The organism is Citrobacter sp. ABFQG (assembly GCF_004322975.1).
Classification (GTDB): domain Bacteria; phylum Pseudomonadota; class Gammaproteobacteria; order Enterobacterales; family Enterobacteriaceae; genus Citrobacter; species Citrobacter freundii.
This window is the reverse complement of sequence record NZ_CP036435.1, coordinates 284,169-514,854: the sequence shown is the minus strand read 5'-3', so window position 1 is coordinate 514,854 and position 230,686 is coordinate 284,169. Positions and strand designations below refer to the sequence as shown.

General features: G+C 52.1%; 205 protein-coding genes, 1 tRNA gene, 4 pseudogenes and 1 riboswitch (2 of these 211 only partly in view). Of the genes and pseudogenes, 129 read left to right on the top strand and 81 right to left on the bottom strand.

Features of this window, described 5'->3' with window-relative positions:
* Nucleotides 1-99 carry the 5' end (the start) of a LacI family DNA-binding transcriptional regulator gene (locus WN16_RS02590; protein ID WP_044700393.1) on the bottom strand. It extends 918 nt beyond the left edge of the window, so the window shows 99 of its 1,017 coding nt (coding positions 1-99); the start codon lies at nucleotides 97-99; its stop codon lies off the left edge, out of view.
* A 141-nt stretch (nucleotides 100-240) separates the two neighbouring features.
* A complete protein-coding gene (locus WN16_RS02585) occupies nucleotides 241-903 on the bottom strand; it encodes an OmpA family lipoprotein (protein ID WP_003837719.1) in 663 nt (220 codons plus the stop codon).
* 159 nt (nucleotides 904-1,062) lie between these two features.
* Between WN16_RS02585 and WN16_RS02580 the strand changes: the two genes are divergently transcribed.
* Nucleotides 1,063-3,396: a molybdopterin guanine dinucleotide-containing S/N-oxide reductase gene (locus WN16_RS02580; protein ID WP_044700390.1), complete on the top strand. Its 2,334-nt coding sequence runs from the start codon at nucleotides 1,063-1,065 to the stop codon at nucleotides 3,394-3,396.
* Here the strand turns inward: WN16_RS02580 and WN16_RS02575 are convergent.
* Entirely contained in the window at nucleotides 3,365-3,805 is a 441-nt protein-coding gene (locus tag WN16_RS02575) for an N-acetyltransferase (RefSeq protein WP_003846105.1), read from the bottom strand. The genes WN16_RS02580 and WN16_RS02575 overlap by 32 nt on opposite strands.
* Entirely contained in the window at nucleotides 3,795-4,364 is a 570-nt protein-coding gene (gene tag, locus WN16_RS02570) for a DNA-3-methyladenine glycosylase I (protein WP_044700387.1), read from the bottom strand. The genes WN16_RS02575 and tag overlap by 11 nt, the downstream gene beginning before the upstream one ends.
* A 157-nt stretch (nucleotides 4,365-4,521) precedes the next feature.
* Here tag and WN16_RS02565 point away from each other — a divergent pair, with 157 nt between their 5' ends.
* From WN16_RS02565 to WN16_RS02510, 12 genes are all read left to right on the top strand, one after another.
* Complete coding sequence (locus WN16_RS02565; RefSeq protein ID WP_003846109.1) at nucleotides 4,522-5,223, top strand: autotransporter outer membrane beta-barrel domain-containing protein; 702 nt, start codon at nucleotides 4,522-4,524, stop codon at nucleotides 5,221-5,223.
* A 251-nt stretch (nucleotides 5,224-5,474) separates the two neighbouring features.
* Nucleotides 5,475-6,677: an MFS transporter gene (locus WN16_RS02560; RefSeq protein WP_003024301.1), complete on the top strand. Its 1,203-nt coding sequence runs from the start codon at nucleotides 5,475-5,477 to the stop codon at nucleotides 6,675-6,677.
* A gap of 213 nt (nucleotides 6,678-6,890) precedes the next feature.
* Entirely contained in the window at nucleotides 6,891-8,585 is a 1,695-nt protein-coding gene (gene eptB / locus WN16_RS02555) for a kdo(2)-lipid A phosphoethanolamine 7''-transferase (protein ID WP_003837727.1), read from the top strand.
* 91 nt (nucleotides 8,586-8,676) lie between these two features.
* Nucleotides 8,677-8,753 (top strand) — tRNA-Pro (locus WN16_RS02550).
* Nucleotides 8,754-8,826: 73 nt separating this feature from the next.
* Nucleotides 8,827-9,126 carry a hypothetical protein gene (locus WN16_RS02545; protein WP_127663664.1) on the top strand — a complete coding sequence of 100 codons (300 nt, stop codon included), beginning with the start codon at nucleotides 8,827-8,829 and terminating at the stop codon, nucleotides 9,124-9,126.
* A gap of 209 nt (nucleotides 9,127-9,335) precedes the next feature.
* The gene (locus tag WN16_RS24340; RefSeq protein ID WP_127674029.1) at nucleotides 9,336-9,572 is read left to right on the top strand and encodes a hypothetical protein; all 237 of its coding nucleotides are present in this window, start codon (nucleotides 9,336-9,338) and stop codon (nucleotides 9,570-9,572) included.
* On the top strand, nucleotides 9,487-11,094 hold the full coding sequence (gene dppA, locus WN16_RS02540) for a dipeptide ABC transporter periplasmic-binding protein DppA (protein WP_044700383.1): 1,608 nt from the start codon (nucleotides 9,487-9,489) through the stop codon (nucleotides 11,092-11,094). Before WN16_RS24340 ends, dppA begins: the two co-directional genes overlap by 86 nt.
* A gap of 166 nt (nucleotides 11,095-11,260) precedes the next feature.
* Nucleotides 11,261-12,280: a dipeptide ABC transporter permease DppB gene (dppB, locus tag WN16_RS02530; protein WP_003837733.1), complete on the top strand. Its 1,020-nt coding sequence runs from the start codon at nucleotides 11,261-11,263 to the stop codon at nucleotides 12,278-12,280.
* Between the two features lie 9 nt (nucleotides 12,281-12,289).
* The gene (dppC, locus tag WN16_RS02525) at nucleotides 12,290-13,192 is read left to right on the top strand and encodes a dipeptide ABC transporter permease DppC (protein ID WP_003837734.1); all 903 of its coding nucleotides are present in this window, start codon (nucleotides 12,290-12,292) and stop codon (nucleotides 13,190-13,192) included.
* Between the two features lie 10 nt (nucleotides 13,193-13,202).
* Nucleotides 13,203-14,186 (top strand): dipeptide ABC transporter ATP-binding protein, encoded by a 984-nt coding sequence (gene dppD, locus WN16_RS02520; RefSeq protein ID WP_032950483.1) that lies wholly within the window; start codon nucleotides 13,203-13,205, stop codon nucleotides 14,184-14,186.
* Nucleotides 14,183-15,187, top strand: a complete 1,005-nt coding sequence (dppF, locus tag WN16_RS02515) for a dipeptide ABC transporter ATP-binding subunit DppF (protein WP_003024319.1) — start codon at nucleotides 14,183-14,185, stop codon at nucleotides 15,185-15,187. Before dppD ends, dppF begins: the two co-directional genes overlap by 4 nt.
* Nucleotides 15,188-15,363: 176 nt before the next feature.
* On the top strand, nucleotides 15,364-16,566 hold the full coding sequence (locus WN16_RS02510) for a sigma 54-interacting transcriptional regulator (RefSeq protein WP_003024321.1): 1,203 nt from the start codon (nucleotides 15,364-15,366) through the stop codon (nucleotides 16,564-16,566).
* Nucleotides 16,567-16,601: 35 nt separating this feature from the next.
* On the opposite strand, the gene WN16_RS02505 is transcribed toward WN16_RS02510, so the two are convergent.
* Nucleotides 16,602-17,900 carry an aromatic amino acid transport family protein gene (locus WN16_RS02505; protein WP_003837738.1) on the bottom strand — a complete coding sequence of 433 codons (1,299 nt, stop codon included), beginning with the start codon at nucleotides 17,898-17,900 and terminating at the stop codon, nucleotides 16,602-16,604.
* Nucleotides 17,901-18,017: 117 nt separating this feature from the next.
* Nucleotides 18,018-19,214, bottom strand: coding sequence for a methionine gamma-lyase (gene megL, locus WN16_RS02500; protein ID WP_003023295.1), 1,197 nt, complete (start codon nucleotides 19,212-19,214; stop codon nucleotides 18,018-18,020).
* Nucleotides 19,215-19,642: 428 nt separating this feature from the next.
* Here megL and WN16_RS02495 point away from each other — a divergent pair, with 428 nt between their 5' ends.
* From WN16_RS02495 to WN16_RS02480, 4 genes are all read left to right on the top strand, one after another.
* The gene (locus WN16_RS02495; protein WP_003023297.1) at nucleotides 19,643-19,750 is read left to right on the top strand and encodes a type I toxin-antitoxin system toxin Ldr family protein; all 108 of its coding nucleotides are present in this window, start codon (nucleotides 19,643-19,645) and stop codon (nucleotides 19,748-19,750) included.
* 226 nt (nucleotides 19,751-19,976) lie between these two features.
* On the top strand, nucleotides 19,977-21,983 hold the full coding sequence (gene hmsP / locus WN16_RS02490; RefSeq protein WP_071681698.1) for a biofilm formation regulator HmsP: 2,007 nt from the start codon (nucleotides 19,977-19,979) through the stop codon (nucleotides 21,981-21,983).
* A gap of 157 nt (nucleotides 21,984-22,140) precedes the next feature.
* On the top strand, nucleotides 22,141-23,427 hold the full coding sequence (gene dctA / locus WN16_RS02485) for a C4-dicarboxylate transporter DctC (protein WP_003837746.1): 1,287 nt from the start codon (nucleotides 22,141-22,143) through the stop codon (nucleotides 23,425-23,427).
* A 221-nt stretch (nucleotides 23,428-23,648) separates the two neighbouring features.
* The gene (locus WN16_RS02480; protein WP_003846129.1) at nucleotides 23,649-25,142 is read left to right on the top strand and encodes a pitrilysin family protein; all 1,494 of its coding nucleotides are present in this window, start codon (nucleotides 23,649-23,651) and stop codon (nucleotides 25,140-25,142) included.
* 100 nt (nucleotides 25,143-25,242) lie between these two features.
* Here WN16_RS02480 and WN16_RS02475 read toward each other — a convergent pair whose 3' ends face one another.
* Entirely contained in the window at nucleotides 25,243-26,172 is a 930-nt protein-coding gene (locus WN16_RS02475) for a sugar kinase (RefSeq protein WP_003837750.1), read from the bottom strand.
* Between the two features lie 230 nt (nucleotides 26,173-26,402).
* Here WN16_RS02475 and pdeH point away from each other — a divergent pair, with 230 nt between their 5' ends.
* The gene (pdeH, locus tag WN16_RS02470) at nucleotides 26,403-27,170 is read left to right on the top strand and encodes a cyclic-guanylate-specific phosphodiesterase (protein WP_003023308.1); all 768 of its coding nucleotides are present in this window, start codon (nucleotides 26,403-26,405) and stop codon (nucleotides 27,168-27,170) included.
* A gap of 78 nt (nucleotides 27,171-27,248) precedes the next feature.
* Nucleotides 27,249-29,309, top strand: coding sequence for an AsmA family protein (locus tag WN16_RS02465; protein ID WP_103790848.1), 2,061 nt, complete (start codon nucleotides 27,249-27,251; stop codon nucleotides 29,307-29,309).
* Nucleotides 29,310-29,402: 93 nt separating this feature from the next.
* Here WN16_RS02465 and WN16_RS02460 read toward each other — a convergent pair whose 3' ends face one another.
* The 3 genes from WN16_RS02460 to WN16_RS02450 all read right to left on the bottom strand — a co-directional run bounded on the left by WN16_RS02460 (nucleotide 29,403) and on the right by WN16_RS02450 (nucleotide 33,048).
* The gene (locus tag WN16_RS02460; protein ID WP_003023312.1) at nucleotides 29,403-30,725 is read right to left on the bottom strand and encodes an MFS transporter; all 1,323 of its coding nucleotides are present in this window, start codon (nucleotides 30,723-30,725) and stop codon (nucleotides 29,403-29,405) included.
* A 350-nt stretch (nucleotides 30,726-31,075) separates the two neighbouring features.
* On the bottom strand, nucleotides 31,076-32,101 hold the full coding sequence (yhjD, locus tag WN16_RS02455; protein WP_016151136.1) for an inner membrane protein YhjD: 1,026 nt from the start codon (nucleotides 32,099-32,101) through the stop codon (nucleotides 31,076-31,078).
* Between the two features lie 47 nt (nucleotides 32,102-32,148).
* Nucleotides 32,149-33,048, bottom strand: a complete 900-nt coding sequence (locus WN16_RS02450) for a LysR family transcriptional regulator (protein WP_003837759.1) — start codon at nucleotides 33,046-33,048, stop codon at nucleotides 32,149-32,151.
* Nucleotides 33,049-33,167: 119 nt separating this feature from the next.
* On the opposite strand from WN16_RS02450, the gene WN16_RS02445 reads away from it, so the two are divergent.
* The 4 genes from WN16_RS02445 (at nucleotide 33,168) to WN16_RS02430 (ending at nucleotide 36,899) form a co-directional block, all read left to right on the top strand.
* Nucleotides 33,168-33,926: an SDR family oxidoreductase gene (locus tag WN16_RS02445; protein ID WP_003023319.1), complete on the top strand. Its 759-nt coding sequence runs from the start codon at nucleotides 33,168-33,170 to the stop codon at nucleotides 33,924-33,926.
* Between the two features lie 521 nt (nucleotides 33,927-34,447).
* Entirely contained in the window at nucleotides 34,448-34,888 is a 441-nt protein-coding gene (locus tag WN16_RS02440) for a winged helix-turn-helix domain-containing protein (RefSeq protein ID WP_044700376.1), read from the top strand.
* 199 nt (nucleotides 34,889-35,087) lie between these two features.
* Complete coding sequence (locus tag WN16_RS02435; protein WP_044700373.1) at nucleotides 35,088-35,936, top strand: EAL domain-containing protein; 849 nt, start codon at nucleotides 35,088-35,090, stop codon at nucleotides 35,934-35,936.
* A gap of 360 nt (nucleotides 35,937-36,296) precedes the next feature.
* Nucleotides 36,297-36,899, top strand: coding sequence for a response regulator transcription factor (locus tag WN16_RS02430; RefSeq protein WP_044700371.1), 603 nt, complete (start codon nucleotides 36,297-36,299; stop codon nucleotides 36,897-36,899).
* Between the two features lie 18 nt (nucleotides 36,900-36,917).
* On the opposite strand, the gene WN16_RS02425 is transcribed toward WN16_RS02430, so the two are convergent.
* Together WN16_RS02425 and WN16_RS02420 are read right to left on the bottom strand one after the other, a co-directional pair.
* Nucleotides 36,918-37,268: a phage-like lysozyme gene (locus WN16_RS02425; protein WP_003837768.1), complete on the bottom strand. Its 351-nt coding sequence runs from the start codon at nucleotides 37,266-37,268 to the stop codon at nucleotides 36,918-36,920.
* A gap of 86 nt (nucleotides 37,269-37,354) precedes the next feature.
* Nucleotides 37,355-37,894: a GNAT family protein gene (locus WN16_RS02420; protein ID WP_044702796.1), complete on the bottom strand. Its 540-nt coding sequence runs from the start codon at nucleotides 37,892-37,894 to the stop codon at nucleotides 37,355-37,357.
* A 167-nt stretch (nucleotides 37,895-38,061) separates the two neighbouring features.
* Between WN16_RS02420 and WN16_RS02415 the strand changes: the two genes are divergently transcribed.
* Nucleotides 38,062-39,651, top strand: a complete 1,590-nt coding sequence (locus WN16_RS02415; RefSeq protein ID WP_003846146.1) for an STY4199 family HEPN domain-containing protein — start codon at nucleotides 38,062-38,064, stop codon at nucleotides 39,649-39,651.
* Between the two features lie 27 nt (nucleotides 39,652-39,678).
* Here WN16_RS02415 and WN16_RS02410 read toward each other — a convergent pair whose 3' ends face one another.
* On the bottom strand, nucleotides 39,679-41,328 hold the full coding sequence (locus tag WN16_RS02410; RefSeq protein ID WP_003846147.1) for an alpha,alpha-trehalase: 1,650 nt from the start codon (nucleotides 41,326-41,328) through the stop codon (nucleotides 39,679-39,681).
* Nucleotides 41,329-41,755: 427 nt separating this feature from the next.
* Between WN16_RS02410 and WN16_RS02405 the strand changes: the two genes are divergently transcribed.
* Complete coding sequence (locus WN16_RS02405) at nucleotides 41,756-43,150, top strand: cytochrome-c peroxidase (protein WP_044702795.1); 1,395 nt, start codon at nucleotides 41,756-41,758, stop codon at nucleotides 43,148-43,150.
* 223 nt (nucleotides 43,151-43,373) lie between these two features.
* Here WN16_RS02405 and WN16_RS24660 read toward each other — a convergent pair whose 3' ends face one another.
* Nucleotides 43,374-43,505 (bottom strand): hypothetical protein, encoded by a 132-nt coding sequence (locus WN16_RS24660; protein ID WP_005122496.1) that lies wholly within the window; start codon nucleotides 43,503-43,505, stop codon nucleotides 43,374-43,376.
* A gap of 27 nt (nucleotides 43,506-43,532) precedes the next feature.
* Here WN16_RS24660 and dinQ point away from each other — a divergent pair, with 27 nt between their 5' ends.
* Nucleotides 43,533-43,616, top strand: a complete 84-nt coding sequence (dinQ, locus tag WN16_RS02400) for a damage-inducible type I toxin DinQ (RefSeq protein ID WP_103790847.1) — start codon at nucleotides 43,533-43,535, stop codon at nucleotides 43,614-43,616.
* Nucleotides 43,617-43,682: 66 nt separating this feature from the next.
* Here the strand turns inward: dinQ and gorA are convergent, their stop codons facing one another.
* Both gorA and WN16_RS02390 read right to left on the bottom strand, forming a co-directional pair.
* Nucleotides 43,683-45,035 (bottom strand): glutathione-disulfide reductase, encoded by a 1,353-nt coding sequence (gorA, locus tag WN16_RS02395; protein ID WP_003837777.1) that lies wholly within the window; start codon nucleotides 45,033-45,035, stop codon nucleotides 43,683-43,685.
* A 104-nt stretch (nucleotides 45,036-45,139) separates the two neighbouring features.
* Nucleotides 45,140-45,982, bottom strand: a complete 843-nt coding sequence (locus WN16_RS02390) for a 23S rRNA (adenine(2030)-N(6))-methyltransferase RlmJ (RefSeq protein ID WP_003023347.1) — start codon at nucleotides 45,980-45,982, stop codon at nucleotides 45,140-45,142.
* A gap of 208 nt (nucleotides 45,983-46,190) precedes the next feature.
* Between WN16_RS02390 and prlC the strand changes: the two genes are divergently transcribed.
* Both prlC and rsmJ read left to right on the top strand, forming a co-directional pair.
* Nucleotides 46,191-48,233 carry an oligopeptidase A gene (gene prlC, locus WN16_RS02385; protein ID WP_044702794.1) on the top strand — a complete coding sequence of 681 codons (2,043 nt, stop codon included), beginning with the start codon at nucleotides 46,191-46,193 and terminating at the stop codon, nucleotides 48,231-48,233.
* A gap of 134 nt (nucleotides 48,234-48,367) precedes the next feature.
* Nucleotides 48,368-49,117, top strand: a complete 750-nt coding sequence (rsmJ, locus tag WN16_RS02380; protein WP_003846155.1) for a 16S rRNA (guanine(1516)-N(2))-methyltransferase RsmJ — start codon at nucleotides 48,368-48,370, stop codon at nucleotides 49,115-49,117.
* A 92-nt stretch (nucleotides 49,118-49,209) separates the two neighbouring features.
* Here rsmJ and WN16_RS02375 read toward each other — a convergent pair whose 3' ends face one another.
* The gene (locus WN16_RS02375; protein WP_003846157.1) at nucleotides 49,210-50,409 is read right to left on the bottom strand and encodes an NAD(P)/FAD-dependent oxidoreductase; all 1,200 of its coding nucleotides are present in this window, start codon (nucleotides 50,407-50,409) and stop codon (nucleotides 49,210-49,212) included.
* Between the two features lie 232 nt (nucleotides 50,410-50,641).
* Here WN16_RS02375 and WN16_RS02370 point away from each other — a divergent pair, with 232 nt between their 5' ends.
* Nucleotides 50,642-51,145: an Rrf2 family transcriptional regulator gene (locus WN16_RS02370; protein WP_003023361.1), complete on the top strand. Its 504-nt coding sequence runs from the start codon at nucleotides 50,642-50,644 to the stop codon at nucleotides 51,143-51,145.
* 48 nt (nucleotides 51,146-51,193) lie between these two features.
* Here WN16_RS02370 and dtpB read toward each other — a convergent pair whose 3' ends face one another.
* Nucleotides 51,194-52,666 carry a dipeptide/tripeptide permease DtpB gene (dtpB, locus tag WN16_RS02365; protein WP_044702793.1) on the bottom strand — a complete coding sequence of 491 codons (1,473 nt, stop codon included), beginning with the start codon at nucleotides 52,664-52,666 and terminating at the stop codon, nucleotides 51,194-51,196.
* A 281-nt stretch (nucleotides 52,667-52,947) separates the two neighbouring features.
* Complete coding sequence (gene uspA / locus WN16_RS02360) at nucleotides 52,948-53,385, bottom strand: universal stress protein UspA (protein ID WP_003023368.1); 438 nt, start codon at nucleotides 53,383-53,385, stop codon at nucleotides 52,948-52,950.
* 392 nt (nucleotides 53,386-53,777) lie between these two features.
* Here uspA and uspB point away from each other — a divergent pair, with 392 nt between their 5' ends.
* The gene (uspB, locus tag WN16_RS02355; protein ID WP_003023371.1) at nucleotides 53,778-54,113 is read left to right on the top strand and encodes a universal stress protein UspB; all 336 of its coding nucleotides are present in this window, start codon (nucleotides 53,778-53,780) and stop codon (nucleotides 54,111-54,113) included.
* Nucleotides 54,114-54,177: 64 nt separating this feature from the next.
* Here uspB and pitA read toward each other — a convergent pair whose 3' ends face one another.
* Nucleotides 54,178-55,677: an inorganic phosphate transporter PitA gene (gene pitA / locus WN16_RS02350; RefSeq protein ID WP_003023373.1), complete on the bottom strand. Its 1,500-nt coding sequence runs from the start codon at nucleotides 55,675-55,677 to the stop codon at nucleotides 54,178-54,180.
* Nucleotides 55,678-55,906: 229 nt separating this feature from the next.
* Between pitA and WN16_RS02345 the strand changes: the two genes are divergently transcribed.
* The 8 genes and pseudogenes from WN16_RS02345 to WN16_RS02310 all read left to right on the top strand — a co-directional run bounded on the left by WN16_RS02345 (nucleotide 55,907) and on the right by WN16_RS02310 (nucleotide 67,228).
* Nucleotides 55,907-57,109, top strand: a complete 1,203-nt coding sequence (locus tag WN16_RS02345; protein ID WP_046155123.1) for an NAD(P)/FAD-dependent oxidoreductase — start codon at nucleotides 55,907-55,909, stop codon at nucleotides 57,107-57,109.
* Between the two features lie 142 nt (nucleotides 57,110-57,251).
* Entirely contained in the window at nucleotides 57,252-58,094 is an 843-nt protein-coding gene (locus WN16_RS02340; RefSeq protein ID WP_000090707.1) for a TnsA endonuclease N-terminal domain-containing protein, read from the top strand.
* Nucleotides 58,081-60,203: pseudogene (locus tag WN16_RS02335) on the top strand (transposase). Before WN16_RS02340 ends, WN16_RS02335 begins: the two are co-directional and overlap by 14 nt.
* The gene (locus tag WN16_RS02330; protein ID WP_001049180.1) at nucleotides 60,203-61,651 is read left to right on the top strand and encodes an ATP-binding protein; all 1,449 of its coding nucleotides are present in this window, start codon (nucleotides 60,203-60,205) and stop codon (nucleotides 61,649-61,651) included. Before WN16_RS02335 ends, WN16_RS02330 begins: the two are co-directional and overlap by 1 nt.
* Before the next feature lie 40 nt (nucleotides 61,652-61,691).
* Entirely contained in the window at nucleotides 61,692-63,248 is a 1,557-nt protein-coding gene (locus WN16_RS02325; RefSeq protein ID WP_001493477.1) for a TnsD family Tn7-like transposition protein, read from the top strand.
* A gap of 11 nt (nucleotides 63,249-63,259) precedes the next feature.
* Nucleotides 63,260-64,186, top strand: a complete 927-nt coding sequence (locus WN16_RS02320) for a hypothetical protein (protein ID WP_000262423.1) — start codon at nucleotides 63,260-63,262, stop codon at nucleotides 64,184-64,186.
* 352 nt (nucleotides 64,187-64,538) lie between these two features.
* Complete coding sequence (locus tag WN16_RS02315) at nucleotides 64,539-64,838, top strand: helix-turn-helix transcriptional regulator (protein ID WP_001097216.1); 300 nt, start codon at nucleotides 64,539-64,541, stop codon at nucleotides 64,836-64,838.
* 563 nt (nucleotides 64,839-65,401) lie between these two features.
* Nucleotides 65,402-67,228, top strand: coding sequence for an AAA family ATPase (locus tag WN16_RS02310; protein ID WP_001239419.1), 1,827 nt, complete (start codon nucleotides 65,402-65,404; stop codon nucleotides 67,226-67,228).
* Nucleotides 67,229-67,396: 168 nt separating this feature from the next.
* Here the strand turns inward: WN16_RS02310 and WN16_RS02305 are convergent, their stop codons facing one another.
* From WN16_RS02305 to silR, 4 genes are all read right to left on the bottom strand, one after another.
* Complete coding sequence (locus tag WN16_RS02305; RefSeq protein ID WP_000647570.1) at nucleotides 67,397-67,747, bottom strand: DUF305 domain-containing protein; 351 nt, start codon at nucleotides 67,745-67,747, stop codon at nucleotides 67,397-67,399.
* Nucleotides 67,748-67,894: 147 nt separating this feature from the next.
* A complete protein-coding gene (gene silE / locus WN16_RS02300) occupies nucleotides 67,895-68,326 on the bottom strand; it encodes a silver-binding protein SilE (protein WP_000790485.1) in 432 nt (143 codons plus the stop codon).
* Nucleotides 68,327-68,570: 244 nt separating this feature from the next.
* Nucleotides 68,571-70,052 carry a copper/silver sensor histidine kinase SilS gene (gene silS / locus WN16_RS02295; RefSeq protein WP_000555736.1) on the bottom strand — a complete coding sequence of 494 codons (1,482 nt, stop codon included), beginning with the start codon at nucleotides 70,050-70,052 and terminating at the stop codon, nucleotides 68,571-68,573.
* Nucleotides 70,045-70,725 carry a copper/silver response regulator transcription factor SilR gene (silR, locus tag WN16_RS02290; RefSeq protein WP_044702707.1) on the bottom strand — a complete coding sequence of 227 codons (681 nt, stop codon included), beginning with the start codon at nucleotides 70,723-70,725 and terminating at the stop codon, nucleotides 70,045-70,047. The genes silS and silR overlap by 8 nt, the downstream gene beginning before the upstream one ends.
* 189 nt (nucleotides 70,726-70,914) lie before the next feature.
* Between silR and silC the strand changes: the two genes are divergently transcribed.
* The 7 genes and pseudogenes from silC (at nucleotide 70,915) to WN16_RS02255 (ending at nucleotide 80,588) form a co-directional block, all read left to right on the top strand.
* Nucleotides 70,915-72,300 (top strand): Cu(+)/Ag(+) efflux RND transporter outer membrane channel SilC, encoded by a 1,386-nt coding sequence (silC, locus tag WN16_RS02285; protein ID WP_000475506.1) that lies wholly within the window; start codon nucleotides 70,915-70,917, stop codon nucleotides 72,298-72,300.
* Between the two features lie 27 nt (nucleotides 72,301-72,327).
* Nucleotides 72,328-72,681 carry a cation efflux system protein CusF gene (cusF, locus tag WN16_RS02280; RefSeq protein WP_001246155.1) on the top strand — a complete coding sequence of 118 codons (354 nt, stop codon included), beginning with the start codon at nucleotides 72,328-72,330 and terminating at the stop codon, nucleotides 72,679-72,681.
* 113 nt (nucleotides 72,682-72,794) lie between these two features.
* Nucleotides 72,795-74,087: a Cu(+)/Ag(+) efflux RND transporter periplasmic adaptor subunit SilB gene (silB, locus tag WN16_RS02275; RefSeq protein ID WP_000157620.1), complete on the top strand. Its 1,293-nt coding sequence runs from the start codon at nucleotides 72,795-72,797 to the stop codon at nucleotides 74,085-74,087.
* A 10-nt stretch (nucleotides 74,088-74,097) separates the two neighbouring features.
* Nucleotides 74,098-77,244 (top strand): Cu(+)/Ag(+) efflux RND transporter permease subunit SilA, encoded by a 3,147-nt coding sequence (gene silA / locus WN16_RS02270; RefSeq protein ID WP_000574029.1) that lies wholly within the window; start codon nucleotides 74,098-74,100, stop codon nucleotides 77,242-77,244.
* Nucleotides 77,245-77,330: 86 nt separating this feature from the next.
* Complete coding sequence (locus tag WN16_RS02265; protein ID WP_000758228.1) at nucleotides 77,331-77,771, top strand: DUF411 domain-containing protein; 441 nt, start codon at nucleotides 77,331-77,333, stop codon at nucleotides 77,769-77,771.
* 126 nt (nucleotides 77,772-77,897) lie between these two features.
* Nucleotides 77,898-80,350 (top strand): annotated as a pseudogene (gene silP, locus WN16_RS02260) (Ag(+)-translocating P-type ATPase SilP).
* 40 nt (nucleotides 80,351-80,390) lie between these two features.
* Nucleotides 80,391-80,588: a DUF2933 domain-containing protein gene (locus tag WN16_RS02255; RefSeq protein WP_000843494.1), complete on the top strand. Its 198-nt coding sequence runs from the start codon at nucleotides 80,391-80,393 to the stop codon at nucleotides 80,586-80,588.
* A gap of 33 nt (nucleotides 80,589-80,621) precedes the next feature.
* Here the strand turns inward: WN16_RS02255 and WN16_RS02250 are convergent, their stop codons facing one another.
* Both WN16_RS02250 and WN16_RS02245 read right to left on the bottom strand, forming a co-directional pair.
* On the bottom strand, nucleotides 80,622-81,359 hold the full coding sequence (locus WN16_RS02250) for a peptidoglycan DD-metalloendopeptidase family protein (protein WP_000287501.1): 738 nt from the start codon (nucleotides 81,357-81,359) through the stop codon (nucleotides 80,622-80,624).
* A gap of 288 nt (nucleotides 81,360-81,647) precedes the next feature.
* Nucleotides 81,648-82,097, bottom strand: a complete 450-nt coding sequence (locus WN16_RS02245) for a copper resistance protein (RefSeq protein WP_001023257.1) — start codon at nucleotides 82,095-82,097, stop codon at nucleotides 81,648-81,650.
* Between the two features lie 234 nt (nucleotides 82,098-82,331).
* Between WN16_RS02245 and pcoA the strand changes: the two genes are divergently transcribed.
* The 7 genes from pcoA (at nucleotide 82,332) to pcoE (ending at nucleotide 89,183) form a co-directional block, all read left to right on the top strand.
* Entirely contained in the window at nucleotides 82,332-84,149 is a 1,818-nt protein-coding gene (pcoA, locus tag WN16_RS02240) for a multicopper oxidase PcoA (RefSeq protein ID WP_000925240.1), read from the top strand.
* Nucleotides 84,150-84,154: 5 nt separating this feature from the next.
* A complete protein-coding gene (gene pcoB / locus WN16_RS02235; RefSeq protein ID WP_001378118.1) occupies nucleotides 84,155-85,045 on the top strand; it encodes a copper resistance outer membrane transporter PcoB in 891 nt (296 codons plus the stop codon).
* 39 nt (nucleotides 85,046-85,084) lie between these two features.
* Nucleotides 85,085-85,465: a copper resistance system metallochaperone PcoC gene (gene pcoC / locus WN16_RS02230; protein WP_000025662.1), complete on the top strand. Its 381-nt coding sequence runs from the start codon at nucleotides 85,085-85,087 to the stop codon at nucleotides 85,463-85,465.
* A 55-nt stretch (nucleotides 85,466-85,520) separates the two neighbouring features.
* A complete protein-coding gene (gene pcoD, locus WN16_RS02225; RefSeq protein ID WP_229692861.1) occupies nucleotides 85,521-86,399 on the top strand; it encodes a copper resistance inner membrane protein PcoD in 879 nt (292 codons plus the stop codon).
* A gap of 54 nt (nucleotides 86,400-86,453) precedes the next feature.
* Nucleotides 86,454-87,134 carry a copper response regulator transcription factor PcoR gene (gene pcoR, locus WN16_RS02220; RefSeq protein WP_001188930.1) on the top strand — a complete coding sequence of 227 codons (681 nt, stop codon included), beginning with the start codon at nucleotides 86,454-86,456 and terminating at the stop codon, nucleotides 87,132-87,134.
* Nucleotides 87,131-88,531: a copper resistance membrane spanning protein PcoS gene (gene pcoS / locus WN16_RS02215; protein ID WP_001211180.1), complete on the top strand. Its 1,401-nt coding sequence runs from the start codon at nucleotides 87,131-87,133 to the stop codon at nucleotides 88,529-88,531. Before pcoR ends, pcoS begins: the two co-directional genes overlap by 4 nt.
* A 217-nt stretch (nucleotides 88,532-88,748) precedes the next feature.
* Nucleotides 88,749-89,183, top strand: coding sequence for a copper resistance system metallochaperone PcoE (pcoE, locus tag WN16_RS02210; RefSeq protein WP_000723069.1), 435 nt, complete (start codon nucleotides 88,749-88,751; stop codon nucleotides 89,181-89,183).
* A gap of 325 nt (nucleotides 89,184-89,508) precedes the next feature.
* On the opposite strand, the gene WN16_RS02200 is transcribed toward pcoE, so the two are convergent.
* The 3 genes from WN16_RS02200 to WN16_RS02185 all read right to left on the bottom strand — a co-directional run bounded on the left by WN16_RS02200 (nucleotide 89,509) and on the right by WN16_RS02185 (nucleotide 93,020).
* Nucleotides 89,509-91,047: an IS66 family transposase gene (locus tag WN16_RS02200; protein WP_042922208.1), complete on the bottom strand. Its 1,539-nt coding sequence runs from the start codon at nucleotides 91,045-91,047 to the stop codon at nucleotides 89,509-89,511.
* Between the two features lie 49 nt (nucleotides 91,048-91,096).
* Nucleotides 91,097-91,444, bottom strand: coding sequence for an IS66 family insertion sequence element accessory protein TnpB (tnpB, locus tag WN16_RS02195; protein WP_042922210.1), 348 nt, complete (start codon nucleotides 91,442-91,444; stop codon nucleotides 91,097-91,099).
* A 562-nt stretch (nucleotides 91,445-92,006) separates the two neighbouring features.
* On the bottom strand, nucleotides 92,007-93,020 hold the full coding sequence (locus tag WN16_RS02185; RefSeq protein WP_003837796.1) for a magnesium transporter: 1,014 nt from the start codon (nucleotides 93,018-93,020) through the stop codon (nucleotides 92,007-92,009).
* A gap of 55 nt (nucleotides 93,021-93,075) precedes the next feature.
* Nucleotides 93,076-93,259: riboswitch (M-box (ykoK) riboswitch) on the bottom strand.
* Nucleotides 93,260-93,660: 401 nt separating this feature from the next.
* Here WN16_RS02185 and WN16_RS02180 point away from each other — a divergent pair.
* The 5 genes from WN16_RS02180 (at nucleotide 93,661) to WN16_RS02160 (ending at nucleotide 99,305) form a co-directional block, all read left to right on the top strand.
* Nucleotides 93,661-94,728 (top strand): HlyD family efflux transporter periplasmic adaptor subunit, encoded by a 1,068-nt coding sequence (locus WN16_RS02180; protein WP_003023381.1) that lies wholly within the window; start codon nucleotides 93,661-93,663, stop codon nucleotides 94,726-94,728.
* Nucleotides 94,725-97,472 carry a ribosome-associated ATPase/putative transporter RbbA gene (gene rbbA / locus WN16_RS02175; RefSeq protein ID WP_044701369.1) on the top strand — a complete coding sequence of 916 codons (2,748 nt, stop codon included), beginning with the start codon at nucleotides 94,725-94,727 and terminating at the stop codon, nucleotides 97,470-97,472. Before WN16_RS02180 ends, rbbA begins: the two co-directional genes overlap by 4 nt.
* Nucleotides 97,472-98,596: an ABC transporter permease gene (locus tag WN16_RS02170; RefSeq protein ID WP_003837801.1), complete on the top strand. Its 1,125-nt coding sequence runs from the start codon at nucleotides 97,472-97,474 to the stop codon at nucleotides 98,594-98,596. Before rbbA ends, WN16_RS02170 begins: the two co-directional genes overlap by 1 nt.
* 77 nt (nucleotides 98,597-98,673) lie before the next feature.
* The gene (locus tag WN16_RS02165) at nucleotides 98,674-98,949 is read left to right on the top strand and encodes a type II toxin-antitoxin system HicA family toxin (protein ID WP_003837806.1); all 276 of its coding nucleotides are present in this window, start codon (nucleotides 98,674-98,676) and stop codon (nucleotides 98,947-98,949) included.
* Nucleotides 98,946-99,305: a type II toxin-antitoxin system HicB family antitoxin gene (locus WN16_RS02160; RefSeq protein ID WP_003837808.1), complete on the top strand. Its 360-nt coding sequence runs from the start codon at nucleotides 98,946-98,948 to the stop codon at nucleotides 99,303-99,305. The genes WN16_RS02165 and WN16_RS02160 overlap by 4 nt, the downstream gene beginning before the upstream one ends.
* A gap of 110 nt (nucleotides 99,306-99,415) precedes the next feature.
* Here the strand turns inward: WN16_RS02160 and nikR are convergent, their stop codons facing one another.
* The 3 genes from nikR to WN16_RS02145 all read right to left on the bottom strand — a co-directional run bounded on the left by nikR (nucleotide 99,416) and on the right by WN16_RS02145 (nucleotide 101,557).
* Nucleotides 99,416-99,817 (bottom strand): nickel-responsive transcriptional regulator NikR, encoded by a 402-nt coding sequence (gene nikR / locus WN16_RS02155; RefSeq protein WP_003023387.1) that lies wholly within the window; start codon nucleotides 99,815-99,817, stop codon nucleotides 99,416-99,418.
* 49 nt (nucleotides 99,818-99,866) lie between these two features.
* Nucleotides 99,867-100,445: a 4'-phosphopantetheinyl transferase AcpT gene (gene acpT, locus WN16_RS02150; RefSeq protein ID WP_003837810.1), complete on the bottom strand. Its 579-nt coding sequence runs from the start codon at nucleotides 100,443-100,445 to the stop codon at nucleotides 99,867-99,869.
* A 62-nt stretch (nucleotides 100,446-100,507) separates the two neighbouring features.
* Nucleotides 100,508-101,557, bottom strand: a complete 1,050-nt coding sequence (locus WN16_RS02145; protein ID WP_003023393.1) for an AI-2E family transporter — start codon at nucleotides 101,555-101,557, stop codon at nucleotides 100,508-100,510.
* 133 nt (nucleotides 101,558-101,690) lie between these two features.
* Here WN16_RS02145 and WN16_RS02140 point away from each other — a divergent pair, with 133 nt between their 5' ends.
* Nucleotides 101,691-102,908 carry an MFS transporter gene (locus tag WN16_RS02140; RefSeq protein ID WP_003846164.1) on the top strand — a complete coding sequence of 406 codons (1,218 nt, stop codon included), beginning with the start codon at nucleotides 101,691-101,693 and terminating at the stop codon, nucleotides 102,906-102,908.
* A 3-nt stretch (nucleotides 102,909-102,911) separates the two neighbouring features.
* Here WN16_RS02140 and WN16_RS02135 read toward each other — a convergent pair whose 3' ends face one another.
* A complete protein-coding gene (locus WN16_RS02135; protein ID WP_003837816.1) occupies nucleotides 102,912-103,469 on the bottom strand; it encodes a DcrB family lipoprotein in 558 nt (185 codons plus the stop codon).
* A gap of 72 nt (nucleotides 103,470-103,541) precedes the next feature.
* The gene (locus tag WN16_RS02130) at nucleotides 103,542-104,207 is read right to left on the bottom strand and encodes a 7-cyano-7-deazaguanine/7-aminomethyl-7-deazaguanine transporter (protein ID WP_088169168.1); all 666 of its coding nucleotides are present in this window, start codon (nucleotides 104,205-104,207) and stop codon (nucleotides 103,542-103,544) included.
* Between the two features lie 168 nt (nucleotides 104,208-104,375).
* On the opposite strand from WN16_RS02130, the gene tusA reads away from it, so the two are divergent.
* A complete protein-coding gene (tusA, locus tag WN16_RS02125) occupies nucleotides 104,376-104,621 on the top strand; it encodes a sulfurtransferase TusA (RefSeq protein WP_003023404.1) in 246 nt (81 codons plus the stop codon).
* 93 nt (nucleotides 104,622-104,714) lie between these two features.
* On the opposite strand, the gene zntA is transcribed toward tusA, so the two are convergent.
* Entirely contained in the window at nucleotides 104,715-106,913 is a 2,199-nt protein-coding gene (zntA, locus tag WN16_RS02120) for a Zn(II)/Cd(II)/Pb(II) translocating P-type ATPase ZntA (protein ID WP_044701374.1), read from the bottom strand.
* Between the two features lie 74 nt (nucleotides 106,914-106,987).
* Nucleotides 106,988-107,614 carry a lysoplasmalogenase gene (locus tag WN16_RS02115; protein ID WP_003846172.1) on the bottom strand — a complete coding sequence of 209 codons (627 nt, stop codon included), beginning with the start codon at nucleotides 107,612-107,614 and terminating at the stop codon, nucleotides 106,988-106,990.
* Nucleotides 107,615-107,755: 141 nt separating this feature from the next.
* Here WN16_RS02115 and WN16_RS02110 point away from each other — a divergent pair, with 141 nt between their 5' ends.
* The 4 genes from WN16_RS02110 to WN16_RS02095 all read left to right on the top strand — a co-directional run bounded on the left by WN16_RS02110 (nucleotide 107,756) and on the right by WN16_RS02095 (nucleotide 110,229).
* Complete coding sequence (locus WN16_RS02110) at nucleotides 107,756-108,115, top strand: DUF2500 domain-containing protein (protein ID WP_044701376.1); 360 nt, start codon at nucleotides 107,756-107,758, stop codon at nucleotides 108,113-108,115.
* A gap of 236 nt (nucleotides 108,116-108,351) precedes the next feature.
* A complete protein-coding gene (locus WN16_RS02105) occupies nucleotides 108,352-108,831 on the top strand; it encodes an Hcp family type VI secretion system effector (RefSeq protein ID WP_003837826.1) in 480 nt (159 codons plus the stop codon).
* 6 nt (nucleotides 108,832-108,837) lie between these two features.
* Complete coding sequence (locus WN16_RS02100) at nucleotides 108,838-109,719, top strand: hypothetical protein (RefSeq protein WP_224769936.1); 882 nt, start codon at nucleotides 108,838-108,840, stop codon at nucleotides 109,717-109,719.
* Between the two features lie 75 nt (nucleotides 109,720-109,794).
* Entirely contained in the window at nucleotides 109,795-110,229 is a 435-nt protein-coding gene (locus tag WN16_RS02095) for a DUF1240 domain-containing protein (RefSeq protein WP_225622175.1), read from the top strand.
* A gap of 52 nt (nucleotides 110,230-110,281) precedes the next feature.
* Here WN16_RS02095 and WN16_RS02090 read toward each other — a convergent pair whose 3' ends face one another.
* Together WN16_RS02090 and rsmD are read right to left on the bottom strand one after the other, a co-directional pair.
* Nucleotides 110,282-110,557: a DUF1145 family protein gene (locus WN16_RS02090; protein ID WP_003023415.1), complete on the bottom strand. Its 276-nt coding sequence runs from the start codon at nucleotides 110,555-110,557 to the stop codon at nucleotides 110,282-110,284.
* Complete coding sequence (gene rsmD / locus WN16_RS02085; protein WP_044701380.1) at nucleotides 110,547-111,143, bottom strand: 16S rRNA (guanine(966)-N(2))-methyltransferase; 597 nt, start codon at nucleotides 111,141-111,143, stop codon at nucleotides 110,547-110,549. The genes WN16_RS02090 and rsmD overlap by 11 nt, the downstream gene beginning before the upstream one ends.
* Before the next feature lie 276 nt (nucleotides 111,144-111,419).
* Here rsmD and ftsY point away from each other — a divergent pair, with 276 nt between their 5' ends.
* From ftsY to livJ, 5 genes are all read left to right on the top strand, one after another.
* A complete protein-coding gene (ftsY, locus tag WN16_RS02080; protein WP_003837834.1) occupies nucleotides 111,420-112,946 on the top strand; it encodes a signal recognition particle-docking protein FtsY in 1,527 nt (508 codons plus the stop codon).
* Nucleotides 112,947-112,948: 2 nt separating this feature from the next.
* Nucleotides 112,949-113,617, top strand: coding sequence for a cell division ATP-binding protein FtsE (gene ftsE / locus WN16_RS02075; RefSeq protein WP_088169167.1), 669 nt, complete (start codon nucleotides 112,949-112,951; stop codon nucleotides 113,615-113,617).
* Nucleotides 113,610-114,668 (top strand): permease-like cell division protein FtsX, encoded by a 1,059-nt coding sequence (gene ftsX / locus WN16_RS02070; protein WP_003837835.1) that lies wholly within the window; start codon nucleotides 113,610-113,612, stop codon nucleotides 114,666-114,668. The genes ftsE and ftsX overlap by 8 nt, the downstream gene beginning before the upstream one ends.
* A 255-nt stretch (nucleotides 114,669-114,923) precedes the next feature.
* Entirely contained in the window at nucleotides 114,924-115,778 is an 855-nt protein-coding gene (gene rpoH / locus WN16_RS02065; RefSeq protein ID WP_003023425.1) for an RNA polymerase sigma factor RpoH, read from the top strand.
* Nucleotides 115,779-116,048: 270 nt separating this feature from the next.
* Complete coding sequence (livJ, locus tag WN16_RS02060; RefSeq protein WP_139153507.1) at nucleotides 116,049-117,152, top strand: branched chain amino acid ABC transporter substrate-binding protein LivJ; 1,104 nt, start codon at nucleotides 116,049-116,051, stop codon at nucleotides 117,150-117,152.
* Nucleotides 117,153-117,235: 83 nt separating this feature from the next.
* Here the strand turns inward: livJ and WN16_RS02055 are convergent.
* Both WN16_RS02055 and panM read right to left on the bottom strand, forming a co-directional pair.
* A pseudogene (locus WN16_RS02055) lies at nucleotides 117,236-117,362 on the bottom strand (hypothetical protein).
* A complete protein-coding gene (gene panM / locus WN16_RS02050) occupies nucleotides 117,347-117,730 on the bottom strand; it encodes an aspartate 1-decarboxylase autocleavage activator PanM (protein ID WP_003023430.1) in 384 nt (127 codons plus the stop codon). The pseudogene WN16_RS02055 and the gene panM overlap by 16 nt, the downstream one beginning before the upstream one ends.
* A gap of 423 nt (nucleotides 117,731-118,153) precedes the next feature.
* Between panM and livK the strand changes: the two genes are divergently transcribed.
* The 11 genes from livK to ugpQ all read left to right on the top strand — a co-directional run bounded on the left by livK (nucleotide 118,154) and on the right by ugpQ (nucleotide 128,610).
* The gene (livK, locus tag WN16_RS02045; RefSeq protein WP_003023433.1) at nucleotides 118,154-119,263 is read left to right on the top strand and encodes a high-affinity branched-chain amino acid ABC transporter substrate-binding protein LivK; all 1,110 of its coding nucleotides are present in this window, start codon (nucleotides 118,154-118,156) and stop codon (nucleotides 119,261-119,263) included.
* A 61-nt stretch (nucleotides 119,264-119,324) separates the two neighbouring features.
* Nucleotides 119,325-120,251 carry a high-affinity branched-chain amino acid ABC transporter permease LivH gene (gene livH, locus WN16_RS02040; RefSeq protein ID WP_003023435.1) on the top strand — a complete coding sequence of 309 codons (927 nt, stop codon included), beginning with the start codon at nucleotides 119,325-119,327 and terminating at the stop codon, nucleotides 120,249-120,251.
* Nucleotides 120,248-121,525 carry a branched chain amino acid ABC transporter permease LivM gene (gene livM / locus WN16_RS02035; RefSeq protein ID WP_032950432.1) on the top strand — a complete coding sequence of 426 codons (1,278 nt, stop codon included), beginning with the start codon at nucleotides 120,248-120,250 and terminating at the stop codon, nucleotides 121,523-121,525. Before livH ends, livM begins: the two co-directional genes overlap by 4 nt.
* Nucleotides 121,522-122,289: a high-affinity branched-chain amino acid ABC transporter ATP-binding protein LivG gene (gene livG, locus WN16_RS02030; protein ID WP_003023438.1), complete on the top strand. Its 768-nt coding sequence runs from the start codon at nucleotides 121,522-121,524 to the stop codon at nucleotides 122,287-122,289. Before livM ends, livG begins: the two co-directional genes overlap by 4 nt.
* 17 nt (nucleotides 122,290-122,306) lie before the next feature.
* Nucleotides 122,307-123,020, top strand: coding sequence for a high-affinity branched-chain amino acid ABC transporter ATP-binding protein LivF (livF, locus tag WN16_RS02025; protein WP_003827581.1), 714 nt, complete (start codon nucleotides 122,307-122,309; stop codon nucleotides 123,018-123,020).
* A 102-nt stretch (nucleotides 123,021-123,122) separates the two neighbouring features.
* On the top strand, nucleotides 123,123-123,404 hold the full coding sequence (locus tag WN16_RS02020; protein WP_003023442.1) for a hypothetical protein: 282 nt from the start codon (nucleotides 123,123-123,125) through the stop codon (nucleotides 123,402-123,404).
* 246 nt (nucleotides 123,405-123,650) lie between these two features.
* The gene (gene ugpB / locus WN16_RS02015; RefSeq protein WP_003837839.1) at nucleotides 123,651-124,967 is read left to right on the top strand and encodes a sn-glycerol-3-phosphate ABC transporter substrate-binding protein UgpB; all 1,317 of its coding nucleotides are present in this window, start codon (nucleotides 123,651-123,653) and stop codon (nucleotides 124,965-124,967) included.
* Nucleotides 124,968-125,067: 100 nt separating this feature from the next.
* Nucleotides 125,068-125,955 (top strand): sn-glycerol-3-phosphate ABC transporter permease UgpA, encoded by an 888-nt coding sequence (ugpA, locus tag WN16_RS02010; protein ID WP_003837841.1) that lies wholly within the window; start codon nucleotides 125,068-125,070, stop codon nucleotides 125,953-125,955.
* Complete coding sequence (ugpE, locus tag WN16_RS02005; RefSeq protein WP_003837843.1) at nucleotides 125,952-126,797, top strand: sn-glycerol-3-phosphate ABC transporter permease UgpE; 846 nt, start codon at nucleotides 125,952-125,954, stop codon at nucleotides 126,795-126,797. The genes ugpA and ugpE overlap by 4 nt, the downstream gene beginning before the upstream one ends.
* Nucleotides 126,798-126,799: 2 nt before the next feature.
* Nucleotides 126,800-127,870, top strand: coding sequence for a sn-glycerol-3-phosphate import ATP-binding protein UgpC (locus WN16_RS02000; RefSeq protein ID WP_032950429.1), 1,071 nt, complete (start codon nucleotides 126,800-126,802; stop codon nucleotides 127,868-127,870).
* Nucleotides 127,867-128,610: a glycerophosphodiester phosphodiesterase gene (gene ugpQ, locus WN16_RS01995; protein WP_044701384.1), complete on the top strand. Its 744-nt coding sequence runs from the start codon at nucleotides 127,867-127,869 to the stop codon at nucleotides 128,608-128,610. Before WN16_RS02000 ends, ugpQ begins: the two co-directional genes overlap by 4 nt.
* Here ugpQ and WN16_RS01990 read toward each other — a convergent pair.
* A complete protein-coding gene (locus WN16_RS01990; RefSeq protein WP_044701386.1) occupies nucleotides 128,607-129,047 on the bottom strand; it encodes a DUF2756 family protein in 441 nt (146 codons plus the stop codon). The two genes, ugpQ and WN16_RS01990, sit on opposite strands and share 4 nt — an antisense overlap.
* Before the next feature lie 118 nt (nucleotides 129,048-129,165).
* Between WN16_RS01990 and ggt the strand changes: the two genes are divergently transcribed.
* Nucleotides 129,166-130,911, top strand: a complete 1,746-nt coding sequence (gene ggt / locus WN16_RS01985; protein WP_003023458.1) for a gamma-glutamyltransferase — start codon at nucleotides 129,166-129,168, stop codon at nucleotides 130,909-130,911.
* A 44-nt stretch (nucleotides 130,912-130,955) separates the two neighbouring features.
* On the opposite strand, the gene WN16_RS01980 is transcribed toward ggt, so the two are convergent.
* The 6 genes from WN16_RS01980 to yhhY all read right to left on the bottom strand — a co-directional run bounded on the left by WN16_RS01980 (nucleotide 130,956) and on the right by yhhY (nucleotide 136,745).
* A complete protein-coding gene (locus tag WN16_RS01980) occupies nucleotides 130,956-131,990 on the bottom strand; it encodes a phosphotriesterase (RefSeq protein WP_003023461.1) in 1,035 nt (344 codons plus the stop codon).
* Nucleotides 131,987-132,958 (bottom strand): DMT family transporter, encoded by a 972-nt coding sequence (locus WN16_RS01975; RefSeq protein WP_003023463.1) that lies wholly within the window; start codon nucleotides 132,956-132,958, stop codon nucleotides 131,987-131,989. The genes WN16_RS01980 and WN16_RS01975 overlap by 4 nt, the downstream gene beginning before the upstream one ends.
* Before the next feature lie 53 nt (nucleotides 132,959-133,011).
* Nucleotides 133,012-133,773 carry a glutamine amidotransferase gene (locus WN16_RS01970; protein ID WP_003023464.1) on the bottom strand — a complete coding sequence of 254 codons (762 nt, stop codon included), beginning with the start codon at nucleotides 133,771-133,773 and terminating at the stop codon, nucleotides 133,012-133,014.
* Between the two features lie 15 nt (nucleotides 133,774-133,788).
* Nucleotides 133,789-135,003, bottom strand: coding sequence for a PfkB family carbohydrate kinase (locus tag WN16_RS01965; RefSeq protein WP_047715945.1), 1,215 nt, complete (start codon nucleotides 135,001-135,003; stop codon nucleotides 133,789-133,791).
* 322 nt (nucleotides 135,004-135,325) lie between these two features.
* Nucleotides 135,326-136,210 carry a hypothetical protein gene (locus tag WN16_RS01960; RefSeq protein WP_044701389.1) on the bottom strand — a complete coding sequence of 295 codons (885 nt, stop codon included), beginning with the start codon at nucleotides 136,208-136,210 and terminating at the stop codon, nucleotides 135,326-135,328.
* Nucleotides 136,211-136,256: 46 nt separating this feature from the next.
* Nucleotides 136,257-136,745, bottom strand: coding sequence for an N-acetyltransferase (gene yhhY, locus WN16_RS01955; RefSeq protein WP_003023469.1), 489 nt, complete (start codon nucleotides 136,743-136,745; stop codon nucleotides 136,257-136,259).
* A 416-nt stretch (nucleotides 136,746-137,161) separates the two neighbouring features.
* On the opposite strand from yhhY, the gene WN16_RS01950 reads away from it, so the two are divergent.
* The 5 genes from WN16_RS01950 to gntU all read left to right on the top strand — a co-directional run bounded on the left by WN16_RS01950 (nucleotide 137,162) and on the right by gntU (nucleotide 142,155).
* Nucleotides 137,162-138,199 carry an oxidoreductase gene (locus WN16_RS01950; RefSeq protein WP_003837856.1) on the top strand — a complete coding sequence of 346 codons (1,038 nt, stop codon included), beginning with the start codon at nucleotides 137,162-137,164 and terminating at the stop codon, nucleotides 138,197-138,199.
* A gap of 123 nt (nucleotides 138,200-138,322) precedes the next feature.
* On the top strand, nucleotides 138,323-139,018 hold the full coding sequence (gene yhhW / locus WN16_RS01945; RefSeq protein WP_003023472.1) for a quercetin 2,3-dioxygenase: 696 nt from the start codon (nucleotides 138,323-138,325) through the stop codon (nucleotides 139,016-139,018).
* 129 nt (nucleotides 139,019-139,147) lie between these two features.
* Nucleotides 139,148-140,143, top strand: a complete 996-nt coding sequence (gene gntR, locus WN16_RS01940; RefSeq protein ID WP_044701392.1) for a gluconate operon transcriptional repressor GntR — start codon at nucleotides 139,148-139,150, stop codon at nucleotides 140,141-140,143.
* Between the two features lie 141 nt (nucleotides 140,144-140,284).
* Entirely contained in the window at nucleotides 140,285-140,815 is a 531-nt protein-coding gene (gntK, locus tag WN16_RS01935) for a gluconokinase (RefSeq protein WP_044701393.1), read from the top strand.
* Nucleotides 140,815-142,155 carry a gluconate transporter gene (gntU, locus tag WN16_RS01930; RefSeq protein WP_003023477.1) on the top strand — a complete coding sequence of 447 codons (1,341 nt, stop codon included), beginning with the start codon at nucleotides 140,815-140,817 and terminating at the stop codon, nucleotides 142,153-142,155. Before gntK ends, gntU begins: the two co-directional genes overlap by 1 nt.
* Nucleotides 142,156-142,250: 95 nt before the next feature.
* Here the strand turns inward: gntU and WN16_RS01925 are convergent, their stop codons facing one another.
* Both WN16_RS01925 and yhgN read right to left on the bottom strand, forming a co-directional pair.
* A complete protein-coding gene (locus WN16_RS01925; protein ID WP_044701395.1) occupies nucleotides 142,251-142,697 on the bottom strand; it encodes a hypothetical protein in 447 nt (148 codons plus the stop codon).
* A 783-nt stretch (nucleotides 142,698-143,480) separates the two neighbouring features.
* Nucleotides 143,481-144,074, bottom strand: coding sequence for an NAAT family transporter YhgN (gene yhgN, locus WN16_RS01915; protein ID WP_003023480.1), 594 nt, complete (start codon nucleotides 144,072-144,074; stop codon nucleotides 143,481-143,483).
* A 191-nt stretch (nucleotides 144,075-144,265) separates the two neighbouring features.
* Here yhgN and asd point away from each other — a divergent pair, with 191 nt between their 5' ends.
* The 6 genes from asd to glgP all read left to right on the top strand — a co-directional run bounded on the left by asd (nucleotide 144,266) and on the right by glgP (nucleotide 155,015).
* Nucleotides 144,266-145,372, top strand: a complete 1,107-nt coding sequence (asd, locus tag WN16_RS01910; RefSeq protein WP_003837862.1) for an aspartate-semialdehyde dehydrogenase — start codon at nucleotides 144,266-144,268, stop codon at nucleotides 145,370-145,372.
* Nucleotides 145,373-145,645: 273 nt separating this feature from the next.
* Nucleotides 145,646-147,832 carry a 1,4-alpha-glucan branching enzyme gene (gene glgB, locus WN16_RS01905; protein WP_003023485.1) on the top strand — a complete coding sequence of 729 codons (2,187 nt, stop codon included), beginning with the start codon at nucleotides 145,646-145,648 and terminating at the stop codon, nucleotides 147,830-147,832.
* The gene (glgX, locus tag WN16_RS01900) at nucleotides 147,829-149,805 is read left to right on the top strand and encodes a glycogen debranching protein GlgX (RefSeq protein WP_044701398.1); all 1,977 of its coding nucleotides are present in this window, start codon (nucleotides 147,829-147,831) and stop codon (nucleotides 149,803-149,805) included. The genes glgB and glgX overlap by 4 nt, the downstream gene beginning before the upstream one ends.
* 14 nt (nucleotides 149,806-149,819) lie before the next feature.
* A complete protein-coding gene (glgC, locus tag WN16_RS01895) occupies nucleotides 149,820-151,115 on the top strand; it encodes a glucose-1-phosphate adenylyltransferase (protein ID WP_003023489.1) in 1,296 nt (431 codons plus the stop codon).
* A complete protein-coding gene (gene glgA / locus WN16_RS01890; protein WP_003023490.1) occupies nucleotides 151,115-152,548 on the top strand; it encodes a glycogen synthase GlgA in 1,434 nt (477 codons plus the stop codon). Before glgC ends, glgA begins: the two co-directional genes overlap by 1 nt.
* 19 nt (nucleotides 152,549-152,567) lie before the next feature.
* The gene (gene glgP / locus WN16_RS01885; protein WP_003023492.1) at nucleotides 152,568-155,015 is read left to right on the top strand and encodes a glycogen phosphorylase; all 2,448 of its coding nucleotides are present in this window, start codon (nucleotides 152,568-152,570) and stop codon (nucleotides 155,013-155,015) included.
* Nucleotides 155,016-155,105: 90 nt separating this feature from the next.
* On the opposite strand, the gene glpD is transcribed toward glgP, so the two are convergent.
* Nucleotides 155,106-156,614 (bottom strand): glycerol-3-phosphate dehydrogenase, encoded by a 1,509-nt coding sequence (gene glpD / locus WN16_RS01880; RefSeq protein ID WP_003023494.1) that lies wholly within the window; start codon nucleotides 156,612-156,614, stop codon nucleotides 155,106-155,108.
* Nucleotides 156,615-156,812: 198 nt separating this feature from the next.
* Between glpD and glpE the strand changes: the two genes are divergently transcribed.
* The 3 genes from glpE to WN16_RS01865 all read left to right on the top strand — a co-directional run bounded on the left by glpE (nucleotide 156,813) and on the right by WN16_RS01865 (nucleotide 158,994).
* Complete coding sequence (gene glpE / locus WN16_RS01875) at nucleotides 156,813-157,139, top strand: thiosulfate sulfurtransferase GlpE (RefSeq protein ID WP_003023495.1); 327 nt, start codon at nucleotides 156,813-156,815, stop codon at nucleotides 157,137-157,139.
* Between the two features lie 170 nt (nucleotides 157,140-157,309).
* Entirely contained in the window at nucleotides 157,310-158,140 is an 831-nt protein-coding gene (gene glpG / locus WN16_RS01870; protein WP_003023496.1) for a rhomboid family intramembrane serine protease GlpG, read from the top strand.
* A 95-nt stretch (nucleotides 158,141-158,235) separates the two neighbouring features.
* Nucleotides 158,236-158,994 carry a DeoR/GlpR family transcriptional regulator gene (locus WN16_RS01865; RefSeq protein ID WP_003023499.1) on the top strand — a complete coding sequence of 253 codons (759 nt, stop codon included), beginning with the start codon at nucleotides 158,236-158,238 and terminating at the stop codon, nucleotides 158,992-158,994.
* A 41-nt stretch (nucleotides 158,995-159,035) separates the two neighbouring features.
* Here WN16_RS01865 and malT read toward each other — a convergent pair whose 3' ends face one another.
* The gene (gene malT, locus WN16_RS01860; protein WP_003837876.1) at nucleotides 159,036-161,741 is read right to left on the bottom strand and encodes an HTH-type transcriptional regulator MalT; all 2,706 of its coding nucleotides are present in this window, start codon (nucleotides 161,739-161,741) and stop codon (nucleotides 159,036-159,038) included.
* A 618-nt stretch (nucleotides 161,742-162,359) separates the two neighbouring features.
* On the opposite strand from malT, the gene malP reads away from it, so the two are divergent.
* Complete coding sequence (gene malP, locus WN16_RS01855) at nucleotides 162,360-164,753, top strand: maltodextrin phosphorylase (protein WP_044701404.1); 2,394 nt, start codon at nucleotides 162,360-162,362, stop codon at nucleotides 164,751-164,753.
* Nucleotides 164,754-164,762: 9 nt separating this feature from the next.
* Nucleotides 164,763-166,850, top strand: coding sequence for a 4-alpha-glucanotransferase (gene malQ / locus WN16_RS01850; protein ID WP_032937252.1), 2,088 nt, complete (start codon nucleotides 164,763-164,765; stop codon nucleotides 166,848-166,850).
* A 96-nt stretch (nucleotides 166,851-166,946) separates the two neighbouring features.
* On the opposite strand, the gene gntT is transcribed toward malQ, so the two are convergent.
* The 3 genes from gntT to gntX form a co-directional block, all read right to left on the bottom strand.
* Nucleotides 166,947-168,263: a gluconate transporter gene (gene gntT / locus WN16_RS01845; protein WP_003023507.1), complete on the bottom strand. Its 1,317-nt coding sequence runs from the start codon at nucleotides 168,261-168,263 to the stop codon at nucleotides 166,947-166,949.
* Between the two features lie 367 nt (nucleotides 168,264-168,630).
* Entirely contained in the window at nucleotides 168,631-169,206 is a 576-nt protein-coding gene (gene nfuA, locus WN16_RS01840) for a Fe-S biogenesis protein NfuA (protein WP_003023509.1), read from the bottom strand.
* A 58-nt stretch (nucleotides 169,207-169,264) separates the two neighbouring features.
* Nucleotides 169,265-169,948, bottom strand: coding sequence for a DNA utilization protein GntX (gene gntX, locus WN16_RS01835; protein ID WP_003023511.1), 684 nt, complete (start codon nucleotides 169,946-169,948; stop codon nucleotides 169,265-169,267).
* Nucleotides 169,949-169,985: 37 nt separating this feature from the next.
* Between gntX and bioH the strand changes: the two genes are divergently transcribed.
* Entirely contained in the window at nucleotides 169,986-170,756 is a 771-nt protein-coding gene (gene bioH, locus WN16_RS01830; RefSeq protein WP_044701406.1) for a pimeloyl-ACP methyl ester esterase BioH, read from the top strand.
* A gap of 45 nt (nucleotides 170,757-170,801) precedes the next feature.
* On the opposite strand, the pseudogene WN16_RS01825 reads toward bioH, so the two are convergent.
* From WN16_RS01825 to greB, 6 genes and pseudogenes are all read right to left on the bottom strand, one after another.
* Nucleotides 170,802-171,545, bottom strand: a pseudogene (locus tag WN16_RS01825) (Rpn family recombination-promoting nuclease/putative transposase); the annotation flags it as partial.
* Nucleotides 171,546-171,707: 162 nt separating this feature from the next.
* Nucleotides 171,708-171,944 (bottom strand): [Fe-S]-dependent transcriptional repressor FeoC, encoded by a 237-nt coding sequence (feoC, locus tag WN16_RS01820; RefSeq protein ID WP_003023516.1) that lies wholly within the window; start codon nucleotides 171,942-171,944, stop codon nucleotides 171,708-171,710.
* A gap of 11 nt (nucleotides 171,945-171,955) precedes the next feature.
* A complete protein-coding gene (gene feoB / locus WN16_RS01815) occupies nucleotides 171,956-174,274 on the bottom strand; it encodes a Fe(2+) transporter permease subunit FeoB (RefSeq protein WP_032937253.1) in 2,319 nt (772 codons plus the stop codon).
* 18 nt (nucleotides 174,275-174,292) lie between these two features.
* Nucleotides 174,293-174,520 carry a ferrous iron transporter A gene (feoA, locus tag WN16_RS01810; RefSeq protein WP_003023519.1) on the bottom strand — a complete coding sequence of 76 codons (228 nt, stop codon included), beginning with the start codon at nucleotides 174,518-174,520 and terminating at the stop codon, nucleotides 174,293-174,295.
* A gap of 375 nt (nucleotides 174,521-174,895) precedes the next feature.
* Complete coding sequence (locus WN16_RS01805; RefSeq protein ID WP_044701408.1) at nucleotides 174,896-177,229, bottom strand: Tex family protein; 2,334 nt, start codon at nucleotides 177,227-177,229, stop codon at nucleotides 174,896-174,898.
* A gap of 98 nt (nucleotides 177,230-177,327) precedes the next feature.
* A complete protein-coding gene (gene greB, locus WN16_RS01800) occupies nucleotides 177,328-177,801 on the bottom strand; it encodes a transcription elongation factor GreB (protein WP_003023524.1) in 474 nt (157 codons plus the stop codon).
* Between the two features lie 225 nt (nucleotides 177,802-178,026).
* On the opposite strand from greB, the gene ompR reads away from it, so the two are divergent.
* Entirely contained in the window at nucleotides 178,027-178,746 is a 720-nt protein-coding gene (gene ompR / locus WN16_RS01795) for a two-component system response regulator OmpR (protein WP_001157751.1), read from the top strand.
* Nucleotides 178,743-180,095, top strand: a complete 1,353-nt coding sequence (gene envZ / locus WN16_RS01790) for a two-component system sensor histidine kinase EnvZ (protein WP_003837891.1) — start codon at nucleotides 178,743-178,745, stop codon at nucleotides 180,093-180,095. The genes ompR and envZ overlap by 4 nt, the downstream gene beginning before the upstream one ends.
* Before the next feature lie 56 nt (nucleotides 180,096-180,151).
* Here the strand turns inward: envZ and nadS are convergent, their stop codons facing one another.
* The 3 genes from nadS to pckA all read right to left on the bottom strand — a co-directional run bounded on the left by nadS (nucleotide 180,152) and on the right by pckA (nucleotide 182,563).
* Nucleotides 180,152-180,448 carry a NadS family protein gene (gene nadS, locus WN16_RS01785; RefSeq protein ID WP_003837894.1) on the bottom strand — a complete coding sequence of 99 codons (297 nt, stop codon included), beginning with the start codon at nucleotides 180,446-180,448 and terminating at the stop codon, nucleotides 180,152-180,154.
* Nucleotides 180,449-180,500: 52 nt separating this feature from the next.
* Nucleotides 180,501-180,818 carry a hypothetical protein gene (locus WN16_RS01780; protein ID WP_003847996.1) on the bottom strand — a complete coding sequence of 106 codons (318 nt, stop codon included), beginning with the start codon at nucleotides 180,816-180,818 and terminating at the stop codon, nucleotides 180,501-180,503.
* A 122-nt stretch (nucleotides 180,819-180,940) separates the two neighbouring features.
* Entirely contained in the window at nucleotides 180,941-182,563 is a 1,623-nt protein-coding gene (gene pckA / locus WN16_RS01775; RefSeq protein WP_044701411.1) for a phosphoenolpyruvate carboxykinase (ATP), read from the bottom strand.
* A gap of 378 nt (nucleotides 182,564-182,941) precedes the next feature.
* Between pckA and WN16_RS01770 the strand changes: the two genes are divergently transcribed.
* A complete protein-coding gene (locus tag WN16_RS01770) occupies nucleotides 182,942-184,660 on the top strand; it encodes a DUF4153 domain-containing protein (RefSeq protein ID WP_047715944.1) in 1,719 nt (572 codons plus the stop codon).
* Nucleotides 184,661-184,769: 109 nt separating this feature from the next.
* Here WN16_RS01770 and hslO read toward each other — a convergent pair whose 3' ends face one another.
* The 4 genes from hslO to igaA form a co-directional block, all read right to left on the bottom strand.
* A complete protein-coding gene (gene hslO, locus WN16_RS01765) occupies nucleotides 184,770-185,648 on the bottom strand; it encodes an Hsp33 family molecular chaperone HslO (protein ID WP_003023531.1) in 879 nt (292 codons plus the stop codon).
* 24 nt (nucleotides 185,649-185,672) lie between these two features.
* Nucleotides 185,673-186,074: a ribosome-associated heat shock protein Hsp15 gene (gene hslR, locus WN16_RS01760; protein WP_003837900.1), complete on the bottom strand. Its 402-nt coding sequence runs from the start codon at nucleotides 186,072-186,074 to the stop codon at nucleotides 185,673-185,675.
* A gap of 10 nt (nucleotides 186,075-186,084) precedes the next feature.
* Entirely contained in the window at nucleotides 186,085-186,753 is a 669-nt protein-coding gene (gene yrfG / locus WN16_RS01755) for a GMP/IMP nucleotidase (RefSeq protein ID WP_003023533.1), read from the bottom strand.
* A gap of 62 nt (nucleotides 186,754-186,815) precedes the next feature.
* The gene (gene igaA, locus WN16_RS01750) at nucleotides 186,816-188,951 is read right to left on the bottom strand and encodes an intracellular growth attenuator protein IgaA (RefSeq protein ID WP_044701415.1); all 2,136 of its coding nucleotides are present in this window, start codon (nucleotides 188,949-188,951) and stop codon (nucleotides 186,816-186,818) included.
* Between the two features lie 322 nt (nucleotides 188,952-189,273).
* Between igaA and nudE the strand changes: the two genes are divergently transcribed.
* A complete protein-coding gene (nudE, locus tag WN16_RS01745; protein WP_003023537.1) occupies nucleotides 189,274-189,834 on the top strand; it encodes an ADP compounds hydrolase NudE in 561 nt (186 codons plus the stop codon).
* Nucleotides 189,835-189,954: 120 nt separating this feature from the next.
* Here nudE and mrcA read toward each other — a convergent pair whose 3' ends face one another.
* Nucleotides 189,955-192,507 carry a peptidoglycan glycosyltransferase/peptidoglycan DD-transpeptidase MrcA gene (gene mrcA, locus WN16_RS01740; protein ID WP_003837905.1) on the bottom strand — a complete coding sequence of 851 codons (2,553 nt, stop codon included), beginning with the start codon at nucleotides 192,505-192,507 and terminating at the stop codon, nucleotides 189,955-189,957.
* A gap of 120 nt (nucleotides 192,508-192,627) precedes the next feature.
* On the opposite strand from mrcA, the gene WN16_RS01735 reads away from it, so the two are divergent.
* The 20 genes from WN16_RS01735 to WN16_RS01640 all read left to right on the top strand — a co-directional run bounded on the left by WN16_RS01735 (nucleotide 192,628) and on the right by WN16_RS01640 (nucleotide 210,390).
* Entirely contained in the window at nucleotides 192,628-193,407 is a 780-nt protein-coding gene (locus tag WN16_RS01735; RefSeq protein WP_044701416.1) for a hypothetical protein, read from the top strand.
* On the top strand, nucleotides 193,407-193,946 hold the full coding sequence (locus tag WN16_RS01730) for a PilN domain-containing protein (protein ID WP_003847989.1): 540 nt from the start codon (nucleotides 193,407-193,409) through the stop codon (nucleotides 193,944-193,946). The genes WN16_RS01735 and WN16_RS01730 overlap by 1 nt, the downstream gene beginning before the upstream one ends.
* Entirely contained in the window at nucleotides 193,930-194,385 is a 456-nt protein-coding gene (locus tag WN16_RS01725; protein ID WP_044701419.1) for a hypothetical protein, read from the top strand. Before WN16_RS01730 ends, WN16_RS01725 begins: the two co-directional genes overlap by 17 nt.
* On the top strand, nucleotides 194,375-194,788 hold the full coding sequence (locus tag WN16_RS01720) for a HofP DNA utilization family protein (RefSeq protein WP_044701420.1): 414 nt from the start codon (nucleotides 194,375-194,377) through the stop codon (nucleotides 194,786-194,788). The genes WN16_RS01725 and WN16_RS01720 overlap by 11 nt, the downstream gene beginning before the upstream one ends.
* Nucleotides 194,691-195,938 carry a DNA uptake porin HofQ gene (gene hofQ, locus WN16_RS01715; RefSeq protein ID WP_044701423.1) on the top strand — a complete coding sequence of 416 codons (1,248 nt, stop codon included), beginning with the start codon at nucleotides 194,691-194,693 and terminating at the stop codon, nucleotides 195,936-195,938. Before WN16_RS01720 ends, hofQ begins: the two co-directional genes overlap by 98 nt.
* Nucleotides 195,939-196,342: 404 nt before the next feature.
* Nucleotides 196,343-196,864, top strand: coding sequence for a shikimate kinase AroK (aroK, locus tag WN16_RS01710; protein WP_003023552.1), 522 nt, complete (start codon nucleotides 196,343-196,345; stop codon nucleotides 196,862-196,864).
* A 57-nt stretch (nucleotides 196,865-196,921) separates the two neighbouring features.
* Nucleotides 196,922-198,010: a 3-dehydroquinate synthase gene (gene aroB / locus WN16_RS01705; RefSeq protein WP_003837915.1), complete on the top strand. Its 1,089-nt coding sequence runs from the start codon at nucleotides 196,922-196,924 to the stop codon at nucleotides 198,008-198,010.
* A gap of 96 nt (nucleotides 198,011-198,106) precedes the next feature.
* A complete protein-coding gene (damX, locus tag WN16_RS01700) occupies nucleotides 198,107-199,408 on the top strand; it encodes a cell division protein DamX (protein ID WP_044701425.1) in 1,302 nt (433 codons plus the stop codon).
* A gap of 117 nt (nucleotides 199,409-199,525) precedes the next feature.
* Entirely contained in the window at nucleotides 199,526-200,362 is an 837-nt protein-coding gene (gene dam / locus WN16_RS01695; protein ID WP_003023558.1) for an adenine-specific DNA-methyltransferase, read from the top strand.
* Between the two features lie 17 nt (nucleotides 200,363-200,379).
* Nucleotides 200,380-201,057 (top strand): ribulose-phosphate 3-epimerase, encoded by a 678-nt coding sequence (rpe, locus tag WN16_RS01690; protein ID WP_003023561.1) that lies wholly within the window; start codon nucleotides 200,380-200,382, stop codon nucleotides 201,055-201,057.
* Complete coding sequence (gene gph, locus WN16_RS01685; protein ID WP_003837920.1) at nucleotides 201,050-201,808, top strand: phosphoglycolate phosphatase; 759 nt, start codon at nucleotides 201,050-201,052, stop codon at nucleotides 201,806-201,808. Before rpe ends, gph begins: the two co-directional genes overlap by 8 nt.
* Nucleotides 201,801-202,805, top strand: a complete 1,005-nt coding sequence (trpS, locus tag WN16_RS01680) for a tryptophan--tRNA ligase (RefSeq protein ID WP_003023564.1) — start codon at nucleotides 201,801-201,803, stop codon at nucleotides 202,803-202,805. The genes gph and trpS overlap by 8 nt, the downstream gene beginning before the upstream one ends.
* Nucleotides 202,806-202,970: 165 nt before the next feature.
* A complete protein-coding gene (yhfZ, locus tag WN16_RS01675) occupies nucleotides 202,971-203,876 on the top strand; it encodes a GntR family transcriptional regulator YhfZ (protein ID WP_044701428.1) in 906 nt (301 codons plus the stop codon).
* A 15-nt stretch (nucleotides 203,877-203,891) separates the two neighbouring features.
* A complete protein-coding gene (locus tag WN16_RS01670) occupies nucleotides 203,892-204,254 on the top strand; it encodes a hypothetical protein (RefSeq protein ID WP_003023568.1) in 363 nt (120 codons plus the stop codon).
* An 83-nt stretch (nucleotides 204,255-204,337) separates the two neighbouring features.
* Nucleotides 204,338-205,501 carry a YhfX family PLP-dependent enzyme gene (locus WN16_RS01665; protein WP_003023571.1) on the top strand — a complete coding sequence of 388 codons (1,164 nt, stop codon included), beginning with the start codon at nucleotides 204,338-204,340 and terminating at the stop codon, nucleotides 205,499-205,501.
* Nucleotides 205,501-206,727 carry a phosphopentomutase gene (locus WN16_RS01660; RefSeq protein ID WP_044701430.1) on the top strand — a complete coding sequence of 409 codons (1,227 nt, stop codon included), beginning with the start codon at nucleotides 205,501-205,503 and terminating at the stop codon, nucleotides 206,725-206,727. The genes WN16_RS01665 and WN16_RS01660 overlap by 1 nt, the downstream gene beginning before the upstream one ends.
* Nucleotides 206,724-207,602 carry a phosphotriesterase-related protein gene (locus WN16_RS01655; RefSeq protein ID WP_044701432.1) on the top strand — a complete coding sequence of 293 codons (879 nt, stop codon included), beginning with the start codon at nucleotides 206,724-206,726 and terminating at the stop codon, nucleotides 207,600-207,602. The genes WN16_RS01660 and WN16_RS01655 overlap by 4 nt, the downstream gene beginning before the upstream one ends.
* Nucleotides 207,603-207,612: 10 nt before the next feature.
* Nucleotides 207,613-207,966 carry a DUF2620 domain-containing protein gene (locus tag WN16_RS01650; RefSeq protein WP_003023576.1) on the top strand — a complete coding sequence of 118 codons (354 nt, stop codon included), beginning with the start codon at nucleotides 207,613-207,615 and terminating at the stop codon, nucleotides 207,964-207,966.
* Nucleotides 207,967-207,977: 11 nt separating this feature from the next.
* The gene (locus tag WN16_RS01645) at nucleotides 207,978-209,282 is read left to right on the top strand and encodes a YhfT family protein (RefSeq protein WP_032950373.1); all 1,305 of its coding nucleotides are present in this window, start codon (nucleotides 207,978-207,980) and stop codon (nucleotides 209,280-209,282) included.
* A gap of 13 nt (nucleotides 209,283-209,295) precedes the next feature.
* Entirely contained in the window at nucleotides 209,296-210,390 is a 1,095-nt protein-coding gene (locus WN16_RS01640; protein ID WP_044701435.1) for an aminotransferase class I/II-fold pyridoxal phosphate-dependent enzyme, read from the top strand.
* A 67-nt stretch (nucleotides 210,391-210,457) separates the two neighbouring features.
* Here the strand turns inward: WN16_RS01640 and WN16_RS01635 are convergent, their stop codons facing one another.
* From WN16_RS01635 to tsgA, 6 genes are all read right to left on the bottom strand, one after another.
* The gene (locus WN16_RS01635; RefSeq protein WP_003837939.1) at nucleotides 210,458-210,628 is read right to left on the bottom strand and encodes a YhfL family protein; all 171 of its coding nucleotides are present in this window, start codon (nucleotides 210,626-210,628) and stop codon (nucleotides 210,458-210,460) included.
* Nucleotides 210,629-210,890: 262 nt separating this feature from the next.
* Complete coding sequence (cysG, locus tag WN16_RS01630; RefSeq protein WP_016151091.1) at nucleotides 210,891-212,264, bottom strand: siroheme synthase CysG; 1,374 nt, start codon at nucleotides 212,262-212,264, stop codon at nucleotides 210,891-210,893.
* A 15-nt stretch (nucleotides 212,265-212,279) separates the two neighbouring features.
* Nucleotides 212,280-213,089: a nitrite transporter NirC gene (nirC, locus tag WN16_RS01625; protein WP_003023587.1), complete on the bottom strand. Its 810-nt coding sequence runs from the start codon at nucleotides 213,087-213,089 to the stop codon at nucleotides 212,280-212,282.
* 186 nt (nucleotides 213,090-213,275) lie between these two features.
* Nucleotides 213,276-213,602: a nitrite reductase small subunit NirD gene (nirD, locus tag WN16_RS01620; protein WP_003023590.1), complete on the bottom strand. Its 327-nt coding sequence runs from the start codon at nucleotides 213,600-213,602 to the stop codon at nucleotides 213,276-213,278.
* The gene (nirB, locus tag WN16_RS01615; RefSeq protein ID WP_003023592.1) at nucleotides 213,599-216,142 is read right to left on the bottom strand and encodes an NADPH-nitrite reductase large subunit; all 2,544 of its coding nucleotides are present in this window, start codon (nucleotides 216,140-216,142) and stop codon (nucleotides 213,599-213,601) included. Before nirB ends, nirD begins: the two co-directional genes overlap by 4 nt.
* A 306-nt stretch (nucleotides 216,143-216,448) precedes the next feature.
* Nucleotides 216,449-217,630, bottom strand: coding sequence for an MFS transporter TsgA (gene tsgA / locus WN16_RS01610; protein ID WP_003023593.1), 1,182 nt, complete (start codon nucleotides 217,628-217,630; stop codon nucleotides 216,449-216,451).
* 264 nt (nucleotides 217,631-217,894) lie between these two features.
* Here tsgA and ppiA point away from each other — a divergent pair, with 264 nt between their 5' ends.
* From ppiA to WN16_RS01585, 5 genes are all read left to right on the top strand, one after another.
* Nucleotides 217,895-218,467 carry a peptidylprolyl isomerase A gene (gene ppiA, locus WN16_RS01605; RefSeq protein WP_003023595.1) on the top strand — a complete coding sequence of 191 codons (573 nt, stop codon included), beginning with the start codon at nucleotides 217,895-217,897 and terminating at the stop codon, nucleotides 218,465-218,467.
* 106 nt (nucleotides 218,468-218,573) lie between these two features.
* Nucleotides 218,574-218,741: a YhfG family protein gene (locus WN16_RS01600; protein ID WP_003023597.1), complete on the top strand. Its 168-nt coding sequence runs from the start codon at nucleotides 218,574-218,576 to the stop codon at nucleotides 218,739-218,741.
* Nucleotides 218,731-219,333, top strand: coding sequence for a putative adenosine monophosphate-protein transferase Fic (locus WN16_RS01595; RefSeq protein ID WP_003023599.1), 603 nt, complete (start codon nucleotides 218,731-218,733; stop codon nucleotides 219,331-219,333). Before WN16_RS01600 ends, WN16_RS01595 begins: the two co-directional genes overlap by 11 nt.
* A 31-nt stretch (nucleotides 219,334-219,364) precedes the next feature.
* A complete protein-coding gene (gene pabA / locus WN16_RS01590) occupies nucleotides 219,365-219,928 on the top strand; it encodes an aminodeoxychorismate synthase component 2 (RefSeq protein ID WP_003847954.1) in 564 nt (187 codons plus the stop codon).
* Between the two features lie 85 nt (nucleotides 219,929-220,013).
* Nucleotides 220,014-221,231 (top strand): aspartate aminotransferase family protein, encoded by a 1,218-nt coding sequence (locus tag WN16_RS01585; protein ID WP_003847953.1) that lies wholly within the window; start codon nucleotides 220,014-220,016, stop codon nucleotides 221,229-221,231.
* A 95-nt stretch (nucleotides 221,232-221,326) separates the two neighbouring features.
* Here WN16_RS01585 and WN16_RS01580 read toward each other — a convergent pair whose 3' ends face one another.
* Together WN16_RS01580 and crp are read right to left on the bottom strand one after the other, a co-directional pair.
* A complete protein-coding gene (locus tag WN16_RS01580) occupies nucleotides 221,327-223,414 on the bottom strand; it encodes a YccS/YhfK family putative transporter (protein ID WP_003837947.1) in 2,088 nt (695 codons plus the stop codon).
* Nucleotides 223,415-223,465: 51 nt separating this feature from the next.
* On the bottom strand, nucleotides 223,466-224,098 hold the full coding sequence (gene crp, locus WN16_RS01575; RefSeq protein WP_000242758.1) for a cAMP-activated global transcriptional regulator CRP: 633 nt from the start codon (nucleotides 224,096-224,098) through the stop codon (nucleotides 223,466-223,468).
* A gap of 306 nt (nucleotides 224,099-224,404) precedes the next feature.
* Between crp and WN16_RS01570 the strand changes: the two genes are divergently transcribed.
* Nucleotides 224,405-224,809 (top strand): OsmC family protein, encoded by a 405-nt coding sequence (locus WN16_RS01570; RefSeq protein WP_003023611.1) that lies wholly within the window; start codon nucleotides 224,405-224,407, stop codon nucleotides 224,807-224,809.
* 98 nt (nucleotides 224,810-224,907) lie between these two features.
* Here the strand turns inward: WN16_RS01570 and WN16_RS01565 are convergent, their stop codons facing one another.
* The 4 genes from WN16_RS01565 to WN16_RS01550 all read right to left on the bottom strand — a co-directional run bounded on the left by WN16_RS01565 (nucleotide 224,908) and on the right by WN16_RS01550 (nucleotide 227,869).
* The gene (locus tag WN16_RS01565; RefSeq protein WP_003827751.1) at nucleotides 224,908-225,777 is read right to left on the bottom strand and encodes a phosphoribulokinase; all 870 of its coding nucleotides are present in this window, start codon (nucleotides 225,775-225,777) and stop codon (nucleotides 224,908-224,910) included.
* A 53-nt stretch (nucleotides 225,778-225,830) separates the two neighbouring features.
* Nucleotides 225,831-226,049, bottom strand: a complete 219-nt coding sequence (locus WN16_RS01560) for a YheU family protein (protein ID WP_044701440.1) — start codon at nucleotides 226,047-226,049, stop codon at nucleotides 225,831-225,833.
* Nucleotides 226,046-227,068, bottom strand: coding sequence for a hydrolase (locus WN16_RS01555; RefSeq protein ID WP_003837955.1), 1,023 nt, complete (start codon nucleotides 227,066-227,068; stop codon nucleotides 226,046-226,048). The genes WN16_RS01560 and WN16_RS01555 overlap by 4 nt, the downstream gene beginning before the upstream one ends.
* 81 nt (nucleotides 227,069-227,149) lie before the next feature.
* On the bottom strand, nucleotides 227,150-227,869 hold the full coding sequence (locus WN16_RS01550; protein ID WP_003837957.1) for an NUDIX domain-containing protein: 720 nt from the start codon (nucleotides 227,867-227,869) through the stop codon (nucleotides 227,150-227,152).
* Between the two features lie 191 nt (nucleotides 227,870-228,060).
* Here WN16_RS01550 and prs point away from each other — a divergent pair, with 191 nt between their 5' ends.
* Together prs and WN16_RS01540 are read left to right on the top strand one after the other, a co-directional pair.
* Nucleotides 228,061-228,921, top strand: a complete 861-nt coding sequence (gene prs, locus WN16_RS01545) for a ribose-phosphate diphosphokinase (protein WP_003023622.1) — start codon at nucleotides 228,061-228,063, stop codon at nucleotides 228,919-228,921.
* A 14-nt stretch (nucleotides 228,922-228,935) separates the two neighbouring features.
* Nucleotides 228,936-230,426: a nicotinate phosphoribosyltransferase gene (locus tag WN16_RS01540; protein ID WP_044701444.1), complete on the top strand. Its 1,491-nt coding sequence runs from the start codon at nucleotides 228,936-228,938 to the stop codon at nucleotides 230,424-230,426.
* A 109-nt stretch (nucleotides 230,427-230,535) separates the two neighbouring features.
* Here the strand turns inward: WN16_RS01540 and WN16_RS01535 are convergent, their stop codons facing one another.
* Nucleotides 230,536-230,686, bottom strand: the 3' portion of a protein-coding gene (locus tag WN16_RS01535; RefSeq protein ID WP_044701446.1) for an ABC transporter ATP-binding protein. It continues 1,751 nt past the right edge of the window; 151 of the gene's 1,902 nt are visible here — the last part of the coding sequence; its start codon lies off the right edge, out of view; its stop codon occupies nucleotides 230,536-230,538.

Sequence of the window (230,686 nt, the reverse complement as noted above, 5' to 3'; positions counted from 1 at the left end):
CAGGTGCTTTTCACCGTTGAGATAGCGTGAAATGCTGGTCTTGCCGGTTTTTGCGGCTTTCGCCACATCGCTGATGGTTGCCCGTGTTGATTTGCTCATCGCTGATTTCCCTGAATTTCGTGTGAATACCTTAGCGGGAAAATCTGACGAAGCAAGTAATTTGCCCGGTGGCGCTGCGCTTACCGGGCCTACTTGTCGAACGTAGGCCGGGTAAGGCGAAGCTGCCACCCGGCTCAACGATTACTGCATAGGACTCAACGTAATCTCAACGCGACGGTTTTGCGCTTTACCTTCCGCCGTGCTGTTGCTGGCGATCGGATTTGACGGACCCATGCCCTGAGTGCGGATACGATTAGCGGCAACCCCTTGCGTGATTAAGGCGCTGGCCACGGAGTCCGCGCGTTGCTGAGACAGACGCATATTCAGATCCTGGCTGCCGGTGCTGTCGGTGAAGCCCAGCACGTTGACGGCGGTTTTATTGTACTCTTTCAGTACCATTGCCACGCCGGTCAGGGTGTTGGCACCAGCAGGTTTCAGGTTGGCGCTACTACTGTCGAAGGTGACGTTATTCGGCATATTCAGAATGATGTTATCGCCACTACGCGTCACGCTGACGCCCGTTCCCTGCATTTTGTCGCGCAGTTTGGCTTCCTGCACGTCCATGTAATAACCGACACCGCCGCCAACGGCCGCACCCGCCGCCGCGCCAATCAGTGCGCCTTTACCGCGATCTTTCTTCGAAGAAGAGAGTGCGCCAATGCCCGCGCCGACCAGAGAGCCAATACCCGCGCCAATGCCGGATTTACCTGCTTCGCGTTCGCCGGTGTAAGGGTTTGTTGTGCAGCCAGAAACCGCCAGGGCGCCGCTCACGATGGCAGCAATAACAAAAACACGTTTCTTCATCTTAATTCCTTAATGACTTTTTCTTCTTTGCCACAGCGACCGTGGCGGTTGATTATGACGTGTGAACATGAAGAAAATTCCAGGGAAGACTCTGAAATTTGTAAGTAACATTGAACGGCATAATAAATAAGTCGTCACATCGCATTCAGGAGCGCCATCTTGGCTAATTCACCCGCACATTACTCGGTGTTAACCGCCGCCCACTGGGGACCAATTCTCGTCGACACCGATGGTGAGACGGTTTTCTCCTCGCGTGGCGCGCTGCCCACTTCCCATCCCAACTCTTTGCAAACCGTGGTGCGCGACCAGGTTCACAGTAAAACGCGGGTACGTTTTCCAATGGTGCGTAAAGGCTTTCTCGCCTCGCCGGAGAATCCCCAGGGCGTGCGTGGGCAGGATGAATTTGTTCGCGTCAGTTGGGACGACGCGCTGAATCTTATCCATACGCAGCATAAACGCATCCGTGACAGCAACGGCCCGGCCTCGATTTTTGCCGGTTCCTACGGCTGGCGCTCTAACGGCGTGTTACACAAAGCGGCAACCCTGCTACAACGCTATATGGCGCTGGCAGGCGGTTATACCGGGCATCTGGGGGATTATTCGACAGGGGCTGCGCAGGCGATCATGCCGTACGTGGTGGGCGGTAACGAAGTTTACCAGCAGCAAACCAGCTGGCCAGTGGTGCTTGAGAACAGCGAGGTGGTGGTGTTATGGAGCGCTAATCCGCTGAATACACTGAAGATTGCCTGGAACGCGTCCGATGAGCAGGGGCTTGCTTACTTTGAGGCTTTGCGCGACAGCGGTAAACGGTTGATCTGTATCGATCCGATGCGATCGGAAAGCGTCGAATTCTTTGGCGAAAAGATGGAATGGATTGCCCCGCATATGGGGACCGACGTGGCGCTGATGCTGGGCATCGCGCATACGCTGGTGGAAAACGGCTGGCATGACGAGGATTTTCTCGCCCGGTGTACCACCGGCTATGACCGTTTTGCAAACTATCTGTTGGGTAAATCTGATGATGTTGTGAAAACGGCAGAGTGGGCTGCGGAGATTTGCGGTATACCCGCAACAAAAATACGCGAACTTGCGGCGATATTTCACCAAAATACCACCATGCTGATGGCCGGATGGGGGATGCAGCGCCAACAGTATGGTGAGCAGAAACACTGGATGATCGTCACCCTGGCCGCCATGCTCGGGCAAATCGGGACGCCAGGCGGCGGTTTTGGGCTGTCGTACCATTTTGCCAACGGAGGCAACCCAACGCGCCGGGCTGCGGTGCTGGCTTCAATGCAGGGCAGCGTTAAAGGCGGTACCGACGCGGTAGATAAAATCCCGGTGGCGCGAATTGTTGAAGCGCTGGAAAATCCCGGTGGTTTTTACCAGCACAACGGCATGGACCGCCATTTCCCGGACATCCGCATGTTGTGGTGGGCTGGTGGCGCTAACTTCACCCATCATCAAGACACTAACCGTTTAATTCGCGCCTGGCAAAAACCGGAGCTGGTGGTTATCTCGGAGTGTTTCTGGACCGCCGCAGCGAAGCATGCCGATATCGTACTGCCGGCGACCACCTCCTTTGAGCGCAATGATTTGACCATGACCGGCGACTACAGCAACCAGCACCTGGTGCCGATGAAGCAGGTTGTGCCGCCGCAGGACGAAGCGCGAAATGATTATGATGTTTTTGCCGAGCTGAGTGAACGCTGGGAAGAGGGCGGTTACGAGCGATTCACCGAAGGCAAAAGCGAGCTGGAATGGCTGGAGACGTTTTACAATATTGCCGGGCAACGTGGGGCCAGTCAGCAGGTGACATTGCCGCCTTTCGCCGAGTTTTGGCAGCGCAACGCCCTGATCGAAATGCCGGAAAATGCCGCCAGCGCGCAGTTTATCCGTTTTGCGGATTTTCGCCGCGACCCGCAGGCTCATCCGCTGAAAACGTACAGCGGAAAAATTGAAATCTACTCCGCGAGGATTGCTGGTTACGGCTACGCGGACTGTGCGGGGCACCCGATGTGGCTGGAGCCGGATGAGTGGTTCGGTAACGCCGAACCGGACCAGCTACAGCTGCTTTCCGCCCATCCGGCGCACCGTTTGCATAGTCAGCTTAACTACAGTGCGCTACGTGAGCAGTACGCGGTAGCGGATCGTGAGCCGGTAACGATTCATCCGCAGGATGCCCACGCACGCGGCATTGCGGATGGCGATACGGTCAGGGTGTGGAACCAGCGTGGTCAAGTTCTGGCGGGCGCGGTGGTGACGGCGGGTATTAAACCCGGCGTTATCTGTATTCATGAAGGCGCCTGGCCTGATTTGGATCTCGCAGCGAACGGTATTTGTAAAAATGGCGCCGTCAACGTGCTGACCAAAGATCTCCCCAGCTCGAAGCTGGGGAATGGCTGCGCGGGCAACACCGCGCTGGCGTGGCTTGAAAAATACAACGGACCCACGTTGACGCTTACGGCGTTTGATCCGCCTGCCAGCCCATAATCCACGTGGGATGGTGAGTCTCTTCCTGCCATGCGCCGTCTTCAATGCGAAAACCCAGCGCATGGTAGAAGTTCACCGCTGATTGATTCTTCTGGTAGACCTCCAGGCTTAGTAACGAAAAGCGCTGCTGCACATGCTGCACCAGCGCTTTGCCGATCCCGCTTCTGATGGCGGCAGGCGCGACAAACAGCGCGCCGAGGAAGCGGTCATCAATGACGCTGACAAAACCTTTGAGCTCGCCTTCTTCTTCCCACACCCAGGTTTGCGCGGCTGGCAGATAAACATCCCGCACCACTGATTCACTTTCGCGCCAGTAGCGCTCTTCGATAAACGGATGGGCATGGATTGTGCTTTCCATCCACAGCGTCAGAATCGCTGGTATATCTTCAGCCTTTGATTCACGAATCATGTTGTTCTCCCGGATAACAGATGCAGCTGGTGACATGATCGTTGACCAGGCCGCATGCCTGCATAAAGGAGTAACAAATGGTGGTGCCGACAAACTTAAAACCGCGTTTTTTTAACGCTTTAGACAGCGCGTCTGACGCAGGCGTGGAGGTGGGAATATCGCTCAGGTTGGCGGCGCGGGTCACTTGTGGTTGGTTATCAACAAATGACCAGACGAACTCGCTAAACGACTCTCCGTTTTGTGCCATCGTCAGAAAGGCACGAGCGTTGCCGATAATGGCCTGAATTTTTCCGCGATGGCGAATTATGCTGGCATCCAGTACCAGCCTTTCCACATCCTCTTCGGTCATGGCCGCCACTTTTTCCGGGTCAAAATGGTGGAAAGCGTGGCGATAATTTTCCCGTTTCTTGAGTACAGTAATCCACGATAACCCGGCCTGCTGGCCTTCGAGGCAGATCATTTCGAACAGCTTTTTGCCATCGGTTTCGGGGACGCCCCATTCCTTGTCGTGGTAGGCAATGTAAAGTGGATCCTGACTGACCCATCCGCAACGCTGCATATTCTTCCTCGCTGTTTTTACTGGCGTAAAAATTTCATTCGGCCCGCCTTGACGCGCCAGCTAAAAAGACAATATTTAATACAAGGCCTGCTGGCCCAAATACTTCACACAATGACAATAATATCGCCGAATTCGGCTCTTTTCTGGAGTCGCGTTGATGCTTATAAGAAACAGTAGTGGTCGCCAAAGGTTAACTCTGGCGAGCGTCATAGTTTGTGCGCTGTCCATCAATACAGCATATGGCTGGCAACAAGAATATATCGTTGATGCGCTGTCAGGGCATACGGCTGAACGTTATACATGGGACAGCGATCACCAACCACGTTATAACGACATTCTGGAAGAACGTATTCGTTCCACTCAGAACGTGGCGGGGCCCGTGGTGAATCTGGCGGATGAGACGCCAATGGATGCCACCAGCGGCATGAGTATGGGCTGGAACTTCCCGCTTTCAAGGCAGGTGACAACCGGTCCGGTTGCCGCGCTGCATTATGACGGTTCCACCACATCTACTTACAACGAATTTGGCGATAGCGCGACGTCGGTAACGCAGAACGATCCGCTGTGGCATGCCAGCGTGAGCTCGTTGGGCTGGCGAGTCAATTCGCAGTTCGGTGATGTGCGACCGTGGGCGCAAATCAGCTATAACCAGCAGTTTGGCGAAAATATCTGGAAGGCGCAGTCGGGTCTCAGTCGCATGACGGCGGCGGGTCAGGATGGTAACTGGGTAGATGTTACCGTCGGTGCGGATATGCTGTTGAACCCGCACATGGCGGCTTACGCGGCGCTGTCGCAGGCGGAAAATAGCACCAACAACAGCGACTATATGTACACCATGGGAGTGAGCGCCAAATTTTAACGTAAACAATCATCACATAAACATCTTGATTACATGTTGAGATCAACAATCACACGCACTCCAGCGATAGCGTGTACTAACTCATGCGATAAAATTCAGTAACCCGACTTTTTGTCTCGTCATTCATTCCGCATTCCAGGCATTTCATTCCGTCCTGGCGGCATTTCATGCCGTTTTCCCCTGCTCATAAAAACGCTTCGGTATGGTTGTTGGCAGAGAATTTCCCCTTTTGTTTATGCAGGAAGACTGCCATGAAAACTTCTGATTATCAGCGTACCCGCTGGCTGACACTGATCGGCACCATCATTACCCAATTTGCTTTAGGTTCTGTTTATACCTGGAGCCTGTTTAACGGTGCGCTTTCTTCTAAGCTTGATGCGCCGGTGAGTCAGGTTGCCTTTTCCTTTGGCCTGCTGAGCCTCGGGCTGGCAATTTCTTCTTCCGTCGCCGGGAAACTGCAGGAACGTTTTGGCGTGAAACGCGTCACCATGGCCTCCGGTATTTTACTCGGTGTTGGCTTCTTCTTAACGGCACACTCTGACAGCCTGATTATGCTGTGGCTGAGCGCTGGTGTGTTGGTTGGTCTGGCGGATGGCGCAGGCTACCTGTTAACACTTTCCAACTGTGTAAAATGGTTCCCGGAGCGTAAAGGGCTGATTTCCGCCTTCGCTATCGGTTCTTACGGTCTTGGCAGCCTCGGTTTTAAATTCATCGATAGCCAACTGTTGAGCACCGTGGGTCTGGAAAAAACCTTCATGATCTGGGGCGCGATTGTGCTGGTAATGATCGTCTTTGGCTCCACGCTGATGAAAGACGCGCCGAATCAGGAAGTGAAAACGAAAAATGGCGTGGTTGAGAATGACTACACCCTGGCGCAGTCCATGCGTAAACCGCAGTACTGGATGCTGGCGGTCATGTTCCTGACGGCGTGTATGAGCGGGCTGTACGTAATTGGCGTGGCGAAAGATATCGCACAAAGTCTGGCACATATGGATGTGGCAACGGCGGCAAACGCGGTGACCGTGATTTCTATCGCTAACCTGTCCGGTCGTCTGGTTCTGGGGATTCTGTCCGACAAAATCTCTCGTATTCGCGTTATCACCATTGGTCAGGTCGTTTCGCTGGTGGGTATGGCGGCACTGCTGTTCGCGCCGTTGAATGATGTGACCTTCTTTACGGCGATTGCCTGTGTGGCATTTAACTTTGGTGGCACCATCACCGTGTTCCCGTCACTGGTGAGTGAGTTCTTCGGTTTGAACAACCTGGCTAAAAACTACGGTGTCATTTACTTAGGTTTCGGTATCGGCAGCATTTGTGGTTCCATTATCGCCTCGCTGTTCGGCGGATTCTATGTGACCTTCTGCGTTATCTTTGCGCTGTTAATTATCTCGCTGGCGCTTTCTACCACTATTCGTCAGCCGCAGCGTAGCGTCTATACCGAGGCACACGCCTGAATCTATTAGTGGTCTGATTAATGCCCGGCGCATATATTTACAAAAATATATGCGCCGTTTGCATTCTCTATAAGCACTTTTCTTCCCTCCTGTGGTCTACTTACCTGCGCTGTAGAATTTTCTTATTATCTGCACTTGTCGCACTTTTCCCCTGTATGGCCTGACAGGCTTTTGCGCAGGGTGTTTTTATCCCTTCCTCCAGGGTTTGTTTGCATGAGATATATCAAATCGATGACGCAGCAGAAGCTGAGTTTCTTGCTGGCGATCTATATCGGTCTTTTTATGAATTGCGCTGTGTTTTTCCGTCGCTTTAGCGGATATGCGCACGAGTTTACCGTCTGGAAAGGACTCTCTGCGGTTGTTGAATTAGCTGGCACTGTGCTGGTGACCTTTTTTTTACTCCGTGTTCTCTCTTTATTTGGCCGACGCGTCTGGCGTGTCCTGGCAACGTTTGTGGTGCTCTGCTCTGCCGGCGCCAGCTATTACATGACCTTCCTGAATGTGGTCATTGGCTACGGTATTATTGCCTCGGTCATGACCACCGATATTGATTTATCAAAAGAAGTCGTCGGCTGGCATTTTATCGTTTGGCTGGTTTCAGTCAGTATTATCCCATTGGTGTTGATTTGGAGTAACCGCTGTCGTTATACCCTGATGAAACAGATTCGTACGCCTGGCATGAGATGGCGTAGCGTAGCGGCGGTTTTATTGGCTGGCCTGATGGTGTGGGCGCCCATTCGTCTGCTCAGCATGCAACAAAAAAGCGTTGAGCGTGAAACAGGGATCGATTTACCCAGCTACGGCGGAGTCGTTGCGAACTCCTATTTGCCGTCAAACTGGCTCTCTGCGCTGGGTTTATACGCCTGGGCGCAGGTGGATGAATCTTCAGACAACAAATCGCTGATGAACCCGGCGAAGAAGTTCACCTACGTTGCCCCCAACAATCTCGACGACACCTATGTCGTGTTTATTATCGGTGAAACCACGCGCTGGGATCATATGGGGATTTTTGGCTATGAGCGAAACACCACGCCAAGGCTGGCTCAGGAGAAAAACCTGGCGGCTTTCCGTGGATATTCCTGTGATACCGCGACCAAGCTTTCACTACGCTGCATGTTCGTTCGTGAAGGTGGGGCAGAGGAAAACCCACAGCGTACGCTGAAAGAACAAAACGTCTTTTCTGTGCTCGGCCAGTTAGGATTTAAAACCGATCTGTACGCGATGCAAAGCGAGATGTGGTTCTACAGCAATACCATGGCGGAAAACATTGCCTATCGTGAACAGATTGGCGCAGAGCCGCGTAACCGTGGCAAAAACGTTGACGATATGCTGCTGATTAATGAGATGCAGCAATCTTTACAGAAGACTGATGATGGCGAAAAGCGTCTGATTATTCTGCACACCAAGGGCTCGCATTTTAACTACACCCAGCGCTACACCCGCGAATATGCACAGTGGAAGCCGGAGTGTGTCAATGTTGATAGTGGCTGCTCGAAAGCTGAGATGATTAATTCATTTGATAATTCGGTAACCTACGTTGATCACTTTATTACCCAGGTGTTTGATCAGCTGCGCGATAAGAAAGCGATCGTGTTTTACGCCGCCGATCACGGTGAGTCAATTAACGAACGTGAGCACCTGCACGGTACGCCGCGTAAAATGGCGCCGCCTGAGCAGTTCCGCGTTCCTATGATGGTGTGGATGTCAGACAAATATCTGGAAGACCCTGACCATGCGAAGGCATTTGCGCACCTGAAGCAAGAAGCTGAGATGAAGGTGCCGCGTCGTCATGTGGAACTGTACGATACCGTTCTGGGTTGCCTTGGTTATACCTCGCCAAATGGGGGGATTAACGAGAATAACAACTGGTGTCGTATCCCGGACGCGAAGAAGGTTACAGCCCAGTAACAGAGCTGCTGACTTTCTCGCCGATCAAATGGCATTTTGATACTAAGGGATTGACGGGCGCGCGGCTGAGCAGTAAGATGCGCCCCGCATTCGGTGATTGGCGCAGCCTGGTAGCGCACTTCGTTCGGGACGAAGGGGTCGGAGGTTCGAATCCTCTATCACCGACCAAATTTAAAACCCTGCTCAACGAGCAGGGTTTTTTGTTTTGTAGGCCTGATAAGCGAAGCGCCATCAGGCAATATTGGAGACATTGCCGGATGGCGGCGCAAGCGCCTTATGCGGCCTACAGACTCAGTTTCATCCTGGCGTGTATGGCGTTATTCCAATCCCACCTTTGACCTTCCTTTTATCTGCAAAAATTGTGCATCACTTCCCACTGACAGTTAACGATTCTGTGACATATTCCATTGCCTTTTTTTATGTTTGCTTGAAACTTTTTTTGCGCTACTTATGGCTGGCGCTGGCATTTTCCGCTGTGCGTTTTAACGTTCATGGCATTAATCGCTCAGATATGCAGCATTCATTGGGAAAATTTGAATAAATTGCATAAATGTTAATCTCCAAATGTTGCGAAGTATGAAGATGTTTATTCTGGCATAGTGCGCGTAGCACAAATTTCCCTGCTGAAAATACCCGCTTGCACTTTTTTTAATCTTTGTTTGCCAATTCTCACCGTTGGTGTAAATCGCGGTTACCTGTATTGACGTTTTCACATTCTGTTGACAGATTGTAGGGTATGAGGGGCATTTCATGGAGAATCCGCACTGCAACTCAGTCGCTTATGTGAACGGAATCCCCATCCTCTTAACGCTGACCCGGCCGGGTAAAAAACAAAAAAGGCCAGGCGGTGCAAACCCATTGCAAAGGGTAAAACAACAAACATCACATTTGGAGCAGAAGAATGAGTATTTCCTTGAAGAAGTCAGGGATGCTGAAGCTTGGTCTGAGCCTGGTGGCTATGACCGTCGCAGCAAGCGTACAGGCTAAAACTCTGGTTTATTGTTCAGAAGGATCTCCTGAAGGCTTTAACCCGCAGCTTTTCACCTCTGGTACCACCTATGATGCCAGCTCCGTGCCGATCTATAACCGCCTGGTCGAGTTCAAAACCGGCACAACTGAAGTGATCCCGGGACTTGCTGAGAAGTGGGAAATCAGCGAAGACGGTAAAACCTATACCTTCCACCTGCGTCAGGGCGTGAAGTGGCAGGACAACAAAGATTTCAAACCGACGCGCGAATTAAACGCCGATGACGTGGTGTTCTCTTTCGATCGTCAGAAAAACGCCCAGAACCCGTACCATAAAGTTTCTGGCGGCAGCTATGAATACTTCGAAGGGATGGGTCTGCCAGACCTGATCTCCGAAGTGAAAAAAGTGGATGATAAAACCGTTCAGTTCGTGCTGACTCGCCCGGAAGCACCGTTCCTGGCTGACCTGGCGATGGACTTCGCTTCTATTCTTTCCAAAGAATATGCGGACAACATGCTGAAAGCCGGTTCCCCGGAGAAAGTGGATCTGAACCCAATCGGTACCGGTCCGTTCCAGCTGCAGCAGTACCAGAAAGACTCTCGTATTCTGTATAAAGCATTCGAAGGTTACTGGGGCACTAAGCCGCAGATCGACCGTCTGGTCTTCTCCATTACGCCTGACGCTTCTGTGCGTTACGCCAAACTGCAGAAGAACGAGTGCCAGGTGATGCCGTACCCGAACCCGGCTGACATCGCACGCATGAAGCAGGATAAAAATATCAACCTGATGGAGCAGGCCGGTCTGAACGTTGGCTACCTCTCTTTCAACACCGAGAAGAAACCGTTTGATGATGTGAAAGTCCGTCAGGCGCTGACCTACGCGGTAAACAAAGAAGCGATCATCAAAGCGGTTTATCAGGGTGCTGGCGTTGCCGCGAAAAACCTGATCCCACCGACCATGTGGGGCTATAACGACGACGTTAAAGACTACACCTACGATCCTGAGAAAGCCAAAGCGCTGTTGAAGGAAGCCGGTCAGGACAAAGGCTTTACCGTTGAGCTGTGGGCTATGCCGGTACAGCGTCCATATAACCCGAACGCACGTCGTATGGCGGAAATGGTTCAGGCTGACTGGGCGAAAATTGGCGTTCAGGCCAAGATTGTGACCTACGAGTGGGGCGAGTATCTGAAACGCGCCAAAGCGGGTGAACATCAGGCGGTGATGATGGGGTGGACCGGTGACAACGGGGATCCGGACAACTTCTTCGCCACCCTGTTTAGCTGTGCGGCAGCGAAAGACGGTTCCAACTACTCTCGCTGGTGCTACAAGCCGTTTGAAGACCTGATCCAACCGGCGCGTGCGACCGACGATCACAACAAACGTATTGAACTGTACAAGCAAGCTCAGGTTGTTATGCACGATCAGGCCCCGGCTCTGATTGTTGCTCACTCCACCGTGTATGAACCAGTGCGTAAAGAAGTAAAAGGCTATGTGGTTGATCCATTAGGCAAACACCACTTCGAAAACGTCTCTGTCGAATAATTAAAAGCAATCAAGGAAGCGCTGCGCCCCGGTATTGTGTAGGCCGGATAAGCGCAGCGCCATCCGGCGTAATGCTTTACCCACGATGCAGTTTGCGTGGGATAAGATTTGTGAGCAATGCAGACTCACGGTTCCAGGCCGTGCGTCATTAGAGAGAATCCGGGTTATGTTGCAGTTCATTCTCCGACGTTTGGGACTCGTCATCCCCACGTTTATCGGTATCACTCTTCTCACCTTTGCCTTCGTCCATATGATCCCCGGCGATCCGGTTATGATCATGGCAGGTGAACGTGGGATCTCCCCTGAGCGTCATGCTCAACTGCTGGCTGAACTCGGTCTGGATAAGCCTATGTGGCAGCAGTACCTCCACTATATCTGGGGGGTTATGCATGGCGATTTAGGTATCTCACTGAAAAGCCGCTTACCGGTGTGGGAAGAGTTCGTACCTCGATTCAAAGCCACGCTGGAACTCGGCGTCTGCGCGATGATTTTCGCCGTCGCAGTGGGTATCCCGGTGGGTGTACTTGCTGCCGTTAAGCGCGGCTCCATTTTCGATCACACCGCCGTTGGCCTGGCGCTGACCGGTTACTCCATGCCGATTTTCTGGTGGGGCATGATGCTGATCATGCTGGTTTCCGTGCAGTGGAACCTGACGCCAGTTTCTGGGCGGGTGAGCGACATGGTGTTCCTTGATGATTCCAATCCGCTGACCGGTTTTATGTTGATAGACACCGCCATCTGGGGTGAAGAGGGCAACTTTATCGATGCGTTGGCGCATATGGTCTTGCCTGCGATGGTGCTGGGTACCATTCCTCTGGCGGTCATTGTGCGTATGACCCGTTCGTCGATGCTGGAAGTGCTGGGCGAGGATTACATTCGTACCGCGCGCGCTAAAGGTTTGACCCGTATGCGCGTCATCATCATTCACGCTCTGCGTAACGCGATGCTGCCCGTTGTAACCGTTATCGGCCTGCAGGTTGGTACGTTGCTGGCTGGGGCAATCCTGACCGAGACTATCTTCTCGTGGCCGGGGCTGGGACGCTGGCTGATCGATGCGCTGCAACGCCGTGATTATCCGGTAGTGCAGGGCGGGGTATTACTGGTCGCGACGATGATTATCCTCGTCAACTTGCTGGTAGACCTGCTGTACGGCGTGGTGAACCCGCGTATTCGGCATAAGAAGTAAGGGGCCATCATGTCACAGGTTACTGAAAATAAAGTTATTGCTGCACCGGTGCCGATGACGCCGCTGCAGGAGTTCTGGCACTATTTTAAACGCAACAAAGGCGCGGTTGTTGGGCTGGTGTATGTGGTGGTGATGATCCTGATTGCGGTCTTTGCCAACGTCCTTGCGCCGTACAACCCGGCAGACCAGTTCCGCGATACGCTACTAGCTCCGCCTGCATGGCAGGAAGGTGGTTCCATGGCGCATCTGTTTGGTACTGATGATGTGGGCCGCGACGTGCTGTCCCGCCTGATGTACGGTGCGCGTCTGTCGCTGTTGGTTGGCTGTCTGGTGGTTGTACTCTCCCTGCTGATGGGCGTGGTTCTTGGGCTGATCGCTGGCTACTTTGGTGGAATTGTCGATAACGTCATCATGCGTGTGGTCGATATCATGCTGGCATTGCCGAGCCTGTTACTGGCGCTGGTGCTGGTGGCGGTATTTGGCCCCTCGATAGGCAACGCTGCGCTGGCGCTGACGTTTGTGGCATTGCCGCACTATGTGCGTCTGACGCGCGCCGCTGTGTTGGTGGAAGTTAACCGCGACTACGTCACCGCATCCCGCGTGGCGGGAGCCGGCGCGATGCGCCAGATGTTCGTCAATATTCTGCCTAACTGTCTTGCGCCGCTGATTGTTCAGGCGTCGCTTGGCTTCTCTAACGCCATTCTCGATATGGCTGCCCTCGGCTTCCTGGGGATGGGCGCACAGCCGCCTACGCCGGAATGGGGCACCATGCTCTCTGACGTTCTGCAGTTTGCCCAAAGCGCCTGGTGGGTCGTGACCTTCCCGGGACTGGCGATCCTGTTGACGGTGCTGGCATTTAACCTGATGGGTGACGGTCTGCGTGACGCGCTCGATCCCAAACTGAAGCAGTAAGAGGTTCGAGATGGCGTTATTAAATGTAGATAAATTATCGGTGCATTTCGGCGACGTAGGTTCCGAATTCCGCGCCGTAGACCGCATTAGCTACAGTGTGAATCAGGGTGAAGTGGTTGGCATTGTTGGGGAGTCTGGTTCTGGTAAGTCCGTCAGCTCGCTGGCGATTATGGGACTGATTGACTACCCTGGCCGCGTTATGGCCGAAAATCTGGAGTTTAATGGTCGCGACCTGAAGCGCATCTCTGAGAAAGAGCGTCGCCAACTGGTGGGTGCGGAAGTGGCAATGATCTTCCAGGACCCGATGACCAGTCTTAACCCCTGCTACACCGTCGGCTACCAGATTATGGAAGCCATCAAGGTGCACCAGGGCGGCAACAAAAAAACGCGTATTCAGCGGGCAATTGACCTGCTGACGCTGGTGGGGATCCCCGATCCGGCCTCGCGTCTGGATGTCTATCCGCACCAGTTGTCCGGTGGGATGAGTCAGCGCGTGATGATCGCGATGGCAATTGCCTGTCGTCCGAAGCTGCTGATTGCAGATGAACCGACAACGGCGCTGGATGTGACCATTCAGGCGCAGATCATCGAGCTACTGCTGGAATTGCAGCAAAAAGAGAACATGGCGCTGGTCTTAATCACGCACGATCTGGCGCTGGTGGCTGAAGCGGCACACAAAATCATCGTGATGTACGCTGGGCAGGTAGTGGAAACCGGGGCCGCGCAGGATATCTTCCGCGCGCCGCGTCATCCTTACACCCAGGCGCTGCTGCGCGCGCTGCCGGAGTTTGCTCAGGACAAAGCGCGTCTGGCCTCACTGCCGGGCGTGGTTCCCGGTAAATATGACCGCCCGAGCGGCTGTTTGCTGAATCCACGCTGCCCCTATGCGACCGACAAATGCCGCGCTGAAGAACCTGAACTGAACCCGCTGGAAGGCGGTCGTCAGTCGAAATGCCACTACCCACTTGATGATGCCGGGAGGCCTGGGCTATGAGTACGCAAAAGGCCGCCGCGCAACAGCCGCTGTTGCAGGCAATTGACCTGAAAAAACACTACCCGGTGAAGAAGGGCATGTTCGCCCCGGAACGCCTGGTGAAAGCGCTGGATGGCGTTTCCTTTACTCTGGAGCGCGGTAAAACGCTGGCGGTGGTAGGTGAGTCGGGCTGTGGGAAATCCACCCTTGGCCGTCTGCTGACGATGATTGAAATCCCGACTGGCGGTGAGCTGTATTACCAGGGTCAGGATTTACTCAAGCATGACCCGCAGGCGCAGAAGCTGCGTCGGCAGAAAATCCAGATAGTGTTCCAGAACCCCTATGGTTCCCTGAACCCGCGTAAAAAAGTAGGGCAGATTCTGGAAGAGCCGTTGCTGATCAACTCCACGCTCAGCAAAGAGGAGCGCCGTGAAAAAGCGCTGGCGATGATGGCGAAAGTGGGACTGAAAACCGAGCACTACGACCGCTATCCGCATATGTTCTCCGGCGGCCAGCGTCAGCGTATCGCCATTGCCCGCGGTCTGATGCTTGACCCGGATGTGGTGATTGCCGACGAACCGGTCTCGGCGCTGGACGTTTCCGTACGTGCGCAAGTGCTGAACCTGATGATGGACTTGCAACAGGAACTGGGGCTGTCATACGTCTTTATCTCGCACGACCTGTCGGTGGTAGAGCACATTGCCGATGAAGTGATGGTGATGTATTTAGGCCGCTGTGTGGAAAAAGGGACCAAGGATCAGATCTTCAATAATCCACGGCATCCGTACACTCAGGCGCTGCTCTCCGCAACGCCGCGCCTGAACCCGGACGATCGCCGCGAGCGTATCAAGCTGACCGGTGAGCTGCCAAGCCCGCTGAATCCGCCACCAGGCTGCGCATTCAACGCCCGTTGCCGTCGTCGCTTTGGTCCGTGTACTCAGCTTCAGCCACAGTTAAAAGACTATGGCGGTCAACTGGTGGCCTGTTTCGCCGTTGACCAGGACGAAAACCCACAGCAATAAACGTGGGTTATGACCCGATAACCGGAGCCTTGTGCTCCGGTTTTTTTATATTTTGTTTTTCCGTCCACAATGTGAGTCCTCTGGCAGAACATTATTCCACAGCGTCTAAAATGTAGTCAGGTTTCCTCTCGCCACAGAAATATCTATTTCGCAGTTGCTAACTATCAGGAGCAAATGTGGTCACGATACGCTGGGATATTAAAACAATTGATCGTCTGTCGATGGTTGAGGATGTCCTGAAGGAATTTTCCTGCTGCGATATCAATATCATCTCCATGAAAGTCACACCTGGACGAATCCTGATTAAATCCTGGTGCCGCCAGCTACAGGATATTTCCTGTGTGCAATCCTGTTTAAGCCAGCGCGCCGATATTATTAATGTCGCCTACCTCTGTGAGGAGATAAGCGAGCTGTCAACGCCGGAGCCGGAACGCCCGCGTTATTTCTCTGACATTATTTGCAGCAGCCAGAGCATGCACGCGCTTATCGAAAAGGCGATAAAAATTGCTGACAGCAAATATACCGTTCTGATCCGTGGCGATACGGGTACCGGCAAAGAGCTGCTGGCCCGGGCTATCCATAATTCCGGGCAGCGACGTTTTTATCCGTTTATTCCGGTCAACTGCTCTGCGCTACCTGAGTCGCTTATGGAGAGTGAATTCTTTGGCTATGAGAAAGGGGCTTTTAGCGGCGCGGATTGTAAAGGCAAAAAAGGGCTGTTTGAAATGGCCGATAAAGGCACCCTTTTTCTCGATGAGTTTGGTGAAATGTCGCTGGGCTTACAGGCTAAATTATTGCGCGTCCTGCAGGATGGTGGGATCCGTCGCGTTGGCGGGGCGCAAATTATTCCGGTTAATGTTCGCATTATTGTGGCAACCAACGCCAATCTGGAAGATATGGTGGAACAACGTCTGCTGCGCGCCGATCTCTATTACCGCATCAATGTACTTTCCCTGACTATTCCGCCCTTGCGGGAGCGTCCGCAGGATATCAGTCTGTTGATTCGCCACTTTGTGCAGAAATACGCGAAGGAATTCCAACGGCGGATCATTCTGGATAAAGCTTGTTTTGATGCCTTGCACCATCACAGCTGGCCGGGAAACGTGCGCGAACTGGAAAATACCATTATTCGTCTGATGCTAATGGCGGAATCCGATGTCATTACGCCCGAAGAATTAGGGATGGTGAATTTGCCCGCCGCTGAGCAAGGCCCGACAGAACGTCCTTTTAAAGAGCAGGTTTTGTATGCGGAACGCCAGCTTATTGAACAGATGATGGAAGAGAATGTGTCGTCGCGGCATATCGCCAAAGCGCTGGGGGTGTCACATACCACGGTACTGAATAAAATTCGCAGCTATCAACTGGAGAGTGTGAGCTAAGCGCCGCCAGGAGCTGACGGCGCAGTTTACGCGGGTTATTCAATCAGCTTCAGTAATGGCGACAGGCACAGCAGGATCCCGTACAGCAGGATTAGCCAGGTTTTCAGCCCGCGTAGTTTTTCCAGCTGTGTGACTTTATAGATCAGGAAAAACGGAATAATACACGACACAATCCCGTACAGCGGGCTGCCTAACTGGAAGAACACCAGTACTGATACGCGAAACGATACCCAAATCACCAGGGTGATAACAATAAAGGTACAAATACCCAGCGTAAGCACCAGAGGATTAATTTTTTCCACGTCAATAACGCGGCTCAGTACGTTAAGAATAATTCCTTTGATCGCCTCGTGGAATCCCAAATAAATACCAAAGAACGCGGTTAATACGGCGAAGATATTTAATACCGTTGAGGTGATATGAATAATCTGTCCCGGAATCACCTGTGCCGCCAGCGCCAGTGCGGAAATATTTTGTTCGAAGGCTGAAACGGCTTCTTCATGGCTAATGGAAAAGGTAAAAGAAAAAGAGAAAAACAGGATGACCGCAATCAGCGTAATGTAACTGATCCGATGCGTACGTATAGCCATACGAGTGGCCAGTACCCGGTCCGCCACCCGTTTGCGGTAGGCGATGTTCATAGGGTTCAACACCTGAATAAACACCGCGGAGAAGAAGCAGAACGGGATGGTTAGCAGTACATCGCGAAAGAACACCGAGGCTTCAGGGAAGGCGCTGATATTAGCGAAGTTCCAGTGCGGAACCATCGCAAAACCAAATACGATGATGATACCCACTTTGACCACTACCATCGGGCCGGAGATTTTGAACAGCAGTTTTTCTCCCCCGGAAGCAATGGCGACCAGCACGGCAAAAATGGCCACTTTGTAGATTATCGACTGTGAAAGATCGGTCTCGGTCAAGCCGAAGGTTTTGATATATGAGGCGCTGTCAAAAACCACAGATAAGGAATAAATAAATATGCCGTGAATAATCATCAGAAAATAGATGACGCCAAGAAATACGCCCCAGTTTTTTCCCAGATAATGACTTATAATATCCGTGTAGTCATTACAGGTTTCACTTTCTGATAATGTTTTTAAATAAATATCCTGCACAATATAAGTTGCCGGATAAGCAATAATAAAGGCGACAATAAATACCCAAATGCCTGTTAAGCCAATTTGTACCGGCATCAGTACCGTTCCGGCACCAATGGCCATGCCTATGCACAGTAATACCCAGCCAAAATCGTATTTCGTAAACGGTATTTTTTTTGAGAATGGTACGGCGGTTGCTGTATTGTTGCTTAATTGTAATGTGTTGTCCTGCATAGAACCCCCTGCCCAAAATACACGTTCTCCCCGAAAGAGGATTGCGCGTATTGCCAGACTGTTGTGCCTTGATTCTCAACAACCTGAACCGAACGGCGTCGGTTCAGGCCATATTGGTCAGAATGTTGCCTTTCTGATGGCGTGTTCAAGGTCGTTAATAATATCTTCTGGATCTTCAAGACCCACAGAAAGACGGATAAGCCCGTCGGTAATACCTGCTTTAAGCCGTTCCTCTGGCGCAACGGGCGAATGTGTCATAGACGCTGGGTGCTGAATGAGGGTTTCGGTATCACCGAGACTGACCGCGAGGAGGCATAATTCTACAGAATTGATCATCCGTCTGCCAGCCTCGAGGCCGCCGGCGATTTCGAAGCTGATAATTCCACCTGGCAGGCTCATTTGTCGCTGGCCCAGCTCATACTGCGGATGCGATGACAGGCCTGGATAATACACCCGAGTAATGGACGGATGCCCTTCGAGGAAGCGGGCGATTTTCAGCGCATTTTCACAGTGACGCTCCATACGAATGCCCAGCGTTTTAACGCCGCGCAGCGTCAACCACGCATTGAAAGGACTCATGCAGCCGCCGGTGATATCTTTCAGGCCAACAAACCGCGCCTGGTCGATAAACTCCTGCTTACCAACAATGATGCCGCCAATCACATCCCCGTGACCGTTGATATATTTGGTGACGCTGTGCACCACAATATCCGCGCCCAGTTGCAAAGGCTGCTGACAGTACGGCGACATAAAGGTGTTATCCACCACCAGCAATGCGCCTTGCTGATGGGCGATACCGGCTACCGTTTCAATGTCGACCAGCGACAGCGTCGGGTTAGCGGGCGTTTCGATATATACAACTTTGGTTTCCGGGCGCATGGCGGCGCGGATTTCTTCAGGCTTTGCCGCGTCGACAAAGCTGACGTTAATCCCAAACTTTGGCATGCTGTGCGACAAAAACGCGTGGGTACAACCGTAAATCGCGCTGGCGGAAACGATATGGTCACCCTGCTGACAAAGCGTCAACAGCGTTGTGGTGATAGCTGAAATACCGGACGCGGTTGCCAGTCCGGCTTCACCTCGTTCCAGTACCGCCAGCTTTTTCTCCAGCGCATCGGTGGTGGGGTTACCCAAACGGGTGTAAATGTACCCGGACTCTTCGAGCGCAAAGCGGGCGGCACCTTGTTCGGCGCTGTCAAAAACAAACGTTGAAGTCTGGAAAATAGGCGTACTGAGCGCGCCAGTTGAAGGGTCGGGTTGTTGCCCCGCGTGAACGATCTGGGTGTTGAATCCGTAAGTACGACAGTCAGACATGATATCTCCTTTGATTCGGAACAGAACAGCTCACAGTCATATAGCAATCGCTGTGCCAGAAAATAAACCAATAGATATCAATGTGTTAGTGGTTTTATCGTGCGGGTAGCCGTCAGGAAAGTTGCCAGTTGGCAAGAAACTTTCCAGCGCTTGGCGGATTTATTAAGCCGTAATTGCGAGGCTTTACGCAGACTGGATCACTCCGGGGTGATGAGACGGAAGTGTTACCGTAGAATCAGCAGCACGCCGGGTTTACCCGGTGAGGCGCGATGTTGCGGGGGCTTGATCCCCGGCGGCATAGGTTGCTGGAAAGAGAAAACCCCCGCACGTTGTTCGGTATAAACCTGGCAACAAAACGGGGGCTAACCTTGATCCTCAACAGTTCAAGAATAGCCGCGAACAGTTGCCATTGCAACACAGGCGGCTATATGACGCTCGCACAGTTAGGCGTGGCTTTCTGGCACGATTTAGCGGCTCCAATTATCGCTGGCATTATTGCCAGCTTGATTGTGAACTGGCTGCGTAACAGGAAGTAATGCACTTTGCGGGCGTCTGCCTGCCGTAATGGCAACATGCGCCCGAACCAGGCCGCAGGGGGTAACCTTGCGGCCTTTTTCGGCTTAAATGCAGATAAATCTCGTCGTCAGGTGCCTATCCTGTCGCGATAATGCACGCTGGGAAGTTTTCAGATACCGCCTCTCTTAATACCGCTACGATCGGGTATACTCTGACGGCAGTTTCGTCTATCCGTGGAGAGTCAGTTTGCGTGTCAGTCGCTCGTTAACAATTAAGCAGATGGCAATGGTTGCGGCCGTTGTTATGGTGTTCGTTTTTATTTTTTGCACCGTTTTGTTGTTCCATCTGGTCCAGCAAAACCGCTATAACACGGCTACGCAACTGGAAAGCATCGCTCGCTCCGTTCGTGAACCTCTGTCGAACACTATCCTGAAAGGGGATATTCCCGAAGCGGAAGCTATTTTAAGAAGTATTCGGCCAGCAGGCGTGGTAAGTCGCGCCGATGTGGTGCTGCCTAATCAGTTTCAGGCGCTGCGGATGAGCTTTATACCTGAACGTCCGGTTCCGGTTACGGTGACTCGCCTGTTTGAGCTTCCGGTACAAATTTCGCTGCCTATCTATTCTCTTGAACGTTCCGCTAACCCACAACCGCTGGCGTATCTGGTGCTGCAGGCGGATTCGTACCGCATGTACAAATTCGTGATGAGTACGCTCTCGACGTTAGTGACCATTTACTTACTTTTGTCGCTAATACTGACCGTCGCTATCTCCTGGTGCATTAACCGCTTGATTGTGCACCCCTTACGTAAAATTGCCCGTGAGCTGAACGACATTCAACAGCAGGACCTGATTGGTTATCAACTGGCATTGCCGCGTCTACATCAGGATGATGAGATTGGTATGCTGGTGCGTAGCTACAATCTTAATCAGCAGTTGATTCAGCGACATAGCGAAGATCAAAGCGACTTAGCAATGCGTTTCCCGGTTTCCGAACTGCCCAATAAGTCGTTTTTAATGGGGCTGCTGGAGCAGGTTGTTACCCGCCAACAGACGACGGCGCTGATGATTGTCACCTGCGAAACCCTACGTGACACCGCGGGTGTGTTAACCGAAACCCAGCGAGAAATCCTGTTACTTACGCTGGTCGAAAAACTGAAGTCTGTATTGTCTCCCAGGATGGTGCTTACCCAAGTGAGTGGCTATGACTTTGCCATTATCGCCCATGGTGTAAAAGAACCCTGGCACGCTATTACGCTAGGTCAGCAAGTACTCACTATCGTTAATGAGCGGTTACCGATTCAGGGTATTCAACTACGTCCTACCTGCAACATTGGGGTGGCGATGTTTTATGGTGATTTAACCGCAGAGCAGCTCTACCGCCGCGCCCTGTCAGCCGTGTTAACGTCGCGTCATAAAGGTAAAAACCAAATTCAGTTCTTTGATCCGTTGCAGATGGAAGAGGCGCAGCAGCGTTTAACCCAAGAGAACGATATTTTAACCGCCATGGATAACCGGCAATTTGCGCTCTGGATGCAGCCCCAGGTTGAGATGTCCAGCGGCAAGGTATTGAGCGCAGAAGCATTGTTGCGGATGCAGCAGCCGGACGGTAGCTGGGAGCTGCCGGAAGGGTTAATCGACAGAATTGAGTCTTGTGGTCTGATGGTGACCGTCGGTTATTGGGTGCTGGAAGAAACATGCCGCCAGCTGTCAGCCTGGCAAGAACGCGGTCTCATGCTGCCGCTCTCGGTGAATTTATCCGCTCTCCAGTTGATGCACCCAAGTATGGTGTCTGATCTGCTGGAGTTGTTAACGCGCTATCGCATTAAGCCTGGCACATTGATTCTGGAAGTGACTGAAAGCCGGCATATTGACGATCCCCACGCCGCAGTGGCCATTTTGCGACCGCTGCGCAACGCGGGCGTGCGCATCGCCCTGGATGACTTTGGCATGGGGTATGCGGGTCTGCGACAGCTACAGCATATGAAGTCGCTGCCGGTGGATGTACTCAAAATCGATAAGATGTTTGTCGATGGCGTGCCCGAAGATTGCAGCATGATCTCCGCCATCATTCAGCTGGCACATAGCCTCAACTTGCAGATGATCGCCGAAGGCGTTGAAACCGAAGCGCAACGCGAATGGTTATCAAAAGCCGGGGTGGAAGTGGCGCAAGGATTCCTGTTTGCTCGACCCGTTCCGGCAAATATCTTTGAAGAACGTTATCTGGCACCGGAAAGCGCTGATTACAAAAGTTAAAAAAGGTCTCGCTTGTGCGAGCCAGCTCAAAATTTTTAACATTTTTGTATCAATTATGATCCAGGTGCATTTCTGTCATGTTGAGTGGGTGTTACTTTAAGGCCGCAGGTTAAACAAAACCTTACAAGACCTGTGGTTTTTACTTTAAGGACACCCTATGAAGACCTCTATATTCAAAAGCCTTTACTTTCAGGTCCTGACAGCAATTGCCATTGGTATTCTCCTTGGCCATTACTACCCTGAATTAGGCGCCCAAATGAAGCCGCTTGGTGATGCTTTCGTTAAGCTCATCAAGATGGTCATCGCACCTGTCATCTTCTGTACTGTCGTGACCGGCATTGCAGGCATGGAAAGTATGAAAGCAGTAGGCCGCACCGGTGCGGTTGCACTGCTCTATTTTGAAATTGTCAGTACGATTGCGCTGATCATCGGCCTTATCATCGTCAACGTGGTGCAACCCGGTGCCGGAATGAACGTCGATCCGGCGACGCTGGACGCTAAAGCGGTTGCCATTTACGCTGAACAGGCAAAAGACCAGGGGATCGTAGGCTTCCTGATGGATATTATCCCGGGTAGCGTGATTGGCGCGTTCGCCAGCGGTAACATCCTGCAGGTATTACTGTTTGCGGTAATGTTTGGTTTTGCGCTGCACCGTCTGGGCAGCAAAGGCCAGATGATTTTCAACGTGATTGAAAGCTTCTCGCAGGTTATTTTCGGCATCATCAATATGATTATGCGTCTGGCGCCGATCGGTGCTTTCGGTGCCATGGCCTTTACCATCGGTAAATATGGCGTCGGAACGCTGGTGCAACTGGGTCAGCTGATAATCTGCTTCTACATCACCTGTATTCTGTTTGTGGTTGTGGTTCTGGGCTCCATTGCTCGCGCAACCGGCTTCAGCATTTTCAAATTCATCCGCTATATCCGTGAAGAACTGCTGATCGTACTGGGTACGTCTTCTTCTGAATCCGCGCTGCCGCGTATGCTCGATAAGATGGAAAAACTGGGCTGCCGGAAGTCGGTTGTCGGGTTGGTTATACCCACGGGCTACTCGTTTAACCTTGATGGGACATCAATCTATCTGACGATGGCGGCGGTGTTTATCGCTCAGGCAACCAACAGCCATATGGATATCTTCCATCAGATAACCCTGTTGGTGGTGCTCCTGCTCTCCTCAAAAGGTGCAGCGGGTGTGACCGGCAGTGGCTTCATTGTTCTGGCCGCGACGATCTCTGCTGTGGGCCATTTGCCGGTTGCGGGTCTGGCTCTGATTCTTGGTATTGACCGCTTTATGTCTGAAGCACGTGCGCTGACTAACCTGGTCGGCAACGGTGTGGCAACTGTCGTCGTCGCTAAATGGGTCAAAGAACTGGACCATAAAAAGTTGGACGATGTGCTGAATAATCGTGCGCCGGATGGCAAAACGCACGATTTATCCTCTTAATCTCGTCACTTATGCCCGTAGTCCCTTCCAGGACTGCGGGCGTTTGCGCATAATTACCCCCTGTGCCTGAAACCGTCGATTCGGCGGCTCGGGATTTTTTCACTTCTTCCGTGACATTTTTATGTTCTCGCGGTCTAACACGAAGTGTTTTTAACGTCATATTCAGAGAGTCCTTTCGAGGGCTGTCTTTTTATTTCCAGGATAGTTGATCAGGGGTTCACATGCAGGGCACAAAAATTCGACTTTTAGCGGGCGGCTTGCTGATGATGGCCACTGCCGGCTATGTGCAGGCAGATGCGCTCCAGCCTGACCCGGCGTGGCAACAGGGCACGCTGGCAAATGGTCTACAGTGGCAAGTGTTAGCCACTCCCCAGCGCCCCAGCGACCGTATTGAGGTCCGCCTGCTGGTTAATACCGGTTCACTCACCGAAAATACGCAACAGAGTGGTTTCAGCCATGCGATCCCACGTATCGCGCTGACGCAAAGCGGTGGCCTCGATGCCACGCAAGCCCGTTCATTGTGGCAGCAGGGGTTCGATCCCAAACGTCCCATGCCGCCGGTTATCGTTTCCTATGATTCCACGTTGTACAACCTCAGTCTGCCAAACAGCCGTAACGATCTACTGAAAGAGTCACTTTCTTACCTGGCGAATATCTCCGGCAATCTGAGCATCACCTCTGAAACGGTCAATCATGCGCTGAGCAGCGAAGATATGGTTGCAACCTGGCCGTCAGATACCAAAGAAGGGTGGTGGCGTTACCGTCTGAAGGGATCGACCCTGCTGGGACACGATCCCGCCGATCCGCTGAAAACGCCTGTAGATGCGGCGAAAATTCAGTCTTTCTATCAGAAATGGTATACCCCGGACGCGATGACGCTGATCATCGTCGGTAACGTTGATGCACGCAGCGTAGCTGAGCAAATCAATAAAACCTTTGGCGAGTTAAAAGGAAAACGCGAAACGCCTGCACCGGTACCTACGCTCTCTCCGCTGCGAGCAGAAGCCGTAAGCATTATGACCGATGCGGTACGCCAGGATCGCCTGTCTATTATGTGGGATACGCCGTGGCAACCGATCCGTGAATCTGCCGCGTTGTTACGTTATTGGCGCGCTGATTTAGCTCGTGAGGCGCTGTTCTGGCACATTCAGCAAGAGCTAACCAAAAACAATGCCAAAGACATTGGCCTCGGATTTGACTGCCGGGTGCTGTTCCTGCGCGCGCAGTGTGCGATTAACGTTGAGTCGCCAAACGATAAGCTGAACGCCAATCTGGGTACGGTTGCGCGTGAGCTGGCGAAAGTGCGTGATAAGGGACTTCCGGAAGAAGAGTTCAATGCGCTGGTCGCGCAAAAGAATCTGGAACTGCAGAAGCTGTTTGCCACCTATGGTCGTACCGATACCGATATTTTGATCAGCCAGCGTTTGCGCTCGCTGCAAAATCAGGTGGTGGATATTGCGCCTGAACAGTATCAGCGTTTACGCCAGAGCTTCCTCAACAGCCTGAGCGTTGAGATGTTGAATCAGGACCTGCGACAGCAGCTGTCGCAAGATATGGCGTTAATTCTGCTGCAGCCGAAGGGTGAACCTGAATTCAATATGAAGGATCTGCAGGCGACGTGGGATAGCATTATGGCGCCCGTTACCGCAGCGGCAACATCTGTTGAAACGGATGAATCACACCCTGAAGTGACGGATATCCCGCCGGTACAATAACCTGTAGGCCGGATAAGACGATTACGCCGCCATCCGGCATTGGAGATGCCGGGGGCGCTTCGCTTGCCCGGCCTACGGTATGCAGACCGGATAATCGACGTTATTGCGGCATAGCGTCGCGTGGGATAATCGCCCCGCGGTGCTGAATCACGGTGCTTGCCGTCAGGTGGCCGCGTTTTGCGGCCTCAGCAGCATCGCCACCGGTCAGACGTACCGCCAGATATCCGGCGCTGAAGGAGTCTCCGGCCGCAGTGGTATCGATCACCTTCTCTTTCGGCAATTTAACGGCCGAAACGTCGATGAGCGCTTCGCCCGCGATGGAAACCAGGCAAGAGTCTGCGCCACGCTTCACAACCACTTCCTGTACACCAGCTGCGTGAGTACGGGCAATCACCTCAGCAACGGGTTTTTCACCCCACAGCGCGTCTTCATCGTCCAGCGTCAGGAATGCGATATTGGTGCATTCCAGCATCTGCTGATACACCTGCTGGGTTTCTTCTTTGCTGCTCCACAGACGTGGGCGGTAGTTATTATCAAAAATGACCTTTCCACCGTTGGCACGGCATTCACGCAGCAACGACAGCAGCTTGTCACGACTTGCCGGGCTTAAAATCGCCAGGCTGATTCCGCTCAGATACAAGTAATCAAATGTCGCCAGCTCTTCGCAAATCGCGGCAGACTGCTCGCTCTCCAGCCAGAATTTTGCGGCGGCTTCATTACGCCAGTAATAGAAGGTGCGCTCGCCAGTGCTGTCGGTCTCAATGTAGTAGAGACCCGGCAGGCGGTTTTCCATGCGCTGGGTTAATGAGGTATCCACGTTTTCACCCTGCCAGGACTCCAGCATTTGTTGGCTAAAACTGTCGGTACCCAGTGCAGTCACATAGTGTACGGAAAGTGCCGTAGCATCGACCTGACGGGCGATATAAACGGATGTATTCAACGTGTCGCCACCGAATCCGCGCTGAACGTCAGCGCCTTTCTGTGACAGCTCAATCATGCATTCGCCAATCACGGCAATCTTTCTGGACATAGTCGTAACCTGCTCTGAAAAAAATTAGCGTTAGTGTGCGCTGTGGGTGTTAAGTGGTCAACTATATTAAAACAACGTTCCATTATTTTTTTGAGCCAGCACGTGTTCTGCGTTGTTTTTGCCGCTTAGTTTTTATTTTTGCGCACAGCTGAACGTAAAGTTCTGCGTCTGAGCGCCGATAACCTTTGACGAGTCCGGTCAGTCACACTCTTATTTACAGGACATCTCAGATGATAAAGCAGGTTACCCAGCAGCTCATTACGCTCGATGCGAGTATTGAAAACTTGCAGGAGAGACGCTATTGGCTGCAGTGCGAGCGTGCTTACACCTACCAGCCAATTTACCAGACCAACGGACGACTGATGGCCGTTGAACTGCTGACTGTCGTGAGCCATCCTGATAATCCATCCCAACGTATTGCGCCAGACCGCTATTTTGCCGAAGTAACCGTCCGACATCGTGTTGATGTGGTGATAGAGCAACTTCTTCAACTTGAGCTGAAAGGGGACTTTTTCAGAGCCAACAACCTGCTGGCTTCCGTGAACGTCGACGGACCAACGCTCATAGCGATGCGCCAGGATCCCGAAATCCTGAAAATCATTGAAGGCCTGCCGTGGCTGCGTTTTGAGCTAGTGGAACATATCCGCTTACCGAAGGGGTCGTCCTTCGCCTCAATGTGCGAGTTTGGCCCGCTCTGGCTGGATGATTTTGGTACCGGAATGGCGAACTTCTCGGCGCTTAGTGAAGTGAATTATGACTATATCAAAGTGGCGCGAGACCTGTTCGTCATGCTGCGCAAGACGCCGGAAGGACGTAATCTCTTCACACTACTATTACAGCTGATGAACCGCTATTGCCGCGGCGTGATTGTCGAAGGCGTTGAAACGCTGGAAGAGTGGCGCGATGTGCAAAACTCACCGGCTTTTGCCGCACAAGGCTATTTTCTCTCTCGTCCAGTGCCTCTGGACACGCTTGAAGAGGTGATCCTGTCGCTTTGATGAGGACGTAGCACACCTCCTTTTCATCCTGCTGGACTATCTTTAGGACAGGCAAGGAAGGAAGTAGAGAGGTTAGACATGACGAAAACAGGTAAAATAACCACTTCAGTAATAGGGGTTTTCTTGTTGTTGATCGTCGTACTCATCATTGTGATTGCGACATTTGACTGGAACCGGCTCAAACCGACCATCAACCAGAAAGTCTCTACAGAACTCAACCGGCCCTTTGCTATACGGGGTGACCTGGGCGTGGTTTGGGAACGCCAGAAGCAGGAAACCGGCTGGCGTAGCTGGGTTCCGTGGCCGCATGTTCATGCTGAAGATATCATCCTCGGCAACCCGCCAGACATTCCTGACGTTACCATGGTGCATCTCCCGCGTGTTGAAGCTACGCTCGCCCCACTGGCACTGCTGACAAAAAACGTCTGGCTCCCGTGGGTCAAGCTGGTCAAACCCGATGCGCGGCTGATCCGCCTGTCGGAGAAAAACAATAACTGGACCTTTAACTTAGCTGGGGACGAAAACCGCGATTCTAATGCGCCGCCATCCGCGTGGTCGTTCCGGCTGGATAACATTCTGTTTGACCAGGGACGCATCGCCATTAACGATAAGGTGACGAAGTCGGAGATTGAGATCCTGGTCGATCCGCTTGGCAAACCGTTGCCCTTTAGCGAAGTGACCGGCGCAAAAGGTAAAGAGAGCAACGCCCGCGTCGAGGACTACGTGTTTGGTCTGAAAGTGCAAGGGCGATATAACGGCGAACCGCTAAGCGGTAGCGGAAAAATTGGCGGAATGCTGGCGCTGCGTGGTGAAGATACGCCTTTCCCGATTCAGGCTGATTTCCGTTCGGGCAATATGCGCGTAGCGTTTATCGGCACGATAAACGATCCGATGAACATGGGCGGGGCGGATCTGCGACTTAAATTCTCGGGAGATTCGCTAGGGGATTTATACGATTTGACCGGCGTGCTGCTCCCGGATACGCCGCCGTTTGAAACCGACGGACGTCTGGTAGCGAAAATTGACCCGGAAAAATCCTCTGTTTTTGATTATCGCGATTTCAATGGCCGCATTGGCGACAGCGATATTCACGGAACGCTGGCCTACACCACCGGCAAGCCGCGACCCATGCTGAAGGGCGATGTGGAATCACGCCAGCTGAGGCTGGCCGATTTGGGGCCGCTGATCGGGGTGGATTCAGGCAAAGGGGCGGAACGGGCAAAACAATCTGAACAGCGCAAAGGTGAGAAGAGCGTTCAGCCTGCGGACAAGGTGTTGCCGTATGACCGTTTTGAAACAGACAAATGGAACGTAATGGACGCTGACGTGCGTTTCAAAGGACGGCGTATTGAGCATGGCAGTAGTCTGCCGATCAGCGATCTCTCCACTCATATCATCCTGAAAAATGCCGACCTGCGTCTGCAACCGCTGAAATTTGGTCTTGCGGGAGGCAGCATTGTTTCCAGCATCCATCTGGAAGGGGATAAAAAGCCGATGCGGGGGCAGGCGGATATCCAGGCTCGCCGCCTGAAGCTTAAAGCGCTGATGCCGGATGTGGAACTGATGCAAAAAACGCTTGGTGAAATGAACGGTGACGCCAGGTTTAGTGGGAGCGGAAACTCGGTGGCGGCGCTGTTGGGTAACAGCAATGGCAACCTGAAACTGCTGATGAATGACGGTTTGATCAGCCGGAATCTGATGGAAATTGTGGGCTTGAATCTGGGGAACTATCTTGTCGGGCAGATATTTGGCGATGACGAAGTGCGGGTGAACTGCGCGGCGGCGAATCTGGATATTGTTAACGGCGTGGCGCGTCCGCAGATTTTTGCTTTTGATACGGAAAACGCAGTCATTAATGTCACCGGTACGGCAAGCTTTGCGTCGGAGCAACTGGATTTAACCATCGATCCGGAGAGTAAAGGGATTCGTATTATTACTCTGCGTTCGCCGTTGTATGTTCGCGGCACCTTTAAGAATCCGCAGGCAGGCGTGAAGGCCGGACCGCTGATTGCGCGCGGTGCGGTTGCTGCTGCGCTGGCAACGCTGGTGACGCCAGCGGCGGCCCTGCTGGCGCTGATTTCACCTTCTGAAGGGGATGCTAATCAGTGCCGGACAATCCTGTCGCAGATGAAGAAGTGATGAGAGCGCCGGATGAGGTGTAAACACCTTATCCGGCCTACGGGGGATTGCAGTTTGTAGGCCTGATAAGCATAGCGCCATCAGGCAATCAAATTACAGCGATTGATGCCGTGTCTCATGGGTTAACAGCAGCGCAATCAGCGTTAACGCCGCCATCGATGCCAGATACGTACCGACCGCCGCCAGGCCGTAATTCGCCTGCAGCCATGCGGCAATGTAAGGGGCAACGGACGCACCAAGAATCGACGAAACGTTGTACGAGAACGACGCTCCCGTATAGCGCACTTCAGTCGGGAACAGCTCCGGCAGCAGCGCACCCATCGGACCAAATGTCAGCCCCATCAGGCTTAAGCCCAGCAACAGGAAGGCGAAAACCAGCACCGGATTGCCAGAGCCGAGCAGTGGTTTAAAGGCAAACAGCGCAAACAGAATGATAAGCGTGGTGATGATGAGCATGCTCTTGCGACGACCAAATGCGTCGGCCAGCAGGCCCGCCACCGGCACCATGACGCCAAAGCCAATCACCGCCATCATCAGCATCCACAACACTTCATTACGCGGCAGGCCAAGTCCTACAGGCGCGGCTGCGGTACTGAACGTCATCGAATAGACGGTCATGATATAGAACAGCGTATAGGTCGCCAGCATGATGAACGTGCCGAGGATCGTCACGCGAACATGTTTGGTCAGCAGGGTACCCAGCGGGATTTTCACCTGCTTTTTCGCCGCGGCTACTTTGGCGAAGACCGGGGATTCATGCAGCGAAACGCGAACGTACAGACCGATAATCACCAGTACCGCAGAGAAGATGAACGGTACGCGCCAACCCCAGCTCATGAACTGCTCGTCGGTCAGCAGCCAGGAGAGCAGCAGAAAGGTACCATTGGCGAAGAAGAAGCCGATAGGCGCGCCCAACTGCGGAAATGATCCGTACAGAGCGCGTTTGCGCGGTGGTGCGTTTTCCGTTGCCAGCAGCGCAGCACCGCCCCATTCACCGCCCAGACCTAACCCCTGGCCAAAACGCGCCAGCGCCAGCAGCAGTGGGGCGAAAATGCCGATCGTTTCATAGCCCGGCAGCAGACCAATGACGACCGTCGAAATCCCCATGGTGAGCAGTGAGGCAACCAGCGTGACTTTACGGCCGACGCGATCGCCGAAATGCCCGAATACAGCAGAACCGATCGGTCGTGCCACAAAGGCGATAGCAAAAGTCGCCAGGGACTGTAGCGTCGCGGCAGTCGGATCCCCCTGCGGGAAGAAGATATGCGGGAACACGATCACCGCGGCGGTGGCGTAAATATAGAAGTCGAAGAACTCAATGGCGGTGCCAATGAGCGAGGCGACGACGACTTTATTGCGCGAGTTGACCGGGGTGTGTTCCTGTTCGTTGTCGAGTGTTGTGGCTGTTGCTTGCATAATATTTTCTTATTTTTGGCCGAACGAGAGGCCATATTACGCACAGCAAAAGAGACATTTCAATCTGTAACAAACTTTGAGAGCGGTCAAAAATAGAGCAAAAAGGGGATAATTTTTAGGCTCGAGATTTCACTTCCATGAAATGCTTCACATAATTTAAAACTTAGATGATAAAACTGGTTTTTGGTTAAATAAAAGTTACGGGTTGGATTTATTCACTAAATCGGTGAGATTGGGCGGCATTATAATTGCCGGATGGCGCTGCGCTTATCCGGCCTACAAAACTCACCCGTAGGCCGGATAAGACGCGTGCGTCGCCATCCGGCAATTAACAACTAATCCGGCGGCGGCTACTGCGTTTTCCCCGGCATACGCGGGTCGTCTTTGTATTCTGCTGTGGCAATCCAGGCAGCGCAAAACAGAGTCAGACGAGCGAAGAAGTAGAAGAACGCCATCAATCCAAGTACGGAACCAAACGCCGCGCCTGACGGCGATTGCACCAGTGACGGCAGGGTATATGTCATGATCATTTTGATGACTTCAAACCCCAGAGCCGCGATAAATGTGCCGCGTATGAGCGCTTTTTTACGCGGTCGGTGACGCGGTAGCCGCCAGAAAATCCAGAAGAACAGCAAGTAGTTGGCGAAAATAGAGATGGTCAGGCCGATCAGCCGCCAGGCGGGCTTCAGCCATTCGATACCGTCGAGATACAACGCAGAGATAATCATCTGCTGGGCGGAGCCGGCAATGGAGGTAATGGACAGAGTAACAATCAGCGCAATCAGTAAGCCAATCAATGAGATAAAATCACGCAGATATTTGACCCAAATTTTTTCCTGATCCTGCGGGGTACGCTCCCAGACATCCCGCGACTGGGCACGAATTGCTTCGCGCAGGTTTCCCATCCAGTTAATGCCGGAATAGAGCGCGATGCCAAGCCCCACCAGACCGACGGTGGTACGTTGCTGTACGGCAGTATTAATGGTGTTTTTCAGCGTAGAGGCGAGCGTCGGATCGCTGACGTTGAGCAGAATTTTGCCGAAGATATCCTGTAACAGCGTAGGATGCGAAGCGAGAATAAAACCCGCGGCGGCAAACGACACCATCAGAATAGGGATCATCGACAGAAACGAGAAGTAGGTAATCGCGGCGCCAAACTGATTTCCCATGCGATCGTTAAACCGCTCCGCAGCCCGAATCAGATGGGCAATCATGGGCTGGCGTTGAACTTTTTCAGCGAAGGTCAGGGCAGTTTTCAACGCCTGGTTGGTCTTACCATTGGTTTCTGTATTTTCCTGCTCCAGGGGCTCAATTTTTAGGATGGGGGCGTGCTCAAGTTCCTGAATGGGGCGTTTAATCTCTTTTTCCTGCGTCATCAGGGCAATAATCCTTGTTCTGTTCATTCTCAGGACAGTATAGCTTGTCAGTCCACATAGTCTTTCATCACGCCAGTCAGCCATTCCATAAACAGATGTACCCGGCGAGAGAGGTTGCGTCGATGCGGATAAAGCAAAGAGACCGGCATTGGCTCGGCGCGATATTGCGGCAACACTTCGACCAGCGTACCGGCGCGCAGGGCATCACGCACGCCAACGCGCGGTACCTGAATAATGCCCAGACCGGCAAGGCATGCCGCGTGATAGGTTTCGGTACTGTTTACCGTTAGCATGCCGCCGGTTTTAACCCATTGCGTGCCGTTTTCTGTCGCCACTTCGAAGCCTTGCGCACGCGTTCCCAAATTGACCGAGTAGTGCACCACTGCATGTGAAGCTAAATCCTCCAGGCTTTCCGGATAACCAAAGCGGGCGAGGTACTGCGGGCTGGCGCAGTTAATCTGCGTGAGTTTCCCCAGTGGGCGCGCAATCAGCCCTGAATCTTTCAGCGTGCCTACGCGTACCACACAGTCGAAACCTTCGCGGACCAGATCCACCAGGCGGTCGCTGCTGCTGAGTTCGAGCTCAAGGCCGGGATACTGATGCAAGAAAGTGGGTAAGCGGGGCATCACCAGATTTCTCGCCACGCCAACCGGCATATCGACGCGCAGCTTGCCGCTGATGCTGGACGGATCGTGATGAAATAGTCCATCCAGCTCATCCAGATTGCTCAACAAATCTTTTGCGCGTTCGTAATAGATCATACCGTCTTGTGTAAGCTGAACGCGGCGGGTAGTGCGGTGCAACAACTGCGTGCCCAGATGATTTTCCAGGGCCTGGATTTGGCGAGATACGCTACCTTTAGGAAGACCAAGGGTGTCTGCCGCACGCGAAAAGCTCTCCAGTTCTGCGACGCGGATGAACAACTGCATTGCGTGAATTTTATCCATTCTTATGCCCTATTGTTGTTCCAAATGAAACAGTAATGCGCAACAGACGACATTTATTGTTTTTCTATCACCTAATAAGCTTTATCTCAATCATCACAACGTCGGAAATGAGGTTTCTTATGACGCAACGTATCGCATTAGTGACTGGTGGTAGTCGTGGGCTCGGTAAAAACGCCGCACTTAAGCTGGCTGACAGAGGAACGGACATTATCTTTACCTACAACAGCCAGCAGCAGGCGGCGCTGGATGTGGTTGCTGAAATTGAGCAAAAAGGCAGAAAAGCTGCGGCAATACAACTGAATGTCAGCGATGTGGCTGGCTTTGAGTCCTTTACCCATGAGGTACAAGCGCAGCTGAAGAGCATGTGGAATCGTGAGGCGTTTGATTATTTAGTGAACAATGCCGGAATTGGTCTGTATGGCGCTTTTGCCGATACCTCCGAAGCGATGTTTGATCAATTAGTGAACATTCACTTTAAGGGCCCCTTCTTCCTGACCCAACGTCTGTTGCCGTTGATCCAGAATGGCGGCAGGATCCTGAATGTTTCATCGGGACTGGCGCGTTTTGCACTGCCAGGGTATGCCGCCTATGCCTCAATGAAAGGGGCGATGGAAGTACTGACGCGTTATCAGGCGAAAGAACTGGGAGAGCGGGGTATTTCAGTAAATATCATCGCGCCTGGGGCGATTGAAACCGATTTTGGCGGCGGTCGACTGCGGGATAATAAAGAGCTGAATGCATATGTGGCATCGCAAACGGCGCTGGGACGCGCGGGCTTGCCGGATGATATTGGCGACGCGATTGCCGCGTTGCTCAGCGATGAGCTGGCCTGGATGACAGCGCAGCGTATCGAAGTATCGGGCGGAATGTTCCTGTAAATCGCTCGTATCTTATTCAGCTTTTGAGCAATAGAAAACCGGTGCGCCACTCCAGGTAAAAATATAGCTAGTGGCGTTTACCGGTATTATCTGCAATCTAATTCAGCGATCGCGGTGCCGAAAGAAATCCGGGATAAACTTTCTGATAACTCATTTTTCTTCGACAGCGGATTTGTCTCAGAAGAAACCATGATCACTTCCCCATCCCCCACGGATTCAGAATTTAATTCTTTAAAATGTTAAAAATTCGACATTAAAAATTGAGCGTTCGATCGCGTATGTGAAAACATGGCCTATGTGCTAAAAATTTCGCATAGGAAGAATAATAAATCGTGAATTTCATTTATAACCTCAAATCTACCATAAACGAATACTAAACGACCGCTTCCTCATAGTAGATTGGGATGAAGATTGGAAAGCATTTATAGCAGTCATATAATCCACCATACAAACGGTATGGATTATCTCAACGCTTATATGTAGAGGTGCATGTTCGTCTTCATTTAACGTGGGTATAAGATATGGGCTATCGTCTATATGGATTTATGATTGGTGCTGAAATTCATTTTGACATTTCTAATCGCCGACTGTATCGGCTTACTGGTAGCCATACCGAGAAAAACATCGTTTTTGCGTCAATTTACTTTAATGAAACAATGCTCAGGCTTTTCCTGTATTTATTAATAAATGCCAGGAGCCAGCCGGTACCGAAAGAAGAGTTATATGAAAAAATCTGGGAAGCGCATAATCTGAGCCCTTCTGCGCAAAGATTATGGCAAGTCCTGCACAATCTTAATAATAAACTTGGCCTGCTGGGGTTACCCAGGGATTTTATCCTTAATATAAGAGGTCAGGGTTATGTCATCAATTATCCTGATGTCATTCCCATTTATTATAAAGTGAGCGAACTCCCAACTCATGCTGTCAAAAAAAGGGAGAAAATAGATAACCTGAGTGAGTGATGTCAACCCAGGTATTTGCCCTGAGCATGCAGTGCGAGGGGCTTTTTTTATCGTTATATTTACTTTTTATTTTCAATGTATTTTCGCTAAATAGCGTTATTGTTCGATAGATACCAATAACGGCCAGGGCGATTGGGTCAGGTTCTGATGATTGCTGTGCGGTTGCCCTCAATAGGCCGCCGCACGCTTGAGGCTCGTGATGATTACCACAACCAGGCAACTCCCGATATTATTCTCTGACGCCAGCGAATTACTGGCCCGTTTCCTCACCTGTGCACCGGTAAAAACGTTGAATGCAGCCATTCTTCAACGGCAGTTCCAACCGGTGTATCAACCCATTTTTAACAGCCAGACGGGTGAAATTGCAGGTATTGAGGTACTCGCCAGGTGGACGCATCCCCAGTATGGCGCTATTCCCCCTGATATTTTTATTCCCCTTGCGGAAGAGCATGGTCTTATCGCCTCGCTGACGCATCAACTTATTCAGCAAGTCATTGCCGACCTGCAGTCGCGGCTCCCCCTTTTCCCAAATGGACTTTACCTTAACCTAAATCTGAGCCCCGAAAACTGCCTCGATCCGCGCTTTGAGTCGGACGTCGTGGCGCTCATGCAAAAGCTTGCCCCGGTTCAGGTTCAACTGGTTATCGAAATTACCGAAAGACGCCCTCTGCACTTTACCCCTCAGCTAAGCGAGTGGTTTGCCGCGTTGAGAAAATCCAATATCGCCGTAGCGTTAGATGATTTCGGGACGGGATACTCGAATCTGTGTTACCTCCACGCGCTGGAACCGGAGTTTATTAAGATAGATAAACTGTTTGTCAGCCAGATTGGTGAGGGGGGCGATACCCGCATTGTCGATACGCTTATTGAGCTGGCGCAGAAGATGGGTCTGCGAATGATTGCCGAGGGCGTTGAGACTCAGGTTCAGGCCGATTATCTGCGCATGAAACGCTGTGATTTTTTACAAGGGTATTATTTATGCAGACCCGTTCCACTTGAAGATCTGATCGGAGTGATGCAATCGCCCGCAACCTTTAGTGTCGATTGATACAGCAATACTGCCTGGGGAAACCACAGGTGATGATCAATTGATGCGACATTTTATTTTGTAACATATTTGTCTGTTACTGTGAGTTCCTTATTTTTATTAGAAAATATAGACTCCAAAAATTAATATTAATAAGCTGATTTTGAGTATTGGATATTAAGGATTTCCTTAATGTTTAGCGCCACTTTTGTCCCTTTGTGTGATTATTCGGTTTGAGCTGTAACTATTTTTGATTTCTACTTTTTTCTTCTCCGTCTATCGGTAAAATGGCCCCCGCCAAATGGTGACTTCTTATTTTACCCCTCGGGTAATACCCTTCCGCGTGTTAAGGCTAGTATCTTATTCAGACGGAGATAAGTAATGCAGGTAATAATGTTTGACAGGCAGTCGATATTTATTCATGGAATGAATGTAAGTTTACAAGAGCGTATTCCAGGAGTGGATGTTCAGGGTGTCAGTCAGGCAGATGACCTTTGGCAGAAACTGGAAGACACCCCTGATGCACTGATAATGCTGGATGGCGACCAGGACGCCGAGTTCTGCCGTAACTTGCTACAGCAGATAGCGCAACGCTTTTCGACAGTAAAAGTGCTGGTAACAGCAACGGACTGCCGTAAAAAATGGCTGCATGAGGTTACGCAATTGAATGTGCTGGCCATTGTTCCACGCGACTCTGACGCGGAAACCTTCACGCTGGCTCTCAATAGCATTGCGATGGGAATGGTATTTATCCCCAGAGATTGTATGACAACCCCCGAGAGCAGCGGGCAAAATATCAGATCGCTTAGTGCGCGTCAGCGAGAGATTCTGACTATGCTTGCCGCCGGAGAATCAAATAAACAAATTGGTCGATTGTTAAATATCAGCACCGGAACGGTCAAAGCCCATCTTGAATCGCTGTATCAGCGCCTCGAGGTAAAAAACCGTACGCAGGCGGCAATGATGTTAAACGACGCAATTTAACGGGCGAATATTTCACAGTCAGAACGATTCTGGCTGTGAAATAACCCCCGAGCAGAATTCTGCAGCACAAAACCGGCTTATCCCCACGCTGAGCATCCACGCAATTAACGCTTCCTGTTGAAACCTTTCTTTTATTTGCGGCATTTTCTGGTGTATGAATTCCTCGCAGATTTCCAGATCCGCGAGCAGTAGTGTTTCTGCCTGCGTTACCGAAACAGGCGCAGGAAAGCTTTCATCGGATGTGATTTCGTGCCCGTAGCCAATCACCCAGACACCATTTTTGTCCTGATACTTTTCCAGTGACAGGCCTTGCCATTGTTTAATAAATGCAACACAGGCGGGCGTGAAATACGTTGAATGGAGTGGCATATTCATCTCTGTACAAAGAGACCTATTTTAAGAAACCGCCTCCGTTACGCCAGTTGTCATACAGCCAGTTTTTTCAGCAAAACGTCTTATTCTGCGGGTGGCTGATAGTCGTGTTTTAACAGGCCGAAAATCCAGTCATCATTCCAGGTTTGATGCAGCCAGTAGCTTTCCCGCAGCGTGCCTTCGTGAATGAACCCGACCTTTTCCAACAGATGCCGTGAGGCTTCGTTTCCTGCGGTGACGCAAGCCGTAAGCCGGCGTAGCCCTCCGGTGGTAAATGCAAAATCGCAAACTGCATGCAGAGATTCAGTACCATAACCTTTCCCCTGCGCTTCAGGGGCGAGCAGAAAACCGACCTCGGCACATTCATTGTTATCATGAATATATCCAGTCACTCCAAGCGGTGCTCCCGATGCCTTATCGCACAGGACCAGACATAGCCAGTGCGGGCTGCCGGGAGACCATTCAGGCAGGCGGGAGTTGAAGGCTATCCGTATCTCCTCTTCAGTACGCGTGTCAGCGACAAAGCGCATCACATCTGGATTCTTCTGTAGCGTTAAGAAGAACGTCCAGTCATTTTCTGTCAGTGGGCGGCAGAGCAGACGTGATGTTTGCAATACAGGCACAGGCTTATCTCCAGAATAATTTTCAATGATTGTGCGGAAGTCACTGTAAAACTTATTTATTTGCTATATGAATGTGTTCTAGTCTACATCGGCACAACGTTGCGTTTAAAAAAGATAATTACATACCATGATGAGGCCGCACGTTTTGGGTCCTTTTAGGGAAGATGATGACCAATAGCGCGTTACAAGCGACATGTACACCCTTTGAACATTGTCTGGGGATTATCCGTCAGGCGTCGATAGAAATATTATTGCTGTTAGGCGTACATGTCACAGAAGGCAAAGACCCTCGGTGGTTTCTCGAACAACTGGATCAGGCTCGACTGAATCTGGGCGGCTGGGGGGCTGTCGCCAGACGGTTGCAGATGAATGATGCGCAATTGAGCCAGTTCACTCTGCGGCTACGCCATCTTCAACAGAGTGTACCCCAATATGAAAATGGCCAGGACGTCAGTGAAAACCAGCTGATTTCAGCGCTGCGCTTTGTGGCCTCTCTGGAACAATTACGCCAGCAACAGCCTATCCTGAAGTATCAAACCGAAATTACACCTGTAGAGCCGGATGCTCAGATGCGGGCGCAGCGTCAACTTCGCGCAATAGAATTAACCCTCAAATCCCTGATTGCGCGGGTATGGCCGGATCAACATCCTCTCAACAGCTTTCTGAAACAGCACTTTGGCGGTGAACGTCTGCGTCGCTGGCTAAAGTTGGGCGAAGGACGAGATGCGCTGGACGGTATGATGTTTAGCGAGCTGGCACTGATGGTCGTCGATAAGAAATTATTTGTTCGCCACTTTACACAGATTTTTAACGATACCTCGGTGCTGATGTCGTTTGTTGAGCCGCGCATCACGCTACGCATGTTTTTGGATGATTGCCGCCTGGCTCGTAACTGTGTTATCGCGCAACAACCGCTAACCTCAGTACAATTGCTGTTGCTGGACTACCAGTACCGGCAGATAACTCATCCTGTGCAACGGGCGTTTGAAGAACGGCGTACGCGCATTAATCCTGCGTCGTATCTGGAATCTGATGAGTCCATGGTCCGCCAGTTTTGGGAAACGGCAAAGCAAAAAGACGAGCAAGCGGGAGGCGATAAGCATGAAATCGCAGACAGTATTGATCCGCCGGAGAAGCGGGCCAAGCGCTCGGCGGAAGAACGTGAACAGCTGATTTCCGGCATGTTGTGGGTAGCGGTCGGCGTGATGGTGCTGGCGATTTCGCTGGGTGCGTTCTGGTTATTCACTTCGCCAGCGCCACAGGCGTCATCCGGACAATCCGTTGAAATTGTGCAGGAGGAACCGCGACGTGACGCCCCCAGCGCGCGGGAGGCGGTGACCCGAATGGGTATCACCTGGGATGCCTTTAACATGCGGGCGGCTATCGATCGCAATGACACCCGCGTGACGTCACTGTTCCTGCAGGGTGGGATGGACTGGAAGCTGGCGTGGACGGAGCAGGCGTTCTCAGCGGGCAATACCGAGGTGTTGAGACTGCTGCTGCGTTACCCTTCGCAGATGGATGAAAGCAAACCATGCCGACAGTTTATGACTACGCTCAGCCATGCGATGTCGAATGGGGCGTCACTCACATCGCTGCATAAAAGTTATCTGCAAAGTTTTTGTTCCGTGCCTGCGGTCGTTGCGCGTCAGCAATATGATCTTGAGCAGGCCGAGCTGCGTGTTCGCGCCCAGCCAAGCCCTGAGAACAAGAAATGGCAGAAAATTCACGCCGAGTTGTACGATGCGATTAACTGACATCCTGATGACTCAGACCGTCAGCCGCTAGGGTTCGCCATACAAACCGATGAGTCGGCGCACCACGCCATTGGTCCAGCCAAAACCGTCCTGCAACGGATATTCCCCGCCGCCGCCTTCGCGCGGCGCTGCGTCGGCTATGTGGTATTTTTCGATAAGCTTGTGGTGTTCCTGATAAAAGAGATTCACCGTTTTCAACCAGTTACGGGCGATTTCATCCCCGAGATGGTCGTCACCGTACAGTTTGAAGCCCTGAATCGCCATCCACTGCAGCGGCGCCCAGCCGTTCGGTTTATCCCACTGTTCCCCAGTTTCATGCTCCGTGGCTAAAATACCACCGGGCGTGAGCAGGCGACTGCGAACCGCGTTAGCAAGCCGGTCGGCTTGTTCATGTGTTGCCATACCGACATACAGCGGCACAATACTGGCGGCAGAGAACAGGGCCATTTGTTCGCGCCGCCAGTCGTAATCGCGATAGCAGCCGTTTTCATCGTCCCACAGATAGCGGTTTACCGCATCGCGACGGTCACTGGCTTTCTGGCGAAACTGCGCTTCCGTTTCTTTGTCGCCTTTCAGCGCGGAAATATTGGCGATAGTGCTTTCCAGCTTGTAGAGGAAGGCGTTCAGATCAATCGGGATGAACTGCGTGGTGCGTATGCTGGCAAGGCGGCCTGCATCGCGTAGCCAGCGCGAGGAATAATCCCAGCCGGAGGCCGCGCCCGCGCGCAAATCCCGATACACCTCATTGGGTGGACGACCCGAATGCTTGGCGGTCTCAACGTCTTCAAGCCATGATTCATCACGCGGCGTATCACGATCGTCCCAATAGCGGTTGAGCAGAGAGCCGTCCGACATTCTGATCACGTGACGGTAGGCCTGGTTGAGCACCAGGGAATCGGCGCCATCCATCCAGAATGCGTATTCCATTTTTAGATGTTCAAGGTAGCGACGCGCGCCGCGCACGCCATCTTCTTCAAACAGTTCCACCATCAGCGCAAAAACCGGTGGCTGCGAACGGCTCAGGTAGTAGGTACGGTTACCGTTGGGGATGTGACCATAGTTTTCAATCATCCAGGCAAAGTTATCCGCCATACATTTCAGCAGGTCTTCGCGACCGCTCTCTGCCAGACCCAGCATGGTAAAGTAGGAATCCCAGTAGTAGGTTTCGCTAAAACGTCCGCCGGGCACAATATATGATTGCGGTAACGCCAGCAGCGAGGACCAGGGAATGTGATCCTGCGGCTCGCGCGTCAGCACAGGCCACAGTTGATCGATATGCTCTTTCAGCGAGCTTGCCGGATCGGACACATATTCACTGGAGGGCGTTTCCGGTAGCCAGAAATGGTTCTCGACGAAACGTCGCAGATCAAAGTCGCGGTGGCGTTTAACTTTGCGATAGCGGATCAAAATGTCCAGCGGGTCCATTTTGGGCGCACAATCAGGGAAGGTTTTGCTATCAGCGAATAGTTTGGATGACTGGACGTGTTCGAACAGCTCAAGGTAACGATCGGCCGGGGTTAACGCATCTGAGGCGGGCAGCCCTTCAATCATCTCCGGCTCAGGCTCTGCCTCAATCATTTCATCCAGCTTTAACTCGCACGGATCCATTTCATAAAGCAGATCGATATCGATCGTCATTTCTTCTGAAGGGGCGTGGGGTAGTTTCTGGTTGAGCATAATGAGAAAGACCTCCGATGGACGTTGAAAGATTAAGGCTATTGCCCGGTCGTCAGTTAAGCGTAGACATTCGCTTCGGTGTCTGGTGAGTAAAGCGTGCGGTTGATCACGTTTTAGTGCTGCATATTATTTAGAAAATAAGACTATCCCAATGAATATAATGAAGAATTCATAATTCTGCGTGACCTGAAGATATTTCATTTTCAGAACATTCGATTGCAACGAGGTGTGAACGGAAAACCATAACGGCTTATCTCCGTAATAGGCACAGGCTATTCTATCGATAGTTATCCTCCATGTAATTGCTTGATACTTATCAAAATAATAAATCCCTTACTTTCTATGATGGTTAAGTCTGATAAAGACTATGCACTCATTATTCTAATTTTTCTGGGTCACAATAACTCACAACGGTGAGGGTAAAATAATGAAAATCATTACCCGTCTTACCGCGATAGCCATAGCTGGTGTCGTGATTTGTTATTTTGGATTATCCGGTTATGTGTGGTATCACGATAATCAACGTAGTAAACAGGCAGATGTTCAGGCCTCTACGCTGGAAGAAAATAATAAAGTATTAGGTTTTTTACGCGAAAAAGGATGCGATTATTGTCACACGCCTTCAGCTGAATTACCTTTCTATTCTTCTTTTCCTGTCGCTAAGCAGTTGATGAATTACGATATTCAACTGGGATACAAATCATTCAATCTTGAGGCCGTTCGTGCGGCGCTGGTCGTAGATAAACCCGTTTCGCAAAGCGACCTGAATAAAATTGAATGGGTGATGCAGTACGACACCATGCCGCCGACGCGTTATACCGCACTGCACTGGGCCGGCAAGGTAAGCGATACGGAGCGAGCAGAGATCCTGGGCTGGATTGCGAAACAGCGCGAGCAGTATTACGCCAGTAACGATACCGCCGCGCAGCATCGTAACGAGCCTGTGCAGCCGATACCGGAAAGCATTCCGACCGATGCCCGCAAAGTGGCGCTAGGCTTTACGCTTTACCACGACCCGCGTATTTCCGGTGACAGCACGATTTCTTGCGCGCACTGCCATGCCCTGAATGCGGGCGGCGTAGATGGTCGCAAAACGTCAATCGGCGTAGGCGGCGCGGTTGGTCCTATCAACGCGCCGACGGTATTTAACTCTGTCTTCAACGTGGAACAATTCTGGGATGGTCGAGCACCAACATTGCAGGCGCAGGCAGGCGGCCCGCCGTTGAACCCTATCGAGATGGCGTCTAAATCCTGGGATGAAATTATTCAGAAACTGGATAAAGATCCGCAACTCAAACAAGAGTTTATCGCGGTTTATCCGCAGGGATTCAGCGGAGATAATATTACCGATGCGATTGCTGAGTTTGAGAAAACGCTAATTACGCCAAATTCGCCGTTTGATAAATGGCTACGCGGCGATGAAGCGGCGTTAACTGCCCAGCAGAAACATGGCTATCAGTTGTTTAAAGATAATAAGTGCGCGACCTGTCATGGCGGTATTATTTTAGGCGGGCGTTCATTTGAGCCATTGGGTTTGAAAAAGGACTTTAATTTCGGCGAGGTCACTGCCGCAGATATTGGCCGCATGAACGTCACTAATGAACTACGTGACAAGCTGCGTCAAAAAGTCCCTGGCTTGCGTAACGTTGCGCTGACCGCGCCTTATTTCCATCGAGGTGATGTGCCTACGCTCGACGGTGCGGTAAAACTGATGCTGCGTTATCAGGTGGGTAAAGAACTGCCGCAGGAAGATATCGACGATATCGTGGCGTTCCTCGAAAGCTTAAACGGCGTGTATACGCCGTATATGCAGGGTAAATAGACTTTGCCCTGGTCCTGATTCGGACGTAAAAAAACCGACTTCACGTCGGTTTTTTTACGCTTCAGCCCGAGTTGGTGGCTCTGGCCGAAGTGAGATAGTTATCATCTAACGCTTCAATCCTATTACCTTAACGGTACTATTGCAAGAATGCGCTGGCAGTTACGATTAAAAGAACTGTATACTTATCCAGTTAGCTCTGTAACTTATCCCTTCCGGACGCGCGCTAAACGCTTTCTAAGTCCTGATCGGCGAAACGGGTGGTGCCGTTGGCCGATGCTCTGGCCGGGGTGAGATAGTTATCATCTAACAATGGAGCATGCCCCGTGACAGGCAATGGATGAGTAAGCGGGTGCATTCTCACTCCATCTGATGGAGAAAACGGGTGATTGATAAAGCAATCATCGTTCTGGGAGCGTTAATCGCGTTGCTGGAGCAGATCCGCTATCTGCTGCAACTTTTGAACTGATAGCGGAAACGTAACTAAGGGCAAAGAGCTAACCCCTCTTTGCCCTTTAACACTCATGAAGTGCGATTAACGCATGGTAACGAACTCTTCTGCTGCCGTTGGGTGAATCGCAACGGTGTTATCAAAGTCTTTCTTGGTTGCGCCCATTTTCAGTGCGACCGCGAAGCCTTGCAGCATTTCATCCATTCCAAAACCAATACCGTGAATACCGACAATCTTCTCTTCCGGACCGACGCAAACCAGCTTCATGCGGCACGGCTGACGATGTGAGGTGACAGCGGTATACATCGCGGTAAATGATGATTTATACACTTTCACCTGGTCATCGCCGTGCTGTTCACGAGCCTGCTGCTCGGTCAGGCCGACGGTGCCAATTGGCGGATGGCTGAAGACCACGGTCGGGATATTGCTGTAGTCCAGATGTTCGTCCGGTTTGTTGTTAAACAGACGCTCAGACAGGCGACGGCCCGCGGCAACAGCAACCGGCGTCAGCTCAACGGCACCGGTGTTATCGCCGACGGCATAAATTCCCGGCACGCTGGTGTTCTGATATTTATCAACGACGATGTAGCCTTTTTCGTTGGTTTTCACGCCAGTAACTGCCAGGTTGAAGTTATCGGTGGCTGGTTCACGACCAATTGCCCAAATCAGGCAATCTACCGTTTCGCTACGACCATCTTCCAGTTGCAGGGTCAGGCTGCCGTCAGCGTTTTTAACGACCGCTTTCGGAATCGCGTGAGTATGCAGAGTCGGGCCTTCGGCGTTCATCACCTCAACCAGCGTGTCGACGATCATCGGGTCGAAGCTGCGTAGCGGCGCGTGTTTACGCACGAACAGATGCGTTTGGGCACCCAGGCCGTTAATCACGCCTGCCAGCTCAACGGCGATGTAACCTGCGCCGACGACCGCAACGCGCTTCGGCAGCGCGGGCAGCTCAAAGAAGCCATCGGAGTCGATCCCGTATTCCACACCCGGAATGTTCGGATGGCTCGGGCGACCGCCGGTAGCAATCAAAATATGATCGGCAGTAATGGTTTCACCGTTCACTTCAATGGTTTTGGCATCCACAAAGCGGGCAAAACCTTTAATCACATCGACATTATTTTTGCCCAGCACATTGTCGTACGAGGTATGAATACGATCGATATAAGCGGTACGTGTGGCGATCAGTTTATCCCAATCGAACTTATTGATGGTGGTGTCGAAACCGTAATCCGGCCCGTACATGTGGATCGCTTCGCGAACCTGGGCGGCATGCCACATCACTTTCTTTGGTACGCAGCCCACGTTAACGCAGGTTCCGCCTAACTCTTTGGCTTCAATAAGTGCGCATTTCTGGCCATACATTGCTGCACGGTTAATGGAGGCAATACCGCCGCTGCCGCCGCCAATAGCGATGTAATCATAGTGCTTGGTCATGACCGCTCCTTCATGTTCATTGTAGGGCGGAGACGCGTTACGCCATCCGCCAAAATATTCGCGATTGTATACCTGATATTAAAAGGTTCCACCGATGGCTGCGATTACTCCGGCACGATCCAGCTTACCGAGGTATGACCGGTTCCTGCCGGAACCAGTTTGCTGTGCAACCACGGCAAAACGTTGTTCATCTGCTGCTCCAGCTTCCACGGTGGGTTAATCACAATCATGCCAGACGCTGTCATACCGCGCTGATCGCTGTCCGGGCGCACCGCCAGTTCAATTTGCAGAATTTTGCGGATGCCGGTGTCTTCGAGATCGTGGATCATGCGCTTGATTTGCTGGCGCAGAACCACCGGATACCACAGCGCATAGGTGCCGGTCGCGAAACGCTTGTAGCCTTCGTTAATACCGGTGACCACCGCCTGGTAGTCGCTTTTGATTTCGTAGGGTGGATCGATAAGGATCAGCCCACGACGTGAAACCGGCGGCAATTTTGCTTTCAGCTGCTGATAACCATCGGCTTTGGCCACGCGTGCGCGCTCATCTTTCTGAAATTCGCCGCGCAGCAGGGGAAAGTCGCTCGGGTGCAGTTCAGTTAATTGCAGGCTATCCTGTTCGCGCAGCAGCTGGCGAGCAATTAACGGAGAGCCCGGGTAGTAGCGCAACTGACCGCTACGGTTGAAGTGTTGCACTACGCCAATGTAGGGTTCCAGTTCGGCAGGCAAATCGTCCTGCTGCCAGATACGGGCGATCCCTTCCAGATATTCACCGGTACGTTCGGCATGCTCACTGCTCAGCTGATAACGGCCAGCGCCAGCATGGGTGTCCAGATAGAGAAACGGTTTTTCTTTCTCTTTGAGCGATTCAATGATCAGGCTCTGGACGGTGTGTTTCAGGACGTCGGCGTGGTTGCCTGCGTGATAACTGTGGCGATAACTGAGCATGGGTAATGAAATTCCGCTGAAATGACGATTTGCCACAGTTTACAGCAGATCGGCACAGATTACCCGTAGGCCCGGTAAGCGCAGCACCACCGGGCGTCTTTCCGTCACGGTTAGCATTGAAATCCTCTACACTTAACCCCATTGTACAAATTAATATGCACAGCGCCGGATACGCGCTTCATTCACTCTTTTCAACAGGACCGCGCTAATGACCAATCCATTGCTGACTCCCTTCGAACTGCCGCCGTTTTCTAAAATTCAGCCTGAGCATGTCGTGCCTGCCGTCACTAAGGCGCTGAACGATTGCCGCGAAAACGTTGAACGAGTGGTTGCGCAGGGCGCGCCGTACACCTGGGAAAATCTCTGCCAGCCGTTGGCGGAAGTTGACGATGTGCTGGGGCGTATTTTCTCTCCTGTTAGCCACCTGAACTCGGTGAAAAACAGCCCGGAACTGCGCGAAGCCTACGAACAAACGCTACCGCTGCTGTCTGAATACAGCACCTGGGTTGGACAACATGAAGGCCTGTACAAAGCGTACCGCGACCTGCGTGATGGCGATCATTACGCCACCCTGAGTACCGCGCAGAAAAAAGCGGTCGATAACGCGCTGCGCGATTTTGAGCTTTCTGGTATTGGTCTGCCGAAGGAAAAACAGCAGCGCTATGGTGAAATCGCCACCCGTCTGTCTGAGCTCGGCAACTTGTACAGCAATAACGTCCTTGATGCCACGATGGGCTGGACGAAGTTAGTCACCGATGAAGCCGAGCTGGCTGGTATGCCGGAAAGCGCGCTGGCTGCGGCGAAGGCCCAGGCGGAAGCCAAAGAGCAGGTAGGCTATCTGTTAACGCTGGATATCCCAAGCTACCTGCCGGTGATGACCTACTGTGACAACCAGGGACTGCGTGAAGAGATGTATCGCGCTTACTCCACGCGCGCGTCTGACCAGGGGCCGAACGCTGGCAAATGGGACAACAGCCCGATAATGGAAGAGATCCTCGCGCTGCGCCACGAACTGGCGCAACTGCTGGGCTTTGAAAGCTACGCCTTTAAATCTCTGGCTACCAAAATGGCGGAAAACCCGCAGCAGGTCCTCGACTTCCTGACCGATCTGGCGAAACGTGCCCGTCCGCAGGGGGAGAAAGAGCTGGCTCAACTGCGCGCCTTTGCGAAAGCGGAATTTGGCGTTGATGAGCTTCAGCCGTGGGACATCGCTTACTACAGCGAGAAACAAAAACAGCACCTCTACAGCATCAGCGACGAGCAGCTTCGTCCTTATTTCCCGGAGAACAAAGCCGTTAACGGTCTGTTTGAAGTGGTTAAACGTATTTATGGCATCACTGCCAAAGAGCGCACCGATGTTGACGTTTGGCACCCGGAAGTTCGTTTCTTCGAGCTGTACGACGAAAACAACGAGCTGCGCGGCAGCTTCTACCTCGACCTGTATGCCCGTGAACATAAACGCGGCGGGGCGTGGATGGATGACTGCGTCGGCCAGATGCGTAAAAGTGACGGCACGTTGCAAAAACCGGTTGCCTACCTGACCTGTAACTTTAACCGTCCGGTGAACGGTAAACCTGCGCTGTTTACCCACGATGAAGTGATTACCCTGTTCCACGAGTTCGGCCACGGTCTGCACCATATGCTGACCCGTATCGAAACCGCGGGCGTTTCCGGTATCAACGGTGTGCCATGGGATGCGGTCGAACTGCCGAGCCAGTTTATGGAAAACTGGTGCTGGGAGCCACAAGCGTTGGCGTTTATCTCCGGCCATTATGAAACCGGCGAACCGCTGCCGAAGGAACTGCTGGATAAAATGCTGGCGGCGAAAAACTACCAGGCGGCGCTGTTTATTCTGCGTCAACTGGAGTTCGGTCTGTTTGATTTCCGTCTGCACGCGGAATTTAACCCGCAGCAAGGGGCGAAAATCCTCGATACGCTGGCGGAAATCAAGAAACAGGTCGCCGTGGTGCCGGGCCCAACCTGGGGCCGCTTCCCGCATGCCTTCAGCCATATTTTTGCAGGGGGCTACGCGGCGGGTTACTACAGCTATCTGTGGGCCGACGTGCTGGCGGCGGATGCCTTCTCTCGCTTCGAAGATGAAGGGATTTTCAACCGTCAAACCGGACAATCGTTCCTCGATAACATCCTCACCCGTGGCGGTTCTGAAGAGCCGATGGAACTGTTCAAACGCTTCCGTGGCCGCGAGCCACAGTTGGATGCAATGCTGGAGCATTACGGGATTAAAGCCTGATTTACCCGTCATACTTCAAGCTGCCTCTTCGGCAACTGCGCTCACTCACCCTGGTCACGTACTATTTGTACGTTCCCAGGGATTCCTTCACTTGTTGTCTTGATGCAACTCGAATTATTTAGGGTAAAGCGGAATTGAAAATCTGCTTAATTGATGAAACAGGCGCCGGAGACGGCGCCTTATCTGTTCTGGCCGCCCGCTGGGGACTGGAACACGATGAAGATAACCTGATGGCGCTGGTGATGACGACAGCACATCTGGAACTGCGCAAACGTGACGAACCTAAACTCGGCGGTATCTTCGTGGATTTCGCGGGCGGTGCGATGGCCCATCGGCGCAAATTTGGCGGTGGCCGCGGTGAAGCGGTGGCGAAGGCGGTCGGCATTAAAGGCGATTACCTGCCGGATGTGGTCGATGCAACCGCAGGGCTGGGGCGCGATGCGTTTGTACTGGCCTCGGTAGGCTGTCGCGTACGAATGCTGGAACGAAACCCGGTGGTTGCTGCGCTGCTTGACGATGGCCTGGCGCGCGGGTATGCCGACCCGGAAATCGGTCCGTGGCTGCAGGAGCGTTTGCAGTTGATTCACGCGTCGAGCCTGACGGCGTTAACCGATATCACACCTCGCCCGCAGGTGGTGTACCTCGACCCGATGTTCCCGCATAAGCAGAAAAGCGCGCTGGTGAAAAAAGAGATGCGTGTGTTTCAGTCGCTGGTGGGGCCGGATCTGGATGCGGATGGGCTGCTGGAGCCTGCTCGTCAGTTAGCCACCAAACGAGTGGTGGTGAAACGTCCGGACTACGCGCCGCCGCTGGCCGACGTAGCAACGCCGAACGCGGTAGTTACAAAAGGGCATCGGTTCGATATTTATGCGGGAACGGCATAGGCCAGATGGTCAGCTATAGTGCCCTTATCGGGTCTACAGCTCGGTGCCGTTAGTAGGCCGGATAAGGCGGTAGCCGCATCCGGCATCACGGGTTAAACAAACGGTGCCAGCGGATCGGCAATCTCAAACGCTACCGCGCGGTCCGCCTTCGGCGGGTAAATCAGCTCGCTGACAATCGACACCTTCAGCTTTTTCGCTTCTGCGCGCGTCAGTTTCACCTGCTGATCCCATCCTTCGCTATACACCGCACCCCAGGCACCAAGATCCAGGCAGGTGACGTAGTTTTCCTGACGATATGGCAGTGGTGTTATGTTTAACAGGTCTGCCGCGGCGTTATTACCGGCAAATTTACCCAGCAAGATGGCGTGCTGGCAGGTCATCAGCGCATGATTGCCTTTGTCGTCGGTGGCGGCGTAGGCTACATCGCCAGTGGCGTAGATATCATCGTGACCCACAACCTGCAGATTGGCATTTACATGCAGACGGCCCTGGCGATCGCGCGGGGCGTTAATCTGTGCTGTCAGGCTATTAGCCTGAACGCCGACGGTCCAGATAACTGTCTGGGAAGAAATCACCTGTCCATCTTTTAGCGTGACGCCAGAGGCATCCACGCACTCTACTTCTGCATTGACCAGCCACTCGACACCCAGTTCAGCAGAGGCTTCGATAATCACGTCACGTAATTCCTGGCTCCAGCGTCCGCCCGGCTGAGCGCCGCGTTCAACTACGACAACTCTGGTCTTAGCATCAGCGCCCAATATTTCGCGCAAACGACCTGGTAATTCCAGCGCCATTTCAATGCCGGTAAAGCCGCCGCCGCAGACCACTACCGTATTGCGAGCCTCACTTTCCGGTTGTAATGCCAGATCGTTAATGTGCTGCTCCAGTACGGCGGCGCTCTCAAGTTGGTCGAGGTCAAACGCGTGCTCGGCGGCACCGGTGACGGCGTCGCGGTTTACGTGACTTCCGCTGGCAAGCACCAGGCGGTCGTAGCGGCGCAGATGAATGTCACCGTTGGCATCTTTCCAGCTCACCTCTTTAGAGTCCGGGAGGATTTGCTCGACGTGACCTTGCAGGAAGTTGACGCCGGTAACGTCAAACAGCGGTTGCAGTGGTGCGACCAGCGTATGAACGGCGCTTTCATAAAAACGTGGGCGGACACGCAGCTCTGGCTGTGGCGCAATTACTGTAATATCAATGGCCTGCTGATGTTTATCCGCCAGTCGTGCGGCGCTTAATGCTGCCCACATACCGGCAAAGCCGGCGCCCACGATCAGAATTTGTTTACGCATTGGAGTTTTCTCACTGGTGACTACGAATTATTTACTCGGATTTTATTTGTCGTAGTTAAGAATTGCAATGCGATCGAGATCCTTTTTGCTTCAAAGGGTGAGGGTTTTTTATTATCTATTTGATAAATATGTATTTAAATTTTTATTGTGAAGAGGGGTTACTTTGCTGTCTGGAATGAGTGAAACGAAAAAGCTACAATAAACTCAGATTAATTTTGACTGAGATAAGAGAATGGCATTCTACAGTTCTGGGGTTGAGTACGGCATTCATAGCCTGATGTGTATGGTCGATAGTAAGGGCGACGCGAGGGATATGAGCGTGCGGGAAATTGCCGAACTGCAAAGTGTGCCATATGACTATCTGGCAAAAATTTTCACCCGTCTGTCCAAAGCGGGTCTGGTGCGCAGCATTGAAGGCAAGGGCGGTGGTTTCCAGTTAGCTAAACCTGCTGAACACATCACTGTACTGGATGTGGTGAATGCTATTGATGGTGATAAGCGCATCTTTGAATGTCGTGAAATTCGCCAGCGGTTGGCGGTATTTGAGGAACATCCACCAGAGTGGGCCTGTGAAGGCATTTGTGGTGTGCGTTCGGTAATGGACATGGCCCAGCAGCGGATGGAAGAAGCGCTCGGTCAGCATACGATTCTGGACTTGGCGCGCAAAATGTACCGCAAAGCGCCGGACACCTTTGTGGTGGAAGTGCAGGAGTGGATAGACGCGCGTAAAGGGTAGTGAGTGAAAATGCCGGATAGGGCAATAGCCGCCATCCGGCACTGAAGGTTATTGCTCGGTGCTCGGCGTATTAATCATGCGGTTCAGCCATGGCACCATAATCGCCATCACCACCGTTACGGCCAGGGTCACCAGACCAATCTTACTGAAGACGTTGGTATAGATAGGCAGCGTCTGCAGCGGGTCGGTGATGTTCTCTGGTACGGCGGTGAACGTCGCGACATAACCCCCCATCAGGAAGGCTGCTGCCTGGGTCAGGAACCACATCCCGAGAATAAAGCCCATCAGGTGTTGTGGCACGAGAGCGGCGACCATAGCCAGCCCCAGGGCGCTAATCAGCAGTTCACCCAGGCTCTGGAACAGATACACCAGCACGATAAACCACGGCGACGTCAGCCCCTGCGCATCGGCAAACCACATTCCGGCTGCAGCGGCGGTCAGGAAACCCAGCGAGCACAGGAACATACCGAGCGTAAACTTCATTGGCATGGTCAGGTCTTTACCTTTGTTGCCCAGACGGGTATAGATTGCGGCCAGTACCGGACTCGCCAGTACCACCCAGAACGGGTTCAGCGCCTGGAAGCTTACCGGGTTGATGGCGAAACCAAGAATTTCATGGTGCACGTTATTGATAGCAAAGAAGTTCAGTGAAGTTGGCATCTGCGCGTACAGGACGTAGAACACCACCGCTTCCAGCATCAGGATAAAGGCCACGAACATTTTGTTGCGCCCGGTTTTATCCAGTTTGAAGGCCTGACGGAAGAAGATGATCGTCACGGCAATTGACAGTACGATCAGCACCAGGTTGGCAATCTGCACGTTGTGCATCAGCCAGGCGCAGATAAATACCATCACTATCGTTCCAGCCAGCACGCAGAATAGATTACGGAAATTCAGAGGCTTATGGTCCGGCTCTGAACCGATATTCTTCACCATTCCACGGCAGGCAAAGTAGACCAAAAGCGCGACAATAAGCCCGGCCCCGCACAGATTATAGGTCACCGCGTAGCCAAACTTATCGGCAATCACCGGTGCCAGCGACAACGACAGCAGTGAACCGATGTTAATCGACATATAAAACAGGGTGAAAGCACCGTCCAGACGGGCGTCTTTCGGTGGATAGCATTTTGACAGCAGGCTTGCCGGGTTGGCTTTAAACAGCCCATTACCGACGGCAATGGTACCCAAAGCAATAAAAATCAGGTCGGGCTTAAGCAGTGACATCCCGGTCATGAAGTAGCCGATCGCCAGCACAATGGCGCCGAGTACCAGCGTGCGCTTGGTACCTAACAGATGGTCGCCGACGTAGCCGCCGATCGAGATCAGGCCGTAGACCAGCGCGGCAAATGCACCAAAGGTGACAAATGCCTGTTCCTGCGAAAAGCCGAGCTGCTTAACAAAAAATACCGCCAGGATGCCCTGAACGCCGTAATAGCCAAATCGTTCCCATAATTCAACAAAGAAGATCATGAAGAACGGACGAGGTTGCTGCAGCAAGCCCGTAGGTGCAGTTTTATTCATATTCCATCGCCTTTCAAAGCCATCCCGAAAAGTATGAACGCGTATGCTTAAACGCGCCGAAAAAGTCTTATTTTGTTATAGACTGCGGTTATTGGCCGCAGGAGTAGAGTATTATAGAGATGGTTTTCGATCCAATTAGTTGATCACACTAATTATGATTTATTTGTTGGATTGATGTACTAATTGTGTCTGAATGATAAAAACAAAAACGCCCGCAAAGGCGGGCGTTTACAGGCTTAACGACTTGTAGCGCGTCGGGTAATCTCCCGACGGCCAGCGTTTTATGCTTCTTCGTCGTCACGCAGCGGAACAATCAACATGTCGACGTGGACAGTGTTGATCAGTTGGCGCGCGGAGGACATTAGCTTGCTCCAGAAATCCTGGTGATGACCACAAACGACCAGATCCATGTCGTATTTTTTGATGGCATCAACCAGAACCTGACCCAGGTCGCCGCTACCGCTCAGGGTTTCGGTGATAGGGTAGCCTGCGTTGGTGGAAAGCTCGGTTAGCGCGTGGTGGGTTTCTTCAGAAATGCGTTTCTGCATGTCGCCCAGATTCACGTCGATAAGCCCGGTGTACAGGTCGGAATAGTTTACGTCAACGTGGATAAGGGAGACTTTAGCATTGTAAGGCCGCGCCATAGAGACCGCTTTTTCAACCAGAACTTTGCTTTCCGGAGAAAGATCAACCGCGATAAGAATGTGTTTATAAGCCATAGTGTTACTCCTTCCATAAGTTGTCGATGACTAGCCTGCTGGCGTTTACCTGCCGCCGCGTCATCCGCATCCTGCGAACCTTGCGCGCGGGGCTAGCCCAGTCGTAAAAACGTACCATATAAGGACTATCCTTACATTATAGCGACCAGGATAATCCGTCAATCCGCCTTGCTTGCCAAGCAGTTAAACAAATTTTTTAGTTAATTGCATTGATAGCGATTAACCTTCTGGCAAAAAAATTAACTAATCTCCTACACTATCTAGAGAGGCGTTCGGATGCGTGATACTAATACGAACGGTTCGGCTGTACTCTTCACTGAATGGTTTGGCAGGGTATCGGGGAGCGGTAGTCCCGGAAAGGAGTTCCGTGGGCGGGTCGCCGGGGAGGAGGTATGATAAGCACCATTGCATTGTTCTGGGCTTTATGTGTCGTTTGCATTGTTAATATGGCGCGCTATTTTTCTTCGTTACGCGCACTGTTAGTGGTACTTCGTGGTTGCGATCCATTGCTTTACCAGTATGTAGATGGTGGGGGCTTTTTTACCTCGCATGGGCAACCGAACAAGCAGATGCGTCTGGTGTGGTATATCTACGCTCAGCGTTACCGCGATCATCATGATGATGAGTTTATTCGCCGCTGTGAGCGGGTTCGCGGTCAGTTCATCCTCACCAGCGCGCTATGTGGCCTGGTGCTAATCAGCATGGTTGCGCTGATTATCTGGCACTGATGCCAACGACAGATACAAAAAAAGCGGGTCAGAAAACTGACCCGCTTTTTTACCGTGCATTCGCTTAGATAAGCTTCAGAGAGAGCCAGTAAAGCCCGCCGGAAAGAAGAATTGCGGCTGGCAGGGTGAAGACCCAGGCCATCAGAATGCTGGTCACCGTTTTACGCTGTAAACCGCCGCCATCAACAACCATCGTCCCCGCAACGGAAGAAGAGAGAACGTGGGTGGTGGAAACGGGCATACCAGTGTAACTGGCGAGACCGATAGAGACTGCGGCAGTCATCTGTGCCGACATCCCCTGGGCATAGGTCATGCCTTTCTTACCGATTTTCTCACCAATGGTGGTGGCTACGCGACGCCAGCCGATCATGGTACCAATGCCCAGCGCCAGTGCGACGGCCATAATGATCCAGATAGGCGCATACTCAATGGTGCTCAGCATGTCAGCTTTCAGTTTCTTCAGCAGACGCTGATCGTCAGTGCTTACGCCAGGCAGCTTAACCACTTTATCGGTGGTATCAGAGATGCACAGCATAATGCGACGCAGCTGACCACGCTGTTCGACGCTTAACTTGTCGTAGGTTTCCAGGTTCGCCAGCATACCTTTCGCACGTTCCAGCGCGTTGATGGTATTCGCCGGGTGGCAATGGAACTCTGTCGTCGTCGCTGGTGCCGCGTCCGTCGGGGACGGAATCAACTGGTCTACGCCTGTGGCCTGTTTAAGGAGGTCAGGACGCTGCTGGAAGAAGACTTCGACGTTATTGATGGCATCACGAGTACGGGTAATCTCGTAACCGGAAGCATTCATATTCACCACGAAGCCTGCAGGCGCTACGCCAATCAGCACCAGCATCACCAGACCAATGCCTTTCTGCCCGTCGTTAGCGCCATGAGAGAACGCCACGCCGATAGCGGAGAGGATTAGGGCAATACGGGTCCAGAACGGCGGCTTTTTCTTGCCATCTTTCTTTTCACGTTCTGCTGGCGTCAGGTGGATACGGGCACGTTTTTTTGTACCGCTCCAGTAGCGACGCAGAATGAAAATAAGACCGCCTGCAACCACCAGACCAACAATTGGCGAGATGATAAGCGAGGCAAAAATACCGATAACTTTCGGAATGTTAAGTGCATCTACCACAGAAGTGCCGGTCATCAGCGCATTGGTTAAACCAATACCGATAATGGCGCCAATTAGCGTGTGGGAGCTGGATGCAGGCAAACCAAAGTACCAGGTACCCAGGTTCCAGATAATTGCCGCCAGCAGCATGGAGAACACCATGGCGAGGCCATGTGACGATCCCATATTGAGCAGCAGATCCGTTGGCAGCATATGCACGATGGCATATGCCACGCTGAGACCGCCCAGCAAAACACCAAAGAAGTTGAACACCGCAGCCATGACCACCGCCAATTGCGAACGCATTGCACGGGTATAGATCACGGTTGCGACAGCATTGGCTGTATCATGGAAGCCGTTAATCGCTTCGTAGAACAGCACAAAAGCCAGAGCAAGCAATAGTAAAAGCCCGGTATGTAAATCCAGGCCAGCAAACAAATGTAGCATAGGACGTTACGCCATTTTGAGGACATGAACGCGGCGCATTATCAGTGACTTTGGCGGCGCGGGCAAAGTGAAATATAGAGTTTTTTTGATTTGTCTCCTGCTTTGTTTTACACCACTAAAGAATTATCCTATATATTTCAGTTAAATACCCTTTATCGGTAGTTTGGTGCTGGTGCGACCACTGAGGAATCTTTACAATTCACACCCGCTTTTTAGAGAGGATCGCAACGTGGAAAGGTTTGATACCGTTATTATAGGCGCTGGCGCAGCGGGTATGTTTTGTGCCGCGCAGGCAGGACAAGCAGGTAGTCGCGTACTGCTGATTGATAATGGTAAAAAGCCGGGGCGTAAGATTCTCATGTCTGGCGGGGGACGCTGCAACTTTACCAATCTTTATGTCGAGCCTGCCGCCTATTTGAGCCAAAACCCCCATTTTTGCAAATCGGCGCTGGCGCGTTACACGCAGTGGGATTTTATCGACCTGGTGGGCAAACACGGTATTGCCTGGCACGAAAAAACGCTAGGCCAGCTGTTCTGCGATGATTCCGCACAGCAAATTGTCGATATGCTGGTAGACGAGTGTGAAAAAGGTAACGTAACTATGCGGTTACGTAGCGAAGTCCTGAGCGTCGAGCGAGAGGGTGATGATTTCATTCTCGAATTGAACGGGATGACCGTTGGCACGAAAAAGCTGGTTATTGCCTCCGGTGGTCTCTCTATGCCGGGTCTGGGGGCAACGCCGTTTGGTTATAAAATTGCCGAACAGTTCGGTCTGAACGTATTGCCAACGCGCGCAGGACTGGTGCCCTTTACGTTGCATAAGCCACTGCTGGAGCAGCTTCAGGTGCTCTCTGGCGTGTCCGTTTCTTCCGTTATCACCGCCGAGGACGGCACCGTCTTTCGTGAAAATCTGCTCTTTACGCACCGCGGGCTTTCTGGTCCGGCCGTACTGCAGATTTCCAGTTTTTGGCAGCCAGGCGAATTTGTCAGCATTAATTTGTTGCCGGATGTTGACCTTGCGAGCTTCCTCGATGACCAACGCAGCGCCCACCCTAATCAGAGCTTAAAGAATACGCTTGCTATGCAGTTGCCAAAACGGCTGGTGGAATGTTTACAGCAGTTAGGGCAAATCCCGGACGTCTCGCTGAAACAGCTTAATGTGCGTGATCAACAAACGCTGGTTGAGACGCTGACCGATTGGCGGGTGCAGCCGAACGGTACGGAAGGGTATCGTACCGCTGAAGTCACGCTGGGCGGCGTTGATACCAATGAGCTTTCATCGCGCACGATGGAAGCACGTAAAGTGCCGGGACTCTATTTTATCGGCGAAGTTATGGACGTTACCGGCTGGTTGGGAGGCTATAACTTCCAGTGGGCATGGTCGAGTGCCTGGGCGTGCGCGCAAGATTTAGCGCCTGTCCGAGGACAATAAAGTTGTACACAAAGCACTAAAGTTGTAACCATTCTCAAAAAACGACGCTAATGTTGTATACTTACTGAATGTGTGGTTATAGGGTTGGAGACTATAAAATGCACATATAGGTACGTATCAATGTCGTTTTTAGGGTACGATCATGGCTAGGGGTAGGCGTCTCAAATCCTATTTGGATTATGAAAATGCGCTAGGTGACGGCATAGGAGTGGGCTATGGCCAAAGTTATCAGCCCTGGCTTAGAGCTCAGGACGTTAAATCCCGTGGAAACCGTTCGATAGTCTTTGGCCTTAAGACGTTTCGAAACCATCATCTCCTTTCTTCTGTCGAAAGTAACTTTTTCTATCTGGCTGAGTTTAATGACTCGGTGATTGATATCCGGGAACAATTCCCACTCTTTCCTCTCCGGCTTACCCAACAAATAGCAAATCATCTACATTTTCAACATCCTATGGTGAGGGGAGTAAGAGGAGTACCTGTCGAAGTTCTGAATGTTATGACAACCGATTTTTTACTGACCTTGAGAACTCCTGAAGGCGGACTTCGATACAAAGCTATAGCAGTAAAACATAACGAGAGCATACCTGAACGCGAAGCCCAAAAACTTGAAATAGAGAGGATGTTTTGGCAGTTGATTGATGTTGAGTTTCAAATTTATGTTGGCTCGGAACTCAATAACGTCGTCGGTAAAAACATTTGCTGGGCTACTTCTGTATTAAGAGATGGTTCTGAATTTTATGATAAATATCCTCTTGATAAAATCCTATGGAAGCTTAAACCAGATGTTTATCCCATAGTAGGACTACGTGCAATGATTTCATCAATCTTTGGGGTAGATGCACAAGAAGCGATGATGTTATTGCAGGCAATGATTGGATTAAAAATGATAAATGTTGATTTATCATATCCAATACTCGAAACCGGTCTGATAAAGATAATTTCCAATGACCACTATATAGGACTGAACGCAAATGGATATTATTAGGAATTCAGTCTGGCTCTCTCAAGGCACTGATTTGCTTGCAGAGGGACTTTACCGTGTTTTGGATTTTGACAGAAAGGTCGATTTGTTAATTTTGTTTAAAATAAAATCAGAAAGAACGGGTAAGCCAATCCCTTTCTCATTTTCAATGTTTAAATATTATATTGAATCAAATAGCATAACTTGTAAAGATTATATATATCCTTCATATATGTTAGTAGATGAGAAAGAATTAACAGATAAAGACAGAGGAAGGCGAGATGAAAATTACAATATCATTAAAGATCTTGTAGATGACAGAATGTTTCTGTTCGACTATGCATTACATAAAAAGTCGCACCTTTTAATGGATTACTCAAGAAATAAAAAAATATCACAATATACTATCAGAACGCTTCTGGCGTTGTATTGGCGACATGGGCAGGATATTTATGCATTGCTACCCGCATTCTCGAACTGTGGCGCCGCTGGGAAAAGTAGAATCAAACATGAAATTAAACTTGGGAATTCCAAAAAAAACAGAGCATTACCTAATGAACGATCACGTGTTTTCATTCTTAATGAAAGAGATATAAATAATATTAGAAAATCTCTCATTACGTATCATTATAAAGTTAACGGAGATACGATAAAGAAAACATTAGAGAGACATATTGATTTGTATTTTAGGGATGAAATTAAAACAGCAAACCTAGAAAATAGAGCTCCATATGTTCCTTCTTTAAAACAATTTTCATACTGGAATAAAAAACTCTTCACTAAAGATTTCTCGATAAATAAGAAGAACACGAAAAAAGAAATAGACCTCAAAATGCGGGCGCTTTTAGGTAGTGTGGCTAATACAACTGTTTTGCCGGGTGATGTTTTCGAAATAGACTCAACTGTCGCTGATGTACATCTTATTTCGAGTTTAAACAGACGAAAAGTCATTGGGCGTCCTACTATTTATACAGTGGTGGATCGTGCAACAAGAATGATTGTTGGCCTTCATGTTTCTTTATACCATGCTTCATGGCGAGCCGCCCGACAAGCGTTAGCAAATTGCTTTATGCCAAAAAAAGAATATTGTAGATTATTTGGAATCTCTATTACTGATGATGATTGGCCTTGTTCTCACATTCCATTAACATTGATGTGTGACAACGGGGAGATGATTGGTCTTAAACCTCAGGAAGAGATGACCCCCTGACAAAACTTGAGTTTGCGCCAGTCGGTAGAGGCGACAGAAAAAGCATTGTTGAACGCTGTTTCGGCATTCTGAATGATGAGGTTATTCATAGGCTTATTGGAACAACACGAAGGGGAAAGATTGTTAAAGGAGAGCCAACACCGCAATCCAGGGCTTGTTTAACGATTCAGGAGGTCACGTCTTTACTGATTCGGGAGATACTTGCACATAATCAGAGAACGTATGAGGAACTGGCTTATATCAATCCCTTACTGATTGAAAATGATCTCGTAATATCACCAAAAAATAGTTGGATGATAAGCTTAAAGCACGGGAGATTCAGCGCAAGAGCCGTTGGGGCCGACGAAGTGATCGCACGATTGTTAATCCCTGTGAACGCTAACATTACCGCCGGTGGGATTCAGTACAATAATCTTTTTTATGAATGTGATCCTGAAATTGCATCAGGTGTCAGAGTATTTGGAAGAACCACTTGTGAAGCAAGAATAGATGACAATTGCGTAGATTATATATATGTAAGATTTGACAAAAATAGCATTTTCAAAAAACATTACCTACTTAAGAAAAGAGATGTATTTAAAGGGAAAGCTCATCTTGATACAGATGTAATGGCTGATTGGGTAGATACTCAAAAAGAAATTAATTTATTTACTCTGGATTCGCTCAGCAATATCAATAATAAAGATGAATTTAACAGGAAAGGTAACGAAAGATTAAATGAAATATACGAATCTCGCCGGGTACATGGTAAAGATATTAAAAAGAACAGGAAAAATGAACTTGATTCATTAGGGCGAACTCATGTTGCTAATGGAAGATCTGAACCCCTACTTCCTTCATCCAGTAATGTTCTGCTTTTGCCTGGCCGGGAGGAGAAACAAAGATGGTTAAAAGGTAAGAAGAAGACTGAGGACGCAGAATAATGAATCTTATACGGCGCGTTTCAGCGATATATAAAGAACAGGAGTTACCTGAGTATCGTGGCAATCCCTTAATTGAAGCACTTCCTGAAGCGCTTACGGAAGATGAAGTACTTCTGGAAATGAGTTATTTCCCCGAAATTGACGAAAAAATCCGCTGGACTGCCCCGGCGAATGTTAGAGAGCAGTATGTCGAACGTATAAAGAAATTCCGTTGCCCTCAAACCAATCTTATCCAGGCTTATAAGATGATCTTACGGGCACTTAGGGAAAGCTATGCAGCTCGTAATCCTTTAAAAAGCGGAACAATTCAATATCTTCATTACTATGGAAATGAGCGTCCTGATATTGAGCCAGAAAGTGGATATTTTAAATCCCAGGCTGAAACTATTACGATAGTTGGAATGAGTGGTTCTGGAAAAACTACCATGATTGAGCAAGTCATGGATCATTTCCCTCAGATTATAGAACACAGCAGCTATAAAGGAGTTTTTCCCGGCTTCAGTAAGCAAATTGTATGGGTAAAGATTAATTGTCCATACAATTCAAGTGTGAGAGACCTTTGTGAAGAGATTTTACAAAAATTAGATGATGCAATTGGTATTGAACGAACTACACCTGAGATTAGAAATGGTGCTCTGGCTCGCCAGATTGCACAAAGAATTAAATCATCATTTTTGGGTATCCTTGTTATTGATGAAATGCAGAGGCTTAAATTTTCAAGAACCGGGGGTGAGAGTAAGTTGATTGATTTTTTACATGAAATTGTAGATTCCATGGGGGTATCTATGGTTTTTTGTGGAAATCATCCTTTTGACGAGACGCTGACAAAGAAAATGAGAATTGCCAGGCGGGCAGAGTCTGGTGGTTACATGAAAATTAAGAATGTTAGATACGATTCACAAGACTGGCAATCGTTTATTCATTATTTATGGCCATTACAATGGACAAATGTTGAAACTCCATTAAATGATGAGTTAAACGAAAAATTATTCATTTTATCTAAAGGCAATATTGGATTGGCTCAGATGATTTATCGGGGGGCACAATTAAAGGTTATCGGTAGCGGCAATGAAATCATCACTGGCGCAGTCTTGTCGGCCTCTGTACCGGTACTCGTGAGTCATACGGAGGAATATAAGGATACTCCACTCCCGGGGGCCGCGACTGAAGATGAGGAAGCTAAATGGCTCTCTGCATCTAATGAGGGTGATGCTTCGGCTAAAATCATGGCAGAGAAGTCCCTAAAGTCTTTGATCCCTGGGGATATAGACAGGCCACAGCACAAGGAATTCGTAGGAAAAATAGACGAGGTTTTGCGCAATTTCGACGAGAAAATACTGTCTCTTGACCACGATCTTGTTATCAACAGAACAGCTGAAAAGAAAAATACCTACGATGCTCTTCAGCGTTGCGGGCTTATAAATATAGATCCACTTAATAAATTGTAATGAGGTAACAGTTCGTAACGGTCAAAGAGAGGTGTGGGAAATGAGAATGTTGCCTGTTTTGCCTGATGAATCCTTGTTCAGCCGGTTTTGTCGGACAACTACCGTGTACGGTATGTCCCCATCTTCTCTGTTAACGATCATTTTCAACAAACCTGATATGAACGTCCATCCAATTCTCAATTCAGGATTAAAGGCTATTTCTCTTCATACATCCGAAAGTGCAGATCAGCTCTGGCATGAACAGACTTTACTCCCTCTTTTTGCCTGGGCACTACCAATCAGTCGTAATGAAATTATGGATTTCAACACGACCCCTGCCAGGCTTAATCGATTGTGCCGCCTTAGTAATTTTTCACTAGGGCAGCGCACACTATTGAAGTTTTGCCCGGTTTGCGCTCGTGAAGATACTTTTCATTATGGTGTTACTTATTGGCATCTGGCGCATCAGCTTCATGGGGTTACAACCTGCCATCGGCATCCGGTAGCGCTTGAAAGCATCCATGTCCCTTCTTCACCGCACATACGTATTGGACTGATGCCTCCTGTTTCGTATACAGAACAACTTAGCAATGAGATAGACTTCGATTTTGCTAAGTTTTGTTATGAGTCCCTAAATATAATCAGAAGAAAAGATATTACACACCCCAATTACATGGATGTACTTAAAAAGTTGAATTTATTATCATTGGATGGAAATTTAAAGAAAAATGTATTCTACGCACATGTTTATGCTAAGTGCCAGTTATTTGGGGAGGGTTCATCGGGACTTATACCAACATCCCTAACTGATTATCATTACTGGGAGCCTATACTCAAAGACAAATGTTGTCAGCATCCCACAAAGCATCTTTTGCTTTGTTATTGTTTGTTAAATACTTGCTGGCCAACGTATGCAGGAAGTCGTACTAATAAAAAGAAAGAAATCTTTAAAAGTCATAAGAAATACAGTTTTCATATAGTTGAAAATAATACTAGTGTTAGCAACCTTGGGAAGGAATTTAGTCGCAGCAGATGTTACATTAAAACACTTATTTATAAAAAATACCTGAGGGTGTTTAAGCGAAACACAAAAATTAATATATTCACTGAATTGCTTATCAAGTCTATGGCTGTAAGGGGGTTTAGTCTGGCATCCATAGCTGAGAAAAACTCATTATCGGAAGGAGCTGTATCCTCTGTAATTTCATCTTGTTACGGTTTATGCTCATGGCGTAAAAAATGTAAAAAAGATTCTTTAAGACGGCGTCATAAGCAGAAAATATTAAGATTTATACATAATCAATCCGTTTCTATAACACGAAAGTTAGTCAAAGAAAGTTGTTATGCAAGTTTCTATTGGCTAAATAAACATGAATGTGACTGGCTTAATTCCTGTCTTCCTAAAACAATACGATGCTATAAAAATAAAAGAGTAGACTGGAGCGAGAGAGATATTATCTCATCATCATTAATAAATGATGTTTTATCTCAGGGGCAGTACTCGATGTCACTTACAAGTCTAGATGCTTTACTGGGAGGGCATGGCTGGCTTTTGAAATACAGAGATAAACTACCAATGACAATGATACTTCTCAGAAAAATGGAACTAATTAAATAAGAGGGAGTTATATGGTTTACGAAAATGAATTGTGGCACAGTTTTCTTCTGCGTTCACAGATAATGTATAACTTATCCAATTGCAGGAACATAATATCAAAGCATGGCGCACTAAGGTACGATGCCTTTCCTCGTTTCGAACTGATTGATATGTACAAATTGCATAGCTTGCAGGATATATATGACATTCTTGCCACTAGAAATGGTTATATACTAACTTCCAATATAGTGTCGTTATCTTCTGGTGTTTACGGGTATTTTAACGCTGTTGAAGATGCCTGTCGGAAAAATTTTCACATAACTAATTCATATCCATTGGTAAACATCTCAAACATTCGTTACTGTCACAAATGTATTGTTGAAGATATACACTCTAAAGGCATTGGTTATCTGCGTCATAGATGGTTGTTTGAATCTAAATGTGCAGTTCATAGTACCAGTTTATATGAGGTTTGTTTTGATAACTATTTGAATGCAGTGAAAGGACTTAGTGACTTAATTATAAGTGGAATAAATCCTCATGGTTATTGTTCCCTTGTGGTTGACGTTTCAAACCCTTTCAAAAATCCAGTGTATATATTACCATGTGCACGTAATAAAATTTTAAAATGGATTTCGGACAATAAAAATATGCTGATTTACTTTCTCTTTGATCTCTTCAAATGTAAGTCGCATTCAAGTTTATCTAAGGTTATCGAAGTCAAGATAATGCATGATAGATATATTTCTGCGGTGTTCAAGATGTTAAGTGAAGTTAATTTTTGTAATTTCAACTCATTTATTTCTGATATTTTTGAGGACGTAAGTTATGCCTCTATCGGACTTGATGATTATTCTGTTAATGTGCATTTTCTCAGGCTAAGGGCTGCAGATTGTAAATTTTGCCAGTTGAATGGTAAATATTTTTGCTCACTTTACAATGTAAAACTTCTTCGCTAATTTCACTTCATTTATAAAATACTAAGAAAGCTAGTTAGATAAGGTTTTATATTTTGACTGGGGCAGGAATAAATTATCACTCATAGAGTTTCCCTGGGGGTTACCACCTGTGTATGATGCCGGTTAGCAACAACGTCTAAAAGACCTGCGATCACGTGGGTCCCTCTCCAGCAAAGGGGCAAGGGGTGCTATATAACGGTGTACTGCTTACCCAATACGGCCTTGTATTTGAAAGATGCCGCATCTTGGCAGGATTCGTATTACAGCCTATAGTCTGTTAATGAGCATTACAGCCTATATGCTGTAAATCCCTGCGTTATGCTTGTTAACTCGTCGATACGGAAGGTCACTTATGAACACTCAATACGCTTTGAAGACTTTGAATCAGTTACGTCCTGTTTTAATCGGCTTTCGCAAAGCCAATGGACTGACGCAAAAAGATGTTTCTGAACGTTTGGGTATAACACAGCAAACTTATGCCCGACTAGAGGCCAACCCTGCAAGTGCGGGTTTTGAGCGTTTGTTTAGGGTGTTCAGCGTCCTTGGAGTGGAGATCGTACTTTCATCCAGGGAACCATTGTCAGATGCAAAGCCCGAATACGGAGCTATGCACAATTATTCTTCACTTCCAGCCAGGCGGGAGAAATGGTGACGCCTGGCGCTTCCCGGTCTAATTTTTCTTCAACAAGATTAACCCCTTAGCGGCCTGAAGTATCAGGTTGCGATAGAGCCTTTCATTTCTTCTGTTATGTTAAATACACCATTTTGAGCTATTTCGCTCGGCCTTAAATTATCTCTTCATTCTTCAGTGAAAATTTTATGTCGATCACATTATCGATGAATTTAGGAAATTATCCGTAAATGAAAATCTATCTTCTTTTAAATTCATCAGTGTCAGTAGCAAATATTACGCATAAAAGAATGGTTATTATTATCATTTAAATTATAAAGCTCATGAGTCAATTCCAAAAAATATAATAAGCATTGAAATTATTACCCGTGATTCTGGAGTTTTAACTTTGCCATGTAACCAACCACAAGTTAGTTTCCGGTGTTTTGAGGGGCAGTAAAGTTCTGAAAGCGCGACCAGATCATAATCCCGAAATGTCGTTAAGATATTCTGAATAACGGTTATCCCTGCTTGTTGGCAGGCATTTGAAAATATATTTTGTATTCAGGTTGCAGCAAAACGCTTTCTTACACACAGGACTTCATATGCGGCTCAGAAAATTAAAACTGAAAAACTTCAGAGGCTACAGAAACTCTACTGAAATCATTATTGATGAAAGCATGACGGGTATTGTCGGTCGTAATGACTTTGGGAAATCAACGCTTCTGGAAGCGCTGGCTATTTTTTTTGAAACAGAAGGAATGAAGGCTGACAAGAATGACATGAACTGTTTCAGCCTAAGAGAAGGGGACGGCCGTTTTGAAATAGCCTGTGAATTTGATGACCTGCCCGATTTTATCATGATCGACGACAGGGTGCAGACCACGCTCGCCTCAGAACATCTGCTGAATGAGGACGGCAATTTTGAAATCGTCAAAACGTTTAAAGCAACGACCTCAGGAAAACCGGAGCAGACCTGCATCCGCTGCATCCACCCGGATGAGGAGCCCCTGAGAAATTTACTGGGCATGAAAATTTCTGAGCTCAAGGCGGTGGGAAAAGAAGTTGAAAAAAATGTGGCGGATAAACGCACTGCATCGTTATGGCGTCAGGCCATCAGGGAAGCCGCAGCCCCCTATACCTGTTCGGAAATTATGCTGGATGTCGATAAAGAGTTCGGAACCGACACAAAATCATTATGGGGTAAGATCCTCGATTTGCTGCCCACGTATGCGATTTTCAAAGCCGACAGGGAAAGCAGCGACGGGGATTCCGAAGCTAAAAACCCCTTACAGCAGGCCGTAAAAGACGCTCAGGCTGCGCTGCAGGACAAAATTACAGCGCTGGAAAATGAGATTCAGGACAGCGTCCTGGATGTCGCACAGAGAACGCTGGATAAATTACGTGAAATGGCCCCCGAACTCGCCAGTGAACTGACTCCACGATTTAAGGAGAAACCCAAGTGGACCTTCAATTTCACCCTGGACGGGGAAAATGGCATCCCCATCAATAAGCGCGGCAGCGGGATAAGGAGGCTTATCCTGTTGAATTTTTTTCGGGCTGAGGCTGAAAAGAATGTCGCGGGGACGCCCAGAAATGTGATTTATGCCATAGAGGAGCCTGAAACGTCACAGCATCCGAACTATCAGATGATGCTGATGAAAGCGTTACTGGCACTGGCAGGCCAGCCGCACCGTCAGATTATCGTCACCACCCATGTCCCGGCGCTGGCCGGATTAATCCCTGTCGAAGGCGTACGTTATGTTACCCGAAATGAGGCGGGTGAACCCGTAGTAAAAATGCCGGATGACGCAGTGCTGAAGGAAGCCACTGAAAGCCTGGGGGTGCTGCCAGAGACCGGTATGGAAAGGGCGCAGGGGATTGTTCTGGTAGAGGGAAAGTCGGATGTTACTTTCCTGAGGCATGCGGCCAGTTCATTAAAACAGTCAGGTGCGCTGCCAGCCTCTCTGGAGGACGTGAAAATAGTGCCAGTCCTCATAGGAGGGTGTGGTAGCGTCAAACACTGGGTTACATTGAATCTGGCCAAAGATCTGGGGCTTCCCTGGTGCGTATTTCTGGACTCCGATATTGGGGGAGACCCTGCACAGGTTCTGTCCATCCAGAAGCGTAAAAAAGAAGTAGAGGAGGCCGGTAAGGTATTTTTCGCTACGCGCAAACGTGAGATAGAAAACTATCTGTGCCCGGATCTTATCGAGGAAATTACTGGTGTAGCCGTCACGTTTACGGACACCTGTGACGCTAAAAAAATAATCGGCCGGGCTGTGGGAATGAAACCCGATAATGTACTAGATAAATTCTGGCCTCAGATGACATCAGAAAGAATCATCTCAAGATCAACCTATCATGACGGAACGCAGGAGAGAAGCGAGCTGGTTGAGATCCTGAGCGACATTGTATCCATGACGAGATAATGTATTAAATAAGCATCTCAGGTGCATATATTCCGGTCCTCAACAAAGGACCGGAGTACAGAGTAGTAAAAACCCGAAATTAATCGGGTTTGAATTATATAAAGATTAACCGACTCCCGCGCCCAGGAACGATGTAAAATCACGCTTGTCGTGACATTTCTACAATGTTTACTTTTGACTATCAAGCCATTTATTCATCTGCTCAATTTCACCTTTTTGAGCTTTAATGATGTCCTGCGCGAGCTTTCTCATTTTCGGATCTTTTCCGTATTTGAGCTCGGTCTCAGCCATTGCTATTGCCCCTTCATGGTGCGCTACCATGCCTTTCGCAAAAGCCTTGTCGGGATCGGACTCATTTACGGCAGCCATCATTTTGTCATGCATGTCTTTCATGCCAGCCATATATTCCTGTGACGAAGCCGAGGTAGATATATCAGTCATTTTCATTTCTGAATGTTCTGCTGAAATCGCTGGCAGGGATAACATTAATACTGCAAATAAAGTGTTTCTGGCTTTCATAAAAAATATCCTTTTAGCGTTGATGCCCGTTAACTGTAGCAGAATCTGATAAAAATGCCCCCTGTAGGGGGCAAAGATGTTGCCATATATCCGGTTACGGAAAAATCTATCAAGGAAATAAGGACAGCACAGATACTTCCCTCGCCGTCAGCCTGCACTGAGCATGCGACGATGCGCTTCGGCCATGGCCTGATGTGGGCCAGACTGACCGTTATTCATAAATTCATGGGCAACTGCAGCTCTTTCATGCTCATTCATTGCCGCTAATGACTTCGACGGCCCGGTAGGGGAAACGGTCTGACTTCCCATCATCCTCTGATGACTTTCCACCATTTTCTGGTGCGCATCCGCCGACCCGTTCGTCATGGTTTCATGAGCAATAATGGCCTGTTCATGCTGGTCCATACCGGCCATACGAGGTGCAGTCCCCTGGATCCCGACAGGAGCCGCAGCAGACTGCATCTGGTGAGCAGGTGCCTGTGCATTGTTGACCCGCTCATGGATATTCACGGTTTCAGTGGCCCAGGCCGAAGAAATTAAGCCAAAGCCCAGCAAGGATGCTAATACGATATTTTTCATGATAACTCTCCATTTCTTAATTAGTGATGTCCGGGGGAGTACAACCGGTGTTTTCAGTTCCATAACTGAAACAGGTTCGGAAGTGTTTATTTCTCCGGGAGGGGACTGGATATTCATTTCCTGGCGTCCACTGACGCCGGATATTGATAAAGCAATCCAGCCTTCCTGATAAGTTGCACTAATTATATCGAATGGCTTCTGTTTGCTGCATGACAGGCTAATGACATCTTTGTCATTTAAATCTTTATTCCCAGCACTGGGTGTCCGGAATCATTTTCTCCAGTCTGGGCACGGATAAGATAAAACGCGTTGAGTGTACGTCCGATTCCACCTGCACTCTTCCGTGATGTGCTTCCACGATTGACTTCACAATCGCAAGGCCGATGCCGCTGCCTTCTCCTTTTCGTTGTCTGGACGGATCCACCCGATAAAAACGGTCAAACAACCTTGATAAATGCTCTTCAGGGATTGGTTTCCCCGGATTTTCAATCACAAGGTCAAAAAAGCTCTCCTGCTCTCTTATTGAGACGGTGATTGCCTGTCCCTCCGGGGTATAACGCAGGGCATTGGATAACAGATTATTGATCGCCCTTCTGAACATTTGTGGATCTCCCTCAACCAGGCAGGGCATCCCGTTAAATTTGAGCGTGATATTGCGTTCTTCGGCCCAGGCTTCGAAAAACTCGAAGACTTTCATGACTTCCGCTCTGAGGTCAAACATGACCCTGTCAGGTATCAGCTGATTATTATCTGCCTGTGCCAGGAACAGCATATCGCTGACCATTTTGGTCATCCGGTTATACTCTTCAAGACTGGAATAGAGGACATCCTCAAGTTCCCTCTGTGTTCGATCCTGACTCAGTGCGATTTCAGTCTGCGTCACCAGATTGGTGATGGGCGTTCTGATCTCATGCGCGATATCGGCAGAGAAATTGGCCTGGCGGGTAAAGACATCCTCAATCTTTCCAATCATATGATTGAACGAGATAACCAGTTGCTCCAGCTCAATGGGAACGCGTGTCGGTTCCAGTCGCGCATCAAGATTCTCGGAGGTGATGTTTTTAATGGCATTGCTGACATTACGAAGGGGCAGGTGCCCCTGACGGACAGCGATTCGAATGATCAGAACAATCAACAGGCTTATCACGACGGCAATCGCAATCAGGTTCTTTTTCAGCGCATCGAGGTAATGGAGATGGAAATTAATGGATAGGCCAGTCAGCATGACATAGTTCTGCTGTTTGCCCTGAAATATCGCCTGACCAGAGGAGGCGATAATCCTGTATGTTTCCATCTTCATTTCGGACCCGGTATCCATCGGTCCCGCAGGATCCTCCACCGTCCAGAGAAAGACATCCCGTGCGCGGCTGTGCTCGCTAAAATCTGCTGAATTCACTGCCGGGCGTAGTGCCGCCCCCTGAGCTGAGCTAAAGAGCACTTCCCCCCTGGGATTGAGGAGCAAAAGGGCAACGTTGCGGTAGCTGGCAATTGATTCCTTTATTTTGCTTATTTTTTTATCATCCGGATCCACCGGGGACTGCAGTATACGGTTCAGTGTGGTGCTGATTTGTTGAAGATCGCTGACATCCTGCTCGGCAAAATGATTTTCAACAGAATGCAGCATAAACCAGGTGAATGCGATAAAAGCCAGTATCGTGGACAGGCTGATAAAAAAGGTCAGCCGCAGAGCGAGTGAGAAAGGGCGTCTGGAAGGTTTGCTATGCATCCGGGACCTCCAGCATGTAGCCCACGCCCCGGACTGTCTGGATCAGCTTTGTCTCGTAATCGTTGTCTATTTTAGCGCGGAGTCGCTTTACTGCGACATCGATCGCATTAGTGTCGCTGTCAAAATTCATGTCCCAGACCTGAGAGGCAATCAGGGAGCGGGGAAGAACCTCTCCCTGATGGCGAATGAAGAATTCCAGCAGGCTGAACTCTTTACTGGTGAGCACAATGCGGTTTCCGGCGCGACTGACTTTTCTGGATACGAGATCAATCGAGAGGTCAGCCACCTTAAACTGGCTTTCCGTGATCATCGTGTTTCCCCGCCTCAGAAGGGTTCTCACCCGGGCGAGCAGTTCGGCAAACGCAAAGGGTTTAACCAGATAATCGTCCGCACCCAGTTCCAGTCCTTTGACCCTATGTTCGATCGTGCCGAGGGCTGTCAGCAGTAAGACCGGCATACCCTTTCCGGCAGTGCGCAGCATGCGGATGATATCCCAGCCGTTCACATCAGGTAGCATGATATCCAGAATGACTAAATCATACTCGGCTGTCATGGCGAGATGATATCCGGTAAGACCATTATCAACGTGATCCACTACGAACCCTGCCTCTGTAAGCCCTTTGCTGAGATATTCACCTGTTTTAATTTCGTCTTCGACGATCAATATTTTCATCTTGCTCCCCGGCTGGCTGCTAATGTCATTCTATTGCGCCCACGATCGTTATCAACGGATTACAGCAAAAATGACAACATTGTCATTATCCTGTCACCCGGCAAACAGAGAGCGTTAGGTAAAGTACCCCTATCAATACTCTGGACTTCATTTGAACCATTTACCAGGTCTGCCTGGACGAGAAGCGTTATGTTCAAATTAAAATTACTCAGCATTAGCACGATATTCATCCTGGCAGGCTGCGTGTCGCTTGCGCCTGAATATCAGCGGCCCGCAGCACCGGTACCCCAGCAGTTTTCACTGTCCCATAACAGCCTGACGCCAGCGGTAAATGGCTATCAGGATACGGGCTGGCGTAACTTTTTTGTCGATCCCCAGGTTACCCGGTTGATCGGTGAAGCTCTGACTAATAACCGTGATTTGAGAATGGCTGCCCTGAAGGTTGAAGAGGCCCGAGCCCAGTTCAACGTCACGGATGCAGATCGTTATCCCCAGCTGAATGCCTCATCCGGGATAACATACAGCGGTGGTCTGAAAGGTGACAAGCCGACCACACAGGAGTACGACGCGAGACTGGAGCTCAGCTATGAGCTCGATTTTTTCGGCAAACTTAAGAACATGAGTGATGCTGATCGCCAGAACTACTTTGCCAGCGAAGAAGCCCGTCGGGCCGTACACATCCTGCTGGTATCCAACGTTTCACAAAGCTATTTCAGCCAGCAACTGGCGTACGAACAACTTCGTATTGCGCGGGAAACGCTGAAAAATTATCAACAGTCCTATGCTTTCGTTGAGCAGCAGCTCGTGACCGGGAGTACGAACGTTCTGGCACTTGAACAGGCGCGAGGACAAATCGAAAGTACCCGCGCCGAAATAGCCAAACGAGAAGGCGATCTGGCTCAGGCAAACAATGCCCTGCAACTGGTGCTGGGAACGTACCGCGCACTTCCGTCAGAAAAAGGGATGAAAGGCGGGGAGATAGCCCCAGTAAAATTGCCACCAAATCTGTCTTCACAAATTTTGCTGCAGCGACCGGATATTATGGAAGCGGAATATCAGCTGAAAGCGGCTGATGCCAATATTGGCGCAGCGCGAGCGGCCTTTTTCCCCTCAATTACCCTGACCAGTGGTCTTTCCGCAAGCAGTACGGAGCTGTCCAGCCTGTTTACGTCAGGAAGTGGAATGTGGAATTTTATCCCTAAAATTGAAATTCCTATATTTAATGCTGGCAGGAATAAAGCCAATCTGAAGCTGGCTGAAATTCGCCAGCAACAGTCGGTGGTTAATTACGAACAAAAAATTCAGTCAGCCTTTAAGGATGTTTCCGACACGCTTGCGCTGCGCGACAGCCTTAGCCAGCAACTTGAGTCACAGCAGCGTTATCTTGATTCACTTCAGATAACTCTCCAGCGTGCCAGAGGATTGTATGCAAGTGGTGCTGTCAGTTACATCGAAGTGCTGGATGCAGAACGTTCCCTCTTCGCTACCCAGCAAACCATTCTCGATCTTACCTATTCCCGGCAGGTTAACGAAATTAATCTGTTTACCGCGCTGGGTGGCGGTTGGGTAGAGTAAATTTATTTAATTAATCAGGAAATTAAAATGCGTAATTCACTTAAAGCCGTTTTATTTGGTGCCTTCTCTGTCATGTTTTCTGCCGGTCTTCATGCTGAAACACATCAGCATGGCGATATGAATACTGCCAGTGATGCTTCGGTACAGCAAGTTATCAAGGGCACCGGTGTCGTTAAAGACATTGATATGAATACTAAGAAAATCACCATTTCGCATGAAGCAATTCCAGCGGTGGGCTGGCCTGCAATGACCATGCGCTTTACTTTTGTTAATGCAGACGATGCTATTAATGCCCTGAAAACAGGCAACCATGTCGATTTCTCGTTTATTCAGCAGGGCAATATCTCCTTACTCAAAAGCATTAACGTGACGCAGTCCTGATTGGCTGTCCGGAGCGATTACATCCTGTGCGCCTGTACATTCACATAGGTATATGTGTGAGTTAACCGTCAGGCGCATATGCCAGGTGTTTTGATTTTTTAGCGGAAAATTGTATGGCTTCTTTAAAGATAAAATATGCTGCAATAATTATCAGCAGCCTCATAGCAGGGGGGCTGATATCGGTTACTGCCTGGCAGTATGTAAACTCAGCACAAAAGACAGAAAAAACAGAACAAAAGGCACCGGAACGAAAGGTGCTTTTCTGGTATGACCCAATGAAACCGGATACCAAATTTGATAAACCCGGAAAATCGCCCTTTATGGATATGGACCTGGTGCCAAAATATGCTGATGACAGTGGCGATAAAAGCAGTGGCGGGATCCGTATCGACCCAACCCAGGTTCAGAATCTGGGATTAAAAACGCAAAAAGTCACGCGAGGAATGCTGAATTATTCTCAGACAATCCCGGCTAATGTCAGCTATAACGAGTATCAGTTTGTTATTGTGCAGGCGCGTTCTGACGGGTTTGTCGAAAAAGTCTACCCCATGACGATTGGCGATCATGTGAAGAAGGGGACGCCACTTATCGATATTACCATTCCGGACTGGGTGGAAGCACAGAGTGAATTCCTTCTGTTATCCAGCACCGGTGGTACTTCCACGCAAATTAAAGGCGTTCTGGAACGGCTTCGCCTGGCAGGTATGCCGGAAGAGGATATTCAGAGACTGCGTTCTACCCGGAGCATTCAGACCCGTTTTACCATTAAAGCACCTATTGATGGTGTCATTACTGCATTTGACCTGCGCACCGGCATGAATATTTCGAAAGATAAGGTGGTGGCTCAGATTCAGGGAATGGACCCGGTCTGGATCAGCGCTGCAGTGCCAGAATCTATCGCCTATCTGCTGAAAGATACGTCGCAGTTTGAAATTTCGGTACCGGCTTATCCGGATAAAACATTCCATGTCGAAAAATGGAATATTCTTCCCAGCGTGGATCAGACAACCCGTACGCTTCAGGTCCGTCTCCAGGTTTCTAATAAGGATGAGTTTCTCAAGCCGGGCATGAATGCCTATCTGAAACTGAATACCAGAAGCCAGGAGATGCTGCTGATACCAAGCCAGGCCGTTATCGATACCGGCAAAGAACAGCGCGTGATTACTGTTGATGATGAAGGCAAGTTTGTGCCGAAACAGATCCACGTTCTGCATGAGTCACAGCAACAGTCCGGCATCGGCTCCGGCCTGAATGAAGGCGATACCGTGGTGGTCAGTGGCCTGTTCCTCATTGACTCTGAAGCCAATATTACGGGCGCACTGGAACGTATGCGCCACCCTGAAAAAACAGAAAGCAGTATGCCAGCAATGTCTGACCAGCCTGTAAATATGCATTCAGGGCACTGAGGAGACGACGATGATTGAATGGATTATCCGGCGCTCTGTCGCCAACCGTTTCCTGGTCATGATGGGGGCCCTGTTTCTCAGCATCTGGGGCACATGGACGATTATTAACACGCCTGTCGATGCCTTGCCTGACCTGTCAGATGTGCAGGTCATTATCAAAACCAGCTATCCCGGCCAGGCCCCGCAGATTGTAGAAAACCAGGTCACCTATCCACTTACCACCACCATGCTGTCCGTGCCTGGCGCAAAAACCGTGCGTGGTTTTTCACAGTTCGGTGATTCGTATGTGTATGTCATTTTTGAAGACGGCACCGATCTGTACTGGGCCCGTTCCCGCGTGCTGGAGTACCTGAACCAGGTACAGGGAAAACTGCCCGCCGGTGTGAGTTCTGAAATCGGTCCGGACGCCACGGGGGTGGGCTGGATATTTGAATATGCCCTTGTCGATCGCAGCGGAAAACACGACCTTTCAGAACTGCGTTCTCTGCAGGACTGGTTCCTGAAATTTGAGCTGAAAACCATCCCGAACGTGGCTGAGGTCGCTTCGGTTGGCGGCGTGGTGAAACAGTACCAGATTCAGGTCAATCCGGTAAAATTGTCTCAGTATGGTATCAGCCTGCCCGAAGTGAAACAGGCCCTTGAATCGTCTAACCAGGAGGCCGGTGGCTCATCCGTTGAAATGGCCGAAGCTGAGTATATGGTCCGTGCCAGCGGTTATCTTCAGAGCATTGATGATTTTAATAACATCGTCCTGAAAACAGGCGAGAACGGCGTGCCGGTTTATCTGCGGGATGTTGCCCGCGTGCAGACCGGGCCTGAAATGCGGCGTGGTATTGCCGAGCTGAACGGCCAGGGCGAAGTCGCTGGCGGCGTGGTGATCCTGCGGTCGGGTAAAAATGCACGCGACGTTATCACGGCAGTGAGGGATAAACTTGAGACGCTGAAGGCCAGCCTGCCGGAAGGCGTTGAAATCGTGACCACCTACGATCGCAGCCAGCTCATCGACCGGGCGATTGATAACCTCAGTTCCAAACTTCTGGAAGAGTTTATCGTGGTGGCCATCGTCTGTGCCCTGTTCCTGTGGCACGTACGTTCTGCCCTGGTGGCGATTATCTCTCTGCCGCTTGGTCTGTGTATCGCCTTTATCGTCATGCACTTCCAGGGACTGAACGCCAATATCATGTCGCTGGGAGGGATAGCGATTGCCGTCGGTGCGATGGTGGATGCCGCCATTGTGATGATTGAGAATGCGCATAAGCGGCTTGAGGAGTGGGATCATCAGCATCCGGGTGAGCAGATTGACAACGCCACCCGCTGGAAGGTGATTACCGATGCCTCCGTTGAAGTGGGACCCGCACTGTTTATCAGCCTGCTGATCATCACCCTGTCCTTTATTCCTATCTTTACCCTGGAAGGTCAGGAAGGACGTCTGTTTGGCCCGCTGGCATTCACGAAAACGTACTCCATGGCGGGCGCGGCCGCGCTGGCCATCATCGTCATTCCGATTCTGATGGGATTCTGGATCCGGGGGAAAATTCCTGCAGAGACCAGTAACCCCCTGAACCGGGTACTGATCAAAGCGTATCATCCATTGCTGTTGCGGGTTCTCCACTGGCCAAAAACAACCCTGCTGGTTGCGGCCTTGTCCATTTTCACCGTTATCTGGCCGCTGAGCCAGGTGGGCGGTGAGTTTCTGCCGAAGATTAACGAGGGCGACCTGTTGTATATGCCGTCGACCCTGCCGGGTGTCTCTCCGGCTGAAGCTGCAGCGCTCCTGCAGACGACGGACAAGTTAATCAAAAGCGTTCCTGAAGTGGCCTCTGTATTTGGCAAGACCGGTAAAGCAGAGACCGCCACGGATTCCGCACCGCTCGAAATGGTTGAAACCACGATCCAGCTCAAACCTGAGGATCAGTGGCGTCCAGGCATGACGATTGACAAGATTATTGAAGAACTCGACAGGACCGTCCGTTTACCGGGGCTGGCAAACCTCTGGGTGCCGCCAATCCGTAACCGTATTGATATGCTCTCAACCGGGATCAAAAGCCCGATAGGTATCAAGGTGTCCGGAACGGTTCTGTCCGATATCGATGCAACGGCGCAGAGTATCGAAGCGGTCGCCAAAACCGTACCCGGCGTAGTGTCTGCTCTCGCAGAGCGACTGGAAGGCGGGCGCTACATTGATGTGGATATCAACCGGGAAAAAGCCTCCCGCTACGGAATGACGGTGGGCGATGTGCAGCTGTTCATCTCATCAGCCATCGGCGGCGCGACGGTAGGGGAAACGGTTGAAGGCGTGGCCCGGTACCCGATTAATATCCGCTATCCGCAGGATTACCGGAACAGCCCGCAGGCCCTGAAACAGATGCCGATCCTGACCCCGATGAAGCAGCAGATCACGCTGGGCGATGTTGCGGATATTAAGGTCGTTTCCGGGCCGACTATGCTGAAAACGGAAAATGCCCGTCCAGCCAGCTGGATTTACATTGACGCGCGCGGCAGGGATATGGTGTCGGTGGTTAATGACATTAAAACGGCGATCAGTCAGAAAGTGAAACTGAGACCGGGTACCAGCGTGTCATTCTCCGGACAGTTTGAACTGCTTGAGCATGCCAACAAGAAACTGAAGCTGATGGTGCCGATGACGGTGATGATCATCTTCATCCTGTTGTATCTGGCATTCCGCCGGGTTGATGAAGCCCTGCTGATCCTGATGAGCCTGCCGTTCGCCCTGGTTGGCGGGATATGGTTCCTGTACTGGCAGGGCTTCCATATGTCTGTCGCAACCGGAACGGGGTTTATCGCTCTGGCCGGGGTGGCAGCAGAGTTTGGCGTGGTCATGCTGATGTATCTGCGTCATGCCATTGAAGCGCACCCGGAATTGTCCCGTAAAGAGACGTTCACACCGGAAGGCCTTGATGAAGCCCTCTATCATGGTGCCGTACTGCGTGTCCGGCCGAAAGCCATGACCGTGGCGGTGATCATTGCGGGTCTGCTGCCAATACTCTGGGGAACCGGTGCAGGTTCAGAAGTCATGAGCCGTATCGCGGCACCCATGATTGGTGGGATGATCACGGCTCCGCTGCTGTCCCTGTTCATTATTCCTGCCGCCTACAAATTAATCTGGCTGCGCAGACATAAAAAAAGCGTGTCCTGAACCTGAAAGGGCACCCCCTGTGGGTGTCCTTCTTTACTGATTCACCCTGACGTCAGGGTTTAAATCGATAATATACAGAGGTGAGTATGAAAAAAGTGGTTCTGATGGCGCTGGCTCTCGGCCTTTCACTGCCCGCGATGGCGAGTGAAAAAGTGATTGATATGTACAAATCTGAAAACTGTGGCTGTTGTTCCCTGTGGGGCAAAGCGATGGAAAAAGACGGGTTTGAAGTACGAACTCACGTCATGAATGATCAGGCGCTGTCAGCCCTGAAAGAAAAGCATGCTATTCCTGCAGGACTGCGAAGTTGTCATACCGCGGTTGCCGGTAATTTGATCATTGAAGGCCATGTGCCTGCGACAACGATACATAAGGCAATGCAGTCTGGTTCAGGTATATACGGTCTCGCCACCCCCGGTATGCCAGCAGGAAGTCCTGGAATGGAGATGGGAGCCCGAAAAGAGGCTTACGATGTTATCGCATTCTCACCGGATGGAAGTAAAAAAGTCTTCCAGCGAATCGAATAGTCAGCGGAACGGCTGATAACGGGACGCCGGTAGCAGGCACTCCTGTGCCGGCGATATTCGTGGTAATCGCATCCATGACATACCCTGAAGACAGAAGATGCTTCGGTATGCATAAGGAGAGTTACTGTGAAAAATGACAATGCAGTGCAACACAACAACCAGACTGCTTCTGAGCAGACATTATCCCCGGACGAGGGCCACGTATTGCATAAGGTGAGAGATCCCGTGTGCGGGATGGCCATCCTGCCCGACAGGGCGCACAGCAGCATTCGATACCAGGACCATCAACTTTATTTCTGCTCCGCCAGCTGTGAGAGTAAATTTAAAGCCCATCCCGATCGTTATCTTACCGAAGATGCCAGTGAACATTCCCATCACCATCACCATCACCACGATCATCACGAAGTCAGCCCTGATCAGATAAAACAGCCTCACCACCAGGCGGAAAAAGAGAATTCTGAAGGTGTGTGGACATGTCCGATGCACCCGGAGATACGCCGCAGTGGTCCCGGAAGCTGTCCTGTCTGTGGAATGGCACTGGAGCCGCTCGTAGCTACGGCATCCACGGGGCCGAGTGATGAACTTCACGACATGACAAGACGCTTCTGGCTGGGGTTGTTGCTGGCGTTTCCGGTTCTGGTACTCGAAATGGGATCTCATCTGTTTCCCGAGTTGAGGAATACAGTACCGCCACAGTACAACACATGGCTGCAGCTGCTTCTGGCCTCCCCTGTCGTGTTGTGGTGTGGCTGGCCATTCTTCGCCCGGGCCGGAATGTCGTTACGTAACCGCTCCCTGAATATGTTTACCCTTGTTGCAATGGGGACCGGCGTAGCCTGGGTTTACAGCGTCATTGCAACCGTCTTCCCCTCCTGGTTTCCTGCATCGTTCAGAAACATGGATGGCCTGGTGGCCGTTTATTTTGAAGCCGCAGCAGTTATTACGGTGCTTGTTCTGCTGGGACAGGTTCTTGAGCTGCGGGCACGGGAACAAACCTCAGGCGCCATTACTGCGCTTCTGAACCTTGCCCCCAAAACCGCCAGACGGCTGGATCATGACGGTCATGAAACGGATATTAATGCGGAAGATGTCCTGCCTGGCGATAAGCTCCGCATCAGACCTGGAGAGAGTATTCCGGTCGACGGTATCGTGATCGAAGGCAAAACAACCGTTGATGAATCGATGGTGACCGGGGAATCTATGCCGGTTACCAAAACGGAGGGTGACCCTGTCATCGGGGGGACCATTAATCAGACAGGGAGTCTCATCATCCGTGCAGAGAAAGTCGGTGATGAAACAATGCTCTCACGAATTGTTCAGATGGTCGCTGATGCACAGCGTTCGCGTGCCCCCATCCAGAGAATGGCTGACAGCGTTTCAGGCTGGTTTGTTCCTCTGGTGATACTTATCGCGGTTGTTGCTTTCGTGATCTGGTCTGTCTGGGGGCCCGAGCCCAGGATGGCGCACGGTCTCATTGCGGCTGTGTCGGTCCTGATTATTGCCTGTCCCTGCGCGCTGGGGCTGGCCACGCCGATGTCGATAATGGTGGGGGTGGGCAAAGGAGCCCAGGCCGGGGTGTTAATCAGGAATGCCGAAGCCCTTGAGCGTCTTGAAAAAGTGGACACGCTGGTTGTCGACAAAACAGGCACGCTCACGGAAGGTTCGCCTACGGTGACAGGGATTATCAGTCTCAATCCGGGTGGGGAAACATCTCTTTTGCGTGTAACAGCCGCAGTGGAAAAAGGCTCGCAGCATCCGCTGGGTATGGCAGTAGTTAAAGCAGCACAGGAAAAGGGGATCGCAATACCCGCAGTCACTCATTTCGATGCACCGTCGGGTAAAGGTGTCTCAGGCGATGTCGAAGGTCAACGGGTTGTTATTGGTAATGAACTGGCTATGCAGGAAAACAGTATAGTTATTGATAATCAAAAGGCCGTTGCGGATACGTTGCGGATGGAAGGCGCTACCGTTATCTATGTGGCCACAGACGGGGACCTTGCAGGCCTGATAGCTATCTCGGATCCCGTGAAAACAACCACGCCGGATGCGCTTAAGCTTTGCGTCAGGCGGGGATCCGCATCGTTATGCTCACCGGGGATAACCAGCTTACTGCTGAAGCAGTCGCACGGAAACTGGGAATAGATGAGGTTGAAGCCGGAATTCTGCCGGATGGCAAAAAAGCAGTGATAACCCGACTGAAAGAGTCTGGCCATGTGGTTGCGATGGCCGGAGACGGTGTGAATGATGCCCCGGCGCTGGCAGCGGCTGACGTGGGTATAGCCATGGGAACGGGTACAGATGTGGCAATTGAAAGTGCCGGAGTCACCCTTCTAAAAGGCGACTTGATGATACTGAACAGGGCCCGTCATCTGTCAGAGATCACCATGAAAAATATCCGTCAGAATCTGTTTTTTGCATTTATCTACAACGCACTTGGCGTGCCTGTGGCTGCAGGTCTGCTTTATCCTGTGTATGGAATACTGCTGTCGCCAGTTATTGCGGCGGCGGCCATGGCTCTTTCCTCCGTCAGCGTCATTGTGAATGCGTTGCGTCTGAAAAGTGTCAGGCTCGGGAAATAACACTGAGTGAAGGGTCAGTTACGAACAGAAGGAGTCCAGTATGAAAAGTACCACCTATGCGCTTATTGCTGTCGCCGCGATCGCGGCATTTGCCCTCCTGCGCGAACACTGGTCACATGTGGCAGGTTACTGGCCATATCTGTTATTGCTGGTCTGCCCGCTAATGCATCTTTTCCACGGCCACGGAGGGCATGGAGATCATCAACATCACGGAAGTGAAAACGATAAAAAAAATTAATCCGGCAGACGGGGCCGCGTCGCGGTCCCGTTATCAGTCCAGGTATCGTTCGTAGTCTCTGGCATGCGCAAAGGCATGCTGTTCGAGTTTGTTATCAGCGGGTGCCGCTGCCCGGAACGCCAGAGAGTTAACAGGGTTGTTATTGATGACCAGCTCGTAATGCAGATGAGGACCGGATGAACGTCCGCTGTTACCGGATAACGCAATAGCACCTCCCCGTGTAACCCTGGCCCCTTTAGTAACGAGTATTTTATTGAGGTGGAGATAGCGAGTTTTAACACCGGCTTTTCCCGTTACTTCAACAAAATATCCCATGGTACTGTTGTATTCGGCCCGGGTGATTTTTCCGTCGATGACGCTGACTATTTTCGTGTTCATGGGCATGGAATAATCAATGCCATTATGGGGACTCACTTTTCCCGATACCGGGTTAAGTCTTGCAGGATTGAAAGGCGAACTGAGTCTTGCTGTGGCCGGTAACGGATAATCGAGACTGCCTTTCCCGGAAGTATCGGAAAGGTTATAGAACTTTTTATCTGATATACGATACGCCGTGTAATTAAATGAACCGGACGTAAATTTATAGGCCACGACACGTGATTTTCCCGCTTTCTTTTGCAGTACGAGTTTTAATGATTCATTTTTTTTCAAATGCCGCAGATTAAACCGGGAAGGCAAGGAGCGCTGAAGAGTAGCGATCTCGTTCGATTCCAGCCCCGAGCGGGTGGCTGAAAGGTAGGCATTTTCTTTTACGACATCGGTAGAATACATTTACTGGAATTCGCCGTTAGCATGAACACTGCGGCGTATGCTAGGGGTTTTCAGGAGGCGTGTCATCTGTCAGTTAATCGGGAGCACCGTTGATGGTCGTCATTTTTGTAACATATCTTGTTTCCCGTTTGCTCCTGAAGCTCTGGGAACTGTATGACCAGCCCGACGGTGATGATTAACGGGACTGAAACAGGTTACGGCAGAGCAATATGGGGCTCATGTCCTGCTACGTAACCCGTCAGTAAAGCCCTGCTGCGCACCTGACGCTAAGCACTAACCCGCCTGCAGTTACCTGGTCGAATACAGCCCGCGAAGCTTTCTTGCCTGCGTCTGATGTGCTTCCGCACCGGCATTATTGACCTGCTCATGCACGAGAGCGGCTTTTTCTCCGGCATTCAGTTCGTTAAAAGAAGAAGACGAGGTCTTTGAATTTGCATCACTGCCGGACAGCATTTTTTTATGTTCCTCAATCATTTTCTGATGCGCATAGGACGCGCTGTTGTTCATAAATGAATGAGCAACAATGGCCCTTTCATGTTCATTCATTTCAGAGAATGAGGGCGTGTTGTTTTTATTAACCCTGTCCGGTAAGTTTTCATGCGTCGAGGAATTCACATGACTGACGGCTGAGGCATTATTAACAAATCGATGTGCTTCATGGGCAATATCACTGGACTGAGCAAAAGCTGCCCCACAAAATAAAGCTGTAAACGCAGTGGTCGTGATTAATATATTCATGTGTAATTACCTTCTGAGGTACATAAAAGATATCCTTATGATCATATATAAAAATAATCAACCTGTGGGGAAGATGACGTAAATGTAATACAGCTATGTACATTACACGATTGTAATGAATTTGTTTCTTAAGGTGTGCTAGATTCATTTCATTGTAAGTGGATGAACCAGTAATTTAATTTAAATCGGTTCTCGAATTCTGTCAGTAACCATACTTTAAATAAGGGAATGCGCATGCTGTTGAAAACGTCTCGACGAACTTTCCTGAAGGGGTTAACCCTCTCTGGCGTAGCCGGAAGTCTTGGCGTATGGAGTTTCAATGCGCGTTCCAGTCTGAGCCTGCCAGTTGCCGCATCCCTGCAGGGTACTCAGTTTGACCTGACCATTGGTGAAACGGCCGTCAATATCACGGGCAGTGAGCGTCAGGCCAAAACAATCAATGGAGGCCTGCCGGGGCCCGTTCTTCGCTGGAAAGAAGGTGACACCATTACCCTGAAGGTCAAAAACCGTCTTAATGAACAGACGTCCATTCACTGGCACGGCATTATTCTTCCGGCCAATATGGATGGTGTTCCGGGGCTGAGTTTTATGGGCATAGAGCCTGATGATACCTACGTTTACACCTTTAAGGTTAAGCAGAACGGGACTTACTGGTACCACAGCCATTCCGGTCTGCAGGAACAGGAGGGGGTATACGGTGCCATTATCATCGATGCCGGGGAGCCAGAACCGTTTACTTACGATCGTGAGCATGTGGTCATGTTGTCTGACTGGACCGATGAAAATCCTCACAGCCTGCTGAAAAAATTAAAAAAACAGTCGGATTACTACAATTTCAATAAACCAACCGTTGGCTCTTTTTTCCGCGACGTGAATACCAGGGGGCTGTCAGCCACCATTGCCGATCGGAAAATGTGGGCTGAAATGAAAATGAATCCGACTGACCTCGCGGATGTCAGTGGCTACACCTACACCTATCTCATGAACGGGCAGGCCCCGCTGAAAAACTGGACCGGACTGTTCCGTCCCGGTGAAAAGATACGCTTACGGTTTATCAACGGCTCGGCAATGACCTATTTCGATATCCGTATCCCCGGGCTGAAAATGACGGTCGTGGCTGCAGATGGCCAGTATGTAAACCCGGTTACCGTTGACGAATTCAGGATTGCCGTTGCCGAAACCTATGATGTCATTGTGGAGCCTCAGGGTGAGGCCTATACCATCTTCGCACAATCCATGGACAGGACCGGTTACGCTCGAGGGACACTGGCCACGAGAGAGGGGTTAAGTGCTGCCGTTCCCCCCCTCGATCCCCGTCCTCTGTTGACCATGGAAGATATGGGTATGGGGGGAATGGGACATGATATGGCAGGAATGGACCACAGCCAGATGGGAGGCATGGATAACAGCGGAGAGATGATGTCTATGGACGGTGCTGACCTTCCGGATAGCGGGACATCCTCCGCGCCCATGGATCACAGCAGCATGGCCGGTATGGATCATTCCCGGATGGCCGGAATGCCGGGTATGCAAAGTCATCCTGCGTCAGAAACGGATAACCCACTGGTTGATATGCAGGCGATGAGCGTCTCTCCGAAATTAAATGATCCGGGTATTGGTCTTCGAAATAACGGAAGAAAGGTTCTCACGTACGCGGATTTGAAAAGCCGCTTTGAGGATCCTGACGGACGTGAACCTGGCCGTACCATAGAACTGCATTTAACCGGCCACATGGAAAAGTTTGCCTGGTCATTTAACGGAATCAAGTTTTCAGATGCCGCACCGGTGCTGCTGAAATACGGTGAGCGGCTCAGGATCACGCTGATCAACGATACCATGATGACTCACCCCATTCACCTGCATGGTATGTGGAGCGATCTGGAAGATGAAAACGGTAATTTCATGGTTCGTAAACACACAATAGATGTTCCCCCTGGTACAAAACGCAGTTACAGAGTGACAGCAGATGCGCTTGGCCGCTGGGCGTATCACTGCCATTTGCTCTATCACATGGAAATGGGAATGTTTCGTGAAGTCCGGGTGGAGGAATGATGCGAATGAAGAGAAATTTGAAGGCCATACCTGTTCTGGTCGCCGGTTTGTTTACCTCACAGCTTTCTATTGCGGCGGGCTCCGTCTCTGCAGATCCCCACGCCGGGCACGACATGTCTGCCATGCAGATGCCAGCAGATGAGAATTTCACTGAGATGACGTCAATGGAGCCCATTGTAACTGAGAGCAGAACGCCAATTCCGCCTGTTACCGATGCCGACCGGAAGGCTGCATTCGGCAATTTACAGGGGCATGCGATTCACGACAGTGCGATTAATTATCTGGTTCTGCTGGATCAACTGGAATGGCAACGGTCGGATAACACCAACAATTTCAGCTGGAGTGTTAACAGCTGGATTGGAGGCGACACAGATCGGATTTGGCTAAAGAGTGAAGGTGAACGAAGCAATGGGGAAACGGAGGCGGCTGAAGCGCAGTTACTCTGGGGACATGCGGTTGGCCCATGGTGGGATTTGGTTGCGGGTGTCAGGCAGGATTTCAGACCTGCTTCTGCCCGGACCTGGGCTGCTGTCGGTTTTCAGGGGCTGGCACTCTATAATTTTGAGTCTGAAATTACGGGTTTTGTCAGTAATGGCGGAAAAGCAGCCCTTCGTCTGGGAGGAGAATACGACGTTTTACTGACTAACCGGCTCATACTCCAGCCATCCTATGAGGTGAATTTCTACAGTCAGGATGATGAATCGCGGGGTCGCGGCAGGGGACTGACTGACACAGAGCTGGGGCTCCGGCTGCGCTATGAAATACGCCGTGAGTTTGCACCCTATATAGGCGTTTCCTGGAATCAACTTTACGGGAAAACATCCGATATGGCGAAAAGAGAAGGTGAGAAAGACCATCAGGTAGTATTCCTGGCGGGAGCCAGAATCTGGTTTTAACGCACTGATATAAAACACTCAACTAAACAGGTAAATAAAATGTCGATTTTAAATAAAGCCATTCTTACAGGTGGCCTCGTTATGGGCGTTGCTTTCTCTGCTATGGCCCATCCGGAATTAAAAAGCTCTGTGCCACAGGCTGATTCAGCCGTAGCGGCCCCGGAAAAGATTCAGCTTAATTTCTCGGAAAATCTGACCGTGAAATTCTCAGGTGCAAAATTAACGATGACGGGTATGAAAGGCATGTCATCACATTCTCCGATGCCGGTCGCGGCAAAAGTGGCGCCAGGCGCTGACCCTAAATCGATGGTCATTATTCCGCGAGAGCCTTTACCCGCTGGCACTTATCGTGTTGACTGGCGCGCGGTTTCTTCAGATACGCACCCTATTACCGGTAATTACACCTTTACAGTGAAGTAATATTATGAACGACCTGATTATGATTGTTATTCGTTTTCTTCTTTATCTGGATTTGATGGTAATATTTGGATTGCCATTTTTTCAGATATATGGAATAAGCGGTGTCAGACATGAAACCTATAACCTGACTAATTTCAGGTCGTTTATAACTTTTGCTGTTGTTACAGGCATCATTCTTACTGGCATTAATATGCTCCTGGTATCTAATGCCATGAGTGGAGTAACTGACCTCAGAGAATTATCCATCCATGTTATCGAGATGGTGATAGAAGAAACTGATGTGGGTATTAGCTGGATTGTCAGGCTCTGTGCCCTGTTTACCACACTCGGTGCTTTGTTCCTTTACACTAATAAGAGAGTATTGTCCTGCCTGCTGATGACGATGAGTGGGGGCGTGGCGCTGGCTACACTTGCCTGGGGAGGACACGCCGTTATGCATGACGGTCTGCATTACTATCTCCATTTACTGAGCGATCTGACCCATCTCGGCGCTGCAGGTGCCTGGACAGGTGCTCTGGTTGCATTTGCTATCCTGCTGATGCGCAGAAACGAGCATAATGCACAGAGCGTCATTGTGATATCTGACTCCCTGGCAAAATTTGCCACGGCAGGAACGGTGATTGTTGTAGCCCTGATCCTGAGTGCGCTGGTCAACTATCTGTATATTGCTGAGGGTAACTTAACTCCCTTATTCAACAGTTCCTGGGGGAGGATATTGCTTGCCAAGACGGCTCTGTTTGTTCTGATGCTTCTTCTGGCTGCAGCAAACCGGTTTCACCTGGGTCCCCGGCTTGAAGTTATGGTCAGGGAAGGGAATTATGATCGCAGCGTTGCCCTGATGCGAAACAGCATCCTGACAGAATTCGTTGTTGCGATTATCATTCTGGGCGCCGTAGCGTGGCTCGGAATGCTTGCTCCGTCTCAGGTCAGCTAGGGGACAGCCAAAGCTCATGCGTGAGATTTTTACTTTCATATCAGCGAGTTGACCATGCAGCGTATTTTAATCGTTGAAGACGAACAAAAAACAGGTCGTTACCTGCAGCAGGGACTGGTTGAGGAAGGCTATCAGGCCGATCTCTTTAATAATGGCCGCGATGGTCTCGGGGCCGCGTCGAAGGGACAGTATGATTTGATAATACTGGACGTGATGCTGCCTTTCCTCGACGGGTGGCAAATCATCAGCGCACTGAGGGAGTCCGGGCACGAAGAACCGGTCCTGTTTTTAACCGCAAAGGACAACGTGCGGGACAAAGTGAAAGGACTGGAGCTTGGCGCAGATGACTACCTGATTAAGCCCTTTGATTTTACGGAGCTGGTTGCACGTGTAAGAACCCTACTGCGCCGGGCACGCTCGCAGGCCGCAACAGTCTGCACCATCGCCGATATGACCGTTGATATGGTGCGCCGGACCGTGATCCGTTCGGGGAAGAAGATCCATCTCACCGGTAAAGAATACGTTCTGCTTGAGTTGCTGCTGCAACGCACCGGAGAAGTGTTACCCAGGAGTCTTATCTCGTCCCTGGTCTGGAACATGAATTTTGACAGTGATACGAATGTGATTGATGTCGCCGTGAGACGTCTGAGAAGTAAAATTGATGATGACTTTGAGCCAAAACTGATCCATACCGTTCGCGGTGCCGGATATGTCCTGGAGATCAGAGAAGAGTGAGGTTCAAAATTTCCCTGACCACACGCCTGAGCCTGATTTTTTCTGCGGTGATGCTTACGGTATGGTGGTTATCAAGTTTTATCCTGATTAGCACCCTTAATGGCTATTTCGATAATCAGGACCGCGATTTTCTGACAGGTAAACTTCAGCTCACCGAAGAGTTTCTTAAAACAGAGACGTTCAGGAACAAAACGGATATTAAGTCATTATCAGAAAAAATAAACGATGCGATGGTGGGGCACAATGGCTTATTCATTTCTATAAAAAACATGGAAAATGAAAAAATTGTTGAACTCTATGCCAAAAATTCTGTTGTTCCAGCGGTCCTGCTTAATAAGTCGGGTGATATTCTCGACTATATGATCCAGACGGAAGAAAATAACACCGTGTACCGCAGTATCTCGCGGCGGGTTGCCGTGACGCCGGAACAGGGTAAAAGCAAACATGTCATCATTACGGTTGCCACGGATACTGGGTATCACACCCTGTTTATGGACAAACTCAGTACCTGGCTGTTCTGGTTCAATATCGGTCTGGTCTTTATTTCTGTTTTTCTGGGCTGGCTGACCACACGTATTGGTCTGAAACCGCTACGGGAAATGACCAGTCTGGCTTCCTCCATGACCGTACACAGCCTGGATCAGCGTCTAAATCCCGATCTGGCTCCGCCGGAAATCTCTGAGACCATGCAGGAGTTCAATAATATGTTTGATCGCCTGGAGGGGGCATTCCGGAAACTGTCAGATTTCTCGTCTGACATCGCGCATGAGCTGCGCACACCAGTCAGTAATCTGATGATGCAGACGCAGTTTGCACTGGCTAAGGAAAGGGATGTTTCGCATTACCGCGAAATTTTATTCGCTAACCTGGAAGAACTGAAAAGGTTGTCACGAATGACCAGTGACATGCTTTTTCTGGCACGTTCAGAGCATGGTCTGCTGCGGCTGGATAAACATGATGTGGATCTGGCAGCCGAACTGAATGAATTACGTGAGTTGTTCGAGCCCCTGGCAGACGAAACAGGAAAGACAATCACGGTTGAAGGAGAGGGCGTTGTTGCCGGAGACAGCGATATGCTCCGACGTGCTTTCAGTAACCTGCTTTCCAATGCAATCAAGTATTCTCCCGATAACACCTGTACAGCGATACACCTTGAGCGTGACAGTGACTGTGTGAACGTGATGATTACGAATACGATGTCCGGCCAGGTTCCCGCTAATCTGGAACGTTTGTTTGACCGGTTCTATCGCGCAGACTCATCAAGGTTCTACAACACGGAAGGCGCGGGGCTGGGATTATCAATTACAAGGTCGATCATTCATGCTCACGGCGGCGAGCTGTCAGCAGAACAGCAGGGGCGTGAAATTGTGTTCAAAGTGCGCCTGTTAATGGATTAATCCCGTTGTTCAGGAGAAACCTGGAAGGTGACAAAATTGTCATCATTCAGTCACGCGATAAACAGAGGCGGTTTTTTATAATTATTCATAAATCAGGAGCAGCGTGATAACACAATCACCTGGTTCCTGGAGTGATGATTAACCCGCCCTGAGATCAACTGCTTTCTCTGTTATAAGCCATTGATTGTTTGGGTATGTAAACACCGGAGACCCAACCATGAAAAAGATTCTCGTATCATTTGTTGCCATTATGGCTGCCGCTTCATCTGCCATGGCTGCAGAGACAATGAACATGCATGACCAGGTAAATAATGCACAGGCACCTGCCCACCAGATGCAGTCATCTGCTGAAAAAAGTGCAATTCAGGGAGACAGCATGACAATGATGGATATGAGCAGTCACGATCAGGCCGCAATGTCCCATGACATGATGCAAAACAGCAATTCTGCTGCCCACCAGGACATGGCTGAAATGCATAAAAAAATGATGAAAGCTAAACCCGGAGCTACCAACGAAACAGCAAAGTCATTTTCTGAAATGAGCGAGCATGAGAAGGCCGCAGCTGTACATGAGAAGGCGAATAATGGTCAGTCTTCCGTTGTTCACCAGCAGCAGGCTGATAAGCATCGCAGTCAGATCACCCAGAATTAACCCGCAGCTCCACTTGTTAGACCCTCATTTGACGCCGAAGTCACTGGCTTACGCTCCCGTCCGGGAGCGTTTTTTTTCCCATATATCAAACTTTAACTCTGAAGAGGTGGAAGTATCTGACCAACACTGTCACGTAACGCCAGATAACTACAAAAACACCTTTTTCCTCCTGTAAATTGCAGTTCCTGCAAGAACATCAAGGCATAATGTTGGAACAGCGTGTGATACACACTTAGCATCATGTTTTGTATGTGTTTTTTTAAAACTTTACAACTTTAAAGTCTTTTTGTAAGCGTGCAGCGAGAACCGTATTGACGGGGAGGTGTTATTCAGTTGGCAATGCTACGCGGCAGGGGAGCAGTTCGCTGACCCGGTTTATCGGCCAGTCAGCAATGACGTCAAGGACATAGCGGAGGTAGCTTTCTGGCTCCACACCGTTCAGTTTGCACGTCCCGATCAGGCTGTACAGCAACGCGCCGCGCTCACCTCCGTGATCCGAACCGAAGAACAGCCAGTTTTTTCGACCCAGGCTGACCGTCCGCAGAGCATTTTCAGCGATGTTGTTATCTGCTTCCGCCCAGCCATCGTCTGCATAGTACGTCAGGGCCGGCCACTGGTTCAGGGCGTATGCGAACGCTTTCGCCAGTTCTGAGTGTCGCGACAGGGTTTTCATCTTTTCACGCAGCCAGCTTTCCAGTGATTTCAGCAGTGGCTTCGTTTTCTGCTGACGTTCGGCAAGGCGCTGTTCTGCCGGTATTCCCCTTATTTCCGCCTCGATGATATACAACTCGCCGATACGCTTCAGGGCTTCATCCGTCAGCGCCGATGGCGTTCGGACATGCACATCGTGGATTTTTCGGCGGGCGTGAGCCCAGCAGGCGGCTTCCATTATCCGGCCATTGCGGTAAAGCTCGTTGAACCCGGCGTATGCATCCGCCTGCAGCACACCGCTGAAGCCGGCAAGATGGGTCTGCGGGTGGATGCCTTTTCTGTCCGGGCTATAGGCGAACCACACGGCCGGTGCCAGCGCTGACCCGGCGTTGCGGTCGTCGCGAACGTATGTCCACAACCGCCCGGTCTTCGTCTTCTTATTACCCGGCAACAGCACCTGCACCGGGGTATCATCGGCATGGAGTTTGCCATCGGTCAGGACATAGTCCTGAAGCGCCTCTTCCAGCGGTGACAGCAGCCGGCAGCATGCATCCACCCAGCCCGACAGCAGTGAACGGCTCAGGTCCACACCCTGGCGACCGTATATTTCTGACTGACGATACAGCGGGGTATGCTCTGCATACTTTGAACTCAGCACGCGCGCCAGCAGCCCCGGCCCGGCGATACCCCGCTCGATGGGGCGTGAAGGCGCGGGGGCCTGCACGATGGCGTCGCATTTTGTGCAGGCGTGTTTTTCCCGCACGGTCCGGATAACCCTGAAGGCGCTGCGCATCAGCTCCAGCTGTTCGGCGGCATCTTCGCCCAGGTAACTCAACGCACCGCCGCAGTCCGGGCAGCATGCCTCTGCCGGCAGCAGCCGTTTTTCGTCACGGGAGAGTGATGCGGGGAACGGTTTGCGGGTGCGGGTCTGACGCAACGGACGCTGCACTGTCGGGTCATCCACCCGACCGGTCAGAGCATCGCTTTCTTTCTGCAGCCGGTTCAGGTCGGCTTCCATCTGTGCGATGCGGCGGGAGACCTTTTCGGAACGACTGCCGAAGTTCATCCGGCGAAGTTTATCCAGCTGCGCCTGCAGCTTGTCTATTTCGCGCTCCCGGTTGCTCAGCTTTTCCTGCAGGGCGTGGATCAACGCTTCCTGTTCAGCCAGGCGCTGTTTCAGCAGAAGGATGTCGTCAGAAGAGGTGTCGTTCATAAGCCCGCATTTTACCAGGCTTATTCTGCAACAACCAGGATAAAGAGGCCTACAGCATGGTCAGGGAGGTCAGCAACCGCTTCGGCTGTCGCCAGTCGATGCCTTCCAACAACATTGCCAGCTGCGCCGGTGTCAGGAACACTTTGCCATCGCGGGCTGACGGCCAGGCGAAGCGCCCGCGCTCCAGCCGTTTGGTCAGCAGGCACAGCCCGTCTCCGGTAGACCACAGCAGTTTGACCTGACTGCCACTGCGGCCCCGGAAGATGAAGACGTGGCCGGACATCGGATCATCTTTCAGCGCCGTCTGCACTTTTGCAGCCAGCCCGTTGAAGCCGTTGCGCATGTCGGTGATACCGGCAACCAGCCAGATCTTGGTCCCGGAAGGTAACGGGATCATCACTTCAGTTCCTGTATCAGCAGAGTCAGGAGCTTTTCGCTGACCGTACCATTAAGGCGGAGCGTCCCGTGCCGGAACGTTACCTCACAGCTGATACTGAGAGCCTCCGGGCCCTCAGCGGTTAGTTCTGGCTGTACGGAGGTGGCATCGAGAGTCACAGGGAGTAGCTGAGGACTCTCTGAGGAAGGTAACAGCAGCTTTCCCTCACGCCATTGTTGGCGCCATTTGAACAACAGATTGGCGTTAATGCCATTTTCAAGCGCCAGTTTTGAGATGGATATCCCGGGTTCACAGGAGGCAGCTACGAGCTGCTTTTTAAACTCAGGAGAATAATTAGGGCAGCCCTTACGCCTGCCGGGAGTCATATTTTTCTGCATATCTGACACTTTGGTTCCCACTACTTATTTGGTGGACACCACTTTGTCGTATGCTTCAGATTATGACCAGACGGCTCTCGCTGGACGCTTACGTCTTTTTCAGGTTAAAGGATACAACTTTAATGTCTCTACACAGCGCCAGCCTGACGGTGACGCCCGACAACCTGAGCTGCCGGGCGTTATCATTAGTTCAGACCAAGAAAGTGCTGGGCGATTTTAAAGTAGATAATTAACCCGGTACCGTCGATAAGCGTGGCGATAAACGGGGCCGAAACCACGGCGGGATCAATGCCGATACGCTTGAGCACCATGGGGATCACTGATGACACCACGGCGCTCCACAGCGTAATGCAAACCAGCGTCAGGCTGACGATCAGCGTGATTTCCATGCCGATGCCCATCATCCACGCGCGTAAGCACCCTGCCAGGCCCAGCGTCAGAGCGATCAGCAGCGAAGTTGAAACTTCTTTGCGGATCACCCGGCCCATATCGCGCAGCCGCACTTCTCCCAGCGCCATTGAACGTACCAGCGTCGAAGTGATCTGCGTACCGCTGTTGCCGCCAGTACCAATTAATAGCGGAATAAAAAAGGCCAGGGCAATTGCAGATTCCAGCGCCTCTTCAAAATGCTGAAGCACGCTGCTGGTATAGGCTTCTGCGACAAACAGCAGCAGGAGCCAGACCGAACGTTTTTTCCACAATGTCCACGGACTAATTTCCAGATAGGGTTTTTCCAGCGGTAGCGTGGCGCCCTGAAGCTGAACGTCTTCGGTAACATCATCTTCCTGTAGATGAGCGATCTCTTTTTCCATCAGACAACCGACCAGCTCACCTCTCTCAACGACAGCAACCAGATCGACTTCGCGTTCGGCTAACTCGGCAACGACCTGCGCCCGTTCATCATCAGGCTTTACATGAAATAAACAGCTGTCCGTAAGATGATTGATGTTCAGCGACGTATCTTTTTCCTGCAATAAGCGCTTGATGGATAACACCCCGCGCAGCGCTTTTCCGGCCACAACAAAGACCTGGCCTGGGATGTCATCCGTTGTGAGTTGGGAGACAAAGTACTCGCGAGCGCCGTTCACGCTGAGATGGTCCGGCAGAGTAATAAAATCGGTGCGCATATATTGGGCGATAGCGTCGCCGTTGAAATCCGGCATAGGATGATGAGCGGCGCAGAGTGGCATAGATGACATGGTGTAATTCCCTATAAAAATCTCTCATAGGGGCGAACAAGACAGGGTTAGCACAGGCAGATCCCTACGTCCTGGTTTTAGCACTGAACAACGTATCTGTCCGATGGTGAAATCGTCAGAAGTTACCTTGGCAACACCTTGATTCGATGGATGCCTGTATTTCCCTGAGTGGTCTCTCTCGATACCAGCAGGGCGGTAACTTGTATTTGTACAGGAGCCTCGCCATAACGAGATCGGTAAATGAGCCGCTATTATAGGGATGCCTAATCATTGATTATGTTTATAGTTGCGATTGTTTATCAATCGTTGATATACGAAATATTTCTTGTGCCAGGGCTGAACTGGAAACGACAACCGAATAGACATATTGAATCCAGGTGTTAGTATTCAATAGACAGCAGTTATGAGTATGCGTGTTTCATTTCCGGCCAGGAACGCTGATGATGACAACATTACTACCCGATTTCACAGCATTTTCGTCACTCACTTCCTTCGCGGCGTGCGTTGCTATTACGCCTGTCCGCACTCTGGCCATTATTTCTCATTCCTTCTCATCCCGGATGGAATCTCCCGCTGAATAGCTGTTCAGTGGGCTTTGTGACACGCATCGTTTGATAACAGGGATTACGGCGGGTCGGATATGGAAAAGATTAAGCGTCATCTGGTGTGGTGGGGCGCGGGTATTGTGGTGGTGGTTGCTGCAATAGCATGGTGGATGTTGCGTCCTGCGGGGATTCCGGAAGGTTTCGCGGCCAGCAACGGCAGAATAGAAGCTACCGAAGTGGATATTGCCACCAAGATTGCCGGAAGAATTGACACAATCCTCGTATCGGAAGGGCAGTTCGTTCGTCAGGGCGAGGTGCTGGCGAAAATGGATACCCGCGTGCTGCAGGAGCAGCGGCTGGAAGCTGTCGCGCAAATCAAAGAAGCCGAAAGCGCGGTGGCTGCGGCACGAGCGCTGCTGGAACAGCGGCAAAGTGAAATGCGCGCCGCGCAGTCGGTGGTAAAACAGCGCGAGGCGGAACTGCAGTCGGTCTCTAAACGTCACGTTCGCTCCCGTTCGCTATCCCTGCGTGGGGCTGTATCCGAGCAACAACTGGATGACGACAGGGCAGCGGCTGAAAGCGCTCGCGCGGCACTGGAATCCGCAAAGGCGCAGGTCTCTGCGGCAAAAGCCGCAATTGAAGCCGCTCGTACCAGCATCATTCAGGCGCAAACCCGCGTAGAAGCCGCGCAGGCTACCGAACGTCGCATTGCCGCTGATATTGATGACAGCGAGCTGAAAGCCCCGCGCGATGGTCGCGTGCAGTACCGTGTCGCCGAACCGGGCGAGGTGCTTTCCGCGGGCGGTCGCGTACTGAATATGGTCGATCTCAGCGATGTCTACATGACGTTCTTCTTACCTACCGAACAGGCTGGTTTATTGAAGATTGGTGGTGAAGCTCGCCTGGTGCTGGATGCCGCGCCGGATCTGCGTATTCCGGCGACCATTAGCTTTGTGGCTAGTGTTGCGCAGTTCACACCGAAAACGGTCGAAACCAGTGATGAACGGCTGAAGCTGATGTTCCGCGTTAAAGCGCGTATCCCGCCAGAGCTGTTGCAGCAGCATCTGGAGTACGTGAAAACCGGTCTGCCGGGCATGGCGTGGGTGCGTGTTGATGAAAATCGCCCCTGGCCTGACGACCTGGTGGTGAGGTTGCCGCAATGACGCATCTGGCGCTGGTTCCCGTTCCTCCCGTGGCGCACCTTGACGGCGTGAGTCAGCATTACGGGAAAACGGTCGCGCTGAACAACATCACGCTGGATATCCCTGCCCGCTGTATGGTGGGGCTTATTGGCCCGGATGGCGTCGGAAAATCGAGCCTGCTGTCGCTCATCTCCGGCGCGCGGGTCATTGAACACGGCAACATGATGGTGTTGGGCGGCGATATGCGCGACCCAAAACATCGACGGGATGTCTGCCCGCGCATTGCCTGGATGCCGCAGGGGTTAGGGAAAAACCTGTACCATACGCTGTCGGTGTATGAGAACGTCGATTTCTTTGCCCGGCTGTTTGGTCATGATAAAGCGGAACGCGAAGCGCGGATTACCGAGCTGCTGAACAGCACCGGCCTGGCACCGTTTCGCGACCGTCCCGCCGGGAAACTCTCGGGCGGGATGAAGCAAAAACTGGGGCTGTGCTGCGCGTTAATCCACGACCCGGAACTGTTAATTCTCGATGAACCCACCACCGGGGTCGATCCGCTGTCCCGCGCCCAGTTCTGGGATCTAATTAACAGCATTCGCCAGCGGCAGACCAACATGAGCGTGCTGGTTGCGACCGCTTACATGGAAGAAGCCGAGCGCTTTGACTGGCTGGTAGCGATGAACGCCGGGGAGGTGTTAGCCACCGGGAGCGCCCAGCAGCTACGCGAACAAACCAACAGCAACACGCTGGAGCAGGCGTTTATCGCGCTGCTACCTGAAGCCCAGCGCCAGGCGCATAAGCCGGTGGTGATCCCACCGTATCACGCTGAGCAGGAAGAGATTGCCATTGAGGCGAAAGACCTGACTATGCGCTTCGGTAAGTTTGTCGCCGTTGACCACGTTAACTTTCGTATTCCGCGCGGGGAAATCTTCGGTTTTCTCGGCTCCAACGGCTGCGGTAAATCCACCACCATGAAGATGCTCACCGGTCTGCTACCCGCAAGCGAAGGTGAGGCCTGGTTGTTTGGGCAAGCGGTTGACCCGAAGAATATCGATACCCGCCGCCGGGTGGGCTATATGTCGCAGGCGTTTTCGCTCTACAGCGAGCTGACCGTCCGGCAAAACCTCGAACTACATGCGCGACTGTTCCATATCCCCGAAGCGGAAATCCCCGGGCGGGTACAAGAGATGAGCGAGCGTTTTTCGCTGACCGATGTCGAAGACGCGTTGCCCGGCGCGCTGCCGTTGGGGATCCGTCAACGCCTGTCGCTGGCGGTGGCGGTGATCCATCGCCCGGAAATGCTCATTCTTGATGAGCCGACCTCCGGGGTCGATCCGGTGGCGAGGGACATGTTCTGGCAACTGATGGTCGATCTGTCGCGGCAGGACAAAGTGACCATTTTTATCTCCACCCACTTTATGAACGAAGCGGAGCGCTGCGACCGGATGTCGCTGATGCACGCCGGAAAAGTGCTGGCCAGCGGCACGCCGCAGGAACTGGTGAAACAGCGTGGCGCTGCCAGTCTGGAAGAGGCGTTTATCTCCTGGTTACAGGAAGCGGCAGGCCCGGCACCGGAAGCTCAGTTACCGCCAGCCAATGTTCCGATAGCGCATGAAAATAGTCAGCCGCCGCGGCAGGGCTTTAGCCTGCGGCGGTTGTTCAGCTACAGCCGCCGTGAAGCGCTGGAACTACGACGCGATCCGGTACGTTCAACGCTGGCGCTGATGGGCACAGTGATCCTGATGCTGATCATGGGCTACGGCATCAGCATGGATGTGGAAAATCTGCGTTTTTCGGTGCTCGATCGTGACCAGACCGTCAGCAGCCAGGCGTGGACGCTTAATCTGGCGGGATCGCGCTATTTTATCGAACAGCCGCCGCTCACCAGTTATGACGAGCTGGACAAACGGATGCGTTCGGGCGAAGTGGCGGTAGCAATAGAGATCCCGCCAAACTTTGGCCGCGATATCGCGCGTGGCACGCCGGTGAAGATTGGCGTCTGGGTCGATGGCGCAATGCCGAGCCGCGCTGAAACGGTCAGAGGCTACGTACAGGCGATGCACCAGACCTGGCTGCAGGATGTGATGGCGCGTCAACCCAATTCCAGTGGTCAAAACGGGCTGATGACCATTGAAACTCGCTATCGTTACAACCCGGATGTGAAGAGTCTGCCGGCAATTGTTCCGGCGGTGATCCCGCTGCTGCTGATGATGATCCCCTCGATGCTCAGCGCCCTCAGCGTAGTGCGTGAGAAAGAGCTGGGGTCGATTATCAACCTGTACGTTACGCCCACGACTCGCAGCGAGTTTTTACTCGGCAAACAGTTGCCGTACATCGTGCTGGGCATGCTGAACTTCCTGCTGCTGTGTGCGCTGTCAGTTTTTGTGTTCGGCGTCCCGCATAAGGGGAGTTTTTTAACCCTGACGCTGGCCGCGCTGTTGTACGTCACCATTGCCACCGGGCTGGGTCTGTTAATTTCCACGTTTATGAAAAGCCAGATCGCGGCCATTTTTGGTACGGCGATTATTACGCTGATCCCGGCGACGCAGTTTTCCGGGATGATCGACCCGGTCGCCTCGCTCGAAGGGCCTGGACGCTGGATTGGTGAAATTTACCCGACCAGCCATTTTCTGACCATCGCGCGTGGGACGTTCTCTAAAGCGTTGGATCTGACCGATCTCTGGCAGCTGTTTATTCCGCTGGCGGTAGCCATTCCGGTGGTGATTGGTCTGAGCGTATTACTGCTGAAAAAACAGGAGGGGTGATGCGCCGATTACGCAATATTTATAACCTCGGTATCAAAGAGTTGCGCAGCCTGCTGGGTGACAAAGCGATGCTGACGCTGATCGTCTTTGCCTTCACGATTTCGGTTTATTCTTCCGCGACCGTCCTGCCGGGTTCGCTGCATTTGGCTCCGATTGCTATTGCCGATATGGACCAGTCGCAGTTGTCGAACCGGATTGTGAACAGCTTTTATCGCCCGTGGTTTTTACCGCCGGAGATGATCACCGCTGATGAGATGGATGCCGGACTGGACGCCGGGCGCTACACCTTCGCCGTGAACATTCCACCTGATTTTCAGCGTGATGTGTTGGCCGGTCGGCAGCCGGATATACAGGTTAACGTCGATGCCACGCGGATGAGCCAGGCCTTTACCGGCAACAGCTATATCCAGAATATCATCAGCGGCGAGGTGAACAGCTTTGTGGCGCGTTACCGTGACAACAATGAGCCGCCGGTGGCGTTGGAAATGCGTATGCGCTTTAACCCTAATCTGGAACCTGCCCGCTTTGGCGCGGTGATGGCGATTATCAACAACATCACCATGCTGGCGATCGTGCTTACCGGGTCGGCGCTGATCCGCGAGCGCGAGCACGGGACAATAGAACATCTGCTGGTTATGCCGGTGACGCCGTTTGAGATCATGATGGCAAAAATCTGGTCGATGGGTCTGGTGGTGCTGGTGGTTTCCGGTCTGTCGCTGATGCTGATGGTAAAAGGCGTGCTCGGCGTACCGATTGAAGGTTCGATACCGCTGTTTATGCTGGGCGTGGCGCTGAGCCTGTTCGCCACCACTTCGATCGGTATTTTTATGGGCACGCTGGCGCGCTCTATGCCGCAGCTGGGGTTACTGATGATTCTGGTACTGCTGCCGCTACAGATGCTCTCTGGTGGTTCTACACCGCGTGAAAGCATGCCGCAGGCGGTGCAGGACATAATGCTGACTATGCCAACTACCCATTTTGTCAGCCTCGCGCAGGCGATACTTTACCGCGGCGCAGGGTTTGGCATCGTCTGGCCGCAGTTCCTGACGCTGTTGGCAATTGGCAGCGCGTTCTTCCTGATAGCGCTGTTGCGCTTTCGAAAGACGATTGGCACGATGGCGTAATTGGTTGGCTTCATATCTTGACTGCATTGTATGCTGTTATAATATGACTTCAAAGGATGAAGTCATAAGGACATGCGATGAAGGAAAAAGTGTTGTCTTTACGCAAAAAGCAAAAGAACACGCTGGATCAGCTTTTTAAAGCACCGACGCCGCAGGGAATCAAGTGGTCGGAAATTGAGTCACTGATCAAGGCGTTAGGTGGCGAAATCAAAGAAGGACGAGGCTCGCGATGTAAATTTCTTTTAAATAAGAGCATTGCGAGTTTTCATAGACCACATCCTTCTCCGGATACAGATAAAGGCGCGGTCGAAAACGTACGTGACTGGTTAACAAGTATAGGGGTAAAACCATGATCAAACCCAAAACGCCAAACTCAATGGAAATCGCCGGTCAACCTGCGGTAATTAATTATGTCCCTGAGCTTAATGCGTTTCGCGGTAAGTTCCTGGGATTGTCAGGCTATTGTGATTTTGTCTCTGACAGCATTCAGGGGCTGCAAAAAGAGGGGGAGATCTCCTTACGAGAGTATCTTGATGATTGCTCTGCCGCAGGGATAGAACCTTACGCAAACCCGGAAAAGCTGAAGACGTTTACTCTGCGCTATCCAGAGTCTTTCGGAGAACGTTTAAGTTTTGCGGCAGCGGAAGAACAGGTATCAGTCAATACATGGATCATCGAAACGCTCAGCAAAAGTCTCAAACAGGCATAGTTGCTAGTTGGTTTGCTCATTATTGCCAGGGGCTTCGCTTGCCTGGCCTACAAACGGTAACGGAGTAGGCCGGATAAGGCGTAGCCGCCATCCGGCAACGAAACAGGCAATTACTCTTCTTTCGGCAGGCACTGCAAATGACCGTGGCGCACGCCGCGCTGGGAGATCACGTCATCGGCAAAATGCTGTACATCGCCCATGTCGCCTTTTAGTACGGCGATTTCCAGGCAGTCGTCATGGTTGATGTGCACGTGCAGCGTGGCGACCGATAAATCGTGGTGGTGGTGTTGGGTAGAAACAATGCGGCTCGCCAGGTCACGCTTCTCATGCTCATAAACATACGAGAGCACCGCGAAGCCCTGAGTGCCGTGCTCCTGAGTGGTTTCCTGCGCCAGTGCGCCGCGCAGAATATCGCGGATCGCTTCGGAACGGTTGTTGTAGCCACGGCGCTGACTCAGGCCGTCGAGCGTTTCTAATAAATCGTCATCAAGTGTGATGGTGATACGTTGCATCAGATTTCAACCTTACGATATTGCGCGGCGGCGCACGGGAATGAAAACATTACAGCCTGTGTACGGCGTCGGCGGTCAGGGTAAATGGCGTGGGGGTGCAAACCGCCAGGCTCAGGGTATCGATCTGGCACTGGCTGACGGAGAGTGAGGAGGTCAGTGCGGTACTGTCGACGCTGACGATTTGCCAGGCACTGCCGCCGCGCTGTTTCACGATAGCTTCTTTACGCGTCCAGATGCGCCAGAACGCCGCCAGCTGTTGCTCCGGGTGTTCGGCTTCAACTTCAGCGTGTTCCCCAAGACTGAATACCGTATTTGCCAGCGTTTGCCAGTTATCGCGCGGGCGAATAACTTCAATATCGCAGCCGACTTCCCCTTCGTCGCTGAGCAGCAGGACGATGTCATCGCCGCTATGGCTGAGATTGAACCACAGCGGCGTGTCGGCGGAAAAGGCCGGTTTTCCTTGCTCGCCATAGATGATGTTCGGTAATGGCGAAAGGGCATGGGAAAGCAGCACGCGACCTGCCAGCCAGCGCGCACGGCGAACACCTTGCGGCGCTTGCTCTTTCATCGCGGCAGGCAGTTCGCCAGCGCTTAAAACAGAAACTTTCCCATGAACGATCCGGTACATATCAGGACTAACCTTTAGTAATAATGGGGTTGTGTACCACTCTTCACATGCTGTTTGCAAGTTTATCCCGGTAATCGACTTTTGGGCCTGCCGGGTCCCAGTAAAATTGCCAGTTTGCTACCGCCTGTGGTCGTTTCCATCCAGATTTTACACACGCTGGTTAGCGGCACGGAGAGCAGCATGCCTACCGGGCCGAGCAGCCATCCCCATACCAGCAAAGAGAGGAAGACGATAAGCGTCGATAATCCCAGCCGATGCCCCATCATGCGGGGTTCGAGGATATTGCCAATAACCATATGCACCACCAGGAATAGCGCACCAACCAGTACGCATTCGTAAATGCCGTTGAACAGCAGCGCCTGGATCATGGGCGGGACGGCGGAAATGACCGAGCCAATGTTGGGCACGTAGTTTAGCAGGAAGGCCAGCACGCCCCACATCAGAGCAAACTGAATCCCCATCAGCGCCAGACCCAGCCAGATGATGGCACCGGTCCATAAGCTGAGCAACGTTTTCAGTGCCAGATAGTGAGATACGCCCTTGAGCGCCCGATGCAGCCCCGCAATATGGATTTGTGGGTTGTTCAGCGAAAAGCGCAGCTTATAAGGAACATGACGTACCTCAAACAGCATAAAGACGACTGTCATCACCAGCAGAACGACGCTGGCCATGGCGCCGGAAAGACTTGTCATCAGCGTGGTGGTGAAGGTCATTATTTTGTCGGAGTCCATACGTTGCAGCATACGCTCCGGGGACATATGCAGATTTAAAAAGGGAACCATCTCTTGCAGATGCAGGACCTTACGTGTCAGCTCCTTGTTGTATTTGGGTAGCATGGCCATGAATTCCGTGATCGAAGACGCGAGGACGCCGATCAGTGCCGTGAGGACGAACAGCATCACCACCACTACGAGCGTAATGGCAACCGGGCGACGTACTCCCCGGCGAATAAACCAGGCGACCAGCGGATTCAATACAATGGCAAAAAAGAGGGCCAGCAGCAGTTGCACAATGATATCCGCCGCGGCATGAATACCGGCGAGGATCACCACCAAAGCAGCCAGTTTGAGTAAAATGTGCAAACCCGTTTTATCGGGCTGAGCGGTTGTCATATTTTCTTCCTGTTTGCGTTTTTGCATTAAGTGTAGCGGCTGGCTTGCGGCTGAGATTCCTAAACTGACTGCTGATTTCTGCGCGGCAACATGGTAGAAATGAAACACTGTTGTGAAAACGTGGTGACCCTCCATGCCCGAACCCGTCGCTGAACCGACGCTGAGCGGTTTACGCCTTAACCTGCGCATTGTCTCTGTGGTGATGTTCAACTTCGCCAGCTATCTGACCATCGGCCTGCCGCTCGCGGTATTGCCGGGCTACGTCCACGATGTGATGGGGTTCAGCGCCTTCTGGGCTGGGCTGGTTATCAGCCTGCAATATTTCGCTACGCTGCTGAGCCGTCCGCATGCAGGTCGCTATGCCGACCTGCTGGGGCCAAAGAAAATTGTGGTATTCGGGCTATGTGGCTGCTTTTTAAGTGGTCTGGGCTATTTGCTGGCAGGATCAACGAACGACTGGCCGTTGGCTAGTCTGCTGCTGCTGTGTCTGGGGCGGGTGATTCTCGGAATTGGGCAGAGCTTTGCCGGAACTGGCTCTACGCTGTGGGGCGTGGGGGTTGTTGGCTCAATGCACATCGGACGGGTGATTTCCTGGAATGGCATCGTGACCTATGGCGCGATGGCGATAGGCGCGCCGCTGGGCGTTCTGTTTTATGCCTGGGGGGGCTTACAGGGGCTGGCGCTGACCGTGATGGGCGTGGCGCTGGTGGCGATACTGCTGGCGCTCCCTCGTCCTGCGGTGAAGGCCAGCAAAGGCAAACCGTTGCCGTTTCGCGCGGTGCTCGGGCGTGTCTGGTTGTACGGTATGGCGCTGGCCCTGGCTTCCGCTGGATTTGGGGTGATCGCCACGTTTATTACCCTGTTTTATGATGCCAAAGGCTGGGACGGCGCAGCTTTCGCGCTGACGCTTTTTAGCTGCACATTTGTCGGCACTCGACTGTTGTTCCCAAATGGTATCAACCGTTTAGGCGGGCTGAATGTGGCAATGATCTGCTTTAGCGTCGAGATTGTCGGGCTGCTGCTGGTCGGGATGGCTTCCATGCCGTGGATGGCGAAAATCGGCGTTTTGCTGGCTGGGGCTGGGTTCTCACTGGTTTTCCCGGCGCTGGGCGTGGTCGCGGTAAAAGCCGTCCCGCAGCAAAATCAGGGCGCTGCGCTGGCGACCTACACGGTGTTTATGGATTTATCGCTGGGGGTTACCGGGCCGCTGGCCGGGTTGATAATGACGTGGGCGGGCGTGCCGGTTATCTATCTGGCGGCAGCAGGGCTGGTGGCGGTGGCGCTATTGCTGACCTGGCGGCTAAAAAAACGGCCTCAGGTGGTGTCACCGGAGGCCGCGTCATCGTCTTAACCGTTACTGGATAACCAGCGTGTTAATGATGTTTTCTGCGGTAGTCTGCGCTTTTTGCTGATCGTCAGCAGGCAGCGTGATTTGCAGGGTCAGCAGTTGATTGTCCACTTTACCCAGCACTACGGAAGAGTAAGCGGTCTGGCCTTTGGCTGAGATGATGCTGTCTAACTGCTGCAGCGTGTGGCCTTTCAGCTCAATAGATTTATTGGTGACGACCTGCAGCTGTGGGTCGCGGCTACGCTGCTGATCTTCCAGACGTTTTGCCAGCACAGCCAGGTCTTCGTTGGTGTTGTCGCCAACAATCACAATCACCGCTTTCTGGCCGGTTGCGTCAGAATAGACGTGCATATTGTTCGCCTGGGTGCCCAGCTTGCCGCTCTGATCGGTCATATCCGCTGGCAGGGAAAAACTGAGTTTGCCGTCCAGCAGGCTGACCGGTTGTCCGCTGGCGCTACTTTCTGCGGCAGCACCCTCGGCTGGCGCTTTTGTATCGCTATTATCACAGGCTGCAAGCCCCATAACCAGCAGGCCAATACCGACATATTTAACCAGATTGCGCATTGACTTCTTCCTTTCGATAAACGGCCATAACGGCTCATTCGTCCATCTTATCACAACTCGGAAAATGAACCTTTAACTCGTCTGCAATGCAGCGATTTCGGATTTATCTGCCAGCCTTTTCAGCAACATATTCAGCAGCACGCCGTACATTGGCAGGAAGAAAATAATGCTGATCAGCACCTTGAAACAGTAATCGACCAGCGCGATTTCCATCCAGTGCTCGGCCATGAAGGCATCCGGACTACGCCAGAAAGCGATAAAGAAGAAGGCCAACGTATCGCTGATATTGCCAAATAGCGTGGACGCTGTCGGTGCCAGCCACCAACGACGGTTCTGGCGCAGGCGGTTAAAGACATGCACATCCAGAATTTGTCCCAGCGCGTAAGCCATAAAGCTGGCGGCGGCGATACGGGCAACAAACAGGTTAAAGTGCAGCAGTGCGCCAAATCCCTGCCACGATCCCATATAAAACAGGGACGAAACGACATAGGAGATCAGCAACGCGGGGATCATCACCGCAAAGATGATACGTCGAGCCAGCGGCGCGCCAAAAATACGCACGGTCAGGTCGGTCGCGAGGAAAATAAACGGAAAGCTAAACGCGCCCCATGTGGTATGGAAACCCAAAATGGAGATTGGAAGCTGCACCAGATAGTTGCTGGAGGTGATCACCAGCAGATGAAATAGCGATAGCCAGAACAACGCTTTTAGGCGCTGAGTTTGTGTAAACGGAGTCATATTGTGACCTTTTTGTTGGATGGGGTGAGGGAACCCAATAAAAAACCGTCGCATGATACTGCTTTAAGAGCACATTGCAATGGTTGTTTTTCACGCAATCGTTAACCTGATTGGCTTACGCCACAACAGAGCGTAAAATAACGCCGTTTTTGTATGAATGAGACGACGATGAGCGACCTGTTTACTTCCCCCGACCATACTCTTGATGCCCAGGGACTGCGCTGCCCGGAACCGGTGATGATGGTGCGTAAAACCGTACGTGGCATGCAGGCCGGTGAAACACTGCTGATTGTCGCCGACGATCCGGCAACAACCCGCGATATTCCTGGCTTCTGTACCTTTATGGAGCATGAGCTGGTGGCCAAAGAGACCGACTCGCTGCCGTACCGCTATCTGCTGCGTAAAGGTCACTAGTTTTGTTTGCCGGATGGCGCTAACGCTTATCCGGCCTACAAAGAACGTGTAACCCGTAGGCTGGATAAGGCCACGCCGTCATCCGGCAAAAAACTATCCTTTACGTAACAACCGCAGCGCGTTAGCGGTCACCAGTACCGTTGCCCCCGTATCGGCCAGCACTGCCAGCCACAATCCGGTTATCCCGAGCAGCGTGGTGACGAGGAAAATCCCCTTCAGGCCCAGCGCAATCGCAATGTTCTGGCGAATATTGGCATGGGTGGCCCGCGCCAATTGAATCATTTGCACCAGACCGCGCAGGCGGTTGTGGGTCAGGGCGGCATCGGCGGTTTCCAGCGCGACGTCGGTCCCGCTTCCCATCGCAATGCCGATGGTAGCCGCTTTCATTGCCGGAGCGTCGTTGATACCGTCGCCAACCATCGCCAGCGGCGATTGTCGGTTGAGATGGGTAACGGCCTGCACCTTATCTTCCGGCAAGAGTCCTGCTTTAAATTCGAGACCCAGTTCACCGGCAATGGTGGCCGCCGCACGCGGGTTATCACCGGTCAGGATCACGCCTTTCACGCCAATCTGATCAAGCTCGGCGATAGCGCTGCGAGCGTCGTCGCGCAGCGTGTCCTGTAGGGCCAGCACGCCGAGTACAGTATCGTTACGCAGCACCAGCACCACCGTTTGGCCCGCGCTTTCCAGCTCGCTTATCTGCCCGGCAAAGGCATCAGCAGGCTGCTTACCGGCGGCGCAAATCAGCACGCGTTCGCCGTTGACCAGCGCTTCAATTCCAGAGCCAACCAGAGCCCGTTGCTCTCTTGCGACAGGAATAGTCAGTTCGCGTGTTTGTGCTTCCCGGACAATCGCTTGTGCCAGCGGGTGTGTCGCACCTTGCTCTACTGCTGCCGCCAGTGCCAGCAGTTCAGCTTCACCAATACCGCTTGCCGGATGAATCGCTGTGACGCGCGGTTTACCGATGGTCAGGGTGCCGGTTTTATCAAACGCCACCTGCGTGACTCTACCCAACTGTTCCAGCGCGGCCCCGCCTTTGATTAACGCCCCACGACGCGCCGCGGCGGCAAGACCAGAGGTAATGGCTGCGGGGGTTGAAATCACCAGTGCGCAAGGACAGCCAATCAACAGCAGCGTCAGTCCTTTATAAATCCACTCCTGCCAGGATGCGGCAAACAGCAGCGGCGGTACGAGGGTGACCAGCAGCGCAACCGCCATAATGGCTGGAGTGTAAATTCGACTGAAACGGTCAATAAAGCGCTCAATGGGGGCGCGACGTTCTTCCGCTTCTTCAATCAGCTTCAGAATACGATCAATGGCGCTGGCGCCCGGTTCGGAGAGCACTTCCAGTGTAACCAGACGGTCCACGCTGGTGGCACCTGCCGGGACTTTCTCGCCGGTGGCGCGTTCAACCGGGATCGATTCGCCGGTCAGGGCGCTTTCATCAAAACTGGCAAACCCGGAGACCAGTTTGCCGTCGGCAGGTAAACGCCCACCCGCGGCAACTTCAATAACATCGCCAGGGCGGAGGCTATTAATAGCCACCTCTTCGCGCTCGCCGTTACGCAGGCGCGTGGCGGTTTCCGGTTTGAGCGCCATCAGTGCGCTGACCCCTTTACGGGCCCGGCTGGCGGCCCATCCTTCCAGGCGTTCGCCAATTAAAAATAGCAGCAGCACCATGGCGGCTTCCGCCGTCGCGCCGATAAACAGTGCGCCGATGGCGGCCACGCTCATCAATGTTTCAATGGCAAAGTAGCTGCCGGTTTTCATCAGACGCAGGGCCTGACGGGCAATGGGATACAGACCGACCAGCGTGGTGGCGATAAACGCTATCTGACCGAAGGGATGATTGAACTGCTCCAGCCCCCAGCTAATCGCCATCATGATAATCAGCGAAATCAGCGGTAGGTTTTCTTTAAAACGTGACTCGCGGGCGGCGTCCGTCGCGTGCTCATCGCGCAGGGTATAACCTGCTTTTTGCACCGCGTTTTCAACTTGCTGGCGGATATCGGAACCGGCATCGACCACCAGTTTTTCAGTGGCGAACAGAACCTGGACCTGGTTGACGCCGCTGACCTGGCGGACCGCATTTTCTACTTTGCGGGCGCAGGCTGCACAGTCCATGCCCGCCACTTTCCAGGAATAGCGGGTACCTAGTACGGTATCGGATACGGGCGGTGTAGTGGAGCAGCTTCCTTCGCAGCAGCAGTCATCCGCCTTTTGTGGCGCAGGCGCTGGCTTGAAAGAAGAAAATTGTGGGGCCTTTTTGCCATTGGTATCAGGTGTCGACATGGCATCCTCCGGTTGATAATCATTTCGTATTAACCGGAGGATACACTCTGGAGTCGACTCCAGAGTCAAGCATTTTAAAGATACAACGAACGAACAATCAGGAAATGTCCGGCGAAGTAGCAGGCGGCGGCAATGGCGTTATCGGCGCGAAAGCGACGACGGTAATGGCTACCCAGCCAAACAATATTGCCAATGAACAGGAGCGATGCGCCCATAAATGCCGACAGCGCCGGAGCGGTCGGGCGGAAGAACCACAGTTCGCCAGCCATCCAGACCATCATCAGCGTGATGCCAATAAAGGTACAAATAGCAATGCGCAACTCTTCCAGACGCGTCCAGATCACGGCGATCAGCAACGCCCCCAGTACCGCCAGCACCAACGGCAAAGGCCAGAAGAACGACAGCGTCATTTGGCTGGCGAAGTAAATGGTATACAGCAGATGCGACAGGAAGAATGCCCCCACGGCGTACAGCAGGCGTTGGCGCGGCAATAACGTCAGCGCATCGCCCAGCAGCGAGGCCAGCAGACCAGCCAGCACCAGATAGCTGATAGCGTTAAACATTGGCGCCTGCCAGGCCAGCAGCGCCAGCAGGAGTAACGTCAGGGGTTTAAAGACCCAGCGTTGCCAGGCGGGCCCACGATAGGAAGCATCCACGAACAACCATGCGGAAAGGCAGACAGCGATAAACGACCAAAGCATCTTAGTTCCTTGAATTCGTTATTTTTTCGTAAGCGGGGTGCTTACGGCTCTACTGTCCAGTGTAGAGGTCGACACTGCCAGATGACAACACCATAACGGGCAATGTATGCTTATTTCCGCATTTTCTGATGGGTTAATACTATGAGCAAACCACCACTTTTTTTCATTGTTATCATTATCTTAATTGTTGTCGCCGCGTCGTTTCGCTTTGTTCAGCAGCGGCGTGAAAAAGCCGATAATGATGCGGCGCCGCTGGTGCAAAAGCAGGTGGTGGTGAGTAACAAATGGGAAAAACCGCTTAACGATCGACGATCCCGTCAACAGGAAGTGAGCCCGGCGGGAACCAGCATGCGCTATGAAGCCAGCTTTAAGCCACAAAACGGCGGCCTGGAGCAGACGTTTCGTCTGGATGCTCAGCAGTACCATGCGCTAACGGTCGGGGATAAAGGTACGCTAAGTTACAAAGGTTCGCGTTTTGAGGGGTTTACGCCGGTGCAATAATGCCGATCGGCGCTGTGTTTATCGCGTCAGCGCCGACAATAAATTTAAATTAAATATATAATGCTTCTGAAGTATATTTTTTATTAATTTCTCGATAATTGTTTTGTAGGTTACATATTTATCGCTTACCTAAAAACATCGATTGCATCACTATTTTTCCACCCGCCTTTCACTATTCTGCTATTTCAACTTCATCGTATATATAAATATTTTTAAAAATAAACTAAGGAATTTATATGGCGAATACAATGTGGCTGGCCTTAAATGGGCAGGCGCAGGGTTTGATTTCTGCTGGATGTGCTTCGGTAAGTTCAATCGGAAATAAATCACAACCTGCCCATCGTGACCAGATAATGGTAATGACAGTTAACCATGGCATGAGCCGGGTGCAAAATGTGAACCATCAATGTTTGACATTTATTAAGCCGGTAGATAAATCCTCGCCTTTGTTAGGAAAAGCCATAACAGACAATGAAATATTGAGCTGTGAATTTAGCTTCTATCGCACGAGTCCGGCGGGTTTAAACGAGTGTTATTACGTGCTAAAACTTATCAATGCCAGAATATCCAGCATCCATTTGCAGGTGCCTCATACCATCGATGACAGTGCGGGTCAGCCAGAAGAAATCATTGAACTATCTTACGAATCTATTTCCTGGGAACATCTTATTGCTGGAACCAGCGCATACAGCCTTTGGGATGAGCGAATTTTTTAAGGAGCAATGATGGAAAGCTATTATGACTGGATAGGGAATCATCGTGAAGATATTCTTAGAGGAAATAACTGGCATCGTAATCAGCGTATCGAGAACGAAATCAGAACGCTGAAAAATAACCTGAATAGCAATACACAACACATTATGCTGCTAACGCTTGAAGAGGCTCAGGGCGTGATTGATGATTTGCTGGGCAGTAAACCCGTCAGTTTTTCGACGAATTATGCCGGGAATATCAGAGATACGGTTTTTGCTACTAAAAACCTGTCGAAGCTTTTTTCTTATCAGCAGGCCGGGAAGATTGTCTTTACCTTAAAAGGCCTTGGGATTAAAGCTACGCAGTATGCTTATCAGGGAAAACTGTATGTGAAGATTACGGGCTACCCTTCTCTGCGACGCATTCTTAACGGAACCCGTTACGGGATTAATCATACTAAGGTACTTGAAGTGGGCATTGGCAGCGCCGGGTTTCGAAATGGCATAATGTCAGGGGCCAAATTCTGCATCTGGTTTTCCGCATGCTGGCGGTTGATTGAGTTGATCTTTAAATCCGAACATGACGTTGCCGCATTGCTGGGAAACGTGACGATGGATGTGGCGAAGGTGATTGTGAGTGTTTTTGCCTCCAAATTAGCTGGTAGTGCTTTTAGGTTCGCCGTACCTCTATTTATCACTAGCGGGGCCGTTCCGGTTTGGGGAGAAATCGTCTATGTCGTTGTATTAGGTTTTATTATTGTCTGGTCTCTGAGTGAAGTGGACAAAAAATATGAGTTATCAGACAAACTGATAGCGTGTATTCGTGAGGGGATGAAAGAGCAGCAAAAAATTGAAGAGTGGAACTCTCGACACTCGAGATATAGAGGTTCACTTTACGACGGAATTTATTGATATGAGTTTTAATATTAATCTGGAGAATATTAAGAAAAGATGTAAGTTGTTTCTTTGTTTGTTCTTTTTTGGGGGGTGACCTGGTTGGGGTATATTGCCAGCGTACCGGATCTCACCGATCTGGTTGAATCCAGAAGCATCGTCTACTTTTTCTGGGGGGCATTTTGCATATTATTCATGTTTCCGGTGACGGGGTGCTTTACTTTAGGCATTGCCTACCTGGCCTTTGCGAAAAGCATGCGGCCGCCCAAATTTTTCGACAGGACATTTACCATTGTTTTCCACGTCGCAGGGGTAGGGTTTGTTGTTGGAAATATCCTCTCTTTTATTGTTATTTTTTATCCTCTTGGTACTAACTATGTTTTATGCGAGCGTCCAGGCCCGACGTCTGGCACCTATTACACCCGGACCGAAGAGATTTGCGAGCAGGTGAAACACCTGCGGAAAACAAGAGCCAGTAGAGATATTCCAAAACTGAAAGATCAGCTGGACGGAGTATCTCCACCGTGATGGCGTTTTACAGGCCTGGCTCGCAACGTGCCGCCGAGCGAAAAGATCGCAGTTACTTCTTCAGCTGATCTTTAATCTTCTTCTGCCACACCAGTAGCTCAAAGACGCCGAACAGAAAAATACGGATTTTCTCTCCGTTGGTCATCTGCGGGCCATCTTTAGGCATGGTGCTTTTTAGTAGCGCCAGCTGCATGCCATGCATCAGCACCATAAATATCAGTGCGACGTTAACGAAGATGTTAAGCGGGCGTGGAAAGGGTTGGAAAATATTCAGTAGTAAAAATGCCCAGACGCACAGCATCAGCAGGCGTCCTAGGTTAATCAACATCGTGTTCTCCTCGTGCTTCACGTTGGTACAGGCGATAGGCGACCTGTCCGGCAACTTTCTCACGGTATAGCGACCAGTTCACCGGAACCGGCGGCAAACCGTTTTCTACTTCGCTTTCAACGTAAATATACGCTTCATTTGCCAGCCAGCCATGAGTTTCCAGAAGCGTTAATGTTTCTTCCAGTAACCCTTTGCGAAACGGCGGATCCACAAATACCACGTTATGCGGCGTACCCGTCTGAGCCAAAAATGCCAGCGTATTGGTATTGACGACGCGGGCATGGGAGGCTTTCAACGTGGCGAGATTCTTTTGTAGCTGCTGAGATACCGCGCGATCCATCTCCAGAAGCGTCGCATTTGCCGCATAGCGAGAGAGGGCTTCCAGCCCCAGCGCGCCGCTGCCGGCGAAGCAGTCCAGACAGTGAGCATCGACCATTATCGGGGCCAGCCAGTTAAACAACGTTTCGCGCACACGGTCGGTGGTCGGACGCAGGCCGGGGCTGTCCGGAACCGGGAGTTTACGGCCACGCCATTGCCCGCCAATAATGCGGATCTGGCCGCTACCAGAGTGATTCGGTTTTTTCATTTCTATTATTGCTCAATCCGCCTATAGCATGTCATTCCAGGCGGTGATGTGAGTTAAGTTAACCCGTCGCCTTTCAAGTTATCTCTTCGTTGGCTGCACTTACTCACCCGAATCACTTACTAAAAGTAAGCTCATCGGGATTCGTGCGCTTGCCGCCTTGACGTAACTCGAAATTCATTGGGTATAAGTGATAGACTATTTCATCATTTTTTTAGCTGCTATGTACATAGCGTTGACGCTGTGCCATGAAGCAACAGCGGGGGAGTGTAGTCGCAAATGGCGAAAGAGAAAAAACGTGGCTTTTTTTCCTGGCTGGGCTTTGGTCAAAAAGAGCAGGCACCGGAAAATGAGACAGAAGTAAAAAACGAAGAACAACAACCGGTTGCTGAAGAAACTACCGTCGTTGAAGAACAGCCGCGCGCCGAGGAAACCCGTAGCGAGGCGGAAACGCAAGCCTTTGCTGCTGAAGTCGTTGAAGTAACTGAACAGGTTGCGGAAATTGAGAAACTGCAGCCGGAAGAAGAACCTGTCGCCGAACAAGCGCAGCCGGAAATTGAGCCGGTTGCTGAACCCGTTGCTGAAACTGTAGTGGAAACGCCAGCGGCGGTGGTTATCGAACGCGAAGAATTGCCGCTGCCGGAAGAGGTGAAAACCGAAGAAGTTTCTGCCGAAGAGTGGCAGGCCGAAGCGGAAACCGTGGAAATTGTTGAGGCGGCTGAAGAAGAAGCTGAAAACGAGCCGCAACTGACCGACGAAGAGCTGGAAGCACAGGCGCTGGCCGCTGAGGCTGCTGAAGAAGCGGTTATGGTGGTGCCGGTAGAAGAACCTGCTGTAGAAGAACCGGTAGAAGAAGAGGTAGTCCAGGAGCAGGAAAAACCAACCAAAGAAGGTTTCTTTGCGCGACTAAAACGCAGCCTGCTGAAAACAAAAGAAAACCTCGGTTCCGGATTTATCAGTCTGTTCCGTGGTAAAAAGATCGACGATGATCTGTTTGAAGAGCTGGAAGAGCAACTGCTGATCGCCGATGTGGGCGTAGAAACGACCCGTAAGATCATTGCGAATCTGACAGAAGGTGCCAGCCGCAAGCAGCTTAAAGATGCGGAAGCGCTGTACGGCCTGCTGAAAGAAGAGATGGGCGAGATTCTGGCGAAGGTTGACGAACCGCTGAATGTTGAGGGCAAAACACCATTTGTTATCTTAATGGTTGGCGTCAACGGTGTGGGCAAAACCACCACTATTGGTAAGCTGGCGCGTCAGTTTGAGCAGCAGGGTAAATCAGTAATGCTGGCGGCGGGCGATACTTTCCGTGCGGCGGCGGTAGAACAGCTGCAGGTCTGGGGTCAGCGTAATAATATTCCGGTGATTGCTCAGCATACCGGTGCGGATTCCGCGTCCGTTATCTTTGATGCCATCCAGGCGGCGAAGGCGCGTAACGTAGACGTGCTGATCGCTGATACCGCAGGGCGTTTGCAGAATAAATCGCACCTGATGGAAGAATTGAAAAAAATCGTTCGCGTCATGAAGAAGCTGGACGAAGATGCGCCGCATGAAGTTATGCTGACTATCGATGCCAGCACCGGGCAGAATGCGATAAGCCAGGCCAAACTGTTCCATGAAGCGGTGGGCTTAACCGGTATCACCCTGACCAAGCTGGACGGTACGGCGAAGGGCGGGGTTATCTTCTCGGTTGCCGATCAGTTTGGCATCCCTATCCGCTATATCGGTGTGGGCGAACGTATCGAGGATTTACGTCCGTTTAAAGCGGACGACTTTATAGAGGCACTTTTTGCCCGAGAGGATTAACAATGATTCGCTTTGAACATGTCAGCAAGGCCTATCTCGGTGGGAGACAAGCGCTGCAGGGAGTGACCTTCCATATGCAGCCTGGCGAGATGGCGTTTCTGACCGGCCACTCCGGCGCGGGGAAAAGTACCCTGCTGAAGCTGATTTGTGGAATTGAACGGCCCAGCGCCGGGAAAATCTACTTTAGCGGGCATGACATCAGCCGTTTGAAAAACCGCGAAGTGCCGTTTCTGCGTCGTCAGATTGGCATGATTTTTCAGGATCACCACCTGCTAATGGACAGAACCGTGTTTGATAACGTGGCAATTCCGCTGATCATCGCGGGCGCCAGCGGGGACGATATTCGTCGTCGCGTGTCAGCGGCGCTGGATAAGGTCGGGCTGTTGGACAAAGCGAAAAACTTCCCGATTCAGCTCTCCGGCGGTGAACAACAGCGCGTCGGCATTGCCCGTGCGGTGGTGAATAAACCAGCGGTGCTGCTGGCGGATGAACCAACGGGGAACCTGGATGACGCGCTGTCGGAAGGGATCCTGCGCCTGTTCGAAGAGTTTAACCGCGTCGGGGTCACGGTATTAATGGCCACGCACGATATTGGCCTGATCTCCTGTCGCTCCTATCGCCAAATGGTTCTGAGCGATGGACATCTGCATGGAGGCCTGGCGCATGAATAGACGTGACGCTATTAACCAAATCAAACAGTTCGGTGGCCGACTGGATCGCTTTCGTAAATCGGGCGGTGCGCCGGGTGATGGCGGTCGCAACGCGCCTAAGCGTGCGAAGGCCGCGCCAAAGCCGAACTCGCGTAAAACCAATGTCTTTAATGAGCAGGTACGTTATGCGTTCCAGGGCGCGTTACAGGACCTGAAAAGCAAGCCGCTGGCGACGTTCCTGACGGTGATGGTTATTGCCATCTCCCTGACGCTGCCAAGCGTGTGCTACATGGTTTATAAGAACGTAAACCATGCAGCAAGTCAGTATTATCCGTCCCCGCAGATCACCGTTTACCTGCAAAAAACGTTGGATGATGATGCGGCGGCGCGGGTGGTTGGTCAGTTGCAGGCCGAGCAGGGCGTGGAGAAAGTGAATTATCTTTCCCGTGACGACGCGCTGGGCGAATTCCGTAACTGGTCTGGATTTGGCGGTGCGCTGGATATGCTGGAAGAGAACCCGCTGCCGGCCGTGGCGGTGGTGATCCCGAAACTGGACTTCCAGGGTACGGAGTCGCTAAACACGTTGCGTGACCGCATCGCACAAATCAACGGTATTGATGAAGTGCGGATGGATGACAGCTGGTTCGCTCGCCTGGCGGCGCTGACGGGCCTTGTCGGACGCGTTTCCGCGATGATTGGCGTGCTGATGGTGGCGGCGGTCTTCCTCGTCATCGGTAACAGCGTGCGTCTGAGTATTTTTGCGCGTCGCGATACCATTAACGTGCAAAAACTGATTGGCGCGACGGATGGATTTATCCTGCGTCCGTTCCTCTACGGCGGGGCACTGCTCGGTTTTTCCGGTGCATTTCTTTCACTGATTTTGTCAGAAATTTTGGTGATGCGTCTGTCGTCAGCGGTGACTGAAGTGGCACAGGTATTTGGAACCAAGTTTGATATCAATGGCTTATCATTCGATGAATGCCTGTTATTGCTGCTGGTGTGCTCGATGATTGGCTGGGTGGCAGCCTGGCTTGCCACGGTTCAACATTTACGCCACTTTACCCCCGATTAAAAAATCTCTGGTATAATCTTTCCCTGCACTGAGTAGTTCGCTCTGCAGGGAAAGAGTCCCTGTGATCTCTTCCCGGCGTATTCATTGTGATGTCACATTTTGTGCGTAATCTATACACATTACGACATGGAACTTGTGGATAAAATCACTGTCTGATAAAAGATTGAATGATATTCTCGTTGCTCATAAGCTCTGGCATGGTTGTTGCTATTGGTTTTAGCCAATGCGCCAGATGAAAAGATTGAGAGGATTTGAATGACCAAAGAAATGCAAAATTTAGCTTTAGCCCCTGTTGGTAACCTGGAATCTTACATCCGGGCTGCGAACGCGTGGCCGATGTTGTCGGCTGACGAGGAGCGGGCACTGGCTGAAAAGCTGCATTACCAGGGCGATCTGGAAGCAGCTAAAACGCTGATCCTGTCTCACCTGCGCTTTGTTGTTCATGTTGCTCGTAATTATGCGGGCTATGGCCTGCCGCAGGCGGATTTGATTCAGGAAGGTAATATCGGCCTGATGAAAGCCGTGCGCCGTTTCAACCCGGAAGTGGGTGTGCGCCTGGTTTCCTTCGCTGTGCATTGGATCAAAGCTGAGATCCACGAATACGTTCTGCGTAACTGGCGTATCGTTAAAGTCGCGACCACTAAAGCGCAGCGTAAGCTGTTCTTTAACCTGCGTAAAACCAAGCAGCGTCTGGGCTGGTTTAACCAGGACGAAGTTGAAATGGTTGCTCGCGAGCTGGGTGTTTCCAGCAAAGACGTGCGCGAAATGGAATCCCGTATGGCGGCGCAGGACATGACGTTTGACATGTCTTCAGACGATGAGTCTGACAGCCAGCCGATGGCCCCGGTGCTGTATCTGCAGGATAAATCTTCTAACTTTGCCGACGGCATTGAAGAAGATAACTGGGAAGATCAGGCCGCGAACAAACTGACCCACGCAATGGAAGGTCTGGACGAGCGTAGCCAGGACATCATTCGTGCTCGTTGGCTGGACGAAGACAACAAGTCGACGTTGCAGGAACTGGCCGATCGCTACGGCGTTTCCGCTGAACGTGTTCGTCAGCTTGAAAAGAACGCCATGAAAAAATTGCGCGCGGCGATCGAAGCATAATCTTCCAGCCGACCTGGAAATGCTGATAAACCCTGGATGAAAATCCGGGGTTTTTTGTTTTTATCTCTCCCCCTCTCTCCTGACGTTTATGCTTTTTGTCATCAAGTTGTTATCTGCATGTCAAATTTAGCTATTCCAAAATAATAAAAATCGGGTATGTTTTAGCAGAGTATGCTGCTAAAGCACGGGTGGCTATCCAATAATCGAAATAAAGTGCTGAACAACAACATCACAACACACGTAATAACCACAATAATGGGGATTGTCAGGATGAATATGAAGGGTAAAGCGTTATTGGCAGGATGTATCGCCCTGTCTTTGAGCAATATGGCGTTTGCTAAGGATATTAAAGTTGCTGTCGTCGGCGCGATGTCCGGTCCGGTAGCGCAGTATGGCGATCAGGAATTTACTGGCGCAGAGCAGGCTATTGCAGATATCAATGCCAAAGGCGGTGTGAAAGGCGACAAACTGGTCATGGTGAAATATGACGATGCCTGTGACCCGAAACAAGCGGTAGCGGTAGCTAACAAAGTGGTCAACGACGGGATTAAATATGTTATCGGCCACCTGTGCTCATCTTCCACTCAGCCTGCGTCAGATATCTATGAAGACGAAGGCATTCTGATGATTACCCCAGCGGCAACGGCGCCGGAGCTGACCGCGCGCGGTTATAACCTGGTGATGCGTACCACCGGTCTGGATTCCGATCAGGGCCCGACTGCTGCCAAATATATCGTTGAAAAAGTGAAGCCGAAGCGCATTGCGATCGTTCACGACAAACAACAGTACGGTGAAGGCCTGGCGCGTTCCGTGCAGGACAACCTCAAGAAAGCCAACGCTGACGTGGTGTTCTTCGATGGGATCACCGCTGGCGAGAAAGATTTCTCTACGCTGGTGGCGCGTCTGAAGAAAGAGAATATCGATTTCGTTTACTACGGTGGTTACCACCCGGAAATGGGGCAGATTCTGCGCCAGGCACGCGCTGCGGGTCTGAAAACCCAGTTTATGGGACCAGAAGGGGTAGCGAACGTGTCGCTGTCTAACATCGCGGGTGAGTCTGCAGAAGGCTTACTGGTAACGAAACCGAAGAACTACGATCAGGTTCCGGCGAACAAACCGATTGTGGACGCGATCAAAGCCAAGAAACAGGATCCGAGCGGTGCATTCGTATGGACCACCTACGCCGCGCTGCAATCCTTGCAGGCCGGTCTGAACCAGTCTGACGACCCGGCTGAAATAGCCAAATACCTGAAAGCAAACTCAGTGGAAACCGTAATGGGGCCGCTGTCATGGGATGCGAAGGGCGATCTGAAGGGCTTCGAATTCGGCGTGTTTGACTGGCATGCTAATGGTACGGCGACAGACGCCAAGTAATTTTCCTGGCGCCTTTCGCGCTGCAGGTGCGTTGGCTACGTTATTCAACCCCGGTCACTTACTTCTGTAAGCTCCCGGGGACTTCATAACTTGCCGCCTTCCTGCAGCGCGAAATTCTTGGAAAATTGCGAGGTGGTTTTTTATTTTTTCTCCCAGCATGTAGGCCGGATAAGCGTCAGCGCCATCCGGCTTTTTTATCTTTTTTCCCAGCCATTTTCCTGGGCCGTAAACCCTAACGCCTGCATAAACGCGGCCATCACGCTGCGGTCTTCAACGCCGACGTCGGCCATCCACCATGAACTCACGTCAGAGTTTTCCCGGATCACTTCTTCGATCAAATACTGCCCGACGCCGCGGCGGCGGGTGATATCGCGTACGCGCAATGAATCCAATGCGCCTTGTGTGCCGCTCAGGGTTACGCGAACTGCGCCTAACAGACGCTCGTTAAAGCGCGCGGCGTAGATCCGGTGCGTTTCATCTACGCTTAATGATGAGGCGGAATATTCCGGCCAGATTTTGCCCAGATCAATCTGGTCCTGGTCGCTAAAGTTATCTAAACGAACGATGGTCAGCTTCATTAACAGCATGTCCAAATCACAAAAGATGGAATGAGTGTACCGAAATAATTCGCCCGGATGCTTTCTCTTTTTTATGTGAATAACCAGATTAATAATTTTGTAACAACAGTAATGACAGTTTGAAACCGTAGAGATTGAAAAACAGGCAGAATAATACCCTGGAATGCAGCATTTTATTCGGCTCTTTGTACCGTTATTTTATGCTGACAAACGTGCTTTTTTTTGTTTATCTATAGTGAAAAGCAGAATATTATCTTTTCTTAATAGACTGAAAAATAGAGATTTTAGCCTGATTTTGCTTAAATGACTGCGCTAAACCATTAATGAGACTGGTAAAAATAGTGCAGTTCAAAAAAAGCACAGACTGCTTTTTAACCACATAAATACAAAATATTAATTACGTCACGAATGGGGATTCAGGTAATGAAACGGAATGCGAAAACAATCATCGCAGGGGTGATAGCACTGGCAATGTCACACGCGGTCATGGCGGAAGATATCAAGGTCGCTGTTGTCGGCGCGATGTCAGGTCCGGTCGCGCAGTGGGGTGATATGGAATTTAATGGCGCACGTCAGGCCATTAAAGATATCAATGCCAAAGGCGGGGTCAAAGGCGACAAACTGGTCGCTGTGGAATATGACGACGCCTGCGATCCGAAACAGGCCGTTGCGGTAGCGAACAAAATCGTCAATGACGGCATTCAGTACGTTATTGGACATCTGTGCTCATCTTCCACGCAGCCCGCATCAGATATCTATGAAGATGAAGGCATTCTGATGATTTCTCCGGGCGCCACAAACCCGGAACTGACCCAGCGCGGTTACGCTCACATTATGCGTACAGCGGGCCTGGACTCCTCTCAAGGGCCGACCGCCGCGAAATACATTCTGGAGAAGGTGAAGCCGCAGCGCATTGCCATCATTCACGATAAACAGCAATACGGTGAAGGCCTGGCGCGTTCAGTGCAGGACAGCCTGAAAGCGGGCAAAGCCAACATCGTTTTCTTTGACGGTATCACCGCCGGGGAAAAAGATTTTTCTGCGCTGATCGCTCGCCTGAAAAAAGAAAATATCGACTTTGTTTATTACGGCGGCTACTACCCGGAAATGGGGCAGATGCTGCGCCAGGCACGTTCCGTCGGGCTGAAAACCCAGTTTATGGGACCAGAGGGCGTCGGCAATGCGTCGCTGTCTAACATTGCTGGTGATGCCGCTGAAGGCATGCTGGTGACCATGCCAAAACGCTATGACCAGGATCCGGCGAATAAAGCTATCGTCGATGCGCTCAAAGCTGACAAGAAAGATCCAACCGGACCGTACGTGTGGATCACTTATGCAGCCGTCCAGTCATTGGCGACAGCAATGGATCGCAGCGGTAGCAAAGAGCCGCTGGACCTGGTGAAAGATCTGAAAGCACACGGGGCTGATACCGTGATTGGGCCGCTGAAATGGGACGAAAAAGGCGATTTGAAGGGATTTGAGTTTGGTGTCTTCCAGTGGCATGCGGACGGTTCATCGACCGTCGCGAAGTAATACCTGAAGACGAGTTATCCCACCGCCCGTGTAAAATGGGCGGGTATAAAAAGGTTACCTTATGTCCGAGCAGTTCCTCTATTTCTTGCAGCAGATGTTTAACGGCGTCACGCTGGGAAGCACCTACGCGCTGATCGCCATCGGTTACACGATGGTGTACGGCATTATCGGCATGATCAACTTCGCCCATGGCGAGGTGTATATGATCGGCAGCTATGTCTCCTTTATGATCATCGCAGCGCTAATGATGATGGGCATTGATTCCAGTTGGCTACTGGTCGCGGCGGGCTTCGTTGGCGCGATTGTGATTGCCAGCGCCTACGGCTGGAGCATTGAACGCGTGGCGTATCGACCCGTGCGCAGCTCTAAGCGCCTGATCGCGCTGATTTCCGCTATCGGGATGTCCATCTTCCTGCAAAACTACGTCAGCCTGACGGAAGGTTCGCGCGATGTGGCACTGCCCAGCCTGTTTAATGGCCAGTGGACCGTTGGCAGTAGCGAAAACTTCTCTGCTTCCATCACCACCATGCAGCTGGTTATCTGGATTGTAACCTTCCTGGCGATGCTGGCGCTGACGCTGTTTATCCGTTACTCCCGTATGGGGCGCGCCTGCCGTGCCTGCGCGGAAGACCTGAAAATGGCCAGCCTGCTCGGCATCAACACCGATCGCGTGATTGCGCTGACCTTTGTGATTGGCGCGGCAATGGCGGCGGTCGCGGGCGTGCTGCTTGGTCAATTCTATGGCGTAATTAACCCGTACATCGGCTTTATGGCCGGGATGAAGGCCTTTACCGCAGCGGTGCTTGGCGGCATCGGCAGCATTCCTGGGGCGATGATCGGCGGCCTGATTCTGGGTGTCGCGGAAGCGCTCTCCTCTGCTTATCTGAGTACTGAATACAAAGACGTCGTTTCATTCGCGCTGCTGATTCTGGTGCTGCTGGTGATGCCGACCGGTATTCTGGGTCGCCCGGAGGTAGAGAAAGTATGAAACCGATGCATTTTGCAATGGCGCTGCTCTCTGCCGCCATGTTCTTCGTCCTGGCGGGCGTCTTTATGGGCGTTCAGTTAGAGCTTGACGGCACCAAACTGGTGGTGGATTCCGCGGCGGATATTCGCTGGCAGTGGGTGTTTATTGGTACAGGCGTGGTCTTCCTCTTCCAGTTGCTGCGTCCAGCTTTCCAGAAGGGCATGAAGAGCGTCTCCGGACCGAAGTTTATTCTGCCGGCGATTGACGGCTCCACCGTTAAACAGAAGCTGTTCCTGGTGGCGTTGCTGGTGATTGCCGTGGCGTGGCCGTTTATGGTCTCGCGCGGTACGGTGGATATCGCCACGCTGACGATGATTTATATCATCCTCGGCCTCGGCTTAAACGTGGTGGTGGGGCTTTCCGGCCTGCTGGTGCTGGGCTACGGCGGCTTTTATGCCATTGGCGCTTACACCTTCGCGCTGCTGAACCACTATTACGGACTCGGCTTCTGGACCTGTCTGCCGCTGGCGGGGCTGGTTTCCGCTGCTGCTGGCTTCCTGCTCGGCTTCCCGGTACTGCGCCTGCGCGGTGATTATCTGGCTATTGTGACCTTAGGCTTCGGTGAAATCGTCCGTATCCTGCTGCTCAACAACACCGAAGTGACCGGTGGCCCGAACGGTATCAGCCAGATCCCGAAACCGACCTTTTTCGGTCTGGAGTTTAGCCGTACCGCCCGTGAAGGCGGCTGGGATACCTTCAGCAACTTCTTTAACGTCAAGTACGATCCCTCTGACCGCGTCATTTTCCTCTATCTGGTGGCGCTGCTGCTGGTGGTCTTCTCGCTGTTTGTGATTAACCGTCTGCTGCGTATGCCGTTGGGCCGTGCGTGGGAAGCGCTACGTGAAGATGAAATTGCCTGTCGCTCGCTGGGCTTAAACCCTACGCGCATCAAACTAACAGCTTTTACCATCAGCGCCGCGTTTGCCGGTTTTGCCGGTACGCTGTTTGCCGCGCGCCAGGGCTTCGTCAGCCCGGAATCCTTCACCTTTGCCGAGTCCGCCTTTGTGCTGGCAATTGTGGTATTGGGCGGAATGGGCTCACAGTTTGCGGTGATCCTCGCGGCCATCCTGCTGGTAGTGTCACGCGAGCTGATGCGTGATTTCAATGAATACAGCATGTTAATGCTGGGTGGTTTGATGGTGCTGATGATGATCTGGCGTCCGCAGGGCTTGTTGCCGATGACCCGTCCACAGTTGAAACTGAAAAACGGGGAAGCAAAAGGAGAGCAGGCATGAGTCAGCCATTATTATCCGTTAACGGCCTGATGATGCGCTTCGGCGGTCTGCTGGCGGTAAACAACGTTGAACTGGAACTGCGGCCGCAGGAAATAGTTTCGTTAATCGGGCCAAACGGCGCGGGAAAAACCACGGTCTTTAACTGTCTGACCGGTTTTTATAAGCCGACCGGCGGGACGATTAAGCTGCGCGACCAGCATCTGGAAGGACTACCGGGTCAGCAAATCGCGCGTATGGGCGTGGTGCGTACTTTCCAGCACGTACGTCTGTTTCGCGAAATGACGGTGATTGAAAACCTGCTGGTGGCGCAACATCAGCAACTGAAAACCGGCGTCTTCTCCGGCCTGTTGAAAACTCCGTCGTTCCGTCGCGCGCAGAGTGAAGCGTTGGATCGCGCCGCCACCTGGCTGGAGCGTATTGGTTTGCTGGAGCACGCCAACCGTCAGGCGAGTAACCTGGCCTACGGCGATCAGCGTCGTCTGGAGATTGCCCGTTGCATGGTGACCCAGCCGGAAATCCTGATGCTCGACGAACCCGCTGCGGGACTCAACCCGAAAGAGACCAAAGAGCTGGACGAACTGATTGCTGAACTGCGTAACCATCACAACACCACCATTTTGTTGATTGAGCACGACATGAAGCTGGTGATGGGGATTTCCGATCGTATTTACGTGGTGAACCAGGGCACGCCGCTGGCGAATGGGACGCCGGAACAGATTCGTAATAACCCGGATGTTATCCGCGCCTATTTAGGTGAAGCATAATGGGGGCGAGGATTAATATGGATAAGGCGATGTTATCGTTCGACAAAGTCAACGCCCACTACGGCAAGATACAGGCGCTGCATGACGTCAGCTTGTATATCAACCAGGGTGAAATCGTTACTCTGATTGGTGCCAACGGCGCGGGAAAAACCACGCTGCTCGGCACATTGTGCGGCGACCCGCGAGCGACCAGCGGGCGAATCGTCTTTGATGGTAAAGACATTACCGACTGGCAGACGGCGAAAATCATGCGCGAAGCGGTAGCGATTGTGCCGGAAGGGCGTCGCGTGTTTTCCCGTATGACGGTGGAAGAGAACCTGGCGATGGGCGGTTTCTTTGCCGAGAAAGACCAGTTTCAGGAACGCATCAAGTGGGTGTATGACCTGTTTCCTCGCCTGCATGAGCGTCGTATTCAACGTGCGGGAACGATGTCCGGCGGTGAACAGCAGATGCTAGCGATAGGCCGTGCGCTGATGAGCCAGCCGAGGCTGCTACTGCTTGATGAACCATCGCTGGGTCTGGCGCCGATTATCATCCAGCAGATCTTTAACACCATTGAGCAACTGCGCGAGCAGGGGATGACCATCTTCCTTGTCGAACAGAACGCTAACCAGGCGCTGAAGCTCGCCGATCGCGGCTACGTGCTGGAAAACGGTCATGTGGTGCTGGAAGACACTGGCGATGCGCTACTGGCTAACGAAGCGGTGCGCAGTGCGTATCTGGGCGGTTAATCATTCTCTGAATAGACAAGGGGCCCGCTGTGGCCCCTTTTTATTGCGCTATGTTATTATTGAGAATAGTTATCAATAATAAAAAATGAACATGGAGAAAGGATGATTCGTTCAGGTACCTGCATGATGATTGGCAGTTTGTTTTTGACGCTTTCTTTAACTACCCTGGCCTCGACACCGCCAGCGTTTGACCCGCGCGATCCCGCAATCTGGGAAGAGAAATCGGACAACCCGTTAGCGCAATCCGACTCGCCCTGCGAAGTGTTTACCAGCTCGGTATGCCCGGGCTGGGAAGATGATAAATCAGATATCCAACGTGAACGTGAGCGGCGAGAGCAGCAGCGTTTACAGAATGAGTACGAACGACGCTGGCGCAGAGATTAATCTTTCTCCTGCAGCAACACATAACGCCATCCTGGCCGGGTAAGGCATACCGCTACCCGGCTTTGTTGTGCACCACTCCGCATTTTCCTGTCACTACGCTTTCACCGCCTTGCCATCTGTTTGTCGCCTTACTATCTTTTTTTTGTAATAAAAAAGTTATTTTTCTGTCATTCGAGCATGTCATGTTACCCCCGCGAGCATAAAACGCGTGATATCGCGCATCCGGCACAACAAGAGAGATAACCGATGATATCGTTACGACATACAGCTTTAGGACTGGCACTTAGCCTGGCGTTTGCAGGTCAGGCACTGGCGGTCACCACCATTCCATTCTGGCACTCAATGGAAGGCGAACTGGGTAAAGAAGTTGATTCTCTGGCGCAACGTTTTAATGCCGCCAATCCCGACTACAAAATTGTTCCGCAGTACAAAGGCAACTACGAGCAAAGCCTGAGTGCAGGAATTGCCGCTTTCCGTACCGGAAACGCGCCTGCGCTGCTACAGGTTTATGAAGTGGGTACGGCAACGATGATGGCTTCGAAAGCCATTAAACCGGTCTATGAAGTATTCAAAGAGGCTGGCATCAACTTCGATGAGTCTCAGTTCGTACCGACGGTTTCCGGTTATTACACCGACTCTAAAAGCGGACATTTGCTTTCTCAACCGTTTAACAGCTCCACTCCGGTGCTGTACTACAACAAAGATGCCTTTAAAAAAGCTGGTTTAGACCCTGAGCAGCCGCCAAAAACCTGGCAGGATCTGGCGGAGTACACCGCGAAACTGAAAGCGGCAGGCATGAAGTGCGGTTACGCCAGCGGCTGGCAGGGATGGATTCAGATTGAAAACTTCAGCGCCTGGAACGGTCTGCCGGTAGCAACCAAAAACAACGGTTTTGACGGTACTGACGCAGTGCTGGAGTTCAATAAACCGGAACAGGTAAAACATATCGCTCTGCTGGAAGAGCTGAACAAAAAAGGCGATTTCAGCTACTTCGGGCGTAAGGACGAATCCACTGAGAAGTTCTATAACGGGGATTGTGCCATTACCACCGCCTCTTCCGGTTCGCTGGCTGATATCCGCCATTACGCGAAATTCAACTATGGTGTCGGAATGATGCCGTACGATGCCGATGTGAAGGGCGCGCCGCAGAACGCAATTATCGGTGGGGCCAGTCTTTGGGTGATGCAGGGCAAAGACAAAGCCACCTACGAAGGCGTGGCGAAGTTCCTCAACTTCCTGGCGAAGCCTGAAATTGCTGCCGAATGGCATCAGAAGACCGGCTATCTGCCGATCACCACAGCTGCCTACGACCTGACCCGTGAGCAGGGCTTCTATGATAAGAACCCGGGGGCGGATATCGCCACCCGCCAGATGCTGAACAAGCCGCCGTTGCCGTTCACCAAAGGGCTGCGTCTGGGCAACATGCCGCAGATCCGTACCATTGTGGATGAAGAGCTGGAAAGCGTCTGGACCGGGAAGAAAACCCCGCAGCAGGCGCTGGATGCCGCCGTTGAGCGTGGCAATCAGTTACTGCGCCGCTTTGAGCAATCGACCAAATCGTAATGTGAAATGCCGGGTGGCGGCTGCGCCTTACCCGGCCTACAAATGCGCGTAGGCCGGATAAGCGTAGCGCCATCCGGCGCTGTTCAGGAATCAAACTTCCATGTCTTCATCTCGTCCGGTGTTCCGTTCGCGCTGGCTTCCCTATTTACTGGTGGCTCCGCAGCTGGTTATCACCGTTATTTTCTTTATCTGGCCTGCCGGTGAAGCGCTGTGGTACTCGCTACAATCCGTTGATCCGTTTGGTCTTTCCAGCCAGTTTGTCGGACTGGAAAACTTTGTCGCGCTGTTTCATGACCCGTACTACCTCGACTCATTCTGGACCACCATTAAGTTCAGTACGTTAGTCACGGTAAGCGGTCTGCTGGTGTCGTTATTTTTTGCGGCGTTGGTGAATTACGTGGTGCGCGGCAGCCGTTTTTACCAAACGCTAATGCTGTTGCCTTACGCCGTTGCGCCCGCCGTTGCCGCCGTATTGTGGATCTTCCTGTTTAACCCAGGGCGCGGGCTGATTACCCATTTTCTCGGTGAGTTTGGCTATGACTGGAACCATGCGCAAAACAGTGGTCAGGCAATGTTCCTGGTGGTGTTCGCGTCGGTCTGGAAGCAGATTAGTTACAACTTCCTGTTCTTCTTTGCCGCACTGCAGTCTATTCCTCGCTCGCTGATCGAAGCCGCCGCGATTGACGGTGCGGGGCCGGTTCGCCGCTTCTTTAAACTGGCGCTGCCGCTCATTGCCCCGGTGAGCTTCTTCCTGCTGGTGGTGAATCTGGTGTATGCCTTCTTTGACACCTTCCCGGTGATTGATGCTGCCACTGCAGGCGGGCCGGTACAGGCGACCACGACGCTGATTTATAAGATCTATCGCGAAGGTTTTGTCGGGCTGGATCTGGCTTCTTCCGCTGCACAATCGGTGGTGCTGATGTTCCTGGTCATTATTTTGACGGTGGTGCAGTTCCGCTATGTGGAAAGTAAGGTGCGTTACCAATGATTGAGAACCGTCGTGGGCTGACAATATTCAGCCATGCCATGTTGATTATGGGGATCATGGTGATCCTGTTTCCGTTGTACGTCGCGTTTGTCGCGGCGACGCTGGATAACAAAGCGGTGTTTGAGACGCCGATGACGCTGGTTCCCGGCTCGCAGCTGCTGGAAAACATGAAATACATCTGGGTCAACGGCGTGGGCGTCAACAGCGCGCCGTTCTGGCTGATGATGCTCAACAGTTTCATCATGGCGTTCAGCATTACGGTAGGGAAAATTACCGTATCTATGCTCTCCGCATTCGCCATCGTCTGGTTCCGCTTTCCGCTGCGCAACCTGTTCTTCTGGATGATTTTTATTACCCTGATGCTACCGGTTGAGGTGCGTATTTTCCCGACGGTAGAAGTGATCGCCAACCTGAAGATGCTCGACAGCTATGCGGGTCTGACGCTGCCGTTGATGGCATCTGCGACAGCGACTTTCCTGTTCCGTCAGTTCTTTATGACCCTGCCGGATGAACTGGTTGAGGCGGCGCGTATTGACGGCGCGTCACCAATGCGTTTTTTCCGCGATATCGTACTACCGCTGTCAAAAACCAATCTGGCGGCGCTGTTTGTTATTACCTTTATCTACGGCTGGAACCAGTATCTGTGGCCGTTGTTAATTATTACCGACGTCAATTTGGGCACTGCGGTGGCGGGTATCAAAGGCATGATTGCCACCGGTGAAGGCACCACGCAGTGGAACCAGGTAATGGCCGCCATGCTGCTGACGCTCATCCCTCCGGTAATCATCGTGTTAGCCATGCAGCGCGCGTTTGTGCGTGGTTTAGTGGACAGTGAGAAATAAAAATGGCTGGTTTAAAACTACAGGCAGTAACCAAAAGCTGGGACGGTAAAACCCAGGTGATTAAACCGCTGACGCTGGACGTCGCGGACGGGGAATTTATTGTGATGGTTGGACCATCCGGTTGCGGTAAGTCTACGCTGCTGCGGATGGTGGCCGGGCTTGAACGGGTAAGCGGCGGCGATATCTGGATTGATAATAAACGCGTCACCGAGATGGAGCCGAAGGATCGCGGCATTGCGATGGTCTTTCAAAACTATGCTCTCTACCCGCATATGAGCGTGGAAGAAAACATGGCCTGGGGTCTGAAAATCCGCGGGATGGGCAAGGAGCATATTGCTGAGCGGGTAAAAGAGGCGGCACGTATTCTCGAGCTGGGTGAGCTGCTCAAACGTCGTCCGCGCGAACTTTCCGGCGGCCAGCGCCAGCGCGTAGCGATGGGACGAGCGATTGTGCGTGACCCGGCGGTATTCCTGTTCGATGAGCCGCTTTCTAACCTTGATGCCAAGCTGCGCGTACAGATGCGTCTGGAGTTACAACATCTGCATCGCCGACTGAAAACCACCTCGCTGTACGTGACGCACGATCAGGTTGAAGCGATGACCCTCGCCCAACGGGTAATGGTAATGAACAAAGGTATTGCCGAGCAAATCGGCACCCCAGTTGAGGTGTATGAAAAACCTGCCAGCCGCTTTGTGGCGAGCTTTATCGGCAGCCCGGCGATGAATCTGCTCGATGGGCGCATCAGCGCTGCGGGTACCCATTTTGAGCTGGAGGGCGGCATGACGTTGCCCATCGGCAGAAGCGCCAGGGAGTGTATTGGGCGTAACATGACGCTGGGTATCCGCCCGGAGCATATTGCGCTAAGCTCGCAGGCCGAAGGCGGCGTGCCGCTGGTCGTCGACACGCTGGAAATGCTGGGTGCGGATAATCTGGCACATGGACGTTGGGGTGAGCAAAAGCTGGTGGTGCGGTTGGCGCATCAGCATCGCCCGACGGCAGGCAGTACGCTGTGGCTGCATCTGCCAGAACATCATCTGCATCTTTTTGATGGCGAAACAGGACAACGCGTATGAATAACTGGCCTTACCCCCATATTGTCGCCCATCGCGGCGGCGGTAAGTTAGCCCCGGAAAATACCCTGGCGGCGATCGACGTGGGGGCGCAATATGGGCATACCATGATTGAGTTTGACGCTAAATTGTCGAAAGACGGTGAGATCTTCTTACTGCATGACGACAACCTGGAACGCACCAGCAACGGCTGGGGCGTGGCTGGCGAATTGAACTGGCAGGATCTATTGCGCGTGGACGCCGGCGGCTGGTTTAGCGGTGAGTTTAAAGGCGAACCGTTGCCGCTGCTCTCGCAAGTTGCTGAGCGCTGTCGCCAGCACGGCATGATGGCAAATATTGAGATCAAACCCACCACCGGGACGGGGGCGCTCACCGGGAAGGTCGTGGCGCTGGCCGCGCGTGAATTGTGGGCGGGAATGACGCCACCACTGTTGTCATCCTTTGAAATTGATGCGCTAGAAGCGGCGCAGCAGGCGGTGCCTGAACTGCCGAGAGGTTTGCTGCTGGATGAATGGCGCGAGGACTGGCGTGAGCTGACCACGCGGCTTGGCTGCGTCTCTATTCATCTTAATCATAAGCTGCTGGATGAGGCGCGCGTGGATGTGCTGCGCGATGCGGGGCTACGTATTCTGGTGTATACCGTCAACCGACCCCAGCGCGCGGCGGAACTGCTGCGCTGGGGTGTGGACTGCATCTGTACCGATGCCATTGATACCATTGGTCCGGATTTCCGACCCTGTTAAGGCCCAATCGTTTTTAACGGAACGTTAGGCTGCGGCGTGCTGGAGGGCTTCAGCATGTCGCCGTTCTTTTTCTCCGACAGCATATGTTGCTTATTCAGCGAGCTGTCCGGATTACGGGTTCCACTCAACATCCCTCCGTTGCTGTTAGGCAGCATTTGCTGCTGTTCAGGATTCAACTCGCCCGGCTGAGACTGCAGCACGCGCTGGGTGTTGGTGTTGATTTGGTTTTCCATATGCTGTTGCTGCATGCGCGTCTGCGTTTGCAACTGCTGGTTGAGCATCCCTTTCTGCTGAATCTGCTGTGATTGCATTTGGGTTTGCATACGCTGCTGGCTCGGGATCTGATAACCGGGTTGATTCGGGTTATTCATGGTGTTGATGGGCTGTGCAAAGCCTGCAAACGGCAAGAGCATGGCTAAAAGTAAGAGTCGTTTCATCGCTTTTCTCCTCTCGGGGATCATTTAAGTTTACTCCTTTCTCGCCGTTACGATGATTATTTCAGAGTTATGCACCAGGCTTAGTGGGGGCAGACCCCCGTACATCTGGAGAATAACGATGATAAAACCGACGTTTTTACGCCGGGTAGCCATTGCTGCTCTGCTCTCAGGAAGTTGTTTTAGCGTTGCTGCCGCGCCGGCTGCGCCACCGCCGGTATCCTACGGTGTCGAGGAAGATGTGTTCCATCCCGTTCGCGCGCAACAGGGGATGGTGGCTTCCGTAGATGCTTTAGCCACCCAGGTTGGGGTGGATATTCTGAAACAGGGCGGGAATGCCGTTGATGCCGCTGTAGCCGTTGGCTACGCGCTGGCGGTGACGCATCCGCAGGCGGGCAATCTGGGCGGCGGCGGGTTTATGCTGCTGCGTACCAAAGACGGTAACACCACGGCGATCGATTTTCGTGAAATGGCTCCCGCTGGCGCGACCCGTGATATGTTCCTTGATGAACAGGGCAACGCCGATGCGAAAAAGTCGCTAACCTCACATCTGGCATCCGGTACGCCGGGTACCGTGGCGGGTTTCTCGCTGGCGCTGGAGAAATACGGCACGATGCCGCTGAACAAAGTCGTGCGCCCGGCGATGAAGCTGGCGGAAGAAGGCTTTGTGGTTAACGACGCGCTGGCCGACGATCTGAAAACCTATGGCAGCGAAGTGCTCCCTAATCACGAGAACAGCAAAGCCATTTTCTGGAAAGACGGCGAGCCGCTGAAAAAGGGCGACAAGCTGGTGCAAACGAACCTGGCGAAAAGCCTGGAGATGATTGCCGAGAACGGTCCGGATGCGTTTTATAAAGGGGCAATTGCCGAACAGATAGCTGGGGAAATGCAGAAAAACGGCGGGTTGATGACCAAAGAGGATTTAGCCAGCTATAAAGCCGTGGAGCGTACGCCGATTAGCGGCGACTATCGCGGGTATCAGGTCTTCTCCATGCCACCGCCGTCCTCTGGCGGTATTCACATTGTGCAGATCCTCAATATTCTCGAAAACTTCGATATGAAGAAGTACGGGTTTGGCAGCGCTGATGCCATGCAGGTAATGGCTGAAGCGGAGAAATATGCCTACGCCGACCGCTCGGAGTATCTGGGCGACCCGGATTTTGTGAAAGTACCGTGGCAGGCGCTGACCAATAAAGCCTATGCCAAATCGCTTGCCGATCAGATTGATATCAACAAGGCTAAGCCTTCCAGCCAGATCAAACCTGGCAAGCTCGCGCCGTATGAAAGCAATCAGACCACCCATTTCTCGGTGGTGGATAAAGACGGTAATGCCGTGGCGGTGACGTATACGCTGAACACCACCTTCGGCACCGGGATTGTAGCGGGTAACACCGGCATTCTGCTTAATAACGAAATGGACGATTTCTCCGCCAAGCCGGGCGTGCCGAACGTTTATGGGCTGGTGGGTGGCGATGCTAACGCGGTTGGGCCGAAGAAGCGTCCGCTGTCATCAATGTCGCCGACTATCGTGGTAAAAGACGGGAAAACCTGGCTGGTTACCGGCAGCCCTGGCGGGAGCCGAATCATCACCACCGTGCTGCAAATGGTAGTCAACAGCATTGATTTTGGAATGAACGTCGCCGAAGCGACCAACGCGCCGCGCTTCCATCATCAGTGGTTGCCCGATGAACTGCGCGTTGAGAAAGGGTTTAGCCCGGACACCATTAAGCTGCTGGAGCAGAAAGGGCAGAAAGTCGCACTGAAGGAAGCGATGGGCAGCACGCAGAGCATTATGGTAGGACCGGATGGCGCACTGTATGGCGCATCCGACCCGCGTTCCGTGGATGATTTAACGGCGGGATACTGATTTTTGATTAATAGCCCGGTGTCAGGCACCGGGCGTTTTGTTGGCTATGCCGTGAGCAACCGCGCTGGGTTATCAATACAGAGCCTGCGTAGAGTATCGTTGTCTACTCCACGGGCGGCCAGATAGGCGAGGAAAACATTCGGGACAAATCCCCAACCGTTCCCCCCATTTTTTGCCCACATCTGTTTGAGAAAAACATCATGGCTTAAAACTATCTGATCGGCGTAACCCAATTCAATCAGATGTGCTACCGCATCTGCGGTTTCCTGAACGCCTGGGGCGATACCTTCTTTTGGGAAAGTGATGTCCAGGCCAATCATGTCAAATTCAAGCCATACGCCGCGATCGAGCATTTTTCGTTGATAGGCAACATCTTTTCCCGAAGGATCTGAATGCGCCAGCGAGACTTTTGCCGGAGAGACGTTCATCTCTTCAAGGACAATATCCAGCACCTCATCACCCAGCCGCAGCCACCCTGGCATATGGATATTCATCGCAGTATGAGGATTATTACGTTGTGCCAGAGAAGCCGCTCGCAGACTGTTGCGTTCCGCCTGCGTAAAAGCGGGTGATACGCCAATTTCACCTATCATGCCGGCGCGAATATCCGTCTCGCCTATCCCCTGATTCAGTTCCTTATCAATAAGTGAGGCTAACAACTCGACAGGTTTGTGGATCCTGGCACTTTCAAACTTCTCCAGATAAGGTCCTGATGAAGCTACGATGTTCAAACCGGTTTTTAATGCCACTTCTCGCAATGACAAGACATCTCGACCGATAGATTCAGAACCTGTCGCGTCGACAATCGTCCTGCCTCCCAGTGACATAAAGTTGTTGATTTCAAAGATAACATCATCAATTTCCTTTCTGTCCATGTTATCGGCGCAGCAGTAGGGATCATGTTTCAATCCCCACTGCAGATCAGCGCTGACCTTTTTCCCCACGAGTTGCTGTGAGAATTCATAATGCGGTTCGTCAACAACCGATGATAAATCGTTAAACAGATGCTCATGCGGTAGCGTCAGACCCATATCCGTGTGCGCCACTGGGCCTGTCACGGTTTGCAGGAAACCTTTCATCCTGACACCTCCATTTTTTGCGCCATTTTGGATGCTCTGTATTCGGGGATGGTGGTAACAATTGCGCCTATTAGCGCAAACAGCGTCCCAATGATCGTGACCAGATAGACCGTATTACCCAGTGACGGGATAAGTTCATCAATCAACACTGAGCCAAGCAATTGACCCGCGGTAGAAGCAACACCGAGCATCAACAGCCCTAAGCCTCTGACCAGAATCGCCATCAGCCCGATGGACAGCAGACCCAGCGGGCCACCGAGATACATCCACCACGTATCGGGTAACTGGACGGTGACATGACCTAATGCGACACGTATCGCCAGCGCAGCGCCCAGCACACAAAAGCCGACGATGAAGTTCCAGGTAATGGAAACCAGCATAGAGCCCGTTGCCTCGGCAACTTTGGCATTTCCAGCGGGCTGCCAGCCAGCGAGTAATCCTGCCAAAAATGGAAGGATAGCGAGCAGGATAAAGGAGGTTGAATGCCACTGTGGTGACACGACAAAAATCGTGGCAATAACAGCGAACAATGCGCCAGTAACGCGCCATGGCGTGAAGTATTTCTTCTCGTCCACACCGACACCAAAACGGTCGCACAGCAGGCCGGAAAGGAGGAGGGCGGAAATTAATGCAGTTTGAAACGTGGCAACGCCCAACGCGCTGGCTGATGCCCCTTCCGAAAATACAACCATCGCCCCGCATAATCCGGCAAACCAATTCCACAAAGGGATTTTCCGCGTTTTTATCAGAGCTGGGATCGACGCGAATTGCTGGCGTGTTTCTTTGCGCGCAATAATAATAAAAAACATGACGACCAGACCACTGGCGAACGAGATTACTGCGCAAGCATTTCCATCCTGCAACCAGTGTCCCAATTGCCCATTAACGGCAGACTGCATAGGGGAAAGCATACCGGCTAAGATAGTTGCAAGCATCAGTAAGGGGGTTGAGTACTTATTCTTGTTCATACATCAATCCTTATATTTTATAAAAGGAGTAACTTTCGTTACTCCATTGTTTTTTATTTTCTGGCGATGAATTGAAGCGTGTTAACCCACAGGTCGGTATAAAACGACCAGGACATAAATTGCTGTGTTCCCCAGTGCGGCGAACAGTCGCTCATGAAGCAGGCGGTTTTACCCTGTTGGTATTCACCAAACACTAACAGCGGGTCATTATTTATTGTTAAAACAACATCGGCATCTTCTCTGGAGACAACCTGGTTATATCCAAGAAATGCCGGGTAGTCGGTGAATCCGTTAACGACAGGATGTTCAGGGGAAATAGCCTCAGCGTAGATACCTTCTGGTTTTTCTACCCGGTCATCGCCGTCAAGCATAATAACTGGCAAAACCTCGGCAAGAATGGTGTTCTTGTAATTAGCTTTTGCCTCAATACCCATAAATGACAGATAGCCGCCAATCATGAGCAGTCCACCACCATTTTTGACATACTCTTTAATTGATTCCAGAGCATTGGGCTTTATTTTTAGCTGATAGAACGTCTCGTTTTGCAACAGAAACGTATTGCTGCCGATATCGCTAATGACAATGACATCGTAACGGTTTAGCTCATCAATGCTTTCTGGAAATGCGATTTGCACGGTGTGAGCAGGCATGTAATCAACTTCTACTCCGCCTTTCTTTAAGCATTCCAGTAACCATGTGGCACCCTCTTCATATTTACTGGAGGTAAAACTGTCATAGCCTTTTGAATGGATCATGTGAATATGCCAGGATTCTCCAATAAAGAGCACCTTTAGTTTTTTCTGTGTATTATTCATAGTCTGCTCCTTGATTTAGTGAGTCGAGATAGTTTGTTTGTAATGCGAACCTTGAATGCGATGAAGAACGGATTCGTTTTCTGGCATGTCAGAGGCATTGGGTGTTTCAACAGCAAGCGAGGCGAATGCACTGGCGTAGCACAATGCAGATGCCAGTGATTTTCCTTTAGCAAGGCCAGATGCGAGTGCACCATTGAAGGCATCACCCGCTCCTGCGGTATTTTTTACAACTGCCGGGAATGCCGGAGAATAGATGAATTGTGTTCCGTCATAAGCGAGGGAGCCTTTGCTCCCTAGGGTGATAATGGTATTTTTGACGCCTTTCTGATGAATAATCTTTGCCGCACTTTTTGCCGACTCAATATCATTGACGGACATGTTTGCCAACAGACCCGCTTCGGTTTCATTTGGCGTGATATAATCAATATTATCAATAATGGTATTGACCATTTCATTGTATGGTGCTGGATTTATAATGACAGGGATATCATTTTTCTGTGCGAGACGAATGGTTTGGTGAAGCGCTTCGTAATTTGTCTCCAGTTGTACGAGAACAATATCTGAATGAACGATGGCTTCTTTTTGTATGGTGATTTCATCAGGGGAAATTGTCATGTTAGCACCGGGGTAGATAGCGATGACGTTATCCCCGGTATTTCCATTCACCATAATAGTAGCTGTACCTGTTTGTGTTTCTTTGGTCTGATAGATAACGCTTTTATGGATTTTTGATGAGTTTATAAAATTAATGGCGTAATCACTGAAATGGTCTGACCCTACTTTAGTAATAAAATGCACATCAGAATCGGCATAGCTTGCAGCTAATGCCTGATTGCATCCTTTACCTCCGGGCGAAAAAATAAATTTATCGGCAAGTAATGATTCGCCTGTCGAGGGGAGCCTCGGTAGGTAACTGATAATATCAACATTGAACGAGCCAATAACACATACATTATTCTTCATGGCAGAGAGACCTTTTTTTATTTTCTGCGCTGATTCATATTTTTCCAGCACATAAGCAATTTCGTTTTTTGCAACGTTATCAAGAGAGTCAAGGGTAATAAATGCACCACCATGACAGCGAGTGAGATATCCCTGTCCGGCAAGTTCATTGAGATCTGAGCGAATAGTTTCCTTTGTTACCTTGAGACTTTTCGCCAGATTTGAAACTTTTACAACTCCCGAAATACTGATTTCTTTCAATATTCTATGATGGCGTTCAAATTTCATTTTTTACCTCACCGTGGTTAAGTTAGTCCCAGGGGAAGTATATTGTTGTGATTGTCACCATAAAGTGATGGCAGAAACCAAAAAAAAACAAAAATGTAATATTAATATTATTAAAGTTAAGATAAATAGCGATGAAGATAGTAAGTAAAATAACCCTATGATTCAGGCGGTTGTTACGCCTGAAGATGACGGCGGAGGCGATGGACTGCAATCAACAACTTTATGCCAGGATTGGATGGCAATTCCGCTTTTGCATGTAACGACGGGGAAATTAAGGATAATGACCTACAGCCTTCTGAACGTTGCAGGTCTTATTAGTTCCTTAAGGAACATACTGTTGCAGCGATTCAGACCAGTGAAATATTTGGCTGCTTTTATCCTGCAGGTTCACGACCTCTAAATCATAAAATCCCTGCGTCTTTGCCGACCGCAATTTCAGGATGTACTTACTCTCGCTGATGTCGTGCTGCCTTGTGCCGTCTTTATTCCAGTCTCCGGCGATATCCGAATAGTAATAAACAAGGTCAGAAAACACGTTGATTATCTTGCTGTCTTTGATGGTGTAGAGTTCCAGCACTTCATAAAACGCCCCGCCGCCGGAGTAGGCATCGGAGTAGCCACCGCGCACCCCGAACGCCAGAGTATCGGGAGCGATCCGGTACGGTGCCAGATCCAATTTTGTATAATAAGCCAGCGGTCTGACGGACTCATCATCGCTCTCTTTCTCGGCAGCTTTATTCCACGCTGAGATCTGGTTTAATGGTTTTTCCGAGCGGGCAATCGGCTGCAGCTGTTGGTTCTGCCAGGAGAAAACGCCGAGATATAATTTATTGGCGCGTCCGTTGTTGTAGTTTTCCGGACAGGTGTTATCCGCGTACTTTTTTGCCTGCCCGGCATCGGCCTGATTGTCAGCAAAACAGGCAATGCCAATATATTTACCCTCTTTTCCCCAGGCTTTGGCGCCGGTGAGGATCAGATTATTAGGATTTTCGTTCGACGCAACCCAGCCAATCAACTGGTTCTCTGATAATCCCTGTGGAAGTTCACCAAATCCTTTCGCAGGTGTTGCCCCTGCCATTTGCTCAGCAAAAATCTTTTTACCTTCAGTATGTTGAATAGCGCCGGGTACGGCATCGAGATTTTGTACGGTAGTGGCAAAAGCTGGGGAGAGCGAGGCCAGTAAAACCAGGGGAACAAACTTTTTCACTATTGCGTCCTTTCAATAAACAGGGCGATAAGACTCGCCCTTAAATTTATTTCACGCGTGCCATAAAATACGCATCCACGTACTCGCCGTTGCGCAGGCCGTATTTCTTACCTGTCCCTTCGATCTCAAAGCCATGCTTTTTATAGACCGCAACCGCAGGTTCGTTATCCACAAACACTGTTAACTCGATACGGTCGACGCGCAGCCAGTTGTCGCACATGTCGATCATCGTACGGAGAAGCGCGCTGGCAACGCCGCGATTCTGCCAGCGGGCGTCAACGCAGATACCAAAATCGGCCACGTGGCTGCGGCGCGGGCGCTGCGCGACCTCAATACAGAGATGTCCGACGACGATATCGTCAATGCACGCGACCAGTTGTTTGATTCCGACCCGTTCGGTTAGTCGCTCTTGCCACATCTCCATGGAAGGATGAGGAACCTGTAGCGTGTTGTGATACACCTCTGGCTGGGCATGGATCTGACGAATTGCGTCGTAATCTTTCGGTTCAGCGTGGCGTATCACTATCTCACTCATTCCTTATCTCCTTCAGGGTTAATTGAGTCTTTACCCTCGCTGAGAAAGAAAATTCCGTCAACTGCATTTTTTTGCAAAAAGAAGTAGACAAATGCGAATGAGAATGATTATTATTGCTCTGCGTTCAGGGGAACCCCTACGGAGAACCTGAAAGCACGACATTGCTCACATTGCTTCCAGTATTACTTTAGCCAGCTTTTGCTGGCTTTTTTTTTGGGGTTTTGTTTCAGCCTGGCTTACTTGTCATTTTGTCCCCGGGATGATGCCGGATGGCGCTTGCGCTTATCCGGCCTACGGCTGAGACCTGGGTTTTGTAGGCCGGATAAGGCAACGCCGCATCCGGCAAAGAATCCAACATTCAGTCTCCAGCCGCTTTGCGCTATGGTGTAGACAATCACCTTCAAAAGGACTGTCTCATGACCTTACACTGCGCATTTATTGGTTTTGGTAAAAGTACCACTCGCTACCATTTGCCGTACGTCCTCAACCGCAAGAATAGCTGGCATGTCGCGCATATTTTCCGCCGTAACGCCAGGCCGGAAGAGCAGGCCCCGCAGTATTCACATATTCACTTCACCAGCGACCTCGACGAGATCTTAAACGATCCGCAGGTGAAGTTAGTGATCGTTTGTACCCATGCTGACAGCCATTTTGACTACGCCAAACGTGCGCTTGAGGCGGGTAAAAACGTGCTGGTTGAGAAACCGTTCACGCCGACGCTGGCAGAAGCAAAAGTGCTGTTCGAACTGGCGCAAAGCAAAGGGCTGACCGTTACGCCGTATCAGAATCGCCGTTTTGACTCCTGCTTTCTCACTGCTAAAAAAGCGATTGAGAGCGGCAAGCTCGGCGAAATTGTTGAGGTTGAAAGCCATTTCGATTACTACCGTCCCGAGGCGGAAACTAAGCCGGGACTGCCGCAGGACGGCGCATTTTATGGCCTGGGCGTACACACCATGGATCAGATTATCTCGCTGTTCGGACGCCCCGATCATGTGGCCTATGACATCCGCAGCCTGCGTAATAAAGCGAACCCGGACGATACCTTTGAAGCGCAGCTGTTTTACGGCGACCTGAAAGCCATTGTTAAAACCAGTCATCTGGTGAAAATCGACTATCCGAAGTTTATCGTCCATGGCACCAAAGGCTCGTTTGTGAAGTACGGCATCGACCAGCAGGAAACCAGTCTGAAGGCCAATATCATGCCGGGTGAGCCAGGTTTCGCTGCTGATGATTCCATCGGAATGCTGGAGTATGTCAACGATGACGGCATCACAGTAAAAGAAGAGGTGAAGCCGGAGGTGGGGGATTACGGTCGCGTCTATGATGCGCTGTACCAGACGCTGACCGCCGGTACGCCTAATTACGTCAAGGAATCTGAAGTTCTAACCAACCTGGAGATCCTCGAACGCGCCTTCGAACAGGCATCTCCGGCGACGATAACCCTCGCCAAATAGCCTGCACAGACTCCTCTGGGTTTATTCATATTTTTTGAACAGAGGAGTCAATTTTCACCCTCTATGATCCCAGGCGGATTGAGTCCACACTTACTCCATCGAAAACATCTGGGGGTGAACACAATGATCTATTTACGCAAAGCTAACGACCGCGGTCATGCGAATCATGGCTGGCTCGATTCCTGGCATACCTTCTCTTTTGCCAACTACTATGACCCGAACTTTATGGGGTTCTCGGCACTGCGCGTGATTAACGATGACGTGATTGACGCAGGCCAGGGCTTTGGCACTCACCCCCATAAAGACATGGAAATCCTGACCTACGTGCTGGAAGGCGCGGTGGAACATCAGGACAGCATGGGCAACAAAGAGCAGGTGCCGGCCGGAGAGTTTCAGATTATGAGCGCCGGGACGGGGATCCGTCACTCGGAGTACAACCCGAGTAATACTGAGAAGCTGCATCTGTATCAGATCTGGATCATGCCGCAGGAAAACGGTATTACGCCGCGCTATGAACAGCGCCGTTTCGATGCCGCTCAGGGTAAACAACTGGTGCTGTCGCCTGATGCCCGCGATGGCTCACTGAAAGTGTACCAGGATATGGAGCTGTACCGTTGGGCGCTGGTCAAAGATGAGCAGTCGGTACATCAGATTGCCGCTGAACGTCGCGTCTGGATCCAGGTCGTTAAAGGCAACGTCACCATTAACGGAACCAAAGCGACCACCAGTGACGGTCTGGCAATCTGGGATGAACAGGCAATTTCTATTCATGCCGACAGCGACAGCGAAGTGTTATTGTTTGATCTGCCGCCAGTCTAACGTGCTGTAACCTGATGTAGGCCGGATAAGACGCGAAAGCGTTGCCATCCGGCTTTTCATCGTTTGTCATTAATTCCGTGCGTCCGTGGTAAACTGGGGGAATCTATCCCTTTTTAACGCTTCAGGACGATGAAAAAGAAAAGACCCGTACTTCAGGATGTAGCCGACCGCGTGGGCGTGACCAAAATGACGGTCAGTCGCTTTTTGCGTAACCCGGAGCAGGTCTCCGTGGCGCTGCGGGGCAAAATTGCCGCTGCACTTGATGAGCTGGGTTATATTCCCAATCGCGCTCCTGATATTCTTTCTAACGCCACCAGTCGCGCTATCGGCGTGTTGTTACCGTCTCTCACTAACCAGGTTTTTGCTGAAGTGTTACGCGGCATTGAGGCCGTCACCGACGCCCATGGTTATCAAACTATGCTCGCGCACTACGGCTATAAGCCAGAGATGGAACAAGAGCGCCTGGAATCGATGCTGTCGTGGAATATCGATGGCCTGATCCTCACCGAACGTAGCCATACGCCTCGTACGCTGAAAATGATTGAGGTCGCCGGTATCCCGGTGGTTGAGCTGATGGACAGCCAGTCCCCGTGCCTGGATATCGCCGTCGGTTTCGACAACTTCGAAGCCGCGCGCCAGATGACTGCCGCTATCATCGCCCGCGGGCACCGTCATGTTGCCTATCTTGGCGCACGTCTTGATGAACGTACTATCATCAAACAGAGAGGCTACGAGCAGGCCATGCATGATGCCGGTCTGGTGCCATATAGCGTGATGGTGGAACAGTCTTCTTCCTACTCCTCCGGTATTGAACTCATCCGTCAGGCGCGGCGCGAATACCCGCAGCTCGACGGCATTTTCTGTACCAACGATGACCTGGCGGTAGGGGCGGCCTTCGAATGCCAGCGTTTAGGGCTGAAAATCCCGGATGACATGGCGATTGCTGGATTCCACGGTCACGACATCGGACAGGTGATGGAGCCGCGTCTGGCGAGCGTGCTCACGCCGCGTGAACGCATGGGCAGCATTGGTGCTGAACGCCTGCTGGCGCGCATCCGTGGTGAAGCAGTCACACCTAAAATGTTAGATTTAGGTTTCACCTTGTCACCGGGCGGATCTATTTAAGCCAACAAGTTTGAAGTAGCTCACACTTATACACTTCGAGCATGAATGGATATTGCTTCTCTATTTATCCGGCTGGACAATGTTACCGATAACAGTTACCCGTAACAATTTCCAGATTCTTGTACCAGTGGGGGCAACGCTTTGAGCACGACTAATCATGATCACCACGTTTACGTTCTGATGGGCGTATCGGGCAGCGGTAAATCTGCTGTCGCCAGCGAAGTGGCGCATCAACTGCAGGCCGCGTTTCTTGATGGCGATTTTCTCCATCCGCGCAGCAACATCATGAAAATGGCTTCCGGTGAGCCACTCAACGATGATGACCGTAAACCGTGGTTACAGGCGCTGAACGACGCCGCCTTTGCGATGCAGCGTACCAACAAGGTTTCGCTGATCGTCTGTTCCGCTCTGAAAAAAGTCTATCGCGACCAGCTACGCGAAGGTAACCCGAACCTCTCTTTCATCTATCTGAAAGGGGATTTTGACGTTATCGAAAGCCGTCTGAAAGCGCGTAAAGGCCACTTCTTCAAAACGCAGATGCTGGTGACCCAGTTTGAAGCGTTGGAAGAACCAGGTGCGAATGAAAACGATGTACTGGTGGTCGATATCGATCAACCACTGGACGGTGTGGTCGCCAGCACCATTGAGGTTATTAACCAGGGCAGTAAGTAGTGAGTACATTAACGCTTGTTTTAACAGCAGTAGGGTCCGTTTTATTACTGCTGTTTTTAGTGATGAAGGCGCGTATGCACGCCTTCCTTGCTTTGATGGTGGTGTCTATTGGTGCAGGTCTCTTTTCCGGTATGCCGCTCGATAAAATCGCCGCGACTATGGAAAAAGGGATGGGAGGCACGCTCGGTTTCCTGGCGATTGTTGTGGCGCTGGGGGCGATGTTCGGCAAGATTTTGCATGAGACCGGCGCAGTCGATCAAATTGCCGTCAAAATGCTGAAATCCTTCGGCCACAGCCGCGCACATTACGCGATTGGCCTGGCCGGGCTTATCTGTGCGCTACCGCTGTTCTTTGAGGTGGCGATTGTGCTGCTGATCAGCGTGGCGTTCTCGATGGCGCGTCACACCGGTACCAACCTGGTTAAATTAGTCATTCCGTTGTTTGCAGGCGTAGCGGCGGCTGCGGCGTTTTTACTGCCGGGGCCAGCGCCGATGTTGCTGGCTTCGCAGATGCACGCTGACTTTGGCTGGATGATCCTGATTGGCCTGTGTGCCGCGATTCCGGGCATGATTATCGCCGGGCCGCTGTGGGGTAATTTCATCAGCCGTTACGTTGAGCTGAACATTCCTGATGACATTACCGAGCCGCATCTGGGCGAAGGTAAAATGCCGTCCTTCGGCTTTAGCTTGTCGCTGATCCTGCTGCCGCTGGTATTGGTTGGTCTGAAAACCATCGCCGCGCGCTTTGTGCCGGTTGGTTCTTCAACCTACGAATGGTTCGAGTTTATCGGTCACCCGTTTACCGCGATTCTGGTTGCCTGTCTGGTGGCGATTTACGGTCTGGCGATTCGCCAGGGTATGCCAAAAGACAAAGTGATGGAGATCTGCGGTCATGCGCTGCAACCGGCGGGGATTATCCTGCTGGTGATTGGTGCAGGTGGCGTGTTTAAACAAGTGCTGGTTGATTCCGGCGTCGGTCCGGCGCTGGGCGAAGCGTTAACCGGAATGGGTCTGCCGATTGCCATTACCTGCTTCGTGCTGGCGGCAGCGGTGCGTATCATTCAGGGTTCCGCGACCGTGGCGTGCTTAACGGCGGTCGGTCTGGTGATGCCGGTGATTGAACAGCTAAACTTCTCCGGCGCACAGATGGCGGCACTGTCTATTTGTATCGCAGGCGGCTCGATCGTGGTCAGCCACGTTAACGACGCCGGTTTCTGGTTGTTCGGTAAATTTACCGGCGCAACGGAAGCACAAACGCTGAAGACCTGGACGATGATGGAAACCATCCTCGGTACGGTCGGCGCAATTGTCGGTATGATTGCCTTCCAGCTGTTGAGCTGAATCTTGTTGCCCGGTGGCGCTTGCGCTTACCGGGCCTGGAAACGAGCTCACATCCACATCGTAGGCCGGGTAAGCGCAAGCGTCACCCGGCTTTTTTACAGCACCATCACGCCATCCTCGGTTTTCAACCAACGCGGCGCTTTCAGCGTGTCGGCGAAATAGCCCACCAAATCCTGCAGCAAATCACCCGCTACTCGCTCCATATCATCAGAAAGCGTTTTGCTCATCAGCAAATGCGTCAAAAGCTGGCAGTAACGCCCCATCTGGTCTGGCTCAGGCTCGAAAAGGGGAAAACGGGTCGGGAATGTATCTACCGTCAGACTGGCCTGCAGATGCTGCGGTACAGGCTCCGTTAAGGTCGGTTGCAATAATGCGAGACAGGCCGACAGACGTGCACAAATCGCCAGTTTTTCAACCGGGTCATGGCATTCAACCAGTCCTTCGACAAAACGCTCGCAGTTATCCGCCAGTTCGGTGAAGTCCGTGGCATGGCTAAAGGGCAGGGTAAATAAAGAGTGTGAAAAGAGAGGGGTCATCGCCATAGGGCAGCCTCCGATGAGTGATTTTCATCCACCACAGGAGAGGCTAATCTCACTGGTGGTGGAACCGAACAGGGTTAGCCTTACCGGCCTCATCGGATACCGGCGCGTCTTGCGACGCCCCCGCTCGGCCCACCATTGGAGTGTACCTAAGCGTGCGACACAAAAATACTTGCGTCACCGATGAAGGAGTTCAGAAGGCTAATTCTGGCACCTGATTTTGCAGGTGCAGCGAGAAGATAAGGCTTATCCACGATGCTGACAAGAGGGCATTCCGGAAGGCGCTTCGCAGAAATGAAAATACGTTATATCAGCGACTTAAAAGCATAAGGAATACCTGAAATTACAGCGCAATGCCGTTCAGTTAAGCATGTAGGGTGAACATGTGATTATTGCTCAGGTTTCCGTTCACCTCAGTGGTGTCATTTCTTTGAAGCGCTGATACCCGTGAACGTGCAAGGGAGGCTCACCGCCGCCTCCCTTGCAACCCAGGCTCCCGGCGGGAAAATCGTCGCTGCGCGAGTTATTCGTCTTATTCCGTCTGCCTGTCGGGTCGGGGCCGAGCCTGCGTCCCTGCAGGCCGTCCCCTCTGCCCGCATCCCTGCGGGCAGACCCGGTCAGCCGTCAACGCCTCATCGATTTTCCTGCCGGAGAGCTGGGATTGTTAAGGGGGCTGCGTAGCCCCCTTAACACGTTCACCGGTGAAGAAACTCCAGAGAAGCAACGAACATAACGTGAACGGAACCGTTCTCCGGGTAACATGTCATCCGGTTCAAAAAGGAGAAATTACCCCTTCATCCACATCCGTACGCCATCGAGGAACATCTGGGTGGCCATCATCACCAGAATCAGCCCCATCAGGCGCTCCAGCGCGTTCACCCCTTTCTCCCCCAGCAGACGCAAAAACAGCGACGACTGCAACAGAATCACAAACGTACCGCCCCAGGCGATCAACAGAGCAATCACCAGATGCCCCATCTGGTTTGGGTATTGATGCGACAACAGCATTAGTGAAGCCAGGATTGTCGGACCGGCTACCAGCGGAATCGCCAGCGGAACGATAAACGGCTCTTCACCCGCCGGAAGCCCGGTGCTATTCCCGGTGGCGCTGGGGAAAATCATCTTAATGGCGATCAGGAACAAAATGATGCCCCCGGAGATAGAAACGGTTTCCGCGCGCAGGTTAAGAAATGCCAGAATTTTCTCGCCCGCAAACAGGAATATCAGCATCACCAACAGCGCAATGAACAGCTCGCGAATCATAATCGCGCGGCGGCGTTTTGGTTCGGTATGTTTCAATACGGACATGAAAATGGGCAGATTTCCGAGTGGATCCATAATCAGGATCAATAAAACTGCCGCTGAAATGATTTCATTCATAACTCAAATTCCCTGATAATTACCACGGACTTTCTGCTTGCTTGCGCAGCGGGATAAGTCGCATTACTGATGGCTTCGCTATCATTGATTAATTTCACTTGCGACTTTGGCTGCATTTTGTATGGTGAAGGATATGCCACCAGGACACTGGCATACATACACAGCACACATCTCTGCAGGAAAAAAACGCTATGAAAAATGTTGGTTTTATCGGCTGGCGCGGTATGGTCGGCTCTGTTCTCATGCAACGCATGGTTGAGGAGCGTGACTTCGACGCCATTCGCCCTGTTTTCTTTTCTACTTCCCAGCTCGGGCAGGCGGCACCGACATTCGGTGGAACCGCGACCGGCACGCTTCAGGACGCTTTTGATCTGGATGCGCTGAAGGCGCTCGATATCATCGTGACCTGTCAGGGCGGCGATTATACCAACGAAATCTATCCAAAGCTTCGTGAAAGCGGTTGGCAGGGTTACTGGATTGACGCGGCCTCTTCGCTGCGTATGAAAGACGACGCCATCATTATTCTCGATCCGGTTAACCAGGATGTCATCACCGATGGCCTGAATAAAGGTATTAAGACCTTTGTCGGCGGTAACTGCACCGTTAGCCTGATGCTGATGTCCCTCGGTGGCCTGTTTGCCAACGACCTGGTCGATTGGGTCTCCGTGGCGACCTATCAGGCGGCTTCCGGCGGCGGCGCGCGTCACATGCGCGAGCTGTTGTCTCAGATGGGCCATCTGTATGGCCATGTGGCCGAGGAGCTGGCGACCCCTTCCTCTGCTATTCTCGACATCGAACGTAAAGTGACGACCCTGTCCCGTAGCGGTGAACTGCCGGTTGATAACTTTGGCGTACCGCTGGCCGGTAGCCTGATTCCGTGGATCGACAAACAGCTCGATAACGGTCAGAGCCGTGAAGAGTGGAAGGGACAGGCGGAAACCAACAAAATTCTCAACACGTCTTCCGTGATCCCGGTTGATGGTCTGTGCGTGCGCGTCGGCGCGCTGCGCTGCCACAGCCAGGCGTTCACCATCAAACTGAAAAAAGATGTGTCTATTCCGACCGTGGAAGAACTGCTGGCGGCGCACAACCCGTGGGCGAAAGTAGTACCAAACGATCGTGAAATCACCATGCGTGAGTTAACCCCGGCGGCCGTTACCGGCACGTTGACCACGCCAGTAGGTCGTCTGCGTAAGCTGAATATGGGACCGGAGTTCCTGTCAGCCTTTACCGTAGGTGACCAGCTGCTTTGGGGTGCTGCGGAGCCATTGCGCCGCATGTTACGTCAACTGGCGTAATGGTTTGTTAATGATCAAAGGGTGCTGAGTCACCCTTTTTTTTGCGTAATACAGGAGTAAGCGCAGATGTTTCATTTTTTACCAGGAGTAAGATAAAGCATTGGCTATTCTTTAAGGGTGACTTAGTACCGGAGGTATTAAGTTGTTGCCTGAAGGTGGGACGACGCAGAGAGGATGCACAATTGTGCTGCGCCGTTCAGGTCAAAAAAAGTGTCGCTACCTGATGTCGAAAATCAGTTGGAAGGGGTGACACCATAAAACAGGATGACAACCATGTCCGTTCGTATCGATAGAGACGTGATTAATGCGCTAATTGCAGGCCATTTTGCGGATCCTTTTTCCGTACTCGGTATGCACCAAACTGACGCTGGACTTGAAGTCCGCGCCCTATTACCTGACGCCACCGAAGTGTGGGTGATCGAACCCAAAACCGGACGCAAAGTCGGCAAGCTGGATTGCCTCGACTCTCGTGGTTTTTTCTGTGCAGTACTTCCCCGCCGTAAAAATTTCTTTCGCTATCAGTTGGCCGTTGTCTGGCATGGACAGCAGAATCTGATTGATGACCCTTATCGTTTTGGCCCATTGATCCAGGATATGGATGCCTGGCTGCTATCTGAAGGTACGCACCTGCGACCTTACGAAACGCTGGGCGCGCATGCGGATACCATGGATGGTGTAACCGGCACGCGCTTCTCTGTCTGGGCACCTAACGCTCAACGCGTGTCAGTGGTTGGGCAGTTCAACTACTGGGATGGCCGTCGCCACCCGATGCGCCTGCGCAAAGAAAGCGGTATCTGGGAGCTGTTTATCCCCGGTGCGCAGCATGGTCAGCTGTATAAATATGAGATGATCGATGCCAACGGTAAGCTGCGAATCAAAGCGGACCCTTACGCCTTTGAAGCGCAAATGCGCCCGGAAACCGCGTCGCTTATCTGTGGTCTGCCGGAAAAAGTGGTGCAAAGCGAGGAGCGTAAAAAAGCCAACCAGTTTGATGCGCCAATCTCTATCTATGAAGTGCACCTGGGGTCATGGCGTCGTCATACCGATAACAACTTCTGGCTGAGCTACCGCGAGCTGGCGGATCAACTGGTGCCTTACGCCAAGTGGATGGGCTTTACCCACCTTGAACTGTTGCCGATTAACGAGCATCCGTTCGACGGTAGCTGGGGTTACCAACCTACCGGCATGTATGCGCCGACCCGTCGATTTGGTACGCGCGATGACTTCCGCTATTTTGTGAATGCCGCGCATCAGGCGGGGCTGAACGTCATTCTTGACTGGGTGCCGGGCCATTTCCCGTCGGACGACTTTGGTCTGGCAGAGTTTGATGGCACCAGGCTGTATGAACACAGCGATCCGCGTGAAGGCTATCACCAGGACTGGAACACGCTGATCTACAACTACGGCCGCCGTGAAGTCAGCAACTATCTGGTGGGCAACGCCCTGTACTGGATTGAGCGCTTTGGTATCGACGCGCTGCGCGTGGATGCCGTGGCATCGATGATTTATCGCGACTACAGCCGTAAAGAAGGGGAATGGGTCCCGAACGAATTTGGTGGTCGTGAAAACCTCGAAGCCATTGAGTTTTTACGTAATACCAACCGTATTCTTGGCGAACAGGTGCCTGGTGCGGTGAGCATGGCGGAAGAGTCCACTGATTTTGCTGGCGTTTCAAGACCGCAGGACATGGGCGGTTTAGGGTTCTGGTATAAGTGGAACCTCGGCTGGATGCACGACACGCTGGACTACATGAAACTGGATCCGGTTTATCGCCAACATCACCACGATAAGCTGACCTTCGGCATGCTGTACAACTACACCGAGAACTTTGTCCTGCCGTTGTCGCACGATGAAGTGGTGCACGGCAAGAAATCGATTCTCGACCGCATGCCGGGTGATGCGTGGCAGAAGTTTGCCAACCTGCGCGCCTACTACGGCTGGATGTGGGCCTTCCCCGGTAAGAAACTGCTGTTTATGGGCAACGAGTTTGCGCAGGGACGTGAATGGAACCATGACGCCAGCCTCGACTGGCACCTGCTGGAAGGCGGTGATAACTGGCATCACGGCGTACAGCGTCTGGTGCGCGATCTGAACCTCACCTATCGTCATCACAAAGCGCTGCACGAGCTCGACTTTGACGCCTATGGCTTTGAGTGGCTGGTGGTGGATGACAAAGAACGTTCGGTGCTGGCTTTCGTGCGTCGTGACAAGGTCGGCAATGAAATCATCGTGGTCAGTAACTTTACGCCTGTGCCCCGCCACGGCTATCGCTTCGGTATCAATCAGCCGGGGAAATGGCGTGAGATCCTCAATACCGATTCGATGCATTACCACGGCAGCAATACTGGCAACGGCGGTGCGGTGCACAGTGATGAAATCGCCAGTCATGGTCGTCAGCATTCACTGAGCCTCACGTTGCCGCCGTTGGCAACGATCTGGCTGGTTCGGGAGGGGGAATGACGCAACTGGCAACCGGCAACGCCACCCCCCATGGTGCAACGTATGACGGCCATGGCGTTAATTTTACTCTCTTCTCAGCCCACGCTGAACGCGTTGAATTATGCGTATTTGACGAGGACGGTTGCGAACTCCGCTACGACCTGCCGGGGCGTAGCGGCGATGTCTGGCACGGCTATCTGGCCAACGCCCGGCCCGGTCTGCGCTATGGCTATCGCGTTCATGGCCCATGGCAACCGCAGCAGGGCCACCGGTTTAACCCAGCCAAGCTGCTGCTCGACCCTTGCGCCCGTAGGGTCGAGGGCGAGTTAAAAGATAACCCGCTGCTGCACGGCGGGCTAAATGAACCGGATCACCATGATAATGCCACTATCGCGCTGAAGGGCGTGGTGGTGTCCGACTATTATGACTGGGAGGATGATGCCCCGCCGCGCACGCCGTGGGGCAATACCGTAATTTACGAAGCGCATGTCAAAGGGTTGACGTATTTGCATCCTGACCTGCCGGAAGAGATTCGCGGAACCTATAAAGCGCTGGGTCATCCGGTGATGATCGACTATTTCAAGCGTCTCGGCATTACCGCGCTGGAGCTGCTGCCGGTGGCGCATTTTGCCAGCGAACCGCGACTTCAGCGGCTGGGCCTGTCGAACTACTGGGGCTACAACCCGGTGGCCATGTTCGCGCTGCATCCGGCCTATGCCTGTTCGCCGGAGAGTGCGCTTGATGAGTTTCGCGACGCGGTAAAAGCGCTGCACAAAGCGGGGATTGAGGTCATTCTCGATATCGTTTTGAACCACAGCGCCGAGCTGGATCTCGAAGGGCCTGTCTTCTCGCTGCGCGGAATTGATAACCGTAGCTATTATTGGATCAGGGACGATGGTGATTACTACAACTGGACCGGTTGTGGGAACACCCTCAATTTGAGCCATCCCGGCGTTGTGGAATACGCATGTGAATGCCTGCGCTATTGGGTTGAAACCTGCCATGTAGATGGTTTTCGTTTTGATTTGGCTTCCGTCATGGGGCGTACACCTGCGTTTCGTCAGGATGCGCCGCTGTTTACCGCGATCCAAACCTGTCCGCTGCTCTCACGCGTGAAGCTGATTGCGGAACCGTGGGATATTGGTGAAGGCGGGTATCAGGTGGGGAATTTCCCCCCTCCGTTTGCCGAGTGGAATGACCATTTCCGCGATGCGACGCGACGCTTTTGGCTCCAGCGTAATCTCTCGTTGGGCGAGTTTGCCGGGCGTTTTGCCGCATCCAGCGATGTGTTTAAACGCCAGGGTCGCAAACCCAGCGCCACGGTCAATCTGGTGACCGCGCACGACGGTTTTACGCTACGCGACTGTGTGTGCTTCACAAATAAGCACAATGAAGCGAATGGTGAGGAAAATCGCGACGGCACTAGCAATAACTACAGCGACAATCATGGTAAAGAAGGATTAGGCGGCACGCTGGACCTGATTGAGCGACGGCGCGACAGCATTCATGCGCTGTTAACTACGCTGTTGCTCTCTCAGGGGACGCCGATGTTGCTGGCGGGCGATGAGCATGGTCATAGCCAGCACGGCAACAATAACGCTTACTGTCAGGATAACGCCTTAACGTGGCTGGACTGGCAACAGGCAAACAGTGGGCTAACCACATTTACCGCCGCGCTGATTCATCTGCGCCGGCAAATCCCAGCATTAACAGGGGATTGTTGGTGGGAAGAGGGCGATGGCAATGTTCGTTGGCTGAATAAGTACGCACAACCCTTAAGTGCGGATGAGTGGCAAAACGGCCCGAGGCAGATGCAAATCCAGCTTTCAGACCGTTTTCTGATTGCAATAAACGCCACGCTTGAGGTGACAGATATCGTTTTACCTGAAGGGGAATGGCATGCCATTCCCCCATTTGCCGGAGAGGATAATCCGGTGCTTACGGCTGTCTGGCAGGGACCTGCGCACGGACTGTGTGTGTTCCAGAGAAGATAAAAAAGGAGTTAGTCATGGTGAGTTTAGAGAAGAACGATCGTGTAATGTTGGCGCGCCAGCTGCCATTAAAATCTGTTGCCCTGATCCTGGCCGGTGGCCGCGGTACCCGCTTAAAAGATTTGACCAACAAACGTGCCAAACCTGCTGTGCACTTTGGTGGTAAGTTCCGCATTATCGATTTTGCCTTATCCAACTGTATTAACTCCGGGATCCGCCGTATTGGCGTGATCACCCAGTACCAGTCCCATACGCTGGTGCAGCATATTCAGCGCGGCTGGTCGTTTTTTAGCGAAGAGATGAACGAGTTTGTCGATTTGCTGCCTGCCCAGCAGAGAATGCAGGGTGAAAACTGGTATCGCGGTACGGCGGATGCGGTGACCCAAAACTTGGACATCATTCGACGCTATAAAGCGGAATACGTGGTGATCCTCGCGGGCGATCATATTTATAAGCAGGACTACTCACGCATGCTGATCGACCACGTCGAGAAGGGCGCGCGTTGCACCGTGGCCTGTATGCCAGTGCCTATTGAAGAGGCCAGCGCGTTTGGCGTGATGGACGTGGACGACACCGATAAAATTATTGAGTTCGTTGAAAAACCCGCCAACCCGCCAGCGATGCCAGGCGACCCGACCAAATCTCTTGCCAGTATGGGGATCTACATTTTCAACGCCGATTATCTGTATGAACTGCTGGCGGAAGATGATCTCGATGAAAAATCCAGTCACGATTTTGGCAAAGACATCATTCCAAAAATCACCGAAGCTGGCATGGCGTATGCACATCCATTCCCGTTGTCCTGCGTGCAGTCTGACCCGGAATCCGAGCCGTACTGGCGCGATGTGGGGACGCTGGAAGCCTACTGGAAGGCGAACCTTGATCTGGCTTCGGTGACGCCTGAACTGGATATGTACGACCAGGACTGGCCAATCCGAACGCACATGGAATCGCTGCCTCCGGCGAAATTTGTGCAGGACCGTTCCGGTAGCCACGGAATGACGCTGAACTCGCTGGTTTCTGGCGGATGCATAATTTCAGGTTCGGTGGTGGTGCAGTCGGTTCTGTTCCCGCGAGTGCGGGTGAATTCATTCTGTAACATTGATTCGGCAGTGTTGTTACCTGAAGTGTGGGTGGGACGTTCGTGCCGCTTACGTCGTTGCATTATCGACCGCGCCTGCGTTATTCCTGAAGGCATGGTGATAGGTGAAAACGCGGAAGAAGATGCGCGTCGTTTCTACCGTTCAGAGGAAGGCATTGTGCTGGTCACGCGTGAAATGCTGCGCAAACTGCAGATCAAACAGGAGCGATAATGCAGGTTTTACACGTTTGTTCAGAGATGTTCCCCCTGTTAAAAACCGGGGGACTGGCGGATGTTATTGGGGCGTTACCTGCCGCGCAAATTGCGGACGGCGTGGATGCCCGCGTGTTGCTCCCGGCGTTTCCTGATATTCGTCGCGGCATTCCCGATGCACAGGTCGTGACGCGTCGCGATACCTTCGCTGGACGTATCACGCTGCTTTTCGGGCATTTCAACGGCGTGGGTATTTACCTGATTGACGCGCCACATCTCTACGACCGTCCCGGTAGCCCGTATCACGACACCAACCTGTTCGCTTATACCGATAACGTCCTGCGTTTTGCGTTGCTTGGCTGGGCCGGATGTGAAATGGCCTGCGGCCTTGACCCATTCTGGCGCCCGGATGTGGTGCATGCGCACGACTGGCATGCCGGTCTGGCCCCGGCGTATCTGGCGGCGCGCGGCCATCCGGCGAAATCGGTGTTCACCGTACACAACCTGGCGTATCAAGGCATGTTTTATGCAAAGCATATGGATGACATCCAATTGCCATGGTCGTTCTTTAATGTGCACGGGCTGGAGTTTAACGGCCAGATTTCGTTCCTGAAGGCCGGGTTGTACTACGCAGACCACATTACAGCGGTGAGTCCAACTTACGCGCGGGAGATTACCGAGCCGCAGTTTGCCTATGGTATGGAAGGTCTGTTGCAGCAGCGTCATCGGGAAGGACGGCTTTCCGGCGTGCTGAACGGTGTGGATGAAAAAATCTGGAGCCCGGAAACCGACCTGCTGCTGGCGTCGCGCTATACGCGTGACACGCTGGAAGAAAAGGCGGAGAACAAACGTCAGCTACAGATCGCGATGGGACTTAAGGTTAACGACAAAGTGCCTCTGTTTGCCGTAGTCAGCCGTCTGACCAGTCAGAAAGGGTTGGATCTGGTGTTGGAGGCTCTGCCGGGTCTGTTAGAGCAGGGGGGGCAACTGGCGTTACTTGGCGCGGGCGACCCAGTATTACAGGAAGGTTTCCTCGCCGCGGCGGCGGAACATCCGGGCCAGGTGGGCGTGCAGATTGGCTATCACGAAGCCTTCTCGCACCGCATCATGGGTGGGGCCGATGTGATATTGGTTCCCAGCCGTTTTGAGCCATGTGGCTTAACGCAATTGTATGGACTGAAGTACGGCACGCTGCCGCTGGTGCGGCGCACCGGTGGGCTGGCTGATACGGTCTCTGACAGTTCGCTGGAAAACCTGGCGGACGGTATCGCCAGTGGGTTTGTATTTGAAGATAGTAATGCCTGGTCGCTACTACGTGCGATCCGGCGTGCTTTCGTATTGTGGTCCCGGCCTTCGCTGTGGCGGTTTGTACAACGCCAGGCCATGACCATGGATTTTAGCTGGCAAGTCGCGGCGAAGTCATACCGTGAGCTTTACTATCGCTTGAAATAGTTATCCAGGAATCACCTATATGAATGCTCCATTTACTTATGCATCGCCCACACTCAGCGTAGAGGCACTTAAGCATTCTATCGCCTACAAGCTGATGTTCACGATTGGTAAGGACCCGGTCATTGCCAATAAACATGAGTGGCTGAACGCCACGTTGTTCGCGGTGCGCGATCGTCTCGTGGAGCGCTGGCTGCGTTCTAACCGTGCGCAATTATCCCAGGAAACTCGTCAGGTCTATTACCTGTCAATGGAGTTTCTGATTGGCCGCACGCTTTCCAATGCACTGTTATCGTTGGGTATTTATGACGATGTCAAAAATGCGCTGGAAGGTATGGGGTTGGATCTGGAAGATCTGATCGATGAAGAAAACGACCCGGGTCTTGGCAACGGTGGCCTCGGGCGCCTGGCGGCCTGCTTCCTGGACTCGCTGGCAACGCTGGGACTGCCGGGACGCGGCTATGGTATTCGTTATGACTACGGCATGTTCAAGCAAAACATTGTTGATGGCCGACAGAAAGAGTCGCCGGACTACTGGCTGGAATACGGTAACCCATGGGAGTTCAAACGCCACAATACGCGCTACAAAGTGCGCTTTGGCGGGCGTATACAGCAGGAAGGCAAGAAAACGCGCTGGATAGAAACCGAAGAGATCCTCGCGGTTGCCTACGACCAGATTATCCCCGGTTACGACACCGATGCCACCAACACGCTGCGCCTGTGGAATGCCCAGGCCAGTAGCGAGATCAACCTCGGTAAATTTAACCAGGGCGACTACTTTGCGGCGGTGGAAGATAAAAACCACTCCGAGAACGTCTCCCGCGTGCTCTATCCGGATGACTCCACCTATTCAGGACGCGAGCTGCGCTTGCGCCAGGAGTATTTCCTGGTCTCCTCCACGGTGCAGGACATTCTGAATCGTCATTATCAACTGCACAAAACCTACGATAATCTGGCGGATAAAATCGCCATTCACCTCAACGACACCCACCCGGTGCTGTCGATCCCTGAGCTGATGCGTCTGTTGATTGATGAGCACAAGTTCAGTTGGGATGATGCGTTTGAAGTGTGCTGTCAGGTTTTCTCGTATACCAACCACACTTTGATGAGCGAAGCGCTGGAGACCTGGCCGGTGGATATGCTGGGCAAAATTCTGCCGCGCCATCTGCAAATCATTTTTGAGATTAACGACTACTTCCTGAAAACGCTGCAGGAGCAGTATCCGAACGATACCGGTCTGCTGGGGCGGACGTCGATTATCGATGAATCTAACGGCCGCCGGGTGCGTATGGCATGGCTGGCGGTCGTGGTGAGCCACAAGGTTAATGGTGTGTCTGAACTGCACTCCAACCTGATGGTGCAGTCGCTATTTGCTGACTTTGCGAAGATCTTCCCAACCCGCTTCTGCAACGTTACCAACGGCGTGACGCCGCGTCGCTGGCTGGCGCTGGCTAACCCGCCGCTCTCTGAGGTGCTGGATGAGAATATTGGCCGCACCTGGCGTACCGATCTCAGCCAGTTGAGCGAGCTTGAACAGCACTGTGATTTCCCGTTGGTGAACCAGGCGGTACGCCGGGCGAAGCTGGAGAACAAAAAACGTCTGGCCACGCTCATTGCCCAGCAGCTTAACGTGGTAGTGAATCCGAAATCGCTGTTTGATGTGCAGATAAAGCGTATTCACGAATACAAACGTCAGCTGATGAACGTACTGCATGTGATCACCCGCTACAACCGCATTAAGGCCGATCCTGACGCCGAGTGGGTGCCGCGTGTGAATATCTTCGCCGGTAAAGCGGCTTCGGCCTATTACATGGCGAAGCACATCATTCATCTGATCAACGATGTCGCGAAAGTGATCAATAACGATCCGCAAATTGGCGACAAACTGAAAGTGGTGTTTATCCCCAATTACAGCGTCAGCCTGGCGCAGGTGATTATTCCTGCTGCCGACCTGTCTGAGCAGATTTCACTGGCCGGGACCGAAGCCTCCGGGACCAGTAACATGAAATTTGCGCTGAATGGCGCGTTGACCATCGGTACGCTGGATGGTGCCAACGTCGAGATGCTGGAACATGTGGGCGCAGAAAATATCTTTATCTTTGGTAATACGGCGGAAGAGGTTGAAGCCTTGCGTAGTCAGGGCTATAAGCCGCGTGAATATTACGAGAAAGACGAGGAGTTGCACCAGGTGCTGACGCAGATCGGCAGCGGTGTATTCAGCCCAGAGGAGCCGGGACGCTATCGCGACCTGGTGGACTCATTGATCAACTTTGGAGACCACTATCAGGTGCTGGCGGATTATCGCAGTTACGTTGATTGTCAGGATAAGGTTGATGAACTGTATCGCCACCCGGAAGAGTGGACTACCAAGTCGATGATTAATATCGCCAACATGGGTTACTTCTCATCGGACAGGACGATCAAAGAGTACGCTGAAAACATCTGGCATATTGATTCGGTGCGGTTGTAAAACACGAGGCCGGGGGCGTTTCGCTTGCCCGGCCTACGTTTATGCACTTTTGTAGGCCGGATAAGGCGTCGCCGCCATCCGGCATTTTTATCAGGACGCCAGCGACAGCTGGTGCTTCTCAATGTATTCTGCCAGCCACTGGGTCATGCGCGACTGCTGCTCAGCGTTCAGCCACATACCTTCTTTCGTGCGACGCCACAACGCATCTTCTGCACGACGAACCCATTCGTGATCGACCAGATATTTCAGCTCGGCTTCATAAAACTCATGGCCAAAGTCTTCACCTAACTCGGCAAGCGAGGTGGCTTCGCCGATGACCCATTCGGTGTTGCTGCCGTAGGTGCGAGAATAATGGCGCGCCAGCGACTCGGTCAGGAACGGGTAGCGACGGCGCAGTTTGGCCGCGTAGTCTTCGCGATCGCCGCCAATGTCACCGCCTGGCAGAATGCACTCTTTGGTCCACGCTGGGCCGATGCCCTGATAGTACGACGCCAGTTTTTCCATCGCATGTTCAGCCAGCTTACGATAGGTCGTCAGCTTACCGCCAAAGACCGACAGCAGCGGCGCTTTGCCGTTTTCGTCGTGGATATCCAGCGTGTAATCACGGGTGATTGCCTGCGGTGAGTCAGACTCGTCATCGCACAGCGGACGCACGCCCGAGTAAGTCCAGACGATATCATCACGGCCCAGCTGCTTCTTAAAGTGCGCGTTGTAAACCTTCAGCAGGTAATTGATCTCGCTTTCATCAATTTTCACCGCTTTCGGATCGCCTTTGTATTCAACGTCTGTCGTCCCGATGATCGAGAATTCGTCCATCCATGGGATAACAAACACAATGCGTTTATCTTCGTTTTGCAGAATATAAGCTTGCTTCTGGGTATGGACGCGCGGCACCACGATGTGGCTGCCTTTAATCAGGCGAATACCGTACGGCGATGGCAGGTGCATACCGTCGTCAAAGAACTCTTTCACCCACGGACCGGTGGCGTTGACTAGGCCACGCGCCTGCCAGGTGTGTTTTTTGCCGGTATCGATATCTTCAGCTTCAACAATCCACAAACCGTTTTCACGGCGAGCAGAGGTGGCGCGAGTGCGGGTTAATACTTCTCCGCCTTTGCGTACGACCATTTGGGCGTTTGCCAAAACCAGTCGTGCATCGTCTACCCAGCAGTCAGAATATTCGAAACCGCGCACAATCTCAGGTTTCATTACAGAATCTGCGCCAAAACGCAAACCGGTAGAACTTGGCAAACTGGTGCGTTTGCCCAGATGATCGTACATAAACAAACCAATCCGGATCATCCACGCCGGACGCAGGTGCGGGCGGTGGGGCAGACGGAAGCGCATCGGGAAGGCGATGTGTGGTGCCATTTTCAACAGCACTTCACGTTCGGCCAGCGCTTCGCTCACCAGACGAAATTCGTAGTGTTCCAGGTAGCGCAGGCCACCGTGGATGAGTTTGGAGCTAGCGGAAGAGGTGGCGCAGGCTAAATCCTGCGCTTCCAGCATCAGCACGGATAAACCGCGTCCAGCGGCATCTGCCGCGATACCGGCACCGTTGATGCCTCCACCTATCACAATCAGATCTTTGGTTTCCATGCTGGCCTCTCGCACTTTCGTTATAGCTCATTAATGTTCGTTATCGAGCATAATAGCAAAGAATCGCGCCATTGGTAACATCGGATAAACAATTTACAGTGATACATATAACATTATGGCGTTTAACTGCCGTCGGGACGTACACTAAGCAGTAACATGTCCGAAAAGCGTCACCTGCCATAAAAAGAAGAGAGAGCAATGGATCAGTTTGAATGTATTAATGTCGAAGAAGCGCATCAGAAGCTGCATCAGGGGGCGGCGGTGTTAGTGGATATTCGCGACCCGCAAAGCTATGCAATGGGCCATGCCCCACAGGCATTTCATTTGACGAACGACACGCTGGGATCATTTATGCGCGAGCATGATTTCGACACTGCCGTGTTGGTGATGTGTTATCACGGCAACAGCAGTAAAGGCGCGGCGCAATATCTTCTGCAGCAGGGCTATGACGCGGTTTACAGCGTTGACGGCGGCTTCGATGCCTGGCATCGACATTTTCCGGCAGAAGTGGCATACGGTTCGTAAGGCTATACCCAAATTAATTCGAGTTGCATCGCGACGGCGACGCAGCGAATCTCCGGGAGCGTACGAACAGTACGTGACCGGAGTGAGCGAGGAAAGCCAACAAAGATGCAGCTCGAAGTAAGAAGGGTATATATACTGTCCTCTTTTGTGTGGATGAAGCGACAGCAACCATGTTGATGATTACCTCTTTTGCTAACCCCCGCGTGGCGCAGGCATTTGTTGATTATATGGCGACACAGGGCGTTATCCTGACGATTCAACAACATCAGCAAACGGATGTCTGGCTGGCGGATGAGTCCCAGGCTCAGCGCGTGCACGCTGAACTGGTGCGGTTTCTGGAGAATCCGGGCGATCCGCGCTACCTCGCAGCAAGCTGGCAGTCGGGTCAGACCGACAGCGGTCTGCGCTACCAACGTTATCCGTTCCTGGCCACATTGCGCGAACGCGCAGGTCCGGTAACCTGGTTGGTGATGGCCGCGTGTGTGTTGGTGTTTATCGCGATGAACGTGCTGGGCGACCAGGCTGTGATGCTCTGGCTGGCATGGCCGTTTGACCCTTCGCTGAAATTTGAATTCTGGCGTTATTTCACCCACGCTTTTATGCACTTCTCGCTGATGCATATTCTGTTCAACCTGCTGTGGTGGTGGTATCTCGGCGGTGCGGTTGAAAAGCGTCTGGGCAGTGGAAAACTGATTGTTATTACCGTGATCAGCGCCCTGTTGAGCGGTTATGTTCAGCAGAAATTTAGCGGCCCGTGGTTTGGTGGATTGTCTGGCGTGGTATATGCGCTGATGGGCTACGTGTGGTTGCGCGGCGAGCGCGATCCGCAGAGCGGTATTTTCCTGCAGCGTGGTTTGATTATCTTTGCCTTGATCTGGATTGTTGCCGGCTGGTTTGATCTATTCGGCATGTCGATGGCGAATGGCGCTCATATCGCCGGGTTGGCCGTGGGTTTGGCAATGGCGTTTGCCGATACTATAAATGTACGAAAACGAACTTGATTCAAGTTTTGTGGTGCCGGAAGGCGGTGTGCGTTTGGACCAATTTGTAGGCCGGATAAGCGTCAGCGCATCCGGCAAAATTTCAGGGAACAATAATGAAGCAAACACAACGACATGACGCGATCATCGAGCTGGTAAAAAAACAGGGATACGTCAGTACTGAAGAGCTGGTGGAGCATTTCTCCGTCAGCCCGCAGACGATTCGCCGCGATCTTAACGATCTGGCCGATCAGAACATGATTTTGCGCCATCACGGCGGCGCGGCGTTGCCATCCAGCTCGGTTAACACCCCGTGGCATGACCGTAAAGCAACGCAGACGGCGGAAAAAGAGCGCATTGCTCGCAAAGTTGCCACGCAGATCCCGAACGGTTCTACGCTGTTTATTGATATCGGAACCACGCCGGAAGCGGTGGCTCACGCGCTGCTCAATCACAGCAATTTACGCATTGTGACCAACAACCTCAATGTGGCGAATACGCTGATGGCGAAAGAGGATTTCCGCATAATCCTCGCCGGTGGCGAACTGCGTAGCCGCGACGGCGGTATTATGGGCGAAGCGACCCTCGACTTTATTTCTCAGTTCCGTCTGGACTTCGGCATCTTAGGCATCAGCGGTATCGACAGCGATGGTTCGCTGCTGGAATTTGATTATCACGAAGTTCGCACCAAACGCGCGATCATTGAGAATTCACGTCATGTGATGCTAGTGGTGGACCACTCGAAGTTTGGGCGTAACGCGATGGTGAATATGGGCAGCATCAGCATGGTGGATGCGGTCTATACCGACACGCTGCCGCCTGCTGGTGTGATGCAGGTGATTGCTGACCATCATATTCAGTTAGAGCTGTGCTAAGGTAATTCCAGGCCTGATAAGCGTCGCGTATCAGGCATTAACTAAACGCCGTATCCCATCATCTTCAGCAGCTTCTGCGCATGTTGCACCGCATCCTGGCGGTGTGCGACGCCGAGCTTTTGGTACAAATTGCGGATGTGCGTCTTGATGGTCGTTGCCGCGACGGCCAGCTCTGCGGCGATCTGCTCGTTGCTGTAGCCCGAATAAATTAGTCCCAGAACCTGCCATTCGCGCTGGGTCAGCGGGCTGGTGCGGATAAGCTCCGGTACTTCCGGGTGAGTCAGCAGACGCTCAACGAACCCTTCATCGAAGTGGGCGAATTTATGGCGATGATGCTGGTTAATTTCACGCAAAATGCGCTGGGCGCGGTGCTGATCGAGTTCCGGTAAGGTATTGAGCTGAATCAGCTGGCGCAGTTGTTGCGCCATGGCCTCGCCTTCGATAACAAAGTGGCTGATAAACCCGGTGCGGTTCGCCAGCTGTAGGGCCTCGAGTAACACACGCTGGGCGTCATTTTTGCGCCCTGCCTGCCAGTAGAGCTGATTAAGCAGCAGCAGGTTACGGTTCAGATCGCTCATCAGGCGCAGATTGCGCGCATTTTCATTCAACTCTTCCAGCACAATTTCAGCCGGTTCAAACTCACCCAACAGGATTTGCGCGCGAGCGATGTTGCGCCACTGGCTTTGCAGGAAGTGGTTATTGGCGAATTCTGGTTTCGGCGTGTGGCGCAGCCAGTTGGCGGCAGAGTTTTTGTCGCTCACCATTTGCCAGTAAATCACCCGCACCTTATCGGCGTTGGAGATCCAGTCGCTGTGATAGTGACCGTTGCCCAGCAGGTTTTCCAGACGGTTGAGCAGGCTGCGAGCGTTATCAAGATCGCCCCGCGCAAGTGAACACTGAACCAGCAGCGCCAGACACTGTAGCTGCTGCTGCGGCTGGAAAGTGGAAAGCAGTTCAATACCGCTACGGGCAGAGGCTTCTGATTCGTCCAGACGCGCCCATGCCCACAGGAGCTGCGCGCGAATACGTACCAGGAACTCGTGCATCGGCAGCTGTTCCAGGTGCTGCTCTTTGATCAGCTGGAACGCTTTTTCCTGAGTCTCCCAGGCGGCCTGTAAAAAGCCTTGGGCAAACAAAATTTCGCTTTGCTGGATAAGGCTCCACAGTGCGTAATGCCAGACGTCATGATGACGTGCCATTTGCTCGGTTTGCTGCATTAACGCCAGAGAGCGCGTGAGATCGCCCTTACAGTGCAGGACTTCGCCGTGCACCGAGGTGGCGACGATACGACTATAGAACCAGGCGATGGGTAATTCATCCAGCGCCAGTTTTGCCAGGCGTTCGGCTTCGTCAGGGTTGCCATCGTTAATCGCTACCTGCGCCCGTAAAGCGTTGAATTCGGCGTGCAGCGTTGGCTCCATGTCGCCTTTTATTTCCTGCTCTGCGCGCGCCAGCAGGGTGTTAACCTCTCCGTAGCGGTGCTGGCTCTGCATCAGCCAGGCCTGTAGCAGAACCAGACGCGGATTTTCCAGCAGGCTTTCCCACGGTAGGGCTTTCAGCGACTCTTCCAGTAACGTTAGCTCGCTGTGGTTAAACAGTCCCCACGCATGATTAAGCAGGATATCGCGCAGCATATGGGCGTCACCGGCCGCCAGCGCGTGGTGGATAGCTTCGCTGGGGAAGCCTTGCGCCATCCAGCTTTCGGCGGCGGCGCGGTGTATTTCGGGCAGTTCGTTCGCCAACTCCCATTGGCAGCGCTGGCGTAAAAAGCTGCCAAACAGCGGGTGATAGCTGAACCACTCGCCAACGTCATCCATCCGCTGCAGGAATAACCCCTGGCGCTCAATTTCTTCCAGCCGCATCTGGCCATTTTCTTCCCCGGTAACGCGGACGATCAGCGCATCGTTCATGGAACGCAGAATGGCGCTTTTCAGCAGGAAGTGACGGGTGCCGAGGTCGACGCTGTCCAGCACTTCATCAACCAGATAATCGGACAAATGGCTGGCGTTGATCCCCGCGAGACGGCGTGCGGACTGGTGCGCAGAATGGTTGTTCTGGCGGGCGGAGAGGGCGATCAGCTGTAACGCTGTGGCCCAGCCAGCAACGTCATCGCACATCCGGCTGCTTTCTGCCGCTTCAATGGGAGAGGACAAACGTCGGTCGAAAAATTGTTTGGCTTCCTGATGGTTAAAGGCCAGCTGTTGGCTGCCTATTTCCAGCAGTTGATCGCGCACCCGCAGATTGGCAATACCCAACTGCGGCAGGTTGCGCGACAGTACGACCAGCGTGAGGTTTTCAGGCTGGTGACGCAGGAAGAAACGCATCGCTTCGTGAATAGCTGGATTGGAGATCAGATGATAATCATCCACCACCAGGTAGAGCGGACGGTGCCACTCGGCCAGTTCGATAAATAACTGGGCAAACAGTGATGTCAGACTGGCGTACTGGCGCTTTTGCACCATCGCTTCGCTGGTGGTGCAATGTCCACCCGTTGCCTGTTGGATGGCGGCGATCAGATAGCTGGCAAAGCGCTCTTGTTGATTATCGCCTTCATCCAGAGAGTACCAGCCTAAGTCGTTCTTCCCCGCCGCCCATTGTGAAACCAGCGTTGTTTTTCCATAACCAGCAGGACTTGTTATCAGGGCAAGCCTGAAATTGTTCACGCCGGAAAGTTTAGCCAACAGGCGCTCACGAACCACCGTATGGTCGAGTCGAACCGGACGACTTAATTTAGACGGAATCAACATAAGTTAGTCACTTCACTGTGTGAAAATAGGGAAGAATGATTTTTTTTGCGCTTCGTAATTAATAGATATAAGGTCGGCCAGATTGGTGTTTTATGCAAGCTAAGCGGACTTTTTGTGTGTCTGATTTTGCACTATGTCACAAATCTATACATCTATTGCAATAATTGTTTTAAAGAGTCGCAACAGGCGTGGCGACTGGATCCGTTGTAATTTTTAATGTGTCGAAAAATCCCTCTGTTTTTATATAGTTACTCAGGCGACTAATCAAAATCGACGAATTTTGTGGCCGACTTAAAATTTTTATGTGAATTATCTTACCCCGCATAGATATTTCAGGTTAGAAACTATTTCGCTATTTACATTTTTTTTTTCATCGTCACTCCACTATTTGAAATTGTCGATTAATCCTTTGTTATTAATGCGTCATCCAAAGAGCGTTATGCACGGTTTGCGCGAATTTACGGGTGATTACGCCCCCTTTAAGTGGCGGAGATCACACTTTTATGCTCATCCCCGCTCCTCCTCCCTCCCTAATCCGTGCCAGGATGAGGAATGTCAACAACGAGCCAGGCAAACTAGCGATAACGTTGTTTTATTACCTAAGGATCTGGAACCCCTATGTCACAGCCTACTTTCAACAAAGATCAATTTCAGGCTGCCCTGACGCGTCAGTGGCAGCGCTTCGGTTTACTGTCGGCTCAAGAAATGACGTCGCGCCAGTGGTGGCAGGCAGTGAGTGGGGCGTTGGCTGAGTTACTCAGCGCCCAGCCTGCGGCGAAACCGGCAAAAAATCAACGTCACGTTAACTACATCTCGATGGAGTTTTTGATTGGCCGTCTGACCGGCAACAACTTACTCAACCTCGGCTGGTATCAGGAGGTGAGCGATGAGCTGAAAGCACATGATGTCAACCTGACCGACCTGCTGGAAGAAGAGACCGATCCGGCGTTGGGTAACGGTGGATTGGGACGCCTGGCAGCCTGCTTCCTCGATTCGATGGCGACTGTCGGCCAGTCGGCGACGGGCTATGGCCTCAACTACCAGTACGGCCTGTTCCGTCAGTCGTTTGCCGATGGGCAACAGATGGAAGCCCCGGATGACTGGCATCGTGGCAGCTACCCGTGGTTCCGTCACAACGAGGCGCTGGATGTGCAGGTTGGGATTGGCGGCAAGGTCAGCAAAGAAGGCCACTGGGAGCCAGGTTTTACCATCACCGGTCAGGCCTGGGATCTGCCAGTTCTCGGCTACCGTAACGGCGTAGCGCAACCGCTGCGTCTGTGGCAGGCCAGCCACGCGCATCCGTTTAACCTGACCAAATTTAACGACGGTGATTTCCTGCGCGCAGAGCAGCAGGGCATCGATGCCGAAAAACTGACGAAAGTGCTTTACCCGAACGATAACCACACCGCGGGTAAAAAGCTGCGCCTGATGCAGCAGTACTTCCAGTGTGCCTGTTCTGTAGCTGACATTCTGCGCCGCCATCATCTGGCAGGGCGTAAACTTCATGAGCTGGCGGATTTTGAAGTTATTCAGCTCAACGATACTCACCCGACCATTGCCATTCCTGAGCTGCTGCGCGTGCTGATTGATGAGCACCAGATGAGCTGGGACGATGCGTGGGCCATTACCAGCAAAACCTTTGCTTACACCAACCACACCCTTATGCCAGAGGCGTTGGAGTGCTGGGACGAGAAGCTGGTGAAAGCGCTACTGCCGCGCCATATGCAAATCATCAAAGAGATTAACGAGCGCTTTAAGGCGTTGGTCGATAAAACCTGGCCGGGTGATGCTGAAGTCTGGGCGAAGCTGGCGGTGGTGCACAACAAACAGGTGCGCATGGCTAACATGTGCGTGGTCAGCGGCTTTGCTGTTAACGGTGTGGCGGCGCTGCACTCTGATCTGGTGGTGAAAGATCTGTTCCCTGAATATCACCAGCTCTGGCCGAACAAATTCCATAACGTCACCAATGGGATTACCCCACGTCGCTGGATTAAGCAGTGCAACCCGGCGCTTGCCGCACTGCTGGATAAAACGCTGAAAAAAGAGTGGGCCAACGACCTCGACCAGTTGATTAACCTGGAAAAATACGCCGACGACGCGAAGTTCCGTCAGCAGTATAGCGACATCAAGCTGGCGAACAAAGAGCGCCTGGTGAAGTTTATTAAAGCGCGTACCGGTATTGAAATAACGACTAACGCTATCTTTGATATTCAGATTAAACGTCTGCATGAGTACAAGCGTCAGCACCTCAACCTGCTGCATATTCTGGCGTTGTACAAAGAAATCCGTGAGAACCCGCAGGCAGATCGCGTGCCGCGCGTATTCCTGTTTGGCGCAAAAGCTGCTCCAGGTTACTACCTGGCGAAAAATATCATCTTCGCCATTAACCAGGTTGCACAAACTATCAATAACGACCCGCAAGTGGGCGACAAGCTGAAGGTCGTCTTCCTGCCGGATTATTGTGTCTCGGCGGCGGAAATGCTGATCCCGGCGGCGGATATCTCTGAGCAGATTTCAACCGCAGGGAAAGAGGCTTCCGGCACCGGTAACATGAAGCTGGCGCTGAACGGTGCGTTAACCGTTGGTACGCTGGATGGCGCAAACGTCGAAATCGCCGAGAAGGTGGGTGACGAGAATATCTTTATCTTTGGTCATACCGTGGAAGAGGTGAAGGTGCTCAAAGCCAAAGGCTACGACCCGGTGAAATGGCGTAAAAAAGACAAAGTGCTGGATGCTGTCCTGAAAGAGCTGGAAAGCGGGAAATACAGCGACGGCGACAAGCATGCCTTTGACCAGATGCTGCACAGTATCGGCAAGCAGGGCGGCGACCCGTATCTGGTGATGGCGGACTTCGCGGCCTACGTTGAAGCTCAGAAGCAGGTTGACGTGTTGTATCGTGACCAGGAAGCCTGGACCCGGGCGGCGATTCTGAATACCGCACGTTGCGGCATGTTCAGCTCGGATCGCTCCATCCGCGATTATCAGGCTCGTATCTGGCAGGCGAAACGTTAAGGAATCGCGATGGAAAGCAAACGTCTGGATAATGCCGCGTTGGCGGCGGGGATCAGCCCCAATTACATTAATGCCCACGGTAAACCGCAGTCTATTGGTGCCGAAACCAAACGGCGTTTGCTTGACGCCATGCATCGCACCACCGCTGCCACTCAGGTGGCGGTAACTCCGGTGCCGAATGTCATGGTCTATACCGCCGGTAAGAAAATGCCGCTGGCGGTTGAGGGAAGCGGAGAGTTTAACTGGCTGCTGACCACCGAAGAGGGCGTGCAGCACAAAGGGCATGCCGTCGGCGGTAAATCTTTCACTCTTCCGGCGAAGCTGCCGGAGGGGTATCACACGTTGACCCTGACCCAGGGCGAGCTGCGTACCCATTGTCGTATCATCGTGGCGCCAAAACGCTGCTATGAACCGCAGGCGCTGTTAGCCGGGCAGAAGCTGTGGGGCGCATGCGTTCAGCTCTACACCCTGCGATCAGAAAAGAACTGGGGGATTGGCGACTTTGGCGATCTCCGCGCCATGCTGGTAGATGTGGCGCAACGCGGCGGCGCGTTTATCGGGCTTAATCCTATTCACGCGCTGTATCCGGCTAACCCGGAGAGCGCCAGCCCGTACAGCCCGTCTTCACGCCGCTGGTTGAACGTGATTTATATTGATGTGAACGCCGTAGACGATTTCCGCCTGAGTAAAGAGGCGCAGGCGTGGTGGCAGAAACCCGCGACTCAGCAAGCTCTGCAACGTGCGCGCGATGCCGAGTGGGTTGATTATTCTGCCGTTACTGCACTGAAGATGACGGCGCTACGTATGGCGTGGAAAAGCTTCTCCGCACGTGATGATGAGCAGATGGCGGCATTTCGCCAGTTTGTGTCTCAGGAAGGGGACAGCCTCTACTGGCAGGCAGCCTTTGATGCGCTGCATGCGCATCAGGTGAAAGAGGACGCATTGCGCTGGGGATGGCCGGTGTGGCCGGAAGCTTTCCAGTCAGTGGACTCGCCAGAGGTAAAACGATTCTGCGAAGAACATCGTGACGATGTGGATTTCTACCTGTGGTTACAGTGGCTGGCGTATACCCAGTTTGCTGACTGCTGGAAAACCAGCCAGAGTTTTGCGATGCCGATTGGACTGTATCGCGATCTGGCGGTTGGCGTGGCCGAAGGTGGGGCGGAAACCTGGTGTGACCGCGAGCTGTATTGCCTGAAAGCCTCGGTTGGTGCGCCGCCGGATATTCTCGGTCCACTCGGACAAAACTGGGGGCTGCCGCCGATGGATCCGCACATCATTACGGCACGCGCCTACGAACCGTTTATCGAACTGCTGCGCGCCAATATGCAGAACTGCGGTGCGCTGCGTATCGACCATGTTATGTCGATGCTGCGTCTGTGGTGGATCCCCTACGGTGAAACTGCCGATCACGGCGCTTACGTGCACTATCCGGTCGATGACCTGCTTTCAATTCTGGCGCTGGAGAGTAAACGTCATCACTGCATGGTAATTGGTGAGGATCTGGGTACTGTGCCGGTGGAGATCGTCAGCAAGCTGCGCGACAGCGGCGTGTACTCCTACAAAGTGCTTTATTTCGAGAATGACCATGAGAAAAACTTCCGTACGCCGAAAGCGTACCCGGAACAATCAATGGCAGTCGCGGCGACGCATGACCTTCCTACGCTTAAAGGTTATTGGGATAGCGGCGATTTGACGCTGGGTAAAGCACTGGGCCTGTATCCGGATGAAGTCGTGCTGCGCGGGTTGTATCAGGACCGAGAACTGGCGAAACAGGGGCTGCTGGACGCGCTGCACAAATACGGCTGCCTGCCAAAACGTGCCGGTCACAAGGCATCCCTGATGTCGATGACGCCGATTCTTAATCGCGGCATGCAACGCTACATCGCTGACAGCAACAGTGCGCTGCTGGGCCTACAACCGGAAGACTGGCTGGATATGGCTGAACCGGTCAACATTCCGGGGACCAGCGACCAGTACAAAAACTGGCGGCGTAAGCTCACCGCCACGCTGGAGCAGATGTTTGCCGATGAGAGAGTGAATAAGCTAATTAAGGATTTGGATAAGCGGCGAAAAGCGGCCGCGAAGAAGAAGTAGTGTTATTTTGCCGGATGGCGACGCAGAGTGCGTCTTATCCGGCCTACGATGACAGCGGTAGGCCGGGTAAGCGAAGCGCCACCCGGCACCGTTTTATCAGACCACCATACCCAGCAGCAGACACCCTACCAGACCGCAGACAGAGATAATGGTTTCCAGCATTGACCATGACTTGATGGTTTCACCGATGGTCAGGTTGAAGTACTCCTTGAACAGCCAGAAACCTGGATCGTTCACGTGGGAGAAGATGACAGAACCGGAACCAACCGCAATAACCATCAGCTCAGGGCTTACGCCGGTTGTTGCAATCAGCGGCGCCACTATCCCACCAGCGGTGATCGCTGCAACGGTTGCGGAACCCAATGCGATACGCAGTACTGCAGCGATAGACCATGCCATCAGCAGCGGAGACACGTTAGAGCCGTGCATCATTGAGGCGATGTATTTGTCCACGCCGCTATCAACCAGGACCTGTTTGAAGGCACCGCCGCCGCCGATGATCAACAGCATCATCGCAATGATTTTGATTGAAGACACCAGCGTGTCGTTAATCTGATCCATCGAACGTCCGCGGTTCAGACCAAACGTGAACATCGCAATCAGCACTGCAATCAGCGTTGCCATGACCGGGTCACCGAGGAATTCTGCAACCGTCAGGAAAGCATGACCTTTCGGCAGAATCATCTCCGCCACGGCGCGCATTGCCATCAGAATAACCGGGACCAGAGAGGTCCAGACGCTGACGCCAAAGCCTGGCATCTCTTCTTCAGTGAAGGTTTTTGCGCTGTACAGACCTTCCGGGATTGGCTTATCAATGCCTTTCAGGAAACGTGCGTATACCGGACCGGCGAGAATAACGGTCGGGATTGCCAGAATCGTACCAAACAGCAGGGTTTTACCCATATCTGCGTGGAAAATGGTGGCAATAGCGGTTGGACCCGGGTGCGGTGGCAGGAAGCCGTGCGTTACGGACAGTGCCGCAGCCATTGGCACGCCAACGTACAGCAGCGGGATATTGGCAGCAGCGGCAATGGTGAACACCAGCGGCAGCATCAGTACGAAACCAACTTCGTAGAACAGGGCAAAACCAACGGTGAAGCCGGTTAATACCACCGCCCATTGAATATGTTTTTTGCCGAATTTAGCAATCAGGGTGGTTGCGATGCGCTGTGCGCCGCCGCAGTCCGCCAGCATTTTGCCCAGCATGGCGCCAAAACCCATAATCAGGGCGAGGCTGCCAAGGGTTCCGCCGACGCCGGCTTTAATTGAACCGATGACTTTATCCAGTGGCATCCCTTGCATCAATCCGACAGCAAGCGCCACCAGGACGAGAGCGATGAAGCCGTTCATTTTGAAACGGATCATCAGGAGGAGTAACAAGATTACACCGATAGCAACGATGACTAATGGCATGATTTACCTGGCCTTAACTTTGTTATGGGTAACGTCAGTGTTTAGATGACAAATTCCGATTGTCCCGACCGGGAACAGAGTATTCTCAGCACCAATGCTGGTTGCCTGCAAAACTAATCAGTTTAGCTGGCTATTATGTGTGTGTTAGGTGCTGATACGAATGATACGGGTAACATGTGGCGCTTGAAAATCACCTGGGCAGGCAAAATTTAAATTATGAGAGGCTGGTCAAATTATGCGGGGGATTATTACAGGGTGCGTGCAGAGAAATGTAAGGGCGTAGGCCGGATAAAGCGTTTACGCTGCCATCCGGCATCGATGCCCGGTGGCGACGCGGATGCGTCTTACCGGGCCTACAAGTCTGGCGTTAGTAGTAAGAGTGCTCGCCGCGCTGGTGTTCGGTTAAATCGCGAACGCCTTTCAGTTCAGGGAATTCAGCCAGCAGCTGCTTCTCGATACCTTCTTTCAGCGTCACATCGACCATTGAACAGCCGTTACAGCCGCCGCCAAACTGCAGAATGGCGTAGCCTTCATCGGTGATTTCCATCAGAGATACGCGACCACCGTGGCCAGCCAGCTGTGGGTTGATCTGCGATTGCAGCATGTACTCCACGCGTTCCATCAGCGGTGCATCATCGGCAACTTTACGCATCTTGGCGTTTGGTGCTTTCAGGGTCAGTTGGGAGCCTAACTGGTCGGTAACGAAATCGATTTCTGCATCTTCCAGATATGGTGCGCTCAGTTCATCAACATATGCGGTCAGCAGGTCAAATTTAATGGCGGTGTCGGTTGCTTCCACGGCGTCCGGCGGACAATAAGAAACGCCGCATTCAGCGTTAGGCGTGCCGGGATTAATCACAAATACGCGGATTTGTGTCCCTTCTTCCTGATTTGCCAGCAGTTTGGCAAAGTGCGCTTGTGCAGCATCGGAAATATGGATCATAGTAATGGCCTAATAGTTGACTATTTTACTTGGTTATAATACGCCCATCATCGAGGCTCTACAAGGTTCGACACAGGCACCATACCTGGACAGTCGCCGCGCCGTTGCGTAAAAGCAGCTGCGCGATTTCCGCGACGGTACTTCCGGTAGTGACGACATCATCCACAATAACCATATGGAGTCCCTGCACCGGCAATTCAAGGCGAAAGGCATTTTTCAGGTTACGTTTACGTAATCGGGCGCTGAGATGGTGCTGCGTGGCGGTTGCCCGAACCCGCGAGACGGTCTGGCTGTCCCAGTCGCAACCCAGCCAGCGTGCAAGCGGACGGCACAGTAAATCGCTCTGATTAAACCCTCTGCGCCAGTGTCGGCGTTGCCAGAGCGGGACGCTGACCAGCCTGTCCGGCAGAGGAAGGGCGCTGACGCGCCGGGCCTGTAGTACCTCCAGCAACAGCAAACGCGAAAGAGCGGAGGCTGTTTCGCTGCGTCGCGAAAACTTGAGCTGGTGGATAAGCCCGCTCAACGGCGGAACATAGTCGCTGACGGTGACCAGCCGCTGCCACGGCGGCGGTTTTTGCAGGCAGCGCCCACAGGGAATGACGGTATGAGCGGCAGGGAGTCCACATTGAGGGCATAGGCTGGCGTGTTGGCGCGTTGCCCGCGTACAGACTGAGCAGATCCCCCAATGCCCTAACGTCAGGGGCATTCGGCATAGCCAGCACAATCCCGGTACTGTTAGCATAGATGCATCCTTTCAGGCTAAAAGAGAACAATAACTGATGAATGACATCTGGTGGCAGACCCAGGGTTCGGGAAATTGCCATCTTGTGCTGCTGCACGGATGGGGACTGAATGCGCAAGTGTGGCATTGCATAAGCGAGGAACTGAGTTCGCATTTTACGCTGCATCTTGTCGACTTACCGGGATTTGGTCGTAGCCAGGGTTTCGGTGCAATGTCGCTGGAAGAGATGGCTGAGCGGGTATTGAATCAGGCACCGGAGAAAGCTATCTGGCTCGGCTGGAGTCTGGGCGGGCTGGTCGCGAGTCAGGTAGCCCTAACGCATCCTGAGCGTGCTCAGGCGCTGGTGACCGTCGCGTCTTCCCCTTGCTTTAGCGCGCGGGATGAGTGGCCGGGTATCAAGCCAGAGGTGCTGGCAGGCTTCCAGCAGCAGCTGAGCGAAGATTTCCAGCGTACAGTGGAGCGTTTTCTGGCATTGCAAACGATGGGTACGGAAACCGCGCGTCAGGATGCGCGAGCGTTGAAGAAAACGGTACTGGCTTTACCCATGCCGGACGTCGAAGTGCTTAATGGCGGGCTGGAGATCCTGAAAACGGTCGATCTGCGAGAACCGCTGTGCACGGTGGAAATGCCTTTCCTGCGGCTATACGGCTATCTTGATGGCCTGGTGCCGCGCAAAGTCGTCCCGATGCTGGATGCCCTGTGGCCGCAGAGCGAGTCGTTGGTGTTTGCTAAGGCGGCGCATGCGCCGTTTATCTCGCATCCGGCGGAGTTCTGCTCAGCGCTGGTGGCGTTAAAACAACAGCTATAGCCAATGTTGACTTGCCCGGTAGCGTCGCGCTTGCCGGGCCTGAAATTAATGCGGTTGCGCAGGCAGGTCTTTAGCGCTAAGCCCGGTAATTCTGAGTATTGTTAATCTGTCGATACCATCCGCTAGCATGGTCGTCGCGATGCGCAAAGCTTCCTCTCGTTTGCCTTGTTGTAGACCTGTTTGTAACCCCTCTTGTAATCCTTTCCGATGGCCTTCCTGAAGACCATTAAAATGTCCTTCCTGCCGTAGCCTCTCAGCGATTGTCATCAATCTCTCCTTGTGTTGGGGTAAACGTTCGGCGACTTCATGAATAAATTCCCCAAAATGCACGGTGTCTCCGGCTTGCATCAGGTAATTAAACAAGGCTTTCAACTGGTTGTCATTAGCGTGTCCTTTAACAAGCAGGATGGCGAGTTTTTCTACCAGCCCCATCAAATCGCGTTTACGGATATGTTTTTGGATGAGTTCCAACAGCGCCATCCGGCGATGCTGCATAATCTCGTCATCGGGCACAACGGTGATATCGATCAGTGGAAACGCGGTGCTATAAAGCTGTCTGGCGGACTCCGGGTCATCAAACTCGTCCAGCCAACAAAGTGAATAGGGGTATGGGCTTGCTGCACCATGATAAAAAAGTAGGGGGATTACCAGAGGCAGCTTCTTATGTCCCGCATCCAGATGACGCTGCATTACCGCAATGGCATAGCGCATTAGCCGAAATGCCATGTGAGCATCGGCGCTGCTTTGATGTTCAATAATGGTGTAAATGTAACCATCACCTTCGCGGGTAGCTGGCTGGAGGATAGATCTTTTTTGCTGAAATAATGAAATCTATGTGGAATCCATTACGCAAAAAAAGCCGGATATCTGCATAAACGAATTATCCGGCCTGGACGTTTGCATCATTTGTAGGCCGGATAAGCGTAGCGCCATCCGGCAAATAGCATCTGATTAGCGTAAAGCCCACCATTCGCGCAGGCAGGCTTTACCTTCCGGGCAACTTTTGCAGCTTCCGGAAAGACACCCGTCGGCATCTTCCTGAATCCGCACCGCTTTGCCCATCTTTTCTAACTGATTCAGCATGGCGTCAATCATGGGCTGCGGGGTATGCAGCGTGTGGCTAATTTGTGTTGCCTCCATGCGCCCCCGCAAAGCCAATAAATCACGAACCTGAATAAGTGATGCCATTGTCGATAACCTTAGTGGCAATCGCCAGTCGTGCTGGAACAGCAGGAACTCGCCGTTCTGTTGGTTGCCAGCAGTGCGAGGTCCACGCGGCTGCGAGCTCGACGCAGTAGGCCCAGCAACACGATGTTAAACAGGATGACCGCTAAAATGCACACCAGGCTGTAGGTCGGGTGCTCTTTGTAGCTGACCGTCTGATAAAACAGCGTCGACAGAGAGTAGGCGATATTCAGGCCCCACAGAATCGAGAAACTCATCCAGCCACGGCTGGATTCACGTGCGATAGCGCCCATCACTGAAATGCACGGCACATACAGCAGAACAAAGATCAGGTAGCTGTACGCGGCGGCGGCGCTGCCAAATTTCTCGCCCATCACGCCCATTGCGCCCGTCGCCATTTCGCCGTCGCCCTTGCTGGCTTCGATAGGGTTAGCCAGTACGCTCAGGCTGAAGGTGTCTTTCAGGCTTTGCCAGGTTTCATCCACTGCGCCGATCAGCTCGTCACCGAGGTGGAAATCTGCCGGGTTGAACTCTTCTTCCTGAATGTTTTCCGCGGTATAGAGCGTGTTCAGCGTACCCACCACCACTTCTTTCGCCATCGCGCCGGTGAACAAACCTACGGTTGCCTGCCAGTTATCTTCGTGAACGCCAATCGGTTTAAACACGGGAGTAATAACACGGCTAACGGAGGCCAGAGCAGAGTCGTTGATGTTATCGACGATTTTCCCGCTCAGCGAGAAACTGTTAAACGCGCTGAGGAAAATGCTGACGATGATGATGACTTTACCTGCACGTAGAACGAAGCCTTTCAGGCGCTGCCAGGTCTGAATGATCAGACTCTTGATGTGCGGCACGTGGTATACCGGCAGCTCCATCACGAACGGCGTTGCTTCACCACGCATGATGGTGTGTTTGAGCATCAGGCCCGTCAACACAGCCATCACGATACCCAGTACGTACAGCGAGAAGACCGCCAGTGCGCCGTTCTGACCAAAGAACGCCGCGGCAAAGACGGCGAAAATCGCCAGACGTGCGCCGCAGGACATAAACGGCGCCATCATGATGGTCATCAGACGCTCACGCGGGGCGTCCAGCGTACGTGCGCCCATCACGGACGGTACGTTACAGCCAAAGCCGACGATCAGCGGGACGAACGATTTGCCCGGCAGTCCCAGCGCCTGCATCAGACGGTCCATCACAAACGCGGCGCGCGCCATGTAGCCGGAGTCTTCAAGGAAGGAGAGGAACAGATACATCATGCCGATTTGCGGTACCAGCGGCAGCACGGTGTTAATCCCGCCGCCAAGGCCCTGGGCCAGGAAGATGGTTAGCCAGTCCGGGAAGTGCAGCGTGTAGCCAATCCACTGAATACCATGGATAAAGAGTGCTACGGAGCCAACGTCAAACAACGGTTGCAGTGCGCCGCCGATGTTAATGGCGAGCAGGAACATCAGGTACATCACGAACAGGAAAATCGGTAGCCCGAGGAAGCGGTTGAGAACGATTTTATCTACCGCGGTGGTGAAACGGCTCGGTTCTGCCGTCAGAGTATTGCTGACGGTATCGCAGATAGCGGCAATGCACTGATAGCGCGCATCGGCGATGTGCAGCGCCGGATCGTCCATTGTCTCGCTCAGGCGTGCGATAGAGGCATCGAGATTTTGCGCGGCATCACCCGCATAGGCGCGGCTGTAGATATCGCCTTCCAGCATCTGCAGGCCAAGCCAGCGGCGCTGTTTGAGCGGCATATCTTTGGCCATCGCGTCGGCGAGGGAGTCCGCTTCCTGCAGCAACGGCTGGGCATAATGGACCAGCTCGACAGTGTCGTTTTCTTTGTAGCGATCGATCGCCAGCTTCAGCGCTTCAATGCCGCGGGCGCGGGTGGAAACCAGCGGAACCACCGGGCAGCCAAGACGTGCTGAGAGGGCGTCGATATCAATACGGATTTGCTGCTTTTCAGCGATATCCAGCATATTCAACGCGACGATGCAGGGGATGCCCAACTCAAGCAGTTGCAACGTCAGGTAGAGGTTGCGTTCAAGGTTTGAAGCATCGACCACGTTGATCAACAGATCCGCGTCGCCGCTTAAAATATAGTGGCAGGCAATCTGCTCATCGAGAGAGGTCTGGGATGAGATTGTCGTCAGAGAATAGGTGCCGGGTAAATCCACCAGCGTGACCTGATGGTCCGTTGTGGCGAAATGACCTTCTTTACGCTCCACGGTAACGCCAGCCCAGTTGCCTACACGCTGGCGCGCGCCGGTGAGTTGGTTGAATAAAGTTGTCTTGCCGGAATTAGGATTACCAATTAAACCAATGGTTAGTTTTTTCATTTTTATAGACTCACTGTATTAACAGGAAACCGCTTCCACTTCTAATAACGCCAAATCCTTTTTACGTAATACCAGACTTACGCGACGCGTTTCGATATGGATAGGATCGCCGAGCGGGGCGACGCGTACCACGTTGAAGGAGGAGCCGGGCAGCATGCCAAGTGACAACAGTTTCTGACGATAAGCCGGGCTGATTTCACGGGCAAAGCCGGTAATTTTCCACGCACTGTCAGGAGTGAATTGCATAGGGACCTACTTATATCTCGCTAACTGGATGATTACCTCATGGGGCGACAGGGCGGCATGAGACCAGATGATTAGCCAACGTAAGGAAAGAGTAAATAATCAACAAAACAATGATAATGAGAATGGTTTCTATCATCAATAGAATAAATGTGACGGAATGTACAATTGGATAATAATTTGAGCCAATTTTGATATTCCTCAATATTTATTCTGGTAGGGAAAGAATGGTTCGCGGAGGTAATTATTGAGAATCTTAATGTTTAATTAAGGTTTCATCTGTTAATAAAGTGATAAATATATTGTGGTGAAAAGCGGGGGATATATTAAATATGCCGGATAAGGTATTGATTCCGTCATCCGGCACACGGTTTAAACTTAGCGCTTTTTACCCATTGCCGCCGCCAGCGCATCCATCATCGCGCTGTTGCCCGCAGGCTGGGCGTCACGGCCACGCGGTTTCGCCGCTTTTGGCGCCGGGCGATTGCCCTGAGTGCGATCGTTATTCCCGCCGCCGCGACGCGCATTGGTTTCACCCGGCTGCTCGTCCAGACGCATGGTCAGCGCGATACGCTTACGTTGCAGGTCCACTTCCAGCACTTTCACCTTCACAATGTCGCCCGCTTTCACCACGGTGTGTGGATCGTCGACGAACTTATTCGACAGCGAAGAGATATGCACCAGGCCATCCTGATGAACGCCGATATCAACAAACGCGCCGAAATTGGTGACGTTGGTGACCGCCCCTTCCAGGATCATTCCCGGCAGCAGATCGTTCATGGTTTCGACACCATCAGCAAACTGCGCGGTTTTAAATTCAGGACGCGGATCGCGGCCCGGCTTCTCCAGCTCTTTGATGATGTCGGTGACGGTCGGCACCCCGAAGCGTTCGTCAGTAAAATCGGCGGCTTTCAGATTGCGCAGTTCGTTGCTGTTGCCCATCAGGTCACGCAGCGATTGCTCGGTAGCGGCCAGAATGCGTTCCACAATCGGATAGGCTTCCGGGTGAACGGTGGAGGCATCCAGTGGGTTATCGCCATGGTTGATGCGCAGGAAGCCTGCGCACTGTTCAAAGGCTTTTGGCCCCAGACGGCTGACTTTCAGCAGTTGCTGACGGTTCTGGAACTGACCGTTCTCATCGCGCCAGGCAACGATGTTTTGCGCCATCATGCGTGTCAGGCCGGCTACGCGGGTCAACAGCGGAACGGAAGCGGTATTTAGATCGACGCCGACGGCGTTCACACAGTCTTCCACCACCGCGTCCAGCTTACGCGCCAGTTGTGTCTGGCTAACGTCGTGTTGATACTGGCCCACACCGATGGATTTCGGATCGATTTTCACCAGCTCAGCCAGCGGATCCTGCAGACGACGGGCGATAGACACTGCGCCACGCAATGAAACGTCGAGATCCGGGAACTCCTGCGCCGCCAGCTCGGAAGCCGAGTAAACCGATGCCCCGGCTTCGCTGACGATCACTTTCTGCGCGGTGACTTTCGGGAACTGTTTCTGCACGTCGAGGAAGAAGCGCTCGGTTTCGCGCGACGCTGTACCGTTACCAATCGCCACCAGCTCAACGTTGTATTTTTCACACAGCGCCGCAACGGCAACGGCGGCTTTGGCGGCCTGACCGGTGTGTGGATAAATGGTGTCGGTCGCGACCAGCTTACCGGTACCGTCAACAACCGCCACCTTCACGCCGGTACGCAGGCCGGGATCGAGGCCCATGGTGGCGCGCAGGCCGGCCGGAGCCGCCATTAGCAGGTCATGCAGGTTACGGGCAAAGACGTTGATTGCTTCATCTTCCGCGCGTTCGCGCACGGTGCCCATCAGTTCGGTTTCGAGGTGCATCAGCACCTTAATTCGCCATGTCCAGCTTACAACGCCTTTACGCCAGCTGTCTGCCGGTGCGTTGTTCAGTCGCAGGCCAAGGTGATCCTGAATGATTTGCTCGCCGTGGCTCTCTTTCGGTGGCTCATCGAACTGCGGATCGGCATTCAGCGAAAGCTGAAGCACGCCCTCGTTACGGCCACGGAACATGGCCAGCGCACGGTGGGATGGCACGGTAGAGATCGGTTCGTGGTGATCGAAGTAGTCGCGGAATTTCGCGCCTTCCTCTTCTTTACCGCTTACCACGGTGGAAACCAAATGCGCGTTCTTCCACAGATAGTCACGCACTTTCGCCAGCAGCGCGGCATCTTCAGCGAAGCGTTCCATCAGGATGTAACGTGCGCCGTCGAGGGCCGCTTTGATATCCGCCACGCCGTTGTCGGCGTTGAGATATTTAGCGGCTTCTGTTTCCGGGTCGTGAGACGGTTCGTTCCACAGCAGGTCTGCCAGCGGCTCAAGGCCTGCTTCAATGGCGATCTGCCCACGGGTACGGCGCTTAGGTTTGTACGGCAGATAGAGATCTTCGAGTTCGGTCTTACTTAACGTGCCGTTGATCGCTTTCGCCAGGTCGTCGGTCAGTTTGCCTTGCTCGCCGATAGATTTCAGGATTGCCTGACGGCGGTCTTCCAGTTCACGCAGATATCCCAGACGGGTTTCCAGATTACGCAGTTGCGTATCGTCCAGACCGCCGGTGATTTCCTTACGATATCGTGCGATAAACGGCACGGTGTTCCCTTCGTCAAGCAGGCGAACGGCAGCTTCTACCTGTTCAGCACGAGCCTGAATTTCACCTGCGATAATGCGGCAGAAAGAATCATTCATCATGGATAGCTTCGTCTATAGGATAAAAAATCAGGGGATAGTTATACGGATTGACTGACAAAAATGCCAGCCATCTGCCGGGGCTTCGGATTGTTCCGGTCTCACTTAACGTATTCAATCTCGTTCACGTACCAGCTGGCTTCGCCACCAGGAGTGTTTACTACTGCGAGATCGCCGACTTCTTTTTTCAGCAGCGCTCGCGCCATTGGTGAGTCGATAGAGATGTAATCTTTACGACCGAAGATCTCATCGTAGCCAACAATACGGAATTTGCGGATGTCGCCATCGTCATTTTCAATCTCAACCCATGCGCCAAAGAAGACTTTGCCCTCCTGCTGCGGGGAGTAATCGACGATTTTCAGATTCTCCATGCACTTGGTCAAATATCGGACGCGGCGGTCGATCTCACGCAGGCGCTTTTTATTATACTGGTAGTCGGCATTTTCGCTGCGGTCACCCAGACTTGCGGCCCAGGTAACTTTTTTGGTGACTTCCGGGCGCTCTTCACGCCAGAGATAATTCAGCTCTTGTTTGAGTTTTTCATACCCTTCACGGGTTATCAGGGGCGTTTTCATCTTATTGTTTTACCTTCGACTCTGTGATGATGCGCACAATTAGTATTACGTGAGCATATCAACAGAATAAATAATGTATTGCGAGAAACATTGTATACTTAAGCTGCTGTTTAATATGCTTTGTAACAATTTAGCCTGGAATTCATACCAGAATTCGCTGGTGACTCACGTTAGCTTTCTTAAGAATATACACTTAATTGTTGCGAACCTTTGGGAGTAATAACAATGCAAGAGAACTATAAGATTCTGGTGGTCGATGACGACATGCGCTTACGTGCGCTTCTGGAGCGTTATCTGACCGAGCAGGGCTTCCAGGTTCGAAGCGTCGCAAACGCTGAGCAGATGGATCGTCTGCTGACCCGTGAGTCTTTCCACCTGATGGTGCTGGATTTAATGCTGCCGGGAGAAGATGGCCTGTCTATTTGCCGTCGCCTGCGCAGCCAAAGCAACCCGATGCCGATCATTATGGTTACGGCGAAGGGCGAAGAAGTGGACCGTATCGTTGGACTGGAAATCGGCGCTGACGATTACATTCCGAAACCGTTTAACCCGCGTGAACTGCTGGCGCGTATTCGCGCTGTGCTGCGTCGTCAGGCGAACGAACTGCCGGGCGCGCCTTCTCAGGAAGAAGCAGTTATTGCGTTTGGTAAGTTCAAACTGAACCTCGGTACGCGTGAAATGTTCCGTGAAGATGAGCCTATGCCGCTCACCAGCGGTGAGTTTGCGGTGCTGAAAGCACTGGTCAGCCATCCGCGTGAGCCGCTGTCCCGCGACAAGTTGATGAACCTCGCCCGTGGTCGTGAATATTCTGCGATGGAACGTTCTATCGACGTCCAGATTTCCCGTCTGCGTCGCATGGTGGAAGAAGATCCGGCGCATCCACGCTACATTCAGACCGTATGGGGTCTGGGCTACGTCTTTGTTCCGGACGGTTCTAAAGCATGAGGCGAATGCGCTTCTCGCCACGAAGTTCGTTTGCCCGCACGTTATTGCTCATCGTCACCTTGCTGTTTGCCAGCCTGGTGACGACTTACCTGGTAGTGCTGAACTTCGCGATTCTGCCGAGCCTCCAGCAGTTTAATAAGGTCCTGGCCTACGAAGTTCGTATGCTGATGACCGATAAACTACAGTTGGAGGACGGTACGCAACTGGTGGTGCCGCCCGCATTCCGTCGGGAAATTTATCGTGAGCTGGGTATTTCCCTCTATTCCAACGAGGCCGCTGAAGAAGCCGGACTGCGTTGGGCGCAACACTATGAATTCTTAAGCCATCAGATGGCGCAGCAGTTGGGTGGCCCAACGGAAGTCCGCGTTGAGGTAAACAAAAGCTCGCCGGTTGTGTGGCTGAAAACCTGGCTGTCGCCCAACATCTGGGTACGTGTGCCGCTTACGGAAATTCATCAAGGCGATTTCTCACCGCTGTTCCGCTATACGCTGGCGATTATGCTGCTGGCTATCGGTGGCGCGTGGCTGTTTATCCGTATCCAGAACCGACCGTTGGTGGATCTTGAACATGCGGCGCTGCAGGTGGGGAAAGGTATCATTCCACCGCCGTTGCGGGAGTATGGCGCTTCAGAGGTGCGCTCCGTAACCCGAGCCTTTAACCATATGGCCGCAGGTGTGAAGCAGTTGGCCGATGACCGTACGCTGTTAATGGCGGGCGTGAGCCACGATTTGCGTACTCCGCTGACGCGTATTCGTCTGGCAACGGAAATGATGGGCGAAGAGGACGGTTATCTTGCGGAGTCCATCAATAAGGACATCGAAGAGTGTAACGCCATCATCGAGCAGTTCATCGATTACCTGCGTACCGGTCAGGAGATGCCGATGGAGATGGCGGATCTGAACTCGGTGCTGGGTGAAGTGGTTGCGGCAGAAAGCGGATACGAACGTGAAATCGAAACTGCGCTGCAGCCTGGCGCCATTCAGGTGAAAATGCACCCGCTGTCGATCAAGCGTGCGGTTGCCAATATGGTGGTTAACGCCGCCCGTTACGGCAACGGCTGGATTAAGGTCAGTAGCGGTACGGAGACGCATCGCGCCTGGTTCCAGGTAGAAGATGATGGTCCGGGCATCAAGCCGGAGCAGCGTAAGCACCTGTTCCAGCCATTTGTCCGCGGCGACAGCGCGCGCAGTACCAGCGGCACGGGGCTGGGTCTGGCGATTGTGCAACGTATTATCGATAACCATAACGGCATGCTGGAGATTGGTACCAGTGAACGTGGTGGGTTGTCGATTCGTGCATGGCTTCCGGTTCCTTTCACTCGCGCGCAGGGTATCACGAAAGACGTATAAGAAAGGGAGGGGAAATGCCTCCCTTTGTTTACGGGATACAGAGTAAAACTTCTGGCTTAAATTGCTTTTAATTGATTAATTATAAATGGATTTTTTTGAATTAATAAAAGCAGTTTTCTTGGTGCACCAGTCGGCTGGCGTCGTTTCGTTTCCCAGCTTTTAACCAGGTCATAACTCACGCCAACAGCTATGGCAAAATCCTGTTGGCGTAACCCTGTTGCTTCGCGGATGGCTTTAACATCAATTTCGCTAAAGGTATGTACATGTTCAGGCTTAGGTGTTTCTTCACCTTTCTCTATACGCACCATTTCTTCTGCACTGGCCAGCAAATCGGCAAATAATTCGTCTTTCATTTTGGCCTCACCACACCGGATAGCGGTGTCCTGATGATTAAAATTCCCATGATTAAATCAGCATATTGGATAAGTGCATTAAAACTCTTTTTTGCTCTTCGGTTAAATCATCCTGTTCATTTTTAGGATAGAGCAAAGCGAGATAGATTCGACCTTTGCGCGTCACGTTGTAATAGATAACCCTAATACCGCTGCGTTTGCCCATACCAGAGCGACTCCAGCGAATTTTTCTGAATCCACCTGTACCAGCGATAGTATCTCCAGCCTCAGGGTTCTCTATAAGCGCCTCTTGAAAAGCGCGAAACTCATCGTCAGGCAAAAGTAACGGACGGCGTTTACTAAATCCTTGTAGCTCAATAAATGTGAACATAGCGCGTCCTGCGCATGGGGTTGATAGTACAGATTATAGGTGTACCGAGTACATTTTAAAAGATAAACACAATAAAAAACCCCTTACCCTCTCGGATAAGGGGCTATATAACGAATCAAAAATTACAGCTTCGGTCCGGCGCTAACCAGCGCTTCACCCGCAGGGGTGTCGGTGTATTTCTCGAAGTTCTCGATAAACAGTTTCGCCAGTGCATTGGCTTTTTCCTGCCACTGCTCTGGAGACGCGTAGGTATTACGCGGATCGAGAATGCGCGTATCCACGCCCGGCAACTCGGTCGGGATAGCCAGGTCAAACATCGGCAGACGGAACGTTTCTGCGTCATCCAGCGAACCGTTCAGGATGGCGTCAATAATCGCACGGGTATCTTTGATAGAGATACGCTTGCCAGTACCGTTCCAGCCGGTGTTAACCAGATACGCCTGCGCACCTGCCGCCTGCATACGTTTCACCAGCACTTCTGCATACTGCGTTGGGTGCAGAGACAGGAATGCTGCGCCGAAGCAGGCAGAGAAGGTAGGGGTCGGTTCGGTAACGCCGCGTTCGGTACCGGCCAGTTTGGCGGTGAAGCCAGACAGGAAATGGTACTGAGTTTGGTCTGCTGTCAGGCGAGAAACCGGCGGCAGCACGCCAAATGCGTCGGCAGTCAGGAAGATCACTTTGGTCGCATGACCCGCTTTTGACACTGGCTTAACGATATTATTGATGTGATAAATCGGGTAGGAAACGCGGGTGTTTTCAGTTTTGGAACCGTCGTCGAAGTCGATGGAACCATCTTCGCGCACGGTGACGTTTTCCAGCAGCGCGTCACGACGAATTGCGTTGTAGATTTCTGGCTCGGCATCTTTAGACAGTTTGATGGTCTTCGCGTAGCAACCGCCTTCGAAGTTAAATACGCCGTCGTCATCCCAGCCGTGTTCGTCATCGCCAATCAGGCGGCGTTTCGGATCGGTGGACAGCGTTGTTTTACCGGTACCGGACAGGCCAAAGAAGACTGCCACATCACCTTTTTCCCCGACGTTTGCCGAGCAGTGCATGGAGGCAATGCCTTTCAGCGGCAGCAGGTAGTTCATCACGGAGAACATACCTTTCTTCATTTCGCCGCCGTACCAGGTGCCGCCAATCAGCTGGATACGCTCAGTCAGGTTGAAAGCCACGAAGTTTTCAGAGTTCAGACCCTGCTCTTTCCATTGTGGGTTGGTGCACTTAGCGCCGTTCATCACGATGAAATCCGGTTTAAAATCAACCAGCTCTTCGTCGCTTGGGCGGATGAACATGTTTTTGACGAAATGCGCCTGCCAGGCAACTTCGGTAATGAAGCGCACGGAAAGACGGGTATCGGCGTTAGCGCCGCAGAATGCATCAATGATAAACAGGCGCTTGCCGGAAAGTTGCTGGGTAACTAATCCTTTCAGATGCTGCCAGGTTTCCGGGGAGAGCGGTTTGTTGTCGTTCTTACCTTTACCTTTGTCTGACCACCAGAGCGTGTCGCGCGTGGTGTCGTCACGGACAATGTACTTATCCTTTGGCGAACGTCCGGTAAAGATACCGGTATCAACGGCAACGGCGCCCAGATTCGTTAACACGCCACGTTCATAACCTTCCAGGTTTGGATCAAGTTCTTCCTGGAAAAGCGTGTCGTAGTCTGGATTGTAAACGATATCCTGAACGTCATTGATACCATAAGCCTTGAGATCTTGCGGGGTTAAACTGTTGTTCACACGCATTTCACTGCTCCTTAGCCAATATGTATTACCTGGAATAGTAAGGTTTTTTAGGGATTGCTAACCGCGACAAGGCTCATAGATTTACGCATCCGGGAAAATCACGGGTTACCGAATACGCTGCGACTCCTGTCACAAAGAGGCGGATATTATGGCAGGAAACCCTTTTTTGTTGTGGAAAATGTTCTTAAAACGTTAATGAAGAGTGTTTTTGGCGGGAATCTTGTGAGTGTAATCGCATTCACGTAAGAAAATAACGTAACTCATACATATACAATATCGATTCACTTCCCGTCGCGTTAGTCTGAAATCAGCCTACCAATGCTCAAAATTGTGAAGTTGATGCGATAATTAGCTTTTCCCTTCATTCTGGAAACTGACATGGATAGTGCTGAAATTTCACGTACGACGCGTTTGGGCATGATATTTATCGGCCTGCTGCAGGGGGCATTATGCTACCTGCTGATGACATATCTGGTGCCCCATAACGACGGCTGGCTGTTCTATGGCATGCCTGCGACGATTGCGATCACCTCGGCACTTTTGCTTACTGTCGTTTCTTTCAAACAACGCGCGCTGTGGTACTGGATGGCGCTGATCTTTGTTGTGGTGCTGGCGATGAGCGCCTGGCTAAAGTGGCAAGTCGAGGACAGTGATAAGTGGCGGCAACATGAAGTTTTTATGTTCTACGGTTGGCGCTTACTGCTGATGGCGATGCTTGCCTTGCCCTGGATTCAGTACTCGCTTCATGTCTCTCGTGAGCAGGCGCGTTACCCGCATTTTTATCGGCAATTGTGGCTTAACACGCTGACGCTGCTGATTGTGTTCATTTCCAACGGGTTGTTCTGGCTGGTGCTCCTGCTATGGAGCGAGATGTTTAAGCTGGTCGGTATTCCCTTCTTCAGCACGCTCTTCTTTGATACCGACTGGTTTGGCTATGTGGCCTTTGGTCTGATTACCGCACTGGCAGTGGTACTGGCTCGTACACAGTCGCGTCTGGTCACGGCGGTACAAAAATTACTGACGTTTATTGCCACCGGTCTGTTACCTCTGGTCGCGCTGTTGGCGCTGATGTTCATACTGACCTTGCCTTTCACCGGACTGGAGGCTATTTCGCAACGCGTGTCTGCGGCCGGGTTGATGTCAACGCTGACGCTGCTCCTGTTGCTGTTGATGGCTATCGTGCGTGAACCGCAAAAAGAGGCGTTACCCTATCCTGGCGCGTTACGCTACCTGATCAAATGTTCTCTGATTGTCGCGCCCATCTATATGCTGATTGCCGGTTGGTCACTGTGGGTGCGAATACAGCAGTACGGTTGGACGCCTGAGCGTTTGTATGGCGTGCTGGTGGTCGTGGTACTGCTGGTATGGTCGTTTGGCTATCTGGCCAGCATTTTACGCCGCGGGCGCAATCCGCTTGAGCTTCAGGGGCCGGTCATTCTTGGCGTTTCGTTGCTGGCGTTGGGGCTGTTGGTTCTGCTGTCGTCGCCGGTTATTGATGCCTGGCGTATCAGCGTTAACAGCCATATGGGGCTGTATCACAGCGGGAAAATCAAACCGGATCAGGTCAGCCTGTATATGTTGGATCACAGCGGAAAACCGGGGCGCGCAGCGTTGGAAGCATTACAAAAAGATGTGGCGTTTAATCAAGACAGTAAGCGCAGACGCGACTTGAATTCTCTGCTGCAAGGGAGCCGGGATCCGGTTAAAGAGCTAACCGCAACACAGTTAGTATCGAAGGTTGTGATTGCTCCGGGGAGCGAGAAGCCAGACGATGCGTTCTGGACGTTTGTCAAAGCACAGGGGTATCGCATCACCTCTTGTGCTGAGCAGAATGCGTGCGTATTGGTGAGTCAGGACCTCAATGCGGATGGTCATCCTGAGCAGGTGCTATATGCTTTTGGCGATGGGGAGAGTCTGGTCTTCGGCATGCAGAAAAACAAATGGGATTTGTTAGCTGTTGCCAGGCTACCTGAAGGATTCAATAAGGATAAATTGCTGCAGGCGGTGGCGAATCAGCAACTGGGTTCAGCCCCCAGAATCTGGCGGGATATCACTATTGATGGCAAAAGACTGCCGATGACTTATTACACCGAGTGAGTGTGTTGCCGACCGCGTTTTTGCCGGATAGCGGCGCGAACGCCTTATCCGGCCTACGACAGTTTTTCCGTAGGCCTGATAAGCGCCGCGCCTTCAGGCAAGACGGTGATTAATGCACCTGTGGATCGGCAGGGGAGGCGTTGCTGCGGATCTCTGCAATATCCATGGCGTTAAACAGATAGTGGCTACCGCAGTAATCGCAGTGCATATCGATCTCGCCTTCTTCCGCCAGAATGCTGTCAACTTCTTCGTCCGGCAACGTTTTCAGTGCGCCTGCGCAGCGTTCGCGTGAACAGGTGCATTTGAACTCAACGTCCTGCGGATCGTAGAGAGTAACCTCTTCTTCGTGGTATAAGCGCCACAGCACTTCGTTGGCCGGCAGCGTCAGCAGCTCTTCGGCCTTGATGGTTTCGGTCAGGGCGGTCAGGTGATCGAAATCATCTGCCTGTGCGTTTTGCGCCGGCATCACTTGCAGCAGCATTCCGCCAGCAGCGGGTTTGCCATCAACGTCGCCAGTGCGGATGAACAGGCGTGTCGGCAGCTGTTCGGAACGCATGAAGTAGTCTTCCAGACAGGCTGCCAGCGTGTCACCTTCCAGACCGACCACGCCCTGATAACGCTCGCCTTCTTCCGGAGTAATGGTGATCACCAGGTAGCCGTTGCCCACCAGGGTTTTCAAATCGGCATCTTCAGGAATATCACCCTGCATGCGGGCCACGCCGCGCATCTGCTGATTGTTGTTGCCGTTGATGACGGCCAGGCTCAGCGGACCATCACCCTGCAACTGCACAGTGATATCACCGGCAAACTTCAGCGTAGCGGTGAGCAGGCTGGTGGCAACCAGCAGCTCAGCCAGTACGTTTTTGACCGGCTGCGGATAAGTATGATTTTCGAGGATCTGTTGCAGGGTTTCCGAAACGGTCACCAGCTCGCCGCGCACGGCAAAGTTTTCAAACAGATAACGATGTAATTGGTCATGTTGCGGCATAATCATCTCTCTTGCAGGTGACAGTCACTCGCTGTCGCCATGTTTAAATCGTAACAGGTCGCGGCGCTCTTTCTTGTCCGGTCGCCTGTCCGGGTGCGGCATGGTTAACGCGTTAAGTTTACGCGCCAGCGCCATTTTTTCGCGTTTTTCCACGCTTTCCGCGGTTTCTTCATACAGCGTAACGGCTTCCGTTGCCGGGCGACGCTGCTCGGTAATGGCCTTGATAATGACCGTTCGCTCGTCATTTCCCTGGCGAAGGGTGAGGGTGGCGTTCAGCTCGACAATCTTGCTCGGCTTACTGCGCTGGCCGTTGTAGTGCACCTTACCGCCTTCAACCATTTCGCGGGCTAGCGCACGCGTTTTGTAAAAGCGTGCAGCCCACAGCCATTTATCCAGCCTGACTTCAGCAGAGGGCTTTTCTTTCATGGCGTCTCCTTCACATCAGTGAGGGGATCAGTCGGCGGTAGTCATTCAGTGACGGATGGCGTGCGTACTGCTTTTCGGCGATGCCGGAGTCGGGATTGGTCACGCCGAGGCAGTAACGAATACCGTACAGAGCAGCGGCGTCGAGAATGGGTTCGCTGTCGTCAATAAACAGCGTCTTCTCTGCACTCATTCCCGTTTCTTCAGCCACAGCGTGCCATAACCGCTGATCCTCTTTGGGATAACCAAATGTGTGGGTGGAAAGTAATAAATCAAGGTGTGAGGCCAGACCGGTATGCTCCAGCTTCACCGCCAGATTATGCGGATGCGCGTTGGTGAGCAAAATACGGCGCTTGCCGCTGGCTTTTAAGGCATCAAGAAACGGTACGGTATCTTCACGCAAAACGGCGCGTGGTCCCTGTTCCGTTGTCATGGCGCAAATATCCAGATCCAGGCACTCGCTCCAGTAATCCAGGCAGTACCAGTTTAGCGTATGCTGCACGGCATGATACTGCTGACGAATATAGTCCTGGGCTTCCTGGGGAGAGATACCCTGCTTCGCGCCATAGGTTTCCGGCACCAGTTTTTGCCAGAAATAGTTATCGAATGCCAGGTCGAGCAGCGTGCCGTCCATATCTAACAACACGGTGTCGACATCCTGCCAGGCAATATTGATATGCATGGAAACTCCCCACAAGAAAACATGATGCGCGACAGAGTAGCATATCCTGTCGTGCGAGCGTGTTATCGAATCAGGCTTTCCGGGTCGTCAATCAGCGTTGGATTCAGGCAACTTTCGTAGTAGCTCTGAATTTCCGCGATGCGGGTGCGGTGACGCTGGTAGCGTCTGAATGCCTGCACGCTGTTGTAGACAGCGCATCCGAGCATGGAGAACATCAGCAGCGTCGTGCCAAGGTAGCGCCATAACCCTGAACGATCCGGGATACGGTGCAGGCCAATGTGCTGGGTGCCATTGGCGTCAGTCGAAATATTGGTGACGATCCCCTCTGCGCGAAATGGTGTCTGCATCAGCATCTGCGCCAGGCGCTGGAAGGCGTTCCACTGTTCCTGGGGAGGATAGTCATATAGCGAGGTCGTCGGCCACGGCTGATCGACCAGATCGCTGCCTTCATCGCTGATAATCAGGAAACCGCCGGGAGCAGGGCTATTCAGCGCCTGGGCCGCTCGCGCAGTCTCGCGTGAAATAAATGGTGCCGTAGAGGTATTCACCAGATTATCTAACGACTCAGCGCTTACCGGACGCAGCAGCACGTTCACCCCATCCAGTTTGCCTGCGTTCGCTCGCTTTACCAGCGCGGCCCAGTCTTTGCTGTTACCGAGGTTAACCAGCGCATTCTTTAAGCGTACACATTCATCTTTGGCTGCACACAGATCGGCCGTTTTCAGGACAATCTCACCAAAATCGTCCAGTAACACCATGCCGGACTTTTGGATTGCCGAGCGTAGCGATGCGCTGACGCGAGAGTCATCGTCAGGTTTGGGATGCAGCTGGCGGTTCACGGCCTGAGTGAGCGCAGTGGCCTTATTCACCAAATCGGATTCGGGCAGCGGTAATGCGCGTGCGTCATTCCAGATAATTTGCGAGCAATCGAAAGGCATAAACGGCGTGGTGGGCTGCGCATTCCAGCTCCCTTGGGTATGAATATTACACATACCCGTACCGCTCAGGTGCAGCGTGTCACCCACGCGAACGCCCGCGTTTTCGAGCTGTTTAACGCTGGTGGCTTCGATAGTTTGCGCGCCCTTCATCCAGGAAAGCGTGACCTTTATCGGCATATCCAGCGGGATCCAAAACAGCAGCATCAGCAGTACCAGCAACGAGCCGCCAGCGATGACGGCGTTGCGCAGCCAATGTTGCAACGGGAAATTTTTGACTTCATCGTGCAGAGATAAAAAACGCCCCTGGCGGACAACGTGGCGATCGAGATAAATATCGATATCCGTTTGCTGGCCAAGGTCTTGGGCGATGTAAGGTTGCCAGTGAGGTGGGTAGATCAGATCGATAATACCCAGCGAGATATTATTAATTTGCTCCTGGTCGTTTTCGCCAAACAACCCCCAGCGACGCGGCGTACCGCGCAGACAATGAATTTCCCGCAGGGCGGTATTGGGCGGCGGGGCGAATAATCCCCACAGACCCGCAGCTAACAGCAACACCGCGCCACCGACTGCCCACGGAACAAACGTATTCGGGATGACCAAACAGAAAAAGAACAGCAGGAATGATGCGGTTATCAGCAACGCCTCGCGCAATCCCGAAGGGCGGCTGAGCGCATATTCTTCATGGGTTTCCTGGCGAATATTCAGCAGTTCAATCTGCTCACTTTCTTCACCACGAATGGATGCCTGGGTAGAAGCGGTGTGCTGCAACGCATAGCCACGCGCTTCCTGCATATATTCCTGCAGCGTATGGCCGTTCAACGAGATAACCAGCGGTATTGTATTGGTATGGATTATCTCAACGCTGTTTTCGTCATTGATGTATTGTTCCCAGAAAGGGGGAAGGTGCACCTCAACGGAATCAAGATAGTAGCGCCATTTGTTAGGATCGTCGGTAGTGATGCCGTAACGTGTAATCGAACGAGTAAGCACGATGACGCTATTACTTTGGGCATTCAACGTTAATGAGACTGGCGCAGAACTGGCTCCAGTTGGACCAGGTACTTGCTGAATTTGACTAAGGCTTTCGAGATAGTTTTCGACGGCATTGCGTTCTTCAGGCGCGAGTTTACGTTTCGAGGCGTCTGAGAAGACGCTGCTCAAGGGTAAATTTTTCTGCCTGGATTTTGATTTGAGTAGCCATCCTGCAAGCAATGAGCAGGCCAGCAAAGCAGCTAAAAAAATCAGAATGGTGCTCATGCTTTCCCCATCTTACTTAGTCTGTCAGGCGTGGTCAGTCGCACCCTGTTCAATATTCGTGATTCTGTGGTTGGCTATCGGCAAGTGTGGAGTCGAACTTGAGCATCTTTAAGTACAGCCCAGTAAAAGCGAATCATAGCAAAATCACTAAAAATGGAATATCAGCAAATTCCTGGAGTTATTTCAACCTATTGACTTTTAATTTGAAATAGGGATTAACTTTTAGTACGTTACATAAATGTAAATAAACGGCAATTCACATTGCCGAAACCGTGCGGTATATCGCACAATAACCCCAGATTTCACAGCAAAGATCCTCACAATGAGCAAATCATTACAGAAACCCACGATTTTGAAAGTGGAAACCGTCGCCCAATCCCGGCTGTTTAAAGTCGAAAGCGTGGACCTTGAGTTCAGCAATGGCGTACGCCGCGTTTATGAACGTATGCGTCCATCCACGCGTGAAGCGGTAATGATTGTGCCGATTGTTGACGACCACATGATCCTCATCCGCGAGTACGCAGTCGGGACCGAATCTTACGAACTGGGTTTTTCTAAGGGATTAATCGATCCTGGCGAAAGCATTTTTGAGGCGGCGAATCGGGAGCTGAAAGAAGAGGTGGGGTTTGGCGCAAAAGATCTGACGTTTTTAAAGAAACTCAGCATGGCACCATCTTATTTCTCCAGCAAGATGAACATCGTGGTGGCAGAAGATTTATATCCTGAATCGCTGGAGGGTGATGAACCTGAGCCATTGCCGCAGGTGCGCTGGCCGCTGGCGCATTTGATGGACCTGCTGGAAGATCCTGATTTTCACGAAGCGCGTAATGTCAGTGCGTTGTTCCTCGTACGCGAATGGCTGAAAGGGCAGGGGCGATTGTAGTTTATATTGCCGGATGGCGGCTGACGCCTTATCCGGCCTACAGAGTTCAGCACTTTCAAATAATTGCGCCGAAAATGTAGGCCGGATAAGACGCCCCTGGCGTCGCCATCCGGCAAAAGATTAGAATAGTTCGTGCGTCTCACCATTATCGATAATGGTCGTCCCCACTTCATGCACCGCCTGTTGCGTCGGCTGAGTGCCTTCAATGAAGTACTCTGCGCGGCTATTGCCACCGCTTGCCAGTTGTCCTGTGCTGCGATCGATATTGACCGTCACGATACCCGGTGGCGGCGTCAACGGCTGTTCAGGCACGCCTTCCAGCACGGACTTCATATAGGCATCCCATGCTGGCTGCGCACTCTTCGCACCGCCTTCGTAGCCGGAGATTTGGTCTTTGATCGCGCCGGAAGCTGTCGTATGACCAAGGTTGCGGCGATGATCATCAAAGCCGATCCATACTGACGTCACCACGCCTGGTCCGTAACCGGAGAACCACGCATCTTTAGAGCTGTTGGTGGTTCCGGTTTTCCCGCCGATATCATGACGCTGTAAATCGCGACCTGCGCGCCAACCGGTTCCCATCCAGCCTGGTTCACCAAATATATTGGTGTTCAGCGCGCTTTTAATGAGGAAGGCCAGCGGTGTGTTGATCACGTGCGGAGCGTATTCCTGTGTGCCGCTTTGCGCGACCAGTGCCTGGTTAGCCTGCTCAAGCTGCGGCATAGGCACGGCGGCATTCTGCTGTTCCTGCGAGACGGCGACATCTTCTACATTACTGTTTTCCAGCACGTTAGATTTCTGGGTATCGCCGTAAATCACCGGAATATCGCATTCCGGGCAGGCAATTTTCGGCTTCGCTTCGAAGATAACGCCGCCCATATCGCTTTCGATCTTACTGATGAAATACGGATCGACCAGGAAGCCGCCGTTAGACATCACTGCGTAACCGCGCGCCACCTGCAACGGTGTGAACGAAGCCGAACCCAGCGCCAGTGACTCGGTATGCACAATGTTCTGTGCCGGGAAACCGAAACGTTGCAGATACTCTGCCGCGTAATCCACGCCCATGGCGCGCATGGCGCGTACCATCACCACGTTTTTCGACTGACCCAGCCCCTGACGTAAGCGGATAGGACCGGCGTACTGCGGCGGGGAGTTCTTCGGCTGCCAGTCGGAACCAGCACCGGCATCCCAGCGGGAGATTGGCACGTCATTGAGCATGCTCGCCAGCGTCAGACCTTTATCCATCGCGGCGGTATACAGGAATGGCTTGATGTTAGAACCCACCTGGCGTAACGCCTGCGTTGCACGGTTAAACTTGCTCTGGTTGAAGTCAAAACCACCAACCAGTGCCAGCACCGCGCCGTTTTGCGGATTGATGGAGACCAGTGCGGAGTTGACGTCTGGCACTTGCGCCAGCCACCAGGCATCGCCCACCTGGCGTACCCAGATTTGCTGGCCGGCCTGTACCACGTCGGTCACTTTGCGCGGCGTTGGGCCTTGTTGAGTATCCGAGCGGTAAGGACGCGCCCAGCGCATGCCATCCATGCGTAATGACACTGACGTACCATCCGCCAGCGCGGCAATGGCTTCCTGCGGATTGGCACTGGTAACAACCGCCGGTAACAGCGGTCCATAAGTCGGCAGCGCTTTCAGCGTATCGGTGATTTTTTTGCTGTCCCAACTGCTTTCGCCCACTTTCCACAGCACGTTCGACGGGCCGCGGTAGCCGTGGCGCATGTCGTAATCCATCACGTTGTTGCGTACTGCCTGCTGAGCTGCCTGCTGTACTTTGCGTGTAATGGTGGTGGTGATGCGATACCCGTCTTCATAGGCTTTCTCACCATAACGGTTATACATCTCCTGGCGCACCATTTCAGACAGATACGGTGCAGAGAAAGCGATTTCCGGCGCGTGGTAGTTGGCGTCAATGGCCTCGCCGCGCGCCTGATCGTACTGGGCCTGCGTGATGTAGTTTTCGCTCAACATACGCGACAGTACAACGTTACGTCGCGCGGTTGCCCGGTCCATCGAATAGAGAGGGTTGAAGGTTGACGGCGCTTTTGGCAGACCGGCAATCACCGCAATTTCACTTAAGCTGAGTTGATCCACCGTTTTACCGAAATAGACCTGCGCGGCAGCACCCACGCCATAGGCGCGATACCCCAGGTAAATCTTGTTCAGATACAGCTCGAGGATCTCATCTTTACTCAGCAGTTGTTCAATGCGGATCGCCAGGAACACTTCTTTGATCTTACGCATCAGCGTACGTTCCGGGCTCAGGAAGAAGTTTCTCGCCAACTGCTGGGTAATGGTACTCGCCCCTTGCGACGCGTGACCAGAGAACAATGCTACGCTGGCCGCACGGAAGATCCCCACCGGGTCTACCCCGTGGTGCTCATAAAAGCGGCTGTCTTCTGTGGCGATAAAGGCTTTAACCATTACCGGCGGCATCTGATCCAGCGTGACCGGGATTCGACGTTTCTCGCCATACTGCGCGATTAGCTCGCCGTCAGCGCTGTAAACCTGCATCGGGATCTGTAAACGCACATCTTTGAGCGTCGCGACGTCAGGTAATTGCGGCTCGATATAGCGATAAAGGCCATAAATCGAGCCTGCTCCCAGCAGGATGCAACATACTGCAAGGATTAATAAATACTTTACGAACTTCACTGGAGATTTCCCATTTAGTGGCATTTGGGCAGTTTATAAACAAACGCGCGGTAGTATAAAGGCAAGCCAGACGCATTGATATACCCGTTAAAGCGACGGGTGATAAGGAGATCATCAGCAATGGCTTTCAATATCTGGAAAATTGGTCTGCATATTCAGCAACATGAAGTGCTGGCTGTCGCTATCGTTCGCGAAGCATCAGGTTGGTATCTGCAACGCTGGTGGCGTATACCGCTGACGCCTCAGGTTATCGTCGATGGCCACATTCGCGAGCCTGAACAGCTGGTCGCCGCGCTACTGTCGTGGAGTCGGGAGCTCCCTCGCCGACACCATATTCATCTCTCTTTTCCCGCCAACAGGACGTTACAAAAAAAGTTTCCTCGTCCGACAATGACGTTACGCGAGCCAGAGCAAACCGCATGGTTGTCCGGTTCGATGGCGCGTGAACTGGATATGGCGCCGGATGCACTGCATTTTGATTATAGCGAAGACACGTTGAGCCCGGCGTTTAACGTCACTGCTGCGCAAAGCAAAGAGATTTCAGCGCTTCTGACGCTTATCCAAACCCTTAAGGTGCAGGTTACGGCGATTACCCCGGACGCCAGCGCGTTACAGCGATTTATTCCCTTCCTGCCGGAGCATCACCAGTGTCTGGTATGGCGTGATGATGCCCAGTGGTTATGGGCGACCCGTTCAGCATGGGGACGTAAATCAACGGGCGATATTAGCTGTATCGAGGAGCTTGCCACGACATTATCTCTGCCCACGACAGCCATTGCGAAATGCTCCCCCGGCGGCTTCGATCCTTTAAGCGCCGTGTCTGTACGCCAGCCGCCCATTCCAACGCAAAGCCATCACTTCGCCATTGCGCTGGGACTCGCTATGGGGGGCGTGTACTGATGATAGCGACCATTAATCTTCTGCCCTGGCGTCAGGCTCGGCGTTACGCTTGCCTGCGCTTCTGGGGCATCTTATTTAGCGCTTCACTCTTGCTTAGTATTGGCGTGTTGTTGCGCTATTACAGCGCTTTGAGTGTAGAAAATCGGGCTGAATTGTTGCTGGCAGACGCCGAAAAGACGCGGGCCGAGGCCCTCATGGCGCTGAAGCCGCGTATGCAACAGCGCCAGCAACGATGGCAGCAGGTTCAGGCGCGGAACAAACAGCGTGAGCAGACCCGAAGCTGGCAGCGGGCTTTGCAAGGGCTGGCGGAATTACTGCCGGAGCAGGCGTGGTTAACAAAAATGACCTGGCAGGAGGACACGCTGGAACTGACGGGAAACACACTGAACTTTGCCGCATTGAAGGCATTGGAAGCGCAATTACGCCAGTTGCCGTTGTTTATGTTGAACAGCCCTGGAGAAACGCAGCAGGATGCGCAGGGACGCTGGCAATTCCACTTTCGACTGACACGGAGCGGTGCGCATGATAACGCTCTGTGATGTTTGGTTAGCGCAGTCGCCACGCTTTCGACTCATATGCTGGTGCGGCTGGATGTTGGGGTTACTCATACTGGTGACGCTATGTCTTTACCCCTTAGCGCGGGAGCGGACTATGCAACGCGAGTCGCTGGTCCAGCAACGTGCGGCTATTCAGATGCAATGGCGAGATGTATATCTGCTGGCGGCATCACCAGCAGAGTCTGAAGAGAAACTGACCCTGTTCTCCCCGCTGCTGTTTCAGAATTCACTTACCCGTCTTATCCACTGGCAACCCTCAGCTCAGGGGGGAGAGATGGCGCTGATATCGGCCTGGGATGCTATCCCGCTGACGTTTGTCCAGTTGGCGGCTCAGGGGATGAACGTCAGCCGATTTTCGCTTAGCGCAGAAGGTACGGAGCTGCTGCTAACGCTACAGCTGGAGCGCCTGAATGATGGTTGAGCGCTGGCTGTTGATATGCGTAAGCGTACTGATGCTTACCGGTATGCGTAATCCCTTCCTGCCGCCGGAGGACCGTTGTCAAATTGCTGAGCTGTCGACATGGCGTTTTCAGGGCATGGTGAGTCAGGGCACACGACCCATCGGCATCGTTCAGGATAGCCAGAAAAAATGGCTGCGGGTTAAGCGAAATGACGTCCTGAAAAACGGTTGGACGATTATGCAGATAACGGCCCAGAACATAACCCTCGACACAGAAAAAAACTGCGAACCGCCGCGGTGGCAGTGGCAGCGACAAGGAGCGGTAAATGAAGCGATGGATAGCGTTGATAGTAATGGCACTGGCGGTCGGGATAACGAGCGCGCTGGCGACGAAACCGCAAAACGTGACGCTGGTAGTCGATGATGTGCCGGTTACGCAGGTATTGCAGGCGCTGGCTGAACAGGAACAAAAAAACCTGGTGGTTTCGCCGGATGTCAGCGGTGTGCTGTCGCTGCATTTGACGGATGTCCCCTGGAAGCAGGCATTGCAGACGGTGGTAAAAAGTGCCGGGCTGATATTACGTCAGGAAGGCAACGTCCTGCATGTGCATTCTGTTCAATGGCAGAGTGAAAATGCGGCTCGTCAGGAAAACGAGCAGGCGCGGATTCAGGCTAGTCTTCCGCTGGAACATCGCAGCATCATTTTGCACTATGCTGATGCCACCGAGCTGGTAAAAGCCGGAGAAAAGCTGCTCAGTGCCAAAGGAAGCATGACGGTGGATAAACGAACCAACCGCTTACTGCTGCGTGACAATCGTGTTGTTCTTGATACCCTGGAAACGTGGGTGGCGCAAATGGATTTGCCGGTTGCCCAGGTTGAACTGGCGGCGCATATCGTCACCATTAATGAAAAAAGTTTGCGTGAGCTGGGGGTGAAGTGGTCACTGGCTGACGCACAACAACCGGGGGCGGTTGGGAATGTCACAACGCTTGCCAGCGATCTCTCTGTAGCCACCGCCACATCCCGTGTGGGATTTAACATTGGCCGTATTAACGGTCGTTTACTGGAACTAGAGTTGTCTGCGCTGGAGCAAAAACAGCAACTGGATATCATTGCCAGTCCACGATTACTGGCATCTCACCTGCAACCTGCCAGTATTAAGCAGGGCAGTGAGATCCCTTATCAGGTCTCCAGCGGTGAAAGCGGTGCGACATCCGTCGAGTTCAAGGAAGCGGTACTGGGGATGGAGGTGACGCCAACGGTGTTGCAGAAAGGGAGAATCAGGCTGAAACTGCATATCAGCCAGAATGTTCCGGGACAGGTTCTACAGCAGGCAGATGGCGAAGTGTTGGCTATCGACAAGCAAGAGATTGAAACGCAGGTCGAGGTAAGAAGCGGCGAGACAATTGCGCTTGGCGGGATTTTTTCACATAAGAATAAATCCGCAGCCGACAGCGTGCCGCTATTAGGCGACATTCCCTGGCTTGGCTCTCTTTTTCGCCATGATGGTAAAGAAGATGAACGGCGCGAGTTAGTGGTCTTTATTACGCCCAGGCTGGTTTCAACGGAATAACTTATGCATGAAAAGCCGTTGTTTTTGCACTGAACACGTTTCAGGGATTTGACGTGAGGGTGTATTTAGCATACAAGGAGTACCGATTTGAGCGTCGGTACTTTTCTTTACTTATGCGGCAGTGAATACGCTTTGCCTTTCCGGTGGTGTGCCATAGGCTTATTGGGTGTCATTTGGCTGCGCGATACGTCGCCAGGTCTGATGTTTGCAGGGTAGCATGCCTGCCACGACCAGAAATGCGTTAGGTTTGGTGATTTATTCAGTTGCCAAACCCGCTTGAGTATTGAGATAATTTTCAGTCTGACTCTCGCAATATCTTATGAGGTTTCAGTTCATGTCCTGCTGCGCTGGGTGTCTGCGAAGCGGGTTTACCATTAACGAATAGTCTTAGTAGTACCGAAAAAATGGCAGAGAAACGCAATATCTTTCTGGTTGGGCCTATGGGTGCCGGAAAAAGCACTATTGGGCGCCAGTTAGCTCAACAACTCAATATGGAATTTTACGATTCTGATCAAGAGATTGAGAAACGAACCGGAGCTGATGTGGGCTGGGTCTTCGATGTAGAAGGTGAAGACGGCTTCCGTGATCGCGAAGAAAAAGTCATCAACGAGTTGACGGAAAAACAGGGTATTGTGCTGGCAACTGGCGGTGGCTCTGTAAAATCACGTGAAACACGTAACCGTCTTTCCGCGCGTGGCGTCGTGGTCTATCTTGAAACGACAATTGAAAAACAACTTGCGCGTACTCAACGTGACAAGAAACGCCCGTTGCTGCAGGTAGAATCACCGCCTCGTGAAGTTCTGGAAGCGTTGGCTGACGAACGCAATCCTCTGTACGAAGAGATTGCTGACGTGACCATTCGCACCGACGATCAGAGCGCAAAAGTCGTAGCAAACCAGATTATTCATATGTTGGAAAGCAACTAATTCTGGCTGAATACACACTCGTCTGCGGGTACAAGTAACTAAGGTGGATGTCGCGTAATGGAGAGGATCACAGTCACTCTCGGGGAACGTAGTTACCCTATCACCATCGCGGCTGGTTTGTTCAATGAGCCAGCTTCATTCTTACCGCTGAAATCGGGCGATCAGGTTATGTTGGTGACCAACGAAACCCTGGCCCCCCTTTATCTCGATAAGGTTCGCGGCGTACTTGAACAGGCGGGTGTTAACGTTGATAGCGTTATCCTTCCCGATGGCGAGCAGCATAAAAGCCTGACGGTTCTGGATACGGTTTTCACCGCGTTACTGCAAAAACCGCACGGTCGTGATACCACGTTAGTTGCCCTTGGCGGCGGCGTGATTGGCGATCTGACCGGTTTTGCGGCAGCCAGCTATCAACGTGGTGTTCGTTTTATTCAAGTCCCGACAACTCTGTTGTCGCAGGTCGACTCCTCCGTTGGCGGCAAAACCGCCGTAAACCATCCCCTCGGTAAAAACATGATTGGCGCGTTTTACCAACCGGCCTCCGTGGTGGTGGATCTCGATTGTCTGAAAACGCTTCCTGCGCGTGAGCTGGCATCGGGGCTGGCGGAAGTGATCAAATACGGCATCATTCTTGACGGTGAATTTTTCAGCTGGCTGGAAGACAATCTGGATGCGTTGTTGCGTCTGGACGGTCCGGCGATGGCGTACTGTATTCGTCGTTGTTGTGAGCTGAAAGCAGAAGTTGTCGCAGCAGACGAGCGCGAAATGGGCTTACGTGCTTTACTGAATCTGGGGCACACGTTTGGCCATGCGATCGAAGCTGAAATGGGTTATGGCAATTGGTTACATGGTGAAGCAGTTGCAGCAGGTATGGTAATGGCTGCCCGTACGTCTGAACGTTTGGGTCAGTTCACCTCCGCTGATACGCAGCGCATCATTACGCTGTTACAGCGAGCAGGCTTACCGGTGAACGGGCCGCGTGAAATGTCCACTGAGGCTTATCTGCCGCACATGCTGCGAGATAAAAAAGTGTTAGCGGGAGAGATTCGTTTGGTGCTTCCGCGAGCGATAGGGAAGAGTGAAGTGCGCGGCGGAGTGTCGCACGAGGTGGTTCTTAACGCTATTGCTGATTGCCAGCAGGCGTAACAACAAGAAAGGTCAGGCTTACGTTGCGAAACGTAGGTCTTTTAGCTTCAGGTTATGTGCAAAGTCGTAAGCATTAACCTTTGAGTGGGGTGTTAAATGGATGAATTCAAACCAGAAGACGAGCTGAAACCCGATCCCAGCGATCGTCGTACTGGTCGTTCTCGTCAATCGTCTGAACGCGATAATGAGCCGCAAATCAATTTTGATGATGTTGATCTGGATGCTGACGATCGCCGTCCTGCGCGCGCACGCAAAGAGCGTGATGAAGAGCAGGACATTGAAGAAGAGTATGAATCTGATGACGATACCGTGGATGAAGAGCGTGTAGAACGTCGTCCGCGCAAGCGTAAGAAAGCCGCCAGCAAGCCTGCCTCCCGCCAGTATATGATGATGGGCGTGGGTGTTCTGGTACTGCTGCTGCTGATTATCGGCATTGGTTCTGCGCTGAAAGCCCCCTCATCTTCTTCCAATGAGCAGGCAGCATCTGGTGAGAAGAGCATCGATCTCTCTGGCAGCAATGCAACGGATCAGGCGAGTGCAACGACACCTGCAACGGGCGCAGAGCAGACTGCTGGCAATACCCAGCAGGATGTTTCCCTGCCACCGATTTCCTCTACCCCGACTCAAGGTCAGGCACCTGCGGCAACTGAAGGGCAGCAGCGTGTTGAAGTGCAGGGCGATTTGAACAACGCTCTGACACAACCGCAAGGCCAGGAGCAAGTTAACAACGCTGTGGTTAACTCTACGCTGCCGACCGAACCTGCGACCGTTGCGCCGATGCGTAATGGTAATGCTGCGCGCCAGACTGCGAAAACGGAAACGACTGAACGTCCTGCGGCTACGCATCAGGAACGTAAACAGGCCGTAATTGAGCCGAAGAGCAAACCGCAAACTACGGTGAAAGCGACGCCGACAGAGCCGAAACCTGTTGCCCAGGCAAAACCAACCGCAACTGCGCCGACTACCACAACCAAAGCGCCTGTGGTAACCGCTACGCCGAAAGCGACCGCTGAGCCGAAAGCAACCACGACGGCGCCAGCACAGACCGCAACGCCTGCGCCAACGGCGACAGCAACAACGACAACACCTGTTGCTGGCGGAGCGAAAAGTGCAGGTAACGTTGGAGCGTTAAAATCTGCGCCGTCCAGCCATTACACGCTGCAGCTCAGCAGTTCTTCTAACTACGACAATCTGAACGGTTGGGCGAAGAAAGAAAACCTGAAGAACTATGTGGTGTACCAGACGACGCGTAACGGTCAACCGTGGTATGTTCTGGTGACAGGCGTGTATGCGTCTAAAGAAGATGCGAAACGTGCAGTGTCTACGTTACCCGCTGATATTCAGGCGAAAAACCCGTGGGCAAAACCGCTGCACCAGGTTCAGGCCGATTTGAAGTAAGATAGGATATGTTCTGCAATGGTTTGCTGTTTCGCCCAATTGCGGGACAAAGACTAAAGCGCAGGATGCTGTCGGAGCTTTCTCCACAGCCGGAGAAGGTGTAATTAGTTAGTCAGCATGAAAAAAAATCGCGCTTTTTTGAAATGGGCAGGGGGGAAATACCCCCTGCTTGATGATATCAAACGGCATTTACCTCAGGGGGAGTGCCTGATTGAACCTTTCGTGGGTGCCGGGTCGGTGTTTCTCAACACCGACTTTTCTCGTTATATTCTTGCCGATATCAACAGCGACCTTATCAGTCTCTATAACATCGTGAAGACGCGTACCGATGAGTATGTGCAGGCTTCTCGTGAGCTGTTTATGCCTGAAACCAATCAGGCTGAGGTGTACTATCGGTTCAGAGAAGAATTTAATGCCAGCCAGGATCCGTTCCGCAGAGCAGTGCTGTTCTTGTATCTGAACCGTTTTGGTTACAACGGATTATGCCGTTATAACCTGCGCGGCGAGTTTAACGTCCCGTTTGGGCGTTATAAAAAACCTTACTTCCCGGAAGCCGAGTTGTACCATTTTGCTGAGAAAGCGCAGAATGCGGAGTTCCATTGCCTCTCCTATGAAGAGTGCATGGACCGTGCGGATAGCAACTCTGTGGTCTATTGCGACCCGCCTTATGCACCACTTTCGGCGACGGCAAATTTCACTGCGTATCACACCAACAGCTTTAGCCCGAAAGAACAGGCGCATTTGGCCGAGATGGCAGAAAAGCTGGTCAGTAAGCAGATCCCAGTGTTAATTTCGAACCATGACACGCCCGATACCCGTGAATGGTACCGAGCGGCGAAACATTTTCAGGTCAAAGTGCGGCGCAGCATAAGCAGCAATGGCGGCACGCGTAAAAAGGTGAACGAACTGCTGGCACTGTATAAACCAGGAGTCGTAACGCCTGCGAAGAAATAAATCTCAAGGAGAAGCGGATGAAACAGTATTTGATCGCCCCCTCAATTCTGTCGGCTGATTTTGCCCGCCTGGGTGAGGACACCGCGAGAGCACTGACTGCTGGTGCCGACGTTGTGCACTTCGACGTCATGGACAATCACTACGTACCGAACTTGACCATCGGACCGATGGTACTGAAATCGCTGCGTAAATATGGCATCACTGCCCCGATTGATGTTCACCTGATGGTGAAACCGGTCGATCGTATTGTTCCGGACTTCGCCGCCGCCGGTGCCAGCATCATTACTTTTCACCCGGAAGCCTCCGAGCATGTCGATCGCACTTTACAGCTGATCAAAGAGCATGGCTGTAAAGCGGGCCTGGTGTTCAACCCGGCAACGCCGCTGAGCTATCTGGACTACGTCATGGATAAGCTTGATGTGATCCTGCTGATGTCCGTTAACCCAGGCTTTGGCGGGCAGTCCTTCATCCCACAAACGCTGGATAAACTGCGCGAAGTGCGTCGTCGCATTGATGAATCTGGCTACGATATCCGCCTCGAAGTGGACGGCGGTGTCAAAGTGAACAACATTGGCGAAATTGCCGCGGCAGGCGCAGATATGTTTGTCGCAGGCTCCGCGATTTTCGACCAACCAGACTACAAAAAAGTCATTGATGAAATGCGCAATGAACTGGCGAAGGTAAGTCATGGATAAGTTTCAGGATATTCGGGGCGCTGCATTTGACCTCGACGGCACGCTGGTCGACAGCGCGCCGGGATTAGCCGCAGCGGTGGATATGGCGCTGTATGCGCTGGAATTGCCGGTTGCCGGAGAAGAACGCGTTATCACCTGGATTGGTAACGGTGCAGATGTACTGATGGAGCGCGCGCTGGCGTGGTCTCGTCAGGAGCGCGCGACATTACGTAAAACGATGGGTAAACCGCCCGTTGATGATGATATTCCCGCTGAGGAACAGGTACGTATTTTGCGTAAGCTGTTCGACAGATACTACGGTGATGTCGCAGAAGAGGGGACATTCCTGTTCCCTGATGTTGCCGACACGCTGGGCGCGCTGCATGCGAAAGGATTGCCGCTGGGTCTGGTGACCAACAAACCGACCCCGTTTGTCGCGCCATTACTCGAAGCATTAGATATCGCCAAATACTTTAGCGTGGTCATCGGTGGTGACGACGTGCAGAATAAAAAACCGCATCCGGATCCGCTGCTGCTGGTGGCAAGCAAGCTTGGCATCAAGCCTGAGCAAATGCTCTTCGTAGGGGATTCACGCAATGATATTCAGGCGGCAAAAGCTGCTGGCTGTCCGTCCGTTGGCCTGACCTATGGCTACAACTACGGTGAGTCGATCGCGCTGAGCCAGCCCGACGTTATTTACGACCGTATTAATGAACTACTGCCCGCTCTCGGGCTTCCGCATAGCGAAAATCAGGAATCAAAAAATGACTAAGCCCATCGTTTTTAGTGGCGCACAGCCCTCAGGTGAATTGACCATTGGCAACTATATGGGTGCGCTGCGTCAGTGGGTGAGCATGCAGGATGACTACCATTGCATCTACTGCATCGTTGACCAACATGCCATCACCGTTCGTCAGGATGCGCAGCAGCTGCGTAAAGCAACGCTCGATACGCTGGCGCTGTACCTGGCATGCGGTATCGATCCTGAAAAAAGTACAATTTTCGTGCAGTCTCACGTACCGGAGCATGCACAGTTAGGTTGGGCACTGAACTGCTACACCTACTTCGGCGAGCTGAGCCGTATGACCCAGTTCAAAGATAAATCCGCACGCTATGCGGAGAACATCAACGCCGGTCTGTTTGATTATCCGGTACTGATGGCGGCAGACATTCTGCTGTATCAGACCAACCAGGTACCGGTTGGCGAAGATCAGAAACAGCATCTGGAACTGAGCCGCGATATCGCCCAGCGCTTCAACGCCCTGTATGGCGAGATCTTCAAAGTGCCTGAGCCGTTCATTCCTAAATCCGGCGCGCGCGTGATGTCGCTGCTGGAGCCGACGAAGAAAATGTCCAAGTCGGATGACAACCGCAACAACGTGATCGGTCTGCTGGAAGATCCGAAATCTGTGGTTAAGAAAATCAAACGCGCGATGACCGACTCTGAAGAGCCGCCTGTTGTACGCTACGACGTGCAGAACAAAGCGGGCGTTTCCAACCTGCTGGATATCCTCTCTGCGGTTACCGGCCAGAGCATTCCGGAGCTGGAACAGCACTTCGAAGGCAAAATGTATGGTCATCTGAAAGGTGAAGTCGCAGAGGCCGTTTCCGGTATGCTGACCGAGCTTCAGGAGCGTTATCACCGTTTCCGTAACGATGAAGCTTTCCTGCAGAAAGTGATGAAAGACGGTGCGGAAAAAGCCAGCGCACGTGCGTCCGTTACGCTGAAAGCCGTTTACGAAGCGATTGGTTTTGTCGCCAAGCCGTAATGCGCTCTGTGTTGTTGAAGAAACCGGGTTAGGCCCGGTTTTTTTTCGCCTGTTGGTTTGTGAACCTCAAAAAATGTGAAGCGCCTCGCCGTTTGCATATTTCCTCATTGCGTTATATCTTCACTTTAATGAAGATATAAATATTCAATTTACTGAAAATATAAAATGCGTCGGACATTTATCAAGAAAGAGGGGGTTGTGCTGACAACCCTGGCCCGTTATCTGCTCGGTGAGAAGTGCGGTAACAGATTGAAAACTATTGATGAACTGGCAGCCGAGTGTCACTCATCGGTAGGGTTAACTCAGGCTGCGTTGAAAACGCTGGAATCCTCTGGGGCAATCCGTATTGAGCGTCGTGGGCGTAACGGTAGCTATCTGGTGGATATGGATAACCGTACGCTGCTAAAGCATGTGGATATTAATAACGTGGTCTGTGCGATGCCGCTGCCTTACACCCGTTTATATGAAGGACTGGCGAGTGGGCTGAAAGCGCAGTTCGATGGGATCCCGTTTTATTACGCACACATGCGTGGGGCTGATATTCGCGTGGAATGCCTGCTAAACGGCGTCTACGACATGGCGGTGGTTTCTCGTCTGGCGGCGGAAAGTTACCTTGCTCAGGACGGGCTGCGTATCACGTTGGCGCTGGGACCGCATACCTACGTTGGCGAGCATCAGCTAATTTGTCGCAAGGGCGAATCTGCAGATGTAAAACGTGTCGGGCTCGATAACCGTTCGGCGGATCAGAAAATCATGACCGAGGCCTGTTTTGGCAACCGTGACGTTGAATTGATCGATATGCCTTATCACGAAAGCTTGCAGCGCATCGCGAAAGGGGATGTGGATGCGGTTATCTGGAACGTGGTTGCCGAGGCCGAGCTGGCGGTACTGGGGTTAGAAGCCACGCCGCTCACCAACGATCCGCGATTTCTGCAGGCCACGGAGGCCGTGGTACTTACCCGCGCAGAGGATTATGCGATGCAGCAGCTACTGCGCGCCGTTGTTAACAAAGAGGCGCTGCTTGCCCACCAACAACGTGTGGCGAACGGTGAACAGGAACCCAGTTATTAAGTGAAGGCAAACGACATGGAAAACAGGCTTAACCTGCTGTGTGAAGCAGGCGTTATCGACAAGGATATTTGTAGCGGCATGCTGCAAGTGGTCAGGCGGTTGGATGAAGAGTGGCGTTTGCCGATTCACAGCGAGCAAGGAACCATGGCGATGACCCATATGGCGAGTGCGTTAATGCGCAGTCGCCAGGGCGAAGTGATTGAAGCGCTGGATGGTGAGTTGCTGGAGGAGTTGGCGCAATCTCATCTCTGGCCAACTATTTTGCTGGTACATCAGGCGCTGATGAAAGAGTTTACGGTGGCGCTGCACGCGAATGAAGAAGGCTATATGTTGGCGAACTTGTATGGATTGTGGATGGCGGCGAACGAAGGTGTCTGAAATCACTGGGAAATGAGCTTATTGCATCTTAAATATTCAAAAAAATGAATATTTAACTGAAGGATTAGAAACGAGGCCGAGAAATGTTTATAGACGCATTGAAACGCCAGAACCCTGCGCTAATCTCCGCCGCTATCGCGTTATGGCAGCAGGGAAAGATCGCCCCTGATAGTTGGGTCATTGATGTTGACCAGGTCATTGAGAATGGCAAACGTCTGCTGGATGTCGCGGGGCAACATGGTATCTCGCTGTATCTGATGACCAAACAGGTTGGACGTAACCCGTGGCTGGCGGAGAAACTGTTGCAGCTTGGCTATGAAGGCATCGTGGTTGTCGATTACAAGGAGAGTCGCGTCATGCGCCGTGCCGGGTTGCCGGTTGCGCATCAGGGACATCTGGTGCAGATCCCGTCGCGGCTGGTCAATGAAGCTGTAGCGCAAGGTACTGAAGTCATCACATTGTTCTCACTGGAGAAAGCGCGCGAAGTTTCCGCTGCTGCGGTGAAGGCCGGCTGTGAACAGAACGTGATGCTGAAGGTGTACGACAAAGATGATTTTCTCTACCCGGGGCAGGAAAGCGGATTTCCGCTGATGTATCTGACGGATGTGGTCAATGAAATCCGCAGACTGCCGGGCCTGCGCCTGAGCGGCCTCACCCATTTCCCCTGCCTGTTATGGGATGAAAACTCCGCGCAGACGATGCCGACGCCTAATCTGCATACGCTGGTAAATGCCCGACGTCAGTTGGTTGAGGCCGGGATTGCCATTGAGCAGCTTAATGCGCCGTCAGCCAGTAGCTGTTCGTCACTCCCTTTGCTGGCGGAATATGGTGTCACCCATGCGGAGCCGGGTCATGCGTTGACCGGCACCATTCCTTCCAATCAAAAAGGCGACCAGCCGGAACGCATTGCGATGCTGTGGTTGAGCGAGATATCGCACAATTTTCGAGGTGACAGTTATTGCTACGGCGGGGGCTATTATCGTCGCGGCCATGCGCAAAATGCGCTGGTCTTTACGCCAGAAAATGACGCGCCGATCGCAGCGAAGCTAAAACCCGTGGACGACAGCAGCATTGACTACTACCTGCCTGTGGCCGGTGAGTTTCCGGTGAGCAGCGCGGTGATTTTCTGTTTTCGCACCCAGATCTTCGTGACGCGTAGCGACGTGGTGCTGGTGTCGGGCATTCAGCGCGGCGTAGCTGAAATCGTCGCGCGATACGACAGTCTCGGCAATATTCTGGAGGACTAATGGCCCGATTCGTGGTGTTGGTAATCGACAGTTTTGGCGTTGGCGCAATGAAAGACGTCACGCGGGTCAGGCCGCAGGATGCCGGAGCGAATACCTGTGGTCATATTCTGGGCGAACTCCCGCAGTTACGGCTGCCAACGCTTGAGAAGTTGGGGCTGATTAACGCTCTGGGCTTTGCGCCGGGCGTGATGAAACCTTCGGAATCGGCAGTCTGGGGCGTTGCGGAGCTGCAGCATGAAGGGGGAGATACCTTTATGGGCCATCAGGAAATTTTAGGCACGCGGCCTCAGGCACCGCTGCGGATGCCATTTAGCGACGTCATTGATCGCGTTGAGCAAGCGCTGAAAGTCGCGGGCTGGCAGGTGGAACGTCGCGGTGGCGAGCTGGCGTTTCTGTGGGTCAACGATGCGGTTGCAGTGGGCGATAACCTCGAAGCGGATTTAGGTCAGGTCTACAACGTCACTGCCAACCTGTCCGCCATTGCGTTTGATGAGGTGCTAAAGATTGGCCGCGTAGTGCGTGAACAGGTTCAGGTCGGGCGCGTCATCACCTTTGGCGGTCAGCTTGCGAACAGCCAGCGCATTCTGGATGCCGCCGAAACGATGGAAGGGCGCTTTGTCGGCATTAATGCCCCACGCTCCGGCGCGTATGAAAGCGGTTTTCAGGTCAGGCATATGGGCTATGGCGTAGATGAGCAGGTACAGGTACCGCAAAAACTGCATGACGCCGGAATCCCTACCGTGCTGGTCGGTAAAGTGGCGGACATCGTTGGCAATCCGCACGGGCGCAGCTGGCAAAACCTGGTAGATAGCCAGCAGATTATGGATATCACGCTTAACGAATTTAACGCGGAGTCGACGGTATTTATCTGTACCAACATTCAGGAAACCGATCTCGCCGGACACGCTGAAGACGTCGCACGTTATGCCGAACGGCTGCAGCTTGTTGATCTTAATCTTTCACGCCTTCTGACCGCTATGGAGCCAAATGACTGTCTGGTGGTCATGGCCGATCACGGCAACGATCCGACCATAGGGCACAGCCACCATACCCGGGAAGTTGTGCCGGTATTGGTGTATCAACAGGGGCTGGAGCCTGCGCAATTAGGTATCCGGGCGACGTTATCCGATGTTGGCGCTACGGTGTGTGAATTTTTCGGCGCGGCGGCGCCACAAAACGGCTGTTCTTTTCTCTCGGCATTGCGCCTTACAGGAGACACCTTATGAACTTTGATCCGACGGGCTACACCTGGGTCCACGAACATCTGCATATCGATCTCTCCGGATTTAAGAATAACCTCGACTGCCGGTTAGATCAGTACGATCTCATTTGTCAGGAAATGAAGGATCTCCGGGCGTTAGGCGTCAGCAACATTATTGAGATGACCAACCGCTATATGGGACGTAATCCGCAATTCATGCTCGACCTGATGCGCGATACCGGAATTAACGTCGTGGCCTGCACAGGCTATTACCAGGATGCGTTCTTCCCTGAACATGTTGCGGCCCGAAGCGTGGAACAGCTCGCGCAGGAGATGGTTGATGAGATAGTCATCGGTATTGATGGTACTGAATTGAAGGCCGGAATTATCGCGGAAATCGGCTCTAGTGAAGGCGTGATTACGCCGCTTGAAGAGAAGGTGTTTATCGCCGCGGCGCGGGCACACATCGAAACCGGACGCCCCATCTCAACCCATACCTCTTTTAGCACGATGGGAGTGGAACAACTGGTGTTGCTACAGGCGCACGGCGTCGACCTTTCCCGCGTAACCGTGGGTCACTGCGACCTGAAAGATAATCTCGACAATATTTTACGCATGATCGAGCTCGGCGCGTATGTGCAATTCGATACCATCGGAAAAAACAACTATTACCCGGACGAGAAACGCATCGCCATGCTGCACGCGATACGCGATCGCGGACTGCTTAGCCACGTCATGCTCTCTATGGACATTACCCGCCGCTCGCATTTAAAAGCCAATGGCGGCAATGGCTACGACTATCTGTTAACCACCTTTATCCCACAGCTGCGCCAGTCAGGATTCAGTCAGGCCGATGTGGACATGATGTTACGTGATAACCCCTCAAAATTTTTCCAATAAGGACAGAATCATGAAAAAGATTGGCGTTGCTGGCTTACAGCGTGAGCAGATTAAAAAAACCATCGAAACCGCAGCACCGGGCTGCTTTGAAGTCTCCATTCATAACGATATGGAAGCGGCGATGAAGGTGAAATCCGGACAACTGGATTACTACATCGGCGCTTGTAACACCGGCGCGGGTGCAGCACTGTCGATTGCCATCGCGGTGATTGGCTACAACAAAAGCTGCACTATCGCCAAGCCGGGTATTAAGGCGAAAGACGAACATATCGCAAAAATGGTTGCGGAAGGGAAAGTGGCGTTTGGTCTCTCCGTCGAACATGTTGAACATGCGATTCCGATGCTGGTTAACCACCTGAAATAAAAGGCATGACTATGGATCTGTATATTCAGATTGTGGTGGTGGCCTGCCTGACCGGCATGACGTCACTTCTGGCACACCGCTCGGCGGCCGTCTTTCATGACGGCATCCGCCCGATCCTGCCGCAGCTGATCGAGGGGTACATGAACCGCCGGGAGGCGGGAAGTATCGCGTTTGGTCTGAGTATCGGCTTTGTCGCGTCGGTGGGGATCTCCTTTACCCTGAAAACCGGCTTGCTCAACGCCTGGCTGCTGTTCCTGCCGACGGATATTCTCGGCGTGCTGGCAATGAACAGCCTGCTGGCGTTCGGTCTGGGCGCTATCTGGGGCGTATTGATTCTGACCTGCCTGCTGCCGGTGAACCATCTGCTCACGGCGCTGCCGGTGGATGTGCTGGGTAGCTTGGGTGAATTAAGTTCGCCGGTGGTTTCTGCATTCGCACTCTTCCCGCTGGTGGCGATTTTCTACCAGTTTGGCTGGAAACACAGCATTATCGCGGCGGTGGTGGTACTGATGACCCGCGTGGTGGTGGTGCGTTACTTCCCGCATCTGAACCCGGAATCAATTGAGATTTTTGTGGGGATGATGATGCTGCTGGCGATCGCCATTACGCATGATATTCGCCATCGTGGCGATGAAGAGATGGATGCCAGCGGGTTATCTGTCTTTGAAGAACGAACCTCACGGATTATTAAAAACCTGCCGTATATTGCCATCGTTGGCGCGCTGATTGCCGCCGTTGCCAGTATGAAAATTTTTGCTGGTAGCGAGGTCTCAATTTTTACGCTGGAAAAAGCCTATTCAGCGGGGATTACGCCTGAGCAATCGCAGACGCTGGTTAACCAGGCGGCGCTGGCGGAATTTATGCGTGGGTTGGGTTTTGTGCCGTTGATTGCCACCACCGCGCTGGCAACCGGTGTATACGCGGTAGCGGGCTTCACCTTTGTTTATTCCGTTGGTTATCTGGCTCCGAACCCGTGGATAGCGGCAATCCTTGGCGCTATCGTGATTTCCGCGGAAGTGCTGCTGCTGCGCTCAATTGGCAAATGGCTGGGGCGTTATCCGTCAGTGCGTAACGCATCGGACAATATTCGTAATGCGATGAATATGCTGATGGAAATGGCGCTGCTGATAGGCTCGATTTTTGCCGCCATCAAGATGGCGGGCTACACCGGCTTCTCGATTGCGGTAGCGATTTACTTCCTTAACGAATCGATAGGGCGTCCGGTGCAGAAGATGGCGGCCCCGGTCGTGGCGGTGATGATTACGGGTATTGTGCTGAATATTCTCTACTGGTTTGGTCTGTTTGTTCCGGCCTGAGGAGGCGTAAAACATGAAGACGTTCCCTCTGCAAAGTCTTACGCTCGCGCAAGCACAACAAAAGCAGTTTGCGCTGGTGGATACGCTCTGCCGTCACTTTCCTGGCGCTGACTTTCTGGCCGGTGGCGATTTGGGGCTGGCCCCGGGGCTGAATCAGCCCCGGGTCACGCAGCGTGTGGAAAAGGTGCTGGCCGAGGCGTTTCATGCTGAAGCCGCCGTGCTGGTTCAGGGTGCTGGCACCGGGGCTATTCGCGCCGGGCTGGCCGCACTGCTCAAACCCGGGCAGCGGCTGCTGGTACACGACGCACCTGTGTATCCTACAACACTGGTGATCATCGAGCAGATGGGCATCACCCTGGTCAGGGCTGATTTCAACAGCCCCTCGGCAATCATGCGGGCTATTACGCAGTATCGCCCTGATGCCGCGTTGGTACAGCATACGCGGCAGCAACCGCAGGACCATTACGTTTTAGCGGATGTGTTGGCGGAAATAACACAATGCGGCGTACCGACATTAACCGATGATAACTACGCGGTGATGAAAGTAGAGGGTATCGGCTGCGAGTGTGGGGCGACGCTGTCCACCTTTTCCTGCTTTAAGCTCTTCGGCCCGGAAGGCGTAGGGGCGGTTGTCGGCAAGGCAGAGGTCATCGCTAAAATTCGTAGCACCCTCTATTCCGGCGGCAGCCAGATCCAGGGAGCGCAGGCGCTCGAGGTACTTCGCGGTCTGGTTTTCGCTCCGGTGATGCATGCGGTGCAGGCTGGCGTTTCTGAGCGTCTGCTGAATCTGCTCGATAGTGGAGCGATACCTGAGGTGAAAAAAGCGGTTATTGCTAATGCCCAGTCGAAGGTGCTGATCGTGGAGTTTCACCAGCCGATTGCCGCCCGTGTGCTGAAAGCGGCGCAAGAGAGAGGTGCGCTACCGTATCCGGTAGGAGCGGAGTCGAAATATGAAATCCCACCGCTGTTCTATCGCCTTTCGGGGACGTTTCGCGAAGCTAATCCGTTGCTGGGTGATTATGCGATTCGCATTAATCCTAACCGAAGTGGAGAAGAAACGGTGCTGCGTATTTTGCGCGAGAGCGTGAGCGCGATGATGTGTGAATGAGTAGCTAATCTATAAATGCAAAAACCGGGAAATTCCCGGTTTTTTTGTATCTGCGCAATCGCGTATATTATTGATTTGCAGCCGGGCCGCAGCCACCAATAATTTTAGAAATTGAAATTGCTGGATGGAATAAATAATCGTAGCTACAGTTGTTTTTTGTGTTTTCAATATGACCAGTACATGCGGTCAGCGTAGCCAGCACACCTGCCACGATGGTGATTTTTGCAAATTTAAACATGATAAAATCCTTGTAAGATATCTATTTTTTAAATGGATGAAATCCATTTCTCGGCGGTTAAGATATCAACTAAGGAAGATTTTAAATAGTCCGAATAAGGACGTGATAATGTTAGGGTAAATTATATTTTTAATGAATTAAAATGCTATGAAATGTATCTATTATTAATAAATTGATGAATGATATTTTATTTAGATTAAATATTAACTTTTGTGAATCATAAATAAATGCCCTGAATATCAGGGCATTTATTAGCATTCAATTAATGATTCGAGAACCAGTTCAGCTTATCGCGTAGTCCAACCACGCGACCGACGATAATCAGCGCCGGACTTTCAACCTGCTGTGCCAGCTCGCCGAGCTGCGTCAGAACCCCGTTGACGACGCGTTGCTTCACGGAAGTCCCGTTTTCTACCAGCGCGACGGTCATATCAGGCTGCATGCCAAACTCAATCAGTTTTTCCTGGATGGTGGCTGCCTGATTCAGTCCCATGTAGAACACCAGCGTCTGTTTCTCGGCCGCCAGGTTTTCCCAGTCCAGCTCACCGCCGGTTTTCAGGTGTCCGGTAACCAGACGCACGCTCTGAGCGTAATCACGATGGGTCAGTGGAATGCCGGAATAGGCAGAACAACCAGAGGCTGCGGTAATACCAGGCACTACAGAGAATGGAATACCGGCATGGCACAGCGTTTCCAGCTCTTCGCCACCACGGCCAAAGATGAACGGGTCGCCACCTTTCAGTCGTACCACGCGCTTGCCCTGTTGTGCTTCACGCAGCAGGATCTGATTGATCTCTTCCTGCGGTACGCAGTGATAGCCCGCACGTTTGCCGACGAACACTCGGTCTGCATCGCGGCGTACAAGGTTCATGATGTCGTCGGAAACCAGGCGGTCATAGACCACGACATCCGCTTGCTGGATCTGCTGTAGCCCTTTCAGCGTCAGCAGGCCGGCATCGCCAGGACCGGCGCCAACCAGTACCACTTCACCACGGTGATCCAGCGGTTCGCTGAGCATTTGCTCGGTGGTTTCCTCGACGGCTTTCAGGTCATTGTTCGCCAGCGACTGCGCCAGGCGGTCATTCACGAACAATTTTTCCCAGAAGCGGCGACGTTCACCCATGCTGGCAAACTGTTTCTTCACCCGAGAGCGCAACTTGCCGGCATATTGTGCGACCTGGCCCAAATGCTGAGGCAGTACGGATTCAAGCCTTTCACGCAGCAGACGGGCAAGCACCGGCGATGTCCCGCCGGAGGAGACCGCCACCATCAGCGGCGAGCGGTCGATAATAGAGGGCATGATAAAACTGGCTGCTTTTGGCGCGTCGACCACGTTGCAGAAGATACGACGTGACTCCGCGGCGGTGCTGACGCTTTGGTTGACGGCATCGTCATCGGTGGCGGCAATAGCCAGCCAGCAGGTGTTGAGCAGGGACTCATCGAACGGTCCCTCAACCAGCGTCAGCATGCCTTCATCTGCCCATACTTTGAACTGCGGAATAAACGCCAGTGCATTAACCGTTAAACGGGCGCCCGCTTCCAGCAGTAACCGCGCTTTGCGTTCTGCGACATCACCACCGCCGACGATCAAGCAGTCGCGGTCACGTAGTTGACAAAATATAGGCAAATGGTCCACGACATTACCCCTTAATTAATTATTAGCAGCCGCCTCTGGCTGGTTGATTTTTGCCGGAGCCGGACGCTCCGATTTTGGCGTAGCATACCAATAACCTAATCCCATGAATACGACACCGGACAAAGTATTACCGAGTGTCACCCACAGCAGGTTATGACCAATTCCTGACAGGGTATAAGCTTCGCTGTGATGACCGAACCAGGAGAGGGCAAACAGCGTCATGTTGGCCACCGAGTGCTCGTAGCCGGAAGCGATAAACGCCAGCAGACACCACCAGATAGCGAGGAATTTTGCCGCGCCTTCGGTACGGATTGCCATCCATATTGCCAGACAAACCAACCAGTTACACAGTGCGCCTTTAAAGAACAGCACCGTTGCAGGCGCGGTGGTTTTCGCCAGCGCGACCGAATGGACGATGCTGGTATCGACCGGCAGCAGACTGCCGCCTCCCCAGCTATAAAGCAGGGCGACAAACACGGATCCGACCAGATTTCCCAGCCAGGTTTGCGGCAGGATAGCCCACATTTGGCCGTGGCTGATGGTGCCCGCTTTGACGCCGAGCGTCAGGAACATGGTGTGACCGGTAAACAGTTCTGAACCGGCAATAATAACCAGCGTTAAGGCGATACCAAAGGTTGCACCCATCACCAGCGGACGTACGGACGGGTCGAGCAGGTTACCGAGGGTAAAAATAAGGATGATGCCGAGGCCAACGTAGGCCCCTGCCATTGCCGAACTGACCCAGAACCCGAGCGGGTTATTTGCCGACAGGCGTGCGATGCGCGCAGCGTTAGCCGCACACTTATTGATAGTGTCTGTGAACATGTGTTGATTATCCTTGAAGTACAAAAATAAAAAGAAATCGTAACCGTAGGCCGAATAAGGCATTTATGCCGCCATCCGGCAATGTGCTTTTGCAATTGCCTGATGGCGCTACGCTTATCAGGCCTACCAATAAAAGACCTACAAATACGTCAAAAAAGGGGAGGCGTTGCGCCTCCCAAAAATTTATTAACCGCGCAGTTGCACCGTGCCGTCTTTCACTCGCGCTTCGTAATGTTTCACGGAGAACTGTTCGTCTTCCATGCACAGTCCGTCGCTTAAACGAAAACGCTGTTTTTTCAGCGGGCTGGCAACCCACAATTCGCCCTGATGTTCAGCAATAAGCCCACGAGAAAGCACACTGGACTCAAAGAACGGGTCGATGTTGCTGATCGCAAACACCTGGTCGCTGTGATACGGGCGGAAAATTGCAACCTGCTCGTTACCTAACAGGGCGCAGACGCCTGTTGCAGGCAGAATGTCATCGATTTTGCAGATGTTTTTCCACTGGCTCATGCGTTTTCCTCCACCAGAGTCACCGGGATACGCTCATAAGGCGTGGCCGGACGATGTTGTTCACGTTCAGGCACAACCTGGACATTCGGATCGCGTTTATCGCTGTTGATAAAGTGTTTGAAGCGAACCTGCGCGGATGGAGTGTTAACGGTTTCTGTCCACTCGCAGACCACCGCTTCACGCAGACGGGCCATCTCTTCTTCAAGATGCTGGTTCAGGCCCAGCTTGTCGTCGATGATGACGGACTTCAGATACTCGATACCGCCTTCCAGATTGTCTAACCACGGTGCGGTACGGGTCAGTTTGTCGGCGGTACGGATGTAGAACATCATGAAGCGATCAAGATACTTGAGCAGCGTTTCACGATCGATATCTGCTGCCAGCAGGTCTGCATGGCGAGGTTTCATCCCGCCGTTACCGCAAACGTACAGGTTCCAGCCTTTCTCAGTGGCGATGATACCTACGTCTTTGCCCTGAGCTTCCGCACATTCGCGGGTACAACCGGAGACGCCGAATTTCATTTTGTGCGGGGTACGAATACCTTTGTAGCGATTTTCCAGCTCCACGCCGAAGCCGACGCTATCGCCGACGCCGTAACGACACCAGGTGCTACCTACGCAGGTTTTCGCCATACGCAGCGCTTTGGCATACGCGTGGCCGGTTTCAAAACCGGCTTCAATCAGCTGACGCCAGATTTCCGGCAGGTCATCTTTCTGCGCGCCGAACAGACCGATACGCTGAGAACCGGTAATTTTGGTGTACAGGTTAAATTCACGCGCGATACGGCCCACGGCCACCAGGCCTTCAGGGGTAATTTCGCCACCCGCAGAGCGCGGGATCACGGAGTAAGTACCGTCTTTCTGGATGTTAGCCAGGAAGTTGTCGTTGGTGTCCTGCAACGGCGTGTGCTGTGGTTTGAGGATGTACTCATTCCAGCAGGAAGCCAGCAGGGAACCCACGGTAGGTTTACACACTTCGCAGCCGTAGCCTTTCCCGTGTTTGGCCAGCAGCTCTTCGAAGGTTTTGATGCCTTCTACACGGATGAGATGGAACAGTTCCTGACGTGAGTACGGGAAGTGTTCGCACAGGTTGTTATTCACTTCGATACCCTGTTTCGCCAGTTCGGCGTTCAGGACCTGCGTTACCAGCGGGATACACCCGCCACAGCCGGTACCGGCTTTGGTTTCCGCTTTCAGCGCCGCAACGGTATGGCAGCCTTTGTTGATAGCGGCAACCAGCATGCCTTTGGTGACGTCAAAGCAGGAGCAAATCTGCGCGCTGTCCGGCAGTTTATCGACACCGATAGATGGCTTACCGCTGCCCGCGTGTGCTGGCAGAATCAGTGAATCTGGATTTTCCGGCAGTTCAATGGCGTTCAGCACCAACTGCAGCAGATTGCCGTAATCGCTGGTGTCGCCAACCAGAACCGCGCCGAGCAGGGTTTTGTTATCTTCGCTAACGATCAGGCGTTTGTAGACTTCTTTGCTTTCGTCGAGATAGACATAGCTACGTGCACCCGGCGTGCGAGCATGCGCGTCACCAATACCGCCGACGTCAACGCCGAGCAGCTTCAGCTTGGCGCTCAGGTCCGCGCCTTCAAAGGCGTTTTCAGTTTCGAGAATATGGTCAACGGCAACCTGCGCCATTTTGTAGCCAGGAGCGACCAGACCATACACGCGGTTGTTCCAGCTTGCGCATTCGCCGATGGCATAGATGTCCGGGTCAGAAGTCTGGCAGGTGTCATTAATGACGATACCGCCGCGTGGTGCGACGTCAAGGCCGCACTGGGTGGCCAGTTTGTCGCGGGGACGAATACCGGTAGAGAAGACGATGAAATCGACTTCCAGTTCGCTACCGTCGGCAAAACGCATGGTTTTGCGCGCTTCGGTGCCTTCCTGAACGATCTCTTTGGTGTTTTTGCTGGTGTGCACACGCACGCCCATGCTTTCAATTTTGCGACGTAACTGCTCGCCACCCATATGATCCAGCTGTTCAGCCATCAGCATTGGGGCGAATTCAATCACGTGGGTTTCAACGCCGAGGCTTTTCAGCGCACCAGCGGCTTCCAGGCCCAGCAGGCCACCGCCGACCACGGCACCGCGTTTGCTACGGCGCGCGCAAGACTCAATCGCGTTGAGGTCTTCGATGGTGCGGTAAACGAAGCAGTCCTGGGTTTCCGAACCTTTAATCGGTGGGATCCACGGGTAAGAGCCCGTCGCCATGATTAGCTTATCGTAGTAAACCGTACGACCTGCGCTGGAGTGGATTACTTTCTCCTGGCGGTTAATGGTAATTGCGCGCTCGCCCACTAACACCTTAACGCCATGCTTCTCGTAGAATCCTTCACGCACCAGAGAAAGCTCTTCGGCGGTGTGGTGGGAGAAGTAGGAAGACAGGTGTACGCGGTCGTATGCTTTGCGGGGTTCTTCACAGAAGACGGTAATATCAAAATTGGCAGCGTCGGATTTATCAAGAAGATCCTCAATAAAGCGATGGCCGACCATACCATTACCGATAATAGCGAGTCTGACTTTGCTCATTTTTGCCTCGATTTCTTTTCTATTACTGCCTACCTTAACGATTCAGCAACCGCACTTATTGATGCAAATCAAATTCGCCCTTATATACTCCTTAAGAGGTATATAGCTGATTTGTCAGCATTTTTATAAGTGACGGAATTATTTGAGTTTTCGTGTTTGTATAAATAGCGTACAAATTAAGGGGTTTTTGTAAGAATTGGCCTACATGACCAGTGAAAGAAGAGAGGAGGCGAAAATATGCCGGATGATGTGGATACCATCCGGCAGTGTGTAGACCGGGCTAGCGAAGCGCCCCCGGCACTGAGATTAATGCGTTGCTGGCGCGTTATGCTGGCGATGACGCGTGACGAAGCCAAGAATAAAGCACATTACGAATACAACCGCATACAAGCCGTTAGCCGTCTGCAATGCCGCCTGCGGGCCGCTATGTGCCACAATAGGGCCGGTTACCACGAAGGTGAGCATAGTACCAATGGTGCCGCAGGTCAGAACGAAGTTAACCAGTTTGGGTGAGGCGACCTTCGTCTGCTGGGAGCCAAGGGTAATGATGGTGGTATAAATCGCGCTGGAGAAGAAGCCCAGCGTCAGAATGAACCACGGCATATGTTCCGGCGTACCCGTGATAAACAGATACATCAGTACGGTGGCCAGACCCGCCAGTACGGTCAGGATGCGTTGCAAATCGAAGAAGCGCAGAATGAAGCTAAACGCCCACATGCCAACCATGTAAGACATCCAGAAGTCGCTGACCAGTTTACCTGCGTCGTTCAGGCTCATACCCAGGCTTTTGGCGTATTCCGGAACCCAGGAGATAAAGCCCAATTGACCGAGGATGTAGCACAGCGCGGCGATCGCCAGAAACAGCACGCCAATCCCCCATTTTTCTTTTACTACCGGCGCGTCTGACTGCTGAGCGTGTTTACCCAGTGCCGGAAATTCACAACCGAAGGTCAGCAGGAAAATAGCGACGTATACCAGGCCGATGCAAGCATAGACCCAATACCATTCGATGCTGCGCGCTAACAGGAACGCGGCAACCATCGGGAAAATCATACCGGCCATGCTGAAGAAGGAGTCAGTAAACAGCAGGCGGGAACCGCGCTGGCGACCTTCGTACATTTGAGTTACCAGGAACGTACCAATCGACATGGTTATACCGCTCACAAGACCCAATACAAACATGGCGGCAGAGAACAAGGCCAGGCTATGGCTGAGCATCAGTCCGGCGACTGCCAGTACCATCAGGATAAAGCCGAAGCGCAACTGGGTTTTCAGGGGCACGATTTCCATTAGCCATGCATTCAGAAAGATAGAGATCAGAATGCCGGCATTCAGGAAGGTGAAGGTGTTACTCATACTGGAAACGGGCAAATGGAAGTAATCTGCGATGTTTCCCATCACCATCCCGGTGACAATTACCAACGCACCTGTCAGGGCGTAGGAGAGAAAGCTAATCCATGTGAGCTTGATGCGGTTGCTGTTAGTCATGACTGGCCTGTATAGAAGTGTAAGGCGCATTGACTGCGCCGTGAGCGGGCAGATTTTAGGCGCTTTTGTGATGTATTTAAATATTTATTGGTAATGACTTTGTTTATTACATTTTTGTATGTGATCTGAATCACATTGATTCATGCGACAGTAAGGTTACATTTGTTTCAAGTACGTAAAATTAGGTAAAGGGATGGCCTTGTCCTTGAAGGCTCTTTAGAATCAATTCACTTGCTTCATTTCTGCTCTTGTTAAGGAATTCTCATGCTCAAATCGACTCTGGCGGCTGTTGCAGCTGTTCTCGCTCTTTCTGCTCTCTCTCCCGCAGCACTGGCAGCAAAAGGTGACCCTCATGTTCTGCTGACAACCTCTGCTGGTAACATTGAGCTGGAGCTGAACAGTCAGAAAGCCCCGGTTTCAGTGCAAAACTTTGTCGATTATGTCAACAGCGGTTTCTATAACAACACTACGTTCCACCGTGTGATCCCTGGCTTCATGGTGCAGGGCGGCGGTTTTACCGAGCAGATGCAGCAGAAGAAACCTAACCCGCCAATCAAGAATGAAGCCGATAACGGACTGCGTAACACCCGCGGCACGATTGCTATGGCGCGTACAGCGGATAAAGACAGCGCGACCAGCCAGTTCTTTATCAACATTGCAGACAACGCTTTCCTCGATCACGGCCAGCGCGACTTTGGCTATGCTGTCTTCGGAAAAGTTGTGAAAGGTATGGATGTTGCGGATAAGATCTCTCAGGTACAGACCCATGATGTCGGTCCATACCAGAATGTTCCGTCAAAACCGATTGTTATCCTTTCTGCTAAAGTTCTGCCGTAATCGCATCTAGCGCGGGTAGTTCTTGCCCGCGTTCACCCCTCTCTCTGCGTAACCCGAAATTGCTGCTTATACTTGTGGCAAGTGTCGGCTCATTCAGGGAGGTCACGTGAAAAAACTCACCGATAAACAAAAGTCCAGGCTGTGGGAACAGCGGCGAAACGCCAATTTCCAGGCCAGCCGACGGCTGGAAGGCGTAGATATTCTACGGGTTACTCTGAGTGCTGAAGACGCTCTGGCGCGTCTTGAAGAGCTGAGGAGGCACTATGAGCGATAAATTCGGTGATGGTCGCGACCCGTATTTATATCCGGGCCTGAATGTCATGCGTAACCGTCTGGGGATTCATCAGGCGCAGCGTTTGGCGCAGGCGGCTTATGAACTGACGGCGCTGCGTGCGGCGACTATCGAATTGGGGCCGCTTAAACGAGGCTTACCGCACCTGTGCGCCATTCATCGCCAGCTGTATCGAGATATTTTTGACTGGGCGGGACACCTGCGCGAAGTCGATATTTACCAGGGCGATACTCGCTTTTGCCATTTCGCCTATATCGAGAAAGAGGGCAATGCACTGATGCAGGACCTGGAAGATGAGTCCTGGCTGGTGGGATTACCGGAAGACAAGTTTGTCGATCGTCTTGCGCACTATTATTGCGAAATCAATGTGCTGCATCCGTTTCGCATTGGTAGCGGTCTGGCGCAGCGTATTTTCTTCGAACAGTTAGCGATTCATGCAGGGTATGTGCTGAGCTGGGATGGCATTCCGGTTGAGGAGTGGAATCAGGCTAATCAGAGCGGGGCGATGGGTGACCTGTCTGCACTGCGGGCGATATTTCGTAAAGTGGTAAGCGAAGCACCGGAAACTGAGTAGAATAGCGCGGTTCTTATGTACCGGAGCCGCCATGATCCTGCTTATCGATAACTATGATTCTTTCACCTGGAACCTGTACCAATACTTCTGCGAACTGGGGGCTGATGTCCTTGTCAGGCGCAACGACGAGCTGACGCTGGCGCAAATTGACGCGCTGAGCCCGCAAAAAATCGTCATTTCCCCGGGACCCTGTACGCCGGATGACGCCGGTATTTCGCTGGAGGTTATTCGCTATTACGCAGGGAAGATCCCACTGCTGGGCGTTTGTCTGGGGCACCAGGCGATGGCGCAGGCCTTTGGCGCGACCGTGGTTCGGGCGGCGAAAGTGATGCATGGTAAAACGTCGCCGATTACGCATAACGGGCAGGGCGTTTTTCAGGGGCTCGCCAATCCATTAACGGTAACGCGCTACCATTCTCTGGTGGTCGCTCCCGAAACCCTTCCTGACTGCTTTGAGGTGACCGCCTGGAGTGAAACACAGGAGATCATGGGTATTCGCCACCGGGAGTGGGATATGGAAGGGGTGCAGTTTCACCCGGAGAGCATTCTCAGCGAACAGGGGCATCAGCTGCTGGCTAATTTCCTCAACCGGTGATTTGTGGTTGCTATTCAGTGATTTTTTATTCATATTTTGTGATTATAATTTCACTAGCATTTCTGCTTAACAGGGTGGTAATGACATGGCAACTGAACAAACTGCAATTACACGCGCGACATTCGATGAAGTGATTCTGCCGATTTATGCACCGGCTGAGTTTATCCCGGTAAAAGGGAAAGGGAGTCGAGTATGGGATCAACAGGGTAAAGAGTATGTTGATTTCGCGGGCGGCATTGCAGTTACCGCGTTAGGGCATTGTCATCCTGCGCTGGTTGAGGCGTTAAAAACCCAGGGTGAAACCCTGTGGCATACCAGCAACGTTTTCACCAACGAACCGGCGTTACGCTTAGGTCGTAAACTCATTGATGCGACTTTCGCCGAACGCGTACTGTTCATGAACTCCGGTACCGAAGCTAACGAAACCGCCTTTAAGCTGGCGCGCCACTATGCCTGCGTGCGTCATAGCCCGTTCAAAACCAAAATCATTGCCTTCCATAACGCGTTTCATGGTCGCTCGCTGTTTACCGTATCCGTCGGCGGGCAGCCGAAATATTCCGACGGCTTTGGACCAAAGCCGGCAGATATCATCCATGTCCCGTTTAACGATCTGCATGCGGTCAAAGCGGTGATGGACGATCACACCTGCGCGGTGGTGATCGAGCCTATTCAGGGCGAGGGTGGTGTTACTGCGGCAACGCCGGCATTCCTGCAAGGCTTGCGTGAGCTCTGTGATCAGCACCAGGCGCTGTTGGTATTTGATGAAGTACAGAGCGGGATGGGGCGTACTGGCTCACTGTTTGCCTATATGCACTACGGCGTGACGCCGGATATCCTCACCAGCGCCAAGGCGCTCGGTGGCGGTTTCCCGGTGAGCGCGGTGCTGACCACCCAGGAGATTGCCTCGGCGTTCCACGTGGGTTCACACGGCTCCACATACGGCGGTAACCCGCTGGCCTGCGCGGTTGCGGGAGCTGCGTTTGATATCATCAACACGCCGGAAGTGCTGGAAGGTATTCAGGCCAAACGCCAGGCGTTTGTTCAGCATTTGCAGAAAATTGACCAGCAGTTTGACATTTTCAGCGACATTCGCGGTATGGGACTGCTGATTGGCGCCGAACTGAAGCCGCAATTTAAAGGCCGGGCGCGTGATTTCTTGTACGCCGCGGCGAATGAAGGCGTGATGGTATTGAACGCCGGACCGGACGTGATGCGTTTCGCGCCATCGCTGGTGGTGGAGCAGACTGATATCGATGAAGGGATGCAGCGCTTCGCGCAGGCCGTGGCGAAAGTGATGGGTTGACGGATTGCCGGATGGCGCTACGCTTATCCGGCCTACGAATCACACCTTACTCTGTAGGCCGGATAAGGCGTTTACGCCGCCATCCGGCAACTCTCTTAACCTTTCATGTCCCGCAACCGGCGGCTCAGCCAGATCCCATGGTGCGGTCGCTGACGCCATGCTACCGACGAAATGGTATGCATGGTGTTCAGATGCCCTAAAACCCGCTGCAGATGCTGCTCAAGGGTGCTTAAAGGCCCATGGGACAGCATCTCTGGCGCTTCGAGAATATTCACATCGCCGGAGCTTCCGGGACCGTCATATTCTAGCCGCTGCTGACAGCGCTGGATCGCAATTTCACAGGACTCCAGATACCGCTGCGCCAAATCCGGCGTCAGCATCGTATGTTCCCTTGCCAGCGTAGTCATTGCGTTGATGTGTTCGACGATGAACTGGCTATGCGTAACCCACAGTTTCATGTCCGCCAGATAGTGCGAGTTGAACCCAGGCTCCTGCATCGCCTGGTTCAGCGAGTTGAACAGCGTGTTATGCGCCTGGTTGACCCGCATGCGTTGATACGCCAGCGGTGTGGCCTGGGGATCGTTGCTAAGAATCAGGCGAATGGCCTCCTGATCGGCTTCTAACGCATCGTGGGCGTTTTTACGCAGCAAACCGCTCTGCCACTGCGGCCACAGCCAGAGCATCCCGCCAAAAGCGATCAGGCAGCCAGTGATCGTATCGATAAACCGCGGCACGATAAACTGTTCCCCGTTCAGCGTCAGCAGTTGCAGGGTATATACCGCGGTGACCGTAAAGCCGACGGTAGCCCAGCCGTAGTTTTTGCGGATGGTCAGATAACTCACCAGGGTTATCAGCAGCATGCCTGCCAGCGTGTAACCTTCCTGGATATGAAAGTGCAGCGTGACGCCAGCGATCACCAGGCCGACGAGCGTCCCTACTGAACGGTGTAAAATACGTACCCGGGTTGCCCCGTAGCCATTTTGCGTGACGAACAGGATTGTCATCAAAATCCAGTAAGGTTTTGGCAGGTGTAAGGCGCTGCCCATCAGGCTGGCAATGCTCAACATGACGCTGATGCGTCCGGCATTACGCAGCGCAGGGGATTTCAACGACAAATAGCTTTTCAGGGCAGGGATCAGCGGCAGCCGACGCTGCTTGTCAGCCATTAAATCACGGGCATACAGTGGTCGCTGGGTGCGTAGCACACGGGCAATACGGCTGAAGTGCCAGTAGCAAAATTGACCTACCGGATTGTCCGGATGCTGGTTGGCGATTTTCTCCAGCGTGCCAATCTGCTTTTCCATTGAGAAACGGGTCGGTAAGCGGTGATACAAAATATCATCGGCCAGTACGCGAAGGCGTTCGGCAACGGTGCGCGCATTCCAGCGAATCACTTGTTCGGCGTGGCTACGTTCGACCAGCTTTTGCACCTCTTCCGGCTGGTGGAGGCTAACGGAAATATGTTCCTGTAAATCGAGCGCCTCCTGAAAGGCACGTAGCAGGCGCTTATAATCGTTGTTGCGATGCGCCGACAGCATATGCATTTGCTGATAGCACTGGGTAATTAAATCCACCGCTTTTTGCTGGCGCACCAACAGGGGAGGCAGCGCTTTTTCTGGGTCGGCATGCTGAGTCAGCATGCTGTACTTGGCCTCACAGTAATCGGCTAATTCGCGGTACAACAAGCTGAGCGACTCACGCAGCGGCTGCTCGCGCCACATCCAGAACCAGAACCAGTTGAACAGGCCATACCACAATGTGCCCAGCGCGTAGATTAGCAGCGGCTCCCAGACGGGCATGTTACCTGCCAGACTGAGTGTGAAAATTGCCGCGATAAGCGAGGCTGGTAGTAGTCGCGCATGCAGAGGGCCTAATTCTGCGGTTACACCAAGAATCAGCGTCAGGCCGGTGAGGATCAGTGGCAGCGGTATAGTCTGTGCCAGCAGTAATTGCATGATCAGACTGCATCCGGCAAACAAAGACGCGCCAATCACTAAGCGTTTGAAAAAGCGCTTATGCGGGGTATCAAGACCGGCAATATTGCAGCAGGCAGGGACGAGGGAAAAGAGGAGTCCCAGATGAAGCTGACCGATGATCAGGCCGACGGCCACAGGTAAACATAGCACCAGCGTTTGTCGTAGTGCGTAGTTGATCTCTGGGTGGTATATCAGTCTTCGCCACATCGGAGCAAACAAAAGTGGCGCATTACGGGGTAACGCGCCACTTCGATGGGGTTAACGTGTGCCGTAGACGACGATGGTCTTACCGTGTGCGGAGATCAGGTTCTGATCTTCCAGCATCTTCAGAATACGACCGACGGTCTCACGGGAGCAGCCAACGATCTGGCCGATTTCCTGACGGGTGATTTTAATCTGCATGCCGTCCGGGTGGGTCATCGCATCAGGCTGTTTCGCCAGATTCAGCAGAGTCTGCGCGATACGACCGGTAACGTCGAGGAAGGCAAGGTTGCCCACTTTTTCAGACGTGACCTGCAGACGGCGAGCCATCTGAGAGGACAGGCGCATCAGAATATCTGGATTGACCTGGATTAATTGGCGAAATTTTTTGTAGGAAATTTCAGCGACTTCACATGCAGTTTTAGCACGGACCCAGGCGCTGCGTTCCTGACCTTCTTCGAAGAGGCCTAATTCACCAATAAAATCGCCCTGATTCAGATAAGAAAGGATCATTTCTTTCCCTTCTTCATCTTTGATCAGCACTGCCACTGAGCCTTTAACGATGTAGTACAACGTTTCCGCTTTTTCACCCTGGTGAATCAGCGTGCTCTTCGATGGGTACTTATGAATATGGCAATGAGACAAGAACCATTCGAGAGTCGGGTCTGTTTGCGGTTTGCCAAGCACCATGCGCGGTTATCCTCTGTTATAAGCTGTCTCCAGAGCCAAAAAACATCCTGTCTCTGGGTTTGCAAAAATGTGCTTCCCGCTACCTGGGAAGGGGGCTGTCAATACGTGCGACGGCCTGTAATGTGATGTCCTCTGCATACATGCAGTACGTCAATGTATTACTGTAGCATCCCGACTGTTTTAGCATAGCTTTCGCCGTGTGTCTCCTGGTGTCTCGCTTCAGCATGACGCAGGTCGCCTTCCGTTGCGAGATTTGTTGTGTGCGCGTAATCTGTCAGGAAAATTGATGCATCGGAGTAATAAAATATGCAAGCACGTGTTAAGTGGGTCGAAGGGCTGACCTTCCTCGGTGAGTCCGCTTCTGGCCACCAGATTTTGATGGACGGTAACTCCGGTGATAAAGCGCCGAGCCCGATGGAAATGGTCTTAATGGCTGCGGGTGGTTGCAGCGCAATTGATGTGGTGTCGATCCTGCAAAAGGGTCGTCAGGATGTGACCAACTGCGAAGTGAAGCTGACCTCCGAGCGTCGTGATGAAGCGCCGCGCCTGTTTACCCATATCAACCTGCATTTCATCGTAACGGGTAACGATCTGAAAGATGCGTCCGTCGCACGTGCGGTCGATCTTTCGGCGGAAAAATATTGCTCCGTGGCGCTGATGCTGGAAAAGGCGGTGAATATTACCCACTCCTATGAAGTGGTTGCCGCGTAATTGCTGATGCCGGATGGCGGCGTTGCCTTATCCGGCCTATAGGGTGATGTTGAGTCGTAGGCCCGATAAGCGAAGCGCCATCGGGCGCTTTCCACATATCACTCTATCTTTTTGCCTTCCATCAGTCGCTGCACCAGCGGCAGCATAATCAATTCCATCGCCAGACCCATTTTTCCGCCCGGTACGACCAACGTATTGATATGAGAAATGAATGAGCCCTGCAGCATGGCCAGCAGCCACGGGAAGTCGATCCCTTCCAGATTACGAAAATGAATCACGACAAAGCTTTCATCGAGTGACGGAATGCTCTTGGCGGCAAAGGGATTAGAGGTATCGACGGTTGGTACGCGTTGGAAGTTGATATGCGTACGGGAAAACTGTGGTGTGATGTAATTGATGTAATCGTCCATTGAGCGCACCACCGAGTCCATCACCGCTTCACGCGAGTGTCCACGCTCGCTGGTATCGCGGGTCAGCTTCTGGATCCACTCCAGGTTCACGATCGGCACCACGCCAACCAGCAGATCGACATGCCGGGCCACATTTTGCTGAGGGGTGACAACGCCGCCGTGAAGTCCCTCATAGAACAGGACATCCGTCGGTTCAGGCAGCGGCTGCCAGGGCGTAAATGTCCCCGGAACCTGATTCCACGGTACGGCCTCATCGTAGGTGTGCAGGTATTTACGCGACTGACCTTTGCCCGTCTGGCCGTATTCAATGAAGGTTTGCTCCAGCAGACCAAAGTCGTTAGCTTCGGGGCCGAAATAGCTGATATGCCGCCCAGCATCGCGTGCTTTGCGAATCGCCATGTCCATTTCCGGACGGGTATAGCGGTGAAAACTGTCACCTTCCACCTCGGCGGCGCGCAGGTTTAACTGCGCGAAAATTTTACGAAACGCGAGGCTGGTGGTGGTGGTCCCCGCGCCGCTGGATCCTGTTACCGCAATCACCGGATGTTTGGCAGACATAACAACTCCATGAAATGGTTGTAATTATAGTAAAGTCGGCCGGCGGCTACGGATTACTCGTGAAACTGCTTCCTCGGCATAATGTTGACCGTTTCATGCAGTTCGGACCACACCAGCACGGCTTCACCTGATTGTAGTTGGCGTTTGACGTCGGCGACTTTTTGTTCGAGCGAGCGTTCATGTTCACCGTAATCGGTGCCTTCACGCAAGACAAAGCTTTCAATCAGATTGTCCAGCGCGTCCGGAGAGATATCTTGCCATGGGATAATCATGATGACGCCTCCAGATACGTTGTCAGCCAGTCCGGGATTCTTGATTCCAGCCACATCTCAGGACGGCGCACTGTGCCACCAATAAATCCGACGTGGCCGCCATGTTCAGTCAGCTGATATTCCACCTGCGAAGGCAGATTTTCCGGTTTCGGGATCACGTGATGATCCATAAACGGATCGTCTTTAGCATGGATAATCAGCGTTGGTTTGGCGATCCGATTGAGCAACGGCATGGCGCTGCACTGGCGGTAATAGTCTATAGCATCGGCGAAACCGTGGATTTTGGCGGTGATCAGATCGTCAAAATCGCGAATGCGGCGCAAAGATTTCAACTGGGCCAGGCTTACCGGCAGCGAACCGGGATACGCCTCAAGCTTACGCGAGGCGTTGGCTTTCAATAAATTGAGCAGGTAGCGCTGATAGACACGGGAAAAGCCCTTGTCCATATGGTAGCTACAGGCTTCGAGCACGAAAGGCGCAGAAACGATAACCGCTGCATCTATCGGAATATTGTTGCCTTCTTTTGCCAGCAGACAAGCCAGCATGTTTCCACCGAGTGAATAACCTACCGCGGCGGTCGGTGCGCGACCGAACTCACGTTCCAGCCAGTGTAAAAACCAGGTGCCATCTTCTGTTTCACCGGAGTGATAAATACGGTTCAAACGATTGGGCTCACCACTGCAACCGCGAAAATGCATTACCACGCCCAGCCAGCCGCGCTTTTGTGCTGCTTCAATCAGGCCATGTGCGTAGGGGCTGTTCAGACTACCTTCCAGACCGTGAAAAACCACCAGGCGCGGTTTGTGTTTCGCCTGTTGTGGATCTTCACTCCACGCCAGATCGACGAAATCACCGTCGGGCAATTCCAGACGCTGCCAGTGGGCGTCGAACTTCACCTTACGGCGAATTAATCGCGGCAGCATCGTCTGCAGATGGCGGTTACTGATACCGCGCATCGGGCGGAATTCTCGCGAATCGTCGGTAGGTGGGGTCATTTCTGTGGACGTGATTTCAACCATAACACCGGAGCAATTAATAATCGGAAAGAATAACTATACCGCGCACAGCGCGTGCGGGTTAGCCAATATGTGATTTTGTCGCTAGTCAGTCAGCAGGTTACGCGAGAAAAAATGAAAATCGACGTTAGGTTTACGTCGCCACAGGCGGGCTTTACGCGTCCCTGTCGCCACGCTTTCTCCAGTATCTTCAAACATTCCTGACGCTTCAAAGCGACGAATCAGACTTTTACGCTGGATCGACTGACCGAGGATCACCTCAGTGGCTTCGAGTAGTTGCCCATGGGTAAATGTTTCCGGCAAGCAGTACACTGGCAGGAGCGAGTACATCGTTTTTTGCCGCAAGCGATGCAGCGCCGCTGTAATGATTTTCTCGTGATCAAACGCGAGTGAATAGTTTTTCAACTCATCAACCGGCACCCAACGGGCATTGCTGACGCTGGCGATATGGGGCGCGCAGTCTACCCAGGCGATTAGTGCAAACCAGGTGACCGTCAGGCTCCAGCCGCGCGGGTCACGATCAGGCCCGGAAAAGGTATCCATTTGTTCCAGCCACGAAGGCGAAACACCCGTTTTTTCAGTGAGTTTGCGCAGCGCGGTGGCACGGGTTGAATCATCGTTTTCGATATCAATAAAGCCGCCGGGTAATCCCCAACGTCCTTTTTGCGGCTGCTTTGCCCGCTCGACCAGTAATACGCACAGCGCCTGCTGATGCAGGGTAAATAACGCACTATCTACCGTCACCAGAGGTGAAGGGAAGCGGCTGGCGTCGTACTGATTCAGGTAGTCGGCTTCGGTGGTCATAAGGTACTCACGATGATTTGTAACGCTGATAAGTGTACCAGCCCGGCACCGGGGGGCAAGGTTCGTTTTTTCTCATTATTTATCAGTAGATTAACTAACAGCTTAAAAATAATTCATTTTCTTCTTGCTTAATATGTGTCTTAGAGACATTATTAATTGTGTCGAAGGGACACAATTAAGGGGTGAGCGCGATGAACATAAAATTGACACTAACTTTGGACGACCAGGTCTATGCCGTTGCCAGCGGTGTTTTTCCTGATGGTGCTGTCTGGTTAAAAGTCACCGATGCGTTGCCAACCTTTGCTCGCCTGATGCGCATCCGTGCCACGGCTATGCGCGATATGAACGATTTTATGCTGCTGGCGCAACTGGTTGAGGCGGTCCGTCATCAGACCGATGTACTGGTCAGCCATCTCGACCTTCCCTGGCTGCCGTGGGCGCGTCAGGACAGACATATGGTATCGGGTGACAGCTTTGCGCTGAAAGTCTTCGCCAGTCAGCTCAATACGTTGAAATTTGACAAGGTCAACGTGCTCGACCCGCACAGTGACGCGGCGGCGGCTGCAATCGACAACTTTGTGGCGATCCCCCAGGAGGTTTGCCTGATGCAAAGCGCGTCATTATCGCGGCTGTTTCAGCAAAACGCGCTGATGTTGGTTGCTCCCGATGCAGGATCGCTGAAGAAGATTGATGCCGTAGCCAGAGCGGCCGGTGTGGAGCAGTACGCCATCCTGAGCAAAAAACGTGATGTGGCAAGCGGCAGCCTGACGGGATTTGCGTTATTGGCCGGAGACGTCAGGGGGAGGGATCTGCTGATTGTCGACGACCTGTGTGATGCTGGCGGCACCTTCATAGGTTCTGCGCAGGTGCTACGTGATGCCGGTGCCCGCAGCGTTAGCCTGTACGTCACCCACGGGATCTTTTCTAAGGGCGTTGAACACCTGTTTGCTAACGGTATTGACGCCATCTACACCACCACTTCTTTAGCTGCCCCGACGCTGGAACATCCGCAGCTTGAACTTATCGATATTGACGCGATTTACCGCGCCTGAGGGAGAGACTGATTATGAAAATGAATCCAATTTTAGCTATCGACGGCTACAAAGTGTCTCACCGCGTTCAGTATCCGCAGGGCACCCGTCGCGTATATTCCAACTTTACCCCACGCAGCGATCGCTTTTTCTCCTCGCCGTTGGCGGATGGCAAACTGGTATTTTTCGGCCTGCAGGGGTTTATGCAGTGGTTTTTAGTCGACCTGTTTAATGAGGCGTTCTTTGCCCGCCCGGAAGATGAGGTTGTGAGTGAATACAAACAGGTCATGGATAGCTATCTCGGCAAAGATGCGGTGGCGGTGGACCATATTCGTGCATTGCATCAGTTGGGCTATCTGCCGCTGCATATCAAGGCGCTGGATGAAGGTAGCAAAGTTCCAATGACTGTGCCGGTTTTAACCATTATCAACACCAAACCCGAATTTTTCTGGCTGGTGAATTACCTGGAGACAATTCTGTCGGCGGAATTGTGGAAAGCGTCGACAAACGCCACGATTGCTCACCATTACCGTAAAATCTGCGCACGCTGGGCACAGAAAACCTGTAGCGACCAGACGCATCTTGACTTCCAGTGCCATGACTTTTCATTTCGCGGTATGTCCGGATTACAGGACACCATGCAGGCGGGCAGTGGGCATTTGTTGAGCTTTAAAGGGACCGACAGTATTCCATCTCTGTTGTACGCCCGCGATTACTACACCGACGGCGAGCCCTATTTTATCGGCGCCAGCATTCCAGCTACTGAACACAGCGTGATGTGTATGGGCGAGCGCGAGCATGAGATTGAAACCTTCCGCCGCCTGATTGCCGATCTCTACCCGCAAGGATTTGTATCGATAGTATCTGATACCTGGGACTACTGGCAGGTGCTGACGGAATATACCCGTGAACTGAAGGGCATCATTCTGGCGCGTGAAGGTCGTGTGGTATTCCGTCCGGATAGCGGCAACCCGGTAGAGATTCTGTGCGGTACTGGCGAAGATAACGATACAAGCAGCGATCGTACCGCTCAGGAGAAAGGGTCCGTGGAAGTGCTGTGGGAGATTTTTGGCGGTACGATTAACGCCAAAGGTTACAAGGTGCTCGACCAGCATGTTGGACTGATTTATGGCGACTCCATCACCCTTGAGCGAGCGAATGAGATCCTGCGTCGTCTGGAAGCGAAAGGCTTTGCCAGTTCAAACGTCGTGTTTGGCGTCGGTTCCTTTACCTATCAGTACAACACGCGTGACACCTTCGGTTTTGCGATGAAAGCGACGTGGGGAGAAGTCGACGGCAAAGACCGGACGATTTTCAAAGAGCCGAAAACCGATAATGGCCTGAAGCGTTCAGCCCGTGGTCTGCTTCGCGTCACGCGTGATGAGCAAGGGGAACTGCGTCTGCATGATGAACAAACCTGGAAACAAGAGCAGGAAGGGGAGCTGAAAACTCGTTTTCTCAACGGCAAGCTGTTTAACCGCGAGCATTTCGAAGAAATCCGCCAGCGTCTGGCGATGCAACGCTAAGCTGGGCTTTTGCCGGATGGCGGCTTTGCCTTATCCGGCCTACGGGCAGCAGGCCGCACGCTTTATGTAGGCCGGATCAGACGCGCCAGCGTCGCCATCCGGCAAAACCTTACTCACCCAACATCTGCTCAAGTTGTTCCTGAGCGTCCAGCCAGGCCATTTCACACTCTTCCAGCCCGGATTTCGCACTGGCCTGCTGCTGCAGACAAGCGGTGAGTTCGGCTTTGCGGCTTTGGTCGTACAGTTCGCTGTCGCCGAGT

Excerpts from the sequence above, each read along its gene's own strand:
- WN16_RS24660 (WP_005122496.1), bottom strand. The coding sequence starts at position 43,505 with ATGCACCCGCTTACTCATCCATTGCCTGTCACGGGGCATGCTCCATTG.
- dppB (WP_003837733.1), top strand. The coding sequence starts at position 11,261 with ATGTTGCAGTTCATTCTCCGACGTTTGGGACTCGTCATCCCCACGTTT.
- WN16_RS01640 (WP_044701435.1), top strand. The coding sequence starts at position 209,296 with ATGAAGACGTTCCCTCTGCAAAGTCTTACGCTCGCGCAAGCACAACAA.
- tusA (WP_003023404.1), top strand. The coding sequence starts at position 104,376 with ATGAGCGACCTGTTTACTTCCCCCGACCATACTCTTGATGCCCAGGGA.
- WN16_RS02160 (WP_003837808.1), top strand. The coding sequence starts at position 98,946 with ATGATCAAACCCAAAACGCCAAACTCAATGGAAATCGCCGGTCAACCT.
- WN16_RS01865 (WP_003023499.1), top strand. The coding sequence starts at position 158,236 with ATGAAGCAAACACAACGACATGACGCGATCATCGAGCTGGTAAAAAAA.
- dam (WP_003023558.1), top strand. The coding sequence starts at position 199,526 with ATGAAAAAAAATCGCGCTTTTTTGAAATGGGCAGGGGGGAAATACCCC.
- malQ (WP_032937252.1), top strand. The coding sequence starts at position 164,763 with ATGGAAAGCAAACGTCTGGATAATGCCGCGTTGGCGGCGGGGATCAGC.
- WN16_RS01730 (WP_003847989.1), top strand. The coding sequence starts at position 193,407 with ATGATAGCGACCATTAATCTTCTGCCCTGGCGTCAGGCTCGGCGTTAC.
- feoA (WP_003023519.1), bottom strand. The coding sequence starts at position 174,520 with ATGCAATTCACTCCTGACAGTGCGTGGAAAATTACCGGCTTTGCCCGT.
- gorA (WP_003837777.1), bottom strand. The coding sequence starts at position 45,035 with ATGACCAAGCACTATGATTACATCGCTATTGGCGGCGGCAGCGGCGGT.
- WN16_RS01770 (WP_047715944.1), top strand. The coding sequence starts at position 182,942 with ATGGATAGTGCTGAAATTTCACGTACGACGCGTTTGGGCATGATATTT.
- damX (WP_044701425.1), top strand. The coding sequence starts at position 198,107 with ATGGATGAATTCAAACCAGAAGACGAGCTGAAACCCGATCCCAGCGAT.
- igaA (WP_044701415.1), bottom strand. The coding sequence starts at position 188,951 with ATGAGCACCATTCTGATTTTTTTAGCTGCTTTGCTGGCCTGCTCATTG.
- WN16_RS02315 (WP_001097216.1), top strand. The coding sequence starts at position 64,539 with ATGAACACTCAATACGCTTTGAAGACTTTGAATCAGTTACGTCCTGTT.
- feoB (WP_032937253.1), bottom strand. The coding sequence starts at position 174,274 with ATGAAAAAACTAACCATTGGTTTAATTGGTAATCCTAATTCCGGCAAG.
- nirD (WP_003023590.1), bottom strand. The coding sequence starts at position 213,602 with ATGAGCCAGTGGAAAAACATCTGCAAAATCGATGACATTCTGCCTGCA.
- yhhW (WP_003023472.1), top strand. The coding sequence starts at position 138,323 with ATGATCTATTTACGCAAAGCTAACGACCGCGGTCATGCGAATCATGGC.
- WN16_RS01585 (WP_003847953.1), top strand. The coding sequence starts at position 220,014 with ATGGCAACTGAACAAACTGCAATTACACGCGCGACATTCGATGAAGTG.
- WN16_RS02495 (WP_003023297.1), top strand. The coding sequence starts at position 19,643 with ATGACGCTCGCACAGTTAGGCGTGGCTTTCTGGCACGATTTAGCGGCT.
- ugpQ (WP_044701384.1), top strand. The coding sequence starts at position 127,867 with ATGAATAACTGGCCTTACCCCCATATTGTCGCCCATCGCGGCGGCGGT.
- ugpB (WP_003837839.1), top strand. The coding sequence starts at position 123,651 with ATGATATCGTTACGACATACAGCTTTAGGACTGGCACTTAGCCTGGCG.
- dppA (WP_044700383.1), top strand. The coding sequence starts at position 9,487 with ATGAGTATTTCCTTGAAGAAGTCAGGGATGCTGAAGCTTGGTCTGAGC.
- glpE (WP_003023495.1), top strand. The coding sequence starts at position 156,813 with ATGGATCAGTTTGAATGTATTAATGTCGAAGAAGCGCATCAGAAGCTG.
- gntT (WP_003023507.1), bottom strand. The coding sequence starts at position 168,263 with ATGCCATTAGTCATCGTTGCTATCGGTGTAATCTTGTTACTCCTCCTG.
- ftsE (WP_088169167.1), top strand. The coding sequence starts at position 112,949 with ATGATTCGCTTTGAACATGTCAGCAAGGCCTATCTCGGTGGGAGACAA.
- nudE (WP_003023537.1), top strand. The coding sequence starts at position 189,274 with ATGAGCAAATCATTACAGAAACCCACGATTTTGAAAGTGGAAACCGTC.
- WN16_RS02325 (WP_001493477.1), top strand. The coding sequence starts at position 61,692 with ATGAGAATGTTGCCTGTTTTGCCTGATGAATCCTTGTTCAGCCGGTTT.
- WN16_RS01635 (WP_003837939.1), bottom strand. The coding sequence starts at position 210,628 with ATGTTTAAATTTGCAAAAATCACCATCGTGGCAGGTGTGCTGGCTACG.
- dctA (WP_003837746.1), top strand. The coding sequence starts at position 22,141 with ATGAAGACCTCTATATTCAAAAGCCTTTACTTTCAGGTCCTGACAGCA.
- trpS (WP_003023564.1), top strand. The coding sequence starts at position 201,801 with ATGACTAAGCCCATCGTTTTTAGTGGCGCACAGCCCTCAGGTGAATTG.
- acpT (WP_003837810.1), bottom strand. The coding sequence starts at position 100,445 with ATGTACCGGATCGTTCATGGGAAAGTTTCTGTTTTAAGCGCTGGCGAA.
- WN16_RS02310 (WP_001239419.1), top strand. The coding sequence starts at position 65,402 with ATGCGGCTCAGAAAATTAAAACTGAAAAACTTCAGAGGCTACAGAAAC.
- WN16_RS01655 (WP_044701432.1), top strand. The coding sequence starts at position 206,724 with ATGAACTTTGATCCGACGGGCTACACCTGGGTCCACGAACATCTGCAT.
- WN16_RS01980 (WP_003023461.1), bottom strand. The coding sequence starts at position 131,990 with ATGAAAGGTTTCCTGCAAACCGTGACAGGCCCAGTGGCGCACACGGAT.
- pckA (WP_044701411.1), bottom strand. The coding sequence starts at position 182,563 with ATGCGTGTGAACAACAGTTTAACCCCGCAAGATCTCAAGGCTTATGGT.
- uspB (WP_003023371.1), top strand. The coding sequence starts at position 53,778 with ATGATAAGCACCATTGCATTGTTCTGGGCTTTATGTGTCGTTTGCATT.
- WN16_RS02115 (WP_003846172.1), bottom strand. The coding sequence starts at position 107,614 with ATGCTTTGGTCGTTTATCGCTGTCTGCCTTTCCGCATGGTTGTTCGTG.
- gntR (WP_044701392.1), top strand. The coding sequence starts at position 139,148 with ATGAAAAAGAAAAGACCCGTACTTCAGGATGTAGCCGACCGCGTGGGC.
- WN16_RS02105 (WP_003837826.1), top strand. The coding sequence starts at position 108,352 with ATGGCGAATACAATGTGGCTGGCCTTAAATGGGCAGGCGCAGGGTTTG.
- ugpA (WP_003837841.1), top strand. The coding sequence starts at position 125,068 with ATGTCTTCATCTCGTCCGGTGTTCCGTTCGCGCTGGCTTCCCTATTTA.
- crp (WP_000242758.1), bottom strand. The coding sequence starts at position 224,098 with ATGGTGCTTGGCAAACCGCAAACAGACCCGACTCTCGAATGGTTCTTG.
- WN16_RS02100 (WP_224769936.1), top strand. The coding sequence starts at position 108,838 with ATGATGGAAAGCTATTATGACTGGATAGGGAATCATCGTGAAGATATT.
- WN16_RS01650 (WP_003023576.1), top strand. The coding sequence starts at position 207,613 with ATGAAAAAGATTGGCGTTGCTGGCTTACAGCGTGAGCAGATTAAAAAA.
- nadS (WP_003837894.1), bottom strand. The coding sequence starts at position 180,448 with ATGAAAGACGAATTATTTGCCGATTTGCTGGCCAGTGCAGAAGAAATG.
- uspA (WP_003023368.1), bottom strand. The coding sequence starts at position 53,385 with ATGGCTTATAAACACATTCTTATCGCGGTTGATCTTTCTCCGGAAAGC.
- WN16_RS02340 (WP_000090707.1), top strand. The coding sequence starts at position 57,252 with ATGGCTAGGGGTAGGCGTCTCAAATCCTATTTGGATTATGAAAATGCG.
- WN16_RS02585 (WP_003837719.1), bottom strand. The coding sequence starts at position 903 with ATGAAGAAACGTGTTTTTGTTATTGCTGCCATCGTGAGCGGCGCCCTG.
- pcoE (WP_000723069.1), top strand. The coding sequence starts at position 88,749 with ATGAAAAAGATTCTCGTATCATTTGTTGCCATTATGGCTGCCGCTTCA.
- silS (WP_000555736.1), bottom strand. The coding sequence starts at position 70,052 with ATGCATAGCAAACCTTCCAGACGCCCTTTCTCACTCGCTCTGCGGCTG.
- WN16_RS01580 (WP_003837947.1), bottom strand. The coding sequence starts at position 223,414 with ATGTGGCGAAGACTGATATACCACCCAGAGATCAACTACGCACTACGA.
- WN16_RS01555 (WP_003837955.1), bottom strand. The coding sequence starts at position 227,068 with ATGGTTGAAATCACGTCCACAGAAATGACCCCACCTACCGACGATTCG.
- pdeH (WP_003023308.1), top strand. The coding sequence starts at position 26,403 with ATGATAAAGCAGGTTACCCAGCAGCTCATTACGCTCGATGCGAGTATT.
- WN16_RS02460 (WP_003023312.1), bottom strand. The coding sequence starts at position 30,725 with ATGCAAGCAACAGCCACAACACTCGACAACGAACAGGAACACACCCCG.
- livF (WP_003827581.1), top strand. The coding sequence starts at position 122,307 with ATGGATAAGGCGATGTTATCGTTCGACAAAGTCAACGCCCACTACGGC.
- WN16_RS01595 (WP_003023599.1), top strand. The coding sequence starts at position 218,731 with ATGAGCGATAAATTCGGTGATGGTCGCGACCCGTATTTATATCCGGGC.
- WN16_RS02440 (WP_044700376.1), top strand. The coding sequence starts at position 34,448 with ATGGGCTATCGTCTATATGGATTTATGATTGGTGCTGAAATTCATTTT.
- WN16_RS24340 (WP_127674029.1), top strand. The coding sequence starts at position 9,336 with ATGGAGAATCCGCACTGCAACTCAGTCGCTTATGTGAACGGAATCCCC.
- pcoB (WP_001378118.1), top strand. The coding sequence starts at position 84,155 with ATGAAGAGAAATTTGAAGGCCATACCTGTTCTGGTCGCCGGTTTGTTT.
- ugpE (WP_003837843.1), top strand. The coding sequence starts at position 125,952 with ATGATTGAGAACCGTCGTGGGCTGACAATATTCAGCCATGCCATGTTG.
- livJ (WP_139153507.1), top strand. The coding sequence starts at position 116,049 with ATGAATATGAAGGGTAAAGCGTTATTGGCAGGATGTATCGCCCTGTCT.
- silE (WP_000790485.1), bottom strand. The coding sequence starts at position 68,326 with ATGAAAAATATCGTATTAGCATCCTTGCTGGGCTTTGGCTTAATTTCT.
- glgC (WP_003023489.1), top strand. The coding sequence starts at position 149,820 with ATGGTGAGTTTAGAGAAGAACGATCGTGTAATGTTGGCGCGCCAGCTG.
- prs (WP_003023622.1), top strand. The coding sequence starts at position 228,061 with ATGAACATAAAATTGACACTAACTTTGGACGACCAGGTCTATGCCGTT.
- livH (WP_003023435.1), top strand. The coding sequence starts at position 119,325 with ATGTCCGAGCAGTTCCTCTATTTCTTGCAGCAGATGTTTAACGGCGTC.
- WN16_RS01925 (WP_044701395.1), bottom strand. The coding sequence starts at position 142,697 with ATGGCGATGACCCCTCTCTTTTCACACTCTTTATTTACCCTGCCCTTT.
- hslR (WP_003837900.1), bottom strand. The coding sequence starts at position 186,074 with ATGAAAGAAAAGCCCTCTGCTGAAGTCAGGCTGGATAAATGGCTGTGG.
- rbbA (WP_044701369.1), top strand. The coding sequence starts at position 94,725 with ATGACGCATCTGGCGCTGGTTCCCGTTCCTCCCGTGGCGCACCTTGAC.
- yhhY (WP_003023469.1), bottom strand. The coding sequence starts at position 136,745 with ATGAGTGAGATAGTGATACGCCACGCTGAACCGAAAGATTACGACGCA.
- livK (WP_003023433.1), top strand. The coding sequence starts at position 118,154 with ATGAAACGGAATGCGAAAACAATCATCGCAGGGGTGATAGCACTGGCA.
- aroK (WP_003023552.1), top strand. The coding sequence starts at position 196,343 with ATGGCAGAGAAACGCAATATCTTTCTGGTTGGGCCTATGGGTGCCGGA.
- ompR (WP_001157751.1), top strand. The coding sequence starts at position 178,027 with ATGCAAGAGAACTATAAGATTCTGGTGGTCGATGACGACATGCGCTTA.
- WN16_RS01975 (WP_003023463.1), bottom strand. The coding sequence starts at position 132,958 with ATGAACAAGAATAAGTACTCAACCCCCTTACTGATGCTTGCAACTATC.
- WN16_RS02480 (WP_003846129.1), top strand. The coding sequence starts at position 23,649 with ATGCAGGGCACAAAAATTCGACTTTTAGCGGGCGGCTTGCTGATGATG.
- zntA (WP_044701374.1), bottom strand. The coding sequence starts at position 106,913 with ATGTCGACACCTGATACCAATGGCAAAAAGGCCCCACAATTTTCTTCT.
- prlC (WP_044702794.1), top strand. The coding sequence starts at position 46,191 with ATGACCAATCCATTGCTGACTCCCTTCGAACTGCCGCCGTTTTCTAAA.
- WN16_RS01670 (WP_003023568.1), top strand. The coding sequence starts at position 203,892 with ATGGAAAACAGGCTTAACCTGCTGTGTGAAGCAGGCGTTATCGACAAG.
- silC (WP_000475506.1), top strand. The coding sequence starts at position 70,915 with ATGTTCAAATTAAAATTACTCAGCATTAGCACGATATTCATCCTGGCA.
- nirC (WP_003023587.1), bottom strand. The coding sequence starts at position 213,089 with ATGTTCACAGACACTATCAATAAGTGTGCGGCTAACGCTGCGCGCATC.
- gph (WP_003837920.1), top strand. The coding sequence starts at position 201,050 with ATGGATAAGTTTCAGGATATTCGGGGCGCTGCATTTGACCTCGACGGC.
- WN16_RS01665 (WP_003023571.1), top strand. The coding sequence starts at position 204,338 with ATGTTTATAGACGCATTGAAACGCCAGAACCCTGCGCTAATCTCCGCC.
- nikR (WP_003023387.1), bottom strand. The coding sequence starts at position 99,817 with ATGCAACGTATCACCATCACACTTGATGACGATTTATTAGAAACGCTC.
- glpD (WP_003023494.1), bottom strand. The coding sequence starts at position 156,614 with ATGGAAACCAAAGATCTGATTGTGATAGGTGGAGGCATCAACGGTGCC.
- WN16_RS01660 (WP_044701430.1), top strand. The coding sequence starts at position 205,501 with ATGGCCCGATTCGTGGTGTTGGTAATCGACAGTTTTGGCGTTGGCGCA.
- yhjD (WP_016151136.1), bottom strand. The coding sequence starts at position 32,101 with ATGACGCAGGAAAAAGAGATTAAACGCCCCATTCAGGAACTTGAGCAC.
- rpe (WP_003023561.1), top strand. The coding sequence starts at position 200,380 with ATGAAACAGTATTTGATCGCCCCCTCAATTCTGTCGGCTGATTTTGCC.
- WN16_RS02145 (WP_003023393.1), bottom strand. The coding sequence starts at position 101,557 with ATGACAACCGCTCAGCCCGATAAAACGGGTTTGCACATTTTACTCAAA.
- WN16_RS01540 (WP_044701444.1), top strand. The coding sequence starts at position 228,936 with ATGAAAATGAATCCAATTTTAGCTATCGACGGCTACAAAGTGTCTCAC.
- glgX (WP_044701398.1), top strand. The coding sequence starts at position 147,829 with ATGACGCAACTGGCAACCGGCAACGCCACCCCCCATGGTGCAACGTAT.
- WN16_RS02390 (WP_003023347.1), bottom strand. The coding sequence starts at position 45,982 with ATGCTCAGTTATCGCCACAGTTATCACGCAGGCAACCACGCCGACGTC.
- pcoA (WP_000925240.1), top strand. The coding sequence starts at position 82,332 with ATGCTGTTGAAAACGTCTCGACGAACTTTCCTGAAGGGGTTAACCCTC.
- silB (WP_000157620.1), top strand. The coding sequence starts at position 72,795 with ATGGCTTCTTTAAAGATAAAATATGCTGCAATAATTATCAGCAGCCTC.
- feoC (WP_003023516.1), bottom strand. The coding sequence starts at position 171,944 with ATGGCATCACTTATTCAGGTTCGTGATTTATTGGCTTTGCGGGGGCGC.
- tsgA (WP_003023593.1), bottom strand. The coding sequence starts at position 217,630 with ATGACTAACAGCAACCGCATCAAGCTCACATGGATTAGCTTTCTCTCC.
- WN16_RS02000 (WP_032950429.1), top strand. The coding sequence starts at position 126,800 with ATGGCTGGTTTAAAACTACAGGCAGTAACCAAAAGCTGGGACGGTAAA.
- livM (WP_032950432.1), top strand. The coding sequence starts at position 120,248 with ATGAAACCGATGCATTTTGCAATGGCGCTGCTCTCTGCCGCCATGTTC.
- WN16_RS02185 (WP_003837796.1), bottom strand. The coding sequence starts at position 93,020 with ATGTCATCTATGCCACTCTGCGCCGCTCATCATCCTATGCCGGATTTC.
- WN16_RS01645 (WP_032950373.1), top strand. The coding sequence starts at position 207,978 with ATGGATCTGTATATTCAGATTGTGGTGGTGGCCTGCCTGACCGGCATG.
- WN16_RS02165 (WP_003837806.1), top strand. The coding sequence starts at position 98,674 with ATGAAGGAAAAAGTGTTGTCTTTACGCAAAAAGCAAAAGAACACGCTG.
- WN16_RS02475 (WP_003837750.1), bottom strand. The coding sequence starts at position 26,172 with ATGTCCAGAAAGATTGCCGTGATTGGCGAATGCATGATTGAGCTGTCA.
- WN16_RS02505 (WP_003837738.1), bottom strand. The coding sequence starts at position 17,900 with ATGCAGGACAACACATTACAATTAAGCAACAATACAGCAACCGCCGTA.
- asd (WP_003837862.1), top strand. The coding sequence starts at position 144,266 with ATGAAAAATGTTGGTTTTATCGGCTGGCGCGGTATGGTCGGCTCTGTT.
- hslO (WP_003023531.1), bottom strand. The coding sequence starts at position 185,648 with ATGCCGCAACATGACCAATTACATCGTTATCTGTTTGAAAACTTTGCC.
- WN16_RS02200 (WP_042922208.1), bottom strand. The coding sequence starts at position 91,047 with ATGAACGACACCTCTTCTGACGACATCCTTCTGCTGAAACAGCGCCTG.
- WN16_RS02435 (WP_044700373.1), top strand. The coding sequence starts at position 35,088 with ATGATTACCACAACCAGGCAACTCCCGATATTATTCTCTGACGCCAGC.
- WN16_RS01990 (WP_044701386.1), bottom strand. The coding sequence starts at position 129,047 with ATGAAACGACTCTTACTTTTAGCCATGCTCTTGCCGTTTGCAGGCTTT.
- WN16_RS02250 (WP_000287501.1), bottom strand. The coding sequence starts at position 81,359 with ATGTATTCTACCGATGTCGTAAAAGAAAATGCCTACCTTTCAGCCACC.
- yhfZ (WP_044701428.1), top strand. The coding sequence starts at position 202,971 with ATGCGTCGGACATTTATCAAGAAAGAGGGGGTTGTGCTGACAACCCTG.
- pitA (WP_003023373.1), bottom strand. The coding sequence starts at position 55,677 with ATGCTACATTTGTTTGCTGGCCTGGATTTACATACCGGGCTTTTACTA.
- WN16_RS01735 (WP_044701416.1), top strand. The coding sequence starts at position 192,628 with ATGGCTTTCAATATCTGGAAAATTGGTCTGCATATTCAGCAACATGAA.
- WN16_RS02255 (WP_000843494.1), top strand. The coding sequence starts at position 80,391 with ATGAAAAGTACCACCTATGCGCTTATTGCTGTCGCCGCGATCGCGGCA.
- WN16_RS02465 (WP_103790848.1), top strand. The coding sequence starts at position 27,249 with ATGACGAAAACAGGTAAAATAACCACTTCAGTAATAGGGGTTTTCTTG.
- WN16_RS02180 (WP_003023381.1), top strand. The coding sequence starts at position 93,661 with ATGGAAAAGATTAAGCGTCATCTGGTGTGGTGGGGCGCGGGTATTGTG.
- WN16_RS02140 (WP_003846164.1), top strand. The coding sequence starts at position 101,691 with ATGCCCGAACCCGTCGCTGAACCGACGCTGAGCGGTTTACGCCTTAAC.
- greB (WP_003023524.1), bottom strand. The coding sequence starts at position 177,801 with ATGAAAACGCCCCTGATAACCCGTGAAGGGTATGAAAAACTCAAACAA.
- yhgN (WP_003023480.1), bottom strand. The coding sequence starts at position 144,074 with ATGAATGAAATCATTTCAGCGGCAGTTTTATTGATCCTGATTATGGAT.
- WN16_RS02330 (WP_001049180.1), top strand. The coding sequence starts at position 60,203 with ATGAATCTTATACGGCGCGTTTCAGCGATATATAAAGAACAGGAGTTA.
- WN16_RS02445 (WP_003023319.1), top strand. The coding sequence starts at position 33,168 with ATGACGCAACGTATCGCATTAGTGACTGGTGGTAGTCGTGGGCTCGGT.
- WN16_RS02405 (WP_044702795.1), top strand. The coding sequence starts at position 41,756 with ATGAAAATCATTACCCGTCTTACCGCGATAGCCATAGCTGGTGTCGTG.
- WN16_RS01720 (WP_044701420.1), top strand. The coding sequence starts at position 194,375 with ATGATGGTTGAGCGCTGGCTGTTGATATGCGTAAGCGTACTGATGCTT.
- tag (WP_044700387.1), bottom strand. The coding sequence starts at position 4,364 with ATGCAGCGTTGCGGATGGGTCAGTCAGGATCCACTTTACATTGCCTAC.
- glpG (WP_003023496.1), top strand. The coding sequence starts at position 157,310 with ATGTTGATGATTACCTCTTTTGCTAACCCCCGCGTGGCGCAGGCATTT.
- WN16_RS01780 (WP_003847996.1), bottom strand. The coding sequence starts at position 180,818 with ATGTTCACATTTATTGAGCTACAAGGATTTAGTAAACGCCGTCCGTTA.
- dppF (WP_003024319.1), top strand. The coding sequence starts at position 14,183 with ATGAGTACGCAAAAGGCCGCCGCGCAACAGCCGCTGTTGCAGGCAATT.
- WN16_RS02170 (WP_003837801.1), top strand. The coding sequence starts at position 97,472 with ATGCGCCGATTACGCAATATTTATAACCTCGGTATCAAAGAGTTGCGC.
- pabA (WP_003847954.1), top strand. The coding sequence starts at position 219,365 with ATGATCCTGCTTATCGATAACTATGATTCTTTCACCTGGAACCTGTAC.
- WN16_RS02090 (WP_003023415.1), bottom strand. The coding sequence starts at position 110,557 with ATGTTGATTAACCTAGGACGCCTGCTGATGCTGTGCGTCTGGGCATTT.
- pcoR (WP_001188930.1), top strand. The coding sequence starts at position 86,454 with ATGCAGCGTATTTTAATCGTTGAAGACGAACAAAAAACAGGTCGTTAC.
- WN16_RS01725 (WP_044701419.1), top strand. The coding sequence starts at position 193,930 with ATGATAACGCTCTGTGATGTTTGGTTAGCGCAGTCGCCACGCTTTCGA.
- yrfG (WP_003023533.1), bottom strand. The coding sequence starts at position 186,753 with ATGCATATCAATATTGCCTGGCAGGATGTCGACACCGTGTTGTTAGAT.
- WN16_RS02415 (WP_003846146.1), top strand. The coding sequence starts at position 38,062 with ATGACCAATAGCGCGTTACAAGCGACATGTACACCCTTTGAACATTGT.
- dppC (WP_003837734.1), top strand. The coding sequence starts at position 12,290 with ATGTCACAGGTTACTGAAAATAAAGTTATTGCTGCACCGGTGCCGATG.
- panM (WP_003023430.1), bottom strand. The coding sequence starts at position 117,730 with ATGAAGCTGACCATCGTTCGTTTAGATAACTTTAGCGACCAGGACCAG.
- WN16_RS02370 (WP_003023361.1), top strand. The coding sequence starts at position 50,642 with ATGGCATTCTACAGTTCTGGGGTTGAGTACGGCATTCATAGCCTGATG.
- bioH (WP_044701406.1), top strand. The coding sequence starts at position 169,986 with ATGAATGACATCTGGTGGCAGACCCAGGGTTCGGGAAATTGCCATCTT.
- glgP (WP_003023492.1), top strand. The coding sequence starts at position 152,568 with ATGAATGCTCCATTTACTTATGCATCGCCCACACTCAGCGTAGAGGCA.
- WN16_RS02560 (WP_003024301.1), top strand. The coding sequence starts at position 5,475 with ATGAAAACTTCTGATTATCAGCGTACCCGCTGGCTGACACTGATCGGC.
- WN16_RS02110 (WP_044701376.1), top strand. The coding sequence starts at position 107,756 with ATGAGCAAACCACCACTTTTTTTCATTGTTATCATTATCTTAATTGTT.
- dtpB (WP_044702793.1), bottom strand. The coding sequence starts at position 52,666 with ATGAATAAAACTGCACCTACGGGCTTGCTGCAGCAACCTCGTCCGTTC.
- glgA (WP_003023490.1), top strand. The coding sequence starts at position 151,115 with ATGCAGGTTTTACACGTTTGTTCAGAGATGTTCCCCCTGTTAAAAACC.
- WN16_RS01965 (WP_047715945.1), bottom strand. The coding sequence starts at position 135,003 with ATGAAATTTGAACGCCATCATAGAATATTGAAAGAAATCAGTATTTCG.
- WN16_RS02575 (WP_003846105.1), bottom strand. The coding sequence starts at position 3,805 with ATGATTCGTGAATCAAAGGCTGAAGATATACCAGCGATTCTGACGCTG.
- malT (WP_003837876.1), bottom strand. The coding sequence starts at position 161,741 with ATGTTGATTCCGTCTAAATTAAGTCGTCCGGTTCGACTCGACCATACG.
- WN16_RS01950 (WP_003837856.1), top strand. The coding sequence starts at position 137,162 with ATGACCTTACACTGCGCATTTATTGGTTTTGGTAAAAGTACCACTCGC.
- WN16_RS02265 (WP_000758228.1), top strand. The coding sequence starts at position 77,331 with ATGAAAAAAGTGGTTCTGATGGCGCTGGCTCTCGGCCTTTCACTGCCC.
- ggt (WP_003023458.1), top strand. The coding sequence starts at position 129,166 with ATGATAAAACCGACGTTTTTACGCCGGGTAGCCATTGCTGCTCTGCTC.
- WN16_RS02450 (WP_003837759.1), bottom strand. The coding sequence starts at position 33,048 with ATGGATAAAATTCACGCAATGCAGTTGTTCATCCGCGTCGCAGAACTG.
- glgB (WP_003023485.1), top strand. The coding sequence starts at position 145,646 with ATGTCCGTTCGTATCGATAGAGACGTGATTAATGCGCTAATTGCAGGC.
- WN16_RS02410 (WP_003846147.1), bottom strand. The coding sequence starts at position 41,328 with ATGCTCAACCAGAAACTACCCCACGCCCCTTCAGAAGAAATGACGATC.
- WN16_RS02425 (WP_003837768.1), bottom strand. The coding sequence starts at position 37,268 with ATGCCACTCCATTCAACGTATTTCACGCCCGCCTGTGTTGCATTTATT.
- silR (WP_044702707.1), bottom strand. The coding sequence starts at position 70,725 with ATGAAAATATTGATCGTCGAAGACGAAATTAAAACAGGTGAATATCTC.
- gntX (WP_003023511.1), bottom strand. The coding sequence starts at position 169,948 with ATGCTAACAGTACCGGGATTGTGCTGGCTATGCCGAATGCCCCTGACG.
- WN16_RS02245 (WP_001023257.1), bottom strand. The coding sequence starts at position 82,097 with ATGAATATATTAATCACGACCACTGCGTTTACAGCTTTATTTTGTGGG.
- WN16_RS01560 (WP_044701440.1), bottom strand. The coding sequence starts at position 226,049 with ATGATTATCCCATGGCAAGATATCTCTCCGGACGCGCTGGACAATCTG.
- WN16_RS01570 (WP_003023611.1), top strand. The coding sequence starts at position 224,405 with ATGCAAGCACGTGTTAAGTGGGTCGAAGGGCTGACCTTCCTCGGTGAG.
- WN16_RS01565 (WP_003827751.1), bottom strand. The coding sequence starts at position 225,777 with ATGTCTGCCAAACATCCGGTGATTGCGGTAACAGGATCCAGCGGCGCG.
- WN16_RS02565 (WP_003846109.1), top strand. The coding sequence starts at position 4,522 with ATGCTTATAAGAAACAGTAGTGGTCGCCAAAGGTTAACTCTGGCGAGC.
- WN16_RS02430 (WP_044700371.1), top strand. The coding sequence starts at position 36,297 with ATGCAGGTAATAATGTTTGACAGGCAGTCGATATTTATTCATGGAATG.
- WN16_RS02305 (WP_000647570.1), bottom strand. The coding sequence starts at position 67,747 with ATGAAAGCCAGAAACACTTTATTTGCAGTATTAATGTTATCCCTGCCA.
- pcoD (WP_229692861.1), top strand. The coding sequence starts at position 85,521 with ATGGTAATATTTGGATTGCCATTTTTTCAGATATATGGAATAAGCGGT.
- hofQ (WP_044701423.1), top strand. The coding sequence starts at position 194,691 with ATGAAGCGATGGATAGCGTTGATAGTAATGGCACTGGCGGTCGGGATA.
- WN16_RS02135 (WP_003837816.1), bottom strand. The coding sequence starts at position 103,469 with ATGCGCAATCTGGTTAAATATGTCGGTATTGGCCTGCTGGTTATGGGG.
- rsmD (WP_044701380.1), bottom strand. The coding sequence starts at position 111,143 with ATGAAAAAACCGAATCACTCTGGTAGCGGCCAGATCCGCATTATTGGC.
- WN16_RS01550 (WP_003837957.1), bottom strand. The coding sequence starts at position 227,869 with ATGACCACCGAAGCCGACTACCTGAATCAGTACGACGCCAGCCGCTTC.
- megL (WP_003023295.1), bottom strand. The coding sequence starts at position 19,214 with ATGTCTGACTGTCGTACTTACGGATTCAACACCCAGATCGTTCACGCG.
- WN16_RS02020 (WP_003023442.1), top strand. The coding sequence starts at position 123,123 with ATGATTCGTTCAGGTACCTGCATGATGATTGGCAGTTTGTTTTTGACG.
- aroB (WP_003837915.1), top strand. The coding sequence starts at position 196,922 with ATGGAGAGGATCACAGTCACTCTCGGGGAACGTAGTTACCCTATCACC.
- ppiA (WP_003023595.1), top strand. The coding sequence starts at position 217,895 with ATGCTCAAATCGACTCTGGCGGCTGTTGCAGCTGTTCTCGCTCTTTCT.
- eptB (WP_003837727.1), top strand. The coding sequence starts at position 6,891 with ATGAGATATATCAAATCGATGACGCAGCAGAAGCTGAGTTTCTTGCTG.
- malP (WP_044701404.1), top strand. The coding sequence starts at position 162,360 with ATGTCACAGCCTACTTTCAACAAAGATCAATTTCAGGCTGCCCTGACG.
- rpoH (WP_003023425.1), top strand. The coding sequence starts at position 114,924 with ATGACCAAAGAAATGCAAAATTTAGCTTTAGCCCCTGTTGGTAACCTG.
- ftsX (WP_003837835.1), top strand. The coding sequence starts at position 113,610 with ATGAATAGACGTGACGCTATTAACCAAATCAAACAGTTCGGTGGCCGA.
- WN16_RS02320 (WP_000262423.1), top strand. The coding sequence starts at position 63,260 with ATGGTTTACGAAAATGAATTGTGGCACAGTTTTCTTCTGCGTTCACAG.
- ftsY (WP_003837834.1), top strand. The coding sequence starts at position 111,420 with ATGGCGAAAGAGAAAAAACGTGGCTTTTTTTCCTGGCTGGGCTTTGGT.
- pcoC (WP_000025662.1), top strand. The coding sequence starts at position 85,085 with ATGTCGATTTTAAATAAAGCCATTCTTACAGGTGGCCTCGTTATGGGC.
- WN16_RS01805 (WP_044701408.1), bottom strand. The coding sequence starts at position 177,229 with ATGATGAATGATTCTTTCTGCCGCATTATCGCAGGTGAAATTCAGGCT.
- silA (WP_000574029.1), top strand. The coding sequence starts at position 74,098 with ATGATTGAATGGATTATCCGGCGCTCTGTCGCCAACCGTTTCCTGGTC.
- nirB (WP_003023592.1), bottom strand. The coding sequence starts at position 216,142 with ATGAGCAAAGTCAGACTCGCTATTATCGGTAATGGTATGGTCGGCCAT.
- cusF (WP_001246155.1), top strand. The coding sequence starts at position 72,328 with ATGCGTAATTCACTTAAAGCCGTTTTATTTGGTGCCTTCTCTGTCATG.
- dppD (WP_032950483.1), top strand. The coding sequence starts at position 13,203 with ATGGCGTTATTAAATGTAGATAAATTATCGGTGCATTTCGGCGACGTA.
- WN16_RS01970 (WP_003023464.1), bottom strand. The coding sequence starts at position 133,773 with ATGAATAATACACAGAAAAAACTAAAGGTGCTCTTTATTGGAGAATCC.
- envZ (WP_003837891.1), top strand. The coding sequence starts at position 178,743 with ATGAGGCGAATGCGCTTCTCGCCACGAAGTTCGTTTGCCCGCACGTTA.
- WN16_RS02375 (WP_003846157.1), bottom strand. The coding sequence starts at position 50,409 with ATGCGTAAACAAATTCTGATCGTGGGCGCCGGCTTTGCCGGTATGTGG.
- livG (WP_003023438.1), top strand. The coding sequence starts at position 121,522 with ATGAGTCAGCCATTATTATCCGTTAACGGCCTGATGATGCGCTTCGGC.
- nfuA (WP_003023509.1), bottom strand. The coding sequence starts at position 169,206 with ATGATCCATATTTCCGATGCTGCACAAGCGCACTTTGCCAAACTGCTG.
- WN16_RS02130 (WP_088169168.1), bottom strand. The coding sequence starts at position 104,207 with ATGACTCCGTTTACACAAACTCAGCGCCTAAAAGCGTTGTTCTGGCTA.
- tnpB (WP_042922210.1), bottom strand. The coding sequence starts at position 91,444 with ATGATCCCGTTACCTTCCGGGACCAAGATCTGGCTGGTTGCCGGTATC.